The sequence below is a fragment of the Halobacterium noricense genome (genome assembly GCF_021233435.1).
Lineage (GTDB): Archaea > Halobacteriota > Halobacteria > Halobacteriales > Halobacteriaceae > Halobacterium > Halobacterium noricense.
Genome location: NZ_CP089468.1, coordinates 878,070 through 1,100,832 on the forward strand (window position 1 = coordinate 878,070; position 222,763 = coordinate 1,100,832).

Here is a 222,763-nt window from a genome sequence, read left to right on the forward strand (position 1 = left end):
TGTTCAGATAAGCAGACGAAAGTAGCGGAGACGACGTTGCCTTTTGAAAGCCCTCGGCAGTCTCGACTCCCGCGGCTCGCTGCGCGCGTTCGCTCCCGCTGGTCGCTCACGTGCTTACTTCGCCGGGGTTCGTCGAGACCACCTCGCCCTTTCAATCCGCCGGAAATCTCCGATTTCCGAGGCCTCGGGAGAGCGTTGCTCTCCCGGCGACCACCAGGGAATCGGCTGATTCGACGGCTGAAGCTGCAGTCAGACCAATCCTTATCTGAACACCACCGCTCGCCGGCGGACGACCGCGACAGCTTTTACCGCGCGAGGCCGTACCACCGATACGATGAACGTCGCCGAGCGGATCGCGGCCTACCGGGAAGTCGTCGAGGAGTGGCTGCGCGGCCTCTACCACGGCATGATTTCCCACCCGGCGTACGAGAAAATCGAGAAGGAAGCCGAGGACATCGAGGACGCGTTCCTGCTGGCCTGTTTCCCGGACGCCTTCGGCATTCCCTCGCCGGTCTCGTACTACACTGCCGAGATTCTACCGTACATCGAGGACGAGTTCGAGGCGTGGGAGCGACGCCTCTGGGACCGCCAGACGATGCTCGAACGCAAGGGCCAACAGTACCACTTCTGATGACCGCGACACCACCACGCCGACCGCTCGCACAGCGACCGACCGACAGCCCGACCCCGGAGGGGACACGGTGAAGCCGTTCGTCTTCTTCGGCGGGAAGGGCGGCGTCGGCAAGACGACCGTCTCGTGTGCGTACGCGCAGAAGTGCGCGGACGCGGGCGTCGAAACCCTCGTCGTCTCCACGGACCCCGCCCACTCCGTCTCGGACGTCTTCGACCAGCAGTTCGGTGACGCCCCCGAATCGGTCGAGGGCATCGATGGGCTCTCCGCGCTCGAAATCGACCCCGACGAGGAGGTCACCGCGCACCTCGACGACATCCGCAACCGGCTCTCCGACCAGGTGTCGGCGTCGATGGTCAACGAAATCAACAAACAACTGGAGATGGCCCACCAGACGCCGGGTGCGTACGAGTCCGCGCTGTTCGACCGCTTCGTCGAGGTGATGCGGAACAGCGACCCCTACGACCGCGTCGTCTTCGACACCGCGCCCACCGGGTCGACGCTGCGGCTGCTCGGCCTCCCCGAGTTCCTCGAATCGTGGGTCGAGCGCCTGATGCACAAGCGCCGGCAGAGCATCGACCTCTTCGAGAAGGCCGCGGTCGGCAACAACGAGCCGCGGCGCGTGATGGACGGCGATCCCGTGCTGGCGCGCCTCCAGGAGCGCAAGGAGTTCTTCGAGTTCGCGGGCGGCGCGCTCCGCGAGGACGCCGCGTTCTTCCTCGTGTTGAACCCCGACCAGCTCTCCGTGAACGAGACCGAGCGCGCCATCGCGGACATGGACGACGAGGGGCTCGCGGTCCGGGGCCTCGTCGCGAACAAGCTCACGCCGTCGCCGGACGACGACGAGAACGGCCGCGGCGCCCGCTACCTCCAGGACCGCGTCGAGACCGAGCGCGAGCGCCTCGCCCACGTCCGGGAGTCGCTCTCCCCGCCGCTGCTCGCGGAGATTCAGTCCCGCACCCGCGAAGTGAAGGGCGACCTCCTCACTGAGGTCGCCGACGAACTCGACGTCGAGGTCGCCGTCGAGGAACCCGCGTTCGTCTGACCGGCCGGTCTCACAGTGGTGACAGCCCGGTGCCCTCGGCTTTAGCCGTGGGAGGAAGCGCGTCCGCTCGGTGACCCAACCACCGGCTACGGCAGGACTGGCCCCCTCGTCCTTCAGAATCCTTTTGAATCACTATATCTGCGTATGATGTATGGAGAAGCGCCGCACTGTCCCCGTCAAACTTGACGTGGGCAGTGATGCTGGCGCGCTTCTCCGCGACACTATTGCTGAGTTCCTGTCGGCCGCTAACTACGTCACCGACCACGCTTTCAACGGCGAGTTCGTCACCACCAGCAAGACCACACTCCACGACGACACCTACGACGACGTCCGCGAGGACACGGCATTACACGCAACCACGTCCAAGCCGCCCGAAACAAGGCCGCCGACGCCGCTAAAAGCATCCTCGCAAAGTGGAAACAGGGGAAAACAGCGTCGAAACCACGGTTCACGAGCCCACATCTCGTCTACGACCACCGCACCGCCACCTTCCACGACGAATACGTCTCTCTTGCCACCATCGACGGTCGAATTCAAGCCGACTACGTCCTGCCAGACGAAGGCCGGAATACTCCCCATTCAGAGTACTTCTTTGCCAACGAGTACGAAACAACCGGGGCGGAACTGCACTACCAGAACGACACCTGGATGCTCCACATCCACTGCAAACGCGAAATAGAGACGGATACGGCCGAGACAGTCACCGAGAACGGAACGGTTCTTGGGGTTGATCTCGGCGTGAACAACCTCGCCGTCACCAGCACGGGTACGTTCTGGACGGGTGATGAGTTCGACCACTGGCGGCGCGAATACGAAAACCGGCGTGGCGACCTCCAGCAGTGCGGCACACGGTGGGCACACGAGAACATCCAATCAGTCGGTCAGAAAGAGGAAGGGCGGTTCAAGCAGGCACTGCATCGGATCAGCAACGAACTGGTTGCTGAAGCTCGCCAGAACGGGTGTTCGGTCATCGCATTCGAGGACTTGACTGACATTCGCGAGCGGACTGGGGCGTCGTGGGGGCACAAATGGGCGTTCAAGCGCCTCCACGAGTACGTCCAGTATAAAGCCGCAGAAGACGGCATCACCGTCAAGCAGGTAGAGCCAGCAAATACGAGTCGGCGGTGCTCACACTGTGGGTTCACGCACCCAGACAACCGGAATAGTGAGGCCTTTGAGTGCTTGAAGTGTGGGTACGAGAATCACGCTGACTACAACGCTGCGAAAAATATTGGATTGCGGTATCTCCGCCGGACCCAAACTGGCTCTGGTGGAGGCGCACCTGTAGGCGTGCGCTTGAACAGCGGGATGATGAACGAGAACGGAGGGTATGAACCTCCTGCCGAGGAGTCGGCCAGATCGGGAGTCCATGCTGAAAGCCCACCGATTTAGCGGTGGGTTAGCTTACTAAGAGGCGAACGTTTAAGTGGACGTTCGGTAATCAGTGTCACGAAGGTACGTTACAAATGACACAGGTAATATGGATTGTGGCAGCGGTCTTGGTCACGTTCTCGGTGGGGTACGTGGGGTACTCGAAGTACCTCTCCCGATTCGTCGACCTCGACAACTCACGTGACACGCCCGCCCACAAGTACGAAGACGGCCAGGAGTACGTTCCGGCGAAGAAACCAGTACTGCTCGGACACCACTTCTCCAGCATCGCGGGCGGCGCGCCCATCGTCGGCCCGATTACGGCCGGCGCTATCTGGGGATGGGTGCCCGCACTCGCGTGGGTCGCCGTCGGCAACCCGCTGATGGGGGCCGTCCACGACTTCATCTCGCTGTCCGGCTCGATGCGACACGAGGGGAAGTCCATCGGCTACATCATCGGCGAGTACGTCGGCGAACGCGGGAAGAACATGCTGCTGTGGTTCGCGTTCATCACCATCATCCTCGTCGTCGCGGTGTTCGCGCTCGTCGTGGGTATCGTGCTGAACGCGTACCCGTCGGCAGCGACCGCGAGCTTCGTGTACATCGCGCTCGCGGTGCTGTTCGGCGTCTACCTCTACCAGCTCGACGGCCCGTTCATCCCGGGGACCATCGTGTTCGTCGCCGGCGTGTTCGCGGGCGTCTGGCTCGGTATCCAGTACCCGTTCGCGTTCTTCGAGCTGGCAGGTGACGCAGCACACCCCGCGAGCACGTTCATCCTCTTCGAGGGAACGGGCTCGTGGGTGCCCGGTGCCGGCGCGCTCGGCGGCAACACCGCCGCCTGGGTGCCGGTGATTCTGCTGTACGCCGCGCTCGCCAGCGCGCTCCCGGTCTGGGTGCTGCTCCAGCCGCGCGACTACCTCTCGTCGTTCCTGCTGTACGCGGGTGTCGGCGGCGCGCTCGTCGCTATCGTCGTCGGCACGTTCCTCGGCACGTCCAGCCAGCCGCTGGTCATCTCCGAGAGCATCGAGCCGTTCACCGGCTTCCTCGGAGTCGAGAGCGTCTCGCCGTATCCGTTGTTCCCGCTGCTGTTCGTCACCATCGCGTGCGGGACCATCAGTGGCTTCCACTCGCTGGTCTCCTCCGGGACGACCGCCAAGCAGCTGAACAAGGAGAGCGACGCGCGCCTCATCGGCTACGGCGGCATGCTCGGTGAAGGCCTGCTCGCCGCAGTCGCGCTGTCCACGCTCGCCATCGCCGGCATCGCCTCGGACGCGGCCGCCGGCGGCATCGGCGGCGCGCTCCCGAACTTCGCTGCAGGTGGCGGCGTCATCCTCACGAGCCTCGGCATCCCCGCCAGCTACGGTGGGCCGTTCATGGCGCTCGTGCTCGTGAGCTTCCTGCTCACGTCCACCGACACGGCCGCGCGCCTCGGCCGCTACATGATGGAGGAAATCGTCGGGACGCAGGGCAGCGGCACGGACACCGGCTTCTCGGGCGGTATCGGTTCGTTCGCCCGCGGTCGGTACACGAACCCCGTCGTGCAGTGCGGTATCGCGTACGTGCTGGTCATCTCCGGCGAGTGGGCGACCCTCTGGGGCCTGTTCGGCGGCGCCAACCAGCTGCTCGCCGCGCTCGCGCTGCTCACCGGGACGGTGTGGCTCGCCAACTGGGACGAGTCCAAGCAGCTCGTCAGCACGGGCGTGCCGATGGCCATCATGGTCGTCATCACCGTCCTCGGGCTCTCGTGGCTGGCGTTCTACGAGAACCTCTACGTGAACCTGATTCAGGGCGGCGCGACCGGCCTCGGCGGTCAGGTTTCGGCGGCGGTTCAGATGGTGCTCGCGGTCGTGCTCATCTACCTCGCGCTGTCGCTGGTGCGCATCGGCTACGACAACATCTCCAGCGTGCGCGGTGGCCGCGAGCCCGCAGCGGAACCGAGCGACGACTAACCGACCGCTCCACGGTCCTTCTTTCCTGTCTCTCCCTCGAACCCCGCAGCGGCGGGTCCGGCGGTCGCTGCCGCCGCCTACGTCCAGAAGCGCTTCGCGAACTGCGAGAAGAAGCCTTCGCGCTCGCGCTCGACGTCGCCCCAGAGCGCGAACGCGTCCGCGACGTCCGCCTGCTCGCTTGCGACCGCGTCCTCGTCGTCGGGCGCGACCACAACAAGATTCACCTCGTAGTGGCCGTAGTAGCCGTACTTCAGGAGCGTGCGGTCCCGGAACCCCTCGACGAACGATGCGACGTCGTCGGGGAGTTTGTCGGCGACGAGCACGAACGTGAACTTCGTCTCGTAGTGCTCCTCGTCGGCGTCCACCCAGTCGTCGGCGAGGTCGTGGCCGAACGCGACCAGCGCTTCGAGATCCGCGACAGTCGGCCGGCCGGTCCGGCGCGCGAACACGTGCTCCTCGGTCTCGTGGTCGGCGTAGCTCAGCGCGGGGTGGAAGAACTGCTTCTGGTTGAGCACGCGCAACTCCCCGTACAGGTCGAAGCGCTCGCCGCGGACGGCGTCGTCGCGTTCGAGGTCGTAGCTGTACATCAGCCGGTCGCTGACGCGGTCGAAGTACTCGTCGTCCCACGTCGGCACGTTCTCCCGAATCTCGGCGGGGAGGTCGGCGGGCTCCGGGCTGTCGGCTTCAGTCATCCTCGCTGGGGTCGTACGCGACCGCGTCGTCGGGGGCCGGCGGCGCCCCCACCGCCAGCAGTTCGACGCGCTCCTCGGCGTCCTCGGGGTTGTGCGCGCGCTGCGGACTCTCCGGGCCGACCGTGAACAGGTGGCCCTCCGGCACCTCGTAGGTCTGTTCGGGGGTCTCCACGTACAGCGTGCCCGAGAGCACGAAGAACGCCTCCTCTTGGGTCTCGTGGTAGTGGTACGCCAGCGGCACCTGCTCGCCGGGGTCGGCGCGGAACAGGTTCATCGCCATCTCGTCGAGGTCGCCCGCGTCGGTCAGCGAGCGGTACTCGCACGGCCGTCCCTCCGGTACTTCGACGTCGTCGGGGTCGACGATTCGGTAACCCATGCCTGAAGATACCACACGCGGGTTAAAAGCTCGTCGCGTCCGCGCTCTGCGATAGTGTTCAGATTTGTATACAAACCTGATGGAGAAGACGTAGCCTTCTGAAAGCCCTCGGGCGTCTGCGCTGTCGGAAGACGTTCCGGCTCACTGCGTTCGCGGGCTGCGACTTCCGTTGTCACGCTTGCGGTGCTCGCGTAACTCCCGCGACTCGCTGTGCTCCTCAGTCGCTTTGCTCCCTGCGGTGCTTGCATCGTCCTCAGAACGCTACGCGTTCTGATGGGTGGTTCGAGAGGACGAAGTCCTCTCGTCATCCCGAGAGACGCCGTCGGCGTCTCTCGGTCGACTGCGGAAGACGCGACGCGTCTTCCGAACGTCGGGGTTCCCGCAGACGCCCTCGCCCTTTCAATCCGCCAGGGAAATCGGTTGATTCACTGGCTAGTTTCAGTAGTGTTCGGGCCTCCGCGGGCGGCAGAACTATGGCCGTTCGTGTGTGAGTAGTACGCATGGAAGAGAAGCAGCCGACCGAGGCGTGTGGCCGCTGCTCGATGACGACCGTCGTCGACGCGGTCGACGCTAACAGCGACGACCCGCCCCGCGACCCGTTCGTGGACGCGCGCATCGAAGTCGAGGAGTCCGCCGTGCGGCGCGTGTCGCCGGTCGCGTGGCTGCAGAACGCGACTGCACGGCTGAACGCCGCCGTCCAGCGGCTCACGTACGGCCAGTGACTGCACGCTGTCGGGGGCGTTACGTTCATTTCCCCGTCCGTCCTACTCACCCGTAGGGAATGCGCCGGGATTACTTCGAACTGGACGTCGCGAACGTCGACTGGGTCGACGAGGAGGGTGACCCCGAGAAGCCGAACGTCACCATCGAGTTCACGGGCGCAGCCGCGGAACTCGAAGACCGACTCACGGACCGGGACGGCGAACGCCTCGACGCCGAGGAGACGGACGCCACGTTCCGGTTGACCGACGACGTCGACGACCCGGACGCCGGGGGCGTCGTCGCCGTCACGAACCGCATCACCGGGGAGTTCGTCCTCGAACTCAACCAGGACGCCGACGACGTCCTGCAGTTCGTACGGGCGGCACGCCGGTACGGCGAGGCGACTGGCGACGACGGCCAGTACCGCGTCGAGATTCTCGTCGACGGCGAGCAACTGGTCGTCTACGAGAAGTCGACGTTCCTCGTCTACAGCGAGGACGGCGACCTGCTGCGCAGCCACAGTCTCATCCCGAGCGGCATCGAACTCTGATTCTCTCGGCCGGGAACAGCCGAACCTAAGTGAGCGCGGGCGCTCCCCCCGCGTATGAACCTCTTCGGCACGGCAGGGATTCGAGGGAACGCGGTCGCCGACGTGACCCCGGAGTTGGCGGTCGCGGTCGGGGCCGCGGCCGGCGCGGACGCTCGCGGCGACGACGAGGCGTTCGTGGTCGCCAGGGACGGCCGCGAGACGGGGCCGGCGCTAGCGGCGGCGATGAGCGCGGGCCTGCAGGCAGGCGGGATGCGCGTGCTGGACGCGGGCGTGCTGCCGACGCCGGCGCTGGCGTACGCCTCGCAGGGCCGCCGCGGCGTCCAGTTGACCGCGAGCCACAACCCGCCGGAGGACAACGGCATCAAACTGTTCGTGGACGGCTCCGAGTACGACCGCGAGCGCGAGCTCGCCATCGAGGACCGCGTGGAGAGCGACCCCGAGTACGCGTCGTGGGCGGAGTGGGGCGAGCCCGAGTCCATCGACGTGCTCCCGGACTACCGCGAGGCGGTCGCCGACTACGCCAGCGAGCACGGCGCGCCCCTCGACGGGCTGACGGTCGCCGTAGACTGCGGGAATGGCGTCGCGGGGCTGGCGACGCCGCAGGTGCTGCGGGAACTCGGCGCGCACGTCGTCACGCTGAACGCGAACGTCGACGGCCATTTCCCCGGTCGCCCGAGCAAACCGACGCCGGAGACCATCGGCGACCTGATGGAGTTCGTGGCGGACGGCGACGCTTCGTTTGGCATCGCGCACGACGGCGACGCCGACCGCATCGTCGTCGTGGACGGCGATGGCGAGGTCGTCCACGAGGACACCGTACTCGCGATTCTCGCGGAGCACTACACGCGCGCCAGCGACGCCGCCGACCCGGTCGTCGTCACGACGCCGAACGCCTCCGCGCGCATCGACGAGCGCGTCGGCGAAGCGGGCGGGCGCGTCGAACGCGTTCGCCTCGGCGCGCTCCACGAGGGCATCGCGTCGGCCCGCGCGGACGGCGGCGACGTCGTCTTCGCCGCGGAGCCGTGGAAGCACGTCCACACCGCGTTCGGCGGCTGGATAGACGGCGTCGCGTCGGCGGCCGTGCTCAGCCGGCTGGTCGCGGACGCGGCCGGCCTCGCGGCGCTGCGCGAGCCCGTGACCGAGCGCCCGTACCGGAAAGTCAGCGTCGAGTGCCCGGACGACGCCAAGGCGGCGGTGATGGCCCAACTTGCCGAGGACCTGCCCGCCGAGTTCCCGGACGCCGACGTCGACACGGAGTACGGCGTGCGCCTGGCGTTCCCGGACGCGTCGTGGACGCTCGTGCGGCCGAGCGGGACCGAGCCCTACGTTCGCGTGTACGCCGAGAGCGACGACGTGGACGACCTCGTGGAGTCGGTCGTTGCTGTCGTCGAGGACGCGGTCGCTGCGGCCTGACAACGCGCCCACGTTTTGCCGCTATCCCCCACAAACGACGGTTTTATCACCGCACGAATGCCTCCTTTGAGGCAAGTATGTCCAACTTCGACAGGCGGGAGTTCATCAAGGCCACAGCCGGCATCGGCACGGTCGGGCTCGCGGGGATGGCGGGCTGTACGGGCGGTCCTTCCGGCGGCGACGAGACGGAGACGACTACCGAGGAGTCCACGGGTACGACCGAGGACTCCGAGGGGACTACCACCGCGGAGTCGGACGTCACCAACGTCGGGATGGTGTACGCAACCGGCGGGCTCGGCGACGGGTCGTTCAACGACCAGGCTCAGTCCGGCATCGAGCAGGCCGCCGAGGACTTCAACGTCGACTTCAACGAGTCCCAGCCGGATTCGGTCTCCCAATTCAGCGACTACCAGCAGCAGTACGCCGGTTCGACGGACCCCAACTACGACCTCGTCTCCTGTATCGGGTTCCTCCAGGCTGACTCCCTCTCGGAGACGGCCGCGAACTACCCCGACCAGGACTTCCAGATCGTCGACGAGACCGTGGACGCCGACAACGTCGGCAGCTACGTGTTCCGCGAGCACGAGGGCTCGTACCTCGTCGGCGTGCTCGCCGGCCACCTGACCACGATGAGCTTCAGCGCGGGCGCGGGCTCGACGCAGTCGGACTCCACGAACGTCGGCTTCGTCGGCGGCCGCGAGAGCGACCTCATCCAGAAGTTCGAAGCCGGATTCGAGGCCGGTGTGAAGGCGACCAACGACGACATCGACGTCCAGACGTCGTACGTCGGGAGCTTCAACGACACCACCGCCGGCCAAGAGGCCGCACTCTCGATGTACAACTCCGGCAGTGACATCATCTTCCACGCCGCCGGAAACACGGGAACGGGCGTCCTCCAGGCCGCACAGGACGAGGGCCGCTTCGCCATCGGCGTCGACCGCGACCAGTCGGTCACGAAGGACAGCTACGCCGACGTCATCCTCGCGAGCATGGTCAAGCGCGTCGACACTGCGGTGTACAACGCCGTCGAAGCGACGATCAACGGCAACTTCGAAACCGGCACGACGACGACGCTCGGCCTCCAGGACGACGGCGTCGCCTGTGTCTACGGCCAGCAGCTCGAATCCGAGATTCCCGGCGACGTCAAGACGGCGGTCAGCGACGCCCGCCAGAGCATCATCGACGGCGAGACCTCCGTCCCCCAGGACCCCTCCAACGTCAACTGACGGGACCGACGTCGCTCACAATCACATTCTGCACGCAATGACGCAAACGGATACGGCCGTCCGACTCGAAGACATCACGAAACGATTCCCGGGCGTCGTCGCGAACGACAACGTCGACTTGCCCGTCGAGCGCGGCTCCGTGCACGCGCTGCTCGGCGAGAACGGCGCTGGGAAGACAACCCTGATGAACGTCCTCTACGGTCTCTACCAGCCGGACTCGGGCCGTATCGTCGTCGACGGCGAGGCACGCGACTTCGACTCCCCGCGGGACGCCATCGACGCCGGCATCGGGATGATTCACCAGCACTTCATGCTCGTGGACACGATGACGGTGGCGGAGAACATCGCGCTCGGCAACGAGCCCCGGAAGTGGGGCGGGCTCGCGGTCGACCGCGAGGCGGCGCGCCGCGACGTCGTCGAGCTCAGCGAGCGCTACGGGTTCGACGTCGACCCCGACAAGACCATCGCCGACGTCAGCGTCGGCGTCCAGCAGCGCGTCGAGATTCTGAAGGCGCTGTACCGCGGCGCGGACGTGCTCATCCTCGACGAGCCGACCGCCGTGCTCACGCCCCAGGAGGTCGAGGACCTCTTCGACGTCCTCGACGAGCTCACCGACCAGGGGAAGACGGTCATCTTCATCACGCACAAGCTCGGCGAGGCGATGCACGCCGCCGACGATGTCACCGTCCTCCGGGACGGGAAGAACGTCGGCACCGTCGACGCCGACGAGACCACCCGCGAGGAACTCGCAGAGCTGATGGTCGGCCGCGAGGTCGTCCTCGACGTCGAATCGACGCCGCCGTCCGTCGGCGAGACCGTCCTCGACGTGGACGCGCTCTCCGTGCTCGACGACCGCGAGGTGCCCGCCGTCACGGACGTCTCGTTCGTCGTCCGCGAGGGCGAAGTGTTCGGCATCGCCGGCGTGGATGGCAACGGGCAGGCCGAACTCGTGGAAGCAGTCACGGGCCTGCGCGACCCCGAAGCCGGGGCTGTCGAGTTCGACGGCCGCGACGTTACTGATGCCCCCCGCCGCGACCGCATCGACAGCGGCATGGCGTACATCCCCGAGGACCGTCAGGAGCGCGGGCTCGTGATGGACTTCGACCTCGTGGAGAACGGCATCCTCGGCAGCCAGCACGGCGCGCCGTTCGCGTCCGGCGGCACCATCGACTGGGACGCCTCCCGGACGCACGCCGAGGACATCGTCGAGGAGTACGACGTGCGGCCGCCGAACGCTGACACGGAAGCCGTCGCGCTCTCCGGCGGTAACCAGCAGAAATTCATCGTCGGCCGCGAGTTCGAGCGGGACCCGCGCCTCGTCGTCGCCACGCACCCGACGCGCGGCGTCGACATCGGCTCACAGGAGTTCATCCACGACCGCCTGCTCGAACTCCGCGACGAGGGCCGGGGCGTCCTGCTGGTCTCCTCGAAGCTCGACGAAGTGCAGGGGCTCTCGGACCGCCTCGCCGTCATGCACGACGGCGACGTGATGGCGGTCGTCGACCCCGACGACATCGACGAGGAAGAACTCGGCCTGCTGATGGCCGGCGAGTACCCCGAGGGGTACGAGCCACGCAGCGAGCGCGACGCTGAGGGGGTGGCGCAGTGAGTTTCTCCGAGCGCGCCCACAACCTGCTCGGGCGGCTCGTCCGCGCCTCCGCGTTCGAGCGCTTCCTCATCAGCACGTCCGCACTCCTGCTGTCGGTGTTCATCGGCGCGCTCATCATCCTCGGTGCCGGCCGGATGACCGACTGCGCCAGCGCCGCCTACACCATCGCTGTCCCCGGGAAGTTCGTCACGACCACGCTCCCGGGACTCGTACCCGGCGTCGTCAAGAGCGTCCTCCCCGGTGGCCTGTGGCCGTCGCAGGCCGTCTTCGCGATGGGGTTCTGTTACGACCCGTTCGCGGTGTACGACCTGCTGTTCCTCGGCGCGCTCGGGGACGTCCTCAGCAACCCGCTGAACAGCCAGTTCGCCACCACCATCGCCGAGACCACGATTCTGATGTTCACGGGCGTCGCCGTCGCGGTGGCGTTCCGCGCGGACATCTTCAACATCGGTGTGCAGGGCCAGCTCGTCGTCGGCGCGCTCACCACGGGCGTCGTGCTCACGTACGTCGCGCCGCCGTTGGCCGGCCTCGGCGTGCTCGCGACTATCGTGTTGCTCCCGCTGGGCCTCCTGCTCGGCGGCGTCGCGGGCGGCGCGTACGCGGCGGTCCCGGGTGCGCTGAAAGCGTACGCGGACGCCAACGAGGTCATCACCACTATCATGCTGAACTTCGTCGCGACGTCTATCGCGCTGTTCCTCGTCTCCCGCGAGAAGTACTTCAAGGACCCCGAGAGCTTCGCCAACCAGACGGTGAACCTCCCGGACGTCGCGCTGTTCCCGTCGTGGCTGTTCCGCGCCCGGGACGACGTCTCCCTGCTCGCGTTCGCGTTCGCGGTCGCCGTGCTCGTCGGCATCTGGTACCTGCTCCAGCACACGCCGTTCGGCTACGACCTCCGCACCAGCGGCCTCCAGCCGGACGCCGCCGAGTACGGGGGCGTCGACGCCGACCGCACCATCGTCTCCAGCATGACGCTGTCGGGCGCGCTCGCCGGCATCGGCGGCGCCGTCTACGTGCTGATGGTGCTGGGGAACTTCCAGACCGGCGTCCCGGACTACGGCTTCGACGGCATCACCGTCTCCATCCTCGCCGGAAACAACCCGCTCGGCGTCGGCCTCGCGGCGTTCCTCTTCGGCGTGCTCAAGAGCGGGTCCATCGTCGTGCAGGTCGGCTCGGACGTTCCGCCGACGCTGGTCGGCGTGCTCCGCGGACTCATCATCCTGTTCGTCGCGATGCCGGAGTTCTTCCGGATGATGGGCCAGAAATTCGGCTCGTTCGGCCAGCCCGGCGAGCCGGTTGCTACCGACGGCGATACCGGAGGTGGGAGCGATGAGTGACGACCACTGGATCGTCGAGACCGCTCGCAGCGCCGTCCTCGATGCCTACGACCGACTGTTCGTCGGGCGGAGCCCCCTCCAGCAGGCGGTCATCGGTATTGTGCTGCTGGCCGCCGTCGGCCTCGTCGCCGCCGGCGTCCTCGCGCCGCAGTCGGACGCCGGCCGCCTGTTCGCCGTGCTCACGGCCGACTCCACGCTCGCCGCGACGCTGCGGCTCTCGGTCCCCATCGCGTTCGCCGCGCTCGGCGGCATCTTCGCCGAGAAGAGCGGCGTCATCAACATCGGCCTCGAAGGCCTGCTCATCATCGCCGCGTTCGTCGGCATCTGGGCGACCGACGTGACCGGCAGCGTCTGGTACGGGCTGGTCGGCGGCGTCCTCGCGAGCACGCTGCTGGCGGGGCTGTTCGCCATCGTCTGCATCGAGTTCCGGGCCGACCAGATTATCGCCGGCCTCGCGGTCTGGCTCATCGCGCTCGGCCTCGCGCCGTTCCTCTCGTCGGTCATCTACGGCTCGAAGAACTCCACCAGCGTCGACACGTTCCCGACGCTGACGGACATGGGGATTCCGTTCGTCTCCGAGCTCGTCACGTGGGAACTCGGGTTCGTCGTCGACCTGCCGGTCGGCGGCGTCCTCGACCTCCAGTCGTCGCTAGTCGGCCTGCCGTTCTTCGGCGCGCTGTTCGACGCCAGCCCGCCCGTCTACCTGATGCTGCTGGCGGTCGCGCTGTCGTGGTACACGCTCCACCGCACCGCGTTCGGGCGCTGGGTCGAAGCCAGCGGCGAGAACCCGAAGGCGCTGGACACCGCGGGCGTGAACGTCCACCGCGTCCGGTACGCCGCCGTCCTGCTGTCGGGCGTGCTCGCGGGCGTCGGCGGCGCTGCGCTCGCGCTCGGCGTCGGCCAGTTCACGGGCAACGGCCCGACGATGGTCAACGGCAAGGGGTTCATCGCCATCGTGGCGTACCTCTTCGGGAACTACAACCCCGTGGGGGCGCTGGCTTCCACGATGCTGTTCGCGGGCCTCGACGCCACCCAGCTCACGCTGCAAGCCCGCGACGTCTTTCAGGTGCCCACGGAGCTCGTGCGCACCATCCCGTACGTCACCGTCATCGTCGTGCTCGCGCTGTTCGGCCGCACGCGCATCCCGTCGGCGGGCGGCGAGCACTACGAATCCGGCGAGGACGAGTAGGCCGAACGCGGCGGCTTTTTGTCGCGGCTCGCCGAACCCCGTCGTATGGACGACGACGAACTTCTCGCTGCCGCTCGCGACGCCCTGGCGGAAGCCTACGTGCCGTACTCCGAGTACCCGGTCGGCGCGGCAATCGAGACCGCCGACGGCGAGGTGTACGTCGGGACGAACGTCGAGAACGCGAACTTCTCGAACAGCCTCCACGCCGAGGAGGTCGCCGTCGGGTCGGCGGTCCGCGACGGCCACCGCGAGTTTGCGAAGGTCGTCGTCACCTCCGAAGCCCGGGACGCCGTCACGCCGTGTGGGATGTGCCGGCAGACGCTCGCGGAGTTCTGCGACGACGACGTACCCGTGCTCTGTGACACCGGCGACGGCTTCGAGCGCTACACCATCGGCGAACTCATCCCGGACACCATCACGCCAGAGATGCTCGGGCACTGAGCGGCGACCGCTCGACCGCTCCCGCTGCCGGAAACACGAAGACACTTTGCCCGTCGCCGGCGAAACCGGTGGCATGCCCGGCGACAGCGAGGACCCTAACGACGAGGTCCAGTATCACGTCGAACTCTCCCCGGGGGACGTCGCGGACGCGGTGTTGCTCCCCGGCAACCCCGAGCGCCTCGACAAAATCACGCCGCTGTGGGACGATCACGACGAGGTCGCCCACCACCGCGAGTACCGCACCGCCACCGGCAGCTACGACGGCACGCCCATCTCCGTGACTTCCACCGGCATCGGGTCGCCGTCGGCCGCCATCGCCGTCGAAGAACTCGCGCGCATCGGCGTGGACACGTTCATCCGCGTCGGCTCCTGTGGCGCGCTCCAGGCGGAGATGGAGCCCGGCGACCTCGTCATCACGCGCGGCGCGGTCCGCCAGGAGGGGACCAGCGACGAGTACGTCCGCGAGGACTACCCCGCGGTCGCGGACACCGAGGTCGTCTCCGCGCTCGTCGCCGCCGCCGAACGCCTCGGTCACGACTACCACGTCGGCCTCACGATGAGTTCGGACTCCTTCTACGCGGGCCAGGGCCGGCCCGGCTTCGAGGGGTTCGAGGCCGCCGGCAGCGACGACCTCATCCAAGAACTCAAGGACGCCAACGTCGCAAACGTCGAGATGGAGGCGTCGGCCATCCTCACGCTCGCGAACGTCTACGGCCTCCGCGCGGGCGCCGTCTGCTCGGTGTTCGCCAACCGCGAGACCGGCGAATTCCTCACCGAGGGCGAGTCCAACGCCGCCGAGACGGCGAGCCTCGCGGTCCACCTACTCGCGAAGATGGACCAGAAGAAAGCAGAAGCCGGCGTCGACCAGTGGCACGCCGGCATGAGCCTGGAGTAATCCTGCGAGCGCGCTGTTAGGGTGCGTACTCGGGGCACGCGCACCCGCTCGGCTTCCTCGACGTAGGCGTCGTGCCACGACGGGTCGTGCGGTTCGAGCGCGACGGCGTCGCGGGGGAGCCCGACCATCCGACTGTTACTCGTCGCCTCTCGCGTCGCCGGAGAGGAAGATGCTCTCTTTGCCGGCGTGGAAGCGGTCGAGCGCACGCATCGTCCCGATGTACGACCCGATGGCGATGACCGTGACGACGGCGAGGAGGACGAACCCGTACCAGACCAGTTGGGCAGCCATGCCTGTACTGAGGCCAGCGTCTACCTTCAACGTTCGGCGAGACTTCGAGAGTATCTGCCCAGGGGCTGCGGTAGTCAGCGTTCGGAAAACGGAGGCATTACTGCGGTTAGAGCGCGTCCCAGGCCTTCATCGCGCGCGACCACGACGTAATCTTCGCAATCCAGCGCGCGGCCGCGCCCTTCTTCAGCAGCTTCGCGGGCGTGCTGTTGAACGTCCGGACGGGCGCGGCGACGCCGTTCACTTCGACGTCGTGCGCGATGGCGGTTTCGCCGATGGAGACCAGCGTCCCCTGGTCGTCGTACGTCCACGTGCGCAGCGGGCGGTCGTCGATGGCGCGCGAGATGTTCTCGGCGGCGACGTCGGCGGCCTGCCAGGCAGCCTGCGCGGTCGGCGGCGCGACCTCGTCGTCGCCCTGTTCGACGAGCGAGCAGTCCCCGACCGCGAACACGCGGCCGTCCTCCGTCTGGAGGTTCGAGCCCGCCTGCAGGCGGTTGTGCTCGGCTTCGAGGTCGACGTCGGAGAGCTCGCTGGGGCCGGTGACGCCACCCGTCCAGAGGAACACGTCGGAGGAGAGGTCGTCGCGCTCGTCGAATTCGAGGCTGTCCTCGGTCGCCGCGGTGATGGGGTCGTCGGTGAGAATCTCGATGCCGCGTTCCTCCAGGCGGTGGCGGAGCGCGCCCTGAATCTCGCTGTCGCCCGGCGGGAAGATTTCGGGCAGCGCCTCCACGAGCGTGACGTCGATGGGCGCGTTGTGGCGGTCGCGGAACTCCGCGAGTTCGCCCGCGCTCTGGATGCCAGAGAGGCCCGCGCCGCCGACGACGACCTGCGCGCGGTCCTCGCGGGTGGCTTCCTTCGCGGCGGCCTTGACGTCCTCGTGGATTTCGAGGGCGTCGTCGAGGCCCTTCAGCGTGTGGGGGTGTTCGCCCATCCCCTCGATGCCGTAGGTCGCCGTCTCGGAGCCGATGCCGACGAGGAGGTAGTCGTAGTCGATGGCGTCCCCCTCGTCGAGTTCGACGGTGCGGTCGTCGGTGTCGACGTCGACGACTTCGTCGTGGACGAACCGCGTCCCGTGGGATTTGATGTCCTCGACGGGAATCGTAATCTTGTCCTCGACGCCCGGGTCGCGGATAATGCGGTGGGCTTCGTGGAGGACGAGGTGGTAGTCGGTCTCGGAGACCCAGACGAGTTCCGTGTCGGGGTCGAGTTCGGCTTCGAGCTTCGACACGGCACCAGCGCCAGCGTAGCCGGCACCGAGAACGACGACTCTGGTTGTCATACGGAAGCCTGTGTGACCCGGTGATACAAAGGCTTTGAAACGCCGCTCGTCAGTGCTCGGGCTCTTCGGCGGGCGCTTCCATCGAGTCGATTTTCAGGATGAGGATGTTCGCGGTGTCGTCTTTGCCGTCCAGCGTCCCCTCGATGACGAGCTTCGACAGCGGCGTCGGCCCGACGGTGACGCTGTCGCCCTCGTGGAACTCCCGGATGGAGCCGCGGAGGTGGATTTCGGCGCGGCAGAGTTCGGGGTGGTGGACGCTCGTCAGGCCGATTTCCTCGACGTTCGCGTCTTCGAGGAGTTCGCCCTCGTGGCGTACGGGAACCTCGGCGGCCGTGTCCAGTTTCTGGATTTCCAGCGCCTCGTAGGCGTTGACAGTCGGCTTGTAGCCGCCCTTCGGGCCGGGGACGCCCTCGACGAGCTGGAGCGCTTTCAGGCTCTGCATCTGGTTCCGGATGGTGCCCGGGTTGCGGTCGACCTCCTCGGCGATGTCCTCGCCCTTGACGGCCTGCTCGCGCTCGGTGTAGAGGTCAACGAGCGCGCGCAGTATCGTCTTCTGACTGGAGGTCAGTTCAATCGATGACATACGATTGGTTTGGCCGGTGTTTTCCATAAATCCCCCGATGGGGAGACCACCTGCAGGCGGCGAAGCGGTAGGTTTTACGGCACGACCGCCAATTCACGCGCATGGACGGAAATCGCGTTCTCGTCACCGGTGGCGCGGGGTTCATCGGGTCGAACCTCGCGAACCACCTCGCCGCGGACAACGACGTCATCGCGCTCGACAACGGCTTCCTCGGGACGCCGGAGAATCTCGACGATGCCGTCGAGTACGTCGAAGCGGACGTGCTCGACGACGACCTGCCGACGAACGTCGACGTCGTCTACCACCTCGCCGCGCTCTCGTCGCGACAGATGCTCGAAGAGAACCCGCGCGAGGGCGCTCGCGTCAACATCGAAGGGTTCGTGAACGTCGTCGAACAGGCCCACGACGACGGCTGCGACACCATCGTCTACGCATCGACGTCGTCGGCGTACGGCAGCCGCACCGAACCCAGCCCCGAGGACATGGAACTGGAGGCCGCGACCGGCTACGACGCGTCGATGCTCGGCCGCGAGCGCTACGCGGAGTACTACAACAACTTCTACGACGCCCTCTCGTGTGCGGGAATGCGGTTCTTCTCGGTCTACCAGGGCTACGGCGGCAACGAGGCCCACAAGGGCGAGTACGCCAACACCGTCTCCCAGTTCACCGAGAAGATTGCGAACGGCGAGTCGCCCGTGCTGTGGGGCGACGGCACTCAGACCCGCGACTTCACGCACGTCGACGACATCGTGCGCGGGCTCGTGACGACCGCCGAGCACGATGTCGCGGGCGTCTACAACCTCGGAACGGGCGAGGCGTACTCGTTCAACGAGATGGTCGAGCTCATCAACGACGCGCTCGGCACGAACGTCGAACCCGAGTACGAGCCGATTCCGCTGGAGAACTACGTCCACGACACGTGCGCGGACATCTCCAAAATCGAGGAAGCCACCGGCTGGGAACCCCAGATTTCCTTCGAGGAGGGCGTCGAGCGCGTCGTCGAACCCTACCGCGACGACTGATTCTACCGACGCGCGCTTCGCCGTCGCGGAACCGCACGCACTAAGGGTCGCTCGCCGTAGCTACGCGCATGGCCAAGACCGTCCACGTCATCGGCGCACCGATGGACTACGGCTCGGACCGACGCGGGGTCGACATGGGCCCGTCGGCGATTCGCTACGCCGACCTCGCCGCGGAGCTCGACGCGGCGGGCGTCGACGCCGTCGACACCGGTGACCTGCTCGTCCCCCGGGCGGAGGCGCGCGAGCCCAGCGACGGGCGCGCGAAGTTCCTCGACGAAATCGAGGAGGTCACCGCCCGACTCGCCGACGAGGTCGCGGACACGCTCGCGGACGGCGCGTTCCCGCTCGTGCTCGGCGGCGACCACGCGGTCGCCATCGGGTCGCTGTCGGGGAGCGCGCGGGACGCCGAAATCGGCGCGCTTTGGCTGGACGCCCACGGGGACTTCAACACGCCCGCAACCTCGCCGAGCGGGAACGTCCACGGGATGCCCCTCGCGGCGGCGCTGGGCCGCGGCGAGTTCGCGGACACCGAGTGGGCGAACGCTGCCGGCCTCCGGGAGGAGAACGTCGCGCTCGTCGGCCTCCGGAACCTCGACCCCTCCGAGCGCGACGCCATCCGCGAGAGCGAGATGACCGCGTTCACGATGAGCGACATCGACGAGCGCGGCGTCACCAGCGTCGTCGACGAAGCCCTCGACATCGTGACCGCGGGCACCGACGGTGTGCACGTCTCGCTGGACGTCGACTGGCTCGACCCGGACGAAGCCCCCGGCGTCGGGACGCCCGTCCGCGGCGGCGCGACCTACCGGGAAGCCCACGCGGCGCTGGAAGCGATTGCGCAACGGGACACCGAGGAGGAGTGTCTACGTTCGCTGGAGGTCGTGGAAGTGAACCCGATTCTGGACGAGTCGAACCGGACCGCGGACATCGCGGCGGAACTGGCCGCGAGCGCGCTCGGCAAACGAATTCTCTAAACGTACCTTTTGCTGCGGTCGCGCGCCTGCGGCGCGCTCCCTGGCAAAAGCTACGCTAAAAGCACTCCTCCCTCCAGCGCACCGCTTCGCGGTGCTTAGTCGGTCGTCGGCCTGCGCTCACTCGCTTCGCTCGTTCGCGCAGTGAACCGCGTCGCTCGGGTCCGTTGGACCGCTCGCTCGCGGATGCGATTTCGATAGAAAAGTTGGTGAGCCGTTACTCGTCGGCTTCGCTCTCGTCTTCTTCGTCGCCGTTCTCGTTCTCGCTGGGGCGGTAGACGGAGACGTCGGCGACTTCGTCGCCTTCCTCGACGTCCATCACTTTCACGCCCTTCGTGTTCCGGCCGACCGTCGAAACCTCGTCGACCGGGAGCCGGATAATCTGGCCGCCCTCGCTCATCGCGACGAGGTTGTCCTCGTCGCTGACTGTGTCCAGAGAGACGACGTTGCCGTTGCGCTCCCCGGTCTTGATGTCCACGAGCCCCTTGCCGTTCCGGGACTGCTTGCGGTACTCCGACAGCGGCGTGCGCTTCCCGTAGCCGTACTCGGTGACGGTCAGCAGGGTGCGCTCGTCGTCGGGTTCGACCGGCGCGAGGCCCGCGACCCGGTCGTCGCCTTCGAGGTCCATCCCGCGGACGCCGCGGGCGTTGCGGCCCATCGCGCGGACGTCCGTCTCGTCGAAGCGAATCGCCATGCCGTGCTCGCTGCCGAGCACGACGTCGTGGCTGCCGTCCGTGACCTCGACGTCAGCGAGCTCGTCGCCGTCTTCGAGGCTGATGGCGATGATACCCGTCGAGCGGATGTTCTCGAACTCGCCGACGGTCGTGCGCTTCACGTAGCCGTGGCGGGTCGCCATCGTGAGGTACTCCTCGTCGGACTCGAAGTCGAGGTCGTCGGCGGTGACGACCGCGGAAATCTCCTCGCCGTCGTCGAGGTCGAGGATGTTCACGGCAGAAGTGCCCCGCGCCGTGCGGGACATCTCCGGCACCTGGTGGACCTTCAGGCGGTAGACCTGGCCCTGGTTCGTGAAGCAGAGCAGGTAGTCGTGGGTGCTCGCGGTGAACACCGCGGAGACGCGGTCCTCGTCTTTGAGGTCGGTGCCGATGATGCCCTTGCCGCCGCGGTGCTGGGCGTCGAAGGTGTCCGCGGGCACGCGCTTGATGTAGTCGCTCTCGGAGAGCACGACCACGACGTCCTCCTCGGGGATGAGGTCCTCGTCGGTGACCGTGCCCGTGTCCTCGATGAACGACGTGCGGCGCTCGTCGGCGTACTGCTCTTTGATGTCGCGGAGTTCGTCCTTGATGACCGAGAGGAGTTCCGCCTCGCTGCCCAGAATCTCCTCGAGGCGCTCGATGCGCGCGGTGACGTCCTCGTACTCGGACTCGATTTCGGCGGCCTCCATCGACGTGAGGCTGCCGAGCTGCATCCGGACGATGTGGTCGGCCTGCGCCTGCGTGAACCCGAATTCGTCCTTGAGGGCTTCCTTGGCGTCGTCGCGGTCCTCGGCGTTCTGGATGGTCTCGACCACGTCGTCGGCCTGCTCTAAGGCCTTCAGGCGGCCTTCGAGGATGTGCGCACGGTCCTCGGCTTCCGCGAGGTCGTGCTCGGAGCGCCGCCGCACCACTTCCTTGCGGTGGGCGACGTACTCCTCGAGCATCTCCTTGAGCGTGAGGACCTTCGGCTGGCCGTCCACGAGCGCGAGGTTGATGACACCGAACGTGCGTTCGAGGTGGGACTCCAGCAGGTGGTTCTCCACCACGTCCGTGTTCGCGTTCCGTTTGAGTTCGACGACGATGCGGATGCCGTTCCGGTCGGACTCGTCGCGGAGGTCGCGCACGCCGTCGAGGTCGCCGTCGCGGACGTCGTCGGCGATGCGCTCGACGAGCTTCGACTTGTTCTGCTGGTAGGGCAGCTCCGTGATGACGATGCTGTCACTCGAATCGCCCTCCTCGACGTGGTACTCGGCGCGCATTCGGACGCGGCCGCGGCCCGTCTGGTAGGCCTGCTTGACGGCCGAGCGCCCGACGATGTTCCCCGCGGTCGGGAAGTCAGGTCCCTTCACGTGGTCCATCAGGTCCACGACCGTGCAGTCGGGGTTGTCGATGAGGTGGACGGTCGCGTCCACGACCTCGCCGAGGTTGTGCGGCGGGACGTTCGTCGACATCCCGACCGCAATCCCCGAGGAGCCGTTGACGAGCAGGTTCGGGAACGCCGACGGTAGCACCGTCGGCTCCTGCAGGCGGTCGTCGTAGTTCGACTGGAAGTCGACAGTGTCCTTCTCGATGTCCGTCAGCAGCTCCTCCGCGATGGACGCCATGCGGGCTTCCGTGTACCGCATCGCCGCGGCCGGGTCGCCGTCAACGCTGCCGAAGTTCCCCTGGCCGTCCACGAGCGGGTGGCGCATCGAGAAGTCCTGAGCCATCCGCACGAGCGCGTCGTAGATGGCGGAGTCGCCGTGCGGGTGGTAGTCGCCCATCGTGTCCCCGACGATGTTCGAGGACTTCCGGTGGCTGGAGCCACTGGAGATTCCCGCCTCGTGCATCGCGTAGAGGATGCGGCGGTGGACGGGCTTGAGGCCGTCCCGGACGTCCGGGAGCGCGCGGCCCGCGATGACGCTCATCGCGTAGTCGATGTACGACTGTTCCATCTCCTCGTCGACGCGGACGTTCTTCACGCGGTCCGCGACGTCGTCGGGTACGTCTGGTGATTCGGAACTCATGTTAGATGTCCACCCACTCTGCGTCCGTGGCGTGCTCCTGGATGAAGCGCTTGCGCGGCTCGACGGCGTCCCCCATCAGCACGGAGAACATCTTGTCCGCGGCGGCGGCGTCGTCGACGGTGATGCGCTTGAGGATGCGGTTGTCCGGGTCCATCGTGGTGTCCCAGAGCTGCTGGGGGTTCATCTCCCCGAGGCCCTTGAACCGCTGGACCTGCGTCGGGTTGCCGTCGCACTGCTCCTCGATAATCTGTTCGCGTTCCTCCTCGGTCATCGCGTCGTACGTCTCGCCGCGGTACCGGATGCGGTACAGGGGCGGCTGGGCGGCGTACACGTAGCCGGCTTCCAGCAGCGGCTTCATGTGCCGGTAGAAGAACGTCAACAGCAGCGTGCGGATGTGCGCGCCGTCGACGTCGGCGTCGGTCATCATCACGATTTTCTTGTACCGGATGTCGTCGATGTCGAACTCGTCGCCGATGCCGGTGCCGAGCGCGGTGATGATGTGGCGAATCTCGTCGTGTTCGAGGATGCGGTCGAGGCGGTGTTTCTCGACGTTCAGAATCTTCCCGCCGAGCGGGAGAATCGCCTGGAACTCGGGGTTGCGGCCCTGTTTCGCGGAGCCGCCCGCGGAGTCGCCCTCGACGATGAACAGCTCGGCGTCGTCGGGGTCTTTCGTCTGGCAGTCCGCGAGCTTCCCCGGGAGGCTCGTCGAGGAGAGTGCGCTCTTGCGGCGCGTCAGCTCCTTGGCCTTCTTCGCGGCCTTCCGTGCCTTCGCGGCTTCGACGGCCTTCCGGACGACGGCTTCGGCGGTGCCCGGGTTCTCCTCGAAGTACGTGCCCAGTCCCTCGTGGATCGTGCCCTCGACGATGCCCCGGACCTCGCTGTTGCCGAGTTTCGTCTTCGTCTGCCCCTCGAACTGCGGGTCGGGGTGTTTCACGGAGACGACCGCGGTGAGGCCTTCGCGGATGTCCTCGCCCGTGAGGTTCTCGCCGTCGAGCTCCGAGAGCAGGTTGTTCTCGTTGGCGTAGTCGTTGACCGTGCGCGTGAGCGCGGTCTTGAACCCCGTGAGGTGGGTGCCGCCCTCGCGGGTGTTGATGTTGTTCGCGAAGGCGTGCGTCGAGGACTGGAGGTCGTCGGTCGCCTGCATCGCAATTTCGACCTGGATGCCGTCCTCGTCGCTCTCGAAGTAGATGACGTCGTCGTGCAGCGACCGCCGGCTCTCGTTGAGGTACTCGACGAACTCGCGGATGCCGCCCTCGTACTCGAACGTCGAGGATTCGGCTTCCTCGCCGCGCTCGTCGGTGAGCGTGATTTCGACGCCGGAGTTGAGGAAGGCGAGTTCGCGCAGGCGGTTCTCGAGTGTGGAGTAGTCGAACTCCAGCGTCTCGAAGATGTCGGCGTCCGGGCGGAACCGAATCAGCGTGCCCGTCTCTTCGGCGCCGACGTCGCCGATGCGCTCGAGGTCAGTGACGGGTTCGCCGTGCTCGAACTTCTCGCGGTACTTCCCGCCCCCGCGGGAGACCTCGACCGCGAGGCGCTCGGAGAGCGCGTTCACGACGGAGACGCCGACGCCGTGGAGCCCACCGGAGACCTGGTAGGACTTCCCGTCGAACTTCCCGCCGGCGTGCAGGACGGTGAGGATGACCTCGACCGCGGGTCGGTCGTACTCCTCGTGGGTGTCTATGGGGATGCCGCGACCGTCGTCCTCCACGCTGACCGAGCCGTCGTCGTGGAGTGTCACCTCGATGCGGTCGCAGTATCCGGCTAGTGCTTCGTCGATGGAGTTGTCCACGACCTCGTAGACGAGATGATGGAGGCCACGAGCGTCAGTGGAACCGATGTACATCGCCGGCCGTTTCTGGACGGCTTCGAGCCCCTCCAGAACCTGGATTTGGCCAGCGCTGTACTCGCTTTGGTCAGACATGAACGTTGAATCTCCCTAGGCTCCCCGCCGGTAAAAAGGACTCGCACGCGTGCGCGCGAAAACCCCGATTGTCTTGCGCTCGTCTGCCGTCCCGCGTTCAGTTTCACTTTCACCCCGCACACCGCTGGGGTTTTACCCACCGAACGGGAACTACGAGTATCGAATGACGTCCTTCCAGTCGACACTCGGCGAGGAGGAGGGCATCGCGGAGGAGCTCGCCGCGAGCCAGCGCGAGATCTCCATCGCCGAGTTCTTCGAGAAGAACAAGCACATGCTCGGCTTCGACAGCGGAGCCCGAGGGCTGGTCACGGCCGTCAAGGAGGCCGTCGACAACGCCCTGGACGCCACCGAGGAAGCCGGCATCCTGCCCGACATCTACGTCGAAATCGAGGAGGGCCGTGACTACTACACCCTCGTCGTCGAGGACAACGGCCCCGGCATCACCAAAGAACAGATTCCGAAAATCTTCGGGAAGCTCCTGTACGGCTCGCGCTTCCACGCCCGCGAGCAGTCCCGCGGCCAGCAAGGAATCGGGATTTCAGCGGCTGTACTGTACTCTCAGCTGACTTCCGGCAAACCCGTCCGCATCGAGAGCCGCACGCAGGATTCGGGCGTGTCCAACTACTACGAGCTCATCATCGACACGGACACCAACGAGCCCGAAATCAGCGTCGAGGAGGAGCTCTCCGCGGCGGGGAGCGACCTCCGCGGGACCCACGGCACGCGCATCGAGATGGACCTCGAAGCGAACATGCGCGCTCGCGGCCAGCTCCACGATTACGTGAAGCACACCGCGGTCGTCAACCCCCACGCGCGCATCGAACTGCAGGAGCCGAAGGGCGAAATCAAGGCCGAGCGCGCCGAGGGCGCGGGCCTCCCCGAGGAGACCGAGGAGATTCGCCCCCACCCGCACGGGGTCGAACTCGGGACACTCATCAAGATGCTCGGCGACACCGACTCGCACTCCGTCTCCGGGTTCCTCCAGTCGGAGTTCACCCGAGTCGGGAAGAAAACCGCCGACGGAATCGTGGACGCGTTCCGCGACCGCCACTACGGCCGAGAACTGCGGTGGCGGCCGCCGGGCATCGACGCGGAGACGGACCTCGAAGCCGCCGTCGTGGACGCCGTCTCGAACAAGGGTGCCGACGACACCGCGGCGTTCGCCGAGCGCGTCGCCGACGCCATCGAAGATGCGGAGCGCGTCGCGTACTCCGAACTCGAAGCGCTCGTCGCCGACGCCGCCGAAGAGTCCGAGGAGGCTTCGGGCAAGACGTTCGGCGACACCGTTCAGGAGCACGTCGTCGACGCGGTGTGGACGGCGCTGACTGAGGACCGCGCGGCCGACGTCTTCCTCGCGGTCGACGCCGCGACGACCGTCCAGAAGGACGACGCGACCGTGCGCGGGCTCGCCGAACGCATCGCCGACAAGTTCGGCAGCGACACGCCCCGCGACCGCGTGACGCGCGCCGAATTGGCGGAGTTCGTCTACCGCGCCGCGGAGATGACCGAGGAGGTCGAGGACGCGACCGTCGGCGACACCGCCCGCGAGAACGTCGTCGAGGAACTCTGGACCGACATGGCGACCGTGCCCGACGACCTCCCGAAGACCAAGGACGTCGCGGGCGACCGCGACACCGCCAGCGAACTGCTGGACGCGATGGCGAGCGTCGACGTGATGGCCCCGCCGACCTCCTGTCTGTCGCCCATCAAGGACGACCTCGTGGAGGCCGGCCTCCGCAAGGAGTTCGACGCCGAGTTCTACTCCGCGGCCACCCGCGACGCCGAGGTCCACGGCGGCGACCCGTTCATCGTGGAAGCCGGCATCGCGTACGGCGGCGAACTCGAAGACCAGGGCGGCGTCGACCTGCTGCGGTTCGCGAACCGCGTGCCGCTGGTTTACCAGCGCGGCGCGTGCGCGACCACGAACGTCGTCAAGGACATCGGCTGGCGGAACTACAATCTCGACCAGCCCGGCGGCAGCGGCCTCCCGCAGGGTCCCGCCGTCATCATGGTTCACGTCGCCTCGACGAACGTGCCGTTCACCAGCGAATCCAAGGACGCCGTCGCGTCCGTCGAGGAAATCGAGGACGAAATCGAGCTCGCGGTCCGCGAGGCCGCTCGCGACCTCAAGTCCTTCCTCAACAAGCGCCAGTCGATGCGCAAGCGCCAGCAGAAACAGAACGTCATCATGGACATCCTCCCCACGATGGCGGGGAAAGTCTCGGACATGACCGGCAACGAGCCCCTCGACGTCGACGACTCGCTGGCGCGCATCATGAACAACGTCCTCGTCGAGCGCGAACTCGACGACGGCGAGGTGACGCTGCGCGTCGAGAACCACGGCAGCACGGCCGCGGACGTCGACGTCACGGACATCGTCACCGCCAAGCCCGCGGACGCCTCCGACGGCAACGTCGTGGAGATGGACGGCGAGTGGTTCGTGAAGTGGTCGCCGTCGATCTCCGGCGGCGACACCGCGGAACTGACGTACAGCGTCCCGGACGACGCGGAGTTCGACCTCTCCGTGCAGGGCGTCGAGGACGCCCGCCTCACTGTCAACTAATGAGCGACGCAAACACCCCAGACACCCCGAAGGGCGACGACGCCCGCGACCAGCTCGTCGAGCTGGCCGAACAGTTCTACGACCAGTTCGAGCGCGGCGACGTTCCGAAGATGTCGCTGCCCACGCGCTCGAAGTCCAACATCGAGTACGACGAGGACTCCGACGTGTGGGTGTACGGCGACCGTACGAGCACGCGCTCGGCGAACTCCGTGCGCGGCGCGCGCAAACTCCTCAAGTCCGTTTACACCATCGACTTCCTCGCCCAGCAGCTCGACGAGGACCGCTCGTCGACGCTACGTGAACTCTACTACCTCTCCGAGTCGTGGGACGAGGAGGAAGCCCAGTTCAACGACCAGAGCGAGTCCGACAAGCTCGTCGAGGACCTCGAAATCGTCTCCGGCGTGAAGCGCGAGGACTTCCACATGCGCCCCGAGGAATCCGGCGCGAAGGTGATGGGGCCACTGCGCATCCGCGAGCAGACCAACCGCGGCGACCGCGAGATTCACTGCCAGGACGACGTCGGGCAGGGCGGCTACCAGATTCCGAACAACCCCGACACCATCGAATTCATGGACTGTGACGCGGAGTTCGTGATGTGCGTGGAGACCGGCGGGATGCGCGACCGCCTCGTCGAGAACGGCTTCGACGACGAGTACGACTGCCTCGTCGTCCACCTCGGCGGCCAGCCTGCGCGGGCGACGCGCCGGCTCACCAAGCGCCTCCACGACGAACTCGGCCTCCCTATCACCGTGTTCACTGACGGTGACCCGTGGTCGTACCGCATCTTCGGCTCCGTCTCCTACGGCTCCATCAAGTCCGCGCACCTCTCGAAGTACCTCGCCACCCCGGAAGCGCAGTTCGTCGGCATCCGCCCGCAGGACATCGTCGACTACGACCTGCCGACGGACCCGCTCGGCGATTCCGACGTGAACGCCCTCGAATCCGAACTGGAGGACCCGCGCTTCCAGAGCGACTTCTGGACGGAGCAAATCGAACTCCAGCTCGACATCGACAAGAAGGCCGAACAGCAGGCACTCGCCTCCCGCGGCCTCGACTTCGTGACGGACACCTACCTGCCCGAGCGCCTCGACGAGATGGGCGTCCTGTAGTCGGGCCGCCGTCCTCGTTTTCCGCGTCTCGGTTGCCGCCGGGGATAGCGACTTGAACCTGCGGGACGCGTCGCCGCTATGGACCACCGCCCGGCGCTCCGCGACCACCCGGTCGTGGTCGCCAGCATCCTCGGTACGGCCGTCGCATCGGGCGCGTACGAAATCGTCCCCGCGAGCACGACCCCGGTGTTGTCCGCGCAGCTCGGCGCGAGCGCCGCGGAAGTGAACTGGCTCGTCAGCGTCATGCTCGGCGTCGCCGTCGTCGCCAGCCTCCCCGCGGGGGCCGTCGTCGACCGGTTCGGCGCGCCACGTAGTTTCGCGTTCGCGACCGCCGTGTTTCTCGTCGGCGGCGCCGCGAGCTGGCAGTTCACCCAGCAGGGAGCCTACTGGCCCGTGCTGTGGTCGCGCGTCGTCGCCGGCCTCGGCTTCGTCCTCCTCTGGAACACCGGCCTCACCGTCTTCGGGCAGTTCCGGAACGCCGCGACCGCCACCGGCCTGTTCACCGCCAGCGGCCCAATCGGGTTCGCTGTCGGCCACCTCACGGGCCCGACCATCGTCGCCGAGTACGGCGCCGCCTCGGTCTTCCTCGTCTACCCGCTGTTCTTGCTGCCCGCGCTCGCCGGCATCCTCCTCGGCTGGGAGAGCGACCTGTCGGGCGGCGGCACCGGGAAGATTCCCGCGCTCGGCGACGTGCTCGACGTCGCGCGCAACCGCGCCGTCCTGTTAATCTGCGTGCTCGGGTTCGTCGCGTACTCGCTGTACCTCTTCGTCAACAGCTGGGTGCCGACGTACCTCACCAGCGAATTGGGCCTGTCACTCGCACAGAGCGGCGCGCTCACCGCGACGTTCCCGCTCCTCGGGGCCGGTGCGCGCGCCAGCGGCGGCGTCGTCACCGACCGGCTGTTCGGCGGGCGCGCCCGCCCGGTCGTGCTCGCGTCGCTGGTCGTTTCGGGTATCACGCTCGTCGGCATCGCGCTCTCCGAGACGTACCTCGTGGTCGCGGCGTTCCTGCTCGTCGGCGGCTACTTCGTGCAGTTGAGCCTCGGCCTCTTCTACGGCGTCGTGCCGCGCACAGTTTCCGACGACAGCGTCACCACGGCCGTCGCGTTACTCACGAGTCTCGGTCTGTTCGGCGCGTTCAGCGCGCCCCTAATCGCTGGCGAGGTGATTCAGGCAACCGGCTCGTACGCCGCCGCGTTCGGCTACGCGCTCGCGCTCACGGTCGTCGGGTTCGCGCTCGCCGTGCCGTACTTCCACGACTGACCGTCAGTCCAGCAGGTCGGGCACGTCCGCCAGCGAGTCACGGACGTAGTCGGGCTGGACGTCGCTGTCCGCGAGGTCGGCGTCGCCGCTGACACCCGTGCGAACGAGCACCGTCGTCATCCCGGTGCGCTCGCCCATCGCGACATCCGTGTCGAGGCGGTCGCCCACGAGCACGCACTCGTCGCTCGGGACGCCGATGCGGTCGGCGGCGAGGCGCGCGGTCGTCGCCGACGGCTTCCCCAAGACTGCGTCGGGCTCCCGGCCCGTGACGCCCGCGACCGCGCGGATGATGGCCCCCGACCCGGGCATCCGTCCGTCCTCGGTGGGAATCGTGGTGTCGCGGTCCGTGCCGACGAACGCCGTCTCCTCGCCGAGCGCGTCGAGGGCGGCCTGCAGGTCGCGGTAGTGAAACTCGCGGTGGTAGCCCGCAACGACCACGTCTGCGGCGTCGGGGTCGTCGGTCAACGGCACGTCGGCGTCTCGCAGTTGGTCGACGATTGAGGCTTCGGCGATGGGAAACGCGGAGTCGTCGGCGTGGTTCTCGTGGAGGTACGCGACGGTCGCCGCCGTCGACGTGAGAACGTCGTCGGCGGTTGCGTCGACGCCCAACTCGCGGAGCCGCACCGCGTACTCGCGGGGCGGCACGGTCGGATTGTTCGTCAGGAAGAGCACGCGGTCGAGGCGCTCCCGTAGCGCGGCCACGGCAGCGGCGGCGCCCGGGAGCAGGGTTTCACCGCGGAGGACGGTGCCGTCGAGGTCCACGACAGCGCCACGAACGTTCATACCGCTCTTTGGGCGGCTAGCGTGTTTAACGCACCGCCGTCAGCCCTGCTGCTCGGCGAGGCGTTCGACGCGCTCGATGGTGTCGGCGTTCTCCGGGGGTTTGTCCTCGCGGACGGTGACGAACCGCGGGAACCGGAGCGCGTACCCCGACTCGTAGGTCGGCGACGTCTGAATCTCCTCGTAGCCAACCTCGAAGACGACGGCGGGTTCGAGGTCGACTTCCTGGCCGTCCTCGCTGCGGACGTGTGGCTCCAGGCGGTCCGTGAGGTCCGCGAGTTCCTCGTCGGTGATGCCGGTCGCGACCTTCCCGATGGTCGCGTACTCGCCGGTCGCCTCGTCGCGCGCGGAGAGCATGAACGTCCCGAGGAACGACGCACGCCGGCCCTCGCCCCACTCCGCGCCCGTCGCGACCAAGTCCAGCGTCTCCACGTCGGGCTTGCGCTTCAGCCAGTGCTTCCCGCGGTCCCCGGGCGTGTACGCCGCGTCCGGGTCTTTCAGCATGATACCCTCGTGGCCCGCTTCGAGGGCGCGCTCCTCGAAGGCCGCAATCTCGTCGGCGTCGTCCGTGACCTGAATTTCGGAGACCGCCGAGTCGTCATCAACGACGTCGCGGAGGCGCTGGTGGCGCTCCCGAAACGGCTCGTCCAGCAGGTCTTCGCCGCCGTCGGACGTCGTCCGACGAGCCCCCGATTTTCCGCCGGACTCGGGGACACCCGCGTGCAGGCAGTCGAAGGCGTTCAGTTCGACGCGAATCTCGTCGCGCATCTGCTCGACGTCGTGCTTGCGCCGGAAGCGCTTGAGAATCTCCTGGAACGGCAGCGGGCTCCCGTCGTCGTCGACCGCCACCGCCTCGCCGTCCAGAATCACGGGCGCGTCGACGTGGTCCTCGACGAACTCCACGAGCTCGGGGAGCGCGTCCGTGACGTCCTCCATGTTCCGCGAGTACAGCGACACCTCCTCGCCGTCCCAGTGGACCTGGACGCGCGCCCCGTCGAACTTCGTCTCCACGGCAGCCTCGTCCCACGAGTCGAGGGCGTCGGTGACGGTACCGGCCTGTGCGAGCATCGCCTGCACGGGCCGCCCGACTTCTAGGTGCATCGTGTCGAGGCCGTCCACGCCCTCGTCGCGGGCGGTGACGGCCACGAGCCCGTAGTCGTTCGACACCTGGAGCGCGCGCTCCGCGGCTTCGACGGGGACGTCGAACGCCTCCGCGATGGCGTCCCGGACCGCGCCCTCGCCGACGCCGATGCGCATCTCCCCGAGCACGAGGCGCGCGAGGTATCGTGCCTCCTCGCCCGAGCAGTCGTTGAACAGCCCGAAGAGGAGCGTCACCTTCTCGTCCTGGCTGCCGTCGCCCTCGGCGGCCGCGAGCGCGGTCAAGTCCTCGTACACCTCGGCGACGGTCAGGTCGTCGTCGCCGCTGTCTGCCGCAAACGCGCCGAGTCCCGCCTGCCCGCCGAGGTCGAGGTTTCCGGCGACTTCGCCGATGTCGCCGGTCTCCGCGAGTCGGTCCTCGACGTCCTCGACGGCGACGTTCGTCGACGCCGCGCGGGCCAGCGCCTCGTAGCAGAGCCGCGGCCCGATGTCGAGTTTCGTCTCCGAGTGCGCCGGGAACACCCGCCCCTGGACGAACCGCGCGACCACCGCCAGGTCGTCGCCGGCCTCGCCGAACAGGGCCGCGACCTTCGTGACGACGTCGAGGTCCGCGTCCGTCGCCTCGATGTCGGCGGCGTGCGCGGCGAACGAACCGAATTCCATTACGCTCCGATAGCCAGTTCCCGCAGTTAAAACGCGCGAACTGCACTCACCCACCCACCGCGCTTATTAGGCGCGGGGCGACAAGCCCCACGCCATGACAGGCCCGGACCTCGTGGAGCGAGTGCGCGACACCCTGGACGTGGACGCCGAGGCGTTCCAGCAGCAGGTCCGCGAGGACGCCGAGGTCGTGAAAGCCGAAGTCGCCGCGGGCACGTTCGACAACCCGCAGGCTATCGTCGGCCTCGAATACGAGTTCTACGCGGTCAACGACGAGGGGTCGCTGGCGCGCGTGCCGCGGCGCGTCCTGGAGTTCGTCGGCTTCGAGAAGGAACTGGGCCTCCACAACGCGGAGATGACGACGAGTCCCCAGCCGTTGAACGAGCACGGGCTGCGCGCCCAGGAGATGGAGGTGCGGGCGAACCTCGACGCCGCCGAGGAGCCGATGGACGCGGAGGGCCTGCACCTCGTCAGCGACGGTATGTGGACGATACCGCCGGAAGGCGAGACCGCCCGCGACTACCTCACGGACAGCGTCTCCCGGGACGGCGTCGAAATCGCGACGAACATGTCGGCGTCCGCGCGCTACCACGCGATGGCCAACACCGACCAGCCCGCGGGGATGCGCCTCGACGCCCCGCACGTCTCGCTGGAGGCGGACACCGTGATGCCCGAAGCGCTCATCACGTCCATTCAGCCCCACTACCAGGTGCCACAGGCTGTCGACCTGCCGACGTACTTCCGGTACGCGCTCCGGTTCGCGGCGCCGCTGCTGGCGCTGTGCGTGAACTCGCCGTTGTTCCCGCCGGACCTCTACGACGACGAGGCCACACCGGAGGAGATTCTCGTCGACGGCTGGCAGGAGTCCCGCATCGACGTCTTCGAGACGGTGTTGAACGTCCCCGGCGAACAGCAGAAGGTCCGGTTCCCCGAGGACTTCGAGAGCGTCGCGGACGCTGTCGACCGGGTCGCCGAAGGCGAGACCATCGTCCCGATGCCGGTGTCGGGGAGCGGGCGCTTCGACGACGAGTTCGCGCACTGGCGGCGCAAGCACGGCACGTTCTGGCGGTGGGTGCGTCCGGTGTTCGGCGGCTCCTCGAAGGAGAACGCGAACGCCCGCATCGAATTCCGGCCCATCGCCGGCCAGCCGACCGTCCGCGACACCATCGCGGTACAGGCGGCGTTCGCGGGCCTCCTGGAGAACCTCCCGCGGACCGAACATCCGCTGTACGACCTCCACTGGGAGACCGCCCGCGAGAGCTTCTACGACGCCGCGCGCAACGGCCTTGACGCAGACCTCGCGTGGATAACCAGCGACGGCGACCGCGTCACCGACACCGCGGCCATCTACGCCGACCTCTTCGAACAGGCCGAAGCCGGCCTGCGGCGGCGTGGCCTCTCGAACGAGCAGGCCGCGAAGTACCTGTGGCCGCTGCGCCAGCGCGCCCGCCACGAAATCACGCCCGCGGCGTGGAAGCGCGACCGCGTCCGGAGCGCGCTCTCGGACGGCAACTCCTTCGAGAACGCGGTGTACGCGATGCAGTGCGAGTACTTCGAGAAGCAACGCGAGACGCTCCTCGACGGGAATTTCGCGGACTGGCTCGGACGGGGCGACGGCCTCGACTGAACGGCGGACGCGCCGCTACGGCCGTGAGAAAAACGGAGGAGAGGGGGACGAAGGTGGTCGAGGCGGCCGTTACAGGACGTCGTCGACGTCCTTGTGGCCGACAATTTCGACGTTCTCGGGCGTAATCTTCGTGACGTGGATGCCGTTGCCGGAGGCGGTGTCGCGCTCGCTGGCGGAGTCGATGGCCTGCGCGGCGACGGTGACGGCCTCGTCGGTGGTGAGGTCGTCGCTGAACTCCTGTTCGAGCACACCGAGCGCGTACGGCATGCCGGAGCCCTGCGCGGTGTAGTTGTCCGAGAGCGAACTCCCGGAGGGGTCGAGGCTGAAGACGTGGCCGCCCTCGTCGTCGACGCCGCCCAGAATCGGGACGACGCGGAAGAACGGACCGCCGCGGAGGAGGTTCGACGCCATGGTGGCGAGCGCGCTGACGGACATGTACTCGCCGCGGCGGGCCTCGTAGAGGTTCGCTTCCGCGCGCAGCGAGCGGATGAAGCTCTGCGCGCCGCCGACGGAGCCGGACATCGAGAGCGCCGCGTTGGGCTGAATCTCTTCGACCTTCTGGACGTCCTTGTTGGAGACGACGCGGCCGCCGAGGCTCGCGCGCATGTCGGAGGCCATCACGACGCCGTCCTCGGTGGTGAGGCCGACGATGGTGGTGCCGGTCTTGTTGACGTACTCGTCGTCAGCGCCCGAGCGGTCGTTGTCGGGGAGGGAGCCGACTTCCGGCTCGTAGGGGTTCTGGGTGCCGCCGAACCGTGCCTGGTTCCGGGCGAACTCCGAGCCCTCGTTGCTGTTGAACATTACCAGACGTTACCAGTCCGGGACGGATAAAACCATCTTTTCCGGGGATTCGCGACGCGGGAGAATCAGGCGATAGCGGCCGTCTCCGCCGGGTCTTCAGTTCGCAGCGCGGGCCTTGTACGCTTGCTCGGTGCGCTCGACGAGGCGGCGGACCGGGAGCGTGACGCCGGCGCGGCGAGCGAGTAGCGCGACGGGCAGCAACGCGATGCCCAGAGCGAGGGTGGACTGGTACAGCGTGAACAGCGCGAGTCGGGTGGCACGGTCGAACATCGGGATGGTCTCCGCCAAGGCGTATCCGTATAAATACTTTCCGGACGGGCGCATAAGGGTGACCTGGCGCTGTACTGCGATTATCGGCTTGGGCCGTTCGGCCGGGCCGCAGTCCCGCCGCAGCAAGCGCGAATCGTAACCGCGCCGTTGCCACCGCGACACCACGCCATAAGTTATGCAGACGTTTCTCGTCACGTCCGCCCGGGACGGCCAAACCACAAAGCACGACATTCCGCGCCCCGTTGAACGAATATGAGCAACTACGTCGTTGCGATGGAAGCTGCCTGGCTGGTGCGTGACGTCGAGAACTCCGACGACGCCATCGGCGTCGCCGTGAGTGAAGCCGGCAAACGACTGAACGACCAAGACCTCGACTACGTCGAAGTCGAGGCCGGCGTCACCACCTGCCCCGCGTGTGGCGAACCGCTGGACGCCGCGTTCCTCGCGGCGAACACCGCGCTCGTCGGGCTCGTCCTCGAACTCACCGTCTTCAACGCGGACAGCGTCGAGCACGCCGAGCGCATCGCGAAGAGCGAAGTCGGCGGCGCCCTCCGCGACGTCCCCCTCGAAGTCATCGAGGTCGTCGAGGAGGGCGGCGAGGGCGAAGCCGAGGAGCAGTAACCTCCCGAACCTTTATCAATAACTGTCGGTTATTCGCATGCATGCGTTTGCCGACGCCGAAGGACCTGCGCGAACGGCGCACCTCCCTCGAGCTCACGCAGAGCGAACTCGCCGAGCGCGCGGGCGTCTCACAGCCGCTCATCGCCCGCATCGAGGGCGGTGACGTCGACCCCCGCTTGTCGACGCTGCGCCGCATCGTCGAAGCGCTGGACGAAGCCGAGGGCGACGTCGTCCGCGCGGAAACACTCATGCACGAAGATGTCGTCAGCGTCGCGCCCGACGACGCCGTCAGCCACGCCGTCCAGAAGATGCAGGACGCTGGCTACTCGCAGCTTGCGGTCATCACGAACGGGGTTCCTGTGGGTTCCATCAGCGACAGCGACGTCGTCCACGCTGGCGAGGACGTCGGCGACCACCCCGTCCGGGACGTGATGAGCGAGAGCTTCCCCACCGTCTCCGAGGACGCCACGCTCGACGAGATTTCGAGCCTGCTGGACCACTACAAGGCCGTGATGGTCACGAAGGACGGCGAGACCGTCGGCATCATCACGCAGGCCGACGTCGCCGCGCGCATCAGTTAGAGCGACAGCCCGCGAATCTCGACGCTCGACGCGTCGCTCTCCACTACTTCGCCGATTTTCTTGCCGTCAGTCGCGGCCACGAGCGCGTCGGCGTCCGCCGGGTCGACGGCGACGACGAACCCGGTGCCCATGTTGAACGTGCGGTGCATCTCCTCGTCGCTGACGTTGCCGGCGTCCTGTACGAACGCGAAGATGTCCTGCGCTGGTAGCGGGTCCGTAACCTCGTAGCGGAACGCGCCCATGCGTTCGAGGTTCGTCCAGCCGCCACCGGTGACGTGGGCCGCGGCGTGCACGTCGTATTCGTGCAGCGCATCGAGCAAGTAGGTGTAGAGGCGGGTCGGCTCCAGCAGCGCCTCGCCCACCGTCTCGTAACCGTCGCCGGGAAACGGCTCGTCGAAGCCGCCCGCACGGTCGGCGGCCTCTCGTGCGAGCGTGAGCCCGTTCGAGTGGATGCCCGACGACGCGAACCCGACGAGGACGTCGCCTGCTTGTGCTTCTCCGGCGAGCAGGTCGTCGTCGGTCGCGATGCCGGCGACGGTGCCGGCGAGGTCGAAGTCGTTCACGACCTCCGGCATTACCGCCGTCTCGCCGCCGACGAGCGCGACGCCGGCTTCCTCGGCTCCGGCCGCCAGTCCTTCGCCCAATTCGGCAGCGCGCGTCTCGTCGGGCACGTCCACCGCGAGGTAGTCCACGAACGCCGCGGGCTCGACGCCCGCCGCGACGAGGTCGTTGACGTTCATCGCGATGCAGTCGATTCCAACCGTGGAGTAGTCCTCCACCGCGACTGCTACGAGTAGTTTGGTGCCGACGCCGTCGGTCGCGAGCGCGAGGTACTGGTCGCCGAGGTCCACCAAGCCCGCGTACTTGGTGGTGTCCCCGACCTCGGAGACCGCGCCGACCAGCGCCGCGGTCGCCGCCTCGCTGTCCTCGATGTCCACGCCCGCCTCGGCGTACGTGAGTTCGTCGTCGCTCCCGTCGCTCATACACGAGCGTGCGCATGTCGGGGCGAAAAGCGTGCCGGTCTATGCGCGGATGACTACACTCCGAGGAACAACACCAGCGCCGGGCCAATCGTAATCACGGCGGCGGCCGCGTACACCGCCTTGTTCCACTGCAGGACGGTCGCGCCGTCCAGCGGGCCGAACGGAATCATGTTGAACCCCGCCAGCAGCACGTTGATGAACAGGCCGCGCCACCCGATGTCGGGCGCGACGACGAACACGCCCAGCGAGACGACTGCGAGCGCGACGTTCGTCAGCGGACCCGCGAGCGCGATGAGGCCGTGTTCGCGGGGCGTGATGCGACCTCTGTGGTGGACCGCGCCCGGTGCCGCGAACAGGAACCCGGCGAGGCCGCCGGCGACGGCGAGCGCGAGCATCCCGAAGTCAGCGCGGAACTCCGCGTGCTGGCCGAAGTGGACCGCGACGACCTTGTGCGCGAGTTCGTGCAGGAGGAACGCGACGCCGACCGTCGCGAGGCTCAGCGCGAACTCTTCGAGGAACACCGCGCTCGCCAGCACGTCGGTGATCGTCGTTACGGAGACGGGGACGTACAGCAGGCTGAACGCCAGCCCGAGCGCCAGCCACGCGACGAGGAGGTCCCGGAGTTCGCGGCTGCTGAAGTTCACCATACCAGTCCCCAGATGGCGTCGGCGCTGTTCTGTGCGCCCCGCACCATCGCGTCGGTGACCGCGCCGACGCTGTCGAAGGGGCCGCCGATAAGCGGCAAGACGACGAACGGGAACAGCACGCTCGCGACGATGCTGCCGATGTTCGTCATCGCGACGACCGCGATGAGCCGGAACAGCGGCACGTCTATCATCTGCCCGAGCAGGTCCCGAATCGGCGTCTCCTGGTCGTCCATGAGTTCGTTCAGCGTGCCGATGTCGGCGACCCGCACGGAGAGGTAGCGCAGTTCGACGTAGCCCGTGAACCAGCCCGGCGCGAGCAGCGGGTTGACGCTCGTCAGCCACGCCACCGCGCCGCCGACGCCCGCGCTCGTCCAGTGGGCGCCCGCGAACTTCGCGGCCCCCATCGAGATTATCCCGTTGAACAGAAACCACGCGCCGAACACCTGCAGGAGCACCGTGTTGTCCACGCCCGCCATCACCAGCAGGACGAAGAAGGCGAGGAAGCCGACCGTAATCAGCAGGCCGAACAGCCGCGCGACCGAGAAGCGCTTGCTCTGCGTGCCGGTCAGCGACTCCATCGGCGGCAGGTCCTCGGGGTGGTCGAGGTAGTGCTCGACGCCCTCGCGGTGGCCCGCGCCCAGCACCGCGACGACGTGTTTGCCCTGCGCGCGCAGCGCGACGAGGTTGTGCGCGATGTAGGCGTCACGCTCGTCGATGAGCGCCTGTGCGCCAGCGGGGCTGAACCGCCGGAACTCCTCCATCATCGCCGATACCACGTCCGCGTCCGTGAGGTCGTCCATCGAGAACTCCTCGACGTCCTCGGGTTCGGCGCGCGCGAACAGCACGACGAACACCGCGCCGAACACGAACGCGCCGACGCCCGCGAACAGCACGGCCTCCGCCAGGCCCGACAGCACGACCAGCGCCGTCTCCACGACGCCGATTGTCGCGGGTGGCGGCGGCAGCAGGAACGGGCCGGCGACGAACTCCGCGCCGACGCCGACGACGAAGCCGACGAACGCGCCGAAGCCGAGCCCGAGCGTCCGGCTGTCGGTGACGCCCAACGCGAGTTCGCCGACCAGCCTGAGTTTCTCGACGCCGGTCATGCGCGCCCAGAAGCGCTGAATCGTCACCTGGATGTCGCGGTCGACGAGCGCGACGTCCGCGCCGATGCGCTCGGCGGCGTCGATGCCCGCCTTCATGTCCGCGCCCGGCTCGATGCCGAACTTGTCGCCGAGGCGCTGCTGGACGTACGACAGCAGCCAGTACGCCAGGAACTGGAACGCCATGCTCCCTTTCAGGAGGTCGCTGGCGTCGAGGTCCTCGGGCGCGTCGCCCTGCATCTGCCGGTAGCGGCCCTCGTCTAACTCGACGGCGACCGTGTCCGGGTTCTCCGCCTCGACGACCCGCTCGACCTCCTCGACGCTGTCCGCGGAGACGTGGGCGGTCCCGACGACCCGAACGGAGCCCTCGCGGGTCGCCGCGGATTCCTCGCTCATTACGTCCACGTTAGTTGTGGCGGCCTTACGCTTGTCGGATGGGCGACGTACCGGCCGCTGTCCGGGGTTCGCCCCCACTCGGAAGCATTCAAGCCGCCCCGCCCAGAACCACGAGGCATGAGCGAGACGGCGCGCCTGATGGACTCCTACACGGAGATGACGGAACTGCTGTTGCCCAACGACACGAACAACCTCGGCCGCGCGCTCGGTGGCGCGGTCCTGCACTGGATGGACATCTGCGCGGCCATCGCGTCGATGCGGTTCTCCGGCCGACAGTGCGTCACTGCCTCCATGGACCACGTCGACTTCATCGCGCCCATCGAGATGGGCGAGGTCGCGGTCGTGGAGGCGTTCGTCTTCGACGTCGGCCAGTCCAGCATCGAGGTGAAAGTCGAAGTCCGCGCCGAGGACCCCGTGGAGGGCACGGAGCGCAAGACCACGACGTCGTTTTTCACGTTCGTCGCGCTCGACGACGACGGCAAGCCCACCGAGGTGCCGCGGCTGGCCTGCGACACGGAGGCCGAGGCGGCGCTCCGGCAGGACGCCCTCGACGCCCACGCCGAACAGCAGTAATCAGTCGAGGCGCGGCACGTCGAGCGTGACGACCGCGCCGGTCGGCTCGTTGTCCGCGAACGTCACGTGCCCGCCCGCGATGTCCGTCCCCCAGTGAATCAGCCAGAGGCCGAGCCCGCTGGCGTGGTCGAGTTGCGTCTCCGTCCCCCGCTGTAGCACTTCGTACTCGCCCTCGTGGATGCCGGGGCCGTTGTCGGCGACGCGAATCTGCACGCGGCCGTCGTGCGTTTCGACGCTGATGTTCACGCACGCGTTCTCGTTCGTGTTGTGCTCGGCGGCGTTTTCGAGGGCGTTCCAGACGACGGGGCCGAGCGTGGCCGGCACGCGACAGTCCGCGGGGAACTCGGCGACGTCGACGGTCACCCCGGGGAACGCGTCGCGGAGCCGCTCGACGCGGCCGTCGAGCAGTTCCCGGACACTGACCGGCCGTGTCGGCTCCTGCTCGCGTTCGAGGAGGTCGATGATGACCCGGGCCTTCTCCCCGAGCCCCGCGATTCTGGACGCGCGCTGCTCCACGATGTCCACGGCCTCGCGCTCCTCGTCCGTGTCGACGGACAGCTGGCCCACGTAGCCGAGAATCATCTGGGTGTCGGTGCGGATGTTGTGGCGGAACGCGCGGTTCAGCACCTCCAGTCGTTGCTTCTGCCGGAAGTACCGGCTGACGTCGTGGAGCGTGACGACGCGCCCGATGAGCCGGTCGCGGACGTCGTGGATGGGCGTCACCGAGACGTCGAACGGCGTATCGTCGCCGTCGACGGCGATTGTGACGTGCTCCGGCCGGCACTCGCCGTCGAGCGGGCCCAGCGACGGCAGCATCGACGCCACCGACTCGCCGATGGCGTCGTAGCGCGACCGCCCCAGCAGCGGCTCCGCGCTCTCGTTGGCGTCCACGACGTAGCCGTGCCTGTCGACGACGACGGCGGCGTCGTCCATCCGCTCGAAGACGAGCCGGCGCGCCCGCCAGTTCGGGGCGGGGCTCGCGCCGAACAGCTGGAACTGCGTGAGCGCGCCGAGGAACGCCACGCCCGTGACGGCGAACGCGATGGGTGTGGGGTCGAATTCGGGGAGCGGGAGCATGCCCGCGACGGAGAGGACGTTCGTCACCCACGGCGTCAGCGACCCGAACAGCAAGGCGGTGCTCTGCCCGCGGAACAGCACCGCGTTGCTCCGAATCAGGTCGACGAGTGGGACGAACCCGAGCACGCCGAGCACGTACGTGTACGCCGCGACGACCCAGTACCACGGCCCGCCGGTGCGGTGGAGCAACACGAGGTCGCCGTACGAGACGACGCTCGTCGAACGGTAGAGCAGGTCGTGGGACCCGCTGGTCGCCGCCAGCACCACCGTCACCGCGGGGATGACGGCGAGCACCGCGACCACGTGCGAGCGGACGTACTCGTCGCGGCCGGTGTACGCAAGCGCGAACAACAGCCACGCCAGTGGGATGACGACGACGCCGACCCACTGGACGTCCGACCACAGCAGCTTCCGCGCGAGCGAGTCGGCCTGCAGTTCGAACACCAGAAACGCCGTCCACCAGCCGACCCCGCCGAGCATGAGCACGAGCGCGGACGCGCCCGGTTCCGGCCGCTCGCGCCACGCGAGCAGCCCGGCGGCGAAGCTGACCGCGATGCTGACCAGCAGGACCACGGTCAGGAGTTCGAGGAGCGCGACCACTGGTGTTCGCGAGAGTGTGCGCCATCCTAAAAGCCGTGCCGTCCCGCGAAGGTTGCGGTCCTCGTGGCGACCCAGTCGCGGTTATCCGAGGGCGACCAGGGAGAGCACGGCGCCGACGACGACGTATTCGAGTTCGGGCGCGACGGTCAGCCACGCGCGGTCGGCGTAGCGCGCCAGCAGGCTCGTGACGACCAGCGAGTAGACGAGGCCGACGCCGAGCGCGAGCGCGACCGACACCGAGAGGTAGCCGGCAGCCAGGGCGTACGCGAGGACTGCGGCGGTAATCGCGTCGACGGCGTAGAGGACGAGTCGCGTCCGTTCGAGGCCGAGCACCACGGGAAGCGTGCGGACGCCGGCCTCCCGGTCGCCCTCGCGGTCGCGGACGTTCGGGAGCTCGGTGTCGACGAACGACCGCAGGAAGAAGTACGCGAACACGAGCGCGACGGCGGGCGTCACGCCGCCGTCGGCGAACGCCACTGGCAGGAACGTCAGCGACACCGCCCACGCCAGCGCGACGACGGCCGTGTTGACGACGAGAACGTCCTTCAGCCGGCAGAAGCGCGAGCCGAGCTGCGGCAGCCAGTCGCTGGCGTACAGCACCCAGAACGCGCCGGGGAGCAGCGCCAGTGCCAGCGCCAGCGGACCGCCGAGCATCGCGAGCGCGATGGCGAGTCCGTACGCGAGCGCCGCTGCGACGTACAAGACGTCTTCGTGCCGGCGCACGAACGCGGCCTGCTCGGGTTTGTCGACGGCGTCGTCGTCGACGTCGGCGATGCGGTCGTTCGCGTAGACGGCGAACGTAATCAGGCCGACGACGGCGGGTGCGGGGCTCAGCGGCAGTGACAGCACCGCCATCGCGATGCCGACTTCGATGACCGTGACCACCGAGAGGTACGCCGAACTGTACAACAGAACCGTCCAGAGGTGTTTCGCGCGAGCGAGCTGTGCGACAAACCACGTCGAGTCGCCGGAGAGCGCCGCCCGGCAGTGTTGTTTCCGTGACATCGTTCGGTCGTCAGGTCGGCAACAGCAGCCACCAGTCTGACGTGCGAACAGACCGTCTATAGCGGCTTAGTTTTACGTTCATTTTATCATCTATCAAATGTGAAAATACGGTAGCCCACAGGCTTATCCGCGCTGTCGCCGTCTGTTCGACCACGACGATGACAGGCGTCAAACAAGACCGTGTCGAGGGGGTCGAGCAGGCAGCCGACCGCGTGACGAACCTCCTGGCTGGGGGGACCGCGAGGGTGAGTGACCGTGGAGGGAAACGATGACTGAACACGCGAAGAACCTCCTGCGGAAGATCGACGAAGCGGCCGTGGAGGCCCTCGACGTCGCGGACCGCGAGCAGGCCAAGCAGAAGGGCGGCTCCCAGCGCGAGGCCTACGAGAAGGGACTGAACGAGGTCGAACGCATCGCCGGGCGGGCGCAGGCCCGCGAACTCGCGGAGTGGATTCAGGACCAGATACAGGAGCGCGAGACGTTCCCCTCCGCCCGCGAAGTCCGCAACCACGGCGCGCAGATCTGCCGGAAGAGCGGCCACGACGTCTCGACGAACGACTGGCTGGGCGCGTAGCGGTCGGCGACGCGCAGGCTTTTCCCCGCCGACTACCTACTCCTGGCCATGGCTCTCGACGCGCCCGCGCCCGACCCGCCGGAGTTGGAGGGCGACCCCGACGAGTACGACGACGTCACCGTCCAGGGCACCGACTACCACCGCGACGACCTTCAAGAGTTCCTGGAGGACGGCGCGTGGGCGGAAGCCTTCGAGACGTGGGCGGCGGAGACGGAGTTGACCCGTGAAGCGTTCGACATCGCCGTCGACCTGGGGATGTTCGACCGCTTCGACTTCTTCTGGGACGATTTCGCCGACCGCGTGGGCTACCACGCGCCCGGGCTCCCGGAGAACTGGCGCGAGCGCAACATCCACCCGGAACTGAACTCCTGGGAGACCGTCTCGGCCATCAACGCGTCGCTGGCGGAGCTCGGCGCGGAAGCCTCCCGGCTGCTCAAGGCTGAGTACGTCGACTGGGAGGCCGAGTACGACGCGCCCGACGACCTGCCGGACTTCTAACGCACTTTTTGCTCTGCGTGAGGCGCGCTTTGCGCGCCTCACTCGGCAAAAACTTGCGGAAAAAGCGCTTCGTCCTCCCTACGGTCGTCCTCGCGCCGCCGCTCGCGCGCTACACGCGCTCGCGGCGTGACCTTACCCTAACTACCGCTTTCTTCGTGGTTTCAGTCCTCGACCGCCGCGGCAGCGTTGATAATCGTCTCCTCGCCGAACGCCGGGCCGACGAGCTGGAGGCCAACTGGGAGGCCGTCGGCTTCGCCCGCCGGCACCGAGATGGCGGGGAGGTTGGCGAGGTTCACGGGCGTCGTGTTCGCGTCCGCGAGGTACATCTTCAGCGGGTCGTCGAGGCTCTCGCCGAGCTTCGGCGGTAGAATCGGCATCGTCGGGGACGCGAGCACGTCGACGTCCTCGAACGCCTCGTCGAAGTCCTGTTTCACCCACGCGCGGGCCTCCTGTGCTTGCTTGTAGTACTTGTCGTGGTAGCCCGCCGAAAGCGCGTACGTCCCGAGGAGGATGCGGCGCTTGACCTCGTCGCCGAAGCCCTCCGAGCGCGCCTTCGCGAACGACTCGTTCCAGTTGCCCTCGTAGCCACCAGAATGGCCGTACCGGACGCCGTCGAACCGCGCCAGATTCGAGGACGCCTCCGACATCGCGATGACGTAGTACGCCGCGACCGCGTACTCCGCCGAGGGGAGACTGACTTCCTCGACCGTCGCGCCCTGCTCGCGGAGGTCTTCGATTGTCGCGTCGAACGTCTCCACGACCGCGTCCTCGGCACCCTCCACGAGTTCCGTGGGGACGCCGATGGTGAGGCCCTCGACGTCGCCGTCGGCGGCGCTCGCGAAGTCCGTGTCAGCGCCCTCCTCTCGGGTGGTGCCGTCGTTCTCGTCGGGGCCCGCAACGACGTCCAGCAGCGCCGCGGCGTCCTCGACGGTCGGCGCGATGGGGCCTATCTGTTCGAGGCTGTTCGCGTACGCGACCAGGCCGTACCGGGAGACGAGCCCGTACGTCGGCTTGATGCCGACGACGCCGCAGAAGGCGGCGGGACACCGAATCGAACCACCGGTGTCCGTCCCGAGCGCGAGGTCGGCGTCTCCCGCCGCGACCGCCGCCGCGCTGCCGCCCGAGGAGCCACCTGGGACGTAGTCCTCGTCGACCGGGTTCTTCGTCGCGCCGAAGTACGACGTCTCCGTGGTCGTCCCCATCCCGAACTCGTCCATGTTCGTCTTTCCGGGGATGGTCGCGCCCGCGTCCTTCAGGCGCTCGACGACGGTGGCGTCGTACGGCGGCACGTACGCTTCGAGCATCTTCGACCCACAGGTCGTGCGGACGCCCTCGGTGGAGATGTTGTCCTTGACGGCGACGGTCTTCCCGGCGAGCGGGCCGTCCCCGCTGCCCTCGATGACGTCCTCGGTGATGTACGCGTTCAGGCTCATTACGACACCTTCGGGCCCTTGAAGCGGCCGTCCTCGCTGTCGTCGGCGTTCCGCAGCGCTTCCTCCTGGCTCAGGCTCTGCTCGACCTCGTCGCTGCGCATCACGTTCACGAGGTCGGGTTCGGCCTCGACTTCGGGCACCTCGTCGAGTGCTTCGAAGTGTTCGAGGATGTCGCCGAACTGGTCGGCGAACTGCGCGCGCTCCTCGTCGTCGAGGTCCACGCGCGCGAGGTCCGCGACGTGCTCGACCTCGTCGGCGTCCACAGAATCGCTCATGTCTCCGGAATTGCGCGTGCCGTCGGTAAGCGTTTCGATGCCCCATGGCACCCGTTCTGTGTGGGGATTTCTGCCACAGTCCTTTTGTGCGGTCGGCCCTACTCTGTTACACGTATTAGACGTTTTCTCGACCACAGAACCCGCCCACAGCTCCCATCCCACAGCCCCCATGAGTGACACCACGCGAACCCGCGAGAAGCGCGAGGAAGCCGAGAGCGAGAGCGAGGAGTCCACAGAGGAGGTCGACGCCGACCTCCACTGCCCCGAGTGCGGCGGCCGCCTCGTCGTCGACGAGGAGCGCGGCGAGACGGTCTGCGAGGACTGCGGGCTCGTCGTCGAGGAGGAGACCATCGACCGCGGGCCCGAGTGGCGCGCGTTCGGCAGCGAGGAGAGCGACCAGAAGTCCCGCGTCGGCGCGCCCACCACGAATCTGATGCACGACAAGGGATTGTCGACGAACATCGGCTGGCAGGACAAGGACGCCTACGGCAACAGCCTCTCCAGCCGCCAGCGCCAGAAGATGCAGCGGCTCCGCAAGTGGAACGAGCGCTTCCGTACGCGCACCTCGAAGGAACGCAATCTGAAGCAAGCCCTCGGCGAAATCGAGCGGATGGCCTCCGCGCTCGGTCTCCCGAAGAACGTCCGCGAGACAGCCTCCGTCATCTATCGCCGCGCGCTCAACGACGACCTGCTCCCCGGCCGCAGCATCGAGGGCGTCGCCACGAGCGCGCTGTACGCGGCCGCGCGGCAGGCGGGCGCACCCCGCAGTCTCGACGAGGTGGCGAACGTCAGCCGCGTCGAACGGGACGAAATCGCGCGCACCTACCGCTACGTCGCCCGCGAACTCGGCCTCGAAGTCGCGCCCACGGACCCCGCCAGCTACGTCCCGCGGTTCTGCTCGGAACTCGGGCTCTCCGACGAAGTCGAGCGCCGCGCTCGCGACCTTCTGGAGAGCGCCGAAAAGGCAGGCCTCTACTCAGGGAAATCCCCGGTCGGGCTCGCGGCTGCGGCCGTCTACGCCGCCAGCCTCCTCGTGGACGAACGCATCACGCAGAGTCAGGTCAGCGACGTCGCAAACGTCAGCGAAGTCACCATCCGCAACCGCTACCACGAGATTCTGGAGGCCGGCGGCGAGGCGAACGTCGAAGCCTGACGCTCCGGGAGCGTAACCCCTATCCGCCGCGTCGCGAACCTCCGCTATGGAGACGACGCGTCACTTCACCGCCACCGTCTACGTCGTCAACGACGGCGCTACTGCGCTCCACGAACACGACCGCCTCGGCCTCACGATTCCGCCGGGCGGCCACGTGGACCGCGACGAACTCCCCCACGAAGCGGGCAAACGCGAAGTCGAGGAGGAGACCGGCCTGAAGCCGACGCTGCTCGGTGAGGCTCCGGACGTGCCCGCGCCCGACGGCTTCGCGCTGCCGTCGCCGCGCTACCAGCTGTGTTACGACATCAACGTCCACGAGGACGGCAGCGTCGGTCACCAGCACATCGACCACGTCTACTTCGCGACCGTCCCCTCGCGGGACATCGACCCCGCGGACGGAGAGCAAGGACCTGAAGCGTGGGCGTGGTACGACCCCGATGACCTCCGCGAGAGCGACCTCGACGCTGACACCGTCCAAATCGCGCTGGAGGTCATCGAAGTGGCGAGCGAAGCGTAGCCCGGTAGTCCAGCCGGCTCTCGAGGACCTGCGTCGTGGTCGCCGACCTCTCAGAAGAACTCCGCGAGGCGGTTCTTCACGCGGCGCTTCGCGCCGCCCGCCGCCTGCCGGAAGCTGATGTGCCACGGCGTGCGCTTGCCCTCGACGCTCGTTCGGCCGTCCCGGATGGCGTCGAGGACGCTGTCCAGCGAGCGGTCGTCGGCGCCGACGCGCGTCACCGCCTGCCCCACCATCTCCGCGATGTGGGCGTCGCTGCCCGCGGTCATCGGGAGGTTGTGGGCGCGCGCGAACCGCTCGGCCTTCCGGTTCGCGCGGCCCGTGAGCAGCCGCGAGTTGTACACCTCGATGGCGTCCGCGGACGCCAGCGTCGCCGTCGAGATGTTCGGCGCGACGCCGCTACGTGAGGACTGGAACGGGTGCGGGACGATGGCGAGGCCGCCGCGGTCACGAATCGCGTCGAGCGTGTCCACGAACGGCTCGCCCGACGGCACCGCCTCTTCGACGCCGATGGCGAGTACGTGGCCGTCGGCGCTGGTCACCTCCATCCCGGGGATGCCGACGAGGCCGTACTCCTCGGCGAGGTCGGCGGCCCGCAGGCTCGCCTCGATTTCGTCGTGGTCGGTGACAGCGAGCGCGTCGAGCCCCACCGCCTGCGCCTGCTCTAAGAGCATCTCGACGGGGTCGCGGCCGTCGTAGGAGAGCTCGGAGTGCGTGTGGAGTTCGACGGAAAGCACGACTGGAGGTTACGTAGGGGTGGGCAAAAGCGCCCCGGTACGGAAACGTCGGGCGGGAGCGAGCACCATGACTGTTCACGTCCGTGCACATGGAAACGACTAAACGCTCGCGGAAGGACCACGAAGGTGAATGCCACTCGTCGAATCGGACCGACGCCTCGTCGAAGCGGAACTGGGACGGGACCCGACGCGGGCGGAGGCCGCGCTGTTCGAGAATCTCTGGAGCGAGCACTGCGCGTACCGCTCCTCGCGCCCGCTGTTGTCCGCGTTCACCACCGACAGCGACGACGTCGTCGTCGGGCCGGGCGACGACGCCGCCGTGGTGTCGGTCCCCGGCACGGACCAGTTGGTGACGTTCGGCGTCGAGAGCCACAACCACCCCTCCTACGTCGACCCCTACGACGGCGCGGCGACGGGCGTCGGGGGCATCGTCCGCGACACGCTCTCGATGGGCGCGTACCCCATCGCGCTCGCGGACGCGCTCTACTTCGGCGGCTTCGACCGCGACCACTCCCGCTACCTCCTCGACGGCGTCGTCGAGGGCATCAGCGACTACGGGAACGCCATCGGCGTCCCCACGGTCACGGGGAGCACGCAGTTCCACGACGGCTACGAGGGCAACCCGCTCGTGAACGTCGCGTGCGTCGGCCTCGTCACCGAGGACCGCCTCGTCACCGCCGCCGCGAAAGAGCCCGGGAACAAGCTCGTACTCGTCGGGAACGCGACCGGCCGTGACGGCCTCGGCGGCGCGAGTTTCGCCAGCGAGGACCTCGCGGAGGACGCCGAGACGGAGGACCGGCCCGCGGTGCAGGTCGGCGACCCGTACACGGAGAAACTCCTCGTGGAGGCCAACGAGGCGCTCGTCGACGAGGACCTCCTGATGGCCGCCCGCGACCTCGGCGCGGCGGGGCTGGGCGGCGCGTCTTCGGAGCTGGTCGCGCTGGGTGGCCTCGGCGCGCGCATCGACCTGAACGAGGTCCACCAGCGCGAGCCGAACATGAACGCGCTCGAAATCCTGCTCGCCGAGTCCCAGGAGCGCATGTGCTACGAGGTCCGCCCGGAGGACGTCGAGCGCGTGCAGGAAATCGCCGAGCGCTTCGACCTCGGCTGCTCGGTCATCGGCGAAGTCACCGAAGGGAACTACGTCTGCGAGTTCGAGGGCGAGGCGCAGCGCGCCTCGGAAGAGGCGAGCGGCGACAGCCGCGAGCCAGAGACCGTCGTCGACGCGCCCGCGGAGTTCCTCGCGGACGGCGCGCCGATGAACGACCTCGAACGCGAGGAGCCCAGCGAGCCCGAGACGGACCTGCCGGACGTCGACGTCGACGAGGCGTTCGACGCGGTGCTGTCGAGTCCGAACACGGCGAGCAAGCGCTGGGTGTACCGCCAGTACGACCACGAGGTCGGCAACCGGACGCTCCGGCGGCCCGGCGACGACGCCGCCGAACTCGCGCTCCACGAAGTGGCTGAAGCAGGTGGCGAGGAGACCGCACTCGCGTTCTCCGCGGGCACGAACCCGAACTGGACCGACGCCTCGCCGTACCGCGGCGCGTACGCGACGGCCGTGGAGAACGCGACGAATCTCGCGGCGGTCGGCGCTGAACCGCTGGCCGCGGTGGACTGCCTGAACGGCGGGAACCCCGAGAATCCCGACGTCTACGGCGGGTTCGCGGCGGCAGTCGACGGCCTCGCGGACGGCTGCCGCGCGGTCGACGCGCCGGTCGTCGGCGGGAACGTCAGCCTCTACAACGACTCCAACGCGGGCCCCGTGCCGCCGACGCCGACGCTCGCGATGCTCGGCGTCCGGCAGGGCTACGACGCGCCCGGGATGGCGGCCGCGGGCGAGGGCGAGTTCGTGCTCGTCGGCGGCCACGACGAGACGCTCGGCGGGAGCGAGTACCTCGCACAGTTCGACGGCAGCGCGCCGTTCCCCGACGTGGAGGATAGCAGCGTCGCAGCAGTCCGAACGGCCGCGACGCACGACGCGACGCTTGCCGTCCACGACGTCAGCGACGGCGGCCTCGCGGTCACGCTCGCCGAGATGGTCGGGGAGAGTGCGGGCGTCGAGGTAGACGTTCCGAGCGTCGGCGCGCTGTTCTCGGAGGCCCCGGGGCGCGCGGTCGTGGAGACGACCGACGTCGACGTGCTCCGCGACGCGGTGGACGCGCCCGTCGTCGACCTCGGCGAGACGACTGACGACGGCGTGCTATCCCTCGCTGTGGCTGGCGAGTCCGTCGACTACGACCACGAGGAAATCGTGGACGCACGGCGCGTCCTCGAACGCGAACTCGACTAGAAGAACGCCGGGAAGAGGTACGCCACTGCGACGCCGACGAGCAGTACGAGGAGGCCGACGCCGACCTGGCTCGTGGTGTACTCCTGCATCGGTGACGTGACGCGACCCGAATCGTCGTGAGCGTGGTCGTCTGACATGCGCGGCGATTGGATGGGGGCCTACTTGGCAGTACCGAACCCGTGCGACCTGTTCGACGCCGAACGTCTCGTCGCCGCCCAGCCAGCCGCGCTCTCGGACTGCCTCGGAGTCCCGGGGAATCGCGGTGACAGCGCCGACCTGCTCGTCGGTCGCCCCGCGAACGCGACCGCGCGGCCGAGCGCCGCCTGCGAGAGCGGCGAGTCGTCGAACGCGACGACGTACGTCATGACGTATCCCTCACGTCCGGCCGTTGGATGCCGGAGACGAAACCACTATCGGCGGTTCCCTCGAACTGCACAGTATGCTGACCAAGCGCGTCATCCCGTGCGTCGACGTCGACTTAGACGACGACGGGAACGCCGCCGTCTACACGGGCGTGAACTTCGAAGACCTCGAGTACACGGGCGACCCCGTGGAGATGGCGAAACGGTACAACGAAGCGGGCGCCGACGAGTTCGTCTTCCTCGACATCACCGCGAGCGCGGAGGGCCGCGCGACGATGCTGGAGACCGTCGAGCGCGTCGCCGACGAGGTGTTCATCCCGCTGACCGTCGGCGGCGGCATCCGCGAGAAGGACGACATCAAGGAGACGCTGCGCGCGGGCGCCGACAAGGTCTCCATCAACACGGGCGCGCTCGAACGCCCCGAACTCATCACGGAGGGTGCGAAGGCGTTCGGCAACCAGTGCATCGTCATCAGCGTGGACGCGCGGCGGCGCTACGACGAACAGGGCGAGCACTACGAGCAGGTCGACGGCGAGTCCTGTTGGTTCGAGGCGACCGTGAAGGGTGGGCGCGAGGGGACCGGCCGGGACGTCGTCGAGTGGGCGCGCGAAGCAGAGGAGCGCGGCGCGGGCGAGCTGTTCGTGAACTCCATCGACGCCGACGGGACGAAGGACGGCTACGACCTGCCGCTGACGGGTGCGGTCTGTGACGCCGTCTCGACGCCGGTCATCGCGTCCTCGGGCTGCGGGTCGCCCCAGGACATGGCCGACGCCTTCGACGCGGGTGCGGACGCCGCGCTCGCCGCCTCGATTTTCCACTACGGCGAGTACACCATCGAGGAGACCAAGCAGTACCTCGACGAACACGGCGTGCCGGTCAGGCTGTAGGAGCGACGGCTGCGACGTCGATATTCCGTACTCGACACTGCGAATGATTTATCACTAAAGTCCAATATAGCGGTAGTATGTCTCACTCTGGTGCACCCGGGTCGGGGGACCCGGAAACTGCCCAGTGTTCCCCTGATGGACCGCTCGACCCGGGGCGCTCGGCTGTGGACGCCGTCGAATGCGATTCCACGCGGTTCGTGAACCTCGCGCACGCCTCTATGGGGATTCAACCGACGTACCTCGTGTTGACCGACAGCGACGCTGACGCCACGCAGTTGTCACTCACGGACGTGCTGTCGATGCCCGAGATACAGAACGCGGTCGCGTACTTCGGCGCGGACACCGACAGCGTCCGCGTGCGCACCCAACCCGGTCGTCGCGTCGCCCTCGAAGAACACGTCGACGCACTCGCCGAGCGCAGCTCCGACCCCGCCTTCGAGTTCGGCGGGCGGTGCTTCGAGCTGTCGGTCGTCGTCGGTTAGGCCGCTGCTTCGAACGTGTCCGCGAAGTCCCGGAGCTCGTCGCTCATCCGTTCTGCCGCCGACTGAAGCGCGTCGAGGGGGTCGGTGCCCTCCTCGGTCTTGATGGTGAGCACCGGCTCGGTCTGACCGCCGGACTGCTCGGGGTTCATGTCGTACGAGGCCGCGACGACGCCCTCGGTTTCGATGAGCGAGCCCTTCAGCCCGTTCATGAAGGTGTGGTCCTCCCCGGCAATCTCGATAGTGAGTTCCGCGTCTCCCTTCTCGATAACCCGCAGGTCCATGCGTGTCGGTTCGCTCGTGGCGCGTTTCAACGTTTCGAACCGTCGGCTCGCGGGCGGACGGTTTATGCCGCCGGGGCCAGCCACGTAGTGGTATGAACGTCTCGCCGGTGGTCGTCGTCGCTGCGACGACGCTCGCTCTCCTCGCGGTGACTGTCGCGGTGCCGCGGTTCCGTCGCTTCTCCTCGCTCACGCGCGCCGCACCCGTCGCCGTGCTCGTCGGCATCGCCGCCGCGGCGGCGCTGGAAACGGTCGACGTCTGGACCGCTGCCGCGTACGCGGCCGTCGTCACGTTCGTCGCGACAGGCGTCGGCGTGCTCTCCGTCGGCGAAGGTCGTGCCGCCGTGCGTCGCATCCGCAGCCGACTCCTGTTCGGGATTCCGTGGGGCACACTCTTGGTCGTCGTCGCGGTCGCCGCGTTCTACCTGGTCGTCCAGTTCGGCGCGGCGGGCGCGCCGCTGGTCGTGCCGTTCGTCTCGTGGTCGTACTTCTACCCGCTGGGGACGGTCACGTCGGCGTTCGCGCACGCCAGCCTCGGCCACGTCACGGGGAACCTCGTCGCGACGGTTGCGCTCGCGCCGCTGGCGGAGTACGCGTTCTCGCACTACCCGACTGAGCGCGGCGAGTCCTCGTTCGGCTCGTGGCGCACCAACCCCTACGTTCGCGCGCTCGTCGTCTTCCCGGCGGCGGTCTTCGGCGTCGGCCTGCTGACCGGCGTATTCTCGTGGGGCGCGACAATCGGCTTCTCCGGTGTCGTGTACGCGTTCGCGGGGTTCGCGCTCGTGCGCTTCCCGCTGGCGACCGTGCTCGCCGTGTCGGTTCGCGAGGTGCTGTCGCTCTTGTGGACGGTCGTCCACGACCCGATTACGTACGCCTCCGCGTCGCCGTCGTTCTCGACGCCGTGGTGGGCCGGCATCTCCGTGCAGGGCCACCTCTTCGGCTTCCTCGTCGGCGCAGTGCTCGCCGCCGCGCTCGTCGTCCGCCGCGAGAACCGCCCCTCCGCTGCCCGCATCTGGTTCGGCGCGGTCGTGCTCGCGGCGTCGATGTCGCTGTGGGCGGTGTGGTGGTACGGCGCTGCCGACGAGTACGTGCTCTTCCGCGCGCTCGGCGTGCTGCTGGTCGCCGCGCTCGCTGTCCTCCTGACTGCGGCCGTGCGCGCCGACACGAGCACGCTGTTCGGCGACGTCTCCACGCGGAAGGCCGCGTTCGTCGTGTTGCTGCTCCCCGTCGTGACGATGTCGATGGTCGCCGTGCCGGTGAACCTCACCACCGTCGCGGACGCCGACCTCCCCGGCGACCCCGTGGAGATCCGCGGCTACGAGGTGACCTACGCCGAAGACGTCACCAACGAGCGCGTCTCCGGCGTGGACGTCCCGTACTTCTCGCAGGCGACGAACGTCTCCGCGAGCGGCGTCATCGTCGCCAACCCCGAGCGCGACATCTGGACGCAGGAGGTGAGCGCGAGCAGACTCGGCTTCTACGGCGACCAGTCCGTCACCGTCGGCGGCGTCGGCTGGAAGGAGTCCGTCGGCGTCCACCGCCGCGGCTGGGTGCCCGCGGGCGCCAGCGCCGTCTACAACGTCTACGTCACGCCGCCCGAGGGCGAGACGCGCCACGTCTACAGCTCCGAGAACGCTACCGCGGACCCGGTCGTCGCCGGCCGACAGGTGCGCGTGACCTCGTCGAGCGGCGGCTTCGACCTCGACGTCCTGCGCAACCAGACCGTCGTCGGCTCGACGGGGATTCCACAGCAGAACGAGACCACTGACGCGGCCGGGCTGACGTTCGTGCGGAACGGGAGTCGGGTGCTGACGGAGCACGAGAACACGACGATTCGCATCGCGAGCCGGGAGACCTACGAGTAGTCCGCCCACTCGATGCGGAAGGCTTCGACGTCGAGGCGCTCGCGCTCGCTCGTGTGGAACTCGAACTGCCGCGCGACGTCGAGTTCCGCGGCGAACGCGTGCGTGACCTCGCCGCCCTCGTCGGCGGCGAACGACTCCACGAACGACTTGCTGCCGGCGTTGTGAATCGAGTAGGAGGCGCCGGCGATCTCGGCGGTCGCGACGAGGAACGCGCGGTCGGCGTGCTCGCTGCCGCGCTGGGCGCCGAACGGCGGGTTCATCACGACCGTATCCACCGTTTCCAGCGGCGGCCGCGTCGCGTCCCCGAGCAGCCAGTCGACGGCGACCGCGGGGTCGACGCGGGGTTCGTTCTCGCGCGCGACTGCGAGTGCGTCCGGGTCGCGCTCGACGGCGAGGACGCGCTCGGGATTTCGCGTGGCAGCGCCGAGCGCGAGCATCCCCGTGCCAGTGCCGAGGTCGGCGACCGTGCAGCCGGCGAGGTCGCCGTGGAGGTCCGCGAGGTGGAGGAGGTGGGCGGCGAGGTCGGCGGGCGTCGAGTACTGTTCGAGCGCGGCGCTCGGGTTGCGGAACCCTTCGACCGCCGAGAGGCGCTGTTCGAGCGCGCGCTTCATACCCGGGCCGAGGGCTCCGGGGGCGAAGAAAGCTCCGTCACGAAGAGAGCACGTCAGTTCAGGGAGAGGCCGTCGACGTCGACGGCGAGCCCGTCGCGGCGGGCGCGCTCGGCGACCGCGGAGAGCGCGGGGCGGACTTTCTCGGGGGCGGCGGCCTCGCGGACGTCGACGGTGAGGCGGTTCGCGCCGAGGAAGGAGGCATTTTCGACGAGTGCGCGGAGGCGGTCGGCCTCGCGCTGGGTGGCCAGCGAGCAGTCCTCGTCGAAGGCGGCGTCGACGGCGACTTCCGCGGGGACGTAGCCTTCGTCGGCGAGATCGGCGGCGAGCGAGCGCAGGTCCTCGCGGGAGGCGTTGGCGATGGCGGTGGCGTCGACGGTCACGGGGGTGGAGTCGGTGGGGCGACAGCCTTCGATGGGACTGGTTCGGCGTGACGTGCTCATGCTACTCACACATACATGGTGGAAATACAAAAAGGTTTTCTAATGCTTAGTAGTAATACAGGCGCCGAACGGGTTAATGTGCTCAGGCTTCCTTCCTGAGGTAATGCCTGTTGGGGACTGGAGCGAGGAATTTCGTAGCCGAACGATTCGCGTTCTCCACGCCGACAGCGACGAGACGTTCGCCTCGCTCACAGCCTCCTACCTCGAACGAGGGACGGACCGGTTCGAAGTCACGCACACGGTGACGCGCGAAGACACCGTCGACGCGCTCTCGACGGCGGACGTCGACTGCGTCGTCTCCGCGTACACGTTCCCCGACGGGAACGGCATCGAACTCCTCAAGCGCATCCGCGAAGCCCATCCGCGACTGCCGTTCATCCTCTACACCGGCAAGGGCAGCGAGGAAATCGCCAGCGACGCCATCTCCGCCGGCGTCACGGACTACATCCAGAAACGCGCCGGTGCCGAACAGTACGAAGTGCTCGCCAACCGCATCGAGAACGCCGTCGAGAAATGCCGCTCCGAGCGCGAACTCGCGGACCAAAACCGCCGCCTCGCAACGCTCATCACCAACCTCCCCGGGATGGTGTACCGCTGCGAGAACGACCCCGGCTGGCCGATGGAGTTCGTCGGCGGCGAATGCGAGCAACTCAGCGGCTACGACGCCGCCGCGCTCGAACGCGGCGACGTCCGCTGGGGCGAAGACGTCATCCACCCCGACGACCGCGGGTCGGTTTGGGCGACCGTTCAGACGGCTATTGCTGACGAGCAGTCCTTCGAGGTCACGTACCGCATCCGGACTGCCGACGGCGACCGGCGGCACGTCTGGGAGCGCGGCCGCGGCGTCCCCGACGAGAACAGCGACGTCGTGGCCATCGAGGGGTTCATCACGGACGTCACCGAGCACGTCGAACGCGAACGCGAACTCCGCCGCCAGCGCAACCGCCTCGACGAATTCGCGTCCATCGTCAGCCACGACCTCCGAAACCCCCTGAACGTCGCTGACGGCCGCCTCGAACTCGCTCGCGACGACTGTAACAGCGAACATCTCGACGACGTCGCCGCCGCCCACGACCGCATGGCGGCGCTCATCGACGACCTGCTCGCGCTCGCGCGGTCGGACGCCGCCATCACCGACCCCGATAGAGTGTCGCTACACGACGTCGCGACGGACTGCTGGAGGAGCGTCGAGACACCCACGGCGACGCTGCGAGTCGACGGCGAAACGACGGTGTTCGCGGACCGCTCGCAGCTCCGCCGGCTCTTCGGGAACCTGTTCCGGAATGCTGTGGAACACGGTTCCACAGACCCCCAGAACGCGAAGCGTTCTGAGGATGCCGTCGAACACGGCTCGGCGCAGTCCGACGACTGCGTCACGGTCCGTGTCGGCGACCTCGACGACGGCTTCTACGTCGAGGACGACGGCCCAGGCATCCCCGCCGGCGACCGCGAGCGCGTCTTCGAGTACGGCTACTCGACGGACGACCGCGGAACCGGCATCGGGCTCAGCATCGTCGCGGAGCTCGTGGACGCCCACGGCTGGAGCATCGAGATTACTGACGGCGAAACGGGCGGGACGCGCTTCGAAATCACGGGCGTCGAAACCGCGGACTAGCTTACCAGGTGCCGTGGAACGTATCGAAGGAGAGGTCTTCGAGGGGCTTGTTGCCCACCGCAATCTCGTACTCGCCGGGGGTCACCATCGGCTTGTGGAACTGCGGGCCGTCGTCGGTCGTGATGCGCGGACAGCCCGTGTTCACGAACGCGTCCATGTCGAAGTTCCGGAGGCGGTCCGGCGTGACTTCGTCCATCGTGATGAGGTAGGCGTTGTCGTTGTTCTCCACGATTTCGTTGGCCTGGTCCCAGCGACCCTGCCCGATTTTCGTGCAGAAGATGACGCCCCACTTCTCGGCGCTCATCGCCTTGTGGACGGTGGCGTAGCGCTGCTTGAGGAACTTCTCCGTGTCAGCGACGGAGACGGAGTTGTTGACGGGGTCGGCGATGACGACCTTCTTCTCGGGGTGCTCCATCGCGAGGCCGAGCGGGTGGAACTTCCCGCCGCCGACGTACAGCACCTGGTCGGCGTCGATGTCGGCGCTCGCGTAGTTGCAACCGAGCACCTGTCCCTCGTGAGTGAGGCGGTCGTCGCCCTTCCGGGTGTGGACCTCGTAGCCGCGGTCGCCCAGCCACGCTTTCATCTCCCCGAAGAGGTTCATGTGCTGGGCAGTCGTGACGAGGCCGACGTCTTCCTCGTCGAGCTCCTCGACGGCCTGCTCCATGATGGGTTCGACGTCGACGTTCGAGAACAGCGGCACGTAGATGATCTTCTCGGACTCCTTCATCGGGGAGTGGCCGAAGTGGACGAAGACGTCCGTCCGCCGCATCATGTACGTGTCGAGGTCGCAGGCACCGTAGCACGGCTGCCCCGAAATCATGACACGCGTGTCGTCGGGGAGCAGCTTGCGGAGGTCGTCGGCGACTCCGGGCGCGCTGCGCTTCAGCCCCTCGGGGAACTGCAGGCCGACCTTCTCCGCGTCGCGCTCCTCGACCGCCTCCACGATGCGGTCGAGTTCGTAGTCCCACGTTCGGTCGTGTTTCAGGGAGAGTCCGGTGTTCCGGAGGTCTCCCGCCGAACGGGTCTCTTCGTGGCTCATTACACCGCGATACAGGCTTCGCTCGTTTAACCTCGGCGGTTCCGGGGGCGACCGCCCCCGCTTCCGGCAGCTTCAAACCGACCGAGCGCCAACCGCCAGGCATGAGCGTCGACTCCGACTCCGCGGCCACGACCGGCACCACGAAGGCCGACGACATCGCCCGCCAGCTCGGCGAAGCCATCGAGGCATCCCCCGAGTACCAGCGCTACGAGGAGACGAAGGCCGCCGTCGAGGAGAGCGAGGAAGTCCAGCAGCGCATCAGCGAGTTCGAGGACCTCCGCCAGGAGTTCATGCTCGCGCGCCAGACCGGCGACGCCACCCAGGAGGACGCCAAGAATGTCGAGGACGCCCAGAAGCGCCTCCACGAACACCCCGTGATGGCGGAGTACCTCGACGCCCAGGACGAACTGGAAGCCAAATTCGAGTTCCTCAACGACCTGATCTCGGAGCCGCTGGACGTCGACTTCGTCGGCGAGTCCGGCGCGTGCTGTCAGGACTAGTCTTCGCCGCCGTACTGTTCGCTGATAGCCGCTTCTTCGGCCGCTAGCTTCTCGATGCCCGTCTTGAGCCCGTACGTGAGCACGGTGTGTCCGAGGTCCGTGAGCGTGTAGTAGGAGTACGGCTGTTCGGTGCCCGTGTTGGGGTCCCGGCGGTTCCGAACGAGCCCCGTGCGCTTGAGCTTCCGGAGGTGGTAGTGGAGGTCGTTGCCCTCGCGGTCGAGGAGGTCGGCGAGTTCGCCGGTGGAGAGTCGTTCGACCTCGCTCAGCGCGGTGAGGATGCTGAACGCGGGTTCGCCGGACGCGACGTCGTACATTTCGAGGTACTCCTCGCGCGTGAGGATGCTGTCCTCGGGGAGGTCGACGTCGGGGGCGTCCCGCTGGTCGCCGTCCCGGCCGTCGTCGTCCCGCAGTACGCCGCCGTCGGCGCGCGTCGTGGATTGGTCGTTCATGGCTTCCCCGTACTGGTCGCTTCGCCACGAACCGGGTTAAACATTCTTACTGTGGCGGAAGTGGAGCGAGGCCGGGATTTAAGGCCGCCACCCGGGAATGCCCGACGAGATGCGCGAGCGCCTCCGCGACGCCCTCGAAGACAGCGAGTACGTCTCCCACGAGGCCAGCAAACCCGAGTTCCTGGTCTACCTGATGGGGCCGTACAAGTCCTTCCCCCCGTACGAGTCGCCGCCGATGGGGACCGACGTCGCGACGACGCGGCCGACGCTCGACGAAATCGACGAGCGCCTCGCCGCCGGCGACCTCCAACTCGACGCCGACGAGGCGCTGGCGCTGCTCGTCTCGCTGCGCCGCGACCTGCGCGCCGACACCGGCGTGAATGCCTTCCTCGCGACGGACCCCGAGATTTCCCTCCACGAGATGGACGCCGCCACCCAGAGCATCGAGTTCACGAAGGCGGCGACCGCGACCGTCTTCGTCGCGCCGGCGATGGGCGACAACCTCGGCGTCGGCATCGAGGTCGGTTCCGTCTGCGAACACCTCGACGAACGGCCGCTCCTGGAAGACGTGGTGTTCTACGGGGAGGCCGACGTCGACAGTTCGATGGTCGAAGCCGTCTCCCAGCGGTGGCACGTCACCGTCGACGAGTTCCGCAGCTACGACGACCTCTACCGGGCCGTCCGCACGCACCTCCGTGCAGTCGCCTGACCCGACCCCGGAACGCTTAGGGGCGACGCGAGTGACCCGTCAGTATGGTCCACTCCGACTGGGGCGACTGGCTGCCGACGGCCGTCGAGCAGTCCACGCCCGCTGGCGTCGCGGTCTGGTATCTCGGTTGCAACGGCTTCGTGCTCAAGGGCGAGGACGGAACGACGCTGTTCATCGACCCCTACATGGGGACCGGTTCCCCGCCGCGCACCATCCGGATGATTCCGGTGCCGTTCGACCCGCGGGACGTCACCGAGGCCGACGCCGTGCTCGCCACCCACGAGCACACCGACCACGTGCACGGGCCGAGCCAAGCCCCGATTCTCGCCGAAACCGGGGCACAGTTCTACGCGCCCGACGACTCGCTGGCGGTCGCGCGCGGCGAGGAGGCGTGGGACGACAACTACGCCGTCGACACCGACCAGTACAACGAAGTCGCGGAGGGCGATACGTTCGAGGTCGGCGAGTTCACGATTCACGTCGAACCCGCCCACGACCCGGACGCAACCCACCCCGTCTCGTACGTCATCGAGCACGACGCGGGCACCATCTTCCACGGCGGCGACACCAAGCCCAGCGACGAGTTCGAGCGGCTCGGCCGCGAGTACGACGTCGACCTCGGGGTTCTGGCGTTCGGCGCTGTCGGCAACGTCCCCGACAAGCAGAGCCGCGAACCGAAGCGCACGCGCTGGTACAACGACGAGAATCAGGTCGTGAAGGCCGCCAGCGACCTCCGCGTCGACCGCCTGCTCCCCTCCCACTGGGACATGTGGAAAGGCCTGACGGCGGACCCGAAGGCGCTACACCACCACGTCCGGAGTTTCGCGTTCCCGCGCCGCCTCGAGCTCGTGGAAATCGGCGACCGCGTGGACGTGACAGACGAGTAACTGACGCCGCGAGTCGGCGGGTAATTTAAGTCCTCGTCCGCGTAGGTGGTGGTATGCACGACCAACCCGCGGGTGGTTCCGATGAGTGACGAGACGGTCGTCGAGACCGACGGCGTCACCGTCAGCAAGTTCTTCAACGCCGAGGACTTCCCGGTCCCGGCGGTCGCCTTCGACGTCGACTCCGACCGAGACGACGCGGTCACGCTCCGCATCGTCGACGAGATTCCCGACGAGTTCGGCATCGACCAGATTGGGTTCCACCCCGAGTACGGCAGCGAGCACTGGACGGCCAGCGGCGACGGCGTCGTCCGCTTCGAGCGCGAAATCGAGCGGGGCGAATCCTTCACCACCGTATACGGCGTGCGCATGGAGGAAGGCCAGGACGAGACGCCGTTCCTCTCCGCGCCGACCGTCGAACTGGAGGGCGAGGACATCGACGAGGTCGTCCCGCCGGAGTCCACGTCGGTCGTCCGCGAGCTCGCGGGCGGCGAGCGCGAGACGGTCCCCGGCCTCGAAGAGGAGAGCGAGGAGGTCGGCCTGGAAGCCGACATCGAGGGCGGCATCGAGTCCCTCGAAGAGGAGGACGCCGAAATCCTCGAAGGCGATGTCGACCTCGGCGGCGAAGAGGAGTCCGCAGTCGAAGCCGACGAGGAGTCGGTGGACGTCGAGGACGAGACGTTCGAGGAGGAACCACCAACCGAGCCGGAGGCCGAGGGGTACGGGGCAGAGCAGCCCGAGCCGCCTGCCGCCGACGAGGGGGTCGAGGAGCCCGAAGCCGAAGGGTTCGGGGAGGAGGAAGCCGAGGCCGAGGCAGAGCCGACAGAAGCCGAGCCCGCACCCGAGTCCGTCGGCTTCGACGCCAGCGACCTCGTCGCGACGCTCGCGGAGGCCATCCGCAACGACGAGGTCAGTGACGACGACCTCGCGACCCTACAGGACGCCTTCGGCGGCATCCCCAACAGCACGCAGGTCGAAATCGACCACCTCCAGAGCCGCGTCTCCGAACTGGAGGCGTACACGAACGCCCTCGAGGAGTTCCTCGACGAGGAGGGCACCGCCCAACAGCTCGTCAGCGACGTCGAGAACGAGGTCTCCTCGCTGTCCGCGGAACTCGGCGACCTCTCGAACGAGCTCGCGGAAGTGGAGGCCAGCGTCGAGGACGCCGCCGGCGACCGCGAGCAGCTCCGCGAGCGCGTCGCGGCGGTCGAAGACGACGTCGGCGCAGTCGAGGATCTCCGCGAGGACCTCGAACGCCTGCGCGGCGACGTCGACGCCATCGACGAGCGCCTCGAAGACACCGAGGACGCCGTCATGGCGGTCGACGACCTCGAAGACGACCTCGAGGGTGTCGCCGAGGACCTCGAAGACGTCGAGGAGCACGTCGACGAGATCGAGGAGTGGCGCAGCCAGCTCTCGGACGTCTTCGGCACGTAACGCCGCAACTCCCCCGGCCTGGGGGAATCACAACCGTTTTCGGCGCGCGCCGGCTCTCTTCTCGTATCATGACTGCGCCGGTGCGCGTCGCCGTTCCGCGGAAGGGGCGGCCGCTGGAAGCCGTACTCGACAGATTCGCCGCTCGCGCCGACGCGACCGCGGTCGCCGACGACGTGGTGTCGACGCTGCGCTACGAGAAGGCCGTCACGAAAGACGAGCAGGACGCCGAGCGCGGCGTCTACAACCGCCTCGCCGAGTACAGCGAGCCCGCCGAGCCACACGAGCCGGATTTCACGCTGCTGCGGGACGCCCGCGCGGGCAAGCCCCGGCGCGTCGTCTTCGACTCGCTGACCCTCGACGTCGAGGGGACGCCCGTCCAACTGGTCGGCCGCGAGGAGCCGTTCCGCGCGCTCCGCACGCACGAGTTCGCGCTCGGGTTCGACAGCGCCGACCTCGTCCTGGAGGAAGTCGTCCAGTTGGAGCCGGAGCCGCTCTCGACCATCGCGGACCTGAACGACCGCATCGACCCCCACGACACGGACGTCCGCGTGATTTCGGGGCTCGGCGACACCGTCTACCACACGCTGCTGGCGACGCCCGCGGCCAAGCAGTCCGTCGGTGCCGACGAACTCGACCGCGCGTTCCTCGCAGCTTACGAGGGCGAGGTCTGCATTAGCCCGCGCTACGAGCGCCTCGTTCGCGCGGTCCTCGGCACGGACGCCACAGAGGGCGTGGAGTTCGTCTACCCCGAGGCGGGCCGCGAGGAGGAGGCCGCCATCGCGGACGTCGGCGTCGGCGTCTACCTCACGGTCACGGGTTCGACGGCCCGCGAGCACGGCCTCGAAGTCGGCGAGCGGCTGTTCCCCAGCGAGACGGTTCTGATGGAGAACCAGTCCGAAGCCGGCGGCGAGGACGTGCAGGCGGTCAAGCGCGCGCTCGCCGCGGACGCCGACGAAACCGCGATTCCACCCCAGTAGTTCGGCGGGAACGACTAACAGTTGCTCGCGCGTAGCGCCGAGCATGCCGCCGACGCTCGGACTCACCGGCGACGTGATGTTGGGGCGCGCCGTCGACGAGCGCCAGCACACCCGCGACGCGACCGCCGTCTGGGGCGACCTCGAAGACCCGCTCGCCGGCCTCGAGGGCCTGTTCTGTAATCTGGAGTGTTGTCTCTCCACGCGCGGCGAGCCGTGGACGCGCACGACCCGCGCGTTCCACTTCCGCGCGGACCCCGAGTGGGCGACTCCCGCGCTGACGGCCGCGGGCGTCGACGGCGTCACGCTCGCGAACAACCACGTCCTCGACTACGGCGAGCGGGCGCTCCGCGACACGCTCGACGAGCTCGACGACGCCGGCATCGCTCGCGCCGGCGCGGGCCGCGACTGGGACGACGCGTTCGACCCCGCGGTCGTCTCCATCGGCGACTGCACGGCCGCGTTCGTCGCGTTCACCGACAACACCTCCGAGTACGCCGCCGGCCCGGACAGCCCCGGCACGGCGCGCATCGAGTGCGACGTCGACGACGCGGACACCCGTGAGGCCGTTCACGAAGCGTTAGACCGCGCGGCCGCCCACGACCCCGACTTGCTCGTCGCGACCCTCCACTGGGGACCGAATATGGTCGAGACGCCGGCTGAGCAGTACCGCGAGTTCGGCCGGTGGCTCGTCGACGAGGGCGTCGATGTCGTCCACGGCCACAGTGCCCACGTCTTCCAGGGCGTCGAATTCCAGGACGGCGCGCCGATTCTCTACGACACCGGCGACTTCGTCGACGACTACGCCGTCGACGAGGACCTCCGCAACGATCGCGGATTCCTCTTCGAACTCGACGTGACCGCCGACGGCGACCCGACCGAACTCCGCCTCCACCCCATGGAAATCGAGCACTACAGCGTCCACCACGCCGACACAGAGGCCGCGGCGTGGTGCCGCGAGACGATGCGCGAGCGCTCCGCCCCCTTCGACACCGAGTTCGAGCGCGACGGCGCGGACCTCGTCGTCGACCTCGGCTAACTCACTCCTCTCTCCGCTCGGCGAGGTAGTCGCGGGCGCGCTCCAGCATCTCCTCGGTCAGCCCCACGAAGACGCCGCCGTCCTTCCCGCCGACGAACGTGTCCCCGGGCTCGATTAGCTCGTTGACGTCGGGGGTGTTCGACGTCGATGTGTGTGACTTCGGCTACCTCGCCCTTCTCGTGGACGTACACCTTCGCGCCCTCCAGTTCGCTCCCCATGCGGAGTGGCCAACGAGTTCTTTTTGAGGGAGATGACACGATTCAACTATTTAACGGGTCAGATACACTGTAGTGATAGATGTGATGCGATGAGAGTGCTAATCGACCTGCAAGCCGAAGCGGACACATCCTACGATCCTGAGTACCACGGTCGACTTCGGTCCCGGATCTGGGATGCACTCCGCGACACCCCGTACGATGAACACGGTGCACAGACACCTGGATTCGTATTCTCTAACCCTTTCCCGTGGAACGATCTAGTATCAGGGGACGAGCACCACTTTCTCGTCGCCTCGCCACGCGAGGAGCAATTGGCATACATCACTGCCGACCTACTTGAGAACCCAGCGGTGCAAGCGGGATCGATGCCGTTCCACGTGACGGATACGCGGCCGCTCGATCCCGATGTTGGTCCTCCGGGTACGGAAGGCGTCCTCGAGACCGCGACCGGCGTGTACGCCATCACGCCGCCGCAGTATCTCGACGACCCGGACGAACACGACGACGAAACGTTCTGGCGGCCGGAACACGGGATGGAGGCGTTCTTCGAGCACGTGGAGACGCAGCTCCAGCGCAACCACGATCGGTTTATGCCGGCTAGTGACCCGGGACCGAAGGAGGTCGACGCGCCGCTGTTCGAGTCGTACGAGATGATCAAGAAGCTCTGGCTCGACGTCCAGCTATCGAGTGATGTGGAGTGGACGGTGTTGGTGTCGAAATGGCGGTTCCCGTACCGCGTCCGCGACGACCACCACCGCCGCCACCTCAATCTCGCCTTGGACGTGGGCATCGGCCGCCGGACGCCGCTCGGCTTCGGCTTCCTCAACAAGCGACAGGAGAACGATGAGTAACATCGCTCTCGACGCCGACGAAGACGCGGACGACATCGAGGAAGTACTCCTCGACCGTCCGGTGGCATCGTTGTACGACGTGGCGCACCTCTACGGGAAGCTCCACGCGCTGAACACGGCGAAGCAGTACGACGTGCCGATTGACGACCGGTACGTCGGGCGGATGACCCACGAGTCGCGCACCGACTACTACGAGCAGGAGGTCGGCCTGTTCAACGTTCTCGTTGACCTGACGGGAGACGAGCCAACCCTTGGCGAAGCCGGCGAATTGGACGAGCGACCGGACGACGACGCGTCCCCGTTCGTCGCCGAGTCGCTCGACCGCGAGAAGATGCTCCGCGTCGGATTCAGCCGCCAGGGTAGTCGTGCGGCCGGTCACAATATGTCCTTGGCACACGACGTGTCGAAGCCGTCCGAGGACTGTGTGAAGTACGTCAGACAGCTGTTCGACCGCTGGGCAGCGTCCGACTCCGTCGCCGATGTGGCCGGTGACCACGACGACGGATGGATCCTCGAAGGCCTCAGAGAGGCGGGGGAGGACGGCGACCTGATGAACACCCTAGAGAGCGAAGTCGTCGATGCCATCCGCGAGACCTTCGGGGACGAGTTCAACGCTGTTCTCTCCGTGCGCCTGAAGCTCCCCGGAACGGACGGCTACACCTATCCCGGCGAAGTGGAAGTACTGAACGAGGCGATGCACTACAGGTGGGTGGAAAAGCGGATGCGGTCGTACTCGGAGGCTGACGACGCGTCCGGCGAAGGTCGAGGACTCATCACCGGAGACACCGGCGAGGTGTTCGGGCTGAGCGACTCCCCGCTTGAGCGATACAAGGGGAAGATGGCTGAGAAGTTCCCCAATCTCGTGGTCGACGAGAGCTGGCAGCAGCGCCCGCTTATCGCCGAGGCCGCATTCGCCGTGTCATCGGGCGTGCCGCTGCTGGAGAATTTCATCCAACTTCTCAGCGACAGCGGGGACACGAAAGCGTACTACGTCCCATACGTACCCAAACCGACGGCCGAGCAGGCGGTCGCACTGTACGAGCTGGCGATGGAGGCCGCCGACAACAGCGGGGCGGTCGTCGGCGTGATCAAGGACGCGGCAACCAATCCCGTCAACCCGCTGCACGATGACCTCCAGATCCACTACGTGGCCGCCTATACGCCGGGAAACAAGCGCAAGTTCATCGAGGAGGAGCCGTGCGTCGACTCGGAGCGGATTCGCGCCATCAAGCAAGCACACACCAACGTTCTGACGGACGGACTCGTCGCCCCCGAAGACGACAGTCCACCCCTGTTCCCTTCGCCATCGTACGGTCGGCTGACCGACGACGGAGACGACGAACAGGGGAGCAAGTACCTACGGTCGAACGCACCGGTCGTCACTGGCGTCCTCACGGGCGGGTACTTCCAGAGCACCTTCCGTCACCAGAGTACGGATGAGGACAGGGATGACCACGGGACGACTGACCTCCGCGCGGAGGCGACGAGTACCGCCCTCGCCTCCAACGGCCAGATCGACCCGGACTGGCTCCTCGCACAGTACGTCCCACGTCTGATCAGCGATCAACGGAGTGCATTCGAGGACAGCAACGAACTGCCCGAGTCGCTACTCACCCGCCAGTACGTCCAGATGCAGGCGCTCGCCCGCGCCGGCGTCCTCGGTAACTCTTCCTCTGACGACCCACGAACCATCCCAACAACCACCGAAATCATGAGCGACACGAACGACTTCAGCGACAGAGACGACCGACTCGCACAGTTCATCGACAGCCATCCCGCCCTCGGCGAAGACGAGGAGCGCCGCGCGGCGTTCCTCCTCGGGGCTCTGGTCGGCCGCGTAGCCGCCTACCAGAGCCGGAACGGTATCTCTCGCACTGTCATCCGCCAGCATCCCATCGACGCGATGACGCGGCGTCGAATCTCCACCACGCTCGGGAAGGTGTTGGAGAAGAACGCCCACTACTCGGACGACGACGAGAAGGCAGGAATGCTGATGAACGACCGGTACATCACGCGACTGAACGACATCGTGAACCGACGTCCGCCGGAAGAGTGGTCAATTTCGACGGATGACCTCCGGATGCACTACGGCCTCGGACTCACCTACGGCAAGAACGACACGACGTTCGACGACTCAGACGAGACCGAAGCGGCAGCAACCGAGGCACAGACTGACAACTAACACCTCCGATCAACCAGACACAACCAACGATGATAGAGAACACCGACGATACGATCCAGAACCGCTCCGAAATCGCTTTCGTGATTGACGCCAAGGACACCAACCCCAACGGCGACCCGCTCACGGCCGACAACGAGCCCCGCATCGATCCCGTCACCGGCCAGTGCGTCGTCACCGACGTGCGGCTCAAGCGGTACCTTCGCGACCAGCTCGTTGAGGATGACCACATCGTGCTTATTGCCAATCCGAACGACGATGTGCTGACCCGCGAGGAGATGTACGACGCCGTCGAAGAAGAGATGGGTGTCAGCACAGAAGACGCGGAGCCCGAGGAACTTCTCGAGGCATTCGTCGAGACCGCCGCCGACGTGCGGTACTTCGGGGCCACAATCTCGCTTGACACGGAGCTAGCCGACGACCTCCCAGACCAGTTCGAGGGGCCGGTGCAGTTCAACCACGGCCGCAGCTACCACGAGGTCGCCCGCAACACCGAATCCAAGCAGCTCGCCACCGTCATCGCCAACGAGGACGACAGCGAGGAAGGCGGCAAGAAGGATCAGGGCACGTTCGCCACAGACAATCGCATCAGTTACGGCGTCATCGGGTTCGGTGGCCGAATCAACGACAACGCCGCCGAGGATACCCGCCTCACCGAGGAAGACGTTGAGCGGCTCGACACGCTCTGCTGGCGGGCACTGAAGAACCAGACCGTCACCCGCTCGAAGGCCGGTCAACAGCCGCGCCTCTACGTCCGCGTCGAGTACGAACGGGACGGGTTTGAGATCGGTCGGCTCAACGACCGCATCGGTGTGGCCAGCGACCTGCCCGAAGACGAGATCCGTGGAATGGACGACTTCCAGCTCGATGTCTCGGAATTCGTGACTACGCTCGCCGACAACGACGCTCGGATCGACACCGTCCACGTCACCGCCGACAGTGCCGTCGACTTCGCGCTCCCCGACGGCGAGACGGGCGACAGCAAGGCCTTCTACGCCGCCCTTGAGGACGCCCTCGGCACCGAGGCCGTCGACGCCTACGATGTGTACGAGCGGTACACGAACTGACACAGTCGCCCACCTATCCACATATGACGCAACAAGACTTCACCGACTACGCGTCCGATGGCGACGACATGGCGTCAGCGGACGCCGAGGATGGGCCGCCGGACTCGCGGTTCGTTCCCGAAACCTGCATCGGATTCGACGTGACCGCCGACTTCGCCCACTTCCGGAAGGTGGGCAACAACAGCGCCAAGCCCAGCTACCGCGTCCCGCCGCGGACGACCGTCGCCGGCCTGCTCGCGGGGATCATGGGAATGCCGCGAGACAGCTACTATGACCTGTTCTCCCCGTCGTCTTCCGCGGTTGCGGTCGTCCCGAAGACGCTGCCCCACACGTACACGATGGGGATCACGACAGTCAACACGAAGGCAGACGACGCCATCCAGTACCTCCCCCACGAGAAGAGCTACCATCATAGTGCGGAGATGTTGACGCCCGAGTCCTACGTCAAGTACGACCGGCAGCGTGACACCTACGAGATGCTCGTCGACCCAGTGTACCGTGTCTACGTCGCTCTCGCCGACGAGGATGTCAACGACGAACTGCGGGAACGGCTTGAAGACTCACGGTATCACTACTCGCCCGCGCTCGGCCTCTCCGAATGCATCGCCGACATCCGAAACGTGGAGACGCATCCGGTCGATCCAGCGGCTACGGACGCCGTCGACTCCGCAACGTACGACGATTCTGCGGTCGTTCCCAGGCCCGGAGTCACGGTCAAGCGCGAACGGGCGCAGCTCTACGTGGAAGCGACCGACGGCGGCCGACGCACGACCGCGTTCGGCAACATCACGTACGCGACTGGTGACGACCGGCTACCCGTGGACGTGTCACGAGCCCACTCCGTCGGCGCCCACGATGTCGTCTTCTACTGATGCCCAAACTATGACCTTCAACAAGTACATCTCGCATCCGGCTAAGACCGAGGACGGCGAGCCGACGCTCCTCATCGGCGAAGGGGGACGGTTCGACAGCGATGGACACCTCCGGACGGTCGCCGACCGGGTGGTGGAGGCGTGCTACGGGCAAAGACTGGCCGATGGCACGCCGGCGGAGGCAGTCGCGGAAGTGGTTGGCCTCATCCACGACTTCGCCAAGTTGACTCGATGGGCGCAGAAGCACCTCCGCGACGAGCCCTTCAAACACTCCGACGAGTATCGGTACCACGCCTTCCCGAGTGCCCTCGTCACCCTGTACTGCCTCCAGAAGTGCCGTGACGACGTCGGTGCCCACGCGGCCGAGGTGGCCACGCTCGTGGTCGCGGGCCACCACGACACTCAGTCGCCCCCGGAGTCCTCCAAACTGGCGGAGAACTACGGTCGAACCACCGCCGAAGTTCGAGAGAACTACGAGCGCGTCAACGACCAGTTGGAAGACATCGGCGACGAGGTGCCGGAGCGCGCCGACCACATCATCCGCACGGCGACCGACGGTACGGGGTCGTGGGAGGACTTCCGCCAGTGGCACGACGACCGCACAGAGCCCGTCGGCGGCGCCCACGACCAGCAGATGTACTTCGCCCGGATGGATGATGGAGACACTGAAGCCGGCTACTACGGGGACGTGGTTCGGCTCTGGACGGCACTCAAGTTCGCCGACCAGACCGCGGCGAGCGGGATCGAAGACCACGACCTCGGCGGAACGTTCCCCGAGCAGAGCGATCTCAAACGGCACGTCGACGACCTCGAAGAGGGCGATGGCGTGCTGGCGAATCTCAACGATCTCCGAGACCGGGCCAGACGGGACGCGACGGAGAACGTTGAGGCCCTCGTCGAATCTGACGACGTGGGCCTGGTCACGCTCCCGACGGGGTTTGGGAAGACCTACACCGGGCTCTCGGCTGGCCTCCGCGCTGCAGACATCAACGACAGCAGGCTGGTGTACGTCCTCCCCTACACGAGCATCCTCGACCAAACCGCGAGCGAGATCCAGTCCGTCTTCGGGGTCAGTCCCTACAGTCGAGCGTTCACCCTCCATCACCACCTCTCGAACACCTACACCGGACTCGGCGACCATTACACAGACGCCGACATCGGCCGCTCGCCGGGCGCCCTGCACGCGGAGTCGTGGCTGAGCGGGCTCACCCTCACCACCACCGTCCAACTATTCGAATCACTGGCGGCCCCGACGGCGCGGCAGGCCACCCGTGTGCCGTCCCTCCACGAGTCCGTCGTCGTGATTGACGAGCCACAGGCCATCCCCGAAGACTGGTGGCAGATCGTCCCCGTGCTCGTCGAACTGCTCGTCGACACCTACGACGCCACCGTGATCCTGATGACGGCCACACAGCCCGGCCTCGTCGAGTACGGTTCCGACGAACTCACCACACGGGAACTCACCGACGACACCGATCAGTACACGGACTTCCTCGCCGATCACCCCAGAGTCACCTACCGACTGCACGACACCGTCCGAACGGACCTGGGTGACGAGTACGCAACGCTCGACTACCCTACCGCAGGCGGTCGGATATCCGAGGCAGCAGAAAACGGAAGGGATGTCCTCGCCGTCTGTAACACGCGGGCGAGCGCCGAAGAACTCTACCAGCACGTCACGCCGATGGTGGGTGTCGAAGGGAACGCACCGGTCGAACTCGGTCGCCACCTCCACGACGATGTGGAGGAGACCGGCGAATTGCCGAGCCCCGTCGCACTCCGGCGACTCGCACTCGATGCCGTGGCCGAGCAGGAAGCCGACACCGTCTACGCGTTCCTCTCGGGCAATGTGCGCCCCGACGACCGCAAGCTGCTCATCGACGCCCTCTATGACGACGAGGCGGGCGATGAGAATGACCCCGACCCGCTCCTCGACGGCGACGAGTCGGTCGTCCTCGTCTCCACGAGCGTCGTTGAGGCCGGCGTCGACGTGAGCTTCGACACCGTGTTCCGCGACTACGCCCCCATTCCCAACATCGTCCAGTCCGGCGGGCGGTGCAACCGCTCGTTCGGCGGCGAGACCGGCGATGTGGTCGTCTGGCGGCTCGCCGAGCCGGAAGACGGTAGTGCCGTTCCCTCGCTGGTGATCCATGGCGGTGACGGCGGCGACGCGCTGCCGCTCCTGCGGGAGACCGGACACGTATTGCGGCGATACGCGGCGGACGGCAGCATCGACGAATCGACGATGGTCTCCGACACTGTGGGTGAATTCTACGAGTCACTGTTCGAGGGGGAGCTGGACCCCGGGAATAAGCGGCTCGCAGACGCTGTCGCCTCGGCATCGATGTCCGAGTTAGAGGGCGAACACATGATCGACGAGATTGAGGGATACGAGGACGTGATCGCCTGCCTCACCGACGAGGAGCGAGGCGACCTGCTCGTCGACGATTTTGGCGCGGGCGATATAGGAACACATCCGGGAGCGCAGGTTAATACCGACCCAGACGCGTGGACGAACGAGGTCACGATCGGAAACTCGCGGTACCTGCTGGTGGACGCTCGCGATGCGCCCTATCACCCCGTATTCGGCGTTCGATGACCGAATTGTCTCAATCAGATCGTCACCAACAGCGGCATGTGATCGCTCGCGTCAATCCAGTCGTCGTATCCACCGACCGTCACCTCAACATCCGACTCCATCAGTCCTCGCGGGACGAACGCGTAGTCGATGTGGTAGGGCCGTTCCTCTTTCTTGTGCATGTAGAACGTTGCCTTCGTCTCCTCGCCGAACTCGTACTACACACGGCGTGGTATGCGCTGCACAGCCCGTTCTGGTTCAACACCCCTCGTACGTCGGCGAAGTCGCCACAGAGCGGACTATATCCGGCTCAATATCGAGTAGCTGATGCTGCTTCTTTCGGAATGCTTGGTTGCAGTTCCACGTAGCCAGTTTCACATCCAGTATCTTTCTGCCAGATAATTCAATCTAAGGAGTGATCAGATCTGCCACAGTATTGCTTTGATTTCCTCGTCTGTGGGAGTACTATCGGACATATACGAACAATAGGTGTTGATGGTCTTTCACTTTCTAAAACGGCCTCCCAGACGCCTGGTTCCCTCAACCAGAATGCGGTTTACGCGTGGCGTTCGCCGACTCGTCGGACTACCGCGCCCACCCAATTATGATACCGTACTGCCAACGCTGGCACACGAATGCCGGCCGACGACCGCACCGTCGACCCGCGCGCGCCGCTCCGGCAACTGGTCTCGATGGAGCGGGACGTGCTCGTCCTCTCGGCGGCGATGTTCGCGTTCAGCCTCGGCTTCCAGATGACCAGCCGGTACGTGCCGCGGTACCTGAGCGTCCTCGGTGCGGGCGCGGGTATCATCGGTCTCTACGGCAGTCTCGGCAACCTCATCAGTGCCGTCTACCCGTACCCGGGCGGAGCCGTCTCCGACCGCCTCGGCTCGCGGCGCGCGCTCACCGCGTTCGGCTTCCTCTCCGCGCTCGGGTTCCTCTTCTGGCTGCTCGCACCCCGACTCGGCACCGTCGCCGTCGGCCCGCTCGCGGTGCCGCCGTGGACGTGGATTTTCGTCGGCCTGTTCCTCACGCAGGCGTGGAAGTCGTTCGGCCTCGGTGCGACGTTCGCGGTGGTCAAACAGAGCGTCCCGAACGAGGAACTCGCGGCCGGCTTCGCGAGCACGGAGACGTTCCGCCGCGTCGGCTTCCTCGTCGGGCCGCTGCTCGCGTCGGGGCTCATCGCGTACGCCAGCGACTTCACGCTCGGCTTCCAGTGGGTGCTCGCGGCCGCCGTCGCCTTCGCCGCCGCCGGCACCGCCGTCCAGCACTTCCGCTACGACCCCGCTGCGGACTCCATCGGCGAGGAGTTCGAGGGCGTTCGGCAGGTCCTCGACGACCTCCGTGGACTCCCCGCGGAACTCCGGCCGCTGCTCGTCGCGGACGTGCTCGTGCGGTTCGCCAACGGGATGGCGTACGTGTTCTTCGTCATCGTCGTTACGGAGTTCCTGAACGGCGGGGACGGCGTTGGATTCACCGGCTTCGGCGTCTCGCTGAGCCCGGAGGCGTTCTTCGGCGTGCTGCTCGGCGTCGAGATGCTGGTCGCGTTGCTGTCGATGCTGCCGGTCTCGCGGCTCGCCGAGCGCGTCGGCCTCAAGCCCGTCATCGCAGTCGGCTTCGCGGTGTACGCGACGTTCCCCGTGCTCCTCGTCAACGCGCCCGGTGACCAGTGGGTGCTCGTCGCGCTGTTCGCGTACTCCGGCCTCCGGTTCGCGGGTCTCCCCGCGTACAAGGCGATGATCGTCGGACCAGCGGAGAAGGAGGCCGGCGGCCGCGTCACCGGGACGTACTACCTCGTCCGGAACGCCGTCGGCATCCCGAGCACCGCCATCGGCGGCGCAATCTACGCGTTCTCGCCGACGCTGTCGTTCACGCTCGCCACCGTCGTCGGCCTGCTCGGAACGGGCTACTACGTCGCGTTCGGCCGCGAGTTCGTCGCGTACGCCTAGAGCGCCAGCGTCACCGACGCCGTGTCGAGGAACGCCGTCTCGTAGCCCTCGTGGCGCGCGACCTGCGGCGGCGTCCGCACCGAAAGCGTGAGTTCGCTCCCGGCCTCGACGCTCGGAACCGCGGCTCCGTAGTGATAGCCGAGGTCCGGGCTGAGCGTCCGCGCCAGCGCGCCCTCGTAGACAGTCTCGCCGTCGCGTTCGAGCGTCGCGTCCAGCGCCATCCCCGAGAGCTCGTAGCTGTTGTAGCGCGTTCGCGCCGACACTGCGAGATACGCGTCCTCCGGCCTGCCAACGCGCTCGGCGGACGCGAGGCCGGTGACGACGAGGTAGGCGTCGTCGATAGCCGCAGTCCCGCGAACCGTCCCCGGCAGGTCCTCGGGAGCGGACGCAATCGACTTCAGGTAGCTGGTTGTCCGGGGCGCGAGCGCGCCCGGTTCTCCCGCCTGTTCGATGGGTGTAGAGCCGACTCGTGCGCGCGTCTCCTCGGTGAACTCGACAGTCATCTCGGCGGTCTCCGCGCTTTCGAAGCGCCCGTCGAACGCGCCCGTGGTACGCGCTGTGATGCCGCCGATGGAGACGTTCGCGGTGTACGTGCCGTCGCCGGCGAGCCCGAAGTTCCCGCCGTAGTGGAATCCCATCGGCTGGGAGAGCATCGGATACATGACCTCCTGCGCGAGGAACTCCGCGCGCTCCAATTCGACGGAGACGCCCGCATCCGGCAGCACGGTCCCGGTCTCGTCGTCCCAGACGACCGCCATCAGGTGGATGGCGTTCTCGCTGGTCTTCGCAGTCTTCGAGCGCTCCGTGTTCGTCAGCGTCCAGAACGTGTGCGGCACCGTGAACATGAGCGCGACCGTGTAGTCGCCGACGGTCGTCGTCCCCTGCATCGCCATCCGCTCCTCGAAGGACTGCACGTAGACGCCCTCGGGCTTTGTGCTGGTCGTTCCCGCGGGCGTCGTCGCTGTCGCGTCCGTGCTCGTGTCGCCCGTACAGCCAGCGAGGAGGGTCGAAGCGGCGAGGCCGGAGCCGAGCGCGAGGAACCGTCGGCGGCGCATACCCCAGACGGGAGGCGGCGAACCCATAGCCCCTGTGGTCCTGCGCTCCAGAAGCGTTAACCTCGCGTCCCGGGTAGACGCCGGCATGCGTCGCGCCGCCCTCGCCGCCCTCCTCGCGCTCGCGCTCGTGGCGTCCGCCAGCCCCGTCGCCGCGCACGGCAACCACGTCGAGGTCGATAGCCAGCACTCCGCAAACGGCACCGTCGTCGTGGAGGCCGTCCGCCCGCTCACGGACGGCTTCGTCGTCCTCCACCGCGCGACCGAGGACGGCGAAATCGGGAACCCGGTCGGCCACAGAAAAATCGACTTCGACGATGGCTTCCAGCAGAACGTCCCCGTCGAGATGGACGCCGACGCGTGGGCCGACTGGCCCGCCAACGGGTCGCTGTGGGTGGTGTTCCACGCGGACCGCGACGACGATGGCGAGTTCGACCCCGGCGTCGACGAGCGCGCGTCGGCGTTCGGCGCGACGACCAGCCAGTCGGTGACGCTCGCCAAGCGCGACCAGCCAGCCAGCGTCGTCGCCGAGCGCGCGCAGGCCCAGCAGACCGCGTCCGCGACAGCCACCGTCGACAGCGCCGTGCTCCCCGACGACGGCTTCCTCGTGCTCCGGACGGAAACCGGTACGGACGGCCGCGTCGTCGGCACGAAAGCGCTCGATGCCGGCGCTCACGCGGACGTCAGCGTCGACTTCGACTCGTCCCTGTTCTCCGAGAACCGTTCGACAGTCGGGCTGTACGCGCAACTGTACACCGACGACGGCGACGGCGAGTTCTCCGAGCGTGACCGGCTCGTGCGCGCCGGCGACAGTCCCGTGAGCACGTACTTCCTCGTTTGGCAGGTCGATGAGAATTTGGCGACCACCACGAGCGAACCGGTCGTGCAGACGCCCGCGAACGACGACAGCGTCGTCACACCCACGGAAACCGCCGACGCGACCACCAGCGAGTCCGGCACGTCGGTCCTCGGCTACGGCGTCGTCCACGCTATCGCGGCGCTCGCACTCGCGGCAGTCCTGCTCGTCCGGCGGTAGTGTTGCTACCCGGACTTACTTCGGCCGGTGGCCGCTATCCGGGCACGCATGATTGTACTCCACGCGACCTTCCCCATCGACCCGGCGCGCCGCGAGGACGCCCTCGACCTCGCCGACCACCTCGTCGAGGAGTCGAACCGCGAGGACGGCGTCGTCGACTACCGGGCGGCCGTCGACGTTCAGGACGAGAACCGGATTCGATTCTTCGAGCAGTACGAGGACGAAGCCGCCGTCGAAGCCCACGAGAACAGCGAGCACTTCCAGCGATTCGAAGAAGAACTCCCGGACTTGCTCGCAGGCGAACCGGAAATCCTGAAATTCGACGTCAGCGACGCCACCGAACTCGACCTGTAGTCACGGGGAAGGTTCGGGGAGCGCGCGCAACGCCCGCGGCGGCACGAGGAAGTAGCCGCGCCGGCGCACGAAAATGTACTCCAAGAGTCCGTTGTTGACGCGCTGCCGGACGGCCGGCGTCACCTCCGTCACGTCCGTGCCGTTCATCGCGCGACGCACGTCCTCGAACGTCGAAATCTCGCGCTGGAGCGACGGGAAGTGGAGGCTCGCGACGGCGCGGTCGGAGCCGATGTCGTCCGTGGATTCGAAGTGGCGCCGGAGCACGCGCACGTTCCCATCGCTGTCGCGATTCGCACGGGCGGCTTTCTGCGCGTGCCCGACGCGGCCGTGCTCGTGGGCGTGGTCCTCGACGTCGTCGACGTAGTCGTCCACGCGGCTGTTCGCGCCGAGGTTGTTCCCGACGCCCTCCACGAAGCCGTCGGCCGCGTGGCCGGGGCTGAACAGTTCCATCACGCGCTCGTCGTAGTTCTGCTCGCCGTACCAGTCGTCGAGGCGCTGGCGGAGGTTCGAGACGACTTTCGTGGTGCCGCCCGCGAATGGCCCTGACTGGATGGTGACGTAGTCCTCGGTCGCCTGATTCTCGCGGAAGCCCGCGGTGAACCCCATGAACAGCGGCGACTTCTCTGGTACCGGCTTCGAGCCTGGGATGCCGGCGGCGTCCTGGTGCTCGGCGGGCATCCCCGCGCCGACGAAGCCCGTCCGCCGCGAATCGACCGAGAGTACGTCAATCAGCGCCGCATCGACGCCAACACCGTTGGCTTCGTCGTTTCCCCCCGTGAGCGCGTGTTCGGCTTCGAGCACAACGTCTGCGCGGTCGCTGGCGAGGTGGACGAGCACGTCCTGTGTGTCGAAGACCGGGTCCTCGAACGGCGACAACGGCTCCGGCTGCGGGAGGTCGACGCCCGACAGCGCGCTGTCGAAGCGCTCGAAGTACGCCGGCGAGTACGCCACCGAGAACAGCAGGCCGTCGCTGGACCACTCGTAGGCCTCGTCGAGCACGGCGAGCGCGCGTTCGACGGTCTCGCGGTCGGATTCCGTGGGCTGCCCGTCGCGGTCCAACGAGAGGTAGAGGAGCGTCTGGTGGCGCGGCAGTTCGACGTTTCCGTGGTTGTCGGCGCGCACGTGGTCGTTCCACGCGTGCTGGCGCGCCGGCTTCGACGCGGGGGAGCCACGCAGCGGCCTCTTGTCGGGTTCGAGGTCCAGACACGCAGCGAGGGCGGCCGTCGAGCCGGTAGCGACGGCAGCCTTCAGCACGTCGCGGCGCGACCAGTCGGAGGACGGCATTCGGCGTGGATTCGGTCCGCCGCGGCTTGGGTGTTGTCGTTACTGCATTTCGAGCCGGGCGCGCGGCTCAGGAAGTGGACGACGGTCCCGAGCGATTGTAGACCGCTCGCGGAGAAGTGCGCCAGCAGGCCGCTAAAGTGCTATTTGTGGACGATTTCGTCGAAAAGACGACCACGTTCCTCACCCCCATTCGATATATCAACATGCAATTTACGTATTGCCGTTCCAACGTCACGTCAGCGAGTACACGTTCGCGAGGTAGACCTCGCGGACCCGATCGCCCCAGTTGTGGGTGTACGTGTCGATGATGTCGTCGGCAACGTCGCCGCGGAGATACTTCACGATGCCGCGGTCACCGGTGCGGTCCCGGAGGTGTGTCGTGAAGAAGTGACGGAAGTAGTGGGGCGTGACGTTCTCGGCGGCGTCAGCACCGCTGCGGTACCAGCCCGCGCGCTCGGCGTGCTCGCGGACGAACGACCGCACCATCTCCGGCGTGAGTCGCTGGCCCCACGCGTCCCGCGTGCTCGCGAACAGTGGCTCCGCCGGCGACGGCGTGTCCGGGCGAATCGCCAGCCAGCGCACGAGTGCGCCCCTCAACTCCCCGTCTACGGGGACGAGCGTCGCGCGCTTGCGCTTGTTCGACGCCGTCCGCTCCTCGGCGTTCGTCATCTCGCCACGGCTCACGTCCGGGTCGACGAACAGCGTGTCCAGCCGCCCGTCCAGTTGCGCGCGCGTCCCGAGGTTGTAGGCAGCCTCGACCGCGGGCGCGTCCAGAGCGAGATCACGGATGTCGAGATTGCAGAGCTCGCCCACGCGCAGCCCGGTTTTCAGCAGTGTGAGGACGACCGCTCGCTCCAGCGGGTGCGTGATTCCGGCCACGAACGACCGCATCTGGGCTATCGAGACCTCGCGGCGAGTCGGGTCCGTGTCGATGGCCTCGTCCATCTCCTGGGTGACCAGCGTCATCGGGTTGCCGTCGAACTCCCCGACCTGGGTCATGTAGCCGTAGAACCGATTGAGATACGAGGCGTACGTCGCGACGGTGCTGTCGGCGTGGTCGCCGCGGAGTTCGTGTACCCACGCCAGGCAATCCCGACGGTCGGCCTCCGCGGGCTCGGTCCCGGTCTCCGCGAGGAACGCCTCGAACTCCCGGAGGACGCGGCCGTACGCCTCTCGTGTGCGCTCGGACTTCCCGTGGTAGGCCATGTCTTCGAGGAAGTACTCGATCGGGTCCTCGGCGTCGTGGCCGCGCCCGGCGTCGACAGACCGCTCGCTCATCGGTCCTCCTGACGGACGTAGCCACCCTGCCGCGGGTCGTGGCGAATCTTCCCGCCCTCGACCAGCGACTGCACCGCGTCGTCGAGGCGGTCCTCGAAGTCACCCGAGAGTTCCTCGACGAGTCGGTCCCACGACACGACGTCCGCCGCGGACACCGATTCGAGAACCCGGTTTTCGAGGCCGCTCCCCCCAGGGGTAGCGTCCCCAGAACCACCTTCCTCGTGGTCGTCCAGGAACCCTCGTCGCCCGGCCTGCACCATCGTCCGCAGGTACTCGCTCTGGGACATGTCGAGCTCGTCGGCGTGCTCGCTCCACGCCGATTTCTGCTCGGTCGGCACGTACGTCTTCGCGACCGCGCGGTCGTCACCAGTCATACTCCCCGCATTTCCGCCCGGCAACTTCAGTGTTCCCCCACACACAGATAAGGTGCCTTATCGTCTGAAACAGCACCCTATAAGGGGTAAATACAGTACTACTTTGAATGATTTGCAGAGCCAAAGAACCGGTTAGAACGATATTTGCTTTTGGTGGGTGGTGCTTATTTCCGTGATATAGAATTCACCGTCGTTTCGGTTCTCCGATCACTCGCGAGCAACCGAGTCGAATCCTCTCGCAGTAGTCGTCGTTTTCCCTCGCGTCGTCGAATCGAACGGCTTCGATACAGCCGGTGCTGATTGAAGAACTCGCTCACAATCACTCGGTCCGCGCTCAGTCGGAACTCGTTCTCGAACGACTGTTCGACCCGTCGGAACGAATCTCGTCACGAATCTGACCTAGCTCAGTCCAGGAGGAATACACGTTCGGGGGACGTTGGATTGCTGCGATTAGAGTCGACCGTACGAGTTCAGCTCCCCACATCGAGAAGCGCACTAACCTGTGGAGTCGTTCGAGACCTCGTTCGAGGAGCGAGTAGTTCTGATGGATAGCCCGGAGTGCGCGCCACGTCGCTTTCGACGCGCTAAGGTACCGAATCGACGAGTGAGGCGTCACTCCATCGAGTGGCGACGACGAGACTCTATCACGCGCAGCAGCAGCGACCTCGTTGCTTCTCCGTCGCCCGGTTCACGAGGAGGGAGACCGCCAGATGGAACGATTCTCGCTGGCGTATATGGAAAAGCCGCTGTCACGCCGTCTCGAAGACGGAAATCTACTGAGGTTCGTCGAGCCCCTCGAAAACGGAAGTATAGACCGGGGCTACGCAGGGAGGGTCTCGGGACCTCGCATCCCCGCGTGCTACGCTTCGATTGCTCGAACACAGGCCGACTCGCACGGGCACACTCCTACCCGAAACTCGTTCTTTCGTCGGCTGTGCCTGGAGTTAGCGGAGGGTATCGAAATGACTGGCTACGATGATGTCGACGACCGAACGCGCTCTCGCATCTATTCAGCGGCGATTTCGTGCCACTTGATAGCACGTTCGTCGACGCGCCGGTTTCTCGTGCCCCGCACGCCGAACGAATAAATTCTATTTCGCTATATCAATTCTGGGTTCGAAAGCCACCCGTCGCCGCCACCGAATCCAGTCAGCACGAGCGCTAACACAGTCGTTATCGCGAATCAGCGCTCGACGCGTCCGCGTAGCGACCACGCAGCGGTTCGCCGAAGCGCGGCCGTTTTCGAACCACGGGAGCCGAACGTATTCGGCATTCGTACTCTTTTCCCGCCGACAAGTGCCCGTTCAAACTCCTTAATGTGGTGGTATCCATCCTAATACTGGTCGCACACTAGTCAGAACACGATATTATCGCCTAAACGTCAACGCGTAGGTTAATGTGGTTGGTAGCGCTCGATTTTCGCGTATCGATGTGGCCTCACATCCAGGGTAGCGTAGAATCAGTGGACGAACGGTTTAGCGAAATCGAATTTGTTGGACGTTCGGGTGAAACTGAGGGGGTAGCATGGCGCTGATACGGATGACCAAGTACCGGACGCTGTTGCTCGCGACCATCGGGTTCAACTTCTCGTTTCTCATCTGGTTCTCGTTCGCGCCGTTCACGGAGCCGATGGCCAACGAGTTCGGGCTGTCGCTGGCGGAGATCGGCCTGCTCGCCAGCGCGAACATCTGGCTGGCACCGTTCGGGCGCGCGCTGACCGGCTGGCTCTCGGACAAATTCGGCGCGCCGTCGGTGTTCGCCATCGTGTTGGGGTACGTCGGCGTGTTCTCCATCGCGTCGGCGTTCGCGCAGTCCTACGAGGTGTTCTTCGTCGAGCGCCTCATCGTCGCGACGGCGGGCATCACGTTCGTCGTCGGCATCCAGCACGTCGCGGAGTGGTTCGAGGAGGAGAACCTCGGGCTCGCGGAGGGCATCTACGCGGGCGTCGGGAACGCTGGCGCTGCGGGTGGCGCGCTCATTCTCCCGCGCGTGTTCGGGACGAACTGGAACGGCCCGCTGTTCTCGACGAACTGGCGGGCGGCGTTCTTCTACACGGGCATCGTCTCGATTCTGCTCGGGGTGACGTACTTCACGCTCGGGGAGGCCGCCAAGAGCGAGGAGAAACGCCAGGCGACCAAGGACAGCGCGAGCTTCGGGGGCTGGGTGCACACCGCCACCCGGTACGGGACGCTCGTCCTCGCGCTCGCGTACGTGATGACGTTCGGCCTCGAACTGTCGATGAACGGCTGGCTCGCGACCTACTACCGCGAGGGATTCGACACGAACAACCTCGTGCTCGCGAGCACGTTCGCGGCGACGTTCTCCGTCGCGGCAGGCCTGCTGCGGCCCATCGGCGGCTACGTCAGCGACCGGCTGGCGCGCGCCGAGCGTAACATCCTCCCGTTCTTCACGGGCCACTACCGCGAGCAGTGGACGTTCACGGCGATGTCGTTCGTCGTCGTCGCGATGTTCGGGATGACGCTCGCCGGAATGTCGGGCGAGGTGTTGCTCGCGGTCGGCGCGGGGTTCCTCGTCGGGATGGGTTGTGCGTTCGCGGAAGGCGCCATCTTCGCACAGGTGCCCGCGATGTTCCCGAACAGTTCGGGGGCGGTCGCGGGCGTCGTCGGCGGCGTCGGCACCATCGGCGGCATCGTCTACCCGCTGGTGTACTCGGCGCAGTTCATGCCGAACCTCCACACGGGCTACTCGGTGGTCGCGGCGTCGATGATTCCCATCCTGGTGTTGACCGCGTGGGTGTTCCAGCCGAGAATCGCGAGCGTCGCCAACGAGGCCGGCTTCGGCGACTCGACGTCGTCGGCGGTCGAAGCGCCGGGTGACGACTGATGCGGACGGGGCTCGTGCTCGCGGGCGGCCACTCGACGCGCTTCGGCGAGGCGGACAAGTCCGTCGCCGCCGTCGACGAACAACCGATGGTGCGCCGCGTCGCCGAGCGAGTCGACAGTGTCACCGACGAGCTCGTCGTGAATTGCCGGGACGAGCAGCGCGCTGCGATTACAGAGGCCCTCGACGGCCTCGACTATCGGCTGGCCGTCGACCCGATTCCCGACGAGGGCCCCGTTGCGGGAATGCGGACCGGGCTCCGGGTCGCGCGCGGCGACGCGGTCGCCGTCGTCGCCTGTGACATGCCGCTGGCCGACCCGGAGTTGTTCGAGCGACTCTTCGAGCGTGCGGACACCGCCGCGGTCCCGCGTGCAGACGGCCACCTCCAGCCGCTGCACGCCGTCTACGGCCGCCACGCGGCGCGGTTCGCGTGCGACCGGACGCTCGCGAGCGGGTCGCGTCGGCTGGCCGAGGCGCTCGCGCGCCTCGACCCAGTGGTCGTCGACGTCGCCTCGGAAGACCCGTTCACGAACGTCAACACGAAGGGTGATTTAGTGGGCGTACGTGGGGCACTCGGCGGGTAGGTGGCAAATATATCTGTATAAGGTCCTTTAGATTCTGACGTTCGTCTGCATACACATACCGTAATTTGACTTTTTCAACGATGACCTTTATTATCTAGACGAGAGACTCATCTGACTGTACTAGACGCGACGGTTGTCCGGATATTTCCGGAAAACAAGCCCAAACACAAACCACGATGGCACACAAGAAAGAAGAGTGGAAGGCCGAGCAGTACGGTGACGAAGTCAGAGCACGGCTCGAGGAGTTCGCCGAGCGCGGTTGGGAGGCGATTCCCGAGGAGGAACACGACGAGTGGTTCTCCCGGTTCAAGTTCTGGGGGGTGTTCCACCAGCGCGGCGGCCAGGAGAGCTACTTCATGATGCGGTTGACCAACTGCGGCGGCGTCCTCGAACCCGACCAACTCCGGGCCATCGGCGAGGTCGCCCGCGACTACGCGCAGGGGCCCGCCGAGAACCCCGAATTCGGGAACGGGTGGATCGACCTCACGACCCGCCAGTCCATCCAACTGCACTGGCTCAAACTCGAGGACATCCCCGAAATCTGGGAGAAACTCGAAGCCGTCGGCGTCTCCTCGCGCTCGGCGGGCGGGGACACGATGCGCAACATCTCGGGCTGTCCGGTCGCCGGGAAAGCAGAGGAGTACGTCGAGAGCCGCGAACTCCTGGACGAGATTCAGGACGGCATCCGCGGGGACGACGACCTCGCGAACATGCCCCGGAAGTTCAACATCTCGGTGACGGGCTGCCGGCAGGGCTGCGCGCAGGACGCGCTCAACGACATCGGCCTCGAACCCGCGCACAAATTCGTCGACACCGATGAGCAGAGCTCATCGAGCAATCGGGAATCACAGATTCCCGATAATGGGGAGGAGGTCGAGGGCTTCAACGTCCGCGCCGGCGGCGGGCTCGGCGGCCGCGAGCCTCGCGCCGCACGCCCGCTGGACATCTTCGTCACGCGCGACCAGGCCTACGACACCGTTCGCGCGTTCGTCGAACTGTACCACGAGGAGGGCAACCGCGAGAACCGCTCGAAGAACCGCGGGCGCTTCTTCGTCGACGAGTGGGGCACCGACGAGATTCGCGAGGCGCTCGACGAGCGCCTGGATTTCGACCTCGAATCCGCGGGCACCGACTTCCGCGGCGAGTACACGTACAACGCCGGCAAGCCGTCCGAGCGCGGCGCACACGACCACGTCGGCGTCTACGACCAGACGGACGGGCAGAACTACGTCGGAATCAGCGTCGCCCTCGGGCGGCTGCGCGCCGACGAAGCAATCGAACTTGCGGACCTCGCCGACGAGTACGGCAGCGGGGAAGTCCGCTTGACGCGCCGGCAGAACCCCATCATCACGGACGTCGCGGACGAGGACCTCGACGACCTGCTCGCGGAGCCGCTGCTGGACAAACACGAGCCCGAGCCCAACCCCTTCGAGCAGGGCGCGATGGCCTGCACGGGCACGGAGTTCTGCTCGCTCGCGCTCACGGAGACGAAGGCGCGGATGGCGCGGTTGCTGCGCTGGCTCGGGGACAACGTCGAGGTCCCCGACGACGTCGACCGCATCAAGATGCACTTCTCGGGCTGCACCGCGGACTGCGGGCAGGCGATGACCGCGGACATCGGCCTGCAGGGGATGCGCGCACGCAAGGACGGCGAGATGGTCGAAGCTGTCGACGTCGGCGTCGGCGGCGGCGTCGGCGAGGAGCCGACGTTCATCGACTGGGTGCGCCAGCGCGTTCCCGCCGACGAACTCCCGGGAATGATTGCGAACCTCGTGCGGGCGTTCGCCGCGCTCCGCGAGGACGGCCAGACGTTCCGCGAGTGGGTGGAGGCGACCGGCCACGAGACTATCGTCGAACTCGCGGAACCCGAGGAAGTCGAGGGGTACACCGACCCCTGCCTCTACGACGCCAAGCAGTCCTGGTACCCGTTCGCGGAGGGAGACAGTCCGGCACCGACCGCCCCAGACGGCACGCCGCTGGCCACCGAGAGCGATGACTGACGACGCGACGGTGTCGACGGCGCCGATGGACGTCGCCCCCGAACTGTTCCCGGCGAACACCGACCACTCCGCCGAGGTGGACGACGCGTGAGTGAGCCGGTCCAGACCACGTGCATGCGGTGTGCGGTCGGCTGCGGCCACCTGACCGACCGCGTGGACGCCGGCTACGGCATCGGGACGGTGCGCGGTGACGTCACTCACCCCGTCAACCGCGGGCTGGCGTGCTCGCGCGGCGTCGAGGAGACGAAATCCCCCGAGGGCACGTGGTTGACGCGCCCACTCGTACGGATGGACGGCGACCTCCAGCCGACGACGTGGGACGTGGCGCTCTCGCACATCGCCAACGAGTTCGGGGCAGCCCTCGACCGCGACCACGACAGCGTCGCCGTGCTCGGGAGCGGCCAGCAGACCAACGAGGCGGCGTACGCGCTCGGCAAACTCGCACGCGGCGGGTTCGGCACGCGCTACTACGACGCCAACACCACGCTCTGCATGGCGAGCGCGGTCACCGCCTACTACGACGCGTTCGGCAGCGACGCGCCGCCGTGCACGTACGACGACATCGAGGACGCGAAGACGCACGTCGTCTGGGGCGCGAACCCGGCGGTCGCCCACCCGGTGATGTTCCGCTGGATCTCCGAGAGCGCGACCGCCGACGACAGCGAACTCGTAGTCGTGGACCCGGTCGGCACGAAGACCGCCCAGGGAGCCGACGAACACGTCGCGCTCGAACCGGGGACGGACCTCGCGCTCGCGCGGGCCGTGCTCGCTCGCGTCGTCGAACGCGGCGACGTCGACGAGGAGTTCGTCGAGGAGGCGACGACGGGGTTCGAGGAGTTACGCGGCGACCTCCCGGACCCGAAGGCGGCAGCAGCGACTGCCGATGTCGATATGGAGACGGTGGACAAACTCGCTGACGCCTTCCAGGAGGAGACGCTCGTCTACTGGGGGATGGGCGTCAACCAGAGCACACAGGGGACGGAGACGGCGGGCGCGCTCGTGGACCTCTGTCTCGCGACCGGGAACCTCGGTCCCGGTACCGGGCCGTTCTCGCTGACCGGGCAGGCGAATTCGATGGGCACGCGCGTGTGTTCCTCGAAGGGCTCGTGGCCGGGAATGCGGTCGTTCACGGACCCGGACGAGCGTCAGGTCGTCGCAGAGGCGTGGAACGTCCCGGTCGAACGGCTCCCCGACGACCCCGGACCGGGGCCGGTCGGCCTCGTGAACGCCATCGACGACGGGCCGGTCGAGGTTGTCTGGACGGTCGCGACGAACCCCGCGGCGGGCCTGCCGGACGCCTCCGCAGCGCGCGAACACCTCGAAGACGCGTTCCTCGTCGCGCAGGACGCCTTCCACACCGAGACCACGGAACTCGCGGACGTCGTGTTGCCGGCGGCGACGTGGGGCGAGTCCTCGGGGACGGCGGTGAACATGGAGCGCCGCGTCTCCCGCATCCGGCCAGCGTCGGACCTCGTGCCGGACGTCCGCACCGACCTCGACATCATCACGACCATCGGCGAGCTGCTCGTGCCCGGACTCCTCGGCGACCCCGACCCCCGGGACATCTTCGACGAACTCGCGGCGCTCACCGCGGGCACGCTGGCGGACCTCTCGGGCATCAGTTACGCGCGCCTCGACGACCAGCAAGCGGTCAGGTGGCCCGCGCCGGACGCCGTCTCGGAGGGCGGCTACCGCTACTACGACGACGGCGATTGGTCGTTCCCGACGCCCTCCGGGAAAGCCCGGTTCTCCACGGGACGCCACGAGGGCCTCCCGGAGCCGACCAACGAGACGTACCCGCTGACGCTGACGACCGCCCGCGAGGCGGACGGTTACAACACGGGCGTGCGCTCACGGGGCGAGGACGCGCCAGCGAACCCGCTCGCGCGAATCAACCCCGAGACCATCGAAGCCGCCGACATCTCGGCGGACGCCGACGTCGCGGTCGTCGAATCTCGCCGCGCGAACGTCCCCGTCCGCGTGGAGGTCGACGATGCCGTGCCCACGGGCCTCGTCTGGCTGCCGATTCACCACCCGGAGACGAACGCGCTGACGCTCCCCGAGACCGACCCCCGCTCGGACGAGCCGAACTTCAAGCAGTGCGCGGTGCGCGTGCGGCCGGTCACCGACGAGGCGGTCGCGGGCACGCTTGGGGACGCGGAGGCGCCCGCCGACGACTGACGTTCCCGCGGGCTGGGAGCGTGGGCAATCTGCTTTTGGCAGCGCCGCGAACGCCACTCCATGAACGAGGTTACGGAGACGCGGTACATCGCAGCGCCACCCGACGCCGTCCGGGACGCGATGGCGGACGTGGAAGCGTTCGTCGAGTCCGCCGGGTTCGACGACGTGGCAGTCGACGGGGAGACGATTCGCGTGGCTAACCAAGTGGGTCTCGCGGAAATCGAACTGGAACTCGTCGCCGTCGAACGCGAGGGCGCGGACGTCGCCCACGAGCAACGCGACGGCATCTTCGAGGAGATGTGGACGACGTACACCGTCGAACCACGCGCGGGCGGCGACGAGGCCGAAGTCACGGCGCACACAGAGTTCGCGCTCGACGTCCCGCTCGTCGGTGACGTCCTCGACGCGACGGTCATTAAGCGGCAGCGCCGCAAGGAACTGAACGCGCAACTGGACTGGCTAGAGGCAGAGGCCTAACTTTCGTTCCCGACGCCGAACGAAGAACCCGCATTATCAACTACTGGGAACCCGGACGAACTCGTTCGGGACAACTTCCTCCGAGGGTGCGTCACGACGCTCCACTATGTCGGGTGACGCGAACGACGGGAGCGCGCCGTGGCCCCAGCAACTGCTCGACAGCGAGTGGCTGCTGGCGGGCGCGGCCATCCTGTACTTCATGGTGTCGTACGTCCTGTGGGGTGTAATCGACATTTTCACCGTTCCCGCGGGGTGACACGATGGGCAACGACGACCACTCCCCGCTGGAGTCGCCGGAGGGCCACTGGTGGAACCAGTCAGTCAACCGCCGGGAGTCCATCTGGCTGGGCGTCTCGGGCGCGTGGGCGGTGTCGATGTTCGGCTGGATGCTCGGCTGGACGCAGGTCGGCGAACAGAACCAGACCGGGCAGACCTACGAGGTGAGCACGGAGCGCTTCCGGCAGAAGGTCCAGTCGTTCAAGGAGGCGGCGGGCACGCTGGAAGTCGACGGCGAGGAACTGCTCGTGCCGGACGGCAACGACGTCTACGTCGGCGCGCTCCAGTGGGCGTGGGACGGCCTCCCGGTCGTCCTGCGACCGGGCGAGACGTACAAGTTCCACCTCGGCTCCTACGACGTCCAGCACGGCTTCGGGGTACGCCCGGAAGGGAACCTCAGCAAGCAGATTTCACTCCAGATTCTCCCGGGCTACGAGTGGGTCGTGGAGATGTCCTTCGACGAGACGGGCACCTACCACGTCGTCTGCAACGAGTTCTGCGGTGTCGGCCACCGCTCGATGCACGGGACGTTCGTCGTGCAGGACCACGAGCCCGTCGAGACCGGCAGCGGCGGCAGCGAGACCTCGAACGCTGCCTACGACGGCTGGTTCACGAGCGACGCGCGCGGCGGCGCGACAGATTTCGACGGCGAGCCGACCGACGCCACCGACCAGAGCGAGGTCACCGTCGAGGTCGGGGCAGACGACAACGGCGGGCCGTACGCGTTCGCGCCGACGGCGGTCCAGGTGTCGTCGGGGACGATGGTGACCTTCGAGTGGGTGTCGGACAACCACAACGTCCTCGTGGAGTCCCAGCCCGACGGCGCGGGCTGGCAGGGCGTCGAGTCCTTCGAAAACGAGGGGTACAGTGAGTCGTTCACGTTCGACGAGCAGGGCGTCTACGAGTACTACTGCGAGCCCCACGTCGCCATGGGGATGAAGGGCGTCGTGGAGGTGGTCTGAGATGTTCGGCTTGAGCACGTTCGACTACGACGAGGACGGCTTCCGGGAGTGCGGCGTCACGGGGCTGACGGTCCACAAGTCTGCCGAGGACCTCGTGAAACTGTTCGGCGTGACCGCCATCGTCTCGCTGGCGGTCGGCGGCGCGTTCGCGCTCACGGTCGCGCTCACGCGCTGGGAGGCCATCGGCTTCCTCGATCCCGGGCAGTACTACCGGTTCACGAGCCTGCACGCGTGGTTCATGATTCTGTTCTGGATGGTGTTCATGGAAATCGCCATCCTCTACGTCGGCGGGCCGTTCGTCCTCGGCCGCAAGCTCTCACTGCCGCGATTGGGCTGGGCGGGCTACGGCATCATGCTGACCGGCGGCGCGCTCGCCGTCTTCAGCATCGCGACCTACGACCTCCCAAACCAGGCGCCGTTCTACACGTCGTACGTCCCGTTGCCGTCGCCCGCGCCGTACTTCGCGGGCGCCGTGCTCTTCCTGCTCGGCGCGCTCGTCGCCGCCGTCCCGTTCTTCGTGACGCTGTGGCACGAGAAGCGCGAGCACCCCAGCAAGACGCTGCCGCTCATCACGTTCGGCGCGTTCATCACGGGCGTCATCGCCCTCGAAGCGCTCGTCGGCGGCATCACCGCGCTCACGCCCGCGTTCCTCTGGCGCATCGGCTTCCTCGAACACCTCGACGCGGCGTGGTACCGACAGATGTTCTGGACCATCGGCCACGGCAGCCAGCAAATCAACCTGCTGGCGATGATTACGGTCTGGTACTTCATGACCCACGTCATCGGCGGCGCCGAGGTCGCCTCCGAGAAGATCTCCCGCATCGCGTTCGTGCTCTACCTCTTCTTCATCAACCTCGGCGCCGCCCACCACCTGATGTCCGACCCCGCGCTGTCGTCGTCGTGGCGCATGTGGAACACCTCCTACGCCGCCTACGGCGCGGTCGTCGCGTCGATGATTCACGCGTTCGCCATCCCCGCGGGCCTCGAAGCCGGCCGCCGGCGGAAGGGCGCGGGCGGCGGCCTGTTCGGCTGGCTGTGGTCCGCGCCGTGGAAGGACCCCGGGTTCTCCTCGACGATTCTCTCCATCATCCTGTTCGGGTTCCTCGGCGGCATCACGGGCGTGATGATGGGGCAGATGCAGCTCAACATGAGCTGGCACAACAACCTCGCCGTCCCCGGCCACTTCCACGCCACCGTCGTCACCGGCACCACGCTGGCGTTCATGGGGCTGGCGTACTACGTGCTCCGGCTGGTGTTCGGCCGCGACTGGTTCGCCAGCCGGCTCGCCTCGATACAGCCGTTCTTCTACGGCGGCGCGATGGCCGTCGTCTGCCTGATGATGATGTACCTCGGCCTCCTGTTCGGCGTGCCGCGCCGCCACCCCTCCGTGATGGACATCCCCGGGACGGCGTTCGACTTCTCGCCGTCGGAGCCGTTCTTCGTGGTGTTCGGCATCGCGGCCATTCTCTCTGTCGTCGGCGGCGCGCTGTTCGTCGTCGTCGCCGTCGGCACGCTGCTCGCCGGCGGCACGTTCACGCCACCAATCGTTGAGGACCGCGCCATCTCGCCAGTCAGCGGGGACGCCGCGCCGCCACACGAGCAGAGCATGCGCGGGACGTTCGTGCTCGTGCTCGTGTTCTTCGCGGTGTTCGTCGTGCTGTACGCGCTGAACTGGTTCCTGCTCTCGCAGGTCTGGGAAATCGGGGCCTGACCGCGCGCAAATATATTCGGGACAACCCCCACCGGCCGCGACCGCCAACCACGACACAGGGTGATGCGCCGTGGCTAATCCGACCGAGACGTCGCCGTCCGCGCTCGCCGTCGTCACCAGCGCCGTCCGCAACGGCTGGCGGACCGCCAAGACCGTCTACTACGCGAATTCGGTGAGTTGGCGGGTGTTGAAGAGCGGCGCGCTCCTCTTCCTCGGGTTCTTCCTGTGGGCGGGGTCGAACGTCCTCCAGTCGTACGTCGGCTGGCGCGTCCTCGACTACACGATGGCGTACGGGTTCGTCGTGCTGGTCTACGGGCCGGCCCATCACCTCGTCGTGATTCCGCTGGCGTTGCGCTGGCGGCGGTCGTCGGGGCTGCGCCAGCGCGTCGGGAAGCGCTTGCCGACAGCGATGCTGGCGGTGTTCCTCGCGGTCGTCCTGATTTCGGGGACGTTCCCGGCGGGTGCGATGACCGTGGGCTTCGGGGCGGCAATCGGGACGTCCGACAGCGCGACGGCCGCCCAGCCGGAGTTGGCGTGTACGACGGAGTCTGGCGGCGAAACCGTCGCCTGCGAGGTCACGAACGCCGAGCGCGTGGACCGCGTGGTCGTCACGAGCGCGGGCGACCAGTTGCTCGCGGTCGACGACCCGCCGTACGAGTTCACCGTCGAGGCGGCGAATGTCGAGTCGACGATGGACCGCGAGCAGTTCCGCGTCCACCTCTACGACGAGAACGGGAACCTCGTGCGGCAGTACACGCGCCGGCTCTCGACTATCGGGCTGAACTAGTCCGCAGGCTGGGACGGCGCGCCGTCGGCGAATCGCCGGAGTTCGGTTCTGATGGCGCGCCACTTCGCGGCGAGGAAGCCCGCGAGGATGAATACGAAGCCGGTCGCGGTGGTTACGGTCACTTCCTGGCCGAGGACGAGCCAGCCCGCCAGCGCCGCGAACACCGGAATCACGTACTCGATGAAGCTCATCTCGATGGGGCCGAGGTCGTCCAGGAGCGTGAAGTACAGCAGGAAGCCGCCGGCACCGGCGACGGCGGCGAGGTACGCGATAGCGCCCAGCGCGGCGGGCGTCCACGTCGCGGCCGCGAACGACTGGCTGGGGAGCGCGAGCACGGCGACGTGGAGGACGAGCGCGCCGACGGCCATCATCCACGCCTGTGTCGCGAGGAACGGCAGCGACGGATTTCGGCTGTGCGTGAGGACGGCCGCGAGCGCGAACGCGAGTGCGGAGGCGAGCACGAGCGCGACGCCGAGCACGCCGTCGGCAAGGTTCGCGGGGTCGGGATTCGCGATGACGACGACGCCGGCGAACCCGAGCACGACGCCCAGCGCGGTCGCCGCGGTGAACTCCTCGTCGGTGGAGACCAGACGGGTGAGCGCGGGCGTCACGACCGGGATGAGCCCGAGGAGGACGGCGGCGACGCCGCCGGCGACGTACTGCTGGCCGGCGAACAGGAACGCGTGATGGACGCCAATCGTGAGCGCGCCGCCGACGAGCACGTAGACGTAGTCGTCGCGAGTGCGCGGGCGGACCTCGGTGCCGGAGACGAGGACAGCGGCGAACAACAGCGCGGCGGCGACGTCGAAACGGACGGCCGCGAACGGTACAGCCGGGAGGTCAGCGAGGCCGACATCCGTCGCCATGAACGCCGTCCCCCAGATGGCGGCCAGCAGCAAGTACTTGCCCGTGGTCCGGTAGCGACCCATTCACGAGGAGGTCGCCGCCCGACGGGGATATGTGCGTCGAACCGGGCGGATCACCCGAGCGCTCGAACGCGCGCTGCGACCGAGAGCTGGTGCCACTCCGGGACGCCGACGAGACGCAGTTCGACCCCGCCCGGGGCGCTGCTGCGTTCCAAATCGGGACCGTGCCCGTCTTCGCCGCCGCGCCGCTGTTCGGGACGCTCGACGTCACCGAGGCTGCGGGCATCGATTCGCTGCGCGAGCGCTCCGTGGAATTGACGCACTACCTCGTCGGGCTCGTGGACGAACGGGTCCCCGAGTGTGAAATTGGGACGCCCCGCGGGGCCGAGCGCCGCGGCGGCCACGTCGCCGTCGAACACCCCGACGCCGGAAAACTCAGCCGCGCGCTCCGCGACCGGGGCATCGTCGTGGACTTCCGCCCGCCGAACGTCGTCCGCGTCGCACCCTCCCCGTACTTCGTCGGCTTCGAGGACGTCTGGCTCGCCGTCGACGAACTCCGCGAAATTCTGGACGCGGACGCCCACCACGCGTACGGCGAGAGCGACGAACAGGTGACCTGACGCCTACACCCGGAACTCGAAGCGCGCGCCGCCGTCCTCGCTCTCCGTGACGCTGGGCGTCCAACCGTGGGCTTCCGCGATGTTCTTCACGATGGCAAGCCCGAACCCGGTGCCCTCGTCGTTTCTCGTCTCGCCGTACTCGAAGACGCGCTCGCGGCGCTCGGGCGGGATGCCGCGGCCGTCGTCCTCCACGAAGAAGCCCGGCTCGCCAGCGAGGCGGCCGACGGACACGGCCACGTCGCTGCCCCCGTGTTCGACCGAATTCCGAAACAGGTTCTCTAGGAGCGAGCCGAACCGCGAGGGGTCGGCTTCCAGCGTGGCGTCGTCGGCGACGTCGAGGGTGGCGTCTGCAGTGTCGACGTTCGCCCACGCGTCGGCGGCGGCGTCCGAGAGCGACAGTTCGCGGACGTCGTCGAGGCTGCGGCCGTGGCGCGCGAGCGCGAGCACGCTCTCGATGATTTCGTGCATGCGGTCCAACGACGCGTCCATGCGCTCGAAATACTCGCCGTCGCCGGTCTGCTCGGCGAGTTCGAGGTAGCCGCGGGCGACGTTGAGGGGGTTGCGGAGGTCGTGGCTGACGATGCTCGCGAACTCCTCCAGGCGGTCGTTCTGCCGTTCGAGTTCGCGCTCGTGTTCCTTCCGGTCGGTGATGTCCGTGTACATCGCGTAGCCGTGGATGTTCGGCTCGTCGAGGCGGAACGGCACGACGTCCAGCAGGAAGTCGCGGGGGCCGTCGGCGGTCTCGCGGCGGACTTCGACGTTGATGTTCCGGCCGTCGAAGAGCTTCTGGTTGTACTCGTCGGCCTCCGCCTGCGCGTCGGCGGGGATGATGTAGTCGTCGATGTTCTCGCCGACGAGTTCGGCCTCGCTGTAGCCGAACACGTCCTCGAAGGCGGGGTTGACCGCGCGCACGATGGGTTCGTCGTCCTCCACGACGAAACTCGCCGTGGGGCTGGGGACGTTCTCGAACAGCGCCGCGAGCCGGCTGTGTTCGTGGCGCAGGTCGGCTTCGCGGCGGCGGAGCTGGCGGATGTGCTCGGCACGGTCGAGGGCGGCTTCGGCGTTCGTCGCGAGCACGCGCACGAGGTCGTGGTCGGTGCCGTCGAAGCTTCCGGCTTCGGTCGCGCCAATCATCAAGACGCCGTGGTCGCCCAGCGGATGGATGATTTCCTCGCGGATGACCGTCTCGGGATTGTGGACGTTGGGCTGCCTGTGGACGTCCGTGAACGTCTCGGGCTCGCCGGCGTCGTAGACGTCCCACGCGAGGCTCTCACCGGCCTCGAAGGTCGGCGGCGTGTCGCCGGTGACGGGGTCGGAAACTGACGCCGGCCGGAGTTCGTCGGCGTCTGTGGCGGCGTAGAACACGCCGACGTACGGGAGTTCGAGGAGGTCGTCGGCGGCCTCCACGATGACCGCGGCGATGCCGTCGCGGTCGTTCTCCACGAGCATCCGCCGGGTCGCGTCGTGGAGCCCGGTGAGGGTGTGTTCGCGGTGGCGCTGCTCGGTGACATCGCTGACGACCGCGAACGCGTCGGGGCCGTCCTGGTGGAGGAACTGCTTGACCGTGACCTCGAAGATGCGGCCGTCGCCGGCGAACCCGGCCTCGAACGTCTTCGCGCCGTTCCCGGGGACGAACTGCTCGGGGTGTGCGTCGAAGCACGCGGCCAGCGACTTCCCGCGGAGGTTGGCTTCGTCGGTGCCGACGACGCGCTCGGCGGCGTCGTTGACGAGGCGGACTTCGGTGTCGCCGTCGGCGGTGACGTCGTAGAGGATGAGCGCGTCGTCGTTCTGCTCGAACAGTTCCCGGAAGCGCGCTTCGCTCTCGCGGAGGTCGCGCTGCGAACGGATGCGCTGGACGGCCTGGTAGGCGTGGGAGGCGAGCAGCTCCGCGAGTTCGACGTCGTCCTCGTCGAAGCCGTCGGGTTCGTCCATGCCCGCCTGAAAGACGCCGATGTCGCCGATTGGGATGCTGACGACGGACTGCGGCGCGCCGACTGGCGGGTCCGTGACGCGGGGGTCCTCGTGGACGTCCGCGACTAACTGGGGTTCGCCCGTGCGGTAGGTCTCGCCGGCGATGCCCTCGTCGGTGGGGATGCCGTCGACGCTCGGCGGGCGGCCGCTCCACGACCGCACGGCCAACATTCCGTTGGTCTCGGTCTCGACGACGGCAGAGGAGAAGTCGAACGCCGCCTCCGCGGCGTCTGCCATCGCGTCGTAGACCACTTCCACGTCGTCGGCGCTCGCCACTTCGGTGGCGTACGAGAGGAGGTCGCTCCGGTGGTCGCGGTCACTCGTCATCGGCGGAGAGCCGGCGGAACAGGACTTCGTAGTCGTCCTCGTCGAACTCGTTGACGACGTCGTTAAGCCGGCTCCGGAGGTCGTCGAGGCGGTCTTCGAGCGCTTCGAACTCCGCCGATTCGGTGACGCTCGGGTCGTTGGATTCGGTGAGTAACGCGTGTTTCCGGGCGGCGGCGAAGTACTGCTGGACGGTCTCGTCGTAGGCCGAGCGGCGGAGGAGGCGGTTGACGGTTTCGCGGAGGGTTTCGCGGTCGACGGGCTTGCGGAGGTAGTCGTCGAAGCCGAGGTCGACGATGTCGAGTTCGGGTTCGACGGCGGTCACCATCGCCACCCGGCAGTCGAGGCCGCGCTCGCGGATGGTGTCGAGGACGTCGTCGCCGGAGACGCCCGGCATCTGTCGGTCCAGCAGGACCGCGTCGACGTCCTCGCCGAGGGCGGCGAGGGCAGCTTCGCCGTCGTAGGCGGTTTCGACGGTGTATCGGTCACGGAGCCAGATGGCGTAGAGGTCGGCGAGTCCCTCCTCGTCGTCGACGACTAGCACTGTGGCTTCGTCGGCACTCGCGTCGTCCGTACCTTTCTCTGTCATAGTTGTCCGCGCACCGCGGGTCTGGCAAACCTTCGACGTGTACCTATTTATCATTTGTTGGTGCCAGTATTTTTGGCAAGCCTAAAATAACGCGGCGTCCTACCGGCTGCCATGTCCGAGTCGGACGCCGCGTACACGCTCAACGACGTCACCGTCGTCATGGGAACGTACAACGAGGAAGCCGCAATCGCGACCGTCCTCGAAGACATCGACGATGTCACCGACGGCCGCACGGACGTCGTCTGCGTCGACAGTTCGTCCGACCGAACGCCCGAAATCGCACGCGAGCACGGTGCTCGCGTCGTCGAACAGGAACCGCTCGGCTACGGCGTCGCCGTCCGCTCGGCGCTGTACGAGGCCGACACCGAGGTCGTCGTCACGACCGACTGCGACGACACCTACCCGATGGAGCGCATCCCGGACTTCCTCGAATACGTCAACGAGGGCTACGACGTCGTCAGCGGCGACCGCCTCTACTGGGGGGCCGACGAGATGCCCGCCGTCAATCGCCTCGGCAACGCCACGTTCGCCGCCATCGCGTCGCTGTTCGTCGGCGAGCACGTCCACGACACCACCACGGGGATGCGCGCGTACCGCCGCGACGTCATCGAGGCCATCGACTGGACGCAGAACACCGGTCTCTCCGCGGAACTGCTGATTCGGCCGCTCTGCCGGGACTACGACGTCGTCGAGGTCCCCATCGAGTACGACGAGCGCCTCGGCGAGACGAAACTCGATCCGCTGGAGGGTGGCGCCGAAATCATGGGCTCGATTCTGAAGGTCTGTGCGGAGGAACGGCTGGGCGGGCTGCTCGCGTAAACCTACGGTGAGTCACATTTCTACGCTCGCCGTTTCGAGGCGAAGTACTGACTCACTCGCGTCTCACCGACGCGTTCACGTACGAGCCGTCCGGCCCGACACCGGGCACGTACGCCGCGCTACCCTCGCAGTTCCGCAGGTCCGTGCAGAGTTCGCGGTACGGCGTCATCGTCCGGTACTCCCCGTCGGCCCGCTCGACGGGGAAGCGGACGCGGTACGCGAACCCCGCGCCGTAGCCGCCGTCGACGTGTGCGTCCAGCGCGACGCTGTCAGTGTCGTCCAGCGGAATCGACGCGTTCTCTCCCGCAAACCCGACGCGCCCGTCCGCGACCACGAGTTCGACGTTCGCACTGGACGCATTTTCGGGGGTTAGCGTGACGTACGTCTCCTCGTCGCCCGCCGACAGCGTGACCGTCACGGTCTGCGTCCACGACGGCAGCCCCAGTTCCGTGTCCACGGCCAGCGACTCGCCGCTTGCAACGTGGATTCGCCGGAGGTCGGGATCGACCGGATCGCCGCCGTACGGCGACCAGGACCCCCGATAGACGTAGCGGTAGAGCGCGCGATCGGGGTAGGCGTCGGCGACGGCGAGCGGCCGTTCGTCGAGCGCGTAGACGGTGCGGCCGTCGAAACCCGGGTCGTTGCGCAGCGCCTGGAACGGATGGTTCAGCCAGTCGCCGTACGGGTCCGGGAGGAAGACGACGCTGTTCGCGGGCGGGTGGGGTTCGAACGGCGCGTAGGCGGCCTCGTAGTGGTCCGTGAGTTCGGCGTTGTCCCGCACCTGCTCGGCGGTCGCCGACGCCGCCACGCCGCCGAGCACGGCGCTCGAAACGAGCAGGACAACGAGCGTGGCGACCACGGCGCGATTCGCGGAGAGGCGGCTCGTGGCCGCGTCCCGAACGCGGTCGGCGGCGGCGAGCACGCCCGTGGCGACGAACGCGCTCACGGGCACGAGCAGGTCGAAGTGGTAGTACGGCCCGAGCGTCGTAATCAGGCCGTTCGGGTCCTCGACGTCCCCGAGGACGTTGAAGTTCCCCCAGAAGTAGACGTTCCCGACGACGACGCTGACGGCGACGCCAGCGAGCACGGCCTGCTGCCACGCCCAGCCCCGCCGCTGCGTCACGAGCGCGCCGACGGCCGCCAGCGGCACGCCGAGGACGCCGAACGGCGCCCAGTCGGTGACGAACTGTTCGAGGACGCCGGCGTTCGCGCGCAGCGCGAGCCGGAGCGTGTACTGGATTTCGTGGTTCAGAATCTCGCGGCGGCCGAAGCCGAGGCCGTCCAGCGGCGCGAACGCCTGATACGGAAACACCAGCGGGTCGCCCGTGACGACGGCGTTGTACGCGAGCGCGACGGCGACGCCACAGAGCCCGAGGCCCGCGGTCGCGACGCGCCGCCGGAACAGCGGGGAGACGTGGCGCTTCCGGAGCGGTTCGCGGAGCGTCCAGACGGCGTGGGACACGAACGGCGCGGCGAACAAAACGCCCGTGTAGGGACGCGAGAAGAACGCGAGGCCGACGGCGGCCCCCGTGACGGCTGCCCAGCGGACGCTGCCGGTGCGTTCGGCGCGGAAGTACGCGAGCGCGAACGCGAGGTTGAGCATCGTCGTGGGCGCGTACGGGAGGAAGACGGCGGACTGCACGAGGAACAGCGGCGAGCACAGCAGTACGACAGCGGCGAGCAGCCCCGTGCGGTGGTCGAAGGCCTCGCGGACGACGCCGTAGAGGAGCGCGACGTTGGCGGCGGCGACGGCGGGGAGCGCGTACCGATACGCGCCCACAATTTCGCCGAGCGCGTAGATAACCGGGACGACGGGTGAGTACTTCGAGTAGAGGCCGCGCGGCGAGTCGACGAAGAACCACGGGCGGAACGAGCCCTCGACGGGCGGGTGGAGGAACAGTTTGCCGTCCAGCAGCATCGCGGCCTGCTGGAGGTAGACAGCTTCGTCGTGGTTCGTGGAGTGGTACGGAAAGACGGTGACGGAGAGCGCGTACGCCGCGAGTGCGGCGACGACCGCGAGCGCCGCGGGTGCGAGAAACTGACTGCCGCGGGCGCGAGCGACGAGTCGGCGGATGCGCCCGCCCGTCATCCCTGCTTGGGGTACCACGCCAGCGAGTGGTCGGCGACGAGGTCGACGGTGACGGGTTCGCCGACGGTCATGTCCTCGGCGTGGTTGTGGAGGCAGCGCACGACGTCGCCGTTGTCCAGTTCGACGTGGTAGATGAACGAGGGGCCGGTGTACTGTCGGCGGACGATGGTGCCGTTGGCGTTGGCCTCGTTGTCGGGGACGGCGCGGAGGTCGTCCGGGCGCACAAGCACGTCGACCATCGCGCCCGCGTAGCCGTCGGCGAGCCCCTTCAACAGGGTGCGGTCGTAGCTCCCGATGGACGTGTCGACGGTGTCGCTGCCGACGCGCGCGGAGAGGAACCCCGCCTGCCCGAGGAACGACGCGACGAACCGCGACTCGGGGTGCTCGAACACCGCCTCGGGGTCGCCAATCTGTTCGAGTTGGCCGTCGTTGAGCACCGCGACGCGGTCCGAGATGGAGAGCGCTTCCTCTTGGTCGTGTGTAACGGAGACGGCGGTGACGCCGGCTTCCTTGAGGATGCGCCGGACTTCCTCGCGCATCTCCACGCGCAGGCGGACGTCCAGATTCGAGAACGGCTCGTCGAGCAGCAGGATGTCGGGTTCTGGCGCGAGGCTGCGCGCGAGCGCGACGCGCTGCTGTTGGCCGCCCGAGAGCTGGTCGGGCGAGCGGTCGCCCATCCCGGGCATGTCCACGAGGTCGAGGAGGTCGTCGACGCGGTCGTCGGCGGCGTCGCGGTCGCGGTCGGTGAGCCCGAACGCGACGTTCTCCCGGACCGAGAGGTGCGGGAACAGCGCGAAGTCCTGGAAGACGATGCCGACGCCGCGGGATTCGGCCTCCACGAACGTCGACGGGCCGGCCACCTCGTCGCCGGATAGCGAGATGACGCCCTCGCTGGGGCGTTCGAGGCCAGCGAGCATGCGCAGCGTGGTCGTCTTCCCGCAGCCCGACGGCCCCAGGAGTGTGAGGAGTTCGCCGTCGCGGACGGACAGCGAGAGGTCCGTGACCGCGGTCTCGGTGCCGTAGCGCTTGGTCACGCCGTCGAGTTCGAGGACCGCGTCGGTCGGGCTGTCGGCGTCGGTCGGTCCGTCCGTGTCGGGCTCGACCGCCGCGTTCGTCGTGAGTTCGCTGTCAGCCATTGTATCGTTCCTGTGCGAGGATGACGACCATCGAGAGCGCGGACACGCCCACGAGCACGAGCGCGGGTATCGCGGCCGCGCCGTACGAGCCGGCCCCTCTGACGAGCCAGATGTACGAGACGAGGGTTTCAAAGCCTATCGGACTCAGCATCAGCGTCGCCGGCAGCTCCTTCATCGTCGTGAGAAAGACCAGCGCCGCGCCGGCGGCGACGCCGGGCGCGATGAGCGGCAGCGTCACTTTCCGGAACGCGCCGAACGGCGACCGGCCGAGCGTGCGCGCGGCCTCCGTGAGCTTCGGGTCCACCTGCAGGACCGACGAGCGCACGGTGCCGACTGCTTGCGGGAGGAAGCGCACGACGTACGCGAACACGAGCAGCGGCACGGTCTTGTACAGCGACTGGGCGAACTCCGTGGAGAGGTACAGCAGTGCGAGGCCGACGACGACGCCCGGGACTGCGTAGCCGACGTACGTGAGGCGGTCCGCGAGCGTCGAGAACAGCGACGTCGAGCGCGCGGCGTACCCGGCGACGGGCAGCGCCAGCAGCGAGGCGGCGACGGCGGCGGCGACGGCGACTTTCAGGGAGTTCCACGCGACCGCGGGCTCGAACTCGAAGACCGCGGCGCCGGCCTGCTCGAACCACCACGCGAGCACGCCCAGCGGCACGCCCAGCGAGAGCACGGCGATGCCCGCACAGAACGCCAGCGCGGGCCACTTCCACGCGCCGAGCGTGATTTGGCCGGGCTGGCGCGAGCCCCGGGAGACGTACGACGCGTTGGCGTCGCTGCCGATGCGGGACTCCAGCGCGAGCACGACCGCGACCACTGCGAGCAACTGCAGCGAGAGTAACGCGGGGTAGCCCTCGGGGACGCCGAGGCTGCGCTGGGCGACGTAAATCTGCTGGGTGAACACCTCGTAGCGCATGATGGAGGGCGTCCCGAAGTCCGAGAGCGCGTACAGCGCGGCGAGCAGCGCGCCCGCGGTCACGCCCGGAAGTATCTGGGGGACGGTGACGCGCTCGAACGCCTCCCACCGCGAGTGGTTGAGGGTGCGCGCGGCTTCGACGAGCGTGCCGTCGAAGGAGAGCAGCGCGGCCCGCGTGGTGAGGAAGACGTAGGGGTACGTGAACAGAATCAGCACGAGCGCCGTGCCGTGGAGCCCGTAGATGGCGGGGATGCGTTCGACGCCCAGCGGGGCGAGCGCGTCCGCGAGGTCGCCTTGCGGGCCGAACGCGGAGACGAACGTGAACGCGCCGATGTAGCTCGGGACGACCAGCGGGAGCGCCGCGACGACCGTCCAGGCGCGCCGCCCCGGGAGGTCGGTCTGGACGGTGAGCACGGCCAGCGGCACGCCGACGAGCACGCAGCCCAGCGTCACCCAGACCACGAGCACGAAGCTGTTGACGAGCACGTCGAGGCTGCCGGTCTCCGTGAGGAGGCCGACGAGGTGGCCGAGCCCGTAGTTCGACGCGCGGACGAGCAGGCCGACCAGCGGCAGGGAGACGAACGCCGCGACGGCGCCGGCCAGCACTGCGAGCGAGAGCCCCGGCTCGTCGTCGCCGTCGACGGCGTCGCGGAGGCGTGCGAGGCGCTCGCGGGCTGCCATCTACGAGAGGATGCCGACGTCCTCGAGGAGTTGGATGGTTGGCTGGACGTCCGACAGCGCCTGGAGGTCCAGGTCCGGCGGCGAGAGCTCCTCGATGGTGGGGAGCGGGCCGACCGGCTCGACGCCCTCGATCATCGGGAAGGCGAAGCCGCGGGTGGCGAGGAACTCCTGGGCTTCCGCGGAGAGCAGGTGGCGGACGAACAGGTCCGCGAGTTCGGGGTCGGCAGCGCCGTCGAGGACGCTCGCGCCGGCGGTGTTGACGAGCGCGCTGGCGTCGTTCTCGGTGAACGCCAGGTCGAGGGGGGCGTCGGGAGTGTTGGCGAACACGAGCATGGGGTAGTAGTGGTTCGTCAATCCGAGGCCGACCTCGCCGTTCGTGATGCCCTGCGAGACGGTGGCGTACTCGCTGTCGTAGCGCGCGGGGTTCTGGTCGAGCATGTTGTTCAGCCACTCGCGGGTGCCGTCCTCCCCGCGGAGCTGGCGCATCGCGGTGACGAACCCGTGGAACGCGCCGTACGTGGGAGCCCACCCGATGGTGTCGGTGAAGCGGTCCTCGGTCGCAATCGCGTCGACGCTGGCGGGAATCTCGGACGCGCTGAACTGGTTCGTGTTGTAGGGAATCGCGCGCGACCGGCCGGCGACGCCGGCCCACTGGTCGGTCACGAACCGGTCGTCGGCGACCATCGAGGTGGCGTCGCTGGAGAGGTCGAGGGTGGCGCTGTTGTCCGCGACGTACGCCAGCGAGCCGGCGTCGACCGACCAGAAGACGTCGGCCTGCGTGGTGTTGCTCTCGTACTCGTCGACGATGACGTTCGCGAGCTGCGAGGACGGCTGCGTCTGGGCGGACGCCTCGAAGCCGTCGTAGTACTGGTTGAGGAGGTCGATGAGCGTGGTGTAGCGGCCGCCCTCGCCGCCGCCGAGGTAGATGGAGAGTTCGCCGTCGAGGTCGGGGAGGTCCTCGATGGAGGTGCCGCCGGGCGCGGGCCGGCCGGAGACGAGTTCGCCGGAGCCACGGAAGTCCGCGAGCGTCGGCTGGTCGCCGTCACCGCCGCTGCCGCTCCCGCCGTCGCCGAGGATGCCCGTACAGCCCGCGAGTGCGGTCGTCGAAGCTACACCCGCCGCCGCGAGGAAGCGCCGGCGCGTCTGGCTGTGTCGCTCACTCATGTGTTGGATTAGGCCGGCCTAAAACTCTTATAACTACCGGTTCCGGTGCCCGCGGCCGGGTCAGTCGTCGGCGGGCGCAGGCGCGCGCTGGTCCGCCAGCGCCGCACAGCAGTCCACCCAGTCCAGCAGGTACTCCCCGCACTCCACGAGGAACGCGCCGTTGTTGTACTCCTCGTAGTCGCCCTCCACGAGGCGCTCGCCGACTGCACGCGCAACAGCCTCGTAGGAGTCCTCCTCGGGCTCGACGGCCGCGACCTCCGTCCAGAAGTGCTCGTTGAGTTCGAGGCCCGCGACCTCGTTGGCGAGGTCGTCGAACGTCGACCGCGGAGCCTTGTTGTGCTTGCACAGCGGCGCGCCGTTGTAGAGTTCGCCGCCCACCACGTCGGCCGCACGCTTCAGGAGTACGCCGCTCCAGATGTCGTCGAAGCGCCCGACTTCCCACGCGTTGTCGTCCATCGGGAACTGGTAGAACGCGGGCACGACCTCGCGGCGGAACGCGAGGTTCATCGAGCACACCGTGAGATAGTCGCCCTCCGCCGCGACGAAGTCGCGGTCGAAGTCCTCGAAGCCCGTGCGCGTCTGCGCCTGGCCCTGCAGGTCGCCGTCCATCAGGATGCGCACCGCGTCGAGGTCCGGGACGTTCGTCCAGAGGCCCTGCGAGGCGACCACGTGGTCCGTCTCGGTCGTGTCCGTCTCGACGTCCTCGTCCATCGCGGAGTAGGGGTAGCCGCGCGGGTAGAGGTCGGAGTCGGACTGGTAGAGGACGTTCACCCAGTGCTCGTCCGAGGACACTTCCTCGACACTCCCCTCGTGGGCGAGGTTGTCGAGGTGCGTGCCGAAGAAGTCCCACTCGTCGTGGGGGAGCGTGTCGTCGTCGATGAACACGCCGTACTCGAAGTCGTTCGCCCAGAGGTAGAGCAGGCCGAACGACGTCTGGGCGTGGCTGGCAGCGGGAATCAGGTGGCTGTACTGTTCGAGGCCCTGCTCGTCGAACCACGCCTCGCGGTCGCTGCCGTCGAAGACAGCGCCGGCGACGCCCTCCTCGTCGAGCATCTCGCGCATCCCCTCGGTGTCACAGAACTCCTCGGTGACGAGGACGACGAACAGGCGGTCCAGGTCGAAGCCGTGGTCGCGGGCGTTCCGGAAGTACTCGCGCATGCACTCGTACTCCCGAATCGTCGGCACGACCACGCAGACGTCTCGGGTCATCCGTTGGAGGCGTCTATTTAGGCCACCCTAAAGTACGTGTCGATGTTTAGGCCGTCCTAAATACTCAGGTGAGGCCGGCGACCGACTGCTGGAGGCGCACCGTCGGCGGCACCAGCAGGCCGCCCAGCAACACCAGAAACACGTGGAACACGCCGTCGGCGACCGCAGCGGGCGCGAGCAGCGCCAACGCTTCGGCGGCCGCCACGCCGGTCGCGCACACCAACACGAGCAGCAGGTGGCGGCGCAGGCTGTCCAGCGCGGTGCCGTGCGCCAGCGTCTCCAGGCGCTCGCTGAACACGACGCCGTACGCCGCGAACCCGAGCGCGCCCAGCGCCTTCACGCCGGCCGCTATCGCGGGCTGGTCGATGAGCAACACGACCAGCCACTCCGCGGCGATGACGACGACGAACCCGAATTCGAGCCGTCTGACCCGGTCGAGCGAAACCGCGCGCTCCTCGGGCGACGGCGCGAGCGCGCTGTTGAAGTACACCTCCCGCAGCGCGAACGTCAAAAACGCGATGGCCACGAGCAGCGAGACGTCCGCGAACGCGCGCACCACGCTCGCGTCCCGCACCGTCAACACGAGCCCGAGCACGCCGAAGGCCGCGAACGCCAGCCCGAGGTACGTGAGGTACCCCCAGAAGTCGTCGTACCCCTCCAGTCGGTCGAACGCGTAGTTCTGGACCGCGTAGTACGTGAACGCCAGCCCGGCGACGAGGACGATACCGTAGGCCGCGAACGCGACCGCCGACAGCGTCTCCGCGGCGGTCATCCGCCCACCCCGTCGAGGTCGGCGGCGAAGTCGTCGAGCGCGCGCTGGAAGTCCAGCAGGGTGGCGAACCGCGCGCGCTTCTCCGGGGCCAACGCCCGCGCGAACAGGTCGTCGGCGCTCGCCGGAAGCGCCGGATTCTGTTCGGACGCCGGAATTCGTCCCTCGTCGTCGCCCGGCGGTTCACCCGTCAGCAGGAAGTACGTCAGCGCGCCCAGCCCGTAGACGTCCGTCGCCTGGTCGAAGCGGCCGTACGTCTCCGGGTTGTGGTGCTCGGGGGCCGCGAACGCGGCCGGAACCGGCGGCGTGCGGCGCGCGCTGGCGGCGTGCGCGAACCCCCAGTCGCCGAGCAGCGGCGCGTCCCACGTCCGCGCGCCCGTCTCCACGAACCGCACCGCGCCCGAGCGGATGCCGCCGTGGACGACGCCCCGCGAGTGGGCGTGACTGACCGCGCGCGTGAGGACGCTGGCGTCCCAGACGGCCTCCGCTAGCGTCACCGGCGCGCCGCGGCCGTCGAGCGTGTCGCCGTCGTCGTAGCGCGTCGCCAGCCAGCGCGCGCCATAGCCGAGCACGGCGACCACGTGGTCGTGATCGTCGACGCCCGCCCACTGCTCGACGGCGTCAGCGAACGCCGACGCGACCGCGCTCTCGTCGGCGTGCAGCCGCCGGACCGTCGCCAGCCCGTGTTCGAGCACGTCCTCGTCGACGTCCGCGCGGTAGTCGGTCGTCAGCACGCCCTCGCGGAGTTTCAGGTTCGGCGAGACGGCCTCGGCGTCGAGTGTCACGTCCGGCGGGTCCGGAATCTCCGCAGGCGGCCCCGCGTCGGCCTCGTCAGTCTCGGTCTCCTCGCCGCGGACCGGCGCGTTCTGCCCGAACGAGACGTGAACCGGCCGCGAACGGTCGTCGTCGGCGTTCACCGTGACCACGGAGACGCCGTCGGGGAACAGGTCCGCGTACGCCGGGTGCGAGCGCACGACCATCGGGTAGCCCGCGTCCTCCGCGCGCTCCGCGATGGCGGCCGTCACCTCGGCGACCGCCTGCTTCGCGTACCGCTGGACGAGCGCGTCCTCGGACTGCGTGAGCGGCGCAATCGCCGACAGGCCCGTCGAGGCCCGGGCGGGGTAGGACTTCGTGACGCCCGCGAGCGCGACCACGCCGTTCTGCCGGACGAGCGGGTCGTCGGCCCGCGTCAGCGAGACGAGGTCGGAGAACTGCACGGAGAGCGCGTCGGGCTGGCGCTCGGCGAGTTCCGCGAGCACCCACGTCGCGCCCCGCCGCACCCACACGTCGTCGTCACGGATCGCGTCGCGGACGTCGTCGAGGACGGCGCGGACCTCGGTCGGCTCGGTGGTGACGGCCTCCACGAGCCGCCACGCGGCACCCGCGCGCTCGTCGGCGTCGTCGCTGTGGAGGCGCTCGGCGAGCTCCTCGACGCCGTCGGCGTCCACGGACTGCCGGAGCGCGGCAACCCGTTCCTCGTCGACCGGGCCGTCTGTGTGACGTTCCATGCGCGTTGCTATCGAGCCAACTTCGCCGGCACCCGCATTGAACCTTCGGCTTTCCCCGGTGGTTTTGCTGCCCCGGCACCTCTCGCCCGGTATGGGAGACATCTGGGACCGGGCGACGCTCGCCGAGACGCCCGCCCGCGAGACGGCGCTGGCGTGCGTCGAGGCCGGCATCGACGCTGCACACCCCGCTCGCGTCGTGGCCGACGAAATCGCGGTCGACAGAGAGACGCTCCGCGTCGCGGACGCGACCTACGACCTCGCCGGCCACGACCGCGTCGTCGTGCTCGGCGGCGGGAATGCGGCCGCACACGTCGCTCGCGTGCTCGCCGACGCGCTCGGTGACCGACTCGACGGCGGGTGCGTGGTGACCGACGACCCTATCGACGTGCCAGGCGTGGCCGTGCTCCCGAGCGACCACCCCGTGCCTTCGGAGCGCGGCGTCGCCTCCACCAAGGAACTGCTCGACGCCGCCCGCGGCTGCGACGCCGACACGCTCGTGCTCGCGGTGATAACCGGGGGCGGCAGCGCGGTGCTGCCCGCGCCCGCAGACGGACTCTCCCTATCTGACTTGCAGGCCACGACGGAGGCGCTGTTGCGCTCGGGCGCGCCGATTCACGACGTGAACGCCGTCCGCAAACACTGCTCGGCGCTGAAGGGCGGCCAGCTCGCGCGAGCGCTCGCGCCGGCGACCGTCGTGACGCTCGTGTTCAGCGATGTCGTCGGCAACGACCTTGACGTCGTCGCCAGCGGACCCACAGTCTCGGACACCTCGACGTACGGCGACGCCCTGGCCGTCCTCGACGACTACGCGGTCGACGTTCCCGCCGCAGTCCGCGACCGCCTCGAACGCGGCGCGCGTGGCGATCTCCCGGAGACACCTAGTGAGGACGACCCGGCATTCGAGGACGTCGACACGCACGTGCTCGCGGACGGCTCTACTGCGCTCGCCGCGGCCAGCGACGCCGCCCGCGAGCGCGGCTACGAGACCCTGATTCTGTCCTCGTGTATCGAGGGCGAAGCCCGCGAGGTCGGTGGAGTCCACGCCGCGATTGGAACGGACGCCGCGAACACGGGCAACCCGGTCGACCCGCCCGCCGTCGTGCTCTCGGGCGGCGAACTCACGGTGACCGTCGAGGGCGACGGCGACGGCGGCCCGAATCAGGAATGCGCGCTCGCCGCCACCCATCGGCTCCCCGACGGCGCGGCGTTCGCGTGCGTGGACACGGACGGCATCGACGGCGCGAGCGAGCACGCCGGCGCGCTCGTCGACAGCGAGACGGTCGACGACCTGGCCGACGCCCGCGCGGCGCTCCACGAAAACGACGCCGGCGGCTTCCTCGCCGACCAGAACGCGCTGCTCCGTACTGGTCCGACTGGAACGAACGTCAACGACCTGCGCGTGCTCGTCGTCGAGAACTGAGCGCCTACCTGAATCAAGGAGGGTCCCGGCCTTTGGCCGGGCGTGAATCCGACACCCCACGCCACTACCCACGTTCGACGCTCATTCCGGGGTATCTTCTCTGACTTTCTTCTCGCCTTCGAGGAGTAACCCTTTCCACGTCAATCCACGGTGCTTCTTCAATTCCTTCAACCGCTTGTACTGTTCTTCGTCATCGAACTCGATTCGGACTGCAACCATATAGTAGCACACAGAACACATATTTATGTGTGTTCGGGTGCAACCAGTAGTTGATGAAGCGATCCAACACGTTCGATGTGGTGCCTCAGTCCGAGGAGGACGAGGAGTTGCTTCGACGCCTGTTGGACGCTTCTGCCGCTCTCTGGAACGAAATCAACTACGAGCGCCGCGAGAACTACGCCGACCCCGACGGAGACGTGTGGGACATCAGCGAGTATCGTGGGCGCTATGGCGGGACGGTCGGTGCTTCGACGGTTCAGCAAATCGAACGTAAGAACCGCGAAGCATGGAAGTCGTTCTTCGCGCTCAAGGAGAAGGGCGAAGCTAACGGCAAGCCCGGATTCTGGGGGAACTCGGAAGATGGACGCGAACTCCGGGCGTACATACGCAACACGTCGTACTCCGTTGAGTGGGGTGAATACTCCCGGCTCGAAATTCTCGTCGGCCAAGACCTAAAAGACGAGTACGGGCTTGGATACCGCGAACGCCTCCGGCTTGAAGTTCGGGGCAATCCCAATTGGAAGGAGTACGAGAAGCAGGGTCGGTTGGAGTTGTTCTACGACGAGCAAGCACAAACGTTCAGGGCCTTTCAGCCAGTCACCGTTGATGATTCTCGACTGGCACACCCACTGGCTTCGGAAGAAGCCGCTCTGGACATCGGTGCGAACAACCTCGTCGCCTGCACAACCACAACCGGCACCCAACTCCTGTACGAAGGACGCGACTTGTTCGAGCGGTTCCGCGAGACGACGCGAGAAATCGCGCTACTCCAATCACTCTTGGAGGAAGGTCGGTACAGTAGTCACCGTATCCGACGCCTGTACGACCGACGCACCAAGCGGCGTGACCACGCCCAAGACGCGCTCGCCCGTGACCTCATCGAACGGCTGTACGACGAAGGCGTTTCGACAGTGTACGTAGGGGCGTTGACGGACGTACTTGAAACGCACTGGTCGGTGGAGACGAACGCGAAGACGCACAACTTCTGGGCGTTCCGAGCGTTCATAAACCGGCTGGCGTGTACTGCCGAAGAATACGGTATCTCAGTGGAAGTACGGTCTGAGGCGTGGACGAGTCAGGAGTGTCCGAACTGTGGTTCGATAGAAGATACGACGCGTCACCGCGACACGCTGACGTGCCCATGTGGATTCGAGGGTCACGCTGACCTCGTGGCCTCAGAGACGTTCTTGAGACGGCAGACAACGGTAACACGGTCGATGGCACGGCCTGTATGCCTCAAGTGGGACGACCATCACTGGTCAGAGTTACCACGCTCAGTTCCCAACGAGGAGCATACGAACCCGCAAGTTGCCTCCGTGGGCCGGTAAGCGATACCCCCAGCGCGAGGAAACCCCGGCGTTCACGCCGGGGAGGATGTCATAGCCAGCGGGAGAACACGGACTCGTCCGTGTCCCGGTGGACGGTTAGGACCGGGCCGGACTCGCCGTCCTGTTCGACTTCGTCGGTCGTCGACCCGAAGAGGAACCGCCTGAGCCGCCCCTTCTCGGGCGCGCCGAGCACCGTCACGTCGTGGTAGCCGGCGTGCTCGATGATTTCGTCCGCGGGCTCGGCGGCCTCGACGACGTGGTGGTCGACTTCGACGTCGTCGCCCAGCCGGTGCTCGTAGGCGTCCAGCAGCGCGTCAACGTCCCCTCGCTCCGACTCGCTCGCGTCCTCGCCGACGACGTGGAAGAGTTCGATCCAGCAGCCGGAGGCGCGCGCAATCGCCTCCGCGATGCGCGTCGCCAGCCCCGAGTGTGGCCCCTTCGCTACCGGCACGAGGATGCTGGACGGCGACTCGAAGGTGTCCATGCGCGTCCCGACGACGTTGTGACACCGCGACGCGACCGTCTGCTCGTCGCGGCCCCGCGAGAAGAAGCCCTGTTCCTCGCGGTCGACGACCGTCGCCGTTATCGAGTGCGAGTCGACGAACGCGTCGAGGACCCCGTTCGAGAACTCGTCCTCGAACTGCGCGACGGGGACGTCGAACTCCTCGCGGACCGCCAACTCCAGTTCCGCCTCGTCGCGCAGTTCGTTCGCGTCCGCCAGCCCGCCCGCCTCGGTCGCGTGCAGGATGTACAGTTCGCCGTCGCTCCCGAACGTGATGCTCGCGCCGAGGAGGCTCGTCTCCGTCCGGTTCGCGGCTTCGCAGAACGGCACGAGGATGCGCTGCTCGTCGGCCGGCCAGTCGACGCCCTCGTGGTCGAGGACTTGCGGCCACGGTCGGTCGCCGGAGTTGATGCTCATGGGGGCTGTTCGGCCGACGAAGTGATAAATTACCGCCGTCGTCGCCACGGTTCTGAGACGTTGTGTAAATTTTGTTCGTCCAGATTATTCTATAATATCGGAACAGAGGGACAGCAGTTCGAGCGTAGTTCAAACGTATATATTGTAATAGTGGAATTTAGTTTTCGAGCGGGAAGAAACATACGTGTGGATGTGGAACGGGGGGACGATGGAAGGCAACGACTCGAACCCCCTCGAACCCCGCGAGGACGCCGGTCGGTTCCGCTACCTCTTCGAGCACGTGCAGGACGCCGTCGTGGAGTTCGAACTGGACGACGAGGAGCCCATCGTCGCGACGGTCAACCACTCGTTCTGTGAGATGTTCGGCGTGGACCGCGGGGAAGTCGTGGGTGCGTCGCTGAACGACCTCATCGTCCCGAGCGAGCGGGTGACCGAGAGCAACCGCTTCGACCAGCGCACCGCCGCGGGCAAGTCGAACTACGCCATCGTCGACCGGCGCACCGAGGACGGCCTGAAGACGCTGCTCTACCGGGGCATCCCCTCCGACGGCGGCGACGGCGGGTTCGCGCTGTACACCGACCTCACCGACGAGATTCGCCAGGAGCGCGAATTGTCGGTGCTCAATCGCGTGCTCCGGTACAACCTCTCCGAGGAAGTCGACGCCTTGCTCGATCACGCCGAGGCCCTCGCCGCGTCGGTCGAGGACCCCGAACTGGTCGACACCGCGCGAGGAATCCGGGAGCGCGCGCTCGCACTCGACCGCACCAGCGAGGAAGCGAGGGATATCGAGCGCGTGTTGGACGCGGACCCGGACCTGGAGCCGACCGACCTCGGCCACGTGGTGCAGTCGGCGCTCGACGACGTGCCCTTGGTCGACTACGCGGACGTGACCGTCGACGTCGAGGACGCGCCGCGAGTCATGTCCGGGGGCCACCTCGACCGTGCGGTCGCCGCACTCGTCGACAACGCGATTCGCTACACCGACGACGAGACGCCCAGCGTCCAGGTTACCGCGCGCCGGACGGACGGCGAAGTCGCGCTGACGGTGAGCGATGACGGGCCTGGCCTCCCGGACAAGGAGCGGCGGCTCCTCACCGGCGACATCGACCTGACGCCGCTCGACCACGGGAGCGGGCTCGGCCTGTGGCTGGTTCGGTGGATTGCGACCGCCTACGACGGCGCTGTCACGTACGAAGAGCGTGCGAGCGGCGGGAGCGACGTCACGCTCGAACTCCGCGTCGCGTCGGAGCGCTAAACGACGGTGGGAGTGGGATGAGACGTATTCGAGGACGAGAATTCGGACAGACCACCGTGCAGCGGCGACATTTCTTGTCCGGTCGCGTGTCGGCGCGAACGTGAAAGCGTAAAGACCCCGCTCCGAGACGGTGGGGGTATGGACCGCGTAGCAATCATCGGTGCGTCGATGACGACGTTCGGCGACCGCGACGCGTGGGTGCGGGAGTTGCTGGCGGAGGCCGGCGACGCCGCCCTGCGGGACGCGGGCGTGGACGGCGACGACCTCGACCACCTCTACGTCTCGAACATGGCCAGCGGCGAGTTCGAGGGACAGACCGGCGTCCCGAACGCGCTCGCCCACGACCTCGGCGCGCTCGGCGCGTACACCCAGCGCGTCGACCAGACGAGCGCCTCCGGCGGCGCGGGCATCTACGCCGCGTGGCAGTCCGTCGCCTCCGGCGCGAGCGACATGACGCTGCTCGTCGGCGGCGAGAAGATGACCCACAAGACCACGGGCGAGGCGACGGACGTCATCGCCAGCCTCACCCACCCCGTGGAGTACAAGCACGGCGTCACGCTCCCGAGTTTCGCGGGCCTCACCGCGCGCAAGTACCTCGACGAGTACGACGCGCCCCGCGAGAGCCTCGGCAAGGTCGCCGTGAAGAACCACCGCAACGGCGTGGACAACCCCCACGCGCAGTTCCGCAAGGAAGTCGACCTGGAGACGGTGCTGGACTCGCCAATCGTCGCGGACCCGCTGCGGCTGTACGACTTCTGCCCCATCACGGACGGCAGTTCCGCGCTGCTGTTCTGTCCGGAGTCCGTCGCCGAGGAGTACGCCGACGACTACGTCGTCGTCTCCGGCATCGGCGGCGCGACCGACACCCACGTCGTCCACGAGCGCGAGGACCCGACGACCATGCAGGGCGTCGTGGAGTCCTCCGAAATCGCCTACGAGATGGCCGACTGCGGCCCCGAGGACGTCGACTTCGCGGAGCTCCACGACATGTTCACGATTCTGGAGTTCCTCCAGAGTGAGGACCTCGGCTTCTTCGAGAAGGGCGAGGGCTGGAAGGCCGTCGAGGAGGGCGTCACCGACCGCGACGGCGACCTCCCCATCAACACGTCCGGGGGCCTCAAGTCGAAGGGCCACCCGCTCGGCGCGAGCGGCGTCGCACAGGCGTACGAACTCTACGTGCAGTTGCTCGGCGACGCGGGCGACCGACAGGTCGAGGGCGACGTCGGCCTCGCCTGCAACGTCGGCGGCTTCGGCAACTGCGTGACCACCACCATCCTCGAACAGCCATGAGCTTCGACGCACACCGCTGCCCGAACGGCCACGTCACGTACCCCGGACACACGCGCTGCCCGGAGTGCGGGGAGGAACAGACCGGGACCATCGACCTCGCCGAACGCACCGGCACGGTCGTCACGTGGACGACCGCCACGGCGACGCCGCCGGGCGTCCGCGAGCCCAACCACCTCGCAATCGTCGAGTTCGAGGTGGAGGGCGAGAGCGTGCGCGCGCTCGGTCAGCTCACGACCGCCGACGGCGTCGAAATCGGCGACGACGTCGAACCGGTGTACGCAGAAGAGCTACGCGACCCCGAGGCGGGCATCCGCGAGCCCGACAGCCACGAGTGGGACGGCTACCGGTTCGAACCGGTTTAGTTTTCACTCGAGGCGGTCTCGTAGCTGAGCAACGTAGGGGCTATTGCCCCAGTTCCGGTGTGGACTAATCGTTGCCAACAGCGTTCGTGCGTCGTCGTCGCTCATGTGGTCGTTCCGAGCGTAGTCACAGACGAGTCGTGGCGTCGGGGCGATCCGTGGCCCCTGCAAGACCGCGTGGATGAGCGGGAAGTTCGTCCCGCCGAACTCGTCAGTGAGGAAGCCATCGACGGCAAGCGCGTTCGCGAGCACGATTCCATCGGTTTCGCCGTCGTCGAGGCCAAACGTTGGCCGCGAGTCCGGAGTGTCGTCACGCTCGTAGGGGTCCTCGATGGTGTAGTAGTCGCGAGCCGCGAGGACATTCGTCGCTGCGGCGCCGTGAATATCCTGATACTGCGTGAGCGCCTGAAGTTCCGTGACGACTTCCGGCGGGACGGATACGTCACACGAGGTGAGCAGATACTGCAGCGGGTCCGGAGCGGTACCAGTATCGTACGTTGCGTCAGCACGAGGCACAGCCAGACTGACTATCGCGCTCGTGTCGGTGACGACCGTCCGCAGTCGGTGGCCGGTCATCGCTCGTCGTCGGCGGTATCGACCTTCGTCGCGTCGTCACCGTAGATGTCGACGTCCTCAGGGGCCCCGATATCCAGTGGCTCGTCTTCAAGGTCCGCCTTGAGGAGGCGGAGGCGCTGGGCGGTTTCGGTGCCAACCAGTTGCTTGACGGTCTCGAATTCGAGCTGGTCGTCATAGTACTTCGTCGCGACCAGTTCTTGGAACGTTTCGCTGTCGGCCGTTTCTTCGAGGTACTCGCGAATCGCTTCGACGAGCAGATCTGTCCGGTCGGTATCGAAGAGGTCGGCGACCGCGTCAAGCCGCTCGACGAGGTACTCTGGGGACTGGAAGTGTACCCGTCGTGGCTCGTCGCTCGCGTTCATACTATGCGCGTCTTCTGCACATAGACTGATAACCGTTTCGGCGACTGCACACAGCTTGCACATCTATCTTCGGCCGCGAGTTGTCAATCGTTGCTTGCGGTATCGAACTCGCCGACCTCCGTGTGCTTCGTCGAGCGGTCGAAGACGCTTGCCGGGACGGCCTCGACGGCCGCCCGAATCGACGCCAGCGCATCGTCCGGAAACGCCTCGGATGAGGTCCGGGTGCGGCGCTCGCTCAATCGGGTGGCCTCCTCGACGACGACCATACTGGCTCTCGACGACCAGCGACCTGATAAAACCCGTCGCGAGCGGCGGTCTCGCGTCGAAGGCCGGACGACGCATCCGTATTCGGGACGGTCAGAACGCGCGGTGGTACTGGACGGGCACGTCGACCCTCTCCTCGCGGCCGAGTTCCTTCGCGGCGTGCAGCGGGAAGTAGGGGTCGCGGAGGAACTCGCGGCCGACGATGGCGAGGTCCGCGCGGTCGTTGCGGATGATGGCGTCGGCCTGCTCGGCGGACGTGATGCCGCCGACGGTGCCGACTTTGACGTCCGTCTCTCGGCTGTTCCGGATGTGTTCGGCGAACCGGAGCTGGTAGTTCGGGCCGGTCCACTCGATGTTCTGGTCGGGGTGAATCCCACCGGAGGAGACGTCGACGAGGTCCGCGCCGACCTCGTAGAGGTCGTCGGCGAGGCGGGCGGACTGCTCGACGTCCCAGGAGTCGCGGTCGTCGAGCCAGTCGGTCGCGGAGATGCGCACGAAGACGGCTTTGTCCTCGCCCATCTCCTCGCGGACGGCTTCCGTGACCTCGCGGACGATGCGGGTGCGGTTCTCGAAGCTCCCACCGTACTCGTCGTCGCGGTCGTTGGTCACCGGGGAGAGGAACTCGTGGAGGAGGTAGCCGTGGGCAGCGTGGACTTCCGCGATTTCGAAGCCGGCTTCGCGGGAGCGCCGGGCGGCCTCGCGGAACGACTCGACGACTTCGTCGATGCCGTCCGGGTCGAGGGCTTCGGTCGCGGGCGGCTCCTGCTCGTAGGGCCACGGCTCGTCGGAGGGGCCGACGACCGTCCAGCCGCCGTCCTCGGGGTGGACTGGTTCGGAGCCCTCCCACGGTCGGGACTTCGAGCCCTTCCGGCCGGCGTGCGCGAGCTGGATGCCGGGCGTCGCGCCCTGCGACTTCACGAAGTCGACGATGGGGTCGAGCGCGTCGCGGTGCTCGTCGCTCCAGATGCCGAGGTCCTCGGGCGTGATGCGGCCGCGGGGTTCGACGGCGGTGGCTTCGGTCATCACGATGCCAGCGCCGCCGGTGGCGCGCGAGCCGAGGTGGACGCGGTGCCAGTCCGTGGCGAGGCCGTCGCGGTCCTCGACGGAGTACTGACACATCGGGGACACGACGAACCGGTTCCGGGCGGTCGTCTCGCGGAGTTCGAGCGGCGAGAACACGTCGTCTGTCATCGCGTCGTCGTAGCGCTTCCGGGGGTTTATCGGCGGTGTCCCAGGGGCTGCTTGCCGGCTTCGCGCCCGGCCACGGATTTTCTCACCCGGAGAAAACCCACAATATTTATCGGTTTGGTTGGCGTGCGTACACGTACGATGTCAGACGGTTCCACGGCGCGTGGGTGGGTCGACGACCCGGCCACCTTCGCGGCGGCCCTCGACGACCTCAAATCCACGGGGTGTCTCCTCCTCGTCCTCGAAGCCGGCGGCAGCGACGCCGGCGGTGCCGGCTGCCGGCGGCTCCTCGGCAGCGGCGACGAGGAGCGCAAACGCCTGCTCGTTCGCAGCGAGACGGACACGCACACGACCAGTTCGTCGCCGGCCGGCGACGACCCCGACGAGCGCACCGTCGTCTACCGGTCCACCGCGCGCGACGCCGCTGCCGCAGCCCCGCCGTCACCGTCGCTGCCGGCGACCACGGTCGCCTCGGACGTGGACGCGCTCGGCGACGCCGTCGAGGACGAAGTCGACTCGCTCGCGCCGCTGGGCGGCTACGAGTCCGGACAGCTCCGCGTCTGCATGGACGCGCTCGGCACGCTCCTCGAAGACGACGACCTCCTCAGCGTGCTCGAATTCACGAAGACCCTCGGCACCGCAGTCCGCGAGCACGACGGCATCGCGCACGTCCACGTCGGCCAACACGTTCCCGGCATCGCGGTCGAAGGGCTTCTCGGGCAGTTCGACGCGGTCGTCGAAGTCGGCGGCGACGACGACCCGCGGCAGCGCTGGCACCTCCCCGACGAGTCGCTGTCCACGCGCTGGCTGGAACTCTAGTCTTCCTCCGACGCTTCTTCCTCGGTCTCGGCTAGTTCCATCCCCTCGGCTTCCGGCGCGTAGTACCCGTCTTCGCCCCCCTCGGCTTCCTCGCTCTCTTCGGCTTGCTCGCCTTCGTCGCCCTCTTTCTCGCCGGCGACCTCGATTTCGGCTTCCACTTCGATGGAGACGCCCGGCGCGTCCAGTTCCGCCTCGAACACGTCTTCCTCGCCGGCTTCGACTTCGAGTTCGGTCGAGTCGACTTCCACTTCGACCTCTGTGTCGACGTACGTATCGGACATACTCGGAGCCACACCACGACGACTGGTAAACGGTGTGGCCGGCCGCGGCGCTGTCGGCCGTGAAAATACTGCAGGAGAGCGGAGCCCTTAGAAAGTTTCGCGGTGGAGGACGTCGTCGACGTCGCGGCGCGGCAGGCGCTCGGGCTCGTCGCCGCCGCTCGGGCCGACCGCAATCAGGACGACCGGAATCGTGTCCTCGGGGAGGTCGACGAAGTCAGCGGCGGCCTCGAAGTCGAAGCCGGTCATCGGCGTGGCGGTGAGGCCGCGGGCGTGCGCGGACAGCAGGAGGTTCTCCGCGGCGAGGGAGGCGTTGCGAATCGCGTAGTCGCGGCCCGCGCGGTCGGACTCGTAGCCGGCGACGGTCTGCTCTTTCATCGCCTCGCCGGTCTCGGCGTCGACGCGGCCGGCCTCGACCCACTCGTCGAAGACGCGGTCGGCGGTCTTCGGCTCGGTGTGGCCGGCGACGAGAATCGCGGTGCCGGCCTCTGCGATGTGCTCTTGGCCGTTCGCAATCTCGACGAGTTCGTCGAGGCGGTCGTCGTCCTGAATCGTGACGAACTCCCACGGCTGGAGGTTGAACGAGGAGGGCGCGAGCGTCGCGTCCTCGACGATTGCTTCGAGGGTCTCGTCGTCGACGTCCTCGTCGGGGTCGAAGTTGTGCCCGGAGCGGCGGCTGCGCAGCGCCTCGGTGGCGGCGTCGGTTCGCGACTGCTGGCTGGCTTCTGACATCGACTTACGATACGTTACCCGTACGGAGGGGGCTGGCGGTCCCAGCGCGTCCCGCCGATTGGAGTGCGTGAGCGCGCACCACGTCCAAACTGTCTCACACGTCGCAGACGGCGAAGGCACGCTCCCTCGACCACCGACATCACTATCCGGTTCGCCTGACTACCCGTTCGCCGATGGTGGACGCTCACCCGTTCTCCGGCGAGCCGGCGACCACGCGGGAAGCGATAATGCAGGCGACGTTCCGCGCGCTCCGCGAGCACGGCTACGCGGGGTTGACGATTCAGCGCATCGGCGACCACTTCGAGAAGAGCAAGTCGCTGCTCTACCACCACTACGACAGCAAGGACGAACTCCTCCTGGAGTTTCTGGCGTACATGCTCGCGGAGTTCGAGCAGGCCGCGCCCGACGACGACCTGCCGCCCCGCGAGCGCCTCGACGCGATTCTCGACCACGTGCTCGCGGTGAAACTCCCCGACGACCAGCGGGACTTCACGAGGGCGATGGTGGAACTCCGCGCGCAGGCCGCTCACGACGACCGCTACCGCGACCACTTCACGCGCAGCGACGACTCGCTGCACGACGAAGTCGCGAGCATCGTCGGCGAAGGCGTCGACGCTGGGAAATTCCGCGACGTCGACCCCGACAACGTCGCGTCGTTCCTACTGACGCTCGTGAACGGCGCGATGACCCAGCGAGTCACTGCCGAGGAAACGCACACGGAAGCCGTCCGGGAAGAAGTCGACGCCTACCTCCAGTCGCGGCTGCTGGCCGACGAGTAGGGCGAGGCGAGCGCGTTAGAACGTGATAATCTCGTAGTCGTCGTCGACGAGCGAGCGGATGCTCGGGTGGCCGTCGTGTTCGTCGACGGTGACGACGCCGGCGTCCTCGACGGCTTCGTCGACGCCGAACGCGCCCGAACAGTGGTCGCACGCGGAGCTGTCGTCCTTGACCGCGGCGTAGAGGTCGTGGTAGTCGTGGTCGGGGTCTTCGAGTTCGGGAATCCACTGCGTGCCCGCGCCGTCGAAGATGAGCTCCAGGTCGTCCTCGGGATTCTCGGCGAACTCGCGGGCGGCTTCGAGGCCGTTGACGAGCCGGCCGAGGTCGCTGTGGGATTCGGTGCCTGCCAGAATCACGATTGCTGCCTTCGTCATTACACTCCGAGCCACGAGCGCCGGCCACAAAAGGTCGCGCGAACGTCCCAGTAACGAGGTTACGGGCCAGTAATCCCGCTAGTGGTGTTCGTGGCCGCCGCGGCTGAACTGCCCGGAGAACGCGCGCTGGACGACCTCCGGGAGCGCGGGGTGGACGTGAATCGACTCGCGGACGTCTCGCACGGTGCCGGAGCCGGCTTTCATCGCGACGACGGCCTCCTGAATCAGCGTCGAGGCGTCCGGGCCGACGATGTGGCAACCCAGAATCTCGCCGTCGAGGTCGACGAGCACCTTCACGAAGCCCTCGGCGTGCATCGCGTCGCCGCGCGCGGTGTCCGCGAAGTCGTACGTGTTCGTCGCGTACTCGCGGCCCGCGTCCCGGAGTTCGGCTTCGGTCGCGCCGACGCCCGCAACCTCCGGCGACCCGAACACCGCGAACGGCATCGCCGAGTAGTCGACGGGCTCGGGGTCGCTGCCGAAGATGTTGCGCGCGACCGCCTGCGCCTCGTGGTTCGCGCTGTGCTTGAGGAGGTACTCGCCGACGATGTCGCCGAGCGCCCACACGTCCTCGACGTCCGTTTCGAGGTAGTCGTCGGTCGCCACGAACCCGCGGTCGTCGGTCCGAACGCCGGTCGCGTCGAGGTTCAGCGTGTCCGTGTTCGGCGTGCGGCCGGCTGCCACGAGCAGCGCGTCGCCGGTGACGGACACCGACTCGCCGCTCTCGACGACGCCACCCTCCTCGCCGTACTCGTACTCGCGGGCTTCGAGCGTGACCTCGCCGTCGGCCTGGGCGACGCTCGTCGCCTCGTAGCCCGCGTAGACGTCGGCGCGCTCGCCGAACTGGTCGGTGAACGCCGCCGCGACCTCGCTGTCGGCGTTCGGCAGCAGGTTCGGACGCCGGCCGACGACGGTGACGTCGCTGCCGAACGTCTCGAAGAAGTGTCCGAGTTCCGCAGCGATGTAGCCGCCGCCCACGACGACGAGGTGGTCGGGCGGCGTCTCCAACTGGAGTGCCTCCTGGCTCGTAAGGTAGTCGGTGTCCTCGATGCCGTCGATGGGCGGAATCGCAGGCCGCGTGCCGGCCGCGATGAGCACCGTGTCCGCGCGGATGCGTGCGCCGTCGTCCTCGCCGCCCGAAACCTCGACCTCGTGGTCGGCCACGAAGCGGGCTTCGCCCTCGTAGAGCGTGTGCCGGTCCGAGGAACGCAGGCCGCGCCGAATCGAGTCCGCGTCCGCCTGGACTTCCTCGTTGACTTTGCGGACGATGTGCTCGAAGTCCACGTCGTTGACTTCGGCGTCGATGTCGAACTCGCCGGCGCGCTCGATGGTTTCGAGCACGTCGGCGTGGTAGAGCAGGAGCTTCGAGGGGATGCAGCCACGGTTCAGACACGTCCCGCCCAGCGGCCCCTTCTCCACGACCGCGACCGACTGCCCCTGATTGGCGGCGACGTTCGCGACGTCCAGTCCGGACCCCGAACCGATGACGAGAAAGTCGAATTCGTCCATACGCCGCCCACGCGTGCCGGCGTCAAGAAACCGCTTGCCGCCGCGAACCCCGCCGGTTGGCCCGAAAGTTATCCGAGCCGGGGGTGAAGGCGAGCACAGATGAGCTTCGACTCGGAGCGCGTCACGACCGTGACGTTCGACTCGTACAGCACGCTCGTGGACGTCGATGCCGCCGAGCGCGCGCTCGCCGACCGCGTCGCCGACCCCGAACCAGTCTCCCGGCTGTGGCGGTCGCGATCGCTGGCGTACACGTTCGTCGCCAACCAAATCGACGCCTACCAGCCGTTCTACGAGGTGAACCGCGATGCCCTCCAGTACGCGCTGGACGCCCACGGCGCGGACGTCACCACCGCGGAGCGCGACGAGATTCTCGCGGTCTACCACGAACTCGACGTGTTCGACGACGTCCGCAGCGGCCTCGAAGCGCTCACCGACGCGGGCTACGACTGTTACGTCGTCTCGAACGGCAACCCCGAGATGCTGGCGTCGATGGTCGACCACGCCGACATCGGCGACCTCCTCGAGGACACGGTGAGCGCCGACGAGGTGGAGACGTTCAAGCCCGCCGCCGAACTCTACCGCCACGCCGCCGCCCGGGCGGGGACGCCCATCGACGAAATCGTCCACGTCACGGCGGGCTGGTTCGACGTGCTCGGCGCGACCCACGCGGGCATGCAGAGCGCGTGGGTCGACCGGAAATCGTCACCGTGGGAGCCGTTCGCGGGCGACTCCGACCTCACGATCACCGACTTCCACGACCTCGTCGCGGCGCTCTCGGCCTGACTCGCCGCGCGGCGGACGCGTGGTATCCGCCTCAACCCCGAGTTATTTGTCCCCACGCGACACACTCCGGGACGATTAGATGACGACCGACGAGACGAGCGTCGAGCCGCAGGTGGTCGGCGACGCGCTCGACCGAATCCAGTCCGCCGCGACCGCGCTCGGGGTCCCCGCGGAGACGACGGAGACCGCGATTGCGGTGTTCCGCCGCCACCGCGACCAGCGCGCGGCCCACGCGCACAACGTCGCGACGACCGCGGCGGCGTGCCTGTACGTCGCGTGCAAGGTCGAGCGCGTCCCGCGCACGGTCGACGAGTTCGTCGACGCGACGGGCGTCGACCGCACGCAGCTCCTGCGGCGCGCGAAGGCGGTGACCAGCGAACTCGGCATCGACCTCTCGGGGTTCGCGGACGCCTCCCAGTACGTCGACCGATACGCCGACGAACTCGGGCTCCCCGAGGGCGTCGCGGACCGCGCCGGGGAAATCGTCGACCACTGCGAGGACGCCGGCATCGCGGGCGGGAAATCCCCGAGTGGGTGGGCGGCAGCGGCCATCTACAACGCCTGCGTGGAGGCCGACATGAACGTCCGACAGGACACGCTCACGGAACTGGCGGACGTCACGCACGTCACCATCCGGAACCGCTACAAGGAGCAACGCGAAGTGCTGTGCGAGCGGAACCCGCCGCCCGCGACCGCGGCGGCCGCCATCGACTGGTACCGCGAGTACCTGCCCGCGTCGGACTACGTCGCGAGCACGGCACGCGACCTTCTGGCGTCGGCGACCGACGTCCGCCCGGTGGACGACGCGCCGGCGGCGTGGGCCGCCGCTGCGCTCCGTGTCGCCGGGGAGCGCGCGGGCGCGCCAATCGGCATGAAGGCGCTGAAGACGCCCGCGGGCTGTTCTTCTTCAGCCATCCACGACCGCGCCAGCGACCTCGAATCGCTGTAGTCAGCGGCGTCGCGGTCGGCGACGCGGGCCGGCGTCAAGAATCCTCGGCGAAGACGCCGACGAACTCGCGCTGCTCGGCCAGAATCTCGGCATCGAGGTCAGCGACGAGCGTGCGCTCGTCGCGATTGAGCGCGGCGCTGACGGCCCCGTCGGGCCGCACGACGGTGGATTTGCCGGCGTAGTCGACGACGCGGGCGTCCGGGAGTTCGCGGCGGCCGGTCCGACCGCAGCCGACCACCCAGCGCACGCCGTCGAGGGCGCGGGCGCGTAGGAGGAGCCGCCAGTTCTCGCTGTGCGTGCCCGGCCACGCGCCGACGACGAACAGGGCGTCGACGCGCTCGCGGGCGAACTCGGCGCTGACGGCCACGAAGTTGAGGTCGTAGCAGGTGACGATACCGGTCTTCCCGGCGGGCGTCTCCACGGTGACGGCTTCGTCGCCGGCCGTGAGTACGTCGGCTTCGCCGCCCCAGAGGTTGCGCTTGCGGTAGTACGTGCGCTCGCCGTCGGGCGTGACGTAGCCGACGGTGTTGTAGTAGTCGTCGCCCGCGTCCTCGACGAAGCCCGCTAGCACGCTCACGTCGTAGTCCGCGGCGGAAGCGGCGAGGCGGTCGAGCGCGTTGCTATCGCGGGCGAGCGCGGCGTCGTGGACGCGCTCGTCGGCGACGAAGCCGGTGAGCGCGTACTCGGGGAACAGCGCGACGTTCACACGGTCGTCGAGACCGGCGAGGCGTTCGCCGATGGTGGCGAGGTTGGCGCGCGGGTCGAGGTCCGCGAGGTCGGTCTGGCAGGCGGCGACGGTCGGTGTCGGCACGCCGCGGAGTCGGCGCGCAGCCGACAAAAAGCCGGCGAACGGTTTTAATACGATTTTGAGTAAAGTCTTTACCCGGGGCGCGCCAATCGCCGTGTATGGAACGAGAGGCCATCCGTCGCCGGGAGCGGCTGTACGTGGGCGGCGAGTGGGTCACGGGGCCGGACACCTTCCCCGTCACCGACCTCGCCGACGGCGGCACGTTCGCCGAAGTCGCGGCGGCCGACGAGGACGCCGCCGACAGCGCGCTCGCCGCCGCCGAGGACGCGAAGGCGACGCTCCGAGACACCACGATTCCGCAGCGCTGCGAGTGGTTGCAGGCCATCGCCGACGGTCTGCGCGACCGGAAGACCGAACTCGCGGAGGTCATCGTCCGCGAGGCCGGCAAACCGATTTCGTCCGCGCGCGGCGAGGTCGACAGCGCGGCCGAGCGCTTCGAGCGCGCCATCGAGGAGATTCGCCACCTGAAGGGCGAGTACCGCGAGGGCACCACGAGCGGCCACGAGGGCTGGGAGGCCATCGTGAAACACGAGCCGGTCGGCGCGGTGCTCTGTATCACGCCGTACAACTATCCGCTCGCGACGACGGCGCTGCAGGTCGCGCCCGCGCTCGCCGCCGGGAACGCGGTCGTCCTCAAGCCCGCGAGCAAGACGCCCGTGAGCGCCGCTATCCTCACGGAAATCGTCGACGAAGTCGGGCTCCCGGACGGCGCGTTCAACTTCGTGCCGGGGAAGGCCAGCGTCATCGGCGACGAGCTGGCCGGCGACGACCGCGTGAACGCTATCGCGATGACTGGCTCGTCGGGGGCTGGCAAGCACGTCGCCTACGAGTCCGGGATGGTGAACCTCCACATGGAGCTCGGCGGGAACGCGCCCGCGGTCGTCTTCGAGGACGCGGACCTCGACGCCGCTGCCGGCGCGGCCGCGAAGGGGTCGCTGAAGTACGCCGGCCAGCGCTGTTCGGCCATCTCGCGCGTGCTCGCTCACGAGTCGGTCCACGACGACCTCGTCGAGCGCATCGACGCCGGGATGGACGACTGGGTGCAGGGCGACCTCTTCGACGAGGACACCGACCTCGGCCCGCTCATCAGCGCCGAGCAGGCGGACTGGGTGGCGGAACTGGTCGAGGACGCCGTCGACCGCGGGGCGACGGTCGTGCGCGGCGGCGACCGCTACGAGCAAGAAGAGGGCGTCCACGTCTTCGAGCCGACGCTGCTCGCGGACGTCCCCCAGGACGCGCGCATCGTCGACGAGGAGCAGTTCGGGCCCGTCTGCGCGGTGACGACGTTCGGGGACGACGAGGAAGCCCTCGAAGTCGCGAATCGCTCGGATCTGGCGCTGGACGCGTGCGTGTTCACGAGCGACTACGACCGCGCGATGCGGATGGCCGAGTACATCGACGCGGGCGCGGTCCGCATCAACGGCGCGCCCTCCCACGGCCTCGGCGATATTCCGTTCGGCGGGAACGAGGATTCGGGTATCGGCCGCGAGGGCCTGGACTCCACCATCCACGAGTTCGTCCGCAAGAAGTCCATCATTCTGTAGCTGTCCGGCCGGGGGTTACCGCCGCGACCACCTCCCACGTGTGCGAGTGCACCCGTGGTCGCGAACGCGTCGGCAGCGGGGAGAAATCGCTTACGCGAACAACAGTGGCACCATTCCGAGCACGCCGACGACCAGCCCCGCGAGCAGTTCGCGGTGGCCGCCGTTCGGAAGGCGGCGGCCGACCGCGCGGGCTTCGGGGATGAACTCGGTGAGCACGAGGTAGACCATCGCGCCGCCCGCGAACCCGTAGCCGGCGGGGAGCAGCGTGCGCGCGAACTGGACGAACGCGAACGCCAGCACCGCGCCGATTGGCTGGGGGACGCTCGTGAAGACGGCGACGCCGACGAGCTTCCAGCGGCGCGCGCCGTGCTCGTGGAGCGGAATCGACACCGCCAGCCCCTCCGGGATGTTGTGGATGGAGATGGCGATAGTCATGAACACCGCGAGCAGCGGCACGGAGAAGCCCAGGATTGGGTAACCGCCCTCCATCCCCATGTCGGCGAACGAAACGCCGACGGCGACGCCCTCCGGAAACGAGTGGACGGTGAGCACGCCAGCGACGAGCACGAGCTTCTCGAAGTCGGCTTGCGCGATTTCCCGGGGTTCGAACTCGTGGTCGTCGATGACGCGACGGGCGGCGACGACGAGCGCGACGCCGACGAGCGCGCCCGCACCGACATCCAGCGGCGTGCCGTAGTTGAGTCCCTCGCGGAACAGCCCGAAGCCGGACGCGGAGAGCATGATGCCGGAGGCCAGCCCCCAGAGCCCGACGCGCCAGCGGTCGTCGACGTCGTCGACGAAGAAGAACGGGAGCGCGCCGAGGCCGGTGGCGAGGTCCGTCAGCAGGCCCGCGAAGAAGACGAACGCGAGCGCACCCGTGAGTTCCATGTGCGGCGCTACGAACGCTCGCGAAATAGTCCTTTCCGTTCTAGAAAGAAAAATTTGGGAAACCTAAAACCGTTCGAGTGAAGGGGGTTCGGTATCACCCTCGGCGCATGGACGAGCAAACTCGCGTCGCCGCGTTCCTCGACGAGGAGGCCCTCCACGCGCCGCCAGCCAACCGCGTGCTCGACCTCGCCAGCGAGGTCGGCGAGCTCGCGAAGAACGTCAACGAGTCCACCGACTACGGTGCCAGCGCGGGTGCGGACGTCGACCGGGACGAACTCGGGGACGCCCTGTTCTGCCTGCTCGCGCTCGCCGACGAACTCGACTACGACGCCAGCGCCGCCCTCGACGAGGCGCTCGGGAAGTACGAGGACCGACTCGCCGACTCGGGGAGCGCCGGCTCCGGCGAGTAGGGTTCCCGGCGCATGGGAGCTGCGGACGGTTTCGTGGCTCCTTCGGCTATACGGACGTCGACGCCTCCACAACTAGACGAGAGCGTCCGGCTCGACCCAGACGACGAAGCGGTCGTCGCGGCGGACGACGCCGCGGGTCGTCTCGGAGGCCGCCGAGTCGTCGACGTCGGCGAGGCCGACGGACTCCACTTCGTGAACGTCGTCCACTAGCAGCCCCGTGCTCTCGTGCTCGGAGAGGACGACGATGCGGCTGCCGTCCGGCGAACCCTCGACGCCGAGCCGGACGCGCGGGTCCACGACAGTCGTCGTCTCGCCGCGGAGGTCGACGACGCCCACGACGTTGGCGTCCGCGTTCGGAATCGCGGTGACGTCCTCGGTCGCGTCCACGATTTCGTCGACGTGCGCGATGTCGATGCAGTAGCGGTCGTCGCCGAGGGAGAACTCCAGCACGTCCGTCTCCGATGTCATGGCGGCGAGTCTGTCGCCGACCGAATTAAGGGTTGGGTCTACGCAGCAGAAGTATCGTTTATCTGACCACTCCGCCGTGCCGTCGGCGAATTCTCCGCCGAATCGGCACGCCGACCCCGACACTCTTTTTTCCCTCCGTACTCACCATTAGTTCGATGGACCCGGTGGACGTACTGCGGGTACTCGGCAACAAATACAACGCCGAGATTCTCGAAGCCACTCACGCGCCGAAGTCTGCCCAAGAGCTCAGCGAAGAGCTCGACATTCCGATTGCGACGAGCTACCGGCGCATCGAGGAGCTCAACGAGGCTGACCTCCTCAAACTCGAAGGGAAGGAACTCTCCGACGAGGGCCGCCGTACGAAGGTGTACCGCCGGCAGGTCGACGAACTCACCGTGAAGTTCGGCGTCGACGAGACCGACATCGAGACGACCGAGCGCACCGAGGCGAAGAACGCTCTCGTGGACGTCTGGAGCGACCTCCGCTCCGAGCAGTAAACTCGCAGGCCGCCCGTAGCGGGCGTCGCACGTGCGTAATTCTACAATATAATAATCGCGGGGACATCTTTATACGGAGTCTGGAGGACGTGTGTACGAGCCACGCGACCATGCGCCCAATCGAAGCAATCTACCTCGTCTTCAGCGCGACCCTCGCCGCCGCCGGCCTCAGCATGGTGGCGTTCGCGGTTCGCGCGTACCTCGACACCGGCCGGCACTCGATGATGCACCTCTCGGCCGGCTTCGCGCTGGTCGTCACCGCCGCCATCGGCACGACCGTCGTGGCGTTCGTTACCGACTTCCAGCACACCCGGACGCTGCTGACGGCGAACTACGTGCTCACGACGGCGGGCTACCTCTTCGTCATGTACAGCATCGTCACGCCCGAGCGCTGACGCCGGCTACGAGAACTTCGACTTCACGCGGTCGTACAGTTTCACGCGACGCTTCGAGGCCTCGCCTTCCGCATCCAACCCGGCTTCCTCGATGAGGTCTTCGAGCGGAATCTCGTAGACGGGGCCGTCGTCGACCGGCTCCGCGGGTTCCTCGGTCTCGCCCGTGTCCGGGTCGACCCACTCGAAGCCCGTCGGCTCCGGCTCCGCGGGCTCCATGCCGACGCTGTCCGCGAGCTTCGCGGCGAGCCGGTCGTACGCGCGCGCCGCGGGGCTGTCGGGCTGCAGCGAGACGACCGGGTGGCCCTTCCGGACGGCGAGCTTCACCGCGTCGTCGTGAGGGACGCTGACGGTCACGGCGTCGGTCGTCCCGAGCGCCGTCGCGATGCCCTCCACGTCGTCGAAGCCGCCGTCGCCCGTGCGCGTGAACACCGCGCCGACGACCGGCTTGTCGAGTTTCCCCACGAGCTGGCCGGTCTTGGTCGCGTCCGTCAGCGAGTTCAACTCCGCGGTCGTCACGAGCAACACGCCGTCGGCGACGCTCATCGCCATCGCGATGTCGTAGCTCAGCCCCGCGCCCGCGTCCAGCAACACGACGTCGTTGTCCTCGCGGAGGTACTCCACGACCCGGTGGAGGGATTTGGCGTCCGCTCGCGCGAACTGCTCCAAGTCGGTCGAGCCGGGGACCAGCGTGAGGCCGTTCGTCTCGTAGGTGGCGTCGGCCGGCGACGCCTCTCCGCCGAGCACGTCGTGGAGGGTTTCGTCCGGGTCGACGCCGAGGAGGCCGGCGAGGTTCGCCATCCCGAGGTCGACGTCCACGACGGCCACGTGGAACCCGTCGTCGGCGAGCGCCACGCCGAGGTTCGCCGTGGTCGTCGACTTCCCGACGCCACCCTTCCCGCTGGCGACGGCGAACACGTACCCGTCGCCTCCGGCCTCGTTCATCGTGGGCAAGGTAGCGGACTACGATACATAAGTGTGGCCCCCCGGTCACACCGCGAGCAGCGACTCGACGAGCCGAAGCGTCAGCGAGCCGATGATAGAGGAGATCCACGTCAACACCACGAAGTGGATGTACGCGTTCACCTTGTGGCCGCCGTCGACCACGCGAATCATCAGCGACGACAACACCGCGTTCACCAGTACCGTCACCACGAGCAGGTACTCGATGAGCTGGATGTCGTACATCGCCGTGTTGATGAGGTCGTCGACGGGCAGCGCGGAGTTCGAGAAGTCCAGGCCCAGCCCCGAGATGACGTCCACGATGCCCAGCCCGATGAAGAACGCGAACGTCGCCGCCGCGGTGATGCCGTACAGCACGCCCACCATCGTCGACGCGGCCTGGGTGCGGCGCTGGCGCAACTGCTGGACTTCGCCCATGTTCCCGGAGATGAGTTCGCCGAGGTGCTTCGGGTCGCCACCCATCTGCCGGCCGATGAGGTACATCTCGCTGAACTTCTGAATCAGGTACGAGTGGGCGTCCGCGGTGAAGTACCGCCACGCCTTCTCCGCGTCCAGCCGGAGGTTCAGCCGCTTGTAGAGGTCGTCGACGAGTTCGGTGAGCGCGCCGAACTTCTTGTTCCGCAGCGTCTCCAGCACGCGCGTGGTCGTCGTCTGGCGCGCCGTCTCGCTGGCCCCCAGCGCGCGGATGAAGTTCGTGAACGCGTCGTCGCGGTCCTGCACGCGCTTCTCCTCGGCGCGTGCCACCAACCCCGGAACGATGAGCGGCGTCGTCGGCACCGCGGCGTACATCGGCAGCGGCACGGCGTGGGGGTCGATGCGCGTCCACCCGAGGAACACCGCGAGCGTCGCGACGACCAGCACCACCGACAGCCCGACGCCGAACCCGGTCGCGATGCGGAGCCGCCACTCCGTCCACGTCGTCCGGTTCTCGGGGAAGTACCACAGCGGGTCGCTGGGCGCGATCGTGTAGATGGCGTAGAGGAACCCGATCTGGATGAACGAGTACAGCACGACGACCGCGGACACCGTCAGCGTCGGATCCGTCCCCGAGAGGATGGGGAGGACGGTCGCGAACACGAGCGCGAACGTCACGGACAGCACCATCGACAGGTAGAGGTCCTTCATCACCTGGAGGTTCTCCAGTTGCCCCTCGTAGACGGTCGCGTAGTTCCGGATGATGGCGTCCTGCTCGGAGGTCAGGTACGCTTCCAGGCGTTCCCCGGAGTTGATGGTGTACGCCAGCCGGTCGAGGAAGTCCGCGACGAGGTCGCTCGGCACCTTGTTCGCGCGCATCCGGCAGGCGTCGTCGAGGCTCTGGTTCCACGCGTCGATGAGCTGGACGATGCGCCGGGACTCCTCGGCGAGCGGGCCGTACTCGTACTCGTCGCCCATCCGCCGGAACACCTCCACGCGGTCGATGTTCGTCGTCGACAGAATGGTCATGTGCGTGACGAAGAGGTGGAAGCGGTTCTCCATGCGCGTGCGGCGCTGGTCGCGCTTGATTTTCGGGTACAGCACGGCCGTCACGAGCGCGAGCGCGCCCAACATCGGAATCGGGACGGCGACGAACAGCGGGAGATCGACGACGAAGATGGCCGCGATAGAGGCCAGCAGGAAGACCAGCGACGGCACGACGACGACGAGCGCGTACGTGTACGCCGGCATCGCCATCTGCCGGTAGGACTCCACGACGGAGTCGACGAGGTCGCCGAACTCGATGTCTTCGAGCGTGCCAGTCGGCTCGGCTTCGACGTCTTCCGCGGCCATACTAGAACCCGCGCGTGATGGTGAACGGGAGGCCCTCGATGCCGTCCCGCTGGAACGACTCGATGGTCTCGTTGAACTCGTGGTACCCCGTCAAGTCCTCCTGGATGATGCGCTCCATGATGTCCGCGCGGAAGTCCAGCTCGTCGTAGATTTCGCGGGTGTCGGCGTACCCCAGCAGGGTCGCGATCTGCTCTTCGAGGACGTAGGAGTTGTTCCGGCCCTGGAAGACGATTTCGTCCTCGACGGGGTCCCAGTAGAACGCCTGCCGGGTGACGACGCCGCCCATCTCCTTGGAGTAGCCCTCGATTTCCTGCACCGAGGTGACGCGGCGCAGCACGTCGTCGCCCTGCTTGACGCGGTTCTGGAACAGCGCCACGTCGGCGTTGTCCATGAACGTCTCCGGGACGTTGATGGGTTCGCCCGTGAAGCGCTGAATCATCGAGACGATGTCGCTGGCGTGGAACGTCAGCATCACGGGGTGGCCGGTCTGGGCGGCCTGGAACGCCATGCGCCCCTCCTCGCCACGCACCTCACCGACGATGATGTAGTCGGGGCGCGAACGCAGCGCGGCCGCGACGAGGTCGAACATGTCCACGTCCGCGGAGTTCTCGCCCTGCCCCTCCCGGGTGAGGAGCTGCTGCCACGTGTCGTGGGGCGGCAGCACCTCGGCGGTGTCCTCCGCGGTGTAAATCTTGGAGTCCCGCGGGATGAACGACATGATGGCGTTCAGCGTCGTGGTCTTCCCGGACGCCGTCTCCCCGACCACGAACACGGTCTGCTCGTTCTCCAGGCAGAGCCAGAGGTACGCCGCCAGTTCGGGCGAGAGCGTCCCCCAGTCGGTAATCTGGCCGACCGAGAGCGGCACCTCGTCGCCCTGACGGATGGTCAGCGACGGCCCCTTCAGGGAGACGTCGTCGCTGTAGATGATGTTCACACGGGAGCCGTCCGGGAGCGTCGAGTCCACGATGGGGTCGGAGTCCGAGACCGGGTCGCCGATGCGCTCGCCCATGTTCCGCAGCCAGCCGTCGAACTCCTCGGGCGTCCCGAAGTCCACGGTCGTCTCCAGCATCCCGAACGTGCCGTGGTCGACGTAGCAGTGACTCGGACCGATGACGTGGATGTCCTCGTTGTACGGGTCGCGCATCACCGGCTCCAGCGGCCCGAACCCGACGATGTCGCGGTTCAACTGGTAGCGGATGTTCTCGTAGGTCGACTGCGTCACGGGAATCCGCCCGAACCCGAACGCCTCTTCGAGGGCGTCCCGGACCATCGGTGCCGCCGCGCGGAACTGGCGGGCGGCCTGCTTGGGCGCGGTCGCGACGCGGCGCGCGCCCGCTTTCATCTGTTTGCCGGAGAGGTCGCCCGAATCCAGCGACATCTGGCCGCGCTCGTCGCTGACCATCCGGTCGGCGACCGACGACGCGTCGAAGTTCCGGACCAGCGTCCCGAGGTTCTGGGGCAGCGTGCGCACGCGCTCGAAGACGCCGCCCTCGTCGTCGTCGTTGATGCGGACGGTCTCCTCGAGGAGTTCCTCGATGCGGTCGTCGTACTCGGCTTCCTGCTCGGGAGCCGGCTTGTTCACCGACTTCTCCAGGATGCGCTCGCGGACCTGGCTGAACACCGCAGCCTCCGGGCCGGAGAGCTCCGGCTCGATGGTGTAGTACTTGGTGTCCTTCCCGAGGTCGCCGTACACGTGGCAGTAAATCGGGCCGCCGACGGGGTAGAGGACGTTGGGCTTGTTCGCCTCCCACTCGTCGTCGGGCTCGTCGATGAGCTCCGGGAACTCCCCCGTGAACTGCTTGAATCGCTGGAGGTACTCGCGCAGATGGGTGTTCCGACTCGCGGTCTCCCGCAACTCGTGCCCGATCTGGCGGCTCCCGTGGTCTGCCATAGTGGTGTGCTCGTGCTACGCTACGCTCCGACTCTCGATGACGATGCCGGTTCCGGACCGCACCGAATAGCCGATTGTGTCACCGACCTGCTCGCCCATCCCGGCGAACCGCCGCACCGCAATCGAGCGGCGGACGTCGTTGCCGACCTCCGCCATCTGTAACTCGAAGTACACGTCGGCGATGGAGCGGAACGGACCGATTGCTTCCTCGTCTACAGTACTGGGGTCCACGGTCAAAACGATGACCTTTCCTTTCGAGACCAAGTCCCTGAAGAAGGAAATGATTTCCAGCGCGGCCTGGCGCTCGTCGTTCTGCCGAACGAGGGCCTCGAATTTCGGGTCGTTCCGGAGGATGGCGTCGAACGTGTCGATGACGACGACGTCGGCCTCCCACATCTTCTCGGCCTCCATCAGGCGCTTGAGCAACTGCTTGCGGTTCCCCTCGTCGCGGTTTTCGCCACGCAACGTGCTGCTCCCGGAGTCGACGTCCGCCTGGAAGAACAACAGGTTCTCGTTGAGGAGGTGTTCCTCGACGTCGTAACTCAGCGAGTGCATCTGGTCGATGAACCCACGCACGGTGAGTTCCGTCGACACCAACGTCACGGAGTGTTGTTCCTCGCAGAGGCCGTACGTGATGCGCTGGCTCAGCGCGGACTTCCCCGCGCCGTAGTCGCCCTCGACGAGGACGATGCTGCCGCCCGGAATCCCGCCGCCCAGCTCGTTGTTCAACCGGTCGTGTTCGTCCAGCCCGAGCGAGTAGAGGTTTCGCGTGCTCATGATGTTCTGAACTCCAGCAGTTCTTCGTCGCCGTTGACCGTCACCACCACGCGGTGGTCGTCCGCGGTCAGGTTCCGCTCCAGGGTCACCCGCGCGACGTCCCCGGTCTGCCACCGGCCGCCGTTGAGAACCGTCGCGTTCGACGGCGACGTGTACCGGCCGTCCACGAGGATGTCGAACGTCTCCGGCCTCGCCGGCAACGTCTTCGACCCCGTGTTTTTCACGAGTAACGTGATGGTGTCGTCGCTGCTGTTGTAAATCGAGGACGGCGTCCCGGGGTCACTGATGAGTTCGACGTCCGTCCGAATCTGCTGGCTGACGTCGACGCTCCGGTCGCCGAGCGCGCCGCTCAGCCGCTGGACGCCGTTGGTCATCGTCCCCGCGACCGACGCCGCGACGAGGATGCTCGCGATGAAGATGATGAGCGTCGACGAGGAGACACTCGCCATCTACGTCCCCTCCACGGTCGCGGTCTCGGTCACGCCGGGGCCCGTGACGATTTTCACGCGGTCGGGATTGCCGACGTCGATAGTGATGTTGTACGACTCGCCGGGCAGCCACAGCGTCGTGTCCGACTGGCCTTCGACGTTCCAGTCGACGTAGTCGTCCCGGGGCTCGAACACGCCGTCGACCAGTAGGTCGGTGTCGTTCACGGACAGCGACGTCGACCCGTGGTTGGTCACGTTCACCGTCACGAGCCCGTTCCCGCTGGCGTTGTACGTGGCGTTGGTGACGTTCACGGCGGTGTTGCGCTGTTCGAGCATCCGGTCGTCGTAGCTCCCGTCGGCGTCCTGGACGCGCTCGTACCCGTTGTACGCCGCCGAGTAGAGGATGCCGACGCAGACAAACGCGGCAATAAACAGGATTGCCGCGGAGCCACTAACGCTGAATCCCATTCCTGTGGAGGTCGTCGAAGCGGTCGACGATGGCGCGCTCGATGTTCTCGCTCGCCAGCTCGTCGATGTAGTCCAGGCTCTCGAGGTGGTCGTCCATCGTGAGTTCGGTCGTCCCGAACTCCTCGCGGTAGAGGTAGTCCGAGTCGGTCAGCCCTTCGAGGTAGTCGAAGAGGTGGTCCCGGACCGGCTCGCCGATCCAGCCGATGCGCTCGTAGTAGTTCAGCGTGCGGACCGTGTTCTTCGGTCCGAACTCCGAGAGCAGGTAGTCCAGCCACTCCAGGGCGACGACGTCGGCGAGGTAGCCCGTCGGCGGCTCCGCGAGGTGGGGTTCGTCGCCGTCAGAGGCGAACCCGAGCCCGGGCGCTGCCGGTGCCGCGCCGGCCGGCTCGTCGGCGCTCGACTCCTCGGGCTCTTCCTCGAATTCGAAGCCGTCCTCGTCCTCGGCGTCGTCCGCGTCGGCTTCGAGGTCGGAGTCGTCGAACCCGAGGTCGGAGTCGTCGGACTCCACCGGCGCTGCGCTCTCGGCGCTCGCCGCCGGCTCGTCCTCTTCCTCGGCCCAGTCGGCGTCGCCGGACTCGTACTCCTCTTTGAGCTCCTCGAAGGAGGTACCGTCGCCGCCGATGTCGGACTCGTCCTCGTCGGCGACCTCCTCGTCCTCTGCTTCGTCGTCCTCGAACTCGTCGAAGCCGTCCATCTCGTCGTCGCCGTCGTCGAGGTCTTCCTCGAACTCCCCCATGCCGTCGTCGTCGAGGTCGTCCATCTCGTCGCCCTCCTCGAAGGCGTCGTCCTCGAAGAAGTCGTCGGCGTCGGCGTTCGTGATGTCGGCGTCGAGGTCCTCTTCGGCGGCTTCTTCGCCGCCGTCGTCGTCGTCGAACAGGCCGAAACTCTCGGCTCCCCCGCCGCCCATCGCGTCGGCGTTCACGTCGTCGACGAACGGGTTGACCCCGCGAGTCACCATCTCGTATATCTCCAGGAGCTTGCGGACGTTCTCCTCGACGTCCTCGACGCTCTCGCTGATCTGTTCGTTCTCGCTGCGGACGGTGTTGGCCTTCGACGCGACGTTCGACACTTCGGTTTCGAGCTCCTCGATGCGGTGTTCGAGTTCGTTGACGGACGCGTCTTGGGCACCCGAACCACCGCCCCCGCCGTCCATGCCGTCGAACGACCCGAACTCGTCGTCGAAATCGTCGTCGAACTCCTCGTCGTCGACGCCGAACTCCTCGTCGCCGCCGGAGTCCCCCGACCCCTCCTCGTCGTCGTCGAGCCAACTGGCCATCCCGACGGCCAGTGCCCCGAGCTGGACGAAGACGAGCACAGCCGGGGTGAGGTGGATAAACTTCATTCGGAGTGAAACAGGTGCCCCGGGCGTAATTAATGTTCTCCCCCAGTTCTCAAAACGAACAATTGGTATCGCACGGCATACGGCCTGCTACGCGACGTGAGCGGCAGTAATAGCGAACGAACCGCGAGTACAGCGGCTCTGAGAGCCAGCCGACTCGTCCCTCGTTTAACGCATCATTCCATCGACGCGAGGCGCGCGATGAACACGAGACTGAGCACGTGGTCGGTCATCTCGAAGTCCGAGTGCGCCTCCTCGTCGGCCGGCCCCGCGAACCCACGAACGTGGTCGCGGAGTTCCTCGGCAGCGTCCTCGCCGACCCAGCCGATGGACGCGTAGTAGTCGATGGCGTCCAGCGAGCGCTTCACGCCGCCGCGCTCCAGGAGAAACTCCAGCCACTCGAACAGCGTAATCTCGGCGGCGTACTTCCCCGGCATCGTCTCCAGGTACGGCCGCTGGAGGTTCTGCTCGCTCGCGCTCGAATGCATGAACAGCAGCTGCTTGAGCTGGCTCGACCGAATCGCCTCGTCGGCGGTCTGCTCGTGCTCGGTGAGCCGCTCTTTGAGCTCGCGGATGTTCTGGCCGTCGCTCTGACGGGCCGCACTGCGCAACTCCTCGGGGTCGTATTCGCGTGGGTTCAGGGTCATCCTTGGGTCTCCTCGGTGAGCCGCTCGTCGTTCGACGTCAACTGGTCGACGCTGTCGTCCAACTCGCGCACCGCCTCGGACTGCTCGCTGGTCGCGTCGACGATGCGCTGGGACGCGTCCGCGGCCTGCTCGGCCTGGTCTTGGACTTCCTCGATGGTAACGATGACGTCTTCGACGGTCGACGCTTGCTCGTCGTTCGCGCGCGCGACCTCCGTAATTCCTGTGGCGGCCTCGTCGACGGCGTCCGCGATTTCTTCGAGCGCGGTCAGCGCGTCGTCGATTTCGTCGCCCGCTCGATAGATTTGCTCGTGGGACTCCTCGACGGCGAGGACTGTCTCGTTGGCCTGCTGCTGGACGTCGTCGATGCTGCCCGCGATGCGTTCGGTGTGCTCGCGGGTCTCGTTGGCGAGCTGTTTGACCTCGTCGGCGACGACCTCGAATCCGCTCCCGGCCTCGCCGGCGCGCGCGGCCTCGATGTTCGCGTTCAGCGCGAGCAGGTTCGTCTGGTCGGCGACCTCCGCGATGACGTCGACAACGTCCTCGATCTCGTCCATCTTCTCCTCCAGCTCGGAGACGCTGTCCACGAGGTCGTCGCTGATGTCGATGACCTCGTCGGTCGCCTGGCTCGCGCCCTCGCTGGCGTCCAGCCCGTTCTCCGCGGCGGTCTGGGCCTGCTCGGCGGCGGCGGCCACCTGGTCGGAGCTGGCCGCGACCTCCTGCATGCTCGCCGAGAAGTTCTGCATCTCGCTGGCGGCGTCCGACAGCACCTCGTTCTGCTCGCCGACCGTCTCCGCGATTTCGTTCGCGTCCTCGGTCGCGCGCCGAATCGACGTTGCGAGCTCCTGGGTCCGCCCGTCGACCTGCCCGACGAGACGTTCGAACTCGTCGGCCATCCCGTTCAGGTCGTCGACGACGCCGAGCAAGCGCTCGTCGATGACGCCGTCGTGCTCGAAGGACGCGCGCTGCTCTAGGTGGCCGTTCGAGAGCGCGTCGATGGTCGAGCTGAGTTCGGCGACGAGGTCTTCGACGGCTTCCGTTCGGTGGACGTCATCCGTGCGGTCCTCGATGGTCTCGACGACTGCGACGAGTTCGCCGTCGTCGAATACCGGTGTCGCCGTGAACCGTATCTCACGCTCCTCGCCGTCCGCAGTGACCATCGTGCTGGAGTCGACGTAGCCATCCTCCGTCGTGGCCGCGCGGTCGACGCCGAACTCGCGGTCCGCGGCTTCGGGCGCTTCGACGACCTTGTCGGCGAGCGTCTGCACGCGACGCCCGTCCGGATAGAACCCCTCGCTGGCGTGGCTCATGCCGATGGCTTCCTCGGCCGGACACTTCGTGAGGTCGGCAAGCGCTTCGTTCCACACGACGACCTCCCCCTGCGCGTCGAGCATGAACACCGGCACGCCGACGCCATCCAGCAGTTCGTCGTCCTCGACGTTCAACTCGTCCCCACTCCCGCTGTCGAACGCGTCGACGCCCGCAGCGGCGTCCTGCACCACGGCGTCCAGCCCGGTCCGCAACTCGTCTTCCGCGCGGTCGAGGGACTGCTCGTTGAGCCCTTCCTCGCGCAGCCGGTCGAACACGGAACGCACGACGCCGTCGACGGCAGCGTCGTGCGCGGCGACGAATTCAGCGGCGTCCACGCCCGCGGCCTCGTAGGCGGGCACGTGCGTCCCGGGTTCCGGGCCGGTCTCGTCGAGCAGCCCGCCGAGGTGGTCGAGGGCTTCCTCCGGGAGGCCCGGGTCGAGGCGAGCCCCCTCGACCTCGTAGCCGTCTCGGACCGCTGCCGCGTGTCTGTCCTGGTCGCCGAAGGAGAACTGGCCGGTGTCGGTGCCGCCGTCCGTCGCCGGCTGCTCCGACCCCCGGCCGAGTAATTTTCGAAGCGTACCCAGCATTCGTGCCCCGACACGAGCCAAGTAGCTATAAAAGGTTTCCCCCACCGTTACCAATTCGTATAATCGCCTTACGCGTGCGTGAGAACTATCATACGCTCGGGCTCCCGAACGAGGCAGATGTCCACCGACGGCCCGGGCGACAGCTGGCACGTGCGCTCGGTCGTCGCCAGCGCCTCGGTGAACGCCTCCCCACAGGCCGGACACGCCACTCCGTCACGATTCTCGAACACCTGCTCGGAGCCCGTATCCCGCAGTAGCTTCACGCGGTGCCTGACCGCCTCGAAGTCGACCGGGTCGTCCATACACCCGAACACGACTTCCGGGTGTTTAGCTCTTAGCGGACAGTTATCGCGTTTTTCACGGTTGATAACCGGGGGCGTACCTTTTAGTATAGTTCTGGATTCGTTGCGGGTGAGCCCCAGCAGCCCGTCACGGGAACGGGGCAGAGAAACCACAATCATGTTCGAATTCATCAACGACGAGGAAGCACGCGGTCAGGTGGGGATCGGGACGCTCATCGTGTTCATCGCGATGGTCCTGGTCGCCGCAATCGCCGCCGGCGTCCTCATCAACACCGCGGGCGTCCTCCAGACCCAAGCCGAGGACACCGGACAGGACAGTACCGACCAAGTCGCGAACAACATCAACGTCATCGGCGCAGTCGGTGAAGTGAACGACGCTGATGCCCCCAACGTCGGGGTCACCGAGACGAGCATCTACGAGATCCGCACGACGGTCCAGAAGTCGCCGGGCGCCGGTGACATTGACCTCTCCGGGCTCTCCATCCAGTACGTCGGCCCGAACGGATTCGGTAACCTCGTTCACATCAGCGAGAAGAACGACACTGCCACTGACAACGTCTCGAACGTCTACTTCGTGCAAGCGATCACCGCTGAGACCGAGGAAGACACGGTGATGACGTCTGAGAGCGACCGTTACGAGATCGTTATCCCGACTGGTACCTACTGGAACAGCAGTGAGCAGAACATCCAGAACGCTTCCGGTACAAACGCGGTTAATGTCACTACTTCCACGTACGGTAATGAGGACGACATCGAGACAAACCCCGGTGGAATCGACGTCGACAACACGGACCTCGACCTCCTCCAAGAGAGTGACCGCGTCGAGCTGACCGTCACGACTGACTCCGGCTCGCAGCGCTACGTGAACCTCCGTGTCCCGTCCTCGCTCGTCGGTGACGAGGGTGGCACGGTCACGCTGTAACCCAGACTAATGTTCGAATTCATCAACGACGAAGAAGCACGCGGTCAGGTGGGGATCGGGACGCTCATCGTGTTCATCGCGATGGTCCTAGTCGCCGCAATCGCCGCCGGCGTCCTCATCAACACCGCGGGCGTCCTCCAGACCCAAGCCGAGGACACCGGGCAGGACAGTACCGACCAGGTCGCAAACAATCTCAACGTCATCGGCAGCGTCGGCGAAGTGAACGACCCCAACGAATTGACCAACGTCGCGGCTGGAAACCAGAGCATCTACGAGATCCGTTTGACGGCCCAGAAGTCGCCGGGTGCCGGTGACATCGACCTTGCTGGTCTCTCCGTCCAGTACGTTGGCCCGAACGGCTTCGGAAACCTCGTCCACATCAGCGAGAAGAACCAGTCCGCCGGCAACGTCTCGAACGCCTACTTCGTGCAGGCTATTACCGCCGAAACCGAGGAGGACACGGTGATGACCTCCGAGAGCGACCGCTACGAGATTGTCATCCCGACCGGCGTCGTGCTGAACAACACGGACGGCAGTTCGGATGCGACTGTTAACAAGTCAGTTGACGGCGACACGCTCGCCCAGAAGACGTACGGTGAAAATGCGGACATCGAGGTGGACCTCAACTCGCAGTCCTACAACGTTGATAACACTAAACTCGACCTCCTCCAGGAGAGCGACCGTGTCGAGCTGACGATTACGACCGACTCCGGCTCGCAGCGCTACGTGAACCTCCGCGTCCCGTCCTCGCTCGTCGGTGACGAGGGTGGCACCGTCACGCTGTAACTACGAATAATGTTCGAATTCATCAACGACGAGGAAGCACGCGGTCAGGTGGGGATCGGGACGCTCATCGTGTTCATCGCGATGGTTCTGGTCGCCGCAATCGCCGCCGGCGTCCTCATCAACACCGCTGGTGTCCTCCAGACGCAGGCCGAGGATACCGGACAGGACAGTACCGACCAGGTCGCGAACAACGTCAACATCATCGGCGCAGTCGGCGATGTCGCGAATACGAGTGCGACTGATACTGCAATCGTTAACGCCAGCAACAACGTCTCTGACTTCGAGACAGAACTTAGCGACTCGGAGGTTCACACGCTCCGCTTGACCGTCCAGAAGTCGCCTGGCGCGGGTGACATCGATCTCTCCGGTCTGAGTATCCAGTACGTCGGCGGAGATTCGTTCGCGAATCTCATCCACCACACCCAAGCGGACGCTCCCGCAATCAACGCATCTGATAGCCTAGCTGATGGTCCGTGGGTAAAGGGCGAAGGAACTGCTGCGTACTTCGTGCAAGCGATTACGGCTGACACAGAGACGGACACAGTGATGACAAGCGAGAGCGACCGCTACGAACTCGTTATCCCGCTCCAGCAGGTCTACAACTCGAGTGCTATCACTAATGCTAGTTCTGGTGCCACTAGTGAGGCGGGCCAACATATCGAAAGCGTCGAGCAGATTAATGACTCGGACTCGAATTACCAGGGTTACGACAACAGCCAGCTCGGCCTCCTTGAGGAGAGCGACAACGTTGAGCTCACGATTACGACCCCATCCGGCTCGCAGCGCTACGTGAACCTCCAGGTGCCTGACTCCCTCATCGGCGAGGGCGGTAGCACGGTGACCCTGTAAGCAAGATAATGTTCGAATTCATCAACGACGAGGAAGCACGCGGTCAGGTGGGGATCGGGACGCTCATCGTGTTCATCGCGATGGTCCTGGTCGCCGCAATCGCCGCCGGCGTCCTCATCAACACCGCAGGTGTTCTCCAGACGCAGGCCGAGGACACCGGACAGGACAGTACCGACCAGGTCGCGAACAACCTCAACATCATCGGCGCAGTCGGTGACATCTCCGAGACGGACGCAGACGCACCCGAGATCGTGAACACGACGGACCAGTCCGTCGACCAGAACTTCACGACGTTCAACAACTCGACGGATATCGACGAGCCGGTGGGCCACACAATCAAGCTCGCCGTCCAGAAGTCGCCCGGTGCGGCTGACATCGACCTCGCGGGGCTCTCCATCCAGTACGTCGGTGGGGACTCCTTCGCGAACCTCGTCCACGCGACCCAGGCCGACTCTCCGGTCATCACGAATTCAACCAGTGGTGAACCGATAATCGAGCCGGGAGACAACGGTGACGCGGCGTACTTCGTCGGTCAGATTACCGCGGAAAGCCAGGACACGGTGATGACTTCCGAGAGCGACCGTTACGAAGTCATCATTCCTCTCCAGCAAGCGTACAATTCGAGTACGAACGAGAACGGCGAAGTCGGTGAATCGATCGACGACTCGCTGAACCCGACCGAGGGCTACGACAACAGCAACCTCGGCGTTCTTCACGAGAGCGCGAACGTCGAACTGACGATTACGACGGAATCCGGTTCGCAGCGCTACGTGAACCTCCAGATGCCTGACTCGCTCGTCGGCGACGAAGGCAGCACGGTTCAGCTGTAATCGGTCCGCTCGATTTTCCACTTTTTGCGCGCGACTCACGTCGAACAGCGACGGCAAAACAGACCGAAGCGCTACTCGGAGGTGGTCGTCGGTGACGGCGTCGTGGAGTTGTCGGCTGTCTCGTTCGCGAGCGCTTCGTCCGTGTAGCCGCTCCCGAACACCGTGTTGAGCGTCTCGTTGCCGTCCCACTCGCCGCTGTTGTACTTCTCGACCCACTCGCGGCGCACGAGGTATCCGTCGGGTTGTTCCGCGGGTTCGCTGGGGTTCTCGATGTGGGCGTGGACGACGTCGGCTTCGTCTCCGCCCTGTGCGACGTATTCGGCATACATGCGTACCATCTGGCCGACTTCCCGAACGTGTTGACGCTGCGGCGGGACGTCTTCGACTTCGCCGGCCCGGGTCCGGTACGAGACCCTGACGGCAGAGTCGTCGGGGAAGTAGACAAACTCCGTGACGTTGAGGCGACCGCTCTCCGCGCCGCTGTTTTCGAGGATGTAGTGGAGTTCGCCGAGCGTCGCCGTTCCGTCGTCGTCCGGTTCCGCGGGTTCGACGGTCCGCGTCTGGTCGGGGTTCGAGCCACCGAGCACGGCGTAGCTGACGCCGAGCACGGAGCCGAGACCGATGCCGGCGGCACCGACGACCATCGTCCGTCGCGAGATACCGAGCGGGCCTGCGTCGTCTCCCTCCGGGGCGGACTCCGGAGGGTCACTGGGCGTCGAACCGTCGTCTTCGCTCATGGCCGCGCCTATGCGACCGGCGTATATGTCGCTTGGGCCCTCCTGTTGGCGCGTCGAACAGTCTCGCGTGGGTTCCGGGCAGGTGTCGGCCGCAGCCACCAACACCGACTTATGCGTTCTCGTCGTATCGGTTCGGTAGTGCCATCGCTGTACGGGCTGGAACGCTCCGGTGACGTCGACAAGCTCGTCGAGCTGCTCCGGGAGAGCGAGAAGGAGACGGTTCGGCGGCGCGCAGCCGAAATTCTCGGGAACCTCGACGAGCCGGAGTCAGAGGGGTTGGACGCGCTCGTGGAAGCGATGAGCGACGAGGAGGCGACGGTTCGCGCGGCGGCCATCGACGCGCTCACCCAGCAGGAGGCGGTCGAAGCCCTGATGAAAGGGCTGGGGCAGTCGGTCCCGGAGTCGGGAGCGACGTGGGCGCAGGCGGAGGCGTTCGTGGCGAGTCTGGACGCCGACACCGTGGAATTGCGGATGGCGTCAGCGAACGTGCTGGGGCTGCTCGGCGTCGAGGACGCCGCGAAGCCGCTGGCCCAGAAGCTGCAGACCGAACCACATCTCGAAGTGCGAGCGCGGATTGCGCGCGCACTCGGCCGCATCGGGGAGCCCTCGGTCGCGGGCGTGCTCGTCGAGGGCTTGGAGGGCCAGCCGCTGGGCGTGCGCCGCGAGGCCGCGGAGGCGCTCGGTCGGCTCAACGGGCCGACGGCGCTGCAGGGACTGTTGCACGTCGTCGACGACGACAGCGAGGAGATGCGTCGGACCGCGGTGAGTTCGCTGGGCCAGTTCGAGAACGCCAAGCCCGTGGACGCGCTGGTCGAACGACTGGGCGACGAGAGCGACCTCGTGCGCCGGGCAGCGGTGTTCTCGCTCATCGAGATTCTGTCGAACGTGCCGCCGGACCGCAGCCACGAGCTCCGGGAGATCATCGTCGACCGGATGGCCGCGCGCAGCGACCCCTCCATCGTGGCGTCGCTCGTAGAAATCATCGAGGAGGGCTCCCAGATTCACCAGCGCCGGAACGCGGTCTGGATGCTGGGTCGCGTCGCGGGCGCGAAGTCCACGAAGCTGGACGCCGTGGAGGCGCTGCGGGACGTGCTCGGCGAGGACGACGACCTCATCTCGCAGTTCGCGGCGACAGGGCTGGCGGAAATCGGCGGACGGATGGTGGAGACGGCGCTGCTGGAGGTCATCGAGACCGACGAGTACGGCGAGGACGCGGTCGCGATGGCGGCGTTCGCGCTCGGGAAGGTCGGCGGCGAGCGCTCGCGCAAGCGCCTGGAGAAGCTCGTCGACGAGACGGAGAACGCGGAGGTGCGCCGGCGCGCGTTCTCGGCGATTTCGAAGCTCGGCGGCCACTCCTGACGGGACGCTGACGAGAGGGACACCCGCTCTCCGTGTGCCGGTTTCAAATGCGAGAATCGCACGCAAAACGTTATATGCGGCCGTTGAATAACTCCGGGAAGTAATGAGTACGGACGCGTCGGGCCGGCACGCGAACGACGGGAGCAGGATGCCCGCACGTCCGCTCGGGGAGGTCGAATGAGCGAGTCCGAGTACAAGATAGCCGACGGCGCGGGCAAGTTCCTGCAGGCGGTCAAGGAGGGGCGGCGGATGAAGGACGCCGAGTGGACGAACGGCCGCATCCTCCTGTCGAACAAACGCATCGTCCTCGCGGGCAACGACGGGAAGCGCAACGTCCCGCTGTCGAAGCTGTCTAGCCTGAGCGGCCGCTACGACGTGAACCAGACGGTCGCGCAGGTCAGCGACTACATCACGCTCCAGTTGAGCACCGAGAGCGTGCTGTTGGTCTCGATGGGCGAGAACACCGAGGACTTCGAGACCAAACTCTACAGCGCGCTGCTCGACCAGACGGAACTGCTCGTCAAGCATCCCGCGGTGAGAGGTGGGGTCGTGCAGGACGAGTCCTTCGAGCGGGCGCGCATCAAGGTCGACGAGGAACAGTTGAGCGTCGCGCTCCAGAGCGGCTCGTTCGTCGCCGTGGACCTCGACGACGTCGGCTCCGCGGAAGCCGCCTCGCTGGACGTTCAGGGGGAGAAGAGCCCGGTACTGAAAGTCGAGCACACCGTCGAGGACACGAGCGTGCAGACGTACTTCTCCAGCGACTCGCACACGTGCTCGATTCTGGAGTCGCTTTTGACGAAGGAAGCCCAGAAGAGCCAGGGGTCGGTGGACCTCTCCGAGACCGAGAAGCGCGTGCTGATGGCGCTGTACTCGGGCGTGTCGTCGTTCGAGATTCCGGATTTCCTCGGGATGGACGTCGACGAAGTCGAGAGCATCTTCGATCGCCTCATCGAAGTGGACGTGCTCGAAGAGGTGCGCAAGCGCCGCGAGGTCACGATGAAGACGCGCGGGCGGAACATCGCCAGCGAAGCAATCAACGAGGAGTAGCGTGCGGTTCCGCGCCGAGCGAGTCCGGGCCAGCCCCGCTCACATGTTGACGTCTTCGATGTGTTCGCTGACGGCGGCGCGGCCCATCGACGTGAGGTGAACGCCGTCGTCGTCGCGCACGAGCTCTTTCTCGATGAGGTCGTTGAGGAACATCGTGAGCTGGCTGGCGTCGACACCGAGCACGGTCGCGAGGTTGGCGTTCGGCCCGCTGGAGTAGATGGCGACCAGCGCCTCGACCTCCTCGCTGGAGAGGTCGACGTCCGCCAGTTCCTGCTTGAGGAGCCGGTACCGGAGGCGGATGAACCGTCCGAAGAGGTTCATCTTCCGGCCCGAGTCGAGCGCCAGTTCGGTCGTCACGGGGCCGGTAGCGCCCATGTGACGGACGGAGAGCAGGGGGCGCGTGGTGCCACCGAGGTCGCGCTCGACGCGCTCGAAGTGCGTGACAGTAGAGACGTCGATTTCGGTGGTGGCGTCGCCGCGGAGTTCGACGGTGCCCGGGGAGACGGACAGCGTCGCCGACTCGAAGGACTGGTCGGTGACGCGGCCGCCGCGGCGCGCGGGGTGTTTGACGTGGGCTTTCGACCCGTTCAGTAGGCCCTTGAAGACGAGGATGACGAACCGCTCGACGGTGTCGCCCCCGCCCTCGACGACGGCGACGAGGCGGTCACCGTCGCGCTCGTAGGCGACGGTGACGGTGTCGTCGAAGAACTCCGCGAGGTCGCCGGGCGCGGTGTCGTGCTGGACGTCGAAGACGCCGTCGAGAGGGATGGTGACGCGGTCGCCGTCCGTGACGAGCACGATGCGGCGCTTGCTCATCACGACGCGTCCGCGCACGGGTTCGGCGTGCGTGGCCGTGTCGGGGATGAACGACGTGACGAAGTCCGCGATAGCTGATTCCGACATGTCCCCCAGTGTGAGCAGTAGTTGGTCAGTCAGGTCGAATAAGCGTTACTCCTCGCTGCAAGCGGTCAGTCCTCGGAGAGCCGCCGGTAGATGCGGATTCGTGGGTCTGCGGCCTCGAATCGCTCCTTGACGCCGCTCGGGAGGGTTTCAGTCTGTCCGAGCACGAGGTGGCCACCCGGCCGGAGGGATTCGCTGACGGTGTCGAGGATGGGGTGCTTGTACTGCTTGTCGATGTAGATGCAGACGTTCCGACAGCAGACGAGGTCGAAGCCCGACTTGGGGTCGCCCGTGATGAGGTCGTGGCGCTCGAAGGTCACGAGGTCTTTGACGTGGTCGGCGACGACGAACCCCTCGTCGCCACGCTCCTCGACGTACGCCATCGGGTCGTCGAGGAAGTCGAGTTGGTCGCGGATGTCCGCGGTACGCGTGCTCTGGTAGAACCCCTCGCGCGCGCGGTCGAGGGCGTCCTCGTCGATGTCGGTCGCGAGGATGTCGACGTCCCGTTGGGGGATGCCGGCGTCGAGCGCGAGCATCGCCAGCGAGTACGGTTCGCGGCCGTCCGCGCACGCCGCCGACCAGATGGACACCGACGAACGCTCGGCGGCGGTGTCGACGAGCACGTCTTCGAGCGCCGCCCAGACCTTGTTGTCCCGGAAGAACTGCGTGACGTTGACGCTGAGTGTGTCCAGGAGTTCGGCGCGTTCGTCGGGGTCCTCGCGGAGGATGGCGAGGTACTCGGCGTACGTGTCGGCGTCGCGGCGGCGCATCCGCGCGGAGACGCGGCGGTCGAGGTAGGCGTCGTCGTAGTAGCTGGTGGCGAAGGTCGTCTCGCGCTCGACGAACGCCAGGAGGTCCTCGAAGTCGGTCATATCACGTCCACCCCGTCGACGCGGTCTATCGTCACGTCGCCGCTCGCCGGGCAGAAGGTCACCGACCGGCCCGTGCTGCCGCCGGTCTCGCTGGCGACGAGCGGAATTTCGGCCTCGCCGAGCACGCGCTCGGCGGCTTGGACGTTCCGGTCGCCGATGGCTTCCCCGACGGAGATGTCCAGCATCGCGGAGCCACCGGCGAGCTTCGCGGCGACGTTCTCGGGGTCGGCACCGCGTCGGTACATCGCCGCGAGCATCTGGTCGAGCCCGGAGTCGACGTACTTCGCGGGCTTCTCCGCGGGCGACGGCGCGGCGGGCAGCATCGCGTGCAACAGTCCGCCGACCGCGACCTCCGCGTCGTAGACGGCGACCGCGACGCAGGAGCCGAGCCCGCTGGTGACGAGCGTGTCGTCGCCGTCCGTGACCCGCCAGTCGGCGACGCTGACGCGTGCCTTCCGCGTCTCGCTGCTCACGACTGCTCACCCCCGGTGTCGTACGCCGGTGGGAAGTCGGGGTCGGCGTCGCCCGCGGAGAGTTCGGCCGCAATTTCGGCGACGGTGTCGGCGTCCTCGGGGCTGGGGAACGCGCAGACGCGACACGTCACCTCGTCGTTGAGCGCGACCGTGGCGTCCACCACGGCGACAGTGTCGGCGTGGCGGCCGTAGGCCGCGGCGACCGTGTCCAGCACCGCGCGGCCGTCGTCGTGGACGTGCGAGGGTATGGAGACGTCGATGGTGGTGTCGAGGGCGTTCGCCCAGCCGTCGAGCACGCCGCTGGCGGTGACGTTCCCGAGTTCCGCGACCGCGCTCTCGGCGAGCGCGGCATCCGGGTCCTCGGCCGGCACGAGCGCGTCCGCGACCGCGCCGGGCTCGCTCTGGTCGAACAGCACCGCGAGCACGGTGTTCACGGGACCGTCGCTCTCGAAGACCGCGCCCTCGTAGGCGGCGTCGTCGAGCAGCGACGGCACGTCCTCGACGGGCACGAAGTCGAAGTGCGACTCCACGACGTCGGGGTCGATGCCGGTCATCGCGCCGAGGTGGTCGGCGACCGCGTCCGCGCTGTGTGCGGTCAACTGCGCGTACGACGCGAGCGCGTCCGGCGAGAGGGAATCGTCGTCCGCGAGGTAGTCGACGAACTGCTCGGCCGCGGGCAACACCGCGAACCGACAGGTGCCCTCGACGCCTGCGAGTCCGATGCGACTCTCGAAGACGAACGCAGCGCCGTCGGCGATGGCGACGTCCCCGACGAGCGAGTCGTCGGCGGTGACGGCTTCCGGCGGCTCGATGTCGATAGTGCCGTCGGCGGTCTCGGCCCAGCCGTCGACGAACCCGCTGGTGAGAATGTTCGCTACCTCGGGGAGTGCGTCGCCGCCCATCCCGGTCTCCTCGGCGACGCGCGCGGCAAAGGGCTTCTCGAAGGAGACGAGTGCGTGGCCCGCGAGCGCGCCGTCGAACGGCACCGCGATGCGGGTCGCTGCGTCGCCGAGGAACGCCGCGAGCCCGTCGGCGTCGACGAGCGTGGTGCGCGAAATCTCGCAGTGCGCGGGGACGCCGGTCAGCGTTTCGAGGGCGTCGGCGGCGCGTTGGCCGCCCTCCGCGCCCGTGTGGCTGAACGACGCCAGCGAGTCGAGGTCGACGCGCATCAGATGCTGTTGATCATCGAGACGAACTCCTCGATGTCCGGGAACGAGTAAATCTTGGCCTCGACGTCCGCGTCGGGCGCGGACAGCGTGGCGTCGAACACCATCGCGATCTCGTGCTCGCCGGGGTCGACGCAGTGCGCGACGATGTCGTCGCCGGAGGCCCGGAAGAGGTTCGGCGTGGAGATGTCGATGGTGCGGCCGAGCACGTTCGCCCAGCCGTCGATGAATCCGCTGGTCATGATGTTGCCGACCTCTCGAATCGCGGAGCGCTCCATGTCGCTGTACGCGCCGCCGTCGCTCTCGATGCCGCCCATCATCGTGGAGGCCACGCGGCGCGCGCTCGCGTCGTCGAACAGCACGAGCACGGAGCCGTAGGGTTCCTCGGTCAGCGGGACGTTGACGCCGACCTGCTTCTGGTTGCCGAGGTGCGCGCCGAGGTCCTCGACGTCGATGACGTTGATTTTCGTAATCTCCATCTCCGTCTCGACCCCGGTGAGCTGGCTGAGGTTGTCCGCGACCGTCGTCGCGCCCTCGCGGGCGAGTTCGTTCACCGTCTGCAGCCGTCGGATGTCTATCATCGTGCTCATGGTTAGAGAGTCGAGACGTCCAGGATGGTCACCACGTCGCCCTCCCCGAGGACTGCCGCGCCCGAGAGGCCCGGAATCCCGGAGAGGATGCCCTCGAAGGGCTTGACGACGACTTCCTCCTGGCCGCGGACGTCGTCGCAGTGGACCGCGACCTGTCGTTCGGTGTCGCGAATGCGGACGAGCATGCCGTCGTCCTCGCGGGTCTCGCCGGGAACGTTCAGCGCGTCGCCGAGGCGCACGAGCGGGTAGACCGTCTCGTCGTAGGTGATGACTTCCTCGCCGTCGACGGCCTTGACGGGCTTCATCCGCGAGATTTCGTCGACGGTCTTGATGGGGATGCCGTACTCCTCGCCGCCGCTCTCCACGAACAACACCTTCACGATGGCGACAGTCACCGGCAGCGTCATCGTGAACGTCGTCCCCTCACCGGGGATGCTGGAGACGGAGACGGAGCCGTCGAGGCGCGTGACGGTGTCGCGGACGACGTCCATCCCGACGCCGCGCCCGGAGATGTCGGTCACCTCGTCGTTCGTGGAGAACCCGGGGTGGAAGACGAGGTCCTCGACTTCCGCGTCGGTGAGTTCCTCGGCCTCCGAGCGCGGCAGAATCTCCTTCTCGACGGCCTTCTCGCGGACGCGCTCCCGGTCGATGCCGCCGCCGTCGTCCCGCACCTCGATGACGACCTGGTCGCGGTTGCGCTCCGCCGACAGTGTCACGGTCCCCTCGGGGTCTTTCGCGTTGGCTTCCCGCTCCTCGGGTGGCTCGATGCCGTGGTCGACGGCGTTGCGCAGCAGGTGCATCAGGGGGTCGCTGATCTCCGTGAGGATGGTGCGGTCGAGTTCGACGTCGTCGCCCTCCACGACGAACTCGATATCCTTACCCTGCTCGCGGGCGAGGTCGCGGACGAGCCGCGGGAACTTCCCGACGATCTTCTTCATCGGGACCAGCCGCATGTCCATCACGGTGTCCTGGAGGCTCCCGGAAATCTTGTCGAGTTCGTCGAGTTCGTCGTCGACCTGCCGGTCGCTGCCCTCCATCCCGCGCCGGAGTTTGATGCGCGTGGTCACCAACTGTTCGACGAGCCCGTGGAGTTCGTCCAACTGGTCGACGTCCACGCGCACGGACTGAATCTCGGTGTCGGTCGACGCAACTGCGGACTCACTTTCGTTCTCGTCACTCGCTTCGGCAGCCGGTTCCTCAGTAGCAGCAGCCGGTTCGTCCGTCGCGTCGTCAGACTGGTCGTTCGCCGCAACTGCGTCCGCGGCGGCGTCGGTGAGTTCCGTGACCGTGGCGTCGTCGAGCTTCGGGAACGAGTGGACCGTCGCGGCAACGTCGGCAATATCGCTGGCGACGACGAGGTCGAAGCCGTCGTCGTACTCGCCGTCGTTGATGGCTTCGAGACTGGGGTCGGCACCGAGCAGGTCGAACTCCGCCTCGGCGGCCTCAAGCACGAGCATCCCGTCGACGCCCTTCATCTGGGAGTCGCTCATGTCGACGTGGACGTGGAAGACGCGGCGGTCGACGCTCTCGACGGTCTCGGCGTCGACGATTGCGAACGGGTCCGCGTCCGGCGTGGTCTCGGACTCGTCGGTGGCGTCTTCGCCCGCCCCGGCGGGCTCGTCGCCCGCTTCGTCGAGGACCGCGCGCACGGACGCGACGGTCTCCGAGACGTCCCGTTCGACTTCGCCGTTCGCCTCGATTTCGTCGAGGCACGCCTCGATTTCGTCGACGCCCTCGAAGATACGGTCCATCCGGTCGCCCGTGACTTCGAGCTCTTCCTGCCGCATCGCGTCGAGGAGGTCCTCGACGGCGTGGGCGAGTTCGCTGGCGTCCTCGAAGCCCATCGCGCCGAAGTTCCCCTTCAGCGTGTGGGCGGTCCGGAAGATGGCGTCCATCGCCTCCTCGTTGCCGGGGTCGGACTCCAACTCAAGCAGCGCGTTGTTCAGGTTCGTTACGTGTTCTTCGCCCTCGCGCACGAACGCTTCCAGGTAGTCGTCCATTCAGGAACTCCTCCGTATCGAGTCGGTGATCGCTTCGGTCAGTCGGTCCGCCGGCAGCACCTCGTCCACGCAGCCGGTCTCGATGGCGCGCTCCGGGATGCCGAAGACGGCGCTGGTCGCCTCGTCCTGCGCGAACGTCGCGCCGCCGGCCTCCTTGACCGCGCGGATGCCGTCAGCGCCGTCCGTCCCCATCCCCGTCAGCACAACCGCGACGAGCGGGTTCGTGATGCGCTCAGCCGCGGATTCCATCGTCACGTCGATGGCGGGCCGCACGCTGTGGCGGCGCTCGCTCTGGTCGAGGCGCACGCGCAGGCGGCCGTTCGAGTAGCCCGACACCTGCATGTGGTAGTCGCCGCGCGCGACCAACCCCTCGCCGCCGCTGATGCGGTCGCCGTCCGCGGCCTCCTTGATGTCGTACTCGCTGGTCTGGTCGAGGCGCTTGGCGAACCGCGACGTGAACTGGTCGGGCATGTGCTGGACGACGAGCACGCGGAAGTCCGCCTCCCGCGGGAGCGCGCTCAGAATCGACTCCACGACGTTCGGGCCGCCGGTCGACGCGCCGACGAGCAGCGTCGGGTGGTCGACGTACTCGGTGTCGACTGCCGGTGTACTGGTCGCCGGCGCGGACTGCTGGACGTCGTAGCCTGCCATCGGGTCCGCCGCGGCGACGTCCTCGACCGCCGCGACCAGTTCCTCGCTGTGTCCCGAGAGTTCCGTCGAGATGGTGCCGCCGGGCTTCGCGAACGTGTCGACAGCGCCTTTCTCCATCGCTTCCAGCGTCGCGTCGGCGTCCTCGGTGGTCAACGCGGACAGCATCAGAATCGGCGTCGGGTGGCGGTCGGTGATGGCTTCGACCGCTTCGATGCCGTTCATCTCCGGCATCTCCACGTCCATCGTCACCACGTCCGGGTCGAGTTCCTCGACCTTCGTGACGGCCTGCTTGCCGTTGGCCGCGGTGTCCACGACGTCGACGCCGCCGTTCTCCAAGATGTCGCTGATGACCGTCCGCATGAAGTGCGAGTCGTCGACCACCAGCGCCGTCGTCATGCCGCCAACACGTCGGAGATGGCGTCCATCACGCTGGGCTTCTGGAACGGTTTCGTGATGTAGCCGTCCGCGCCCGCCTTGACGGCCTTCTTCATCTTCTCCTCCTGGCCGATGCTCGTGCACATGATGATGTGGGCGCTCGGGTCGTGATTCTTGATTTCGCTGGTCGCCTCGATGCCGTCACGAATCGGCATCACGATGTCCATCATCACGAGGTCGGGGTCGTGCTGCTTGTACATCTCGACGGCTTCGACCCCGTTCTCGGCCTCGTCCGCGATTTCGAACTCCTCTTCGAGAATCTCGCGGAGCAAGTTCCGCATAAACTCCGAATCGTCCACCAGTAGGACCTGCTTCGCCATGCCTCCCTCGTTTAGCGAAGGGGCTAATAAACCCTCCTCCCCGATTATCATTATGTTTAGTTTAGCGAGGCCCACCAGATAGCGAACGCTTGCAGCCACGATCTTGCCATCGTTCCATCAACGTGATTGAAAATCTTACTAAACGGGGGAGTGCGTCGTTTAATAGAGACGTAAGAAGAATACCTGAGGCTGTAGCCGAAGGATGCATTCAATAACGGCGCCATGGTCCATCATCGATGGCAGGGCTGGATATTCCAGACTAAATCCTAGCTTTCACAGGAAGCCCTAGTATAGGTGGTTATAGAGACGTTTCATAATGCTGGAGGTCCACCGAACCCATGTCGCGTCTATCCGCAACCACAGGAAGGTCGAAGACTCACTTGACCGGCATGGGTGGAGTGCCAGCAAACTCTGGAACGTCGCAAACTACTACTCCCGAGAAGTCTGGGACGAAACCGGGAAAATTCCTGATCACGGAGAGCTCAAAGCCGAGTTGAAGACACATCCAAAATACAACGGACTACACAGCCAGTCCAGTCAGCGCGTTCTGGAGGAACTCGCTGAAGCCTTCAACTCTTGGTACGGCTCTGATGACGACCGGGATAATCCGCCCGGCTACCGCAAGACAAACTACTACGACGATGAGGGCCGCCGCGTCCACGAAGAACATCCTCGCTCGACGGTGACGTGGAAGCAGAATGGTATCCGTCACGACACCAAGAACAATCGTGTAAGGCTCTCAAAAGGCGCAAATCACAAGAAACACCCAAAGGCGTGGGAGTACATCCTTGTCGAATACGAAACACGCCCCAGTGTCACCGTTGAGAATCTCCAACAGGTTCGCGCCATCTACGATAATGCGAAGGACCGCTGGGAGTTACACCTCGTCTGCAAAGACGAACTCGAGACGCCCGACGCACCCGGGACTGAGACAGCGGGCATCGACCTCGGAATTTCGAATTTCGCCGCTGTCGCCTACAGCACCGAAGATGCCGACCTGTACCCCGGCAATCGCCTGAAACAGGACGGCTACTACTTCCCGAAAGAAATCGCCAACTGCGACGACTCGGGCGGTGACCGAGCCACGCGACTCCATCACAAGTGGAGCGAGCGCCGCACTCATTTCTTCCACTCCTTGGCGAAGCACATCGTCCAACGATGCGTCGAGAAGAGTGTTGGCCGCATTAATGTTGGAGACTTGGAAGGCGTCCGCGAGGACGAAAACGGAGAGTCAAAAAACTGGGGTCGGCACGGGAACCTCGACTTGCACGGGTGGGCGTTCGACCGCTTCACCAGTATTCTCACCTATAAGGCGAAAGTCAAGGGGATCGAAGTCGTGGAAGTGTCCGAACGGGACACAAGTAAGACGTGTTGCGTCTGCGGGAGAGAGGACGGCAGTCAGCGCGTCGAGCGTGGCCTATACGTCTGCGAGGCGTGTGACGCGGCGTTCAACGCGGACGTGAACGGGGCGGAAAACATCCGCCTTGACCTGAACGCAAGTAACTCTGAGTCTCGGCCTGTTTTGGGTGGAGATAGGAGTACCGGCTGGTTGGCACAGCCAGCAGTCTACCTTCATGACTTGTCGTGCGGATTCCAACCGCAGGCACAAGTGGTCGACTGCAAACCCTAAGATCCCAATCCAGCGGCGCGGTACCGTGGGATTCCTCCGCGTTCACGCGGAGGAGGATGTCAACAGCGTTGATTGTCGCCTTTCTAATCATCAGCGACCGCGTCGATGAGCCGGTCGATGTCCAGCCACAGCACGAGGTCGACGTCGGCGTCCTCGATGTCCTCGTCCTCGTCTAACTCCTCGGTCAGTTTCCGGATGACGCCCTTGACGAGGTCGCGCTCGACGGCTGCGGTGCCGATGCGGGCCACGTCCTCGCCCGTGTCGACCTGCACGTCGGCGTACTCCGAGACTTCCGTGACTTCGGCGACGCGCAGCCCGATTTTCTGCTTGTCGTCGTCGCGGTCGAGCACGAGGATGTTGTCGGAAGCGAGGTCGCCCTCGATGGCGAGGAACTCCCGCGGGTCGACGATGGCGGTGGTTTCCCCGCGGAGGTCCATCACGCCCTCGACGGCGGCCGGGGCGCGCGGCACGCGGGTGACTTGCTTCGACTCGACGATGCTGTCGACGGCGTCGATGTCGATGGCGCAGACCTCGTTGCCGAGTTCGAACTCGACGACGTGGGCGGCGGTCTCGACCGTCCGGTCGCCGCCCTCCAGAGTCATCATGGCTGTGAGAACAGACGACCACCGATAAAACCCTTTCGCGGCCGTTATCAGCGCGGAAAACCGGAGCCTACCGTCGCTTCGGGAAGACGAGCCCGTCGTTCTCGGAGACCGTCTCCACGAGGTCTCGAATCGAGTCGTCGGGACCGAGGTCGTGGGCTTCGAGGTACGCGACGAGCCGCGAGGTCGGGTAGCGCGCCTGCACGCTGGACTCCGAGAGCAGGATGCCGAGCGCCTCGTCGACCGGCGTCCCCGCTGCGACCTGCTGGGCGTACCAGACGAGCAGCCCGTCGAACGCCGCGCCGATGTCGTCGGTGGCGAGCTGCTGGTGGTTGATGGAGTCGCCGGACTTGGCGGCGATGCGGTAGGCGTACTCGCTGTCGTGTTCGTCGAGTTCGTCGCCGAGCCACCGCTTCACTTCCCGGCCCGATACCTCGCCGGCGTCGACCGGGCTGTTCGCGTCCGTCGCTCGCTCGGATGCTTCCGCCGACTCGTCGTCGGCTTCGGGCTGGTCGGATTCCTCGGCCGCGTCGCCGTCGCTGCCTTCGTCGCCGCTGTCGTCGGTCTCCGGGGGTTTCGGCGGCCCGTCGGGGCCGATGACGTACCGGTCCTCCCCGATGGCCGCGACCTCCTCGCGGGCCTCGATGTCGAGTTCGTCCGGGGAGAGGACGGTTTCGTCGGCGTCCGGGTCGCCGGATGGGGCCATACCTCAGGTTTAGCCGCGGGCGGTTTAAAATCTATCGCGGAGTGCAGCGCGACGACCCGCCTGAACGGCCACCTACCTTTTTCGCACGCCCAATCGAAGAATCGCGCATGTCGTGGTACGCGGTCGAGTCGCTGGACGAGGCGCTCGCCGAGACGCGGTCGCTGCTGGTGCCCGTCGACGTCGGTGTATGGGTCCGGCTGGCGGTCATCACGCTGCTCGCCGGATTGACGCCGCCGCAGACGCCGACGATCTCCGTCGACGTACCGCCGCAGGCCATCGTCGAGTACGGAGACGCGTTCACGCAGCCGCAGTTCGTCGCCGCCGCCCTCTCGCTGCTCGCGATAGCGGTCGTCGTCGTGCTCCTATTTGCCGTTATTGGCGCGGTCATGGAGTTCGTGCTCGTGGACGCCCTCCGGTCGCAGGAAGTCCGCGTCCTCGCGCCGTTCCGCCAGCGCCTCGGTTCCGGGCTGCGGCTGTTCGGCTTCCGCATCCTCGTCACCGTCGCCGTCCTTCTCGCCCTCGCTGCCGTCGTCGCACCCGTTATCCTCGCGGCGTCTGCAGAGACGCCGCTGCCACTGCTCGCGCTCGTCGTGACCGTCCCGCTGTTGTTCGTCGTCGCCCCCGTCGCGGCACTCGTCTCCGAATTCACGACGGCGTTCGTCGTGCCGCTGATGGCCGAACACGGCGACGGCGTCCTCGACGGTTGGCGACGCCTCTGGCCGACGTTGCGCGCGGAGTGGCGGGAGTTCGCGGTGTACGTCCTCGTGAAAATCGTCCTGCTACTCGGTGCCGGCGTCGTGTTCAGTCTCGCGGGGGCCATCGTCGCGGTGCCCGTCGGCATCGCGGTGTTCGGTGCCACGCTCACGCCGGTCGCACTCGTCGCCGTCGCTATCGCTGCACTAGTCGGGGTCGTCCTGCTCGCTGCGGTCAGCGTCCCCGTCGTCACCGCGCTGCGCTACCACTCGCTGTGCACGCTTGCAGCGTCGGAGGCGGAGTTCACGCTCCGGTAAGCGCGCCCAACAACTCGATGGCGAGTTCCTTGTCGAGGGGGTCGTTGGCGTTCCCGCACTGCGGGGACTGCACGCACGCCGGACAGCCGTCCGCGCAGTCACACGATTCGAGCATGGCGAGCGTGCGCTCGGCGAGTTCGGCGACGGAGTCGAAGCCCGCGCGCGCCAGCCCGACGCCGCCCGGGTAGCCGTCGTAGATGAAGATGGTCGGCCGGCCCGTGTGCGGGTGGACGGGCGTCGAGAGCCCGCCGACGTCGCCGCGGTCGCAGAGCAACTCCGTGGGGAACATCGAAATCATCGCGTGCTCGGCGGCGTGAATCGCGCCCGGGAGGTCGCCCGCCGCGCGCAGTTCGGCCTCGACGTCCGACGGCACCGTGTAGTAGAGCGCGCGCGTCTCCAGCGTCTGCTGGGGGAGGTCGAGGCTCACGGTCGCCTCCGACTCGCCGCGCTTGGCGTTCCGGCGCTCGTAGCCGGTCACCTGCTCGGTGAGCGTGACGTCCGCGAACCGCACCGGGACGTCGTCACGGGCGAACGGCGCGCGCTCCTCGCGGTCCTCGCGGACCTCCACGTCCTTGTCCGTGAGGACGCGCGTGTAGTGGTCGGCGTACGTCGGCTGGAGGTCCGCCACGTCGTTGGCGAGGTCGAGGTCCACGACCTCGTAGCGCTGGCCCTGGTGGTGGTAGATTGCGCCGGGGTGGGCGTCCCGGAGCGCGTCCGAGAACTCCATCGTCGCGACAGTATCACCTGAAGGGTCGAGCAATCGGATTTCGCGGTCGTCGATGGAGCGCAGGCTCATCTCGTGCTGGGGGCTGCCGTCGCCGGCGTACGTCCAGCGGGTGCCGGAGTCGGTCTCGCGGCGTTCGAGCACGCCCCGGCTTTCGAGTGTTCGGACGCGCTCGGCAAACTGCGGGAAGTACTGGTCGTCCGCGGGCGACAGCCAGTTCTCGCGCGCCGCGGACGCGAGGTGCGGGTCCAACAGGTGCTCGTTCGCGGGGTCGACGATGGCGTCCTCGGGGTTCCCGTCGAACAGCTCCTCGGGGTGATTCATCACGTACTGGTCGAGTTGGTCCTCGCCCGCGACGAGCGCGACGGCGGCGGGGTCCATGCCGCGGCCGGCGCGGCCCGCGCGCTGGAACGTGTTCATCCGCGTGCCCGGGTAGCCGTCGAGGAGGACGGCGTCGAGGCCGCCGACGTCCACCCCGAGTTCGAGCGCACTCGTACTCCAGACGCCGCGCAGGCTGCCGTCGTGGAGGCCGGCTTCGAGGCTGCGCCGGCGGTCGTCCGTCAGGGCTGCCTGGTACGCCGCAATCTCGCTGGCGAGGTCGTGCTCGCCGCGGTCGCGGAGGTCGTCGGCGGTGCCGGTGGCGTTGCGCTCCGCGCCCTGCCGGGAGCGCGTGAATGCCAGCGTCTGGTGGCCGCGCATCACGAGATCGGCCATCAGATTCCGCGTCTCGACGTGCGAGGAGCGCCGCCGGCCTTCGCCGCCGGCTTCCTCTGGCGGATTCCACAGCAGCCAGTGCTGCGGCCCGCGCTCGCTCGTATCTTGCTCGACGAGCGCGAACCCGGACTCGGGTTTGCCCGTCACGCGCGCCGCGTGCTCGACCGGGTTGCCGATGGTCGCCGAACAACAGACGAAGTCGGGGGAGCCTTCGGTCAGGTGGCTCCCGTCGGAGCCACCACCGCTGTCGAATCGTTTGCAGACTCGCCGCAGCCGGCGCAGCACGTGGGAGACGTGGCCGCCGAAGACGCCGCGGTACTCGTGGACCTCGTCGAGCACCACGGTCTCCAGTCCCGAGAAGAACCACTCCCAGAGCCGGTGGCCGTGGGGCAACAGCGCGTAGTGTAGCATCTCGGGGTTCGTCAGCAGGACGGTCGGCCGGCGGTCCCGCACGGCCTGTTTCTCCGAGCGGGAGAGTCGACCCGTGTACGTATCGACCTGCACGCGGCTCCCGAACCCGAGGTCGCTCGCGAGCTCGGTCAAGGTCTCCTTCTGGTCGGCGACGAGCGCGTTCTGCGGCGCGACGTACAGCGTGCGGCCGCCGTGGTCCATCGCGCGCTCGAACGCCGGCACCGTGTACGCGAGACTCTTCCCGCTCGCGGTCGGCGTCGCGACCACCACGTCGTCGCCGGCCCGCACAGCGTCGGTGGCGTCGGCCTGGTGCTCGTAGAGCGCGTCGATGCCGCGGTCCGCGAGCGCAGACTCGAGGCGGGATTCGAGGTCGACGCCCCGCGTGCTCGCGTCGCGGCCGGGGAGCGTGCGCTCGTCGACGAGTTGGCCGTCGTAGTGCGGGCGGTCCCGGAGCCAGTCGGCGAGGTCGTCCACGCTCGTGAGTCGGGGCTGGTCGGCCTAACGGTTTCCGGTGGTGGCACTCGCGTCGGCCGGCTGCGCCGGAGCGATAACTACTTTCCCACCGCGGGACCGAGACGGGGACATGTTCCCGCGGCTGGAGTACCTCGAGTGGATTTCCGGACGACCCGAGGTCGCGCTGTACGACCTCGCGTCCAGCGACCTGCGCGGCGACCGCGGCCACGAACCCGAGGCCGTGCCCAAGCCGCTGGAGGGTCTCGACGACCCACCGAGGGGCGCGACGCTGGAGACCCAGATTGCCGGCGAGTACGGCGTCGAACCCGAACAAGTGCTGGTGACGCCGGGCGCGACGATGGCGAACGTCGTCGCCGCCGCGACCGCGCTCCACCTCGGCCCCGACGAGGAACCCGAGGAGAAACAGCGCGTGCTCGTCGAGAAACCGAGCTACGAGCCGCTCGTGAAGACGCCCGGGGCGCTCGGCGCGGAGGTCGACCGGTTCCTGCGCGGCGACGTCTACCGGCTCGACGTCGAGCGCGCGGCGAACGCGCTCACGGAGTGGACGCAACTCGTCACGGTGACGAACCGCCACAACCCCAGCGGCTCGATGGCGGAGCGCGAGACGCTCTCGGACCTCGCGGACGTCGCCAGCGACGCCGGCGCGCGCCTGCTCGTGGACGAAGTGTACGCTCCCTACGTCACCGAGGCCCGAGATGGTCCGTTCGGCGGGCCGACCGTGGTCGGGCTCGACGGCACCGTCGTCACGAGTTCGCTGACGAAGTTCTTCGGGCTCGACGACCTCCGCATCGGGTGGCTGGTCGCGGACCGCGAGTTCGTCGAGCGCGCGCGCTCGGTGTCGAAGCACTTCCTCGGCGTCGCGGACACGAGCCGGGCGCTCGGTCGGCGCGCGCTCCACAACGAGGACCACCTCGCGGAGCGCTCGCGGACGCTGCTCGCGGAGAACACCGAACTGTTCGAGGCGTTTCTCGCCGAGCGCGACGACGTCGAGGGGTTCCTCGCGGAGGGATCGACGTTCGCGTTCCTCGACCCCGACAACGTCGACGGCGACGAACTCGCGGCCGCCGCGTGGGAGGAGGGCGTGCTCGTCGTCCCCGGTCGATTCTTCGGGGAGGAAGAACGCGTCCGCGTGAGCCTCGGACGCAACCCCAGCGAGGTCGCGCCCGCACTCGACGCGCTCGGCGCAGTCCTCGACCGGTTCCAGTAGCCGCGTCGGACGCCCGTGGGACGCGAGCCTCGAACACTTATGGGGCACCGCGACAATCACCACGACATGGACTCCGAAGCAGACGAAATCACCTCGCTGGTCGGCCGCGAGGTGTACTCGAACAACGGCGTCTTCGTCGGGGAAGTCGAAGACGTCCGCCTGGACCTCGACACGGAAGTGGTGAACGGCCTCGCGCTCAGCGAACTCAACCCCGCGCTGTTCGCGGACACCGAGACCGGGAAGAAGGGCGTCATCATCCCGTACCGCTGGGTGCGCGCGGTCGGCGACGTCGTGCTCATCAACGACGTCGTCGAGCGCTACGAGAGCCCCGACGAGGACGCCGAACTCGCGGTCTAACTCCCTTTCTGCGGTCTTCGTCGCCGTCCCCGGGTGACACTCCGGAGTCGAATCGTGTAAGGCGTCGCACCCGCTCGGCGGAGACATGGAAGTCGTCGGCCGGCTGCTCGCCCTGCTCGTTTTGCTGCTCGTAGGGACGGGGATGCGGGTCGCCGGCGTGCTCGACGATGCCCGCACGGAGCGGCTCAACGACCTCGCCTACTTCGTCGCGTTGCCCGCGCTCGTGTTCGTGTCCACGTACGACCGCGACGTCGCCGAACTCGTCTCCCCCGCGCTGTTCGGCGGCCTGCTGTTCGTGCTGCTCGTCACCGCGGCGACCGCGTGGGTCGTCCACCGGAACCGCGCCGAGCGTCGCCGCCGGAGCGTCGCCGTCACGCAGTCGTACCACTCGAACCTGGGGTACCTCGGGCTGCCGCTGGTTGCCGCGACGTTCAGCGACGACGTGACCGCCGTCGCGAGCGTCGTGCTCGGCGTCGGTTCGCTCGTCCAGGTGCCGCTGACGGTGTTCGTGCTCACGACCGTCAGCGAGGCCGACGCCTCCGTCCGCGCGGAGTTGGCGAAGCTCGCGAAGAACCCCGTGCTGCTCGCGTTGGTCGCCGGCCTGGTCGTCGGGTCGGTCGGGCTCACGGTGCCCGTGACGGCGACCGCGGGACTGGACTCGCTGGGGACGCTCGCGCTCCCCATCGCGTTGCTGTGCGTCGGCGCATCCCTGGAGGTCGACCTGCCGAACGTCGACGTCGGGGCGACGGGCTCCGTCGTCGCGCTCAAAATCGTGCTGATGCCTGCGATAGCGTGGGCGACGTTCTCGCTGCTGGGCGTGGACACCGCGACGTTCACCGCCGCTGTTGTGATGCTCAGCTCGCCGACCGCGGTGTCGACGTACGTGTTCGCCAACGAACTCGGCGGCGACGAAGCGTTCGCGTCCCTGAACGTCTTCCTCACCACGCTGGTCTCGGTCGGGACGCTGTTCGTCCTCATCAGCGCCCTCAGGTGAACTACGATCGAAGGGCTAGAGAAGATACAGGAGAAACCGCGTATGACTTCCCCGCACGTCGTCTACGACCACCGAACCGTCACATTCTACGACGACTACGTGTCTCTCGCCATTACAGACGGTCGGGTCGAAGCCGACTACGTGCTACCCGACAGAGATCGTGAGACGCCCCATGCGGAATACTTGTTCTCCGACGAGTACGAAACCACGGGGGCAGAGCTACATCGAAAGCACGACGAGTGGCAACTTCACGTTCACTGTAAGAAGGAAAGAGAGTCGGACACGCCGGGACAGCCAACACCTGAGAACGGAACGGTTCTCGGGGTTGACCTCGGCGTGAACAACCTCGCTGTCGCCAGTACGGGCACGTTCTGGACGGGCGCGGAGTTCGACCACTGGCGGCGCGAATACGAAAATCGGCGTGGCGACCTACAAGGGTGCGGGACGCGGTGGGCACACGAGAATATCCAGGCAGTCGGTCGGAAAGAAAAAGGCCGATTCAAGCAGACGCTTCACCGTATCAGAAACGAACTGATTGCAGAAGCCCGTGAAAACGGGTGTTCGGTGATTGCGTTCGAGGACTTAACCGATATCCGCGAGCGGACCGGGGCGTCGTGGGGGCACAAGTGGGCGTTCAACCGCCTCTACGAATATGTCGAATACAAGGCCGCAGAGTACGGTATCACAGTGGAGCAGGTTACCCCGGAAAACACGTCGCGGCGGTGTTCACACTGTGGGTTCACCCACCCGGACAACCGCGACGGCGAAGCGTTCGAGTGCTTGAAGTGCGGGTACGATAGCCACGCCGACTACAACGCGGCCAAGAATATCGGTTTGCGGTATCTTCGTCGCAACCAAACCGGGGGCGACGAAGGCGCACCCTTGGGCGTGCGCTTGAACAGCGGGACGCTGAACGTGAACGGTGACTATGAATCACCTGCCGAGGTTTCGGCTAGAACGGGAGTTCATGCTGAATCCCACCCGTTTACGGGTGGCTAGCTCAACTGCCGTTCGAGCCGCTGGAACTCTCGGACTCGACGCCCATCGCGTCGAAGAGCTTCTGCGTGACGGCTTCCTCGGTCAGCGACAGCAGGGTCTCGCGGTTCTCCTCGGTGGCTTCGATACCCGTGAAGATGCCGAGCGGGATTTCGGCGGACGCCTGCGTGGAGTGGCCGGCGGCCTCGCCGATGTTTTCGAAGGCGTCGCCGAGCACGCGGCCGATGTTCAGCCGGATGTCCTTCGAGCGCGCGGCCAGGTAGATGGTGTCCTCGACGATGCCGAACACCGCGGTCGTCGTGATGCCTTCGAGGTTCAGCAGTTGGGAGGCGGCCTGCGAGAGCGCGTCCCGGTCGCTGATGAACCCCGCGTTCGAGACGAGGTGGCTGCCCTGGACTTCGCGGTTGGCGATGGCTTCCGCGAGCACGTCCAGCGTCTCCGGGCTCATGTTCGGCGACTCCACCTGTTCGAGGGTGTCGTGGTCCGCGAACGGGTAGAGGTACGCCGCCGCGGTGAGGTCCGCGGGCGTCGTGTCCCGGCGGAAATCCAGCGTTTCGGCGCGAATCCCGTACAGGAGCGCGGTTGCGACCTCCTGGCTCACGGAGAGGTCGAACTCCTGGATGTACTTCGTGAGAATCGTCGAGGTCGCGGAGACGTTCGGGCGCACGTCCGCGAACTCCGCGTCGAACTCCTCGTCGACCTCGTAGTGGTCGAGGAAGATGTCGACCTCGCGTTCGAGCGACACCTCGCCGGCCTTCGCCGGGTCGACGAGCGCGACCGTGTCGTAGTCGTCGATGGCGACGTCCTCGTACGGCGTCAACTCGATGTCGAGGAGGTTGACGAACGCGCGGTTCTCCTGGTGGCCGATGTCCCCGAAGTAGAGGATGTCCGCTGCCACGCCGAGGTGGTCCGCGATGGCCTTCAGCGCGGCCGCTGCGGCGATGGAGTCCGGGTCGGGGTTGTCGTGCGTGACGATGGCCAGCCGGTTCTCGGTGCCTCCGATGACCTCCGCGAGCTGGCGGGCCTTGTACTCCAGTTCGCCGGATTCAAGCGCGCGCAGCGCCGCGTCCGCGATGACGGAGGAGGGGTTGATGACGACGTCCGCGCCCAGCTCCGTGAGCTCGTCGCTGGTCACGGGGTCGCTGGCGCGCACGACGACGAACTGCTCGTCGTCGCGCTCGCGGATGTTCGCGACCGCGGCTTCGTTCGCTTCGACGTCAGAGGCCATGATGAGGACGACGTCACGGTCCGAGACCAGTCCCGCGACCTCCTCGTCGCGGATGTCCGCGACCTGCGCGTTCAAGTCCTGGTCGCGCAGCGCCTCCACGCGGGCCTCGTCGCGGTCCACGATGAGGACGTCCTTGCCTCGTTCGACCAACTCCTCGGCGACGGCGTGGCCGACGCTCCCGCAGCCAAGAATGGCGTACGTGGACATCGAGGAGATGGTTGCCCGGCTGCTCATGATGTCCACGGATAGCGGAGGCCGTCACTTAACCTTCCCGACCTGTCGCCAGCCAACCGCCGATTCCGGCCGCGGAGTGGCTCACTACCGCGTTTTCGGACGCCAGTTTCGTGGAGGCGGCCGGGGCTCGCTGGCGGCCGAATCCGGGTGCCGTCGCGGGACTCTCGTCTCGAATCAGAACGTATTTGAGTCGCAGCGTCGAACGATGGGATGCGTTGGGCCGGTAGCTCAGTTTGGCAGAGCGACGGACTCTTAATCCGTCGGTCGCGTGTTCAAATCGCGCCCGGCCCGCTACTCTACTACGACGACCGTGAGCGGCTGTCATGTCGCTCGCATCGTCTCTCGCGTGTCGCAGGCAAGCGATTTGAACGAGACGAGTCGCAGCCCGCACAGTGAGCGGAGCGAACGAGCAGGAACGTCTCGGCGTAGTTCACCATCGCGCCCGGCCCGCTACTCTACTACGACGACCGCGAGCTACGGCCGTGTCACTCGCGTCGTTCTTCGCTTCTGCCAGTCACCCCATTCTAGTGACCTAACTGTGGTTGTGTCGGTGGTCCAGAGTGTATTGTCCAGAGTTAACATACCTGCCAGACGACGCACTCTACCGTTTCGGATAGCACTCCGTTAGCCGTCGCGGGGTTTTCACTGAGTCACTTACATCCTCCGTCTCTGCCGACCGTTTGTTTATTTCAAATGTCGAAATAGATAGAAACCCGAAATACCTATCATACATCTTAATATTTGTCGAAACGACTTAACGTCACCCCCTCCTCTGAAGAATAAGAACACGTTGCCGCTTATGGACCGAGAAACCCCACCAGTGGTCCTCGTCGTCGACGACGAGAAGGACCTCGCCGACCTGTTCACCGCGTGGCTCTCCGCCGACTACACCGTGCGGACCGCCTACAGCGGGCAATCGGCGCTCGATTCACTCGACGACTCAATCGACGTCGTCCTGCTGGACCGCCGCATGCCGGACCTCTCCGGGGACGCCGTGCTCGCGGAGGTCCGCGAGCGCGGCCTCGACTGCCGGGTGGCGATGGTGACCGCCGTCGACCCGGACTTCGACATCGTCGAGATGGGGTTCGACGCGTACCTCACGAAGCCCGTGACGAGCGACGACATCCACGACGTCGTGGAGACGCTACTGGCGCGCAAACACCACGACGCCGCGGTCCAGCGGTACTTCCAGTTGGTCACGAAGCGCGCCGCGCTGGAAGCCGAGTACGGCGACGGCGTCGTCAACGACCCGAAGTACGAGGCCCTGCAGGCCGAAATAGAATCGTTGGAGCGCGAGGTGGACGAACTCGCCAGCGAGTTCGACAGCGACGACTTCGAGGTCGAACTTCGCCGCATCGAGCAGGACGCCGGCGACGACGTCAGTGACGCCGACACCGACGGGGGGAGCGTCTGATTCTCGGTATCGAGGAACGCGTCTCGACGCCCTCGACGCGGTGCTGAAAGGCAGATTCGTTCCCGGGACTGCGTCCCTCGCGCGCGGCGGTGCGCGGCTCGAACTCCAGGGCCTGCTGGACGACGAACGTGACGGCGAACGCGAGTAGTTTTAAGCCCCTGTCGGGCGTCGTGGCGAACATGTACCGCGTGTTGGTACCGGTTGACGACGACGTAGACCGTGCGCTCGCGCAGGCTCGATACGTGGCAAACCTGCCCGACGCCGCCGAAAACGTCGAAGCTATCGTACTGTTCGTGTTCACTGGCGACAGCGAAGAGCTCCCCGAGGACGTCCAGCAGTTCAAGTCCGCGAGCCGCGTCCAGTCGGTGCGGCGCGCACAGGAGTTCCTCGAAGACGCGGGTATCGACGTTCAGGTTCGGGACGACTCCGGGGACACCACCGACGACATCATCGCAGACGCCGACGAGTACGACGTCGACGCCATCGTGCTCGGCGGGCGGAAGCGCTCGCCCGCGGGGAAGGCCATCTTCGGCAGCGTCACGCAGTCGGTCATCCTGAACGCCGACCGCCCGGTCGTCGTGACCGGCGAAGAAACCTGAATGCGGCCTGTTATCGCGAGAATCGCATTACCGTAACGCATTTTTCGGCCGTCGCGTCCCCCAGACATGGCGTTCGAAACGTACGAATGCCAGGCGTGTGGCGACGAGTTCAAGGCGTTCGAGGACTCGAAGGCAGCCGCCAACGGGTACTGCAGTCCGCGCTGCGAAGTCGACGGAAAAGGACGCTGAGCGGCCAGCGCGGCGCTGGCTACGTCACTCGTTCTGCGGGCTGTAGTTGGGCGCTTCGTCCGTAATCATCACGTCGTGGGGGTGGCCCTCGGTCTGGCCCGCGGCGGAGACGCGGACGAACTCCGCTTCGGTCTTGAACTGCGGGATGGTCGCGGCGCCGACGTAGCCCATGCCGGACTGGATGCCGCCGACGAGCTGGTGGAGTTCTTGCGAGAGCGGGCCCTTGTAGGGGGTCGCGGCCTCGACGCCCTCGGGGACGAACTCCTCGTCCTCGTCTTCCTCCTTGAGGTAGCGGTCACCGCCGCCGGACTGCATCGCACCGACCGAGCCCATGCCGCGGTACTGCTTGTACTTCTTGCCGTTCATCGTGATGACCCGACCCGGGGCTTCGTCGGTGCCCGCGAAGTACGAGCCGAGCATGACGGCGTCGGCACCCGCGGCGATTGCCTTCGCGGCGTCGCCGGAGTACCGGATGCCGCCGTCCGCGATAACAGGGACACCCTCAGGGTGGGCGACGTCGGCGACTTCGGAGACGGCCGTAATCTGGGGCATGCCGGCACCCGTGACGACGCGCGTGGTGCAGATGGAACCCGGGCCGATGCCGACCTTGATGCCGTCCGCGAAGTCGACGATTTCCGCGGCGGCCTCGCTGGTGCCGACGTTCCCGACGACGACGTCGGCCTCGACGGTCTCACCGATTTCGCGCGCGGACTCGATGACGTTCTTGTTGTGGGCGTGCGCGCAGTCGATGAACAGGACGTCGGCACCGGCGTCGTCGGCGGCGGTCGCGCGGTCCTCCTCGAAAGGACCGACGGCGACGCCGACGCACAGGTGGCCGTCCTCGTCCCGGGCGGCGTCCTCGTGCTCGCGGCGTTCGAGGATGCCCTGCATCGTGACGAGGCCGACGAGGCGGTCCTCGTCGTCCACGAGCGGGACGCGCTCGATTTTGTGCTCGTACATGAGTTCGAGGGCGTCGCGGGCGTCGACGTCCTCGCTGGCGGTGATGACCTCGTCGGTCATCGCCTCGCGGACCGTATCGGACTCGCCGACTTCGAGATACGGGCGGATGTCCGTCCCGGAAATGATGCCGAGCACGCGGTCGTCGTCGTCGACCACGGGCGCGCCGGAGACGCCCTCGTGGCTCATCATGCGGTCGACCTCGCTGACGGTCTGCTCGGGCGTCGCGGTGACGACGTTCTCGCGGTCGATGACGAGTTCGTCGGCGCGCTTCACGCGCTCGACTTCGGCGGCGGTGTCCTCGACGTCCATGTTTTGGTGGAGGACACCGAGCCCGCCCTCGCGGGCCATCGCGATGGCGAGGTCGGACCCCGTGACGGTGTCCATCGCCGCGGAGAGAATCGGCGTGTTCAGGGAGACGTTCGTCGAGACTTGCGTGCTGACGTCGGCGTCGTCGGGTTCGACGCGGCTCTCCGCGGGGCGGAGGAGCACGTCGTCGAAGGTCAACGCCTCTGGGACGCGGAGTTTCTCGGAGAATCGGCCGTCCGTCGAAGGGTCGTGCGCCATGTAAACCGTCGCGTCGCCGGTGGCAAAAACGTTCCGAGATTGGTCGAACGTGCGTGAACCACTCCCGTGGCTACCCCAGTCCCAGCACGTCCATGTATCGCCGCCACAGTATCCCACGAACGAACAGCGAACGATGGTTCGGCCGACGAACGTCATAATATACGCGCGTATACCGTCGTATCCCCGACTATCGTTCACTTGTCCCGACGAACAGTAGTTCGGTACTTAAAGACAGGTTTTGGTCCTCCATCCTATGTGGCCGCCTCTCACGCAATCTTTATGCGTACGACCCTAATGGTTGTACATATGGACTCCATCAGTCCCGAGGTAGTGCGTACCGCCGGCAACCACACCGTCGACTCCGACGCACGCACATTTTTCGGCAAACTGATGGACACATTCTGGCTCGGAACGCCGGCACTCGCGCTCTCGACGCCGCGCGCGTCCCCGCATCGCCGGGCCAACCAAAGTTCGTGTAGGTCAGGCCGGTAGTTCATGAGTAGCTCACGCCACCCCGTCGCCCTCCGCCTAGAGCAACGCGTAGGCGGCGACACGCGGCTACTCGCTACCGTTATGCTGCTCCCGCTCGTGGACGGCATCTTCGCCGCCCTCGTGCTCGCGGGCGAACTCGACACGTACGTCGGCATCGCCCAGATCGGGCTGCTGGTCTTCGGCGGGAGCGCGACGCTCGCGGTCATCCTCGCGGAGATGGACGAGGACCCGCGCTCGCAAGCCATCACCGTCCTCGTCGTCGGCACGCCGCTGATACTCGTCGCCGCCGCCGAAGCAGCGCTCGCGCCCACCATCGCGACCATCGTCGACATCCCGACGTTCGAGCGCTTCGCCGCCATCGTCATCCTCGCCATCGCCGCGAAGACCGCCAGCTCCACCATCGGCGACTACCTGCCCTCCCCCAGCATCATCATCGGCCTCGGATTCGTCGCGAGCGTCCAGCCCGCAGGCGCTGAACTCGTGTTGAAATCCGACCCCGTGTTGATGCTGCGCGCCGCGGCCGCTGGCGGCGTCGCCGTCGGCTTCGCGCTCGCGGTCGTCGCGCTCCAGCCGTACCTCCGTCAGGTCGTCGACATCGACCGCTTCCGGTTCGGGAGCGCCGTCGCGCTCGGCACGCTCGCGCTCTCCGTGTTCGGGCTCGTGCCCTCGCAGTCCCCGCTGGTCGTCTTCGCCGTCGCCGGCCTGCTCGCGTTCGACCCCGAGGAAGCCGACATCGACACCCCGGACGTCCCGCCGACCGTCGACGACGGGCCCAACGGCGCCGCCGCACAGCCCGCGACGCCTGACGGCGGCAGCGACCCCGACGAGGGCGACGAAGCCGCCTACGGCTATCCCGGCGAGGACGGCGCGGAAGAACGCGCCCCCTGGCTGTAAGCCAGCGAGGAGAAGTCTTTAGCCGCCCGCGGCCGTCCCGCCGGTATGTCCGACAACCGCGTCGTCGAAGGCCGCATGGTCACCCCGAAGAAACTCGCGGAGCTCGTCGAAGGCGAGTCCGTGATGGACGCCGAACCCATCGAGGACGCCGACCGCGACTGCCCCGAGTGCGGCGGCGACGTCATCTCCGTCGGCTACATGCCGTCGGTGACGGAGTTCGTCACCGGCTACAAGTGCCAGGACTGCGAGTGGAGCGCCCGCGAGGACTAACGACTCCAGCGCACGTCCTCGACTTCGTCGCCGCTCGCGACGACGTGCCCGACCACTTCGCCGTCCCCGCAGTCCTGGACGTCGATTCGCTCGTAGGCCTCCGCGACGACCTCGCGGAGGTCCGCGTCCAGCGCTTCTGCTTCCTCGACGCCGAGTCGCATCTTCCCGCCGATTTCCCGTACTACGATGGGGTACTCGGTCATGCCTCGGCGTTCGCTCTCGGCCCGGAAAGGCCAATCGCTACGTGCGAACCTCGTAGTGCGCGACCGTCTCCTCGTAGCGCGCGAGCAGCGCCTCGGCACGGTCGGGAACGTGTGCAGTCTCGTAGTCCTCGCCCGTGTCGCGGCGCAACACCTCGAAACTCTCCAAGTCCGGGATCACCGCTCGGTCACGAACGTCTCGTACTCGTCGGCACCGGCGGGCTCGGTCCACCCACGCCACACACGTGCGATTACGCGCTCGAATACGGGCGGGTGGCCCTTGTCGGTGGTGAACTGAGACGCCGAATCGAAACGCACTTAGGACAAATCACCGTACGGAGGAATGCGAGGGGCTGTGGCCAAGCCAGGAATGGCGACTGACTCCAGAGGCCACGCGCCCGGGACGAAATTCCAGACTGGTATACCGAGCGGCCGACTGATCATCGGTCCGCGACGACGACCCTCTGGAGTTCCGAGGCGCACCGGAGATATCAGTCGATCGGGGGTTCAAATCCCTCCGGCCCCATTTTGCTTCCTTCGGTCGCAAATTGTACTGCACAGCCACGCTACTGCGACTTTAACCGGACTGGGGTTGAGCCGGTTTTCGGGATTTCATTTGATTTGAACCCCTGAACGACTGGTCCTCGACGTCTTACTGCGGTGGAATGGATTTCAACCTCTACCTGTAAAAGTGTTTAGCAGATATTGGGTTCTCGGGTCAAAGAGAAAGCGTACGCACGCGAAAAGATACGGATTTGAGCCACTGTAGTCAACGGGAAGGGTGTATCCGGTTAGAACATCAACGTTGCGCGCGGCTTCGCACCCAACGTTACCGGGTCAGAAATTTTCCTCCAAATTTGGGTACACCAATTGGGTGGTGGTAGTGCAGCCCTTCCAAACTCGATTTAATGATGGTATCCATATACAACTGGGGGAATATAATAGTCCAGATTATTATGTATAGGCGGTTCGGTTGTCTTGATTAGGTAGTTCTGTTGTTCGGTTGTTCGGTTGTCTCACATAGCGAACCCGCGAAGTCCTACATCATGGATGCTTCAGCCACGAAGAATCACTGTCTCGTACGTCTCGTACAATTACCTCGGTTGTCTTTGTTATCTCGGTTACCTGCACTACAATACAGTATACAGTACTGTTACAAGTAGTTGTGATACAGTACGAATAACTTCTGCTGTGTTGTTGTGCTGTGCTGTATTACTATACTGCTGTGCTGTGTTGTGGTGCTGGTATCATCGGGAACCCTCCGCCGGACTATTTCTCTCTACTATATCACAGTACGATGAAATAGTACGTTACAGTACGAGAAAACAGTACGTAGAATAGTATATGTAGTTCAACTAAATCCCTCAGATGTTAGATAGACTACAGTGCCATCACAGGAGGTTTTCACCAGTAGATGATGTTTCCCTCTCGGAACCCACCAAAACCGTCTGTGGTGCAACTCAGGCGTGTTAAATTACGCTCTGACATGGACAGGAGATTCTTATATCTGAATTGTCGTTGAATCCCAACTTGGCACCTAATTTTACTACCGAGCCGGGTCGGGTTCTCGATGTTGAACTTTGAGTGATTGCGATACTTTGGATTGTGGGTTGTACATGCTACAAAGCGACTGGTTCGGTTGTATTAGTAAGGTAACCGCAGCGTCTACTTCACAGCAAGGCACGGAATTCAACTATGTCTATTATATTTATCTGATAGTATGGGGGAGATAAAACAGACAGAATTGTTATATTATTGGGGTTGGCGATGATATTTGCGGGTCAGCGGCTAATCATGGGTATTGGCATAATCACCGGCGGCGTTCTCGATGGTAACAGAATACATCAGATTCTATCAAGTAGTTCGTCCTTCTTTTTCTTGAATTCTGCCTCAGAAATATCGCCTTCATCTTTCAAGGATTTTAACCGCTCCAGTTGGTCAAGAGGACTTGCTTGGGTATTACCACTATCTTCCTGCCCCTGAGTCAATTCGTCGCGACGATGACGGACATACTCAATTGCTTTCCGGCAGTCCGCCTCATCTGATAGGCTTCCGGAGAGATGATATGTGCGACCGTGCGTTTGCAGAGATAACCGGCTTGTAGCCCCGCCCCCTCCAATATCTAAGTCAATTCCCGTTATCGAATCGTACGGAATATGCCGCTCATCAGTTCCATTTCCTTGCTGGATTATAACAAATACTCGTTCGTCGGTAATAACCGTTAGACACTGGTTGATTCCGACCGACATTTTCCGACTTCGGTTGTTTCCGAGTAGTGAAGTACTGTCACCCCCACCCTCAACGTCAATTGTATTACCTTTGATAATATGGTGGGGCTGTTCATCTTCATCAAGGAAGTCTAATACAGTGGACTGACCTGCGCCGGTTGCTTTCAGTACGCTTTCGGTTACCGTCCCACCATCAGCAGTTTGTACAAGATTGCCCACATATTCCTCATCATACTCATGGCCCCCAGTTGTCGAGTACTTTCGTATCTGAGAGAAGGTTGTTTCGTACTCACAGTTTCGGCAAACAACTTCTGATTTCAGAACACCGCCCTTGAGTTGGTCTTTGCCACATTTGGGGCAGGATTGCAGGTGGACAGAGGTGTTCTTGATTTTATCAAATAGGCCCATGATATCCCATTCACCCTACCACATAAATAGATGTTTGACATATTAAATAAGTTTAGTTATGTTGACAATACATATAATTCAGGTTAGACTGGTGGAGAGTCTATAATAAGTCTAAGAACTGTTCGCGCCCTTCTCGCTCTTGTTCTTTCGACCGTGCGTCATAGTGCTTGTTCAGTACCTCGACAGAGACATCAACGCGCTCCGCGAGTTTCTCTTTCGGCCATCCACGCTCGATATGATAGGTAATCGACCCACGACGAATTGGGTGGAGTGATTTTGACGATGGACACCCGAAGGCTTCTTTCTTCCTCGAAGCAGCGTCACAGCCATCTATATCCCGGTCGTGAGGACAGTCCCCAGTAACAACGCACGGGCGCGTGATAGCGGTGAAGTTCTTGTACGCCCGTTGCCTCTCAACACGCTGCGTCCCCGTGCAGAACAACGGCTTGCGGTCGTACTGGTCGGTTACATCAGGACGTTTCCCCTCGATGTAGTCAACGAGAACACCGTGGGTATCCTCGTTCAGAGTGACGTTGCGTTCGCCGCCGTTCCCGTTCTTCAACGGGGTTCCCTCAACCGTCCGGTTCTGGAAGCGCAAGATAGCCCCGTTTCCATCACTCACGACGTCCTCGACGTCAAGGGCAATTGCCCCACTAATTCGACAGCCCGTGTGCCACATCGTCTTGAACAGGGCGTGTCGCCGTGATGCGTATTCGTAGGTGCTGAGGTAGCGGAGGATTTGTTCGGCTTGGTTCAGGGGGATGCTTTCGTTACTAACAGCCTGTTCCTTCGTCACCTCGGGAATCTCCATACGGTCAGCCGTCCCACGTTCGACTAACTCCGCCTTCTCGCACCACCGAACGAACACCCGCAGCGTCTTCACGTTATTATGGAGGGTGATTTGCTTCACCTCACCCTTCCGCGTCTGCTTCCACGACTCGATTACGTAGCCGCCGACCTTCCCGATGGATTCAATCTCGTTTTCCTCGCAGAAGTCCGCGAAGTGGTCGGTAGGGTACTTGTACGTTCTGTACGTTGATTCCTTCACGTTACCGCGACGAGCGTTCAGGAATTCCCTGCGTGCTTTTCGGGGGCTGATTTCGTCAGCCGGATTTTCGAGGTCGGGTATCATTTTCATTCCGACCACAGCAAGTCCCAAGGACCGACGACAGGTAGGGGAGTCAGCCGCGCAACGAGATTCCATCCCCTCTGCTGCCATCGACGGAGCCGCCCGAATCGCAAGAGGGCGGCGGAGTCGGTGGGGGTTCAAATCCCTCCGGCCCCATACCATATATAAGTAAAGCGGCACCGATTGCCGCTTTCTTCACCGCACAGAACGCCACCAGCCACCCGGCCGTTCTCCGGGGGTGGTCTGCGTGAGCGCCCCAGCCGATTCTCACGACGACCGCGACGACAGAGCCATCTGTCGCTACTGCGGCGGCTTCATCGACTACGACGGGCAACTCTGCCCGGCTCTCCACCGGGGTGAGTGCCGCCCATGAACCGCTTCTGTGGGAACTGTGGCACGCGCCTCGAAGTCACGTCGACGCGCGGCGGCATCCCGCACCGCGTCTGTCCCGACTGTGGTGGCGGTCCATCGGGGGTGTTCGCAGGCCCATGAGCGACCTCGACCCCATCGAGGCCGCGCTCTCGCCCGCCCAACTCGAAGCCTGGAAAGCCTGCCGCGCGCCCGGTGAAATGCCCGTGAGCAGGTTCGCTGACGAGACCGAACGCTCGAAAGGCACCGTCGGCAACCACCTCAGCCGCGCCGAAGACAACCTCGCCGACGCCGCCGACGAGTTCGCCGACGCCGCCACACCCGTCGACTTCAAGACCGAGTGCCAGCGCCGCTCGACCAGCTGGAAGCGCGCCGCGCCGATGGCCGACGACACCGAGATTCGCAAACTCAACAGCTACGCGTGGGCCGTCCGCCTCCCCGACGGACAGACCCACGTCACCGCCCTGCTCCGCCGCGAGGACTACTTCGCCGGCTGGTGCGACTGCAAGGGCTTCACGTACAACGGCGGCCCCTGCGCGCACCTCTGCACGCTCCGCCAAGCCGCCTTCGTCCACGTCGAGAGCGACGACGGCGACCGCGTTCGCATCCCCGAACAGCCACCAAAGACGCCAGCCACCGACGGCGGCCAGCCCGTCGAGCCCGCCGCCGGCCACGACGGCCGCGAGTTCGGCCGCCCCGAATCCCAGCTATGAGCCCCTACAGCACCTACAACGACGACGAACAGACGGAACAGCAGCCGGCCTCACGCGCGGACCCGCGAGAGCGCGTGAGTCTCGCTGGCATCCCCACAGGGGTGTCCTACATACTGCAACCGCAGTCCCGGAACCGCTCGCCGTGTGGGGATTCTGGCGCGTATGACACGACCGGCGTGCGTCATGCGGAGGTGGCCTGACGATGGGCCGGATGGAGAGCGACGAGTCCAACACCAAGCGCGTCACCGTCCGCGTTCCCGAGCAGCTCGTCGAGGAGTACGACGAGGCGCTTGACGAGCAAGATACGAACCGTAGCGAGGACATCCGCCAGCACATGCGGCGCACGGTCTCGAAACCGACGACGGACGGCGGTCTCGTGCCTCCACAGGACGATGACACGCTCGCTGCAGCCTACACAGAACTCCGGCGACTGACTACTGATGGACGCTCACTCCCGCTTACAGAGGCCCGCAGTGTGCTAGCTTCGAAACTTAATATCCCAAAAGAGAGTGTACCTCGGCGTGTTCTGAAGCCGCTCAACGAACGAGGGTATCTCAAAAGAACTGGCGACCCTGTGAATCAGCCACATATTAGCGTCCGATAAAAGTCTGCTATTCGGTAGATTCTATCGGGTCTCCGCGCCAATTCGTTGGATATCGTTTTTCTAGCAACTCCAGGAATTTCTCAACGTCCAAACCCGCTTTGTCCGCTTGCTCCTGTATGAAGTCGTTTGTAGGCTTTCGATACCCTCCACGGATGTTGCTAGACTCATCCAGAGCTTCATCAACAACCGCGTTATCGAACCCACTGACAGAATCGCTCAATAGATCTAGTTCATCCTCGAAGTCGCTGATACTCTCCTGTATCTCCTTCTTTCTGGCTCGTAAGTTGTCTAATTCTCGTTCTGTCCGGCGTCGCCGGACTGCACTAGCGGTTCTTGTCGCTTCCTCCTCTCCCTTAAAATAGGCTGTTAGTAGCTCTTCGATCAGGTCGTGGACGGACTCGTCGTATTCCGCTAATTCCTCTTCAAGATCAATCTCTGCCATTCAGAGGACAGTCTCCTTCTAATATAGTTATATTAACGGATTCCAGAATCAGACTTCAACCGTTGCCTGAGCTTGCTGGCAGAACGCGGGTTTCTCCATGTACGCCGGGAAGTCGTGAACGTCCGTTCGAACGACCTGCCACGCGCCCTGGTCGAAGCGCTCGACGCGCATCATCGTATCCGCGATTTCCAGGGATTCGCCGCCTTTCCCGCCCGTTACAACTTCTTCGTCGCGTAGTTCATCGAGCGGCAGGGACACGCCCGCCGACGTACCGCCGATGGACACCAACTGATTCATCGCCATGACTACAGCAATACCCTCGCACAGTAGCCCGTTAAGGCTTACTGAGACTTTAGTCCGACTCAAGTAATCCACGCCGCTTTGCGCCTCTCGCGCCTGTATCTGCGGCGAGGTGAACCGTGTCTATCGAGGTTGAGTTCGGGAGTATGGAGACCGCCGACGAGTACCGGCGCGAACACGACGAATGGGTGTGTCCAATCGACGACGACGCGCGCCGGAAAACCGTCGCGTTCGTCTCGGATACGCCCGACTGGCTGCTCGACCGCGCGCAAGTCGAGGCCGCCAGCAGCCGCGACGAACGCACCGCCGACGGCGGCCAGGTCGAGCTGACCGACAGCGAGAAAGACCGCCTCGGGCCGTTCACCGGCTCGAACAACTACCGGAAGGCCGCGGCCGTGAAGGGCGTGATGCTCGACGCGGGCGTCGACGACTGGACGAGCTACTACGACGAGACGCTGACCGTCGACGAGCACCGCGACCTCGCCGACCGCGCCGCCCGCGAGGGAGGCGGCGGCCGCCGCCTCGATGCCGAGGACAGCACCGACGAACGCCTCAGTCGGGCTGAATCGGCGATGGGCGAGGAGTGCGACCACGCTCGCGACCACTGCGAGCACGGCGACCCTGACGCCTGCGAGTTCCTGGGCGAAGCGTGCGGCTACGACGACGAGGAAGTAGCCGCGATTCTCGACGAGGACGACGACGAAACCGAGCAGGAAATCGAGGGCGACGCGGCAGGCGCCCTCGGTCGGGCGTGGCAGGGGTACAAGGCCGCCATCGTGCGGCTCGCGCAGGAGATCGACGACGCCCTGGAGGCGAAGCGGAACGCCGAGCAGGCGGCCGCGGCCATCAACGCGATTCGCGCCGACCACGGCCAGGAACCAATCGAACTGGAACGACTCGAAGAGCTAAGCGACCGGCTCGCGGTCGAGGGGGAGCGCGCCCACGACGCCGAGGGCTACACCGAGCAACAGGAGACAGCATGAGACTCGAAATCACCGGAACGACGGACGGAGGCAGGGAATGACGCTGAAGCCGCACTGGTGCCCGGTCGACGAGTGCGACTTCGGCGTCGACGCGGAGCGCTCGCTCGGCTCGGTGCGCTCACACATCAACGCCGAGACCAGCGAGGGCCACGACTGGAACGCCCTCAAAGAGGAGGTACACAACCAAGAGCAGCGAGAAGGCGCCGAAGAGCAGCCCGAAGCAGGCGAAACCTCGCCTTCAGAGCAGGGCGAAACGCCCCCAGAAAGCGCTGCTACCGACGGCTCCGACGACGAAGAGGCAGAACCGGACGGAGAGCAGTCTGAAGGCACCGAATCCTCGCCTTCAGAGCAGGACGAAAACGGCTCTGACATGGCTACACAGGAAGAGTACGAGCAACAGCACTCGGAGAGCAGCGACGAAGGCGGCGACGAAGGCGAGTCGTCGGGCGATTCGCCTAGCGACGGCGAGCAATCGCCTACAGGCGACGAGAGCAGCGGCGAGAGCGGGGGTGTGCCCGCGCCGAGCACCCAGACTGTGCTGCTCGTCGTCGGCGCGGTCGCGGTCACCGCGGCCATCTACTGGTTCGTGCTCCGCGACGACGACAGCGCGCCATCCGGCAGTACGGCCAGCGTCGAGGCCGCCGACAGCGACGAAGAGAGCAGCGAGACCGAGCAGGAAGAGACGGAGGAACTCTGGGATGAGTGAAGCAGAGGTAGAAGGCGCGGAAGAGCAGACCGAAGCAAGCGAAACCGGCGAGAACGGCAGCGGCGAGCAGCCCGATATCGACCCCGACGAGCAAGCGGACATGGACGGACTCGCCGACCTCGCCGAGCAGGTCGAGGAAGAGGCCGGCGCCGACGTCGACGACGACCAGGAGGACACCGACGCCGACAACGAGGGCGCCGAGGAAGAGGCCAGCGCGCCAGCCGCGCCCGGCGGCTCGACGACCAACTGGGGCGACCTCTACGTCGGCACCGTCACCACCGGCCTGAACGCCGTCATCGACGAGTACGGCCACGACGACGCCGACCACATCAGCGAAGACCTCGCCCGCGACCTCCACCTCGACGAGTACGTAGACGACTGGATGGCCGAACAGGGCAAAGCCGAGATGGACCCCGCCCAGGGGATGCTCATCGCGACCGTCGCGCTCGCCATGACTGTTCTCGTCAGCCGTACCGACCTTCCGAGTAAGGCACTCAGCAAAGCGAAACCCGACGATTAAGATGTTTGGAAATATTGGCGATGAACTCACGAAGCAGACCGGCGCACAGATGTTTAACCGCTTCAAGCCGCAGATGCAGGCGCTCTCGCAGGTGGTCGCCCAGCGCGAGCGCGCCCAACTCGAACACGCGCAGCGACTCGCCGACGCCTCCAACGCCGACGTGAGCGTTGACGAACTCCCGGACATCGAGGCGCGCGCCGCGCAGCTCGAAACGATGGCCGAACGCGCCAGTCAAGCCGACCTCGTCGGCTGGTACTTCGAAGAGTTCGCGCCCGATCACCTCGACAACCCCGAGAAAGCAGTCGCGTACGCCGGCCTGAACGACGACGAGTGGCAGAACCAGAAAGAGGCATGGGCGAAGAACTACCGCAGCACATCGCCTGAAGCCGAGGCCTACAGCGACGAGGACCTCGCCGGCCTCCACGTCGAGAACACCTTCGGCGTTCCCCTCGAAGAGTTCGAGGCCAACGTCGTCGACTTCCGCCCATCGGAGGCGATTCAGGACGTACTGACGACGAACCTGCGGACGGTCGAGGCCGTGATGGCCACCGTCGCGGAGGACATGGAGGGCGAGGCATGACGCCGTCTCTTCAGAACGCGGCACGCGGCGGGCTCGCAGCAGCGAAGCTGATGGGGCTCGTCGTGGTCTGCGCCGTTATCGCCGTCCTCGTCGCCTCGCCCATCATCCTCGCAGTTGCGTGGTACATCGGGTTCCTCTCCTTCGAGGCCGCCGCAATCGGGCTACTACTCATCATCGCCTACGGTTCAACGGGGGTTTCGGCATGACGTACACCGACGTCAACATCGACGGACTCGCCGACGAAGTGGCGTACGCGGTCGCGGTGTTCCTGACGCTGATGGCCGTCTGGGAGGTCATCCAGTCGGTCACGTCGAGCAGCGAGCCCGCACCGCGAACCGAGCAGTCGGTGACACTCGGCGAGGACGCCCTCCGCCGCCTCGAAGACGGCGAACCCGTCACTATTCCACGGTGGCACGGCGGCGACCTCGAACTCACCGGCGCCCAGGTCATCGACGTCGAGCCCGTCGACGAACAGGAGGACTGAGCCGTGAACGGGCTGCTTGCGGCGAAATCCGGCTGGGGGAAGTCGTGGTACACCCAGGCGTGGACAGAGGCGAACGTCGACGAGTACGACCGCCTGGTAGTGCTCGACTTCAAGGACGAGTACCGCGGGTTGGTGAAGTCCGGCTACGCGAAGCATTTCATCGTCGGCCCCCGCGAAGCGGAGGCGTTCGGCGTCGAGGAGTGGATGCAGTTCCTCCAGCAGAACCCTCAGGTCGTCCTCTGTCGGCACGGACTCGACGAAGAGACGTGGCGCGAGGAGGTCGCCGACCCGGTCGCAAAGGCGAACCGCCGGCTCGCTGGCTCGTCGCTGACGGTCATCGACGAGGCGCACTTCGTCGCCCCGCAGCGCGGTAGCGTGCCGGACGGCGTGAAAGGGCTGGCGACGACCGGCCGCGGCGAGGACGCTAGCAGTCTGTGGGTCACGCAGCGACTCACGGAGATGGACGAGACCGTGCTCGCGCAGATGATGTTCACCATCCTCGGCGGGTTCACGTCCTCGGGCGACCTCGCGAAGGTCAAGAGCATCGTCGAGTACCCGAAGGACCTCCACAACCCCCAGGCGGGGAAGGTCTCGCACTCCCCGGAGGAACTCCAGCGCGTCGACGCGAGCGGCACGAAGGCGAAGGGTGGCTACGTGCCGGCCCTGGAGAAGTTCACCGACGACGATGGGAACACTGTCGGGAGCGAATGGATTTACGCCGACGAGAGCGGCGAAATGGAGCGGAAAGACACTCGCAACGTCTCGATGGAGAGCACCCACTTCGGCGCACAGGGAAAACAACTGAAATCCCCGGAGGGGGCCTGAAGATGGCGAAACCAAGCGAATCAATCACGCTCTACGGCGACAAGGCAGAGTTGTTCCGCGACATCAAGGAGGAGATGGCCGACCGCAAGGGATTCGAGCCAGGGAACTCCGAGGCGGTCGCCGAATTGATGGCCGACTGGCACCAAGAAAATCGGCGCTGACACCCAGCGGGCTCCCGCGCCTCCCGTCGCCTCCTCGCGCCTTCTCGCGCTATCTAAGCCGCATTCGTACAAACAGGCCGGGGCTCGGCTTAGTCGCATCATGGCAGCTACCGAAGACGCGATGGACGCGCTCGACGAACTCGCCGACCCCGAATTCTGGAGTCAGGCCGGCGCCGTATTCGGCGGCTTCGTCGCGCCCACCGTCGCCCGCAACCTCATCGAACCGAACACCAACTACGACATCCCCGACGAGACCTATGGCGCTCTCGTCGTCGCTGGCGCACAGTACTCGCCCGCCTACCAGCGCGAACTGATGCTCGGCGGCGGCCTCTACTCCGTCGACAAGCTCGCGGAGCGCTTCGACCTCAAGCAGCACATCACGGAGGTCGGTAACTGATGTCGTCCGCCAACATCTTCCTCGACGAGGGCGCAACCGGCTCCAACGTCGAGGTTCAGGACGGCGACCCCGGCCACGAGTCGGCCGTACTCACCTTCACGCCCGACCGCGGCACCGCGGTGCGTCTCCTGAACGCGGTCGCAGCTGGCTCTTCGTCCGGGCTTCCGCTGTACATGAAGCCCCGAGACGGCAACGGCGACCCGCTCCCGGTCGGCACCACGACCGTCTACCTCGCCGTCAAGCGCGCCGGCCAGAGTTCCTTCCACCGCATCAGCGAGGAGATCACGAACATCGGCCACTACGTCCGCAACGACATCACCACTCAGCAGGACGCCGACAACATCGACCAGTCGAAGGTTGACCTCCAGTACCCCGAAGCCTCGGGGAAGGAGGGCACGCCGTCGAGCGTGCTGATTCGTGGCATCGACGAGTTCGCCATCATCGTCGACTCCGCGGTTGCATGGAGCGCCAACCAGTCCGTCGCCCAGCTCGACACCGACGCCGTCGAGGGGCCGTTCTCCAACTGACCATGCCCAGCATGTCAGAGAACGTCCGGCAGGCGCTCGCAGAGACCGGCCACGACCGCCGGAACCTCAGCCCGCAGGCCTTCGACTGGTCCGCGAACGCGATGGGCCAGCGCAGCCGCGTCGCCCGAATCCGCGCCGACACGCCCCACAAGCTGCTCGGCAAGCAGGACGACCGCCCGCTCGAAATCGCGCTCCCCGCCTACGAGGGCCTCGGACCGACGAACGCGAGCGCGGACGACACCGAGCAGTTCACCGTCTCGCACGGGATTCGGGACTGTCCGAACACTCAGAACGTCGTCGTCTGGCTCGACGGCGACTACTACGGCACGCCCGACGCAGTCGACCGCTCCACGGGCACCATCGACGTGACCGACCCCGGCACCGGCTCGACGGTGCACGTCTTCTACATCCCCGACAAGGCGGGGACGCTGGAGGTGGAGAAGGCCATCGAGGGCAGCACGAGCACGTCGAAGACCCTCAAGACGGTCTCGGTGAAGAACATCCACCGGAAGAACCTCAGCGAGCAGCCAGAGTACTTCGAGTTCAACGACTCGGAGGACCCGCTTGAGGAGTGGGTCGCCTCCGACATGACCCTCGACGTGTACGTGAACGTGCCGTACATCGCGCGCTTCGAGGACCCGGACGGCGATGGCGCAGTGGCGACGAACGCGCTACTGTCCTTCTCGGCGCTCCAGGGCCGCGACATCGTGCCCAGCCTGAAGAGCGACGTGAAGGACGCGATGTAGCGAGGGCTGACAGATGAACTCCAATCTTTGGGACACCACAGAGACCACCAGCGACAGCACCGACGCGACCGCGTCGGCCACGGCCTCGACCACGGCCGCCAACGGCGAGCAGTCGCCGCTCTCGGCGGCCATCGACGCGTCGTCGTGGAGCCGCGCGGACGTCGAGCTCGCGCTCCAACTCGCGCAGGTCGCGCTGCTCGCTGTCTGGCTCTACTCCACCTACGATGAGTGACAACACCACCGACGACGAGACGACCTGGAAGGAACAGCGCGAACAGGCAGAAATCCGGGGTGAGAAGCGCCCCATCCCGGACGGCACGCTCAACGAGGCGCAGAAGCGCCGGGAGGGCCAGTAATGCCCGAACTCATCCCGCCGCCGTCGCCCGACGACCGGCCGTTCTGCGAGCCCACGAGCGTGCTCCTCGGGAGCAACACGGAGGCGACGCTGACGTTCGTTCCCGTCCAGAACGACGCCGAGTTTCGCATCGGCACGGTCGCGATGAGCAAGCGCGGCGAATCCGAGTACGTCGTGCGGATGGACGACGAAGTCGTGTTCGGTCCGGCGCCGATTCCGCCCACCGACATCGACGACCTCGAAGTGACGTTCACGCCGGCACGAGCGTTCAGCCAGAAGCTCGAACTCACTGTTCGGAATCTCAGCGGCACGACCGGAGAACGCCGGTACAGCATCCAACCGGTCGGCTACGAGGTGATGAGCTGATGGCCGTCGAGTCTGAGGGCGACTACACCGTTCGCAAGCGTGCCGCCGAAGAGAGCGGCCTCACCGACGGCGAGGAAGACCTCAGCGATGGCGTCGAGGTGGACGTCGGCGACGTGTCGGCGTTCACGCTCTACCTCGGTGTGTCGACGGGCACGGCCGTCGACGTGACGGTGATGCTGTCGCCGGACGGCGGGACGAACTTCTACGAGCCCGACGAGTCGCCGGTGTCGTTCGCGTCCAGCGACGAGTCGAAGGTCGAGCACATCCCGTACAACGCGAACCGGATTCGCCTGAAGGCGAACAACACGACGCCCGTGAAGGCGCAGCTTCGGGAGGTGGTCTAAGTTGACTGTCTGGGGACAGGGCGGCACCACCGACTTCCAGGGCTACGACTACGTCCAGACCGCGCAGCCCGCCGAGCCGAAGGAAGGCCAGACGTGGTACGACCTCGACGCTGACAGCGCGATGGTCTACGACGGCGCTGCGTGGAAGAATATGACCGTCACCGACCACGGTCAGCTCTCCGGCATCACCGCGGATGCCCACCGGACGGATTCGAACATTATCAGCGTCGTTGACGGCGTTGTTGATGCGGAGACCGTCGACGGCCAGCACGCCAGCGACCTCGGCGTGTCGACTACGGATCACACAGGAAGCGACAGCACCTCACTCGGATACCCGCCACAGGACTATAGCACGCAGATTCTGTCAGGGAGCGCGTCCCTCCTGATGTACGTCCGAGTCGACGTGTCTGCAACCCTGCACGGCGGTGAATACGGGAGTGACGGCGCGTACACGAATGCGTCCGTCCACATCGACTACGCGGACGGGTCGTCGACGCAAGTAACCAGCGTCGGCACGGGTGTGAACGGCGGCGACACTTACGACACGAACACGTCCGCAATCACCGAAAACCTCTACACGCAGGGGAGTTGGTCGGCTTCGGCTAAGAGGATTACCGGGGTCAGGGTAGAAGCCTCGTACTCCTCTAACCGCTCGAACTCGGGTGATAGGCCGACTGGCTCCGACCACAGCGTGAACGCAACTATCGGTGTTTTGTAGCGATGAGCAACAGCACTATCGCGGCCTCTACGGGCCGCACGATGGCGACTGGAGGTATCGACTGATGGACCGCAAGAAGAAGGCACAAGCAGCGTGGGCGCTGTTGCTCGCGCTGCTGAGCCTGCTCGCAGTCGGCGCTACCACGCCATCGCCTCCCGGCTCGCCCAGTCCGTCGCCGAGCCCGACGCCCGGCGGCTCCGGCAGCGGCAGCGGCTCTGGGACTGGCAGTGACACCGGCACCGAAAGCCCGTCTGGTGACGGGACCGGCGACGGCTGGCTGCCGCCGGACGAGGACGGGACTGGCGAGGGTGACGGCTCCTCAACGCCGGCGCCTGACGACTCGCCGACAACCGGCCCGGAAGGCACCGAGGACGGCAACACGTACGGGAACCCCGACGTGCCGGGCGAGCCGACCGAGGACTACCCGGACGCAGACGATGGGGACGAGGACGTGGCGCCGGTAGACCCACTTCCCGACCACGTCACCGACCCGACTCAGCCCATCGAGGACATCGCTGGCGGCGGAGACGGATCGACAAGCGACGGCAGCACTACACCGCCCGACGACGACGGCGAAGGCACGACCGACGCGCCCGGCGTCGAGGATTGGGGTCTTATCGGCGACCCCAGCGACCTCCCCGACAGCGTTGGAAGTGGCGGACTCCCAGCTGCGCTCGACGAACTTCCCGACAGCCTGGCAAGCGACTTCACGACTGCCGCCAGCGTGCTCTCGCTCCCCGCGAGTTCGCTCTACCAGAAGGCGAAGGACCCCGTAACCTCGACGGGGCACGACGTGGTCTCGTACGCGAAGGAGAACCCCGAGCAGGCAGTCGTCATCGTCGGCGCGACCGCGCTGACCGGCGGCGCCATCGTCTACGCCGCGACCGGCTGGACGGTCGTCGGCAGCGGCGTCGCGTCGTCACTCGCGGTCGCGGGTGTCCCGCGCATGAGCCCGCAGGCTGCTCAGTCGCGCGTCGAGGAACTCACCGGCATCGACGCTGGGGGTTCCGGCGGCTCGTCGAGCGGCGGCGTACCCGATGACCGCGACCGCTGGCCGACCGACGACCCGCGCAGCCCCGTCAGCGAAGAGCCCGACCAGCCCGACGACGGCACCGGCCAGGAACTCATCGGCGGCGGGAGTGACTCTGGCAGCTCCACCGACGACGAACCCGAGGGCGACTCCAGCGGCGAGTCGAGCGACCCGTGGGACGGCGCCGACGGGAACGACCCGGACTCGACGAGCGGCGGCGCAGGTGGGAAGCCTCCGTCGCAGGTGCCCGACCCCGACGGCGTCAACGACGGTAGCGGCTACGAAAGCGACGACAACGACAACGAGGACACAATGCAGGACCAACCCGACGACGGAACCGGACACGAACTCATCGGAGGCGCAGGCAGCTCCGACAGTTCCAGCGACGACGACAACGGAGGCATCGACGACGCGCCCCTCTTCGGCGCGCCAGACCCGACGCCCGGCGAGACGGACAACGGCACGCCGCTGTTCGGGGGTGGTCTCTGATGGACACTGACCCGGTCTCGGCGGTCGAGGCGGTCGTGTTCCTCGCCCTCATGCTCGCTATCGTGAAGATTGCCGTCGATGCCCTGGAAGCCGCGCCGCTCGGCTTCGAGACGCAGGCCGACGACTACATCGAGGACGGAGCAGACGCCGTCGGCGACGTCTGGGAGGAATACAACTGATGTCGATGACCGACCTCATCATGGCGGCGTCCGCGGTCGTCACCGCGCTGTCCGCGTTCGGCGCGTTCACGTACACGCGCCGCGCTGCTCGCGACGCCCGGTGGAGTCGCCGCGCCCTCGAGGGCGAGGAGCACAGCGACGGCCTGATTGAGACCGTCGCGACGAACCTGAAGCGCTCCCGTCGGAACGCGCGCGCACTCCGCCGTGAGGGCCTCCGTACGGACGGTGGTCGCGATGAGTAGCGACGAGCCCGGCGACTCGGAGACGACGAACGTGGCGACCCGACACCCGTACACGAACGACGTGCTCGCGGGCCTGGTCATCCTCTCGAACGTCGCGCTGCTCGGCGCCGGGGCGTACTTCGAGCTCGGCGTGCCAGACGTGCTGTGGAAGACGTTCGCGCTGGCGGTCGGGCTCGCGGCGACGTGGGCGTTCGGCCGCGGCGCGCTGAAGGACCTGCTCAGCGCCATCAAGGGCGGCAACGGAGGCGGGCAGTCGTGACGTTCCCCGCCGAAGCCATCCCGGACGGCCACGTAATCGCGGGCCACCATCTCTACATCGGCGCGCTGGTCATCACCGGGGCCATCCTCGTCGTGATGGACAACTACCGGCATCGCGAACCGTTGCTCGCGCTCGGCGGGCTGATGCTGATGTGGTTCGCGTTCGAGCGCCTCTGGCCGTTCTACCCCGGCACGGGCGCGGCGCTGTCGTTCGTCGGGCTCGCGGTCGTCGTCGTCGGCGTCCTGTGGCCGGGCGGGATGTGGAGCGGCTACCCGCTTCGGTGGCGGGTGGTCGCGCTCCTCGGCGCCGGCATCAGCCTCGACGACCTCGCGAGCCACGCCTTCGGCATCTGGACGCCGATAGACGACGGCTGGCAGTACATTTGGCCCCTGCTCCCGTGATTAGTAACCGACTGTGCGTTTGGGAAAGGCGCGTTACGTGCTCTCTTAGGCGCGATTAACAGTAGTAGTGAGGGAAAGAAACGATAGAAGCGAAGATAATTAGATGGGTTAAATCGCTTTCTGAAGCGTTGTATATAGAATTCTTAGGGAGAAGAGAAGGAAAACAACTCCGATAAGTCTCCGAAAGTTGCTCTCCAGTTCCTGGCTGAAGGTACTATGATTTTCGGAAGCCCATATGTAGACCACCTGAATTGTTAGAAATATTCCTATAAGGAAGGACCCGGGTGCTTCCTCAAAGCCGGTAAACAGGGCAGAAACTCCAGCTGCGATAGTCAATATGAAACACGACAGGAGCACAAGGACGAAGGAGATCGTCGGGGTTTTCTCCCAATTTAGTAAGTTCAGGTGATCGTCTGCTCTTTCACTTATCGCACCCAAACTGTCGTCTAGGAGTTCAGCACTCGCTCTAATAGCGACATTCGTCATATTTCCGCTTTCAGTCTGCTTGAGTTGTGTACAGAGCCAAATTTCAGTGACCCAAATAAAGTTTAGAACTCCAGTTAGGAGGAAAATTGAGGGCACCAATAAGAGTGCGATGATGGAAAGAAGCGCATAGGAACTCGTAGTCTTAGATAGAACCTCGAGTGAGCCAATAAGAACGGGGCCAACCGGACCAAGTACTAGAGAAGAAAGTGAGCTGATCGGTAGGAAAATCCCCTCTGGAGTATTGAAATCTCCTGAAATCCAGCCACTGAAAATGACTGGCACGGCAAAATTTGCAACAGCTACAATCGAACCGAAAATTGCCATTGAGTGAACTCCCATTTGGATTGCTGGGCCAACAGAGAGGGTATCTAATTCAGATACCGGCTTGCTATTTTGCTCGTTCCAAACGCCGCTGGGGAAGAGCTGGAATTGCTCATCGGAGGCGGTATCTTGATAGGGAGGTGTTCGATACTCCCACTGGCTCTGTAAACCCCGTTTTATCCAGTCTCAGTACATCACAAAGCCGGTTAGTTGAGACGTCTGCTTGCTGAAGGTGTGTCTAATACCAAGCAAGCAGACGGTGAAATCCACGAGGACCAGCTTCTTAACTTCCTCGTCAACGCTCTTGACGAGGAAGTCGCCCTCACACTCGCTGAAAACGCCGAGATCGATGCTGAAGACATCTACGAGGTCCTCGTCGGCGCGTGCGCCGACGGGACCTCGGTCTCAACGCTCTGTGAGAAAAGCGAAGATGCTCCCCACGAAAATTCGGTTCTCTACCATCTCCGCACCAAATTCGATCTTGAGACGCTCGAACAAGTCGGAAACGCGCTCCTTCAGAAGGACGTTCTCGACGTTCTTCCCCAGCAGGTGGAGGTCGTTTCAGACCTCCACCTGCGGCCCTACTACGGCGATGAAGACGGGACAGACGGCCTGTATCACTCACAAGCGAAGCGTGGAACAACTGCGTTCCATGCCTACGCGACACTCTACGCGCGTGTGAAGAACAAACGCTACACGCTGGCGGTGCGCCGTCTCGAAGACGGCGACACCGCCAGCAGTGTCCTCGCAGAGTTTCTCGGTATCCTCGACGGCCTTGACCTCGAAGTCAAGGCCGTCTTTCTTGACCGCGAATTCTACGACAGTAAGTGTTTGACGCTGCTTCAGGCACACAACTACGCCTACGTCATGCCGATCGTCCGCTGGGGACAGACGATCAAGCAAGAACTTTCGGAAGGCTGGAGTCGCGTGATTCAACACGACATGACGGCGAAACTCGACGGTCACAGCTGGACCGTCGAGTTTCCCGTCTACATCGACTGTACGTACCAAAACGGACGGTACGACGAACATGGGGTGGCGCGTCACGGCTACGCCGCTGACGCGCCGTTCATCGACTCACCACGAGACGCTCGATACCACTACGCGAAACGGTTCGGTATCGAGGCCAGCTACCGACTCTCCGAGCAAAGTATTGCGACGACCTCGACACAAAATCCGGTTGTACGGCTGCTGTACGTCGTGGTGAGCTTGTTGTTACAGAACGTCTGGCGGTATTTACACTGGGAGTACGTGGCGACGCCCCGCCGTGGGGGGCGTCGCCTCTGGAAGTGGTCGTTCAAGGAGTTCATCAACATGATTCAACGGGCAGCGTGGACGGCCCTCGCGACGCGTCGGGCCGTCCCCGCAAACCGACCACCAGACGACCGGTTTACCCGCTAATCTCCCACCGCGCTAGCCTTCGCCAAGAGTGGCAACGCTGTCGCTGTTGGCGGCGGCTGCCGCCGACAGCGACAGCTCTCCGTCGGTTCGTCGAAGATCTTCTCGTCAAGGCCACCAGCACAACCGTTCCGCCGTGGAACTCAGGCTTCAGAAACAGCTATCCGAGGATGCTTTGTGAGGTACTGAGTCTAGGATTCGATAACCCTCCACGATAACGAGTGCCAATAAAAATCCGCCCCCCATTAATGAAATAAGTTGGAAGACGATTAATGGGGCAACTAGATTGATTGCAGCGAATATTCCAGTAACCGACAAAACGCTCAGCGATAATAGAATAAAGGCAATCACTCGAATTTTCGTAGTTCGCCGAAGATGGCCAGAATGGGCGGGTTTGTTCAAAGACATACTAGCAGTTCGAATTGAACGAATCGTGTTGTAAATTCACCGCCGTCGTACTTCACCGGAATCTCAGACACTCACACCTTGAACATCTCACTCTTGGGATTCCGCATTCTCCTTTGTGTCTACAACAGTTATTTGCTGAATATCGTCACCAAAGAGCAGCTCTATGTCAGTCCCAGCGTCTTCGAATCCGTCCATACTGGGCGACTTCCACTCTGCTCCTGTTAGAGAAATTTGTTTTTCTTTCCCATCGTCACTGTACTGCTTTAGACCCCCGATGACAATTGCTCCATCAGACGTGAGGACTTGTACACGAGCAGCCTCATCAAGTGTTCCCTCCCACGGTTCGTGGAAGTTCCGGGTTCGATCTCCCGGAACTCGTTCCCAAATCCAATTTCGAACCTGTTTGTGAACATTCGATGCGAGTAAAACTGCTCCTAGAACTCCCATTCCTGCTGACCCGGTGATGAGAGCTAAAACTAGTTCGGGACGGAATTTTGGAGTGAAAAATACGGCCTGAACCTCTGTAACATCCGTGACTTCTGTCCCATTCAGTTGGAGGATTCCCAGAAATAGGGATACGACGAACAGGCTCGTTGATAGGCTAACAATAAGAAGACGCCACTTAGAGATTTCAGTCCGAACGACACCCAGAGAAACCGCTACATGGGTGGTGATAAATCCCGGAACAACAACGATTAGCGCTAAAAGTAAATTCTGGATCGAACCGAGCGCCATCTACTGAACTTACTCCTGGCTATCTTGGGAGTCGCTGGACTCTGCAGATGGCCGAATGAACCCGTATCCGCCATCTTCACCAGCGTTTTCGTCACCAGTTTTCCCCTTCTGAGCAATTCCGTCAGTTACTGTTTTCGCGTTCTCGCGGACTTCCTTCGAAAGCGCCTCCGTCTCCCCCTCATCCTTCTTATCGTCGCTCATAGACATTAGTTGTCGTGCAGACTTTTAAACATCTAGGCTGGTTGGCAACGCCGTCCTTGTAGTGTTGAAGAAGTACCTCGGTCCGCCCTGTCTTGGAACCCTCGGGAACCACGACGTCCCGAGAGATTCACTTCTACCGAGATATCCAGAAGCCAGCATGGGACCACCACGTGTAGGTTGAAAGTGAAATTACACTGATGTTGCTCAAATGAGGGGACGGTAGTATTATGACACTCGAATTATTTAATTGAAATATGCCCCTAACTAAGTCCGAATTAAGAGAAGCAGTTCTTGACAGTAATCCAGACGAGTGGGAGTTTATCGATATGCCGGAAACCTGGGTTCTCCTCTCAGAAGAATTAAAAATTGAGGAAGTCGGATCTCCCAGCTCTGAAGGACGTAGGGATATCACCCAACCAGACTTTGTAAACCGACCTGATGATGAACATGATCAACGAACTCAGATTCGAGTTTCATACAGAGGGGTTCCTATCGACCAACGTCCCGCTCTGTCCCTGGATGGTCATAGAATAATGATGGTCCAACCAGATACAGACCACAGTAGTGGAGACAGGTATCTCACTGAGTATGAGGCCCATCTGAGTCAAATCATGTCTCAAGATGATTTCCTTCGTAGACAGGGTAATACAATCGACGTTGGAATCCAGGGAAGAGGCGTATAGCGGACGAGAACGGTCGTTCTCGTACAGGATGTACGTTTCTCCCGTCTTTTATTAGGTGGGTCCCCGTGTACGGGAACATGGGCGACGACCAGGTAGCTTGCTACTGTCGAGTTAGTACTGACGACCAGAGCCTCGACCGCCAACTCACTGCGACCCAGGAGTACGCTGAGCGCGAGTTCGGTGCCGACCTCGCGGACCTTTCGATCTACCGCGACAAGTCCACCGGGACAAACACCGAGCGCTCTGGCTACCAAGAGATGATGGCCGACGCCGAGGACGGCGACCTGCGCGCGGTGGTCGTGCACAGCATCTCCCGCATCTGTCGGTCCATCTCCGACCTAGAGCGGACTGCCTCGCGGCTCGAAGACGCCGGCACGGAGCTACACATCGTCTCGGAAGGGCTGACGTTGCGGCCCGAGGAAGAAGACCCCTACCAGACGGCACTCTTCCAGCTACTGGGCGTGTTCGCCGAACTGGAAGCGAACATGGCCCAGCAGCGCACGAAGGAAGGCATCGCGGCGCGACAGGCCAACGAGGACTACCACCACGGCCCTGCACCGCTGGGCTTCGAGAAAGACGACGGGCGACTCGTCGAGGCCGACGACTACCACGACGTCATCTCCGTGCTCGACATGGTGCAGAAAGACGAACTCTCGAAGCGCAAGGCTGCCGAACGGTTGGACAGCTCGCGGCCGACGATTAATCGGGCCCTGGAGCGAGCGGAGCTGTACGGGTTGTAGAATTCAAGGCACCCGCGTCCACTTTGAGAGTACGAGAGCGAGCTCAGAATCATGATGACCTACGGCGACTGGGAGGATTGGGATACGTTCCGTGAGCACTACCTCGGACAGTACTCGGTGAAAGCGCAGCAGCGGGCGCGAGAGAAAGTTCCATGGTTGTAATAGATGGGCGGCCCCTAGGCATATACGGCTCAACATGCAATATCCGGCACAGGCAACCACGACTCGATAGGCTGGAAATACACCACCAGACTTTAGTGGTGTCCTCCCTGCGTTCCGAATAGAACTGGCAGGCAACTGGAAAACTGGACCATGACCCCCCAACTCCAACCCGGCGTTGAGCGCCGTCTTGAATCACCAACAGAAGGAGCTACGGTTACGCTCCTCATCGGCGTTCGTGAGGATACAGAAGAAGCAACGGCTGAACAGATCAGCCATATTGGTGGGGACGTGGAAGAGATTCTGCCGTACAATACCCTCGCTGTCTCGATCGACGAGACAAGCTTGTCCGAGCTGTGTGCTATCGAAACTGTGGAAACAGTCGAGATCGAAGGGACTTGGGAGGCCGCCGATGACCCAAATTTTCGCTCCCCAGAAAGTTCGACTCCCTAGACGAACTTCGGGGAGAACTGCTCGACTTCTATTATAATTTCGTCGGGGGAGTCACCCAACCGGATGGCGACACTGTTACTGTGGGGATTATAGACTCTGTGTATGAGCCCTCTGACTCTTTTTATGATGCTTATAATGTGGGCCGGACTGTTGACAAAACATCCTCAGATGAGGACCGTGCTGGGGCGCATGGAGAGATTATTGGTGAGGTAATTGGTGGCTTCAGTGAAAGTGTCCAACTAAACTTCTATAAAGTGATGCAGGGGGGTGACGATTTGAATATCTGGGGGCGTGATCTTCTGAAAGCTATCGGACACGCGCATAAGCAGGACTCTGTAGATGTTATTAGCCTTTCAGCGGGCAGCGACCATAGTGAAGATGGAAACGTTGGGTGCCATGCCTATCATCAGCCATGTAGGGTAAGGGCCGCATCTGAGGAAGCTATTGATGACGGAATCACCATTATCTCCTCTATCGGAAACAAAAAAGACGTAGACTCAGTCACTTGTCCGGCAACTTCAGACCAAGTCATTAGTGTTGGCTCTGTCACGCCTTATTGCGGTGGATCGGTTGAGATTGGGGACACAATAGCTCCGGGTGCTGGAAATGTTAGGCCACCGCTTGCATGCTGGGTTGAAAGGGAAGATGACTGGGGCGTGCAAGAAACTCTCTGTTCTGGGCTAGGTTGTACTGTCGGAGAGAGCTGCTCTGCCAACCGCGAAATCGAATATTGGGATGGAAATGCCCCACTTGGAGACAAATTCAAACCCGATGTCCTCGCCCCACACAACATCCCAACGCATCACGATGGCTCTCCTGGTATACTTTCCGGCACAAGTTTTGCTGTGCCTTGGGTTACGGCAACCGTTGCTGAGGCTATTGCAGGCCTGCGGGCCGAGGGAAAAACCGTCTTACCAAGAACAATCCAGGCTGGCATACGGGAAAGCACCAAGGACCGAGGAATTTCTGTGGCCGGTGTCCTCTACGCTGAGGACGCATTAAATAAAATCGGTAATCGGTTCGGCTTAGAGTTTGAGAGAGACCATTCGGATGACGACTTGTTCCCGACTACGGATTCGCCTCTAGACGATTAAGGTCTCTAACTCTCTCGGTATTTGACCGGGGGTCCTATTGGCCTGGGGAACGCTGATCGGGGTCTTTTCTCCAGAACTCGTCTTCGTTCTCGAAGCTACATCGAGTACACCACTCTTCCCTCCGCACCAGGAGGTCGTCCGCTTCGTTCGAGAAATGATCCCGCTCGACTTCTCGTTCTGTACGTCGCAGTGCGAATGCCGTGTCACAGTTCGGGCACTGGGCCTCGGTTCGAACACTGAAGTAGAACATTCCGAGCAGAACGACGGCTATCGCCGGTATCACGTAATTCGGGAACGCGATTGATTCACTCGGGAACTGGGAGTAAACGTTCGACCAGTACCAGTACGCGAATACGAGGAGGCCCCCGAGTGTCGAGCCGCCGAATAGCCGGTCGAAGTACTGTGGAGGAACAACCTCCGAGAGGAGTTGGAAGATGACTGCGAGGCCGTTGAATTGGCTTGTCCCTTGCTGATTGTGGGGTTTCGGCTTAGTGTGGCGTTTTGCTTCGGATTGGATATTCACTTGCCCGTGGTCCGTGGCCTCGATGTCACCAACACTCGCTGCATCCCTTCTGAAGTTCGCGCCCGAGAGTTTTGGTCCCCATCTACCATATAACGAGGCAGTAAGTGAAAACAAATGAACTCTTTGTCAAGAATCGACCCCTCAGCTGGGTGCTTGACGAGCACCGACTAATCTGAATCCAATAAGTAACCAGTGTTGGTTGCTAGCGATAGAAACGAGTATATAGGGTTTCTCGGGGCGATATGGAACGACCAGATTGGGTTGGAATCCTCGAGGTCCTGTATCACCAGTCTCCTCCAGAATGGAATTCAGACGAGCCAGACGGTCACCCTTTCGTCGAGAGAACGAATTACCGTCCTGAAGAGGTAGAGCAGGTCTTGGAGGAATTAAAGACTCGTGGCTTGATAGACTGGTCGTACGTAACTGAAGCCGATGAAGAAATTGATATGGATGATGAGGAGTATTTGAGCACCAGCAGAGACTATGAGCTGACTAAGAAGGGATTCGATGTCGCGCACGATCGGGAACTCTCGAAGCGCCAAAACACCCTAAATCGGTCGCTCGTATTCTTTACGTTCGTTCTTGTCATTCCGGAGGTGCTATCCCTGGCGAACCTTTCCGACGCACTGGGTACATTCGCTGCGACGGTTCTGTTCGCAGGGATGCTATATGTGATTGTGCAGGCCGATTTATTTGCTCAAACCTAACTGTCTCTTTTATTTTCTCCGAATCCGTAATCACACGGATACCTAGGCGATTAGATGGCGAAGTCCAAATGAAGGCCGATCAAGATACTCTCCATATCATAAAATTAGACGAAGAAAGATATCTAGGAAGCCGACTACTGCAGTCAGTGCGAACAAAACCTGAAGCGAGAATATCAGTCTACTCTCGATTGGTTCAAAATTATTGACGGAGTTAGTACCCGGAATATCGTCTGTAGCAATTCCGAAGACCGAACCCTCACTAGATTGTGGTTTGGTATTGTTCGAGATGTATCGCTTTATGACGCGAATCAGCGTTGCTAGTGGTAAAAACATAATTACGCTAAGCTCGAACAACCTCTGTGTTTGAGTATTTGCTATATTTATGTACATTTGGTAGAGAAGACCGGCAACAACAAACCAGACGATAATTCGTAGTACAGCTCCTTTGAAGTTTTTATGAGCGCGTTGGAGGAGTGCCGTATTCTGATTAACTGCCTGTAGAATTACGTTACTGAAACTTTCTGAATCTAGATTTCCAATAGATGTGCTGCTACTCGTTCTGAGGAAGAGGGTATTGGAGAAGCGTGGGTACAGTTGTGGCCCGAACGCGATGCTGAAGACCTTTCTGAGTATTTTCATCCCAACCACAAATAAGATTCCGACTCCGAGAATCACGTTAACCATACTGAGTAGGTATATCAGAGATATGGTTAATCTGTGAAACTGGCTCGACTCGATTATCGGGCTAATCCAATCTCCAGAGGGGAGGGTTGGCAGAGAGAAAAGTCCAGAGACATCGACTATAGTAGATAAAACCGCTAAAATCGTCGCGAGAGCTCCAATTGTTGCGATAGAGAGTGACCGAAGGTGATGATATTTTTGCTGTTGCCATTCTAGAATGAGTGCTAATTCGTTATCATCTGCATAGACTAATTCACGATCTTCGATGTCTTCGTCAGTCATATTCACAGCACCCTCCCCGGCCGTGGTCTCGGCTGATGTCGCGCATCGACCTCGCCTTCCAAGTACAGCCGGCCCCACGTCGTCAGTTCGTACATTTCAGTGTGAATCGGCTCTATCAAGTCAGCATCCGCGAGTAGCTGGCAGCGTTCGCGAATCCTATCCTCCGATGCATCCATGCTAAGCTCGCGCTCCAACACTCGCGGCATCGTCCACGGCTCTTCGTCAAGGTGCTCTAAGATTCGTTCGTCGAGCGAGCACATCCACTCGGCAGGCTTGCGCATCGTCATGGAGAGCGTGTTTAGGAGCCGTTGACTTCCTCGGGCGACGCACTCGGCGAACTCGTCGACTCGTCGATGTAGGTCTCAGTCTCGGCGTTGTAGTCGCCTTCGAGATAGGCCTCGCCCTCGTCGGTGATGACGTAGACGCCGTTACCGAGATGCTGGAGGAGTCCGTGTTCCGCGAGCTTCCGAAGACGGCGCGAGATTTGGGACTTAGAGACCTTTAGATACCCAGATTCTTCTAACTCGGCAGGCGAACCTGAGCCTTCCTGCTGAATGTATTCGAGAATTCGGTCGTCCCAGATTGTCATCCATGAACCCGACTGCCTCATCAACAGCAAATTTGCAGCGATAGCGCCTAATAGTCCGGAAAATAGCACTGTTGCTTTACCTAACGCATTTGTATTACTATAGCAGAACAAATACTACAGCGTTGCATTTATGCTGTATGCGCTGATTGGTGGAGGATGCGAAGACCGCTGGCTGGTCGTGCGAGACTCTTGTTGGTCGTAGAAGACGGGACGTGCTGGAACACGTCCCGAGAAGCGGTTTCGCGGACGGAAGATGTACGCTGAAACCACCGCGGGGTCAATTCCCCGCACGACCAGAGACGCGTCGCTCCCCCAAGAATCCACCGAGAACACCGTCTGCGACGACTGCGGTGTCCGCGAGGCCGACGGGATGAATCCGGGTGGCCGTTCGCTCTGCCGGCAGTGCGCTCGTCGCGTCGACTGCGACCACAACGCCGCTTTTCAGGGTGGTCGCGATGAGTGACCGCGCGAACGCTGCCGACGAGTGGCGTGCGGCGAGCCTGCGGTCGGCCGGCGAGCTGGAGACCGCGACCGCGTCGCTGGCCATCGCGAGGGCCCGGCACAACCACGCGCTGGCTGAGGGAGCGAGCTACGCATGAGCCAGCAGCCCGAGGACCTCACGCCACGCGAGGCGTGGCAGCGGTACATCGACCGTCGGCGGCCGGAGTCCACCGACCACTCGATGAAGACGTACTACTATCGGCTGAAGCAGTTCGTCGAGTGGTGCGAGCGCCAGCAAATCGAGCGCGTGAGCGAACTCGACGGCTGGACGTTCGAGAACTACGAGACTCACCGCGCTGGCGAAGGGCTCGCGCCCGTCACGCTGAACGGCGAGATGAAGGACCTGCGGCTGTTCGTCGAGTACCTCGAACGCATCGAGGCGGTCGAGGACGGCCTCAGTGACCGCATTCACATCCCGAAGGTCAGCGACAACGAGGCGAGCAGCGACAAGAAACTCGCCACCGAGGACGCGAAGCCGCTCCTGGAGTACTACCGACGCTACGACAAGGGCTCTCGGAGCCATGCGCTCCTGGAGGTGTTCTGGAACACGGGGGCTCGTCTCGGTGCGCTCCGCGCGCTCGACGTCCGCGACTACCATTCGGACGAGCAGTACCTGGAGTTCGTCCACCGCCCGGAGAGCGACACGCCGCTGAAGAAGAAGGTGAACGGCGAGCGGCCTGTTGCGCTCTCGGACGCCGCAGCGGACGCCCTCGACGCCTACCTCGTGAGCGATGACCGCTGGGATAAGCACGACGACCACGGCCGCGAACCACTGTTCACCAGTCGTCTCGGACGTCCGGGACAGAACACCGTTCGCTGCTGGAGCTATCTTGCGACGCTGCCCTGCCTACACTCGGAGTGTCCGCACGGACGGAAGCGCGAGACCTGCGAGTTTACGGAGCGAAACAAGGCCAGCCAGTGCCCGAGTTCGCGGAGCCCCCACCAGATTCGGACGGGCTCGATTACCTATCAGCTCGACTCCGGGCTGCCGCCGGAGGTCGTGGCGACGCGGGTGAACGCGAGCGTCGAGACCATCAAGAAGCACTACGACAAGGCGACGCCCCGCCAGCGGATGCAGCGGCGCCGTCGCCGGTACGTTGACCGCCTCGAATTCGACTCATGAGCTACCCCGAGACACCACACCAGAACCAGACGTATCACCCGAGTAGAATGCACGAAATCGGCAGAGGGCGAAGGCCCTCCGGCCCCACTCACCTGTTCCTCAAACGCTGAGCGTGCCGAACAGAAGCGCCCAGTATTTGGCCTATAAAAGCATTTCTGAGGTTAACTCACTTGTTCTTGGGTTCGCTTCAACCGTACTAGAGTTCTGCTGTAACGGGGCGGTGTGACCGAGCGAAGCGAGGGAGACCCCGCTTCAACCGCACTAGCGTTCTGCTGTAACCGGGCCTGCTGGACGAGGGCGTCATCCCGGCAACCGCTTCAACCGCACTAGCGTTCTGCTGTAACTCCTCTATTCGGTATTCAGTACCAAAATTCACACCAGGCTTCAACCGCACTAGCGTTCTGCTGTAACCCCAATCCGACTACTGCCGAAGACACTCTTCGTGTCGCTTCAACCGCACTAGCGTTCTGCTGTAACTACTTCCAGACGAGCAGGAAGCCGACGAGCGCGCTTCAACCGCACTAGCGTTCTGCTGTAACTGTCCTCAACTCCCTCTATAGCATAGTCTAGGACCTGCTTCAACCGCACTAGCGTTCTGCTGTAACTGCTCTTCCTTCGCCGTGCCCTTGTACTGCCGGCGGCTTCAACCGCACTAGCGTTCTGCTGTAACCCGTCGAGCGCTGCGGTGTCGTCGACGTGCTGCTCGCTTCAACCGCACTAGCGTTCTGCTGTAACTCTGCCTGTTCCACGGGTTCCGCGTCCTCGACGACGTGCTTCAACCGCACTAGCGTTCTGCTGTAACCGCGCCTCCACGACGGCCTCGTGAGTCTCCGCCTGCTTCAACCGCACTAGCGTTCTGCTGTAACAGGAGTGCGGGGCGCGGTCGAGGTCGCCCATCTGGGCTTCAACCGCACTAGCGTTCTGCTGTAACGCCGTCGACGCCGACGGCCCGGCATCCGACTCGCGGCTTCAACCGCACTAGCGTTCTGCTGTAACGGTTCGTCACGGTCCGCAAGGGCGGGAAACTCCCCAGCTTCAACCGCACTAGCGTTCTGCTGTAACTACCAGCGCGGTCTCTCGGAGGATTGGCCGGACTATGGCTTCAACCGCACTAGCGTTCTGCTGTAACGCACGTCTGGGGCGGCGAACTCACCGAACCGCACCCGCTTCAACCGCACTAGCGTTCTGCTGTAACGGGTCGTAATCTCGCGGAGGAGTTTGCGGTCCCGGCTTCAACCGCACTAGCGTTCTGCTGTAACTGCTACGCCGCTACGGACGGCGGAGTCGTGACGGTGCTTCAACCGCACTAGCGTTCTGCTGTAACGGCGGCACGGCAACGAGCAAGGCCATGCAATACAAGCTTCAACCGCACTAGCGTTCTGCTGTAACGCGTTTCAGGTGACGGCGACAGTCGGCAACTCGTCGCTTCAACCGCACTAGCGTTCTGCTGTAACCCCGCATTCTACCGGGCGAGGAACTTCGAGACGGCGCTTCAACCGCACTAGCGTTCTGCTGTAACGAAAGCGCCCGGCTACGTCGCCGACCCGATCACCTGCTTCAACCGCACTAGCGTTCTGCTGTAACCAGTTAGACGGCAACACGCTAACTGTCCAGTTCGGGCTTCAACCGCACTAGCGTTCTGCTGTAACCTGGAAGTCAACCAGGTGGAAACCGAGATTGAGATTGGCTTCAACCGCACTAGCGTTCTGCTGTAACTAGCCGCGATTCTTGACGAGGACGACCCCGACAGCGCTTCAACCGCACTAGCGTTCTGCTGTAACCGCCGAGCGCATAAGGAACTTCGGCTGACCCGCACGGCTTCAACCGCACTAGCGTTCTGCTGTAACTAGTTGCACGGTTCCAAGACCTTCGGCTTTACCCGCTTCAACCGCACTAGCGTTCTGCTGTAACGTTGATTTGCGTATCGGCGCATAGCCGGCATTTCAGGCTTCAACCGCACTAGCGTTCTGCTGTAACGCGGTCCAGCGATATGCCCTTCGAGCCGTCGCGGAGGCTTCAACCGCACTAGCGTTCTGCTGTAACGAGCGACCTCGTCGACACGTTCGCCACGCTCACGGCGCTTCAACCGCACTAGCGTTCTGCTGTAACTCACCGACCACGACGACCCGGCCGAGGGTGCCGAGGCTTCAACCGCACTAGCGTTCTGCTGTAACTAGTTGCACGGTTCCAAGACCTTCGGCTTGACCCGCTTCAACCGCACTAGCGTTCTGCTGTAACTCCGCAGGTGAACGACCCTGGCCGCGTGCCGGACGCTTCAACCGCACTAGCGTTCTGCTGTAACGCTGACTGTGACGACTTCCGGGCCGACGCTGACGTCGCTTCAACCGCACTAGCGTTCTGCTGTAACGACGTCGGACGTCGTCGGTTACTCGTCGCAGGACTCGCTTCAACCGCACTAGCGTTCTGCTGTAACTCGTCGCGACGTCGGTCGCGACGGCTTCGACGATCGCTTCAACCGCACTAGCGTTCTGCTGTAACGGTCAAGAGGTCTGGTGGCCCCATGACGGCCTGGAGGCTTCAACCGCACTAGCGTTCTGCTGTAACGACGAGTCGACCACAGAGTCCAAGAGTAGCGGCCGGCTTCAACCGCACTAGCGTTCTGCTGTAACTCGGAAGACCGTGCGAAGTCGTCGTCTTCGTGGTCGTCGCTTCAACCGCACTAGCGTTCTGCTGTAACTGCGGCGTGAGCGAGTGGGTGGAGTTTGACGACAAGCTTCAACCGCACTAGCGTTCTGCTGTAACCAGAGTATGTGAGAGGGTTTCGGGTAGCAATCAGACGGCTTCAACCGCACTAGCGTTCTGCTGTAACAAGACGACCTCGTCGGCGGCGTACTCGTCGACGACGGCTTCAACCGCACTAGCGTTCTGCTGTAACGACTCGTCAACGCAGATACAGTCTACTACGTTGGCGGCTTCAACCGCACTAGCGTTCTGCTGTAACCAGGGGCTTGATGGGCGGTGGGACCAACTCGCGCAGGCTTCAACCGCACTAGCGTTCTGCTGTAACTTTGCGGTGTCTACCACCGGGTCAACGTCATACACCGCTTCAACCGCACTAGCGTTCTGCTGTAACACCGCCGAATGCAACAACTACCCCGACAACCCACCGCTTCAACCGCACTAGCGTTCTGCTGTAACGCTGGCCGACGAGCGCGCTCTGTGCGGAGTCGAGGCTTCAACCGCACTAGCGTTCTGCTGTAACGGTGGGGTGTCGCTGGCGCGATGGACGCATGGGTCGCTTCAACCGCACTAGCGTTCTGCTGTAACTCGGGACACCACCAGACGCCTAACTCGCGGTTGGCGCTTCAACCGCACTAGCGTTCTGCTGTAACTCTCACCGTCGTCTTTCCGCGACGCGCCGAACAGGCTTCAACCGCACTAGCGTTCTGCTGTAACAGCAACTTCACCTACACAAGGGGGAGCAAAACCCTCGCTTCAACCGCACTAGCGTTCTGCTGTAACTCGTCCGTAGACGCCGCGCCAGCGATCCGCCGACAGCTTCAACCGCACTAGCGTTCTGCTGTAACCACGTAGTCGGTGGCGTAGCCGGCGAGGTTCCGAAAGCTTCAACCGCACTAGCGTTCTGCTGTAACGACGTGTCCGACGTACTCGTTGAGAGTGGGGAGAATGCTTCAACCGCACTAGCGTTCTGCTGTAACGGGGTTGGGTCCGCGGACGCACGCGTCGAGTACGTGCTTCAACCGCACTAGCGTTCTGCTGTAACGGCTCTCATGGCTGACCTGACGGCCATGCAGAAGGCTTCAACCGCACTAGCGTTCTGCTGTAACCGGGCGCTTCCTGCGTCCCCTGGTTGCGTGGGAGGCTTCAACCGCACTAGCGTTCTGCTGTAACCATGCCCAATTTCGGGCATTCAACGGTGCTACAGCGCGTACACACTTCCCTGTTTTCGTCGACCCCGAATAGTCCCTAAACCCCCAGGGGTCGATGGAAAGAAGCGTTTCCTGCGGTAGCTTATCGTGAAGACGTTGCCTTCCCAATATTTTATTACATTAGTGTGATTTAGCTGTTGTATGCCGTTATATTCGGAGTGTAACGACCGGGGTGATTCCCCACGATGCGCGTAATGCTTGACTTGTGCGCAGAGCGGGATGCAGAATACAGAACCAACTACCACCATAAACTTCGAGGACGAATCTGGCGAGCACTCGATGGGTCAAAATACAGCAGCGAACACGGCAACAGTAGCCCGCTAGGACTGTCCTTCTCGAACATCTTCCCGTGGGGAGAAATCGAGGAAGGAGATACACGAAAGCTCCTGCTCGCCTCGCCTCGCGAAGGGCTGCTGGCCACGATCGCCGAAGACGTCCAAGCGAATCCCGAGTTTAATGTCGGCGACATGCCGTTCACCGTGACCGACGTTCGGTCACTCGACGTCGACGTCGGCGAACCAGGCAGTCGTGGCGTCATCGAAACGGCAACCGGTGTCGTCGTCTCGCTTTACGACCACCACCGCCAAGAGTACGGTCTCGAAACCGACCACGAGGGCAGTAGTGATCCGACGTACTGGCGGCCGAAACACACAGTTGAGCCGTTCCGGGATGCGATTACGGACAATCTCCAGACGAAACACGAACGGTTCGCACCCGACTACGCCCCGGGGCCGACAGAGGTTGACTCGCCACTCTTCGATGGGTACGACCTCATCAAGACGTACGCGCTTCCAGTCACCGTCACAGAAGGCGTCGAACTTGACATGATTGTGAGCAAGTGGCGCTTCGAGTACACCGTCCGCGACGACACGCACCGCCGCCACCTCAACCTCGCACTCGACACCGGCCTCGGCGGGCGGAACGGGCTCGGGTTCGGATTCGTGAACATCGTCGACCGAACGAAGCCCGGCGAAACCGAACTGGAGGGCGAGAATGCTTTCGCCTGACGAGTTCGACGATGCGTACGACGACGACGAGCTTCGGTCGGAACTTCCGGACTCTCCGATTGCGTCGCTTCGCGACCTCCAGTACCTCTACGGGAAGCTCTACACGCTCGCTACCGCGGGTGGCGGGGACTACGCTCCATACCTTACGCCCGACGCCGCGGGCGACCTCGTCGACACCGACGACAGCCTCATCGTCGTTCGCGTTGACCTCTCCGGCGACGAACCCCAGCTCGCGGACGATGAGCAAGGAGCGATCAAAGTGACACGGTATAGCGCCGACCTCGTGTCGAAGGTCGCGCACTCCAAATATCCGGCCGCACGGGGTATCGACCATAGCGTCACCCATCAGGCTGGCCGGAACAGCGACCCGGAAAAGCTCGCGCGGTACGCCAAAGAACGGCTGACGAAGTGGGCAACGGACGGGGTCGTTCAGAACGCCGCTGACGACCACGAGGACGGCTCGCTGGTTAATGCGCTTGCGGACCTCGGCGAGGATGAAGATGTGCCCGACACCATCGAGGACGCAGTAACGCGGGCACTCGACGGCGAGTCGGCGACGGCGCTCCTCACGGTCCAGGTGAAGACCGAGCCCGACGGTGAGTATCGCTGGCCGGGCGAGGTTGACGTGTTCCAGGCCGCGATGCGAGCACGGAAGCTCTCGAAGCTCGTTTCGAAGGGGCAAGCAACTGAATCCGCGGGCGACGCGGTCGACATCGTAACTGGCGAGGCCACGCGAACAGTCGGGACGTCCGAGGACCCACTGAACTACTATCTCGGCAAGCAACTCGAAAAGTTCCCCGGGTTGGACGTCGACGAGGCGTGGCGGACACACCCGCTATCGGAGGATGCGGCAGTGACGGTGATGAACGCGGAGCCGTTCGTCGAAGCCTGCACGTATCGGACGTTCGGCGCGAAAGTCTACTCACTGCCGTATTTCTTCGGAACGCCGACGCCCGCTGATGCGCGCGAATTGTATCAACTGCTCTACCTCGCCGTAGACGCAGAGGACGATAGTCGAGTCACGTCGATCGAACGCGCGTACCAACGAGAAGATTGGACCGTCGACGAGAATCGGCTTCGGTTCTACGTGTCCGCCGTGATGCCCCATCAGATGTCGCGGTACGACGTGTTTGGGGAGACGTTGAACGCGCTCCTGCAGTACCCCTCAGCGGTCGCAGTCGCGCACGCCGAAACCCAGCAAACGGAAGCGTTCCGAGGGTCAGACGACCGGTCGGCCGCGTTCCCGACGGTGGACTGGCCAGTGTTCGGCAGTAACACCGGGGCGTTGCTCGGGGAGATCACGTCCGGCTGGTACTTCGGGCAGACGTTCCCCGAGGGCGACGACGATACGGACGCGAGCGCCGACGACCCTCGAATCGAGGCGTTGGTGAACGTGTTGAGCGGCACGCCCATCTCGGTGTCGTTGTTGCTCGACGCGTACGTCACCCGCATTCTCGATGAAGCGTCGCACGATGACGTCGACGGATTTCCGTCGCTTCGCGTCTCCTCGCAGTTCGCGCAGTTGTGTGCGCTCGCGAGCGCGGAGGGGAACTTCCTGACAGCCGATGGCGAGCAAGCATCGATTACTGAATCACCGAGTTACGAACTACGAATTATGGATGAACCAGGGCCTGAAGCCCTTACAACGGATGGCGGATTCGCCGGCGAACAGAAACTCGAAGCGTTCATCGAAGGAACACCCGCTCTAAACAACGACCAGCGCTGCGGCGTCTTCCTCCTCGGTACACTCGTCGGGGCAGTCGGAAACTACCAGGAGTGGCACGAAGACCGTTCGACGACACTCGTCGACCAGTTCCCGGTGAAGTCGATCACGACGAGTCGAATCAAGAAGGTGACACAGGACGCAATCGAGAAGACACTCACCTACACGCGCCAGGAGAAAACGCGCCAAGGACGGAACTATCCCGGAACGAAGTTTGACTATATCGTGGACCGACTCCGCGACCGCGTACTGAACCCCGATCCGGACGACTGGACGCTTGAAAAGACGGACCTTCGATTCTACTACGCACTCGGAGTTACCTACGGGATGAACGACTACTCGCCGTCGAGCGACGAATCAACCGAATCCACTGAGGAGAACTAACCATGTCCGAATCCACCACTGTCGAGAACCGCTCCGAGATCGTCTTCCTGTTCGACGCTGTCGACGCGAACCCGAACGGTAACCCCCTCAGCGGGTCGAACCGGCCGCGTATCGACCCGCAAACCCAGCAAGCCATCGTGACCGACGTCCGACTGAAGCGCTACCTCCGCGACCAACTGGACGACGACGGCCACGGCGTCTACATTCGCAACGTGCAGAATCAGGCGGGCTACCAGTCGACTCGAATCGACCTCCTCGAGGACCGCCTGAAAGAAATCGACCTCGACGACTACGACCCCGACGACGACGACGACGAGGACGCGGAGCGCCTCCGCGAGGACGTCTTCGACGAATTCCTCGACGAGAGTGCGGACGTCCGGTACTTCGGTGCAACCATGAGCGTCGACACCGACGCAGGGTACGAGGACGCGCTCCCCGACCACTTCACGGGGCCGGTGCAGTTCTCGCCCGGGAAGTCGATGCATCCTGTGAACGAGAACGAGGAGTACGACAGCCTCACGAGCGTCATCGCCACGCAGGGTGAGAAAGAACAGGGCGGATTCGACCTGGACGACCACCGCATCCAGTACGGACTCATTCGATTCCACGGTCTGGTGGACGAACACGGCGCGGCGGACACGAAGCTCACTAAGAGCGACGTACAGCGGTTGGACACGCTCTGCTGGCGTGCGCTGAAGAACCAGACAGTGAGCCGGTCGAAGGTCGGCCAAGAACCCCGGCTGTACTGTCGCGTCGAATACGCCGACGAGAGCTATCACCTCGGCGGCCTCGACAAAGACCTCGCCCTCGACGACGCCGAATCGAAACCGGCGGTGGAACTTCGGAATATCCGCGACCTGACGCTCGAAATCGACGACTTCGTGGACCGGATCGCTGACGCAAGTGACCGCATCGAACGGGTGCGTGTCGTCGCGAGCGACGTCCTCGACGTCTCCTACGACGGAGCGGTTGGCGGCCCGGCGGTGCTCTACGAGGCTCTGGAGAACGCTGTTGGCGCGGACGCGGTCGATGTCATCGACGTGTACGACGAGTACCCCGAAACCCTCTAATCGTGTCCCAAGAATCGCTCGACGGCTGGTTCGACGGCGAAGATGGGGAGAGTGACGACACCGACGCGCCCGCGGACGGTAACGGCGGCACGGGTGAGTTCCCTCGACGTTGCCTGTCGTTCACGGTTCGCGGGCCGTGGGGTCACTTTCGGCGCGTCGAAGGGAACATCGTCAAGCAGACGTATCGAATCATCCCCCGAACGACGGTCGCGGGCCTGCTCGCCGCAGTGCTCGGGATTGGCCGGGACGAGTACTATGGGCTGTTCGCGCCGGACACGTCGGCGGTCGCTATCGAACCCGTGCGCGAATTGCGCACGTTAAACATGCCGATGAACACGCTCTCGACCGCGAACGAGTCGATGCAGTCGCTGAACTCGCGCGGGAAGCTGAGCATGAAACTTCCGGACCCGACGAAGCCCCGCCAACAACACAACTACGAGGTCCTCGTCGAGCCAGCCTACCGTATCGACGTCGCGCTCGCCGACGATGCCCGCTACCGGGAACTTCGCAGCCATCTCGAAGCAGGAACGTCGCACTACGTGCCGAGCCTCGGCCTGTCAGAACATCTCGCGCAACTCGACTACCACGGCGAGTTCGCAATTGAACCGAGGACAAACGACGATACCGTGTCGGTCGATTCAGCCGTTCCGAACGCTGTAGATTCGGTAATTCCGGAGCCGGAAACGCGGTGTCAGGTTGAGGAGTCACCGGCGTTCATGGCCGCAGATGCGGGCGGGCGGACGACGCGGTCGTTCACAGCGTACGCCTACAACCCCGACACAGGGCCGCTGTCCGTACGGGGTATCAGCGCTGCGACTGTGGATGGGCGGACTGTGGTGTTCGTCTGATGGCGCTAGACCCCAGGCAGCGATACTCGCATCCGCCGGAGAATGGACGGGACGGCCGGCTCTTACTGGACCATCTCCGTGACGTTGCGGCCCGAGTCGACCACGTCGTTCCGGAGCATGCGACAACGCCGAACGGGGAGCCGTTACGTGAGGTGGTGCGGCGACTCGCGCTCGTCCACGACCTCGGGAAGGCGACAACGTGGTTCCAGCAGTACATCGACTCGGACCGCCGGGACCCGTCAAACGACGCGTTGCGGTATCACGCACCACTCGGGTCGTTTGCGGCATACTTCGTCCTCGACGACGCTGGCTACGACGCGGAAACGTGTCTGGCGGGATTTATTGCGGTTGCGAAACACCACGGCCAGCTCCCGGACGTTCTCGGGTACGTGTACAATCGAACAGTCAGTGACCAACAGGGACGCGGCGAACGCATTACTGCCCTGAAGAAACAGGCGGTCGATATCAACGACGAAGCCACCGGGGTCGCAGAAGACGTGTTTGCGGACGCCGCTGGCGATGCCGATGCGTGGCTGGCATTCGCACAGACACTTCTCGATGATTCGCCTGAGTCGTTGTGCAACCAGCTCTCTGGGCTGGTTTCTCGGAACGGCCAAGAAGCCCGTGGGGGCGTCTCCGATTCGTGCTACGGGCTTGTACTCCGGTGCTGGAGTGCACTCGTGTTCGCGGACAAAACGAGCGCTGCACGGGCAGTATCAGGATCAGAGACATACGCGGCTGAGACTCCTGCACTCGATACACTGGACGACTACGTGGACAGTTTGGATGCCGACCCGAAACAGGAGGGAACGCGCTCGCAGCGTCTCGATTACTGCCGCGACCGTGCGCGCCGGACCGTTATCTCCGCAGCACGTGACTTCGCGGAATCAGGGGGCGGAGTGGCCACCCTGACACTTCCAACTGGGATGGGAAAGACACTCACTGGACTGTCCGCGGCCTTCACGATACGGGATGCGTTGGACGGCGAGCGCGTAGTGTACGCGTTGCCGTTCACGAGCATCATCGATCAAGTGGTAGACGAACTCAAAAGCATCTACGAGACAGACGGACTCGGGCAACTCCTCACCGCTCACCACCACTTGGAAGCTGCCGAGATTTACGACGAACCGGGGAACGACGAGGATGCTGCGGACGAAGCCGATCGGACTGGTGATATTGCCTCCATACTCGGTGAGGCGTGGCGCGCAGGGCTGACTGTGACGACGTTCGTACAGCTGTTCGAGAGTCTCGCTGGCCCGCAGAACACGCAATCGATGAAGCTCCCCGCGTTGCAGAACAGCGTTATCGTGCTGGACGAGCCGCAGAGTCTGCCGCTCGACTGGTGGAAACTCGCCCCACGGCTCGCAGAGGTACTCGTAGACCAGTACGATGCGACGGTCATCGCGATGACAGCGACGCAGCCACGGCTGTTCGAGAACTCGCTCGGGGAGGTTCCGGAACTCGTCGACGACGAGTACGACTACTTTGACGCTGTCGAGCGCGTCGCATACGAATTCGATGACTCGGCTGAACGGTACATCGACACTCAGGATGGCCCAAAGTCGTACCGGGACGCTGCGAGCGAACTCCGCGACACACCCGAGTCCGAGTCGGTGTTAGCAGTAACGAACACCATCGATAGTGCCCGCGAACTCACGGATTGCGTATCGAAAACGGGGGAATTTGTCGACGTTGGCGGCGTGTACGCACAACTTCTCGACCGACTTGGCGGTGACGCGGATGCATCCGCTATCGAAGCAGATGCGGTCGCCAAGGCCGTCCGCAACGAGGGTGGGCGCCCACTTCTCCACCTTTCGACGCGCCTTCGTCCCGTCGACCGGTTGACGCTGGTGGAGACCGCAAAAGAACTCACCGGTAGCAACTGCGGGCTCGTGGTCGTGTCGACGCAGCTCATCGAAGCAGGCGTCGACATCAGCTTCAACCGCGTATACCGGGATTTTGCGCCACTCGACAGTATCGTCCAGGCCGCCGGCCGTTGCAACCGGTCCTTCGAGCGTGAACGTGGCCGTGTCGTCGTCTGGTGGTTGGATGCGCCCGATGAGGAAAGTGAGACCACACCAGCGGCCGCGGTCTACAACCGCGGGACGAAACTGCTGCCCGTCACGGCAGACGCGATTGCAGCGGTTCGCAAACGCGTCGACGAACTCGACGAGACCGCCCTCGCAAAGACCGCCGTCGAAGAATACTACGAGCGACTAGGTAGTGAAGGACGTGACGTCGGAAAACAAGAGTACGCGGACTACGTAGACGACGCACGAGCTGACGAACTCGGGGACCTCTCGCTTATCGACCAGCGTCGTTCGGTTGACGTCCTCGTGACGCGGACTAGCGGAGAGCGTGCCCTTTCGGAAGCGCTCGGCGAAGCTAATCAAACGTATGATTACGACGCACTCAACCGGCTCCGTGATGCGGTGAAGCCGTTCACGGTGTCCATTCCGCTCTATCGGGGGGACGAGGAAACTCGGGACGCCGTCGGCAGTCTCACGCCTCTTCTTCCAGACGATGGACTGTACCAGCTAGACACCCGACAGCACGGCGCGTACTTTGACGCCACGACCGGGTTCGTCGTCCCTGAGAGTACGGTTGACCACCAGTTCTTATGAGCGACACTGACCCAGTAGAGAAACTCCGTCGAACGGCTCAGGATGAAGCAACGACGGACGAGTTCCGGGTGACGGGCGTGATGATGCAGTACTACGAGGTTTGTGAGCGCGAACTCTGGTTTGCGTCTCGTCACCTCGAAATCGACCGAGACAACGCCGCCGTCGTGCGCGGTACACAGGTCGACGACTCCGCGTACGACGAAAAGCGGCGGAACGTCTCGATTGACGGCATGATTGCCATCGACGTGCTCGAAGATGGTCGAGTGATGGAGGTCAAGCCGTCATCTTCGTTGGTTGATCCAGCCAAACTCCAACTGCTGTACTATCTCTGGTATCTCGAACATATCGTCGGTGTTGAGCGTGAGGGCGTACTCGCGCATCCGACAGAACGCCGTCGGGAAGCCGTCGAACTCACACCCGAAAACGAGCAGTGGGTCGAAGACGCGATTCGGGGCGTCCACGACATCGTCACGCAAGAAACACCACCGGGGGCGGAGGAAAAGCCGTTCTGTGAGTCGTGTGCGTATCACGACTTCTGCTGGAGTTGTTAACGATGACCGAGAACTACCACGTGTTCAGCGACGGACGACTCGAACGGCACAACGACACGGTCCGCCTCGTGACCGAGGACGACGAGAAGAAATACCTCCCGGTTGAGAACGCGGAGGCTGTCTTCCTCCACGGCCAGATCGACTTCAACACCCGATTGGTTTCGTTCCTCAACGACCACGGTGTCGCCGTCCATATCTTCGGCTGGAACGATTACTACGCCGGTTCTGTGATGCCGGAACGCGGCCAGACCTCCGGTCGGACAGTCACCGAGCAAGTCCGAGCGTACGACGACCCGGAGCATCGGCGACAACTCGCGCGGAAGTTCATTCGCGCAAGCATCCACAACATGCGGGCGAACGTCTCCTACTACGACAACCGCGATCACGACTTTGGGAGCGTTATTACACGTCTCGATACACAGCAGGAGCGGCTCGAACCGGGACTCGAGATAAACGAACTGATGGGCGTCGAAGCGACCGCTCGTCGCGCATACTACTCGACGTTCGACGACATTCTCCCCGATGGATTCGTCTTCGGGGGTCGAGAGTATAATCCGCCGAAGAACGAGGTGAATAGTCTCATCTCGTTCGGAAACTCACTCGTGTACGCGAATGTCGTTTCCGCAATTCGGGCAACGGCGCTCGACCCAGCGATTAGCTTCCTCCACGAACCAGGCGACCGCCGATACTCACTCTCACTCGACATCGCAGATATATTCAAACCACTGCTCGCTGATCGCGTTATTTTCCGTCTAGTGAACCGCCAACAAGTCGACATGGGTGACTTCGAGGAGCGGCTGAATGGATGCCTACTCACGGAATCAGGCCGCGAAGCATACTTGAAGGAATTTGAACAGATGCTCGATCAAACCGTCGAACATCCGCGATTGAATCGAAAGGTGAGCTACCAGCACCTCCTTCGTGTCGAAGTATACAAGCTGAAAAAGCACTTGCTGACTGGCGAAGAATACGCCCCCTTCGAGCGATGGTGGTGACTAGATGGCGTATTTAATCGTGGTGTACGACGTTGAGGCGGATCGAACCTCGAAATTTCTGAAGTATCTGCGGCAGTATCTCGTCCACGTCCAGAACTCAGTCTTCGAAGGAGAGCTCACAGCCGGCCAAGCGGTTGACGTCGAAAACACCCTTGAAGAGATGCTCGAACCCGGCGAGTCGGTAATGGTCTACCAGATGGCCGGCGAAAGCTACGTCGAGCGTTCTGTCTACGGTGAGGACCCGATGGACGACCAGCAATTCCTGTAAGCACTCATCGACCCCTGGGGGTTTAGGGACTATTCGGGGTCGACGAAAACAGGGAAGTGTGTACGCGCTGTAGCACCGTTGAATGCCCGAAATTGGGCATGGTTACAGCAGAACGCTAGTGCGGTTGAAGCGACAACACTGATCGTCACCTCGCTCGTGCCGGTCATCGTTACAGCAGAACGCTAGTGCGGTTGAAGCCCCCCACTGGTTGGTCTTCGCGACGGCACGGCCGTCGTTACAGCAGAACGCTAGTGCGGTTGAAGCGGCGAAAAAGCCGGGCAAGCATGGGGCGCCACCAAGGTTACAGCAGAACGCTAGTGCGGTTGAAGCGTGCTCGCGGACACCGCCGGCGAAATCACCGAGGTGAGTTACAGCAGAACGCTAGTGCGGTTGAAGCCTGCGGAAGGCTCGGGATGCGACCCGGTGAGCTCGTTACAGCAGAACGCTAGTGCGGTTGAAGCGTCTCCGGGGATGTTCTCGCCCAGGGCCTCCGCGAGGTTACAGCAGAACGCTAGTGCGGTTGAAGCCTCCCACGCAACCAGGGGACGCAGGAAGCGCCCGAGTTACAGCAGAACGCTAGTGCGGTTGAAGCACCGCCGCACCAAGCACCCGGACGGTAGCGGGAACCGGGTTACAGCAGAACGCTAGTGCGGTTGAAGCATGTCGTCTAGTTCACCGGCAAGCCCAACGCGGTTCGTTACAGCAGAACGCTAGTGCGGTTGAAGCCGCCTGCCGGCTGTCGAGGTCGTCGTCGAGGTCGTGTTACAGCAGAACGCTAGTGCGGTTGAAGCGACTACTATCACAAACCGGGCACGCATCTAGTAGGTCTGTTACAGCAGAACGCTAGTGCGGTTGAAGCGCACGGTGGGAGTACGTGGAACCGCGAGGAATAGGGTTACAGCAGAACGCTAGTGCGGTTGAAGCCGCGCAAGCGACGAATAGCGATCTCTACCACGGGGTTACAGCAGAACGCTAGTGCGGTTGAAGCGAGTTCGGCGGCGGTCACCTGTGCGCGCTGGTTCGGTTACAGCAGAACGCTAGTGCGGTTGAAGCCCGAACTCCGGTGTGTACGTGGATTGGAATATTGATGTTACAGCAGAACGCTAGTGCGGTTGAAGCAGCTTGTGAACTTCAACACGCCGCCCGGCGAGGGGCGTTACAGCAGAACGCTAGTGCGGTTGAAGCCAGGAATTGGAGTTCACGGAGCGCATGAAGTGGTAGTTACAGCAGAACGCTAGTGCGGTTGAAGCCTCTCACTCCCGGGACAACTCCGTGGGGTGGCGCTTGTTACAGCAGAACGCTAGTGCGGTTGAAGCAAGATGGATCTAACGACGGGGGACCTCCAAATCGGTTACAGCAGAACGCTAGTGCGGTTGAAGCGACCCCGGCGATACTCTCGCCGTGGGTCTGGACGTGGTTACAGCAGAACGCTAGTGCGGTTGAAGCCACCCGAGCGCCACACCGCACGCACTCATACATCTCGTTACAGCAGAACGCTAGTGCGGTTGAAGCGACTTGATGGCGATGCGGCCCGACGGCCTTGTGTTCGTTACAGCAGAACGCTAGTGCGGTTGAAGCGGATGACGAGCGGGGTAAGCTCAAGGTCCGGCCCGGTTACAGCAGAACGCTAGTGCGGTTGAAGCGGATGGCGACGGAAGCGGGGCATGATGAGGCGAAGGGTTACAGCAGAACGCTAGTGCGGTTGAAGCACAGTCTGGGGTGCCCCCACGACGGCGACACTGAGTTACAGCAGAACGCTAGTGCGGTTGAAGCGCGTGGGTTGTCGGGGTAGTTGTTGCATTCGGCGGGTTACAGCAGAACGCTAGTGCGGTTGAAGCCATCGCCTGCCCCTCCTCGACGCCGGGCGGCGGTCGGTTACAGCAGAACGCTAGTGCGGTTGAAGCCCGTGTTGTCCCGTGCCGCCCGATACCCCGAGGCCGTTACAGCAGAACGCTAGTGCGGTTGAAGCGAGGTCGCATCCCCAGAGGACGCGGGCGAACTGGAGTTACAGCAGAACGCTAGTGCGGTTGAAGCGCCCGCCCGTGTCAAGTTGCGGGAGTCGGAGCGACCGTTACAGCAGAACGCTAGTGCGGTTGAAGCACGATGAACGCGTCGCCTTCGGACCCGACGGTCCGGGTTACAGCAGAACGCTAGTGCGGTTGAAGCGACCAGAAGCCATCCGGTGGGCTCAGGTCGAACCCCGTTACAGCAGAACGCTAGTGCGGTTGAAGCACAGCTGACGCACCTCCATGTACAGCAGCGCAATCCAGTTACAGCAGAACGCTAGTGCGGTTGAAGCAGGGATCGTACTGCAGCCACGAATGCTATCTTCGAGTTACAGCAGAACGCTAGTGCGGTTGAAGCGTTACCGGGGGCATCCGTCAGCCCCCATCCTGTCCGTGTTACAGCAGAACGCTAGTGCGGTTGAAGCTTGCGGTGTGTGGGCCTTCGCGGTCCATCTCGGTGGTTACAGCAGAACGCTAGTGCGGTTGAAGCGTCGATAAATCCGATGCTGGCCCGCAATACGTCTCGTTACAGCAGAACGCTAGTGCGGTTGAAGCGACGCTGACGTGTCGATCGACGCCACCGCGACTGAGTTACAGCAGAACGCTAGTGCGGTTGAAGCCGTCGGCGTACGACATCACGCACGGCGACCTCGTTACAGCAGAACGCTAGTGCGGTTGAAGCGACCGACCCGGCGACGTCGCCCGCCTCCGTGATGGAGTTACAGCAGAACGCTAGTGCGGTTGAAGCCTCGCGGGACTCGCGCCGGCAGTGCCGGTGTTGACAGGTTACAGCAGAACGCTAGTGCGGTTGAAGCCCGGACCTCGTGACCTACGAGGAAACCGAGGACGGGGTTACAGCAGAACGCTAGTGCGGTTGAAGCCAGCTCGTGCAACGCCATCCCGTTCCACGACTCCTGTTACAGCAGAACGCTAGTGCGGTTGAAGCCTCGCGGGACTCGCGCCGGCAGTGCCGGTGTTGACAGGTTACAGCAGAACGCTAGTGCGGTTGAAGCCCGGACCTCGTGACCTACGAGGAAACCGAGGACGGGGTTACAGCAGAACGCTAGTGCGGTTGAAGCCAGCTCGTGCAACGCCATCCCGTTCCACGACTCCTGTTACAGCAGAACGCTAGTGCGGTTGAAGCCTCGCGGGACTCGCGCCGGCAGTGCCGGTGTTGACAGGTTACAGCAGAACGCTAGTGCGGTTGAAGCCCGGACCTCGTGACCTACGAGGAAACCGAGGACGGGGTTACAGCAGAACGCTAGTGCGGTTGAAGCCAGCTCGTGCAACGCCATCCCGTTCCACGACTCCTGTTACAGCAGAACGCTAGTGCGGTTGAAGCCAGACCGCGAGAAACGAGACGCGAAGCGTGACCTCCGTTACAGCAGAACGCTAGTGCGGTTGAAGCTCCTCGACGAGTTCGACGCCGACGAAGTCCTCGCGGGTTACAGCAGAACGCTAGTGCGGTTGAAGCCGGGGACGTCGTCGAGACTAACGCCGACGACGTCGAGTTACAGCAGAACGCTAGTGCGGTTGAAGCGCGACCCGTTCGTGAGCTCGATTTTCGCGCCGGGTTACAGCAGAACGCTAGTGCGGTTGAAGCGGCAAGGTCACAAGCAACTAACCCTGCCCGGATGTTACAGCAGAACGCTAGTGCGGTTGAAGCAAGCGACCGGGGACGCCGGCGACCTCGTCGAACAGTGTTACAGCAGAACGCTAGTGCGGTTGAAGCAGGCATCGACTTCCTCCTTCCATTCTCGCAGGTGTTGTTACAGCAGAACGCTAGTGCGGTTGAAGCATTACGGTGTTCGTATGTGACACTGATACGTCCGAGTTACAGCAGAACGCTAGTGCGGTTGAAGCCACCAGTAGGCTCGACTGGAGTCAATTCAGCGGTTGTTACAGCAGAACGCTAGTGCGGTTGAAGCTCGCAGACGGCGAAGTGTCGGGGACTAAGCAAACGCGTTACAGCAGAACGCTAGTGCGGTTGAAGCGACCCGAGCGACGCGCCCGAGTTCTCGGCAGCCCACGTTACAGCAGAACGCTAGTGCGGTTGAAGCAGACGGCGGCTTGACGGCATGGAAATTGTCGTTCCGGCCGTTACAGCAGAACGCTAGTGCGGTTGAAGCCGCACACGATTTCAGCCTTCGATACGACGTCGCCGCGTTACAGCAGAACGCTAGTGCGGTTGAAGCCGAACTGTACTGCGACCCACGGGGAAGATTACCAGAGTTACAGCAGAACGCTAGTGCGGTTGAAGCGGATTCGCATACTCGACTCGTACACACGAGCCCTCGTTACAGCAGAACGCTAGTGCGGTTGAAGCTCGTCGGCCACCTCACTGGTAGCGCCATCGTCGCTCGGTTACAGCAGAACGCTAGTGCGGTTGAAGCACTCGCGAACCGGGGGTGTCCGAGAACACTCAACGAGTTACAGCAGAACGCTAGTGCGGTTGAAGCCCGTCGCGCTCGTCGCCGCGCATGTCCGGGAAAGGTTACAGCAGAACGCTAGTGCGGTTGAAGCTCTCTTAAGGCTCGCTGGAAGCCGTGACGAATATACCCGTTACAGCAGAACGCTAGTGCGGTTGAAGCACTCGGCATCGCCCCGCCCGTCTAACGCCGTGACCCGGTTACAGCAGAACGCTAGTGCGGTTGAAGCCTCCACGACGACGACTGCTCGTACGACGGACCCGCGTTACAGCAGAACGCTAGTGCGGTTGAAGCTACCAGCGATAACCGACCAACGACCCCTTTCAGCCGGTTACAGCAGAACGCTAGTGCGGTTGAGGCCGAGGAAAAGACGCGACCTCAACGTTGATTTCGGGTTCAGTTTAGCTGAATACAGGAGCTAAGCCCCCACCCTCAACGAGTACCGCAGTCCGCGCAAGCGGACACGGACCGCAGTAGGGTGGGGATACAGCGTCCCCAGAAATCGAAGATTTCTGGTGTGCGAACGAGACGCGAAGCGTTTCATCAACGCCGTCATCACCTTTCCGATACTGTGCGTCGGCAGGCCGGCGGTGTTCAGATAAGGACTGAAACTGGCTTGATGTGCTCGCCGATACAGCCGATTTCCGGCGGATTGAAAGGGCGAGGCGCGCGTGGCGGCTTCGCCGCCACGTTTTGCGGCGGTCGGTGCAGCCGACCGCCCACTCGACGAACCCCGGCGTTCGGAAGACGCGGCGCGTCTTCCGCGCCCATCAGAACCCGACGGGTTCTGAGGACGAAGTAAGCACGTGAGCGACCACCGGGAGCGAACGCGCGTGGTCCGAGAGACGCGGAGCGTCTCTCGTCGCAATTCGCGAGGGCGGCGAACGCTTCGCGTTCGCCTGCTCTCGAAAGAGCGCTGTGCGCTCTTTCGGCGACAGAGAGGGAGCAAGCTCCCTCAGGCAGCCGGCGGGCTATGCCCGTCGGCGACAGCGAGCCGCGGGAGTGTCGTGAGTGCAACGAACGAGACCACGGGAGACGAGCACTGCGAGTCTCCCGACAGTCGAGACAGCCGAGGGCTTTCAGCTGTTCCCCACAACTCTGCTGCTGGAAACTGCTTATCTGAACACCGCCGGCAGGCCCACGCAAGCATTTATATTGTCAAACGCCGAACAAACTGCCAAGATGGGCGTTCCGACATGTCGGCTTCGACTCGATCCTTGCGAAGCTGACGGACACGGACAGCGTTCAAACGCAACAAGAAGCGTGCGTTGTCCCACGGAATTATCCCGTCGCGCACTAGGAGTGGGACACTCCGAATTAATGCCTGTGGAGACTGCACTCTTTGTGGATACACCTGTATCTGCAAATCGCGTCGTGGAAGCAGGAAACCGCGCCCTGCTCGGCCTGACGGCCTCGCTGAGGGCGGGGTGGTTCACTCCGCCCCTTCCCTTGCTTCCCGAGCGTACAGACTCCCACCACACCCGCCACACCGATACTCCTCGGAATTCTTCACGAGCTTGGATTTCCGGTAGCGCGCCATCTCGCTCCCACAGGATTCACAGACGACCCACCAGTTCGGGTCGGCGAAGTGCTTGCAGGTGACGGACGTCCGGAGTTCGGTCGCGAGTTCGCGGAACGCCTCGCCGTGGCTGGCGTCGCCCGCTTCGTTCAGCAGGTGGACGTGAATCAGTTCGTGACGGACGACGTCGGCGGTGGCACCCCAGCCGTGCTCCTGGAAGTACTCCCAGGTTAGCGAGACGGTTTCGGGGTGCTCGCCGTGGTATTTGACCGCGCCGGCGCGGCGCTTCGCGCGCTTGCTGACCTCCCACTCCAGCGCGCTCACGGTCACCGCGAGGTCGTAGGCGTCGACGACGTCCCGGGCGTACACTTTCGCGACTGCGAGGAACTCCGGGACGGAGACGTCTCGGTCGACCGCGTAGAAGTCCGTCTCCAGCGTCGGCGTCCCGGACATCATCAGTAGGTCGGGCGTGAATTGTGCCCCGGGGATAGTATCGTTGTGGGTCGGCAGTCGGCGTTCAAGGCCACGCCCTCGAACCGCCCCGGTGCTCACCACTGGCTGGTCGACAGGAACGCTGCCCTTGCGACTATCACTCCGAGCGGGCAAACCTCGGGAACAGAACGGCGCACTCGGACGCTCAGTCGGCTTCGATTTCCTCGACGTCGAACAGCTCGTTGCAGCTGTTGCACTCGTAAACGTTGGTCGTACCGCGGGAATCACTGTTGTCGGCCGAGACGACGAGTTCGCCGCCGCAGTCGGGACACTCTGGCATACGTGGCCGTTCGGCGGCGTGGGTGTCGAGGTTTGTGGCCGACCGGCGAGCGAGGCTGTGCGGCGACCGTCGTGGCGCAAGCGAGCGGTCGCGTGCCGACGAGGGAACTATCGAAGGCGATCGCGGACTTCGACGACGCCGACGACGGCCGTGCACGCGACGAACGCAGTCGTGCCGAGTTTCCCGCCGGCCCCGCCGAACACGCGCGAGGTGAGGAGATAGATGACCGCCGCGAGGGCGCCCGCGAGCGCGACGACGCGGCCGTCGTGGAGGCGCCGCGGCGCGGACATGCCGACGAACGACGCGCAGAACGCGACCGCGGCGAGCGGTGCATCCGTCGCGAGCGAGAACGCGGGGCGGAGCGCGACAGCGAGCACGCCGACGAGCGCGGACGCGACGACCGTGCTGTGGCCGCGTTCGGCGTGGAGGTAAAACGCCACGACGGCCGCCACGGCGGCGACAGGCGCGGTAACGAGAAGCACGCTCGTGGGGAGTGTGGTCGCCGAGTGGAAGGTGGCGGTCGTCGCGGCGGCGGCAGCGAGACAGCCCGCAAACGCGAGGGTTCCGAGTTTCCCACCGACGCCGTCGAAGACGCCGTCGGCGGTGACGAGGCCGATGCCCGCAGCGAATCCGCCCGTCGCGACGCCGACGGACGTGGGGAAGAGCGCGGGCGACGCCATACCGACGAACGACCCGCAGTAGACGGCGACGGCGATGGACGGGGCGGCGAGCCCGGCAACGAGCCCGACGCCTGCGGAGGCGAGCACGGGGCCGAGGCCGGCGTGCACGCTGAGCGCGTACGTCGCGACGCTACCGAGCACAGTAGCGGCGACGGTGACGCCCGCGTCGCGGACGTGAAGCGGGGCAGCGAGCCGTACGGCGTCGAGGGCGTCGCGTTCCGCGGCGACGGCCGCGCCGGCCGCGAGCACGATGGCGGTCCGGGCTGCCGTCGCGCCGCCGGTGAAGGGCTGCGTCGTAACCGCGCCCGCGAGGAGGACCGCAGGTGCAACCGACAGCGCGGCGAATCCGGCACGGCGACGCAGTTCGAGCACGCAACTGTCTATCTGCAGTCGGCGGTTGGGGGTTTCGATTCGGGAATCGACGGCAGGCGCTGCCGCCATCTTACCGTCATTTTTGGAACGCAATCCACAACCGATATACTTCCGCGGGGCCGAGTGTCGGTAACCGTGACGAACACGCAGGTCACCCTCGTCCAACTCGACAACTACGGCCCGTGGACCGTGACGCCATCGCCGCGACGCGAAGTCGACCTCCAGACGATGCAGTCCCGCCTCTACGCCGACCTCTCGCAGGCGTTCGGGATGCGGGACGGCTACGTCTTCTTCACGCGCTTCGACAACATGATCGCGGTCAGCAACGGGCTCGACCTCGAAGACCACGCCCGGATTCAGGAGTCCATCCGGAACCGCTACCCCGTCACCGTCAGTCTCTCCATCGGCACCGGTGCGTCGCCCGCCGATGCGCTCGTCGAGGCGACCGCTTCCCTCCAGGAACAGGGCAGCGCGCAGGACGCCGACCGCCGCGAAGCACTCCTCGGCCAGCCCATCGACGAGACCGCACGCACCGACGAGGACGTCCAAATCGCGCACTTCGACGTCGTCGACGCTACCGGCACGTACACCGACGAACTCGACGCCTACTCGTCGTTCGTCCACATCGAGCAGGGGTACGCCGCGCTCATGCAGCACATGCACGACGCCCACGACTCCCTCTCGTTCTTCGTCGGCGGCGACAACATCATCGCGGTCTGCCCGGACCTCACGCCCGCGGACTACGAGGAGGCCATCGAGCACGTCCACGACACCGCCGGCGTCGACGTCCGCGTCGGCGTCGGTCACGGCGTCTCCCCGCACGACGCCGGCATGGGTGCCAAGCACGCGCTCGAAGACGCCCGCGAACACGAGACCGACGTCGAAGTCGTCCCCGAACCCTGACCGGACCGGCCGTTTTTTGCTCGTCGCGCCCGAATCACGCGTGATGGTCGACGGCGAGCGACTCCCAGGTGCGCCAGCACGCGAGGAGCGCATCGTCTTGCACGTCGACATGGACTGCTTTTACGCTTCCTGCGAGCGCCGCCGCGAACCCGAGTTACGCGGCGAACCCGTCGTCGTCGGCATGGGCTACGAGCCCGGTGAGACCGTCGGCGCGGTCGCGACCGCGAGCTACGAGGCCCGCGAATACGGCGTCGAGAGCGCGCAAGCCATCGGTGCCGCCCTCGACAACCTCTCGCGGAAGGCCGACGATCCCGACAACCCGGACGCGGGCTACTACCGGCCCGTCGACCTCGACTTCTACCAGGACGTCGGCAGTTCGGTCAAGGAAATCCTCTACGACCTTGGCGACACGGTCCGCGAGGTGAGCATCGACGAGGCGTACCTCGACATCACTGACCGGACCGCGTGGGACGTCGCCGACGGGTTCGCGCGCCACGTCAAACAGCGCATCCACCGCGAGGTCGGCGTTCCCGCGAGTGTCGGCGTCGCGCCCGACATGAGCACCGCGAAGCTCGCCAGCGACTACGACAAGCCCGACGGCCTCGTCGTCGTCGAGCCCGACGACGTCCGGAAGTTCCTCGCACCCATCGACGTCGCGGACGTCCACGGCATCGGCCCGGTCCGCGCGCGGGAACTCCGCGAGATGGGCATCGAGACCGCGGGCGACCTCGCCAGCGCGGACCCTTACGAACTCACCGACAAGTTCGGCGACCGCGGCCGCGACCTCTACCGGCGCGCCCGCGGCGAGGACAACCGCCCCGTCGAGCCCCGCGGGAAGCCCAAGAGCCTCTCCCGGGAGTCCGCCTTCGACGGCGCGACCGACGACTTCGAGCGCGTGCGCGAGCAAGTCGCGACGCTCGCGGAGGCAGTCGCGGACCGCGCCACCCGGAAGGACGCTTTCTACCGCACCATCGGCGTGAAGGTGGTGACGCCGCCGTTCGACGTCCACACGCGCGCCGAGTCCCTACCCGGGCCCGTGGACGACCCCGGCCTCGTGGACGACGTCACGCAGGACCTCCTCGGCGAGTTCGAGGGCGAGTCCGTGCGGAAGGTCGGCGTGCGCGTCTCGAATCTGGACTTCTCCGAGCGCGAGCAAGCCAGCCTCGACGGCTTCGAGAGTGACGGCGACACAGACGACGGCCGCGCCGGGAGCGGGAGTAGCGACTCGACACGAGGACTCGAGTGCGCCGGAGACAGGCAGCGAGACGGTCAGATTTCGCTGGACGACTTCGAGTGAATGCGAACCAACCTGCGCCTCGTCGTTTGTGGCCGTCTCCAACGATCGAACCATTACTTGAAAACCCAATAAAAACTTTTTTAGGGCGCTGGGGGTGCCTGATAAAGCGTAACAGATGGCAATTGAATTCGCACACAGTCCACTGCTCACGTTCGCGGCCGGGCTGGCCGTGGTCGTGTTGTTACTGGTCGTGTTGGACCTCCCGGCGTTCGTCGGGCTAGCTATTGCGGCGTTCACTGTCGGCCTCGTCAACGCCGTCTTCGTCCCCGACTTCGCGATGGCGGACGCGGCGACGAGAACTGCAACGGCCTTCGGTGACGGCATGGCCGGCATCGGTATCCCCATCCTGATGGCCGCCATCATCGGGAAGTCGATGCTGGAGAGCGGGGCCGCCCAGCGCATCGTCCGCGGCTTCCAGTCGCTGGTCGGCGAAGGGAACTCCGACCTCGCGCTGTGGGGGAGCAGTTCCATCCTCGCAATCCCGGTCTTCTTCGACAGCGTGTTCTACCTCATGGCACCGCTGGCCCGCTCGATGCGCGCCCGCGTCGGGAAGAACTACGCGCTGTACATCGTCGTGGTCGGCGCCGGTGCGGCGACGACACACGTGTTCGTCCCACCGACGCCCGGCCCGCTCGCGGTCGCGAACGAGATCGGCGTCGACCTCGGCATCACGATTCTCGTCGGCGTCGCCACCGCGATTCCCGCGGCCATCGCCGCCGGCCTCGTCTACGGCCGCTGGATCAACGCCCGCCTCGACATCCCGCTGCGGGACGCGATGGGCACCACCACCGAGGAACTGGAGGAGCGCGCTCAGCGCGAGACCTCGAACCTCCCCGGCGTCCTCGAAGCGCTCGCCCCCATCTTCCTCGCAGTCGCACTCGTCGGCTCCGCGACCGCCGTCGACACCTTCCAGGAGTGGTACCCCGTCCTGGAAGCCGTCCAGCCGGTCATCGCGTTCGTCGGCGACAAGAACGTCGCGCTCACCATCGCCGCGATGGCAGCCGCCGTCACCTACCTCCGCTGGACCGGCCTCTCGCGGTCCGTCTGGGAGGACGAACTCACGGAAGCGCTGAAGAGCGGTGGCAACATCGCGGCCATCACCGCGATGGGTGGCGCGTTCGGCGCGCTGCTCGCCGCCTCCGGTATCGGCCCGTACATCGCCGACCTCCTCCAGAACTTCGGCATCGGCCTGCTCGTCACCGCGTGGCTCATCGCCGCTGTCGTCCGCATCGCACAGGGTTCGGCGACCGCCGCGATGCTGACCGCCGCTGGCATCATGGCACCGCTGGCCGGCCAGCTCGACGTCAGCGCGGCGTACCTCGTGATGGTCATCGGCGCGGGCGGGAACATCTGCTCGTGGTACAACGACTCGGGCTTCTGGCTCGTCAAGGAAATCGGCGGCCTCACGCAGGCGGAGACGCTGAAAACGTGGACCGCGCTGACGACGGTCATCTCCGTCACCGGGCTAGTGACGGTGCTGATTCTGTCGTCGGTGCTGCCGCTCGCGTAAGCGACCGGCCGCACTCGTCGCATCGTCCCGAAACCAAATCACACCCCACAACGAGAACACACTCATGGACCGCGCACTCGCAGTCATCGACCCGACCGACGCAGCGAAAGACCTCCTGCACGAAGCAGGCACGCTCGCGGCGGGCGTCGACGCCGACCTCGTGGTGATTCACGTCACCACCGAGGAGGAGTACGGCGGCCGCCGCGAAGCGATGGAAGCGATTCCGAACGGCTCAGCGAGCTACTCGCCCGGTGAAGCCGAAGCGGGGGCCGCGCAGTTCGCGCAGGACCTCGCCGACGAGATTCTCGGTGACCTCGACGTCGAGTACGAGACCGCCGGCTACCTCGGTAACAAGGCCGGCAAGACCCTCGACGCGGCCGCGGAGTACGGCTGCGACCACGTCTTCCTCGCGGGCCGCAAGCGCTCGCCGACGGGGAAGGCCATCTTCGGCGACGCGACGCAGAAGGTCATCCTCGACTACGACGACCCCGTCACCGTCCTGACCGCGTAGCTTCCCACCGCACTTTTTCGACGCGTCAGTCGCTGCTCGACACCAGCGTGCCGAGGAGCGCGAGCCCTAGGCCGACGAACAGCCCGAGGTAGAAGATGGGCGTGGAGCCGATGCCGCGGCCGCCGTACCGCAGGCGGTCGTGGAGGAGGACGAAGCCGCTGGTGAGGACGACGGCGATACCGAACAGGGCGAGGTCGCGGGCAGCCATACCGGGAGGTCGCCCGTCTGCGTCTTCAGGATCGTGCTGGCGTTACGCGAGCGGTTCGACGAGGTCTTCGAGGGCTGCACGCGGGTCGTCGGCCTTGGCGACGCCGCTGGCGAGCAGCACGCCGCTGGCACCCAACTCGCGGGCGGCTTCGAGGTCGTCGCCCGTGCTGATGCCGGCACCACAGTAGACGTCGACGCTCGGGTCGACGGCCTCGGCGGCCGCGACCGCGTCCTCGACGATGCCCGGGTCGGCCTGCGAGACGGGCGTCCCGGTGCCGATGAGTTCCGGCGGTTCGACGGCGACGGCGTCGGGGCCGAGCGCGGCGGCGGCCGCGACCTGCTCGGGGTTGTTCGCGCACACGACGGTGTCGAGGTCGACGCGCTCGGCGGCGTCGAGGCTGTCGTCGATGTCCGCGAGCTTGCGGCGGTGCTCGGAGTGGTTGAGGAGCGTGCCGACAGCGCCGTTGTCCGCGACGGATTCGGCGAGCACGCTGCCCGTGTGGCTGCCGTGCTCGACGGGGCTGACGTGCTGGGCGTACGTCGTCGCGCCCGTCTCCGCGACCCGCGCGAGGTCTGCGGGCTGCGGGGCGACGGCGATGGTCGTGTCTGTCGATTCGGCGACGTCGGCGGCGGCCTCCGCGACCGCGACCGGGTCGCAAGGGTACGCCTTCAGATTGACGAGTACGAACACGTCAACACCGGCGTTCTCCCGCGCGAAAAAACTGTAGGTTTAGCTGTCGTCGCTCTTCCGGCGGACCTTGTCGCCGAGCGTCAGCCCCGCGCTGTCGCTGTCCGAGGACCAGTCCTCGTCGGCCTCGCCGCCGGACTCCGTCAGGGAGATGCCGAGCTTGCTCTCGAGCTTCTCGCGGACGTCGTCGCTGGGGAGGCTGTCGCCGCGTTCCAGCTTCCGGATGACGCTGGCCTTCTCGTTGAGGTCGTCGGCCAGTTCCTCCTGGCTGAGTCCCTCGGTCTCGCGGGCCTTCCGGATGCGGTCGTCGTAGTCGCTGGCGAGCTCTTCCATCTCGTCGAACATGTCGCGGCGGCGGCGACCGCCCGAGGAGCCGCCGCTGGACGAGGACGTAGAGCCGCCCGAGGACTGACTAGATGAAGACGTCGAATACTTCGTGCTGGTGGTGCTGGAGGACTCCGTTTCGACTGTCGTTCCGAACTCCGAACAGTCGTCGCAGACGTCGATTTCCGCCCCCTCGATTTTGACGGTCTTCGGGGACGAGACCTCCTTGCCACACATCTCGCACTGAGCCATACCAACAGGTAGCCGCGGACGACGCTTAAATGGCACGCCGCGGGGACCTCAGGAGAGCTGGCGCCACGCGGAGACGAACCGCTGAATCGCGGTGAGGTGGCCGACGACGGCGAACAGCGCGAGCAGCCACGCGACCAGCGAGAACCCACCGGCAGCAGGAATGAACACGGAGAGTCCACCGGTGATTCCGACGAGCGCGAGGCGGTCCGCGCGCCCGAGTAGGCCGCCGTACACGCGGTCGAGGCCGACGGCTTGCGCTTGCGTGCCGAGGTACGACGTGAGCAGCACGCCCGTGACGGCGGCGAGCCCGAGGTCGTAGCGGCCGATACCGGCGGCGAGCCCGGCGACGATGACCACGTCGGCGTACCGGTCGAGGACGTGGTCGAGGAGGTCGCCCGCCACCGAGTCCGTGCCGAGTTCCCGCGCGAGCGCGCCGTCGAGGAGGTCCAGCCAGCCGTTGACGACGACGCAGAGCGCGCCGACCGCGTACATCGACGGCGACGCGACGTAGAACACGGCGGCGGCCGCGACCGCGAACAGGAACGCGACGACGCTGACCGCGTTCGGGGTCGCGCCGACGCGCACCGCCGCGCGCACCCACGGCCGCATCAGCCGCGTCGCGAGGTCGCGGTAGGTGTCGAGCGTCACGCGCGGTCACCCGTCATAGGTACTCCGTGAAGTCCACCTCGCCCGCGGAGGGGTCGCGTTCGCCCGCGAGCACGGCCGCGACGTCGTCGGCGACCGCCTCCGGGTCGCGGTCGGTGGTGTCGATTTCGTAGACGTTGGGCTTCCCGTGGTCGCGGACGGCCTCCGAGAGGATAACATCCAGCGCTTCGCTCTCGGCGTTCTCCTCGGCTTTCTCGGCGGGTTCGCCGCGCTCGATGAGGCGGCGCTCCAGTTCGCCGGGTGCGCACCGCAGCACGACCACGCGGTCCGCGTCCAGCAGGTGCGAGAGGTGCGACTCCACGAGCACGTCCTCGCGCCCCTCCAGCCAGTCGCGGACGGCGTCGAGGTCCGCGACCTTGCTGTCGCGGGCTTCGTCGACCTCCGTGTAGAGGTCTTCCGCCTGGATGACGTCGTTGAGGTGGACGATGTCGAGGCCGGTGTCGAGGTGCTCGGTGGCGGTCGTCTTCCCGGTGCCCGGCGTCCCGGTGACGGCGACTCTCATTCCGCGAGCACCTCGTTGAGCACGGCGACCGCGCGCTCGGTCTCCTCGCGGGTGCCGCAGGTGATGCGGACGTGTTCGGGGAGCCCGAAGCTGGAACAGTCCCGAATCAGGACGCCCTCGCGCTTGGCGGCGTCCGCGACCTCGGTGGCGTCGCCGACGTTCGCGAGCACGAAGTTCCCGTGGCTCTCGTACGTCCGCGCATCGAGTTCGTCGTACATGTACTGCCGCGACCACTCGACGCTGTCGACGGTCTGCTCGACGTGCTCGTCGTCGTCAAGCGCGGCGGTGCCCGCCCGGCACGCGATGGCGCTCGCGGCGAACGGCGTCTGCACGCGAGCGTACGCGTCCGCCCACGCCTGCGGTGTGACGGCGTACCCGAGGCGGATGCCCGCGAGCCCGTACGCCTTCGAGAACGTCCGCAGCACCGCGACGTCGTCGCGTTCGTCGAGCAGCGAGACCGCGGAGGGCGCGTCCGTGAATTCGCCGTACGCCTCGTCCACGACGACGAGCGTGTCCTCGTCGGTCTCGTCAGCGACTTCCTCGACCGCGTCCAGCGTGAACCGGTGGCCGGTCGGGTTGTGCGGGCTCGTCAGGTAGACGACGCGCTCGCCGTCGTACGCGTCCAGCACGCTCTCGGCGGTGAGCGCGAATCCGTCCTCGGTGCGGACGTCGTACTCGGCGACCTCGCCGTGGTGGAAGCGCGCGCTCATCCCGTAGTACGTGAAGCCCGGCGTCGGCACGAGTACGCGGTCGCCCGGCGCGAGCGTCGCCCGCGCGAGGTAGTCGAGTGCGCCGTCGCCGCCGTTCGCCAGCCACACCTGCTCGTCGGCGACGTCCCACCGGTCGGCGAGCGCGGCCGTGAGGTCGGCGTGGACGGC

227 protein-coding genes, 2 tRNA genes, 5 pseudogenes and 2 CRISPR repeat arrays (1 of these 236 running past the window's edge) are annotated in these 222,763 nt (G+C 65.6%); of the genes and pseudogenes, 133 read left to right on the plus strand and 101 right to left on the minus strand.

Annotated elements, in window-relative coordinates; all coding sequences use genetic code 11:
- The first annotated feature begins 334 nt into the window (after positions 1-334).
- The 4 genes and pseudogenes from LT974_RS04900 to LT974_RS04915 all read left to right on the plus strand — a co-directional run bounded on the left by LT974_RS04900 (position 335) and on the right by LT974_RS04915 (position 4,996).
- A complete protein-coding gene (locus LT974_RS04900; RefSeq protein ID WP_230891496.1) occupies positions 335-631 on the plus strand; it encodes a hypothetical protein in 297 nt (98 codons plus the stop codon).
- Positions 632-701: 70 nt separating this feature from the next.
- A complete protein-coding gene (locus LT974_RS04905; RefSeq protein ID WP_232589565.1) occupies positions 702-1,676 on the plus strand; it encodes an ArsA family ATPase in 975 nt (324 codons plus the stop codon).
- 151 nt (positions 1,677-1,827) lie between these two features.
- Positions 1,828-3,068 (plus strand): annotated as a pseudogene (locus LT974_RS04910) (RNA-guided endonuclease InsQ/TnpB family protein).
- A 74-nt stretch (positions 3,069-3,142) separates the two neighbouring features.
- The gene (locus tag LT974_RS04915; RefSeq protein WP_232589566.1) at positions 3,143-4,996 is read left to right on the plus strand and encodes a carbon starvation CstA family protein; all 1,854 of its coding nucleotides are present in this window, start codon (positions 3,143-3,145) and stop codon (positions 4,994-4,996) included.
- 77 nt (positions 4,997-5,073) lie between these two features.
- Here the strand turns inward: LT974_RS04915 and LT974_RS04920 are convergent, their stop codons facing one another.
- Both LT974_RS04920 and LT974_RS04925 read right to left on the minus strand, forming a co-directional pair.
- Positions 5,074-5,688, minus strand: coding sequence for a hypothetical protein (locus LT974_RS04920; protein ID WP_232589567.1), 615 nt, complete (start codon positions 5,686-5,688; stop codon positions 5,074-5,076).
- Complete coding sequence (locus LT974_RS04925) at positions 5,681-6,064, minus strand: cupin domain-containing protein (RefSeq protein ID WP_232589569.1); 384 nt, start codon at positions 6,062-6,064, stop codon at positions 5,681-5,683. Before LT974_RS04925 ends, LT974_RS04920 begins: the two co-directional genes overlap by 8 nt.
- Positions 6,065-6,564: 500 nt before the next feature.
- Here LT974_RS04925 and LT974_RS04930 point away from each other — a divergent pair, with 500 nt between their 5' ends.
- The 9 genes from LT974_RS04930 (at position 6,565) to LT974_RS04970 (ending at position 15,423) form a co-directional block, all read left to right on the plus strand.
- Entirely contained in the window at positions 6,565-6,786 is a 222-nt protein-coding gene (locus LT974_RS04930) for a hypothetical protein (protein ID WP_232589570.1), read from the plus strand.
- A 59-nt stretch (positions 6,787-6,845) separates the two neighbouring features.
- The gene (locus LT974_RS04935; RefSeq protein ID WP_232589571.1) at positions 6,846-7,316 is read left to right on the plus strand and encodes a DUF5793 family protein; all 471 of its coding nucleotides are present in this window, start codon (positions 6,846-6,848) and stop codon (positions 7,314-7,316) included.
- A 54-nt stretch (positions 7,317-7,370) separates the two neighbouring features.
- Positions 7,371-8,729 (plus strand): phosphohexomutase domain-containing protein, encoded by a 1,359-nt coding sequence (locus LT974_RS04940; RefSeq protein WP_232589572.1) that lies wholly within the window; start codon positions 7,371-7,373, stop codon positions 8,727-8,729.
- A 77-nt stretch (positions 8,730-8,806) separates the two neighbouring features.
- Entirely contained in the window at positions 8,807-9,955 is a 1,149-nt protein-coding gene (locus LT974_RS04945) for a BMP family lipoprotein (protein WP_232589573.1), read from the plus strand.
- A gap of 37 nt (positions 9,956-9,992) precedes the next feature.
- Positions 9,993-11,564 carry an ABC transporter ATP-binding protein gene (locus tag LT974_RS04950; RefSeq protein ID WP_232589574.1) on the plus strand — a complete coding sequence of 524 codons (1,572 nt, stop codon included), beginning with the start codon at positions 9,993-9,995 and terminating at the stop codon, positions 11,562-11,564.
- Positions 11,561-12,898, plus strand: coding sequence for an ABC transporter permease (locus LT974_RS04955; RefSeq protein WP_232589576.1), 1,338 nt, complete (start codon positions 11,561-11,563; stop codon positions 12,896-12,898). The genes LT974_RS04950 and LT974_RS04955 overlap by 4 nt, the downstream gene beginning before the upstream one ends.
- On the plus strand, positions 12,891-14,087 hold the full coding sequence (locus LT974_RS04960) for an ABC transporter permease (RefSeq protein ID WP_232589578.1): 1,197 nt from the start codon (positions 12,891-12,893) through the stop codon (positions 14,085-14,087). Before LT974_RS04955 ends, LT974_RS04960 begins: the two co-directional genes overlap by 8 nt.
- Positions 14,088-14,132: 45 nt before the next feature.
- Positions 14,133-14,528: a cytidine deaminase gene (gene cdd / locus LT974_RS04965; RefSeq protein WP_232589579.1), complete on the plus strand. Its 396-nt coding sequence runs from the start codon at positions 14,133-14,135 to the stop codon at positions 14,526-14,528.
- A gap of 73 nt (positions 14,529-14,601) precedes the next feature.
- Positions 14,602-15,423, plus strand: a complete 822-nt coding sequence (locus LT974_RS04970; protein WP_232589580.1) for a nucleoside phosphorylase — start codon at positions 14,602-14,604, stop codon at positions 15,421-15,423.
- 135 nt (positions 15,424-15,558) lie between these two features.
- Here the strand turns inward: LT974_RS04970 and LT974_RS04975 are convergent, their stop codons facing one another.
- The 3 genes from LT974_RS04975 to LT974_RS04985 all read right to left on the minus strand — a co-directional run bounded on the left by LT974_RS04975 (position 15,559) and on the right by LT974_RS04985 (position 17,573).
- The gene (locus LT974_RS04975) at positions 15,559-15,714 is read right to left on the minus strand and encodes a hypothetical protein (RefSeq protein ID WP_232589581.1); all 156 of its coding nucleotides are present in this window, start codon (positions 15,712-15,714) and stop codon (positions 15,559-15,561) included.
- A gap of 106 nt (positions 15,715-15,820) precedes the next feature.
- Positions 15,821-16,990, minus strand: a complete 1,170-nt coding sequence (locus tag LT974_RS04980) for an NAD(P)/FAD-dependent oxidoreductase (RefSeq protein ID WP_232589582.1) — start codon at positions 16,988-16,990, stop codon at positions 15,821-15,823.
- A 49-nt stretch (positions 16,991-17,039) separates the two neighbouring features.
- Positions 17,040-17,573, minus strand: a complete 534-nt coding sequence (locus LT974_RS04985) for an Rrf2 family transcriptional regulator (RefSeq protein WP_232589583.1) — start codon at positions 17,571-17,573, stop codon at positions 17,040-17,042.
- A 101-nt stretch (positions 17,574-17,674) separates the two neighbouring features.
- Between LT974_RS04985 and LT974_RS04990 the strand changes: the two genes are divergently transcribed.
- Together LT974_RS04990 and rocF are read left to right on the plus strand one after the other, a co-directional pair.
- Entirely contained in the window at positions 17,675-18,595 is a 921-nt protein-coding gene (locus LT974_RS04990) for an NAD-dependent epimerase/dehydratase family protein (RefSeq protein ID WP_232589584.1), read from the plus strand.
- Between the two features lie 68 nt (positions 18,596-18,663).
- Entirely contained in the window at positions 18,664-19,569 is a 906-nt protein-coding gene (rocF, locus tag LT974_RS04995; RefSeq protein ID WP_232589585.1) for an arginase, read from the plus strand.
- Positions 19,570-19,783: 214 nt separating this feature from the next.
- Here the strand turns inward: rocF and gyrA are convergent, their stop codons facing one another.
- Both gyrA and gyrB read right to left on the minus strand, forming a co-directional pair.
- The gene (gene gyrA / locus LT974_RS05000) at positions 19,784-22,285 is read right to left on the minus strand and encodes a DNA gyrase subunit A (protein WP_232589586.1); all 2,502 of its coding nucleotides are present in this window, start codon (positions 22,283-22,285) and stop codon (positions 19,784-19,786) included.
- A 1-nt stretch (position 22,286) separates the two neighbouring features.
- Positions 22,287-24,206 (minus strand): DNA topoisomerase (ATP-hydrolyzing) subunit B, encoded by a 1,920-nt coding sequence (gene gyrB / locus LT974_RS05005; protein WP_232589587.1) that lies wholly within the window; start codon positions 24,204-24,206, stop codon positions 22,287-22,289.
- Positions 24,207-24,369: 163 nt separating this feature from the next.
- Between gyrB and LT974_RS05010 the strand changes: the two genes are divergently transcribed.
- The 3 genes from LT974_RS05010 (at position 24,370) to LT974_RS05020 (ending at position 29,141) form a co-directional block, all read left to right on the plus strand.
- Positions 24,370-26,769, plus strand: coding sequence for a DNA topoisomerase VI subunit B (locus tag LT974_RS05010; protein WP_232589588.1), 2,400 nt, complete (start codon positions 24,370-24,372; stop codon positions 26,767-26,769).
- Positions 26,769-27,878 (plus strand): DNA topoisomerase IV subunit A, encoded by a 1,110-nt coding sequence (locus LT974_RS05015; protein WP_232589590.1) that lies wholly within the window; start codon positions 26,769-26,771, stop codon positions 27,876-27,878. Before LT974_RS05010 ends, LT974_RS05015 begins: the two co-directional genes overlap by 1 nt.
- Before the next feature lie 78 nt (positions 27,879-27,956).
- Positions 27,957-29,141, plus strand: coding sequence for an MFS transporter (locus tag LT974_RS05020; RefSeq protein ID WP_232589591.1), 1,185 nt, complete (start codon positions 27,957-27,959; stop codon positions 29,139-29,141).
- A 3-nt stretch (positions 29,142-29,144) separates the two neighbouring features.
- On the opposite strand, the gene LT974_RS05025 is transcribed toward LT974_RS05020, so the two are convergent.
- Entirely contained in the window at positions 29,145-29,924 is a 780-nt protein-coding gene (locus LT974_RS05025) for an HAD-IIA family hydrolase (protein WP_232589592.1), read from the minus strand.
- Positions 29,925-29,963: 39 nt separating this feature from the next.
- On the minus strand, positions 29,964-31,682 hold the full coding sequence (gene ligA / locus LT974_RS05030; protein ID WP_232589593.1) for an ATP-dependent DNA ligase LigA: 1,719 nt from the start codon (positions 31,680-31,682) through the stop codon (positions 29,964-29,966).
- Between the two features lie 94 nt (positions 31,683-31,776).
- Here ligA and LT974_RS05035 point away from each other — a divergent pair, with 94 nt between their 5' ends.
- Entirely contained in the window at positions 31,777-33,306 is a 1,530-nt protein-coding gene (locus tag LT974_RS05035; protein WP_232589594.1) for a hypothetical protein, read from the plus strand.
- Positions 33,307-33,375: 69 nt separating this feature from the next.
- Here the strand turns inward: LT974_RS05035 and psmB are convergent, their stop codons facing one another.
- Positions 33,376-34,107, minus strand: a complete 732-nt coding sequence (psmB, locus tag LT974_RS05040; protein ID WP_232589595.1) for an archaeal proteasome endopeptidase complex subunit beta — start codon at positions 34,105-34,107, stop codon at positions 33,376-33,378.
- A 96-nt stretch (positions 34,108-34,203) separates the two neighbouring features.
- Positions 34,204-34,377: a hypothetical protein gene (locus tag LT974_RS05045; RefSeq protein ID WP_232589596.1), complete on the minus strand. Its 174-nt coding sequence runs from the start codon at positions 34,375-34,377 to the stop codon at positions 34,204-34,206.
- Positions 34,378-34,629: 252 nt separating this feature from the next.
- Between LT974_RS05045 and LT974_RS05050 the strand changes: the two genes are divergently transcribed.
- Both LT974_RS05050 and LT974_RS05055 read left to right on the plus strand, forming a co-directional pair.
- Complete coding sequence (locus LT974_RS05050) at positions 34,630-34,998, plus strand: DUF555 domain-containing protein (protein ID WP_232589597.1); 369 nt, start codon at positions 34,630-34,632, stop codon at positions 34,996-34,998.
- Between the two features lie 41 nt (positions 34,999-35,039).
- On the plus strand, positions 35,040-35,579 hold the full coding sequence (locus tag LT974_RS05055) for a CBS domain-containing protein (protein ID WP_232589598.1): 540 nt from the start codon (positions 35,040-35,042) through the stop codon (positions 35,577-35,579).
- Here LT974_RS05055 and purM read toward each other — a convergent pair.
- From purM to LT974_RS05070, 3 genes are read right to left on the minus strand one after another with little or no spacing between them, the layout of a single operon-like run.
- A complete protein-coding gene (gene purM / locus LT974_RS05060; protein WP_232589599.1) occupies positions 35,576-36,562 on the minus strand; it encodes a phosphoribosylformylglycinamidine cyclo-ligase in 987 nt (328 codons plus the stop codon). The two genes, LT974_RS05055 and purM, sit on opposite strands and share 4 nt — an antisense overlap.
- Before the next feature lie 53 nt (positions 36,563-36,615).
- A complete protein-coding gene (locus LT974_RS05065; RefSeq protein ID WP_232589601.1) occupies positions 36,616-37,209 on the minus strand; it encodes a zinc metalloprotease in 594 nt (197 codons plus the stop codon).
- Positions 37,203-38,708, minus strand: a complete 1,506-nt coding sequence (locus LT974_RS05070) for a TraB/GumN family protein (protein ID WP_232589602.1) — start codon at positions 38,706-38,708, stop codon at positions 37,203-37,205. Before LT974_RS05070 ends, LT974_RS05065 begins: the two co-directional genes overlap by 7 nt.
- 117 nt (positions 38,709-38,825) lie before the next feature.
- Here LT974_RS05070 and LT974_RS05075 point away from each other — a divergent pair, with 117 nt between their 5' ends.
- Positions 38,826-39,281 carry an acyl-CoA thioesterase gene (locus LT974_RS05075; protein ID WP_232589603.1) on the plus strand — a complete coding sequence of 152 codons (456 nt, stop codon included), beginning with the start codon at positions 38,826-38,828 and terminating at the stop codon, positions 39,279-39,281.
- On the opposite strand, the gene LT974_RS05080 is transcribed toward LT974_RS05075, so the two are convergent.
- Both LT974_RS05080 and LT974_RS05085 read right to left on the minus strand, forming a co-directional pair.
- A complete protein-coding gene (locus tag LT974_RS05080) occupies positions 39,282-40,958 on the minus strand; it encodes a histidine kinase N-terminal 7TM domain-containing protein (protein ID WP_232589604.1) in 1,677 nt (558 codons plus the stop codon). It lies immediately after the preceding gene.
- 81 nt (positions 40,959-41,039) lie between these two features.
- Entirely contained in the window at positions 41,040-41,963 is a 924-nt protein-coding gene (locus tag LT974_RS05085; RefSeq protein ID WP_232589605.1) for a UbiA family prenyltransferase, read from the minus strand.
- A 268-nt stretch (positions 41,964-42,231) separates the two neighbouring features.
- Between LT974_RS05085 and LT974_RS05090 the strand changes: the two genes are divergently transcribed.
- Together LT974_RS05090 and LT974_RS05095 are read left to right on the plus strand one after the other, a co-directional pair.
- Complete coding sequence (locus LT974_RS05090; RefSeq protein ID WP_232589606.1) at positions 42,232-42,537, plus strand: hypothetical protein; 306 nt, start codon at positions 42,232-42,234, stop codon at positions 42,535-42,537.
- 48 nt (positions 42,538-42,585) lie between these two features.
- A complete protein-coding gene (locus LT974_RS05095) occupies positions 42,586-43,035 on the plus strand; it encodes a hypothetical protein (RefSeq protein WP_232589607.1) in 450 nt (149 codons plus the stop codon).
- A gap of 161 nt (positions 43,036-43,196) precedes the next feature.
- Here the strand turns inward: LT974_RS05095 and gatA are convergent, their stop codons facing one another.
- Positions 43,197-44,468 (minus strand): Asp-tRNA(Asn)/Glu-tRNA(Gln) amidotransferase subunit GatA, encoded by a 1,272-nt coding sequence (gene gatA, locus LT974_RS05100; protein WP_232589608.1) that lies wholly within the window; start codon positions 44,466-44,468, stop codon positions 43,197-43,199.
- A complete protein-coding gene (gene gatC / locus LT974_RS05105; protein WP_232589609.1) occupies positions 44,468-44,743 on the minus strand; it encodes an Asp-tRNA(Asn)/Glu-tRNA(Gln) amidotransferase subunit GatC in 276 nt (91 codons plus the stop codon). Before gatC ends, gatA begins: the two co-directional genes overlap by 1 nt.
- A gap of 169 nt (positions 44,744-44,912) precedes the next feature.
- On the opposite strand from gatC, the gene LT974_RS05110 reads away from it, so the two are divergent.
- Together LT974_RS05110 and LT974_RS05115 are read left to right on the plus strand one after the other, a co-directional pair.
- Complete coding sequence (locus tag LT974_RS05110) at positions 44,913-45,896, plus strand: transcription initiation factor IIB (RefSeq protein WP_232589611.1); 984 nt, start codon at positions 44,913-44,915, stop codon at positions 45,894-45,896.
- A gap of 46 nt (positions 45,897-45,942) precedes the next feature.
- Positions 45,943-46,413, plus strand: a complete 471-nt coding sequence (locus LT974_RS05115; RefSeq protein WP_232589612.1) for an NUDIX hydrolase — start codon at positions 45,943-45,945, stop codon at positions 46,411-46,413.
- A gap of 50 nt (positions 46,414-46,463) precedes the next feature.
- On the opposite strand, the gene LT974_RS05120 is transcribed toward LT974_RS05115, so the two are convergent.
- Positions 46,464-47,147 carry a PHP domain-containing protein gene (locus LT974_RS05120; RefSeq protein WP_232589613.1) on the minus strand — a complete coding sequence of 228 codons (684 nt, stop codon included), beginning with the start codon at positions 47,145-47,147 and terminating at the stop codon, positions 46,464-46,466.
- Positions 47,148-47,277: 130 nt separating this feature from the next.
- On the opposite strand from LT974_RS05120, the gene purL reads away from it, so the two are divergent.
- Positions 47,278-49,440, plus strand: coding sequence for a phosphoribosylformylglycinamidine synthase subunit PurL (purL, locus tag LT974_RS05125; protein WP_232589614.1), 2,163 nt, complete (start codon positions 47,278-47,280; stop codon positions 49,438-49,440).
- On the opposite strand, the gene LT974_RS05130 is transcribed toward purL, so the two are convergent.
- A complete protein-coding gene (locus LT974_RS05130; protein WP_230888361.1) occupies positions 49,437-49,577 on the minus strand; it encodes a DUF7550 family protein in 141 nt (46 codons plus the stop codon). The genes purL and LT974_RS05130 overlap by 4 nt on opposite strands.
- 302 nt (positions 49,578-49,879) lie before the next feature.
- Between LT974_RS05130 and hisF the strand changes: the two genes are divergently transcribed.
- On the plus strand, positions 49,880-50,689 hold the full coding sequence (gene hisF / locus LT974_RS05135; protein ID WP_230888359.1) for an imidazole glycerol phosphate synthase subunit HisF: 810 nt from the start codon (positions 49,880-49,882) through the stop codon (positions 50,687-50,689).
- A 77-nt stretch (positions 50,690-50,766) separates the two neighbouring features.
- Positions 50,767-51,171: a hypothetical protein gene (locus LT974_RS05140; protein ID WP_232589615.1), complete on the plus strand. Its 405-nt coding sequence runs from the start codon at positions 50,767-50,769 to the stop codon at positions 51,169-51,171.
- Here LT974_RS05140 and LT974_RS05145 read toward each other — a convergent pair.
- A complete protein-coding gene (locus LT974_RS05145) occupies positions 51,168-51,452 on the minus strand; it encodes a DNA-directed RNA polymerase subunit L (protein ID WP_232589616.1) in 285 nt (94 codons plus the stop codon). The two genes, LT974_RS05140 and LT974_RS05145, sit on opposite strands and share 4 nt — an antisense overlap.
- A 92-nt stretch (positions 51,453-51,544) precedes the next feature.
- Between LT974_RS05145 and LT974_RS05150 the strand changes: the two genes are divergently transcribed.
- Positions 51,545-53,314 carry a rhomboid family intramembrane serine protease gene (locus LT974_RS05150; RefSeq protein ID WP_232589617.1) on the plus strand — a complete coding sequence of 590 codons (1,770 nt, stop codon included), beginning with the start codon at positions 51,545-51,547 and terminating at the stop codon, positions 53,312-53,314.
- Here the strand turns inward: LT974_RS05150 and LT974_RS05155 are convergent.
- On the minus strand, positions 53,305-53,925 hold the full coding sequence (locus tag LT974_RS05155) for an METTL5 family protein (protein ID WP_232589618.1): 621 nt from the start codon (positions 53,923-53,925) through the stop codon (positions 53,305-53,307). The genes LT974_RS05150 and LT974_RS05155 overlap by 10 nt on opposite strands.
- Before the next feature lie 53 nt (positions 53,926-53,978).
- The gene (locus LT974_RS05160; protein ID WP_232589619.1) at positions 53,979-54,365 is read right to left on the minus strand and encodes a hypothetical protein; all 387 of its coding nucleotides are present in this window, start codon (positions 54,363-54,365) and stop codon (positions 53,979-53,981) included.
- Between the two features lie 103 nt (positions 54,366-54,468).
- Here LT974_RS05160 and LT974_RS05165 point away from each other — a divergent pair, with 103 nt between their 5' ends.
- A complete protein-coding gene (locus tag LT974_RS05165; protein WP_232589621.1) occupies positions 54,469-55,980 on the plus strand; it encodes a sensor histidine kinase in 1,512 nt (503 codons plus the stop codon).
- Between the two features lies 1 nt (position 55,981).
- Here LT974_RS05165 and dph2 read toward each other — a convergent pair whose 3' ends face one another.
- Entirely contained in the window at positions 55,982-57,019 is a 1,038-nt protein-coding gene (gene dph2, locus LT974_RS05170) for a diphthamide biosynthesis enzyme Dph2 (protein WP_232589622.1), read from the minus strand.
- A 101-nt stretch (positions 57,020-57,120) separates the two neighbouring features.
- On the opposite strand from dph2, the gene LT974_RS05175 reads away from it, so the two are divergent.
- Complete coding sequence (locus tag LT974_RS05175) at positions 57,121-57,519, plus strand: YlbF family regulator (protein ID WP_232589623.1); 399 nt, start codon at positions 57,121-57,123, stop codon at positions 57,517-57,519.
- Here LT974_RS05175 and LT974_RS05180 read toward each other — a convergent pair.
- Positions 57,516-57,968, minus strand: coding sequence for a helix-turn-helix domain-containing protein (locus LT974_RS05180; RefSeq protein WP_232589624.1), 453 nt, complete (start codon positions 57,966-57,968; stop codon positions 57,516-57,518). The two genes, LT974_RS05175 and LT974_RS05180, sit on opposite strands and share 4 nt — an antisense overlap.
- Before the next feature lie 97 nt (positions 57,969-58,065).
- Between LT974_RS05180 and LT974_RS05185 the strand changes: the two genes are divergently transcribed.
- From LT974_RS05185 to LT974_RS05230, 10 genes are all read left to right on the plus strand, one after another.
- Positions 58,066-58,677 (plus strand): DUF7509 family protein, encoded by a 612-nt coding sequence (locus LT974_RS05185; RefSeq protein WP_232589625.1) that lies wholly within the window; start codon positions 58,066-58,068, stop codon positions 58,675-58,677.
- Between the two features lie 44 nt (positions 58,678-58,721).
- The gene (locus LT974_RS05190) at positions 58,722-59,564 is read left to right on the plus strand and encodes an MBL fold metallo-hydrolase (protein ID WP_232589626.1); all 843 of its coding nucleotides are present in this window, start codon (positions 58,722-58,724) and stop codon (positions 59,562-59,564) included.
- 81 nt (positions 59,565-59,645) lie between these two features.
- Positions 59,646-60,998, plus strand: a complete 1,353-nt coding sequence (locus LT974_RS05195) for a hypothetical protein (protein WP_232589628.1) — start codon at positions 59,646-59,648, stop codon at positions 60,996-60,998.
- Between the two features lie 68 nt (positions 60,999-61,066).
- A complete protein-coding gene (locus LT974_RS05200) occupies positions 61,067-61,975 on the plus strand; it encodes a hypothetical protein (RefSeq protein WP_232589629.1) in 909 nt (302 codons plus the stop codon).
- 43 nt (positions 61,976-62,018) lie between these two features.
- Complete coding sequence (locus tag LT974_RS05205) at positions 62,019-63,011, plus strand: CapA family protein (RefSeq protein WP_232589630.1); 993 nt, start codon at positions 62,019-62,021, stop codon at positions 63,009-63,011.
- A 307-nt stretch (positions 63,012-63,318) separates the two neighbouring features.
- Positions 63,319-64,080: a CRISPR-associated endoribonuclease Cas6 gene (cas6, locus tag LT974_RS05210; protein ID WP_408611706.1), complete on the plus strand. Its 762-nt coding sequence runs from the start codon at positions 63,319-63,321 to the stop codon at positions 64,078-64,080.
- Positions 64,073-66,262, plus strand: coding sequence for a TM1802 family CRISPR-associated protein (locus LT974_RS05215; protein WP_232589632.1), 2,190 nt, complete (start codon positions 64,073-64,075; stop codon positions 66,260-66,262). The genes cas6 (LT974_RS05210) and LT974_RS05215 overlap by 8 nt, the downstream gene beginning before the upstream one ends.
- Before the next feature lie 29 nt (positions 66,263-66,291).
- A complete protein-coding gene (gene cas7b, locus LT974_RS05220) occupies positions 66,292-67,326 on the plus strand; it encodes a type I-B CRISPR-associated protein Cas7/Csh2 (RefSeq protein WP_232589633.1) in 1,035 nt (344 codons plus the stop codon).
- A gap of 23 nt (positions 67,327-67,349) precedes the next feature.
- The gene (cas5b, locus tag LT974_RS05225) at positions 67,350-68,198 is read left to right on the plus strand and encodes a type I-B CRISPR-associated protein Cas5b (protein ID WP_232589634.1); all 849 of its coding nucleotides are present in this window, start codon (positions 67,350-67,352) and stop codon (positions 68,196-68,198) included.
- Between the two features lie 10 nt (positions 68,199-68,208).
- A complete protein-coding gene (locus tag LT974_RS05230; protein WP_232589635.1) occupies positions 68,209-70,797 on the plus strand; it encodes a DEAD/DEAH box helicase family protein in 2,589 nt (862 codons plus the stop codon).
- 14 nt (positions 70,798-70,811) lie between these two features.
- Here the strand turns inward: LT974_RS05230 and LT974_RS05235 are convergent, their stop codons facing one another.
- Positions 70,812-70,958, minus strand: coding sequence for a hypothetical protein (locus LT974_RS05235; protein ID WP_232589637.1), 147 nt, complete (start codon positions 70,956-70,958; stop codon positions 70,812-70,814).
- A 453-nt stretch (positions 70,959-71,411) separates the two neighbouring features.
- Between LT974_RS05235 and LT974_RS05240 the strand changes: the two genes are divergently transcribed.
- Positions 71,412-72,725 (plus strand): MFS transporter, encoded by a 1,314-nt coding sequence (locus LT974_RS05240; protein ID WP_232589638.1) that lies wholly within the window; start codon positions 71,412-71,414, stop codon positions 72,723-72,725.
- Here LT974_RS05240 and LT974_RS05245 read toward each other — a convergent pair.
- Positions 72,722-73,780: a DUF7350 domain-containing protein gene (locus LT974_RS05245; protein WP_232589639.1), complete on the minus strand. Its 1,059-nt coding sequence runs from the start codon at positions 73,778-73,780 to the stop codon at positions 72,722-72,724. The two genes, LT974_RS05240 and LT974_RS05245, sit on opposite strands and share 4 nt — an antisense overlap.
- An 85-nt stretch (positions 73,781-73,865) precedes the next feature.
- Here LT974_RS05245 and LT974_RS05250 point away from each other — a divergent pair, with 85 nt between their 5' ends.
- Together LT974_RS05250 and LT974_RS05255 are read left to right on the plus strand one after the other, a co-directional pair.
- The gene (locus LT974_RS05250) at positions 73,866-74,813 is read left to right on the plus strand and encodes a DUF7282 domain-containing protein (RefSeq protein ID WP_232589640.1); all 948 of its coding nucleotides are present in this window, start codon (positions 73,866-73,868) and stop codon (positions 74,811-74,813) included.
- 48 nt (positions 74,814-74,861) lie between these two features.
- Entirely contained in the window at positions 74,862-75,167 is a 306-nt protein-coding gene (locus LT974_RS05255; protein WP_232589641.1) for a putative quinol monooxygenase, read from the plus strand.
- Here LT974_RS05255 and LT974_RS05260 read toward each other — a convergent pair whose 3' ends face one another.
- The 3 genes from LT974_RS05260 to LT974_RS05270 all read right to left on the minus strand — a co-directional run bounded on the left by LT974_RS05260 (position 75,168) and on the right by LT974_RS05270 (position 78,103).
- A complete protein-coding gene (locus LT974_RS05260) occupies positions 75,168-76,451 on the minus strand; it encodes a twin-arginine translocation signal domain-containing protein (protein WP_232589642.1) in 1,284 nt (427 codons plus the stop codon). It lies immediately after the preceding gene.
- Between the two features lie 231 nt (positions 76,452-76,682).
- Entirely contained in the window at positions 76,683-77,729 is a 1,047-nt protein-coding gene (locus LT974_RS05265) for a tyrosine-type recombinase/integrase (protein ID WP_232589643.1), read from the minus strand.
- Positions 77,726-78,103, minus strand: a complete 378-nt coding sequence (locus LT974_RS05270) for a DUF5805 domain-containing protein (protein ID WP_232589644.1) — start codon at positions 78,101-78,103, stop codon at positions 77,726-77,728. The genes LT974_RS05265 and LT974_RS05270 overlap by 4 nt, the downstream gene beginning before the upstream one ends.
- Before the next feature lie 1,524 nt (positions 78,104-79,627).
- On the opposite strand from LT974_RS05270, the gene LT974_RS05275 reads away from it, so the two are divergent.
- The 9 genes from LT974_RS05275 (at position 79,628) to LT974_RS05315 (ending at position 89,922) form a co-directional block, all read left to right on the plus strand.
- Complete coding sequence (locus LT974_RS05275) at positions 79,628-80,947, plus strand: MFS transporter (protein WP_232589645.1); 1,320 nt, start codon at positions 79,628-79,630, stop codon at positions 80,945-80,947.
- Complete coding sequence (locus LT974_RS05280; protein WP_232589647.1) at positions 80,947-81,528, plus strand: molybdenum cofactor guanylyltransferase; 582 nt, start codon at positions 80,947-80,949, stop codon at positions 81,526-81,528. Before LT974_RS05275 ends, LT974_RS05280 begins: the two co-directional genes overlap by 1 nt.
- 176 nt (positions 81,529-81,704) lie before the next feature.
- Positions 81,705-83,528 carry a nitrite/sulfite reductase gene (locus tag LT974_RS05285; RefSeq protein WP_232589648.1) on the plus strand — a complete coding sequence of 608 codons (1,824 nt, stop codon included), beginning with the start codon at positions 81,705-81,707 and terminating at the stop codon, positions 83,526-83,528.
- An 87-nt stretch (positions 83,529-83,615) separates the two neighbouring features.
- Positions 83,616-85,709: an assimilatory nitrate reductase NasA gene (gene nasA / locus LT974_RS05290; protein WP_269785448.1), complete on the plus strand. Its 2,094-nt coding sequence runs from the start codon at positions 83,616-83,618 to the stop codon at positions 85,707-85,709.
- 60 nt (positions 85,710-85,769) lie between these two features.
- Positions 85,770-86,186, plus strand: a complete 417-nt coding sequence (locus tag LT974_RS05295; RefSeq protein WP_232589649.1) for an SRPBCC family protein — start codon at positions 85,770-85,772, stop codon at positions 86,184-86,186.
- Positions 86,187-86,292: 106 nt separating this feature from the next.
- Positions 86,293-86,442, plus strand: coding sequence for a hypothetical protein (locus LT974_RS05300; RefSeq protein ID WP_230888577.1), 150 nt, complete (start codon positions 86,293-86,295; stop codon positions 86,440-86,442).
- Between the two features lie 4 nt (positions 86,443-86,446).
- On the plus strand, positions 86,447-87,424 hold the full coding sequence (locus tag LT974_RS05305; protein ID WP_232589650.1) for a plastocyanin/azurin family copper-binding protein: 978 nt from the start codon (positions 86,447-86,449) through the stop codon (positions 87,422-87,424).
- Position 87,425: 1 nt separating this feature from the next.
- A complete protein-coding gene (locus LT974_RS05310) occupies positions 87,426-89,135 on the plus strand; it encodes a cytochrome c oxidase subunit I (protein ID WP_232589651.1) in 1,710 nt (569 codons plus the stop codon).
- Positions 89,136-89,205: 70 nt separating this feature from the next.
- Positions 89,206-89,922: a hypothetical protein gene (locus LT974_RS05315; protein ID WP_232589652.1), complete on the plus strand. Its 717-nt coding sequence runs from the start codon at positions 89,206-89,208 to the stop codon at positions 89,920-89,922.
- On the opposite strand, the gene LT974_RS05320 is transcribed toward LT974_RS05315, so the two are convergent.
- A complete protein-coding gene (locus LT974_RS05320) occupies positions 89,919-90,851 on the minus strand; it encodes a DMT family transporter (RefSeq protein ID WP_232589653.1) in 933 nt (310 codons plus the stop codon). The two genes, LT974_RS05315 and LT974_RS05320, sit on opposite strands and share 4 nt — an antisense overlap.
- Before the next feature lie 110 nt (positions 90,852-90,961).
- Here LT974_RS05320 and LT974_RS05325 point away from each other — a divergent pair.
- Positions 90,962-91,408, plus strand: a pseudogene (locus LT974_RS05325) (kynureninase/PvdN C-terminal domain-containing protein); the annotation flags it as partial.
- A gap of 3 nt (positions 91,409-91,411) precedes the next feature.
- Here the strand turns inward: LT974_RS05325 and LT974_RS05330 are convergent.
- Positions 91,412-93,706: a PAS domain S-box protein gene (locus LT974_RS05330; protein WP_232589655.1), complete on the minus strand. Its 2,295-nt coding sequence runs from the start codon at positions 93,704-93,706 to the stop codon at positions 91,412-91,414.
- A complete protein-coding gene (locus LT974_RS05335; RefSeq protein WP_232589657.1) occupies positions 93,696-94,292 on the minus strand; it encodes a response regulator in 597 nt (198 codons plus the stop codon). Before LT974_RS05335 ends, LT974_RS05330 begins: the two co-directional genes overlap by 11 nt.
- 111 nt (positions 94,293-94,403) lie before the next feature.
- Between LT974_RS05335 and LT974_RS05340 the strand changes: the two genes are divergently transcribed.
- Complete coding sequence (locus LT974_RS05340; protein ID WP_232589658.1) at positions 94,404-95,111, plus strand: dolichyl-phosphate hexose transferase; 708 nt, start codon at positions 94,404-94,406, stop codon at positions 95,109-95,111.
- A gap of 52 nt (positions 95,112-95,163) precedes the next feature.
- On the opposite strand, the gene LT974_RS05345 is transcribed toward LT974_RS05340, so the two are convergent.
- The 7 genes from LT974_RS05345 to LT974_RS05375 form a co-directional block, all read right to left on the minus strand.
- A complete protein-coding gene (locus LT974_RS05345; protein WP_232590222.1) occupies positions 95,164-97,200 on the minus strand; it encodes a DUF7846 domain-containing protein in 2,037 nt (678 codons plus the stop codon).
- Complete coding sequence (locus tag LT974_RS05350; RefSeq protein ID WP_232589659.1) at positions 97,197-98,336, minus strand: ABC transporter ATP-binding protein; 1,140 nt, start codon at positions 98,334-98,336, stop codon at positions 97,197-97,199. Before LT974_RS05350 ends, LT974_RS05345 begins: the two co-directional genes overlap by 4 nt.
- A complete protein-coding gene (locus LT974_RS05355; RefSeq protein ID WP_232589660.1) occupies positions 98,329-99,939 on the minus strand; it encodes an ABC transporter permease in 1,611 nt (536 codons plus the stop codon). Before LT974_RS05355 ends, LT974_RS05350 begins: the two co-directional genes overlap by 8 nt.
- On the minus strand, positions 99,940-101,103 hold the full coding sequence (locus tag LT974_RS05360; protein ID WP_232589661.1) for an extracellular solute-binding protein: 1,164 nt from the start codon (positions 101,101-101,103) through the stop codon (positions 99,940-99,942).
- A gap of 60 nt (positions 101,104-101,163) precedes the next feature.
- Entirely contained in the window at positions 101,164-102,312 is a 1,149-nt protein-coding gene (locus tag LT974_RS05365; protein WP_232589662.1) for an alpha-1 4-glucan-protein synthase, read from the minus strand.
- Between the two features lie 64 nt (positions 102,313-102,376).
- Entirely contained in the window at positions 102,377-103,084 is a 708-nt protein-coding gene (locus LT974_RS05370) for a hypothetical protein (protein ID WP_232589663.1), read from the minus strand.
- A complete protein-coding gene (locus LT974_RS05375) occupies positions 103,081-104,589 on the minus strand; it encodes a protein kinase family protein (RefSeq protein WP_232589665.1) in 1,509 nt (502 codons plus the stop codon). Before LT974_RS05375 ends, LT974_RS05370 begins: the two co-directional genes overlap by 4 nt.
- A gap of 91 nt (positions 104,590-104,680) precedes the next feature.
- Here LT974_RS05375 and LT974_RS05380 point away from each other — a divergent pair, with 91 nt between their 5' ends.
- Positions 104,681-106,009 (plus strand): glycerate kinase type-2 family protein, encoded by a 1,329-nt coding sequence (locus tag LT974_RS05380; RefSeq protein WP_232589666.1) that lies wholly within the window; start codon positions 104,681-104,683, stop codon positions 106,007-106,009.
- An 81-nt stretch (positions 106,010-106,090) separates the two neighbouring features.
- Here the strand turns inward: LT974_RS05380 and LT974_RS05385 are convergent, their stop codons facing one another.
- On the minus strand, positions 106,091-106,228 hold the full coding sequence (locus LT974_RS05385; RefSeq protein ID WP_232589667.1) for a hypothetical protein: 138 nt from the start codon (positions 106,226-106,228) through the stop codon (positions 106,091-106,093).
- A 53-nt stretch (positions 106,229-106,281) separates the two neighbouring features.
- Here LT974_RS05385 and LT974_RS05390 point away from each other — a divergent pair, with 53 nt between their 5' ends.
- On the plus strand, positions 106,282-107,556 hold the full coding sequence (locus LT974_RS05390; RefSeq protein ID WP_232589668.1) for an RNA-guided endonuclease InsQ/TnpB family protein: 1,275 nt from the start codon (positions 106,282-106,284) through the stop codon (positions 107,554-107,556).
- A gap of 49 nt (positions 107,557-107,605) precedes the next feature.
- Here the strand turns inward: LT974_RS05390 and LT974_RS05395 are convergent, their stop codons facing one another.
- Positions 107,606-108,475 (minus strand): universal stress protein, encoded by an 870-nt coding sequence (locus LT974_RS05395; RefSeq protein ID WP_232589669.1) that lies wholly within the window; start codon positions 108,473-108,475, stop codon positions 107,606-107,608.
- 208 nt (positions 108,476-108,683) lie between these two features.
- On the opposite strand from LT974_RS05395, the gene LT974_RS05400 reads away from it, so the two are divergent.
- From LT974_RS05400 to LT974_RS05410, 3 genes are all read left to right on the plus strand, one after another.
- A complete protein-coding gene (locus LT974_RS05400) occupies positions 108,684-109,730 on the plus strand; it encodes a sensor histidine kinase (protein WP_232589670.1) in 1,047 nt (348 codons plus the stop codon).
- A gap of 138 nt (positions 109,731-109,868) precedes the next feature.
- On the plus strand, positions 109,869-111,020 hold the full coding sequence (locus LT974_RS05405) for a thiolase family protein (protein ID WP_232589671.1): 1,152 nt from the start codon (positions 109,869-109,871) through the stop codon (positions 111,018-111,020).
- Positions 111,017-111,382: an OB-fold domain-containing protein gene (locus tag LT974_RS05410; RefSeq protein ID WP_232589672.1), complete on the plus strand. Its 366-nt coding sequence runs from the start codon at positions 111,017-111,019 to the stop codon at positions 111,380-111,382. Before LT974_RS05405 ends, LT974_RS05410 begins: the two co-directional genes overlap by 4 nt.
- Before the next feature lie 3 nt (positions 111,383-111,385).
- On the opposite strand, the gene LT974_RS05415 is transcribed toward LT974_RS05410, so the two are convergent.
- The 4 genes and pseudogenes from LT974_RS05415 to LT974_RS05430 all read right to left on the minus strand — a co-directional run bounded on the left by LT974_RS05415 (position 111,386) and on the right by LT974_RS05430 (position 113,772).
- Positions 111,386-111,955: a hypothetical protein gene (locus tag LT974_RS05415; protein ID WP_232589673.1), complete on the minus strand. Its 570-nt coding sequence runs from the start codon at positions 111,953-111,955 to the stop codon at positions 111,386-111,388.
- Positions 111,952-112,317, minus strand: coding sequence for a hypothetical protein (locus LT974_RS05420; protein WP_232589674.1), 366 nt, complete (start codon positions 112,315-112,317; stop codon positions 111,952-111,954). The genes LT974_RS05415 and LT974_RS05420 overlap by 4 nt, the downstream gene beginning before the upstream one ends.
- A gap of 86 nt (positions 112,318-112,403) precedes the next feature.
- Positions 112,404-112,583: pseudogene (locus LT974_RS05425) on the minus strand (hypothetical protein); the annotation flags it as partial.
- A gap of 91 nt (positions 112,584-112,674) precedes the next feature.
- Positions 112,675-113,772: an NADH:flavin oxidoreductase/NADH oxidase gene (locus LT974_RS05430; RefSeq protein ID WP_232589677.1), complete on the minus strand. Its 1,098-nt coding sequence runs from the start codon at positions 113,770-113,772 to the stop codon at positions 112,675-112,677.
- A gap of 138 nt (positions 113,773-113,910) precedes the next feature.
- On the opposite strand from LT974_RS05430, the gene LT974_RS05435 reads away from it, so the two are divergent.
- Positions 113,911-114,588, plus strand: coding sequence for a DUF7504 family protein (locus LT974_RS05435; RefSeq protein WP_232589678.1), 678 nt, complete (start codon positions 113,911-113,913; stop codon positions 114,586-114,588).
- On the opposite strand, the gene LT974_RS05440 is transcribed toward LT974_RS05435, so the two are convergent.
- Together LT974_RS05440 and LT974_RS05445 are read right to left on the minus strand one after the other, a co-directional pair.
- On the minus strand, positions 114,585-114,869 hold the full coding sequence (locus LT974_RS05440) for a hypothetical protein (protein ID WP_232589679.1): 285 nt from the start codon (positions 114,867-114,869) through the stop codon (positions 114,585-114,587). The genes LT974_RS05435 and LT974_RS05440 overlap by 4 nt on opposite strands.
- Before the next feature lie 87 nt (positions 114,870-114,956).
- Complete coding sequence (locus tag LT974_RS05445; protein WP_232589680.1) at positions 114,957-115,598, minus strand: nitroreductase family protein; 642 nt, start codon at positions 115,596-115,598, stop codon at positions 114,957-114,959.
- Positions 115,599-115,771: 173 nt separating this feature from the next.
- On the opposite strand from LT974_RS05445, the gene LT974_RS05450 reads away from it, so the two are divergent.
- The gene (locus LT974_RS05450) at positions 115,772-116,377 is read left to right on the plus strand and encodes a TetR/AcrR family transcriptional regulator (RefSeq protein ID WP_232589681.1); all 606 of its coding nucleotides are present in this window, start codon (positions 115,772-115,774) and stop codon (positions 116,375-116,377) included.
- A 15-nt stretch (positions 116,378-116,392) separates the two neighbouring features.
- Here the strand turns inward: LT974_RS05450 and LT974_RS05455 are convergent, their stop codons facing one another.
- Both LT974_RS05455 and LT974_RS05460 read right to left on the minus strand, forming a co-directional pair.
- Complete coding sequence (locus LT974_RS05455) at positions 116,393-116,749, minus strand: hypothetical protein (protein WP_232589682.1); 357 nt, start codon at positions 116,747-116,749, stop codon at positions 116,393-116,395.
- Between the two features lie 78 nt (positions 116,750-116,827).
- Entirely contained in the window at positions 116,828-118,255 is a 1,428-nt protein-coding gene (locus tag LT974_RS05460; RefSeq protein ID WP_232589683.1) for a dihydrolipoyl dehydrogenase, read from the minus strand.
- Positions 118,256-118,354: 99 nt separating this feature from the next.
- Between LT974_RS05460 and LT974_RS05465 the strand changes: the two genes are divergently transcribed.
- Together LT974_RS05465 and LT974_RS05470 are read left to right on the plus strand one after the other, a co-directional pair.
- Complete coding sequence (locus tag LT974_RS05465) at positions 118,355-119,038, plus strand: haloacid dehalogenase type II (protein ID WP_232589684.1); 684 nt, start codon at positions 118,355-118,357, stop codon at positions 119,036-119,038.
- 79 nt (positions 119,039-119,117) lie between these two features.
- Positions 119,118-119,987: a transcription initiation factor IIB family protein gene (locus tag LT974_RS05470; RefSeq protein WP_232589686.1), complete on the plus strand. Its 870-nt coding sequence runs from the start codon at positions 119,118-119,120 to the stop codon at positions 119,985-119,987.
- Between the two features lie 34 nt (positions 119,988-120,021).
- On the opposite strand, the gene LT974_RS05475 is transcribed toward LT974_RS05470, so the two are convergent.
- A complete protein-coding gene (locus LT974_RS05475; RefSeq protein WP_232589687.1) occupies positions 120,022-120,798 on the minus strand; it encodes a carbon-nitrogen hydrolase family protein in 777 nt (258 codons plus the stop codon).
- A gap of 95 nt (positions 120,799-120,893) precedes the next feature.
- On the opposite strand from LT974_RS05475, the gene LT974_RS05480 reads away from it, so the two are divergent.
- A complete protein-coding gene (locus tag LT974_RS05480; RefSeq protein ID WP_232589688.1) occupies positions 120,894-122,339 on the plus strand; it encodes an aldehyde dehydrogenase family protein in 1,446 nt (481 codons plus the stop codon).
- A gap of 90 nt (positions 122,340-122,429) precedes the next feature.
- Here LT974_RS05480 and LT974_RS05485 read toward each other — a convergent pair whose 3' ends face one another.
- Positions 122,430-123,227: a ZIP family metal transporter gene (locus LT974_RS05485; RefSeq protein WP_232589689.1), complete on the minus strand. Its 798-nt coding sequence runs from the start codon at positions 123,225-123,227 to the stop codon at positions 122,430-122,432.
- A 107-nt stretch (positions 123,228-123,334) separates the two neighbouring features.
- Between LT974_RS05485 and LT974_RS05490 the strand changes: the two genes are divergently transcribed.
- Positions 123,335-123,637 carry a MazG nucleotide pyrophosphohydrolase domain-containing protein gene (locus tag LT974_RS05490; protein WP_232589690.1) on the plus strand — a complete coding sequence of 101 codons (303 nt, stop codon included), beginning with the start codon at positions 123,335-123,337 and terminating at the stop codon, positions 123,635-123,637.
- 72 nt (positions 123,638-123,709) lie between these two features.
- On the opposite strand, the gene LT974_RS05495 is transcribed toward LT974_RS05490, so the two are convergent.
- Positions 123,710-124,105 carry a chemotaxis protein CheW gene (locus LT974_RS05495; RefSeq protein ID WP_232589691.1) on the minus strand — a complete coding sequence of 132 codons (396 nt, stop codon included), beginning with the start codon at positions 124,103-124,105 and terminating at the stop codon, positions 123,710-123,712.
- Between the two features lie 155 nt (positions 124,106-124,260).
- On the opposite strand from LT974_RS05495, the gene LT974_RS05500 reads away from it, so the two are divergent.
- Together LT974_RS05500 and LT974_RS05505 are read left to right on the plus strand one after the other, a co-directional pair.
- Positions 124,261-124,602 carry an ArsR/SmtB family transcription factor gene (locus tag LT974_RS05500; protein WP_232589692.1) on the plus strand — a complete coding sequence of 114 codons (342 nt, stop codon included), beginning with the start codon at positions 124,261-124,263 and terminating at the stop codon, positions 124,600-124,602.
- 110 nt (positions 124,603-124,712) lie between these two features.
- Positions 124,713-124,997 (plus strand): DUF7521 family protein, encoded by a 285-nt coding sequence (locus tag LT974_RS05505; RefSeq protein ID WP_232589693.1) that lies wholly within the window; start codon positions 124,713-124,715, stop codon positions 124,995-124,997.
- A gap of 6 nt (positions 124,998-125,003) precedes the next feature.
- Here the strand turns inward: LT974_RS05505 and minD are convergent, their stop codons facing one another.
- The 10 genes from minD to LT974_RS05555 all read right to left on the minus strand — a co-directional run bounded on the left by minD (position 125,004) and on the right by LT974_RS05555 (position 135,471).
- Positions 125,004-125,939 carry a MinD/ParA family ATP-binding protein gene (minD, locus tag LT974_RS05510; RefSeq protein WP_232589694.1) on the minus strand — a complete coding sequence of 312 codons (936 nt, stop codon included), beginning with the start codon at positions 125,937-125,939 and terminating at the stop codon, positions 125,004-125,006.
- 45 nt (positions 125,940-125,984) lie between these two features.
- Positions 125,985-127,724, minus strand: coding sequence for an archaellar assembly protein FlaJ (gene flaJ, locus LT974_RS05515; RefSeq protein ID WP_232589696.1), 1,740 nt, complete (start codon positions 127,722-127,724; stop codon positions 125,985-125,987).
- Between the two features lies 1 nt (position 127,725).
- Positions 127,726-129,495: a type II/IV secretion system ATPase subunit gene (locus LT974_RS05520; protein ID WP_408611707.1), complete on the minus strand. Its 1,770-nt coding sequence runs from the start codon at positions 129,493-129,495 to the stop codon at positions 127,726-127,728.
- Positions 129,496-129,630: 135 nt separating this feature from the next.
- Entirely contained in the window at positions 129,631-130,392 is a 762-nt protein-coding gene (locus tag LT974_RS05525; RefSeq protein WP_232589698.1) for an ATPase domain-containing protein, read from the minus strand.
- A complete protein-coding gene (locus tag LT974_RS05530; RefSeq protein WP_232589699.1) occupies positions 130,389-130,841 on the minus strand; it encodes a flagellar protein G in 453 nt (150 codons plus the stop codon). The genes LT974_RS05525 and LT974_RS05530 overlap by 4 nt, the downstream gene beginning before the upstream one ends.
- On the minus strand, positions 130,842-131,288 hold the full coding sequence (locus LT974_RS05535; protein ID WP_232589700.1) for a fla cluster protein FlaF: 447 nt from the start codon (positions 131,286-131,288) through the stop codon (positions 130,842-130,844).
- A complete protein-coding gene (locus LT974_RS05540) occupies positions 131,272-132,630 on the minus strand; it encodes a FlaD/FlaE family flagellar protein (protein WP_232589701.1) in 1,359 nt (452 codons plus the stop codon). The genes LT974_RS05535 and LT974_RS05540 overlap by 17 nt, the downstream gene beginning before the upstream one ends.
- A gap of 173 nt (positions 132,631-132,803) precedes the next feature.
- The gene (locus LT974_RS05545) at positions 132,804-133,274 is read right to left on the minus strand and encodes a FlaD/FlaE family flagellar protein (protein WP_232589702.1); all 471 of its coding nucleotides are present in this window, start codon (positions 133,272-133,274) and stop codon (positions 132,804-132,806) included.
- A complete protein-coding gene (locus LT974_RS05550; protein ID WP_232589703.1) occupies positions 133,271-135,169 on the minus strand; it encodes a methyl-accepting chemotaxis protein in 1,899 nt (632 codons plus the stop codon). Before LT974_RS05550 ends, LT974_RS05545 begins: the two co-directional genes overlap by 4 nt.
- Positions 135,170-135,237: 68 nt before the next feature.
- A complete protein-coding gene (locus LT974_RS05555) occupies positions 135,238-135,471 on the minus strand; it encodes a DUF7385 family protein (RefSeq protein ID WP_232589704.1) in 234 nt (77 codons plus the stop codon).
- Positions 135,472-135,628: 157 nt separating this feature from the next.
- Here LT974_RS05555 and LT974_RS05560 point away from each other — a divergent pair, with 157 nt between their 5' ends.
- The 4 genes and pseudogenes from LT974_RS05560 (at position 135,629) to LT974_RS05575 (ending at position 138,858) form a co-directional block, all read left to right on the plus strand.
- Positions 135,629-136,393 carry an archaellin/type IV pilin N-terminal domain-containing protein gene (locus LT974_RS05560; protein WP_232589705.1) on the plus strand — a complete coding sequence of 255 codons (765 nt, stop codon included), beginning with the start codon at positions 135,629-135,631 and terminating at the stop codon, positions 136,391-136,393.
- A gap of 9 nt (positions 136,394-136,402) precedes the next feature.
- Complete coding sequence (locus tag LT974_RS17730) at positions 136,403-137,179, plus strand: archaellin/type IV pilin N-terminal domain-containing protein (RefSeq protein ID WP_269785449.1); 777 nt, start codon at positions 136,403-136,405, stop codon at positions 137,177-137,179.
- Between the two features lie 9 nt (positions 137,180-137,188).
- Positions 137,189-137,414, plus strand: a pseudogene (locus tag LT974_RS17865) (archaellin/type IV pilin N-terminal domain-containing protein); the annotation flags it as partial.
- Positions 137,415-138,036: 622 nt separating this feature from the next.
- On the plus strand, positions 138,037-138,858 hold the full coding sequence (locus tag LT974_RS05575) for an archaellin/type IV pilin N-terminal domain-containing protein (protein WP_232589706.1): 822 nt from the start codon (positions 138,037-138,039) through the stop codon (positions 138,856-138,858).
- Between the two features lie 71 nt (positions 138,859-138,929).
- Here LT974_RS05575 and LT974_RS05580 read toward each other — a convergent pair whose 3' ends face one another.
- Positions 138,930-139,595, minus strand: coding sequence for a hypothetical protein (locus LT974_RS05580; RefSeq protein WP_232589708.1), 666 nt, complete (start codon positions 139,593-139,595; stop codon positions 138,930-138,932).
- Positions 139,596-139,733: 138 nt separating this feature from the next.
- Between LT974_RS05580 and LT974_RS05585 the strand changes: the two genes are divergently transcribed.
- Positions 139,734-140,954, plus strand: coding sequence for a HEAT repeat domain-containing protein (locus LT974_RS05585; RefSeq protein WP_232589709.1), 1,221 nt, complete (start codon positions 139,734-139,736; stop codon positions 140,952-140,954).
- Positions 140,955-141,131: 177 nt separating this feature from the next.
- Positions 141,132-142,001 carry a chemotaxis protein CheF1 gene (gene cheF1, locus LT974_RS05590; RefSeq protein ID WP_232589710.1) on the plus strand — a complete coding sequence of 290 codons (870 nt, stop codon included), beginning with the start codon at positions 141,132-141,134 and terminating at the stop codon, positions 141,999-142,001.
- Between the two features lie 39 nt (positions 142,002-142,040).
- On the opposite strand, the gene LT974_RS05595 is transcribed toward cheF1, so the two are convergent.
- From LT974_RS05595 to LT974_RS05635, 9 genes and pseudogenes are all read right to left on the minus strand, one after another.
- Positions 142,041-142,904: a CheF family chemotaxis protein gene (locus LT974_RS05595; protein WP_232589711.1), complete on the minus strand. Its 864-nt coding sequence runs from the start codon at positions 142,902-142,904 to the stop codon at positions 142,041-142,043.
- Positions 142,905-142,969: 65 nt separating this feature from the next.
- The gene (locus tag LT974_RS05600; RefSeq protein WP_232589712.1) at positions 142,970-143,773 is read right to left on the minus strand and encodes a CheR family methyltransferase; all 804 of its coding nucleotides are present in this window, start codon (positions 143,771-143,773) and stop codon (positions 142,970-142,972) included.
- A complete protein-coding gene (locus tag LT974_RS05605; protein WP_232589713.1) occupies positions 143,770-144,246 on the minus strand; it encodes a chemotaxis protein CheD in 477 nt (158 codons plus the stop codon). The genes LT974_RS05600 and LT974_RS05605 overlap by 4 nt, the downstream gene beginning before the upstream one ends.
- Entirely contained in the window at positions 144,243-145,415 is a 1,173-nt protein-coding gene (locus LT974_RS05610; protein WP_232589715.1) for a chemotaxis protein CheC, read from the minus strand. Before LT974_RS05610 ends, LT974_RS05605 begins: the two co-directional genes overlap by 4 nt.
- Positions 145,415-146,002, minus strand: coding sequence for a chemotaxis protein CheC (locus tag LT974_RS05615; RefSeq protein ID WP_232589716.1), 588 nt, complete (start codon positions 146,000-146,002; stop codon positions 145,415-145,417). Before LT974_RS05615 ends, LT974_RS05610 begins: the two co-directional genes overlap by 1 nt.
- A 2-nt stretch (positions 146,003-146,004) precedes the next feature.
- Positions 146,005-148,002, minus strand: a complete 1,998-nt coding sequence (gene cheA, locus LT974_RS05620; RefSeq protein ID WP_232589717.1) for a chemotaxis protein CheA — start codon at positions 148,000-148,002, stop codon at positions 146,005-146,007.
- A complete protein-coding gene (gene cheB, locus LT974_RS05625) occupies positions 148,003-149,049 on the minus strand; it encodes a chemotaxis protein CheB (protein WP_232589718.1) in 1,047 nt (348 codons plus the stop codon).
- Positions 149,046-149,408: a chemotaxis protein CheY gene (cheY, locus tag LT974_RS05630; RefSeq protein ID WP_232589719.1), complete on the minus strand. Its 363-nt coding sequence runs from the start codon at positions 149,406-149,408 to the stop codon at positions 149,046-149,048. Before cheY ends, cheB begins: the two co-directional genes overlap by 4 nt.
- 56 nt (positions 149,409-149,464) lie before the next feature.
- Positions 149,465-149,572: pseudogene (locus tag LT974_RS05635) on the minus strand (IS6 family transposase); the annotation flags it as partial.
- Positions 149,573-149,724: 152 nt separating this feature from the next.
- Between LT974_RS05635 and LT974_RS05640 the strand changes: the two are divergent.
- On the plus strand, positions 149,725-151,038 hold the full coding sequence (locus LT974_RS05640) for an RNA-guided endonuclease InsQ/TnpB family protein (protein ID WP_232589720.1): 1,314 nt from the start codon (positions 149,725-149,727) through the stop codon (positions 151,036-151,038).
- A gap of 83 nt (positions 151,039-151,121) precedes the next feature.
- On the opposite strand, the gene LT974_RS05645 is transcribed toward LT974_RS05640, so the two are convergent.
- Both LT974_RS05645 and LT974_RS05650 read right to left on the minus strand, forming a co-directional pair.
- Positions 151,122-151,643, minus strand: a complete 522-nt coding sequence (locus LT974_RS05645) for a chemotaxis protein CheW (RefSeq protein ID WP_232589722.1) — start codon at positions 151,641-151,643, stop codon at positions 151,122-151,124.
- A gap of 67 nt (positions 151,644-151,710) precedes the next feature.
- On the minus strand, positions 151,711-152,346 hold the full coding sequence (locus LT974_RS05650; RefSeq protein WP_232589723.1) for a DUF7500 family protein: 636 nt from the start codon (positions 152,344-152,346) through the stop codon (positions 151,711-151,713).
- A 107-nt stretch (positions 152,347-152,453) separates the two neighbouring features.
- Here LT974_RS05650 and LT974_RS05655 point away from each other — a divergent pair, with 107 nt between their 5' ends.
- Complete coding sequence (locus LT974_RS05655) at positions 152,454-153,356, plus strand: DUF7544 domain-containing protein (protein ID WP_232589724.1); 903 nt, start codon at positions 152,454-152,456, stop codon at positions 153,354-153,356.
- Here LT974_RS05655 and LT974_RS05660 read toward each other — a convergent pair.
- Positions 153,343-155,679, minus strand: a complete 2,337-nt coding sequence (locus tag LT974_RS05660; RefSeq protein WP_232589725.1) for a DEAD/DEAH box helicase — start codon at positions 155,677-155,679, stop codon at positions 153,343-153,345. The two genes, LT974_RS05655 and LT974_RS05660, sit on opposite strands and share 14 nt — an antisense overlap.
- Positions 155,680-155,788: 109 nt before the next feature.
- Here LT974_RS05660 and LT974_RS05665 point away from each other — a divergent pair, with 109 nt between their 5' ends.
- From LT974_RS05665 to LT974_RS05680, 4 genes are all read left to right on the plus strand, one after another.
- Positions 155,789-156,886 carry a pyridoxal phosphate-dependent aminotransferase gene (locus LT974_RS05665; RefSeq protein ID WP_232589726.1) on the plus strand — a complete coding sequence of 366 codons (1,098 nt, stop codon included), beginning with the start codon at positions 155,789-155,791 and terminating at the stop codon, positions 156,884-156,886.
- 66 nt (positions 156,887-156,952) lie between these two features.
- Positions 156,953-157,243: a PRC-barrel domain-containing protein gene (locus LT974_RS05670; RefSeq protein ID WP_232589727.1), complete on the plus strand. Its 291-nt coding sequence runs from the start codon at positions 156,953-156,955 to the stop codon at positions 157,241-157,243.
- Between the two features lie 85 nt (positions 157,244-157,328).
- The gene (locus LT974_RS05675) at positions 157,329-158,237 is read left to right on the plus strand and encodes an AEC family transporter (RefSeq protein WP_232589728.1); all 909 of its coding nucleotides are present in this window, start codon (positions 157,329-157,331) and stop codon (positions 158,235-158,237) included.
- A gap of 6 nt (positions 158,238-158,243) precedes the next feature.
- Entirely contained in the window at positions 158,244-159,236 is a 993-nt protein-coding gene (locus tag LT974_RS05680; RefSeq protein ID WP_269785454.1) for an RNA-guided endonuclease InsQ/TnpB family protein, read from the plus strand.
- 1 nt (position 159,237) lies between these two features.
- Here LT974_RS05680 and LT974_RS05685 read toward each other — a convergent pair whose 3' ends face one another.
- Positions 159,238-160,695, minus strand: coding sequence for a DHH family phosphoesterase (locus LT974_RS05685; protein ID WP_232589729.1), 1,458 nt, complete (start codon positions 160,693-160,695; stop codon positions 159,238-159,240).
- A gap of 217 nt (positions 160,696-160,912) precedes the next feature.
- On the opposite strand from LT974_RS05685, the gene LT974_RS05690 reads away from it, so the two are divergent.
- The 4 genes from LT974_RS05690 to LT974_RS05705 all read left to right on the plus strand — a co-directional run bounded on the left by LT974_RS05690 (position 160,913) and on the right by LT974_RS05705 (position 162,708).
- Positions 160,913-160,986, plus strand: a tRNA-Lys gene (locus tag LT974_RS05690).
- A gap of 529 nt (positions 160,987-161,515) precedes the next feature.
- Entirely contained in the window at positions 161,516-162,109 is a 594-nt protein-coding gene (locus LT974_RS05695; RefSeq protein WP_232589730.1) for a response regulator, read from the plus strand.
- On the plus strand, positions 162,078-162,257 hold the full coding sequence (locus LT974_RS05700) for a hypothetical protein (protein ID WP_232589731.1): 180 nt from the start codon (positions 162,078-162,080) through the stop codon (positions 162,255-162,257). Before LT974_RS05695 ends, LT974_RS05700 begins: the two co-directional genes overlap by 32 nt.
- A 31-nt stretch (positions 162,258-162,288) precedes the next feature.
- The gene (locus LT974_RS05705) at positions 162,289-162,708 is read left to right on the plus strand and encodes a universal stress protein (protein WP_232589732.1); all 420 of its coding nucleotides are present in this window, start codon (positions 162,289-162,291) and stop codon (positions 162,706-162,708) included.
- 213 nt (positions 162,709-162,921) lie between these two features.
- Here LT974_RS05705 and guaB read toward each other — a convergent pair whose 3' ends face one another.
- Complete coding sequence (guaB, locus tag LT974_RS05710; RefSeq protein WP_232589733.1) at positions 162,922-164,421, minus strand: IMP dehydrogenase; 1,500 nt, start codon at positions 164,419-164,421, stop codon at positions 162,922-162,924.
- 495 nt (positions 164,422-164,916) lie between these two features.
- Here guaB and LT974_RS05715 point away from each other — a divergent pair, with 495 nt between their 5' ends.
- Together LT974_RS05715 and LT974_RS05720 are read left to right on the plus strand one after the other, a co-directional pair.
- The gene (locus LT974_RS05715) at positions 164,917-165,807 is read left to right on the plus strand and encodes a DUF5794 domain-containing protein (protein WP_232589735.1); all 891 of its coding nucleotides are present in this window, start codon (positions 164,917-164,919) and stop codon (positions 165,805-165,807) included.
- A 45-nt stretch (positions 165,808-165,852) separates the two neighbouring features.
- Positions 165,853-166,077, plus strand: coding sequence for a DUF5795 family protein (locus LT974_RS05720; RefSeq protein WP_059056609.1), 225 nt, complete (start codon positions 165,853-165,855; stop codon positions 166,075-166,077).
- On the opposite strand, the gene LT974_RS05725 is transcribed toward LT974_RS05720, so the two are convergent.
- From LT974_RS05725 to LT974_RS05735, 3 genes are read right to left on the minus strand one after another with little or no spacing between them, the layout of a single operon-like run.
- The gene (locus LT974_RS05725; protein WP_232589736.1) at positions 166,074-166,280 is read right to left on the minus strand and encodes a hypothetical protein; all 207 of its coding nucleotides are present in this window, start codon (positions 166,278-166,280) and stop codon (positions 166,074-166,076) included. The two genes, LT974_RS05720 and LT974_RS05725, sit on opposite strands and share 4 nt — an antisense overlap.
- Positions 166,281-166,317: 37 nt before the next feature.
- Positions 166,318-166,458 carry a hypothetical protein gene (locus LT974_RS05730; protein WP_232589737.1) on the minus strand — a complete coding sequence of 47 codons (141 nt, stop codon included), beginning with the start codon at positions 166,456-166,458 and terminating at the stop codon, positions 166,318-166,320.
- Positions 166,455-166,595 carry a hypothetical protein gene (locus tag LT974_RS05735; protein ID WP_232589738.1) on the minus strand — a complete coding sequence of 47 codons (141 nt, stop codon included), beginning with the start codon at positions 166,593-166,595 and terminating at the stop codon, positions 166,455-166,457. Before LT974_RS05735 ends, LT974_RS05730 begins: the two co-directional genes overlap by 4 nt.
- Positions 166,596-166,626: 31 nt before the next feature.
- Here LT974_RS05735 and LT974_RS05740 point away from each other — a divergent pair.
- Positions 166,627-166,803: transfer RNA gene (locus LT974_RS05740), tRNA-Trp, on the plus strand.
- Between the two features lie 1,318 nt (positions 166,804-168,121).
- Here the strand turns inward: LT974_RS05740 and LT974_RS05745 are convergent.
- Positions 168,122-168,913 carry a PH domain-containing protein gene (locus LT974_RS05745; protein ID WP_232589739.1) on the minus strand — a complete coding sequence of 264 codons (792 nt, stop codon included), beginning with the start codon at positions 168,911-168,913 and terminating at the stop codon, positions 168,122-168,124.
- A gap of 100 nt (positions 168,914-169,013) precedes the next feature.
- On the minus strand, positions 169,014-170,045 hold the full coding sequence (locus LT974_RS05750) for a tyrosine-type recombinase/integrase (RefSeq protein WP_232589740.1): 1,032 nt from the start codon (positions 170,043-170,045) through the stop codon (positions 169,014-169,016).
- 485 nt (positions 170,046-170,530) lie between these two features.
- Here LT974_RS05750 and LT974_RS05755 point away from each other — a divergent pair, with 485 nt between their 5' ends.
- Genes LT974_RS05755 through LT974_RS05765 form a run of 3 tightly spaced genes read left to right on the plus strand, consistent with a single transcriptional unit; the run spans position 170,531 to position 171,728 of the window.
- Complete coding sequence (locus tag LT974_RS05755) at positions 170,531-171,124, plus strand: SWIM zinc finger family protein (RefSeq protein WP_232589741.1); 594 nt, start codon at positions 170,531-170,533, stop codon at positions 171,122-171,124.
- The gene (locus LT974_RS05760) at positions 171,121-171,324 is read left to right on the plus strand and encodes a hypothetical protein (protein ID WP_232589742.1); all 204 of its coding nucleotides are present in this window, start codon (positions 171,121-171,123) and stop codon (positions 171,322-171,324) included. Before LT974_RS05755 ends, LT974_RS05760 begins: the two co-directional genes overlap by 4 nt.
- A 2-nt stretch (positions 171,325-171,326) precedes the next feature.
- The gene (locus LT974_RS05765) at positions 171,327-171,728 is read left to right on the plus strand and encodes a ribbon-helix-helix domain-containing protein (protein ID WP_232589743.1); all 402 of its coding nucleotides are present in this window, start codon (positions 171,327-171,329) and stop codon (positions 171,726-171,728) included.
- Positions 171,729-171,735: 7 nt separating this feature from the next.
- Here LT974_RS05765 and LT974_RS05770 read toward each other — a convergent pair whose 3' ends face one another.
- A complete protein-coding gene (locus tag LT974_RS05770) occupies positions 171,736-172,170 on the minus strand; it encodes a hypothetical protein (protein WP_232589744.1) in 435 nt (144 codons plus the stop codon).
- Between the two features lie 48 nt (positions 172,171-172,218).
- Complete coding sequence (locus tag LT974_RS05775) at positions 172,219-172,473, minus strand: hypothetical protein (RefSeq protein WP_232589746.1); 255 nt, start codon at positions 172,471-172,473, stop codon at positions 172,219-172,221.
- A gap of 116 nt (positions 172,474-172,589) precedes the next feature.
- Here LT974_RS05775 and LT974_RS05780 point away from each other — a divergent pair, with 116 nt between their 5' ends.
- The 21 genes from LT974_RS05780 to LT974_RS05875 all read left to right on the plus strand — a co-directional run bounded on the left by LT974_RS05780 (position 172,590) and on the right by LT974_RS05875 (position 182,782).
- Positions 172,590-173,453, plus strand: coding sequence for a hypothetical protein (locus LT974_RS05780; protein WP_232589747.1), 864 nt, complete (start codon positions 172,590-172,592; stop codon positions 173,451-173,453).
- A gap of 37 nt (positions 173,454-173,490) precedes the next feature.
- Positions 173,491-174,159: a prolipoprotein diacylglyceryl transferase gene (locus LT974_RS05785; protein WP_232589748.1), complete on the plus strand. Its 669-nt coding sequence runs from the start codon at positions 173,491-173,493 to the stop codon at positions 174,157-174,159.
- A complete protein-coding gene (locus LT974_RS05790) occupies positions 174,152-174,679 on the plus strand; it encodes a hypothetical protein (RefSeq protein ID WP_232589749.1) in 528 nt (175 codons plus the stop codon). The genes LT974_RS05785 and LT974_RS05790 overlap by 8 nt, the downstream gene beginning before the upstream one ends.
- A gap of 1 nt (position 174,680) precedes the next feature.
- On the plus strand, positions 174,681-175,259 hold the full coding sequence (locus LT974_RS05795; RefSeq protein ID WP_232589750.1) for a hypothetical protein: 579 nt from the start codon (positions 174,681-174,683) through the stop codon (positions 175,257-175,259).
- A complete protein-coding gene (locus LT974_RS05800) occupies positions 175,256-175,465 on the plus strand; it encodes a hypothetical protein (RefSeq protein WP_232589751.1) in 210 nt (69 codons plus the stop codon). Before LT974_RS05795 ends, LT974_RS05800 begins: the two co-directional genes overlap by 4 nt.
- Positions 175,462-175,743, plus strand: a complete 282-nt coding sequence (locus LT974_RS05805) for a hypothetical protein (RefSeq protein ID WP_232589752.1) — start codon at positions 175,462-175,464, stop codon at positions 175,741-175,743. The genes LT974_RS05800 and LT974_RS05805 overlap by 4 nt, the downstream gene beginning before the upstream one ends.
- Positions 175,744-175,746: 3 nt before the next feature.
- Complete coding sequence (locus LT974_RS05810) at positions 175,747-176,568, plus strand: ATP-binding protein (RefSeq protein WP_232589753.1); 822 nt, start codon at positions 175,747-175,749, stop codon at positions 176,566-176,568.
- Positions 176,569-176,570: 2 nt separating this feature from the next.
- Positions 176,571-176,729, plus strand: a complete 159-nt coding sequence (locus LT974_RS05815) for a hypothetical protein (protein WP_232589755.1) — start codon at positions 176,571-176,573, stop codon at positions 176,727-176,729.
- A 100-nt stretch (positions 176,730-176,829) separates the two neighbouring features.
- Positions 176,830-177,126: a hypothetical protein gene (locus LT974_RS05820; RefSeq protein WP_232589756.1), complete on the plus strand. Its 297-nt coding sequence runs from the start codon at positions 176,830-176,832 to the stop codon at positions 177,124-177,126.
- The gene (locus tag LT974_RS05825; protein ID WP_232589757.1) at positions 177,126-177,653 is read left to right on the plus strand and encodes a hypothetical protein; all 528 of its coding nucleotides are present in this window, start codon (positions 177,126-177,128) and stop codon (positions 177,651-177,653) included. The genes LT974_RS05820 and LT974_RS05825 overlap by 1 nt, the downstream gene beginning before the upstream one ends.
- Positions 177,654-177,655: 2 nt before the next feature.
- Entirely contained in the window at positions 177,656-178,399 is a 744-nt protein-coding gene (locus tag LT974_RS05830) for a hypothetical protein (protein ID WP_232589758.1), read from the plus strand.
- Positions 178,400-178,412: 13 nt separating this feature from the next.
- Positions 178,413-178,631: a hypothetical protein gene (locus LT974_RS05835; protein ID WP_232589759.1), complete on the plus strand. Its 219-nt coding sequence runs from the start codon at positions 178,413-178,415 to the stop codon at positions 178,629-178,631.
- Positions 178,624-178,755, plus strand: a complete 132-nt coding sequence (locus LT974_RS17740) for a hypothetical protein (RefSeq protein ID WP_269785451.1) — start codon at positions 178,624-178,626, stop codon at positions 178,753-178,755. The genes LT974_RS05835 and LT974_RS17740 overlap by 8 nt, the downstream gene beginning before the upstream one ends.
- Positions 178,755-179,120, plus strand: coding sequence for a hypothetical protein (locus tag LT974_RS05840; protein WP_232589760.1), 366 nt, complete (start codon positions 178,755-178,757; stop codon positions 179,118-179,120). Before LT974_RS17740 ends, LT974_RS05840 begins: the two co-directional genes overlap by 1 nt.
- The gene (locus LT974_RS05845; RefSeq protein ID WP_232589761.1) at positions 179,120-179,464 is read left to right on the plus strand and encodes a hypothetical protein; all 345 of its coding nucleotides are present in this window, start codon (positions 179,120-179,122) and stop codon (positions 179,462-179,464) included. The genes LT974_RS05840 and LT974_RS05845 overlap by 1 nt, the downstream gene beginning before the upstream one ends.
- Position 179,465: 1 nt before the next feature.
- Positions 179,466-180,182 (plus strand): hypothetical protein, encoded by a 717-nt coding sequence (locus tag LT974_RS05850; RefSeq protein WP_232589762.1) that lies wholly within the window; start codon positions 179,466-179,468, stop codon positions 180,180-180,182.
- A gap of 64 nt (positions 180,183-180,246) precedes the next feature.
- A complete protein-coding gene (locus LT974_RS05855) occupies positions 180,247-181,701 on the plus strand; it encodes a hypothetical protein (protein WP_232589763.1) in 1,455 nt (484 codons plus the stop codon).
- On the plus strand, positions 181,701-181,880 hold the full coding sequence (locus LT974_RS05860) for a hypothetical protein (RefSeq protein ID WP_232589765.1): 180 nt from the start codon (positions 181,701-181,703) through the stop codon (positions 181,878-181,880). The genes LT974_RS05855 and LT974_RS05860 overlap by 1 nt, the downstream gene beginning before the upstream one ends.
- Positions 181,880-182,122, plus strand: a complete 243-nt coding sequence (locus LT974_RS05865; RefSeq protein WP_232589766.1) for a hypothetical protein — start codon at positions 181,880-181,882, stop codon at positions 182,120-182,122. The genes LT974_RS05860 and LT974_RS05865 overlap by 1 nt, the downstream gene beginning before the upstream one ends.
- On the plus strand, positions 182,115-182,381 hold the full coding sequence (locus LT974_RS05870) for a hypothetical protein (protein WP_232589767.1): 267 nt from the start codon (positions 182,115-182,117) through the stop codon (positions 182,379-182,381). The genes LT974_RS05865 and LT974_RS05870 overlap by 8 nt, the downstream gene beginning before the upstream one ends.
- Positions 182,378-182,782: a hypothetical protein gene (locus tag LT974_RS05875; protein WP_232589768.1), complete on the plus strand. Its 405-nt coding sequence runs from the start codon at positions 182,378-182,380 to the stop codon at positions 182,780-182,782. Before LT974_RS05870 ends, LT974_RS05875 begins: the two co-directional genes overlap by 4 nt.
- Before the next feature lie 108 nt (positions 182,783-182,890).
- On the opposite strand, the gene LT974_RS05880 is transcribed toward LT974_RS05875, so the two are convergent.
- A complete protein-coding gene (locus LT974_RS05880; protein ID WP_232589769.1) occupies positions 182,891-183,592 on the minus strand; it encodes a hypothetical protein in 702 nt (233 codons plus the stop codon).
- 231 nt (positions 183,593-183,823) lie between these two features.
- Between LT974_RS05880 and LT974_RS05885 the strand changes: the two genes are divergently transcribed.
- On the plus strand, positions 183,824-184,990 hold the full coding sequence (locus LT974_RS05885; protein WP_232589770.1) for an ISH3-like element ISH3B family transposase: 1,167 nt from the start codon (positions 183,824-183,826) through the stop codon (positions 184,988-184,990).
- Positions 184,991-185,482: 492 nt separating this feature from the next.
- On the opposite strand, the gene LT974_RS05890 is transcribed toward LT974_RS05885, so the two are convergent.
- Together LT974_RS05890 and LT974_RS05895 are read right to left on the minus strand one after the other, a co-directional pair.
- Entirely contained in the window at positions 185,483-186,130 is a 648-nt protein-coding gene (locus tag LT974_RS05890; RefSeq protein WP_232589771.1) for a DUF6338 family protein, read from the minus strand.
- A gap of 9 nt (positions 186,131-186,139) precedes the next feature.
- Positions 186,140-186,331 carry a hypothetical protein gene (locus LT974_RS05895; protein ID WP_232589772.1) on the minus strand — a complete coding sequence of 64 codons (192 nt, stop codon included), beginning with the start codon at positions 186,329-186,331 and terminating at the stop codon, positions 186,140-186,142.
- Positions 186,332-186,585: 254 nt separating this feature from the next.
- Between LT974_RS05895 and LT974_RS05900 the strand changes: the two genes are divergently transcribed.
- The 4 genes from LT974_RS05900 to LT974_RS05915 all read left to right on the plus strand — a co-directional run bounded on the left by LT974_RS05900 (position 186,586) and on the right by LT974_RS05915 (position 189,460).
- Entirely contained in the window at positions 186,586-187,014 is a 429-nt protein-coding gene (locus LT974_RS05900) for a hypothetical protein (protein ID WP_232589773.1), read from the plus strand.
- Positions 187,015-187,091: 77 nt separating this feature from the next.
- Positions 187,092-187,754 (plus strand): recombinase family protein, encoded by a 663-nt coding sequence (locus tag LT974_RS05905; protein WP_232589774.1) that lies wholly within the window; start codon positions 187,092-187,094, stop codon positions 187,752-187,754.
- A 312-nt stretch (positions 187,755-188,066) separates the two neighbouring features.
- Positions 188,067-188,366 carry a hypothetical protein gene (locus LT974_RS05910; RefSeq protein WP_232589775.1) on the plus strand — a complete coding sequence of 100 codons (300 nt, stop codon included), beginning with the start codon at positions 188,067-188,069 and terminating at the stop codon, positions 188,364-188,366.
- 80 nt (positions 188,367-188,446) lie between these two features.
- A complete protein-coding gene (locus LT974_RS05915; RefSeq protein ID WP_232589777.1) occupies positions 188,447-189,460 on the plus strand; it encodes a S8 family serine peptidase in 1,014 nt (337 codons plus the stop codon).
- 34 nt (positions 189,461-189,494) lie between these two features.
- Here LT974_RS05915 and LT974_RS05920 read toward each other — a convergent pair whose 3' ends face one another.
- Positions 189,495-189,983, minus strand: coding sequence for a hypothetical protein (locus LT974_RS05920; RefSeq protein WP_232589778.1), 489 nt, complete (start codon positions 189,981-189,983; stop codon positions 189,495-189,497).
- A 242-nt stretch (positions 189,984-190,225) separates the two neighbouring features.
- Between LT974_RS05920 and LT974_RS05925 the strand changes: the two genes are divergently transcribed.
- Positions 190,226-190,690: a hypothetical protein gene (locus LT974_RS05925; protein ID WP_232589779.1), complete on the plus strand. Its 465-nt coding sequence runs from the start codon at positions 190,226-190,228 to the stop codon at positions 190,688-190,690.
- Positions 190,691-190,786: 96 nt separating this feature from the next.
- On the opposite strand, the gene LT974_RS05930 is transcribed toward LT974_RS05925, so the two are convergent.
- The 3 genes from LT974_RS05930 to LT974_RS05940 are packed head-to-tail and all read right to left on the minus strand — an operon-like array spanning position 190,787 to position 192,263.
- The gene (locus LT974_RS05930) at positions 190,787-191,653 is read right to left on the minus strand and encodes a hypothetical protein (RefSeq protein WP_232589780.1); all 867 of its coding nucleotides are present in this window, start codon (positions 191,651-191,653) and stop codon (positions 190,787-190,789) included.
- A gap of 2 nt (positions 191,654-191,655) precedes the next feature.
- A complete protein-coding gene (locus LT974_RS05935; protein ID WP_232589781.1) occupies positions 191,656-191,940 on the minus strand; it encodes a hypothetical protein in 285 nt (94 codons plus the stop codon).
- Positions 191,941-191,951: 11 nt separating this feature from the next.
- A complete protein-coding gene (locus LT974_RS05940; RefSeq protein WP_232589783.1) occupies positions 191,952-192,263 on the minus strand; it encodes a winged helix DNA-binding protein in 312 nt (103 codons plus the stop codon).
- A gap of 232 nt (positions 192,264-192,495) precedes the next feature.
- Here LT974_RS05940 and LT974_RS05945 point away from each other — a divergent pair, with 232 nt between their 5' ends.
- From LT974_RS05945 to cas2, 11 genes are all read left to right on the plus strand, one after another.
- Positions 192,496-192,705: a hypothetical protein gene (locus tag LT974_RS05945; RefSeq protein ID WP_232589784.1), complete on the plus strand. Its 210-nt coding sequence runs from the start codon at positions 192,496-192,498 to the stop codon at positions 192,703-192,705.
- On the plus strand, positions 192,698-192,841 hold the full coding sequence (locus LT974_RS05950; RefSeq protein WP_232589785.1) for a hypothetical protein: 144 nt from the start codon (positions 192,698-192,700) through the stop codon (positions 192,839-192,841). The genes LT974_RS05945 and LT974_RS05950 overlap by 8 nt, the downstream gene beginning before the upstream one ends.
- Entirely contained in the window at positions 192,838-193,866 is a 1,029-nt protein-coding gene (locus LT974_RS05955) for a tyrosine-type recombinase/integrase (RefSeq protein WP_232589786.1), read from the plus strand. The genes LT974_RS05950 and LT974_RS05955 overlap by 4 nt, the downstream gene beginning before the upstream one ends.
- A 184-nt stretch (positions 193,867-194,050) precedes the next feature.
- A CRISPR array of direct repeats spans positions 194,051-197,739; the repeat unit is 30 nt; unit sequence GCTTCAACCGCACTAGCGTTCTGCTGTAAC.
- A gap of 223 nt (positions 197,740-197,962) precedes the next feature.
- The gene (cas6, locus tag LT974_RS05960) at positions 197,963-198,784 is read left to right on the plus strand and encodes a CRISPR-associated endoribonuclease Cas6 (RefSeq protein ID WP_232589787.1); all 822 of its coding nucleotides are present in this window, start codon (positions 197,963-197,965) and stop codon (positions 198,782-198,784) included.
- Positions 198,771-200,891 (plus strand): type I-B CRISPR-associated protein Cas8b/Csh1, encoded by a 2,121-nt coding sequence (cas8b, locus tag LT974_RS05965; RefSeq protein ID WP_232589788.1) that lies wholly within the window; start codon positions 198,771-198,773, stop codon positions 200,889-200,891. The genes cas6 (LT974_RS05960) and cas8b overlap by 14 nt, the downstream gene beginning before the upstream one ends.
- 2 nt (positions 200,892-200,893) lie before the next feature.
- Positions 200,894-201,961, plus strand: a complete 1,068-nt coding sequence (gene cas7b, locus LT974_RS05970; protein ID WP_232589789.1) for a type I-B CRISPR-associated protein Cas7/Csh2 — start codon at positions 200,894-200,896, stop codon at positions 201,959-201,961.
- A gap of 2 nt (positions 201,962-201,963) precedes the next feature.
- Entirely contained in the window at positions 201,964-202,809 is an 846-nt protein-coding gene (gene cas5b / locus LT974_RS05975; RefSeq protein WP_408611697.1) for a type I-B CRISPR-associated protein Cas5b, read from the plus strand.
- The gene (locus LT974_RS05980) at positions 202,809-205,433 is read left to right on the plus strand and encodes a CRISPR-associated endonuclease Cas3'' (protein ID WP_232589790.1); all 2,625 of its coding nucleotides are present in this window, start codon (positions 202,809-202,811) and stop codon (positions 205,431-205,433) included. Before cas5b (LT974_RS05975) ends, LT974_RS05980 begins: the two co-directional genes overlap by 1 nt.
- Positions 205,430-205,984: a CRISPR-associated protein Cas4 gene (locus LT974_RS05985; RefSeq protein WP_232589792.1), complete on the plus strand. Its 555-nt coding sequence runs from the start codon at positions 205,430-205,432 to the stop codon at positions 205,982-205,984. The genes LT974_RS05980 and LT974_RS05985 overlap by 4 nt, the downstream gene beginning before the upstream one ends.
- A gap of 2 nt (positions 205,985-205,986) precedes the next feature.
- Positions 205,987-206,979, plus strand: coding sequence for a type I-B CRISPR-associated endonuclease Cas1b (gene cas1b / locus LT974_RS05990; protein ID WP_232589793.1), 993 nt, complete (start codon positions 205,987-205,989; stop codon positions 206,977-206,979).
- Between the two features lie 4 nt (positions 206,980-206,983).
- On the plus strand, positions 206,984-207,247 hold the full coding sequence (cas2, locus tag LT974_RS05995; RefSeq protein WP_232589794.1) for a CRISPR-associated endonuclease Cas2: 264 nt from the start codon (positions 206,984-206,986) through the stop codon (positions 207,245-207,247).
- Between the two features lie 101 nt (positions 207,248-207,348).
- A CRISPR array of direct repeats spans positions 207,349-212,042; the repeat unit is 30 nt; unit sequence GTTACAGCAGAACGCTAGTGCGGTTGAAGC.
- 1,072 nt (positions 212,043-213,114) lie between these two features.
- On the opposite strand, the gene LT974_RS06000 is transcribed toward cas2, so the two are convergent.
- From LT974_RS06000 to LT974_RS06005, 3 genes are all read right to left on the minus strand, one after another.
- Positions 213,115-213,753 (minus strand): SprT-like domain-containing protein, encoded by a 639-nt coding sequence (locus tag LT974_RS06000; protein ID WP_232589795.1) that lies wholly within the window; start codon positions 213,751-213,753, stop codon positions 213,115-213,117.
- 85 nt (positions 213,754-213,838) lie between these two features.
- On the minus strand, positions 213,839-213,973 hold the full coding sequence (locus tag LT974_RS17745; protein WP_269073546.1) for a hypothetical protein: 135 nt from the start codon (positions 213,971-213,973) through the stop codon (positions 213,839-213,841).
- Between the two features lie 107 nt (positions 213,974-214,080).
- Positions 214,081-215,025, minus strand: a complete 945-nt coding sequence (locus LT974_RS06005; protein WP_232589796.1) for a hypothetical protein — start codon at positions 215,023-215,025, stop codon at positions 214,081-214,083.
- Between the two features lie 135 nt (positions 215,026-215,160).
- Here LT974_RS06005 and LT974_RS06010 point away from each other — a divergent pair, with 135 nt between their 5' ends.
- The 4 genes from LT974_RS06010 to LT974_RS06025 all read left to right on the plus strand — a co-directional run bounded on the left by LT974_RS06010 (position 215,161) and on the right by LT974_RS06025 (position 219,246).
- Positions 215,161-215,928, plus strand: a complete 768-nt coding sequence (locus LT974_RS06010) for a GTP cyclohydrolase III (RefSeq protein ID WP_232589797.1) — start codon at positions 215,161-215,163, stop codon at positions 215,926-215,928.
- A gap of 43 nt (positions 215,929-215,971) precedes the next feature.
- Positions 215,972-217,225 (plus strand): DNA polymerase IV, encoded by a 1,254-nt coding sequence (dinB, locus tag LT974_RS06015; RefSeq protein ID WP_232589798.1) that lies wholly within the window; start codon positions 215,972-215,974, stop codon positions 217,223-217,225.
- A 115-nt stretch (positions 217,226-217,340) separates the two neighbouring features.
- Positions 217,341-218,735 (plus strand): GntP family permease, encoded by a 1,395-nt coding sequence (locus LT974_RS06020; RefSeq protein ID WP_232589799.1) that lies wholly within the window; start codon positions 217,341-217,343, stop codon positions 218,733-218,735.
- Between the two features lie 64 nt (positions 218,736-218,799).
- Positions 218,800-219,246: a universal stress protein gene (locus tag LT974_RS06025; RefSeq protein WP_232589800.1), complete on the plus strand. Its 447-nt coding sequence runs from the start codon at positions 218,800-218,802 to the stop codon at positions 219,244-219,246.
- A gap of 25 nt (positions 219,247-219,271) precedes the next feature.
- Here the strand turns inward: LT974_RS06025 and LT974_RS06030 are convergent, their stop codons facing one another.
- The 6 genes in view from LT974_RS06030 to hisC are tightly spaced (at most 48 nt apart) and all read right to left on the minus strand, a layout consistent with a single transcriptional unit that may run on beyond the window.
- Positions 219,272-219,454, minus strand: coding sequence for a hypothetical protein (locus tag LT974_RS06030; RefSeq protein WP_232589802.1), 183 nt, complete (start codon positions 219,452-219,454; stop codon positions 219,272-219,274).
- Positions 219,455-219,496: 42 nt separating this feature from the next.
- Positions 219,497-220,144, minus strand: a complete 648-nt coding sequence (tpiA, locus tag LT974_RS06035) for a triose-phosphate isomerase (RefSeq protein ID WP_232589803.1) — start codon at positions 220,142-220,144, stop codon at positions 219,497-219,499.
- A 39-nt stretch (positions 220,145-220,183) separates the two neighbouring features.
- Complete coding sequence (locus tag LT974_RS06040) at positions 220,184-220,717, minus strand: multiprotein bridging factor aMBF1 (protein WP_232589804.1); 534 nt, start codon at positions 220,715-220,717, stop codon at positions 220,184-220,186.
- Between the two features lie 48 nt (positions 220,718-220,765).
- On the minus strand, positions 220,766-221,365 hold the full coding sequence (locus LT974_RS06045) for a CDP-alcohol phosphatidyltransferase family protein (protein WP_232589805.1): 600 nt from the start codon (positions 221,363-221,365) through the stop codon (positions 220,766-220,768).
- A 13-nt stretch (positions 221,366-221,378) separates the two neighbouring features.
- Entirely contained in the window at positions 221,379-221,885 is a 507-nt protein-coding gene (locus tag LT974_RS06050; protein WP_232589806.1) for an adenylate kinase family protein, read from the minus strand.
- Positions 221,882-222,763, minus strand: partial view of a histidinol-phosphate transaminase gene (hisC, locus tag LT974_RS06055; protein WP_232589807.1) — the 3' portion only. The gene runs 192 nt beyond the window's last position; 882 of the gene's 1,074 nt are visible here — the last part of the coding sequence; its start codon lies beyond the right edge, outside the window; the stop codon is at positions 221,882-221,884. The genes LT974_RS06050 and hisC overlap by 4 nt, the downstream gene beginning before the upstream one ends.

Bases quoted from the DNA above. Each gene is read 5' to 3' on its own strand.
- LT974_RS04900 (WP_230891496.1), top strand. From the start codon at position 335: ATGAACGTCGCCGAGCGGATCGCGGCCTACCGGGAAGTCGTCGAGGAG.
- LT974_RS04915 (WP_232589566.1), top strand. From the start codon at position 3,143: ATGACACAGGTAATATGGATTGTGGCAGCGGTCTTGGTCACGTTCTCG.
- LT974_RS04920 (WP_232589567.1), bottom strand. From the start codon at position 5,688: ATGACTGAAGCCGACAGCCCGGAGCCCGCCGACCTCCCCGCCGAGATT.
- LT974_RS04925 (WP_232589569.1), bottom strand. From the start codon at position 6,064: ATGGGTTACCGAATCGTCGACCCCGACGACGTCGAAGTACCGGAGGGA.
- LT974_RS04930 (WP_232589570.1), top strand. From the start codon at position 6,565: ATGGAAGAGAAGCAGCCGACCGAGGCGTGTGGCCGCTGCTCGATGACG.
- LT974_RS04935 (WP_232589571.1), top strand. From the start codon at position 6,846: ATGCGCCGGGATTACTTCGAACTGGACGTCGCGAACGTCGACTGGGTC.
- LT974_RS04940 (WP_232589572.1), top strand. From the start codon at position 7,371: ATGAACCTCTTCGGCACGGCAGGGATTCGAGGGAACGCGGTCGCCGAC.
- LT974_RS04945 (WP_232589573.1), top strand. From the start codon at position 8,807: ATGTCCAACTTCGACAGGCGGGAGTTCATCAAGGCCACAGCCGGCATC.
- LT974_RS04950 (WP_232589574.1), top strand. From the start codon at position 9,993: ATGACGCAAACGGATACGGCCGTCCGACTCGAAGACATCACGAAACGA.
- LT974_RS04960 (WP_232589578.1), top strand. From the start codon at position 12,891: ATGAGTGACGACCACTGGATCGTCGAGACCGCTCGCAGCGCCGTCCTC.
- cdd (WP_232589579.1), top strand. From the start codon at position 14,133: ATGGACGACGACGAACTTCTCGCTGCCGCTCGCGACGCCCTGGCGGAA.
- LT974_RS04970 (WP_232589580.1), top strand. From the start codon at position 14,602: ATGCCCGGCGACAGCGAGGACCCTAACGACGAGGTCCAGTATCACGTC.
- LT974_RS04975 (WP_232589581.1), bottom strand. From the start codon at position 15,714: ATGGCTGCCCAACTGGTCTGGTACGGGTTCGTCCTCCTCGCCGTCGTC.
- LT974_RS04980 (WP_232589582.1), bottom strand. From the start codon at position 16,990: ATGACAACCAGAGTCGTCGTTCTCGGTGCCGGCTACGCTGGCGCTGGT.
- LT974_RS04985 (WP_232589583.1), bottom strand. From the start codon at position 17,573: ATGTCATCGATTGAACTGACCTCCAGTCAGAAGACGATACTGCGCGCG.
- LT974_RS04990 (WP_232589584.1), top strand. From the start codon at position 17,675: ATGGACGGAAATCGCGTTCTCGTCACCGGTGGCGCGGGGTTCATCGGG.
- rocF (WP_232589585.1), top strand. From the start codon at position 18,664: ATGGCCAAGACCGTCCACGTCATCGGCGCACCGATGGACTACGGCTCG.
- gyrA (WP_232589586.1), bottom strand. From the start codon at position 22,285: ATGAGTTCCGAATCACCAGACGTACCCGACGACGTCGCGGACCGCGTG.
- gyrB (WP_232589587.1), bottom strand. From the start codon at position 24,206: ATGTCTGACCAAAGCGAGTACAGCGCTGGCCAAATCCAGGTTCTGGAG.
- LT974_RS05010 (WP_232589588.1), top strand. From the start codon at position 24,370: ATGACGTCCTTCCAGTCGACACTCGGCGAGGAGGAGGGCATCGCGGAG.
- LT974_RS05015 (WP_232589590.1), top strand. From the start codon at position 26,769: ATGAGCGACGCAAACACCCCAGACACCCCGAAGGGCGACGACGCCCGC.
- LT974_RS05020 (WP_232589591.1), top strand. From the start codon at position 27,957: ATGGACCACCGCCCGGCGCTCCGCGACCACCCGGTCGTGGTCGCCAGC.
- LT974_RS05025 (WP_232589592.1), bottom strand. From the start codon at position 29,924: ATGAACGTTCGTGGCGCTGTCGTGGACCTCGACGGCACCGTCCTCCGC.
- ligA (WP_232589593.1), bottom strand. From the start codon at position 31,682: ATGGAATTCGGTTCGTTCGCCGCGCACGCCGCCGACATCGAGGCGACG.
- LT974_RS05035 (WP_232589594.1), top strand. From the start codon at position 31,777: ATGACAGGCCCGGACCTCGTGGAGCGAGTGCGCGACACCCTGGACGTG.
- psmB (WP_232589595.1), bottom strand. From the start codon at position 34,107: ATGTTCAACAGCAACGAGGGCTCGGAGTTCGCCCGGAACCAGGCACGG.
- LT974_RS05045 (WP_232589596.1), bottom strand. From the start codon at position 34,377: ATGTTCGACCGTGCCACCCGACTCGCGCTGTTCACGCTGTACCAGTCC.
- LT974_RS05050 (WP_232589597.1), top strand. From the start codon at position 34,630: ATGAGCAACTACGTCGTTGCGATGGAAGCTGCCTGGCTGGTGCGTGAC.
- LT974_RS05055 (WP_232589598.1), top strand. From the start codon at position 35,040: ATGCGTTTGCCGACGCCGAAGGACCTGCGCGAACGGCGCACCTCCCTC.
- purM (WP_232589599.1), bottom strand. From the start codon at position 36,562: ATGAGCGACGGGAGCGACGACGAACTCACGTACGCCGAGGCGGGCGTG.
- LT974_RS05065 (WP_232589601.1), bottom strand. From the start codon at position 37,209: ATGGTGAACTTCAGCAGCCGCGAACTCCGGGACCTCCTCGTCGCGTGG.
- LT974_RS05070 (WP_232589602.1), bottom strand. From the start codon at position 38,708: ATGAGCGAGGAATCCGCGGCGACCCGCGAGGGCTCCGTTCGGGTCGTC.
- LT974_RS05075 (WP_232589603.1), top strand. From the start codon at position 38,826: ATGAGCGAGACGGCGCGCCTGATGGACTCCTACACGGAGATGACGGAA.
- LT974_RS05085 (WP_232589605.1), bottom strand. From the start codon at position 41,963: ATGTCACGGAAACAACACTGCCGGGCGGCGCTCTCCGGCGACTCGACG.
- LT974_RS05090 (WP_232589606.1), top strand. From the start codon at position 42,232: ATGACTGAACACGCGAAGAACCTCCTGCGGAAGATCGACGAAGCGGCC.
- LT974_RS05095 (WP_232589607.1), top strand. From the start codon at position 42,586: ATGGCTCTCGACGCGCCCGCGCCCGACCCGCCGGAGTTGGAGGGCGAC.
- gatA (WP_232589608.1), bottom strand. From the start codon at position 44,468: ATGAGCCTGAACGCGTACATCACCGAGGACGTCATCGAGGGCAGCGGG.
- gatC (WP_232589609.1), bottom strand. From the start codon at position 44,743: ATGAGCGATTCTGTGGACGCCGACGAGGTCGAGCACGTCGCGGACCTC.
- LT974_RS05110 (WP_232589611.1), top strand. From the start codon at position 44,913: ATGAGTGACACCACGCGAACCCGCGAGAAGCGCGAGGAAGCCGAGAGC.
- LT974_RS05115 (WP_232589612.1), top strand. From the start codon at position 45,943: ATGGAGACGACGCGTCACTTCACCGCCACCGTCTACGTCGTCAACGAC.
- purL (WP_232589614.1), top strand. From the start codon at position 47,278: ATGCCACTCGTCGAATCGGACCGACGCCTCGTCGAAGCGGAACTGGGA.
- LT974_RS05130 (WP_230888361.1), bottom strand. From the start codon at position 49,577: ATGTCAGACGACCACGCTCACGACGATTCGGGTCGCGTCACGTCACCG.
- hisF (WP_230888359.1), top strand. From the start codon at position 49,880: ATGCTGACCAAGCGCGTCATCCCGTGCGTCGACGTCGACTTAGACGAC.
- LT974_RS05140 (WP_232589615.1), top strand. From the start codon at position 50,767: ATGTCTCACTCTGGTGCACCCGGGTCGGGGGACCCGGAAACTGCCCAG.
- LT974_RS05145 (WP_232589616.1), bottom strand. From the start codon at position 51,452: ATGGACCTGCGGGTTATCGAGAAGGGAGACGCGGAACTCACTATCGAG.
- LT974_RS05150 (WP_232589617.1), top strand. From the start codon at position 51,545: ATGAACGTCTCGCCGGTGGTCGTCGTCGCTGCGACGACGCTCGCTCTC.
- LT974_RS05155 (WP_232589618.1), bottom strand. From the start codon at position 53,925: ATGAAGCGCGCGCTCGAACAGCGCCTCTCGGCGGTCGAAGGGTTCCGC.
- LT974_RS05160 (WP_232589619.1), bottom strand. From the start codon at position 54,365: ATGAGCACGTCACGCCGAACCAGTCCCATCGAAGGCTGTCGCCCCACC.
- LT974_RS05165 (WP_232589621.1), top strand. From the start codon at position 54,469: ATGCCTGTTGGGGACTGGAGCGAGGAATTTCGTAGCCGAACGATTCGC.
- dph2 (WP_232589622.1), bottom strand. From the start codon at position 57,019: ATGAGCCACGAAGAGACCCGTTCGGCGGGAGACCTCCGGAACACCGGA.
- LT974_RS05175 (WP_232589623.1), top strand. From the start codon at position 57,121: ATGAGCGTCGACTCCGACTCCGCGGCCACGACCGGCACCACGAAGGCC.
- LT974_RS05180 (WP_232589624.1), bottom strand. From the start codon at position 57,968: ATGAACGACCAATCCACGACGCGCGCCGACGGCGGCGTACTGCGGGAC.
- LT974_RS05185 (WP_232589625.1), top strand. From the start codon at position 58,066: ATGCCCGACGAGATGCGCGAGCGCCTCCGCGACGCCCTCGAAGACAGC.
- LT974_RS05190 (WP_232589626.1), top strand. From the start codon at position 58,722: ATGGTCCACTCCGACTGGGGCGACTGGCTGCCGACGGCCGTCGAGCAG.
- LT974_RS05195 (WP_232589628.1), top strand. From the start codon at position 59,646: ATGAGTGACGAGACGGTCGTCGAGACCGACGGCGTCACCGTCAGCAAG.
- LT974_RS05200 (WP_232589629.1), top strand. From the start codon at position 61,067: ATGACTGCGCCGGTGCGCGTCGCCGTTCCGCGGAAGGGGCGGCCGCTG.
- LT974_RS05205 (WP_232589630.1), top strand. From the start codon at position 62,019: ATGCCGCCGACGCTCGGACTCACCGGCGACGTGATGTTGGGGCGCGCC.
- cas6 (WP_408611706.1), top strand. From the start codon at position 63,319: ATGAGAGTGCTAATCGACCTGCAAGCCGAAGCGGACACATCCTACGAT.
- LT974_RS05215 (WP_232589632.1), top strand. From the start codon at position 64,073: ATGAGTAACATCGCTCTCGACGCCGACGAAGACGCGGACGACATCGAG.
- cas7b (WP_232589633.1), top strand. From the start codon at position 66,292: ATGATAGAGAACACCGACGATACGATCCAGAACCGCTCCGAAATCGCT.
- cas5b (WP_232589634.1), top strand. From the start codon at position 67,350: ATGACGCAACAAGACTTCACCGACTACGCGTCCGATGGCGACGACATG.
- LT974_RS05230 (WP_232589635.1), top strand. From the start codon at position 68,209: ATGACCTTCAACAAGTACATCTCGCATCCGGCTAAGACCGAGGACGGC.
- LT974_RS05235 (WP_232589637.1), bottom strand. From the start codon at position 70,958: ATGCACAAGAAAGAGGAACGGCCCTACCACATCGACTACGCGTTCGTC.
- LT974_RS05240 (WP_232589638.1), top strand. From the start codon at position 71,412: ATGCCGGCCGACGACCGCACCGTCGACCCGCGCGCGCCGCTCCGGCAA.
- LT974_RS05245 (WP_232589639.1), bottom strand. From the start codon at position 73,780: ATGCGCCGCCGACGGTTCCTCGCGCTCGGCTCCGGCCTCGCCGCTTCG.
- LT974_RS05250 (WP_232589640.1), top strand. From the start codon at position 73,866: ATGCGTCGCGCCGCCCTCGCCGCCCTCCTCGCGCTCGCGCTCGTGGCG.
- LT974_RS05255 (WP_232589641.1), top strand. From the start codon at position 74,862: ATGATTGTACTCCACGCGACCTTCCCCATCGACCCGGCGCGCCGCGAG.
- LT974_RS05260 (WP_232589642.1), bottom strand. From the start codon at position 76,451: ATGCCGTCCTCCGACTGGTCGCGCCGCGACGTGCTGAAGGCTGCCGTC.
- LT974_RS05265 (WP_232589643.1), bottom strand. From the start codon at position 77,729: ATGAGCGAGCGGTCTGTCGACGCCGGGCGCGGCCACGACGCCGAGGAC.
- LT974_RS05270 (WP_232589644.1), bottom strand. From the start codon at position 78,103: ATGACTGGTGACGACCGCGCGGTCGCGAAGACGTACGTGCCGACCGAG.
- LT974_RS05275 (WP_232589645.1), top strand. From the start codon at position 79,628: ATGGCGCTGATACGGATGACCAAGTACCGGACGCTGTTGCTCGCGACC.
- LT974_RS05280 (WP_232589647.1), top strand. From the start codon at position 80,947: ATGCGGACGGGGCTCGTGCTCGCGGGCGGCCACTCGACGCGCTTCGGC.
- LT974_RS05285 (WP_232589648.1), top strand. From the start codon at position 81,705: ATGGCACACAAGAAAGAAGAGTGGAAGGCCGAGCAGTACGGTGACGAA.
- LT974_RS05295 (WP_232589649.1), top strand. From the start codon at position 85,770: ATGAACGAGGTTACGGAGACGCGGTACATCGCAGCGCCACCCGACGCC.
- LT974_RS05300 (WP_230888577.1), top strand. From the start codon at position 86,293: ATGTCGGGTGACGCGAACGACGGGAGCGCGCCGTGGCCCCAGCAACTG.
- LT974_RS05305 (WP_232589650.1), top strand. From the start codon at position 86,447: ATGGGCAACGACGACCACTCCCCGCTGGAGTCGCCGGAGGGCCACTGG.
- LT974_RS05310 (WP_232589651.1), top strand. From the start codon at position 87,426: ATGTTCGGCTTGAGCACGTTCGACTACGACGAGGACGGCTTCCGGGAG.
- LT974_RS05320 (WP_232589653.1), bottom strand. From the start codon at position 90,851: ATGGGTCGCTACCGGACCACGGGCAAGTACTTGCTGCTGGCCGCCATC.
- LT974_RS05330 (WP_232589655.1), bottom strand. From the start codon at position 93,706: ATGACGAGTGACCGCGACCACCGGAGCGACCTCCTCTCGTACGCCACC.
- LT974_RS05335 (WP_232589657.1), bottom strand. From the start codon at position 94,292: ATGACAGAGAAAGGTACGGACGACGCGAGTGCCGACGAAGCCACAGTG.
- LT974_RS05340 (WP_232589658.1), top strand. From the start codon at position 94,404: ATGTCCGAGTCGGACGCCGCGTACACGCTCAACGACGTCACCGTCGTC.
- LT974_RS05345 (WP_232590222.1), bottom strand. From the start codon at position 97,200: ATGACGGGCGGGCGCATCCGCCGACTCGTCGCTCGCGCCCGCGGCAGT.
- LT974_RS05350 (WP_232589659.1), bottom strand. From the start codon at position 98,336: ATGGCTGACAGCGAACTCACGACGAACGCGGCGGTCGAGCCCGACACG.
- LT974_RS05355 (WP_232589660.1), bottom strand. From the start codon at position 99,939: ATGGCAGCCCGCGAGCGCCTCGCACGCCTCCGCGACGCCGTCGACGGC.
- LT974_RS05360 (WP_232589661.1), bottom strand. From the start codon at position 101,103: ATGAGTGAGCGACACAGCCAGACGCGCCGGCGCTTCCTCGCGGCGGCG.
- LT974_RS05365 (WP_232589662.1), bottom strand. From the start codon at position 102,312: ATGACCCGAGACGTCTGCGTGGTCGTGCCGACGATTCGGGAGTACGAG.
- LT974_RS05370 (WP_232589663.1), bottom strand. From the start codon at position 103,084: ATGACCGCCGCGGAGACGCTGTCGGCGGTCGCGTTCGCGGCCTACGGT.
- LT974_RS05375 (WP_232589665.1), bottom strand. From the start codon at position 104,589: ATGGAACGTCACACAGACGGCCCGGTCGACGAGGAACGGGTTGCCGCG.
- LT974_RS05380 (WP_232589666.1), top strand. From the start codon at position 104,681: ATGGGAGACATCTGGGACCGGGCGACGCTCGCCGAGACGCCCGCCCGC.
- LT974_RS05385 (WP_232589667.1), bottom strand. From the start codon at position 106,228: ATGGTTGCAGTCCGAATCGAGTTCGATGACGAAGAACAGTACAAGCGG.
- LT974_RS05390 (WP_232589668.1), top strand. From the start codon at position 106,282: ATGAAGCGATCCAACACGTTCGATGTGGTGCCTCAGTCCGAGGAGGAC.
- LT974_RS05395 (WP_232589669.1), bottom strand. From the start codon at position 108,475: ATGAGCATCAACTCCGGCGACCGACCGTGGCCGCAAGTCCTCGACCAC.
- LT974_RS05400 (WP_232589670.1), top strand. From the start codon at position 108,684: ATGGAAGGCAACGACTCGAACCCCCTCGAACCCCGCGAGGACGCCGGT.
- LT974_RS05405 (WP_232589671.1), top strand. From the start codon at position 109,869: ATGGACCGCGTAGCAATCATCGGTGCGTCGATGACGACGTTCGGCGAC.
- LT974_RS05410 (WP_232589672.1), top strand. From the start codon at position 111,017: ATGAGCTTCGACGCACACCGCTGCCCGAACGGCCACGTCACGTACCCC.
- LT974_RS05415 (WP_232589673.1), bottom strand. From the start codon at position 111,955: ATGACCGGCCACCGACTGCGGACGGTCGTCACCGACACGAGCGCGATA.
- LT974_RS05420 (WP_232589674.1), bottom strand. From the start codon at position 112,317: ATGAACGCGAGCGACGAGCCACGACGGGTACACTTCCAGTCCCCAGAG.
- LT974_RS05430 (WP_232589677.1), bottom strand. From the start codon at position 113,772: ATGACAGACGACGTGTTCTCGCCGCTCGAACTCCGCGAGACGACCGCC.
- LT974_RS05435 (WP_232589678.1), top strand. From the start codon at position 113,911: ATGTCAGACGGTTCCACGGCGCGTGGGTGGGTCGACGACCCGGCCACC.
- LT974_RS05440 (WP_232589679.1), bottom strand. From the start codon at position 114,869: ATGTCCGATACGTACGTCGACACAGAGGTCGAAGTGGAAGTCGACTCG.
- LT974_RS05445 (WP_232589680.1), bottom strand. From the start codon at position 115,598: ATGTCAGAAGCCAGCCAGCAGTCGCGAACCGACGCCGCCACCGAGGCG.
- LT974_RS05450 (WP_232589681.1), top strand. From the start codon at position 115,772: ATGGTGGACGCTCACCCGTTCTCCGGCGAGCCGGCGACCACGCGGGAA.
- LT974_RS05455 (WP_232589682.1), bottom strand. From the start codon at position 116,749: ATGACGAAGGCAGCAATCGTGATTCTGGCAGGCACCGAATCCCACAGC.
- LT974_RS05460 (WP_232589683.1), bottom strand. From the start codon at position 118,255: ATGGACGAATTCGACTTTCTCGTCATCGGTTCGGGGTCCGGACTGGAC.
- LT974_RS05465 (WP_232589684.1), top strand. From the start codon at position 118,355: ATGAGCTTCGACTCGGAGCGCGTCACGACCGTGACGTTCGACTCGTAC.
- LT974_RS05470 (WP_232589686.1), top strand. From the start codon at position 119,118: ATGACGACCGACGAGACGAGCGTCGAGCCGCAGGTGGTCGGCGACGCG.
- LT974_RS05480 (WP_232589688.1), top strand. From the start codon at position 120,894: ATGGAACGAGAGGCCATCCGTCGCCGGGAGCGGCTGTACGTGGGCGGC.
- LT974_RS05485 (WP_232589689.1), bottom strand. From the start codon at position 123,227: ATGGAACTCACGGGTGCGCTCGCGTTCGTCTTCTTCGCGGGCCTGCTG.
- LT974_RS05490 (WP_232589690.1), top strand. From the start codon at position 123,335: ATGGACGAGCAAACTCGCGTCGCCGCGTTCCTCGACGAGGAGGCCCTC.
- LT974_RS05495 (WP_232589691.1), bottom strand. From the start codon at position 124,105: ATGACATCGGAGACGGACGTGCTGGAGTTCTCCCTCGGCGACGACCGC.
- LT974_RS05500 (WP_232589692.1), top strand. From the start codon at position 124,261: ATGGACCCGGTGGACGTACTGCGGGTACTCGGCAACAAATACAACGCC.
- LT974_RS05505 (WP_232589693.1), top strand. From the start codon at position 124,713: ATGCGCCCAATCGAAGCAATCTACCTCGTCTTCAGCGCGACCCTCGCC.
- minD (WP_232589694.1), bottom strand. From the start codon at position 125,939: ATGAACGAGGCCGGAGGCGACGGGTACGTGTTCGCCGTCGCCAGCGGG.
- flaJ (WP_232589696.1), bottom strand. From the start codon at position 127,724: ATGGCCGCGGAAGACGTCGAAGCCGAGCCGACTGGCACGCTCGAAGAC.
- LT974_RS05525 (WP_232589698.1), bottom strand. From the start codon at position 130,392: ATGAGCACGCGAAACCTCTACTCGCTCGGGCTGGACGAACACGACCGG.
- LT974_RS05530 (WP_232589699.1), bottom strand. From the start codon at position 130,841: ATGGCGAGTGTCTCCTCGTCGACGCTCATCATCTTCATCGCGAGCATC.
- LT974_RS05535 (WP_232589700.1), bottom strand. From the start codon at position 131,288: ATGGGATTCAGCGTTAGTGGCTCCGCGGCAATCCTGTTTATTGCCGCG.
- LT974_RS05540 (WP_232589701.1), bottom strand. From the start codon at position 132,630: ATGAAGTTTATCCACCTCACCCCGGCTGTGCTCGTCTTCGTCCAGCTC.
- LT974_RS05545 (WP_232589702.1), bottom strand. From the start codon at position 133,274: ATGACCCTGAACCCACGCGAATACGACCCCGAGGAGTTGCGCAGTGCG.
- LT974_RS05550 (WP_232589703.1), bottom strand. From the start codon at position 135,169: ATGCTGGGTACGCTTCGAAAATTACTCGGCCGGGGGTCGGAGCAGCCG.
- LT974_RS05555 (WP_232589704.1), bottom strand. From the start codon at position 135,471: ATGGACGACCCGGTCGACTTCGAGGCGGTCAGGCACCGCGTGAAGCTA.
- LT974_RS05560 (WP_232589705.1), top strand. From the start codon at position 135,629: ATGTTCGAATTCATCAACGACGAGGAAGCACGCGGTCAGGTGGGGATC.
- LT974_RS17730 (WP_269785449.1), top strand. From the start codon at position 136,403: ATGTTCGAATTCATCAACGACGAAGAAGCACGCGGTCAGGTGGGGATC.
- LT974_RS05575 (WP_232589706.1), top strand. From the start codon at position 138,037: ATGTTCGAATTCATCAACGACGAGGAAGCACGCGGTCAGGTGGGGATC.
- LT974_RS05580 (WP_232589708.1), bottom strand. From the start codon at position 139,595: ATGAGCGAAGACGACGGTTCGACGCCCAGTGACCCTCCGGAGTCCGCC.
- cheF1 (WP_232589710.1), top strand. From the start codon at position 141,132: ATGAGCGAGTCCGAGTACAAGATAGCCGACGGCGCGGGCAAGTTCCTG.
- LT974_RS05595 (WP_232589711.1), bottom strand. From the start codon at position 142,904: ATGTCGGAATCAGCTATCGCGGACTTCGTCACGTCGTTCATCCCCGAC.
- LT974_RS05600 (WP_232589712.1), bottom strand. From the start codon at position 143,773: ATGACCGACTTCGAGGACCTCCTGGCGTTCGTCGAGCGCGAGACGACC.
- LT974_RS05610 (WP_232589715.1), bottom strand. From the start codon at position 145,415: ATGCGCGTCGACCTCGACTCGCTGGCGTCGTTCAGCCACACGGGCGCG.
- LT974_RS05615 (WP_232589716.1), bottom strand. From the start codon at position 146,002: ATGAGCACGATGATAGACATCCGACGGCTGCAGACGGTGAACGAACTC.
- cheA (WP_232589717.1), bottom strand. From the start codon at position 148,002: ATGGACGACTACCTGGAAGCGTTCGTGCGCGAGGGCGAAGAACACGTA.
- cheB (WP_232589718.1), bottom strand. From the start codon at position 149,049: ATGACGACGGCGCTGGTGGTCGACGACTCGCACTTCATGCGGACGGTC.
- cheY (WP_232589719.1), bottom strand. From the start codon at position 149,408: ATGGCGAAGCAGGTCCTACTGGTGGACGATTCGGAGTTTATGCGGAAC.
- LT974_RS05640 (WP_232589720.1), top strand. From the start codon at position 149,725: ATGCTGGAGGTCCACCGAACCCATGTCGCGTCTATCCGCAACCACAGG.
- LT974_RS05645 (WP_232589722.1), bottom strand. From the start codon at position 151,643: ATGATGACTCTGGAGGGCGGCGACCGGACGGTCGAGACCGCCGCCCAC.
- LT974_RS05650 (WP_232589723.1), bottom strand. From the start codon at position 152,346: ATGGCCCCATCCGGCGACCCGGACGCCGACGAAACCGTCCTCTCCCCG.
- LT974_RS05655 (WP_232589724.1), top strand. From the start codon at position 152,454: ATGTCGTGGTACGCGGTCGAGTCGCTGGACGAGGCGCTCGCCGAGACG.
- LT974_RS05665 (WP_232589726.1), top strand. From the start codon at position 155,789: ATGTTCCCGCGGCTGGAGTACCTCGAGTGGATTTCCGGACGACCCGAG.
- LT974_RS05670 (WP_232589727.1), top strand. From the start codon at position 156,953: ATGGACTCCGAAGCAGACGAAATCACCTCGCTGGTCGGCCGCGAGGTG.
- LT974_RS05675 (WP_232589728.1), top strand. From the start codon at position 157,329: ATGGAAGTCGTCGGCCGGCTGCTCGCCCTGCTCGTTTTGCTGCTCGTA.
- LT974_RS05685 (WP_232589729.1), bottom strand. From the start codon at position 160,695: ATGAGCAGCCGGGCAACCATCTCCTCGATGTCCACGTACGCCATTCTT.
- LT974_RS05705 (WP_232589732.1), top strand. From the start codon at position 162,289: ATGTACCGCGTGTTGGTACCGGTTGACGACGACGTAGACCGTGCGCTC.
- guaB (WP_232589733.1), bottom strand. From the start codon at position 164,421: ATGGCGCACGACCCTTCGACGGACGGCCGATTCTCCGAGAAACTCCGC.
- LT974_RS05715 (WP_232589735.1), top strand. From the start codon at position 164,917: ATGAGTAGCTCACGCCACCCCGTCGCCCTCCGCCTAGAGCAACGCGTA.
- LT974_RS05720 (WP_059056609.1), top strand. From the start codon at position 165,853: ATGTCCGACAACCGCGTCGTCGAAGGCCGCATGGTCACCCCGAAGAAA.
- LT974_RS05725 (WP_232589736.1), bottom strand. From the start codon at position 166,280: ATGACCGAGTACCCCATCGTAGTACGGGAAATCGGCGGGAAGATGCGA.
- LT974_RS05745 (WP_232589739.1), bottom strand. From the start codon at position 168,913: ATGGGCCTATTTGATAAAATCAAGAACACCTCTGTCCACCTGCAATCC.
- LT974_RS05750 (WP_232589740.1), bottom strand. From the start codon at position 170,045: ATGATACCCGACCTCGAAAATCCGGCTGACGAAATCAGCCCCCGAAAA.
- LT974_RS05755 (WP_232589741.1), top strand. From the start codon at position 170,531: ATGAGCGACCTCGACCCCATCGAGGCCGCGCTCTCGCCCGCCCAACTC.
- LT974_RS05760 (WP_232589742.1), top strand. From the start codon at position 171,121: ATGAGCCCCTACAGCACCTACAACGACGACGAACAGACGGAACAGCAG.
- LT974_RS05765 (WP_232589743.1), top strand. From the start codon at position 171,327: ATGGGCCGGATGGAGAGCGACGAGTCCAACACCAAGCGCGTCACCGTC.
- LT974_RS05770 (WP_232589744.1), bottom strand. From the start codon at position 172,170: ATGGCAGAGATTGATCTTGAAGAGGAATTAGCGGAATACGACGAGTCC.
- LT974_RS05775 (WP_232589746.1), bottom strand. From the start codon at position 172,473: ATGGCGATGAATCAGTTGGTGTCCATCGGCGGTACGTCGGCGGGCGTG.
- LT974_RS05785 (WP_232589748.1), top strand. From the start codon at position 173,491: ATGACGCTGAAGCCGCACTGGTGCCCGGTCGACGAGTGCGACTTCGGC.
- LT974_RS05790 (WP_232589749.1), top strand. From the start codon at position 174,152: ATGAGTGAAGCAGAGGTAGAAGGCGCGGAAGAGCAGACCGAAGCAAGC.
- LT974_RS05795 (WP_232589750.1), top strand. From the start codon at position 174,681: ATGTTTGGAAATATTGGCGATGAACTCACGAAGCAGACCGGCGCACAG.
- LT974_RS05800 (WP_232589751.1), top strand. From the start codon at position 175,256: ATGACGCCGTCTCTTCAGAACGCGGCACGCGGCGGGCTCGCAGCAGCG.
- LT974_RS05805 (WP_232589752.1), top strand. From the start codon at position 175,462: ATGACGTACACCGACGTCAACATCGACGGACTCGCCGACGAAGTGGCG.
- LT974_RS05815 (WP_232589755.1), top strand. From the start codon at position 176,571: ATGGCGAAACCAAGCGAATCAATCACGCTCTACGGCGACAAGGCAGAG.
- LT974_RS05820 (WP_232589756.1), top strand. From the start codon at position 176,830: ATGGCAGCTACCGAAGACGCGATGGACGCGCTCGACGAACTCGCCGAC.
- LT974_RS05825 (WP_232589757.1), top strand. From the start codon at position 177,126: ATGTCGTCCGCCAACATCTTCCTCGACGAGGGCGCAACCGGCTCCAAC.
- LT974_RS05830 (WP_232589758.1), top strand. From the start codon at position 177,656: ATGCCCAGCATGTCAGAGAACGTCCGGCAGGCGCTCGCAGAGACCGGC.
- LT974_RS05835 (WP_232589759.1), top strand. From the start codon at position 178,413: ATGAACTCCAATCTTTGGGACACCACAGAGACCACCAGCGACAGCACC.
- LT974_RS17740 (WP_269785451.1), top strand. From the start codon at position 178,624: ATGAGTGACAACACCACCGACGACGAGACGACCTGGAAGGAACAGCGC.
- LT974_RS05840 (WP_232589760.1), top strand. From the start codon at position 178,755: ATGCCCGAACTCATCCCGCCGCCGTCGCCCGACGACCGGCCGTTCTGC.
- LT974_RS05845 (WP_232589761.1), top strand. From the start codon at position 179,120: ATGGCCGTCGAGTCTGAGGGCGACTACACCGTTCGCAAGCGTGCCGCC.
- LT974_RS05855 (WP_232589763.1), top strand. From the start codon at position 180,247: ATGGACCGCAAGAAGAAGGCACAAGCAGCGTGGGCGCTGTTGCTCGCG.
- LT974_RS05860 (WP_232589765.1), top strand. From the start codon at position 181,701: ATGGACACTGACCCGGTCTCGGCGGTCGAGGCGGTCGTGTTCCTCGCC.
- LT974_RS05865 (WP_232589766.1), top strand. From the start codon at position 181,880: ATGTCGATGACCGACCTCATCATGGCGGCGTCCGCGGTCGTCACCGCG.
- LT974_RS05870 (WP_232589767.1), top strand. From the start codon at position 182,115: ATGAGTAGCGACGAGCCCGGCGACTCGGAGACGACGAACGTGGCGACC.
- LT974_RS05880 (WP_232589769.1), bottom strand. From the start codon at position 183,592: ATGGCAATTTTCGGTTCGATTGTAGCTGTTGCAAATTTTGCCGTGCCA.
- LT974_RS05890 (WP_232589771.1), bottom strand. From the start codon at position 186,130: ATGGCGCTCGGTTCGATCCAGAATTTACTTTTAGCGCTAATCGTTGTT.
- LT974_RS05895 (WP_232589772.1), bottom strand. From the start codon at position 186,331: ATGAGCGACGATAAGAAGGATGAGGGGGAGACGGAGGCGCTTTCGAAG.
- LT974_RS05900 (WP_232589773.1), top strand. From the start codon at position 186,586: ATGCCCCTAACTAAGTCCGAATTAAGAGAAGCAGTTCTTGACAGTAAT.
- LT974_RS05905 (WP_232589774.1), top strand. From the start codon at position 187,092: ATGGGCGACGACCAGGTAGCTTGCTACTGTCGAGTTAGTACTGACGAC.
- LT974_RS05910 (WP_232589775.1), top strand. From the start codon at position 188,067: ATGACCCCCCAACTCCAACCCGGCGTTGAGCGCCGTCTTGAATCACCA.
- LT974_RS05925 (WP_232589779.1), top strand. From the start codon at position 190,226: ATGGAACGACCAGATTGGGTTGGAATCCTCGAGGTCCTGTATCACCAG.
- LT974_RS05930 (WP_232589780.1), bottom strand. From the start codon at position 191,653: ATGACTGACGAAGACATCGAAGATCGTGAATTAGTCTATGCAGATGAT.
- LT974_RS05935 (WP_232589781.1), bottom strand. From the start codon at position 191,940: ATGACGATGCGCAAGCCTGCCGAGTGGATGTGCTCGCTCGACGAACGA.
- LT974_RS05940 (WP_232589783.1), bottom strand. From the start codon at position 192,263: ATGAGGCAGTCGGGTTCATGGATGACAATCTGGGACGACCGAATTCTC.
- LT974_RS05945 (WP_232589784.1), top strand. From the start codon at position 192,496: ATGTACGCTGAAACCACCGCGGGGTCAATTCCCCGCACGACCAGAGAC.
- LT974_RS05950 (WP_232589785.1), top strand. From the start codon at position 192,698: ATGAGTGACCGCGCGAACGCTGCCGACGAGTGGCGTGCGGCGAGCCTG.
- LT974_RS05955 (WP_232589786.1), top strand. From the start codon at position 192,838: ATGAGCCAGCAGCCCGAGGACCTCACGCCACGCGAGGCGTGGCAGCGG.
- cas6 (WP_232589787.1), top strand. From the start codon at position 197,963: ATGCGCGTAATGCTTGACTTGTGCGCAGAGCGGGATGCAGAATACAGA.
- cas8b (WP_232589788.1), top strand. From the start codon at position 198,771: ATGCTTTCGCCTGACGAGTTCGACGATGCGTACGACGACGACGAGCTT.
- cas7b (WP_232589789.1), top strand. From the start codon at position 200,894: ATGTCCGAATCCACCACTGTCGAGAACCGCTCCGAGATCGTCTTCCTG.
- LT974_RS05980 (WP_232589790.1), top strand. From the start codon at position 202,809: ATGGCGCTAGACCCCAGGCAGCGATACTCGCATCCGCCGGAGAATGGA.
- LT974_RS05985 (WP_232589792.1), top strand. From the start codon at position 205,430: ATGAGCGACACTGACCCAGTAGAGAAACTCCGTCGAACGGCTCAGGAT.
- cas1b (WP_232589793.1), top strand. From the start codon at position 205,987: ATGACCGAGAACTACCACGTGTTCAGCGACGGACGACTCGAACGGCAC.
- cas2 (WP_232589794.1), top strand. From the start codon at position 206,984: ATGGCGTATTTAATCGTGGTGTACGACGTTGAGGCGGATCGAACCTCG.
- LT974_RS17745 (WP_269073546.1), bottom strand. From the start codon at position 213,973: ATGCCAGAGTGTCCCGACTGCGGCGGCGAACTCGTCGTCTCGGCCGAC.
- dinB (WP_232589798.1), top strand. From the start codon at position 215,972: ATGGTCGACGGCGAGCGACTCCCAGGTGCGCCAGCACGCGAGGAGCGC.
- LT974_RS06020 (WP_232589799.1), top strand. From the start codon at position 217,341: ATGGCAATTGAATTCGCACACAGTCCACTGCTCACGTTCGCGGCCGGG.
- LT974_RS06025 (WP_232589800.1), top strand. From the start codon at position 218,800: ATGGACCGCGCACTCGCAGTCATCGACCCGACCGACGCAGCGAAAGAC.
- LT974_RS06030 (WP_232589802.1), bottom strand. From the start codon at position 219,454: ATGGCTGCCCGCGACCTCGCCCTGTTCGGTATCGCCGTCGTCCTCACC.
- LT974_RS06040 (WP_232589804.1), bottom strand. From the start codon at position 220,717: ATGGCTCAGTGCGAGATGTGTGGCAAGGAGGTCTCGTCCCCGAAGACC.
- LT974_RS06050 (WP_232589806.1), bottom strand. From the start codon at position 221,885: ATGAGAGTCGCCGTCACCGGGACGCCGGGCACCGGGAAGACGACCGCC.